Annotated in this window: 197 protein-coding genes, 4 pseudogenes and 1 riboswitch (2 of these 202 only partly in view); of the genes and pseudogenes, 88 read left to right on the forward strand and 113 right to left on the reverse strand. The window is 69.4% G+C overall.

All coding sequences use genetic code 11. The features are described 5' to 3' along the window. The 6 genes from rpsN to glpK all read right to left on the reverse strand — a co-directional run. Positions 1-273: the 5' portion of a 30S ribosomal protein S14 gene (gene rpsN, locus JI746_RS09960; RefSeq protein ID WP_201689025.1), read on the reverse strand. The gene continues 33 nt to the left of window position 1, outside the view; the window shows 273 of its 306 coding nt (coding positions 1-273); the start codon lies at positions 271-273; its stop codon lies off the left edge, out of view. A 10-nt stretch (positions 274-283) separates the two neighbouring features. After that, entirely contained in the window at positions 284-823 is a 540-nt protein-coding gene (gene rplE, locus JI746_RS09965; RefSeq protein ID WP_201689026.1) for a 50S ribosomal protein L5, read from the reverse strand. 2 nt (positions 824-825) lie between these two features. Continuing rightward, positions 826-1,140 (reverse strand): 50S ribosomal protein L24, encoded by a 315-nt coding sequence (gene rplX, locus JI746_RS09970; RefSeq protein WP_201689028.1) that lies wholly within the window; start codon positions 1,138-1,140, stop codon positions 826-828. A 12-nt stretch (positions 1,141-1,152) separates the two neighbouring features. After that, positions 1,153-1,521 (reverse strand): 50S ribosomal protein L14, encoded by a 369-nt coding sequence (rplN, locus tag JI746_RS09975; RefSeq protein ID WP_193675928.1) that lies wholly within the window; start codon positions 1,519-1,521, stop codon positions 1,153-1,155. A gap of 362 nt (positions 1,522-1,883) precedes the next feature. Then, entirely contained in the window at positions 1,884-3,479 is a 1,596-nt protein-coding gene (locus JI746_RS09980) for a glycerol-3-phosphate dehydrogenase/oxidase (RefSeq protein ID WP_201689030.1), read from the reverse strand. 8 nt (positions 3,480-3,487) lie between these two features. After that, positions 3,488-4,987, reverse strand: a complete 1,500-nt coding sequence (glpK, locus tag JI746_RS09985) for a glycerol kinase GlpK (RefSeq protein ID WP_201689032.1) — start codon at positions 4,985-4,987, stop codon at positions 3,488-3,490. A gap of 67 nt (positions 4,988-5,054) precedes the next feature. Between glpK and JI746_RS09990 the strand changes: the two genes are divergently transcribed. Both JI746_RS09990 and proC read left to right on the forward strand, forming a co-directional pair. Then, positions 5,055-6,209 (forward strand): esterase-like activity of phytase family protein, encoded by a 1,155-nt coding sequence (locus tag JI746_RS09990; RefSeq protein ID WP_330892979.1) that lies wholly within the window; start codon positions 5,055-5,057, stop codon positions 6,207-6,209. Further along, the gene (gene proC, locus JI746_RS09995; protein WP_236599736.1) at positions 6,209-7,024 is read left to right on the forward strand and encodes a pyrroline-5-carboxylate reductase; all 816 of its coding nucleotides are present in this window, start codon (positions 6,209-6,211) and stop codon (positions 7,022-7,024) included. The genes JI746_RS09990 and proC overlap by 1 nt, the downstream gene beginning before the upstream one ends. 118 nt (positions 7,025-7,142) lie before the next feature. On the opposite strand, the gene ubiA is transcribed toward proC, so the two are convergent. The 4 genes from ubiA to JI746_RS27635 are packed head-to-tail and all read right to left on the reverse strand — an operon-like array spanning position 7,143 to position 12,235. Next, complete coding sequence (gene ubiA, locus JI746_RS10000) at positions 7,143-8,003, reverse strand: 4-hydroxybenzoate octaprenyltransferase (RefSeq protein ID WP_201689036.1); 861 nt, start codon at positions 8,001-8,003, stop codon at positions 7,143-7,145. Continuing rightward, entirely contained in the window at positions 8,003-8,941 is a 939-nt protein-coding gene (locus JI746_RS10005) for a Dyp-type peroxidase (protein WP_201689038.1), read from the reverse strand. The genes ubiA and JI746_RS10005 overlap by 1 nt, the downstream gene beginning before the upstream one ends. A 4-nt stretch (positions 8,942-8,945) precedes the next feature. After that, on the reverse strand, positions 8,946-9,899 hold the full coding sequence (locus tag JI746_RS10010; protein ID WP_201689042.1) for a LysR substrate-binding domain-containing protein: 954 nt from the start codon (positions 9,897-9,899) through the stop codon (positions 8,946-8,948). 41 nt (positions 9,900-9,940) lie between these two features. Beyond that, positions 9,941-12,235: an ATP-dependent DNA helicase RecG gene (locus JI746_RS27635; RefSeq protein WP_236599737.1), complete on the reverse strand. Its 2,295-nt coding sequence runs from the start codon at positions 12,233-12,235 to the stop codon at positions 9,941-9,943. 61 nt (positions 12,236-12,296) lie between these two features. Here JI746_RS27635 and queA point away from each other — a divergent pair, with 61 nt between their 5' ends. Together queA and tgt are read left to right on the forward strand one after the other, a co-directional pair. Continuing rightward, positions 12,297-13,322: a tRNA preQ1(34) S-adenosylmethionine ribosyltransferase-isomerase QueA gene (gene queA / locus JI746_RS10025; protein WP_201689516.1), complete on the forward strand. Its 1,026-nt coding sequence runs from the start codon at positions 12,297-12,299 to the stop codon at positions 13,320-13,322. Positions 13,323-13,333: 11 nt separating this feature from the next. Continuing rightward, positions 13,334-14,494 (forward strand): tRNA guanosine(34) transglycosylase Tgt, encoded by a 1,161-nt coding sequence (tgt, locus tag JI746_RS10030; protein ID WP_201689049.1) that lies wholly within the window; start codon positions 13,334-13,336, stop codon positions 14,492-14,494. 112 nt (positions 14,495-14,606) lie between these two features. On the opposite strand, the gene JI746_RS10035 is transcribed toward tgt, so the two are convergent. Next, on the reverse strand, positions 14,607-16,544 hold the full coding sequence (locus JI746_RS10035) for an MFS transporter (protein WP_201689052.1): 1,938 nt from the start codon (positions 16,542-16,544) through the stop codon (positions 14,607-14,609). Between the two features lie 136 nt (positions 16,545-16,680). Between JI746_RS10035 and JI746_RS10040 the strand changes: the two genes are divergently transcribed. Beyond that, a complete protein-coding gene (locus JI746_RS10040) occupies positions 16,681-17,421 on the forward strand; it encodes a helix-turn-helix domain-containing protein (protein WP_201689054.1) in 741 nt (246 codons plus the stop codon). 165 nt (positions 17,422-17,586) lie between these two features. Here JI746_RS10040 and JI746_RS10045 read toward each other — a convergent pair whose 3' ends face one another. The 4 genes and pseudogenes from JI746_RS10045 to JI746_RS10060 all read right to left on the reverse strand — a co-directional run bounded on the left by JI746_RS10045 (position 17,587) and on the right by JI746_RS10060 (position 20,998). Beyond that, positions 17,587-18,837 carry an FIST signal transduction protein gene (locus JI746_RS10045; RefSeq protein ID WP_201689056.1) on the reverse strand — a complete coding sequence of 417 codons (1,251 nt, stop codon included), beginning with the start codon at positions 18,835-18,837 and terminating at the stop codon, positions 17,587-17,589. 8 nt (positions 18,838-18,845) lie between these two features. Continuing rightward, positions 18,846-19,664 carry a PhaM family polyhydroxyalkanoate granule multifunctional regulatory protein gene (locus JI746_RS10050; protein WP_201689058.1) on the reverse strand — a complete coding sequence of 273 codons (819 nt, stop codon included), beginning with the start codon at positions 19,662-19,664 and terminating at the stop codon, positions 18,846-18,848. Between the two features lie 73 nt (positions 19,665-19,737). Beyond that, the gene (locus JI746_RS10055; RefSeq protein WP_201689060.1) at positions 19,738-20,190 is read right to left on the reverse strand and encodes a copper chaperone PCu(A)C; all 453 of its coding nucleotides are present in this window, start codon (positions 20,188-20,190) and stop codon (positions 19,738-19,740) included. Positions 20,191-20,200: 10 nt separating this feature from the next. Beyond that, positions 20,201-20,998, reverse strand: a pseudogene (locus JI746_RS10060) (enoyl-CoA hydratase/isomerase family protein). 167 nt (positions 20,999-21,165) lie between these two features. Between JI746_RS10060 and otsB the strand changes: the two are divergent. The 3 genes from otsB to otsA all read left to right on the forward strand — a co-directional run bounded on the left by otsB (position 21,166) and on the right by otsA (position 25,191). Continuing rightward, a complete protein-coding gene (gene otsB / locus JI746_RS10065) occupies positions 21,166-21,906 on the forward strand; it encodes a trehalose-phosphatase (protein ID WP_201689063.1) in 741 nt (246 codons plus the stop codon). Next, positions 21,903-23,699, forward strand: coding sequence for a glycoside hydrolase family 15 protein (locus tag JI746_RS10070; RefSeq protein ID WP_201689065.1), 1,797 nt, complete (start codon positions 21,903-21,905; stop codon positions 23,697-23,699). Before otsB ends, JI746_RS10070 begins: the two co-directional genes overlap by 4 nt. Positions 23,700-23,787: 88 nt before the next feature. Beyond that, the gene (gene otsA / locus JI746_RS10075) at positions 23,788-25,191 is read left to right on the forward strand and encodes an alpha,alpha-trehalose-phosphate synthase (UDP-forming) (RefSeq protein WP_201689517.1); all 1,404 of its coding nucleotides are present in this window, start codon (positions 23,788-23,790) and stop codon (positions 25,189-25,191) included. A 52-nt stretch (positions 25,192-25,243) separates the two neighbouring features. Here otsA and JI746_RS10080 read toward each other — a convergent pair whose 3' ends face one another. Further along, positions 25,244-26,983 carry an OPT/YSL family transporter gene (locus JI746_RS10080; RefSeq protein ID WP_236599738.1) on the reverse strand — a complete coding sequence of 580 codons (1,740 nt, stop codon included), beginning with the start codon at positions 26,981-26,983 and terminating at the stop codon, positions 25,244-25,246. A gap of 178 nt (positions 26,984-27,161) precedes the next feature. Further along, entirely contained in the window at positions 27,162-28,187 is a 1,026-nt protein-coding gene (locus tag JI746_RS10085) for a fumarylacetoacetate hydrolase family protein (RefSeq protein ID WP_201689067.1), read from the reverse strand. A 99-nt stretch (positions 28,188-28,286) separates the two neighbouring features. Between JI746_RS10085 and JI746_RS10090 the strand changes: the two genes are divergently transcribed. After that, positions 28,287-29,309, forward strand: a complete 1,023-nt coding sequence (locus JI746_RS10090; RefSeq protein ID WP_236599739.1) for a DUF3108 domain-containing protein — start codon at positions 28,287-28,289, stop codon at positions 29,307-29,309. A 119-nt stretch (positions 29,310-29,428) separates the two neighbouring features. Next, the gene (locus JI746_RS10095; RefSeq protein ID WP_201689069.1) at positions 29,429-29,701 is read left to right on the forward strand and encodes a BTH_I0359 family protein; all 273 of its coding nucleotides are present in this window, start codon (positions 29,429-29,431) and stop codon (positions 29,699-29,701) included. Between the two features lie 74 nt (positions 29,702-29,775). Here JI746_RS10095 and JI746_RS10100 read toward each other — a convergent pair whose 3' ends face one another. Further along, a complete protein-coding gene (locus tag JI746_RS10100) occupies positions 29,776-30,831 on the reverse strand; it encodes an AbrB family transcriptional regulator (protein ID WP_201689071.1) in 1,056 nt (351 codons plus the stop codon). 57 nt (positions 30,832-30,888) lie between these two features. On the opposite strand from JI746_RS10100, the gene JI746_RS10105 reads away from it, so the two are divergent. Then, a complete protein-coding gene (locus tag JI746_RS10105; RefSeq protein WP_201689073.1) occupies positions 30,889-31,638 on the forward strand; it encodes a ChaN family lipoprotein in 750 nt (249 codons plus the stop codon). A gap of 120 nt (positions 31,639-31,758) precedes the next feature. Here JI746_RS10105 and JI746_RS10110 read toward each other — a convergent pair whose 3' ends face one another. Further along, positions 31,759-33,090 carry an aminotransferase class III-fold pyridoxal phosphate-dependent enzyme gene (locus JI746_RS10110; protein WP_201689074.1) on the reverse strand — a complete coding sequence of 444 codons (1,332 nt, stop codon included), beginning with the start codon at positions 33,088-33,090 and terminating at the stop codon, positions 31,759-31,761. Positions 33,091-33,235: 145 nt separating this feature from the next. Between JI746_RS10110 and JI746_RS28190 the strand changes: the two genes are divergently transcribed. Further along, complete coding sequence (locus tag JI746_RS28190; RefSeq protein ID WP_330892980.1) at positions 33,236-33,541, forward strand: thrombospondin type 3 repeat-containing protein; 306 nt, start codon at positions 33,236-33,238, stop codon at positions 33,539-33,541. Between the two features lie 6 nt (positions 33,542-33,547). On the opposite strand, the gene JI746_RS10120 is transcribed toward JI746_RS28190, so the two are convergent. After that, positions 33,548-34,234, reverse strand: a complete 687-nt coding sequence (locus JI746_RS10120; RefSeq protein ID WP_201689076.1) for a DUF4197 domain-containing protein — start codon at positions 34,232-34,234, stop codon at positions 33,548-33,550. Positions 34,235-34,317: 83 nt separating this feature from the next. Between JI746_RS10120 and purU the strand changes: the two genes are divergently transcribed. Together purU and JI746_RS10130 are read left to right on the forward strand one after the other, a co-directional pair. Then, a complete protein-coding gene (purU, locus tag JI746_RS10125; RefSeq protein WP_201689078.1) occupies positions 34,318-35,166 on the forward strand; it encodes a formyltetrahydrofolate deformylase in 849 nt (282 codons plus the stop codon). Positions 35,167-35,218: 52 nt separating this feature from the next. Continuing rightward, positions 35,219-36,721, forward strand: coding sequence for an FAD-linked oxidase C-terminal domain-containing protein (locus tag JI746_RS10130; protein ID WP_201689082.1), 1,503 nt, complete (start codon positions 35,219-35,221; stop codon positions 36,719-36,721). Between the two features lie 9 nt (positions 36,722-36,730). Here the strand turns inward: JI746_RS10130 and JI746_RS10135 are convergent, their stop codons facing one another. Beyond that, the gene (locus tag JI746_RS10135) at positions 36,731-39,847 is read right to left on the reverse strand and encodes a two-partner secretion domain-containing protein (RefSeq protein ID WP_201689083.1); all 3,117 of its coding nucleotides are present in this window, start codon (positions 39,845-39,847) and stop codon (positions 36,731-36,733) included. Between the two features lie 111 nt (positions 39,848-39,958). On the opposite strand from JI746_RS10135, the gene JI746_RS10140 reads away from it, so the two are divergent. Next, positions 39,959-40,909 (forward strand): GlcNAc-transferase family protein, encoded by a 951-nt coding sequence (locus tag JI746_RS10140; RefSeq protein ID WP_201689085.1) that lies wholly within the window; start codon positions 39,959-39,961, stop codon positions 40,907-40,909. On the opposite strand, the gene JI746_RS10145 is transcribed toward JI746_RS10140, so the two are convergent. Genes JI746_RS10145 through tsaB form a run of 3 tightly spaced genes read right to left on the reverse strand, consistent with a single transcriptional unit; the run spans position 40,890 to position 42,894 of the window. Further along, positions 40,890-41,687: a uracil-DNA glycosylase gene (locus tag JI746_RS10145; protein WP_201689523.1), complete on the reverse strand. Its 798-nt coding sequence runs from the start codon at positions 41,685-41,687 to the stop codon at positions 40,890-40,892. The genes JI746_RS10140 and JI746_RS10145 overlap by 20 nt on opposite strands. Before the next feature lie 29 nt (positions 41,688-41,716). Next, positions 41,717-42,181: a ribosomal protein S18-alanine N-acetyltransferase gene (rimI, locus tag JI746_RS10150; protein ID WP_201689088.1), complete on the reverse strand. Its 465-nt coding sequence runs from the start codon at positions 42,179-42,181 to the stop codon at positions 41,717-41,719. After that, on the reverse strand, positions 42,178-42,894 hold the full coding sequence (gene tsaB, locus JI746_RS10155; protein WP_201689091.1) for a tRNA (adenosine(37)-N6)-threonylcarbamoyltransferase complex dimerization subunit type 1 TsaB: 717 nt from the start codon (positions 42,892-42,894) through the stop codon (positions 42,178-42,180). Before tsaB ends, rimI begins: the two co-directional genes overlap by 4 nt. 57 nt (positions 42,895-42,951) lie before the next feature. Here tsaB and dacB point away from each other — a divergent pair, with 57 nt between their 5' ends. Then, positions 42,952-44,352 (forward strand): D-alanyl-D-alanine carboxypeptidase/D-alanyl-D-alanine endopeptidase, encoded by a 1,401-nt coding sequence (gene dacB, locus JI746_RS10160; protein WP_201689096.1) that lies wholly within the window; start codon positions 42,952-42,954, stop codon positions 44,350-44,352. A gap of 50 nt (positions 44,353-44,402) precedes the next feature. Here the strand turns inward: dacB and JI746_RS10165 are convergent, their stop codons facing one another. From JI746_RS10165 to purE, 4 genes are all read right to left on the reverse strand, one after another. Next, a complete protein-coding gene (locus tag JI746_RS10165; protein WP_201689097.1) occupies positions 44,403-45,416 on the reverse strand; it encodes an SGNH/GDSL hydrolase family protein in 1,014 nt (337 codons plus the stop codon). Between the two features lie 69 nt (positions 45,417-45,485). Further along, entirely contained in the window at positions 45,486-46,475 is a 990-nt protein-coding gene (locus tag JI746_RS10170; RefSeq protein WP_201689100.1) for an L-threonylcarbamoyladenylate synthase, read from the reverse strand. 4 nt (positions 46,476-46,479) lie between these two features. Next, a complete protein-coding gene (locus tag JI746_RS10175; RefSeq protein ID WP_201689101.1) occupies positions 46,480-47,640 on the reverse strand; it encodes a 5-(carboxyamino)imidazole ribonucleotide synthase in 1,161 nt (386 codons plus the stop codon). Beyond that, complete coding sequence (gene purE, locus JI746_RS10180; RefSeq protein WP_201689102.1) at positions 47,637-48,152, reverse strand: 5-(carboxyamino)imidazole ribonucleotide mutase; 516 nt, start codon at positions 48,150-48,152, stop codon at positions 47,637-47,639. The genes JI746_RS10175 and purE overlap by 4 nt, the downstream gene beginning before the upstream one ends. A gap of 57 nt (positions 48,153-48,209) precedes the next feature. Here purE and trxA point away from each other — a divergent pair, with 57 nt between their 5' ends. Beyond that, positions 48,210-49,103 carry a thioredoxin gene (gene trxA / locus JI746_RS10185; RefSeq protein ID WP_201689104.1) on the forward strand — a complete coding sequence of 298 codons (894 nt, stop codon included), beginning with the start codon at positions 48,210-48,212 and terminating at the stop codon, positions 49,101-49,103. 78 nt (positions 49,104-49,181) lie between these two features. On the opposite strand, the gene JI746_RS10190 is transcribed toward trxA, so the two are convergent. The 10 genes from JI746_RS10190 to JI746_RS10235 form a co-directional block, all read right to left on the reverse strand. Then, positions 49,182-49,595, reverse strand: a complete 414-nt coding sequence (locus tag JI746_RS10190) for a hypothetical protein (protein WP_201689105.1) — start codon at positions 49,593-49,595, stop codon at positions 49,182-49,184. Between the two features lie 55 nt (positions 49,596-49,650). Beyond that, on the reverse strand, positions 49,651-50,559 hold the full coding sequence (locus tag JI746_RS10195) for a phosphoribosylaminoimidazolesuccinocarboxamide synthase (protein ID WP_201689110.1): 909 nt from the start codon (positions 50,557-50,559) through the stop codon (positions 49,651-49,653). 187 nt (positions 50,560-50,746) lie between these two features. Next, complete coding sequence (gene fba, locus JI746_RS10200; RefSeq protein ID WP_201689114.1) at positions 50,747-51,811, reverse strand: class II fructose-bisphosphate aldolase; 1,065 nt, start codon at positions 51,809-51,811, stop codon at positions 50,747-50,749. A 115-nt stretch (positions 51,812-51,926) separates the two neighbouring features. After that, complete coding sequence (locus tag JI746_RS10205) at positions 51,927-52,769, reverse strand: spore coat protein U domain-containing protein (RefSeq protein WP_201689120.1); 843 nt, start codon at positions 52,767-52,769, stop codon at positions 51,927-51,929. Further along, on the reverse strand, positions 52,766-55,141 hold the full coding sequence (locus JI746_RS10210; RefSeq protein WP_201689121.1) for a fimbria/pilus outer membrane usher protein: 2,376 nt from the start codon (positions 55,139-55,141) through the stop codon (positions 52,766-52,768). Before JI746_RS10210 ends, JI746_RS10205 begins: the two co-directional genes overlap by 4 nt. Next, entirely contained in the window at positions 55,138-55,857 is a 720-nt protein-coding gene (locus JI746_RS10215) for a fimbrial biogenesis chaperone (protein WP_201689122.1), read from the reverse strand. Before JI746_RS10215 ends, JI746_RS10210 begins: the two co-directional genes overlap by 4 nt. A gap of 17 nt (positions 55,858-55,874) precedes the next feature. Further along, positions 55,875-56,300 (reverse strand): hypothetical protein, encoded by a 426-nt coding sequence (locus JI746_RS10220; protein WP_201689123.1) that lies wholly within the window; start codon positions 56,298-56,300, stop codon positions 55,875-55,877. Positions 56,301-56,369: 69 nt separating this feature from the next. Beyond that, positions 56,370-56,882 (reverse strand): Csu type fimbrial protein, encoded by a 513-nt coding sequence (locus JI746_RS10225; RefSeq protein WP_201689128.1) that lies wholly within the window; start codon positions 56,880-56,882, stop codon positions 56,370-56,372. 263 nt (positions 56,883-57,145) lie between these two features. Then, entirely contained in the window at positions 57,146-58,579 is a 1,434-nt protein-coding gene (gene pyk, locus JI746_RS10230; RefSeq protein WP_201689130.1) for a pyruvate kinase, read from the reverse strand. Positions 58,580-58,614: 35 nt separating this feature from the next. Beyond that, positions 58,615-58,827 carry a hypothetical protein gene (locus JI746_RS10235; protein WP_201689131.1) on the reverse strand — a complete coding sequence of 71 codons (213 nt, stop codon included), beginning with the start codon at positions 58,825-58,827 and terminating at the stop codon, positions 58,615-58,617. Here JI746_RS10235 and JI746_RS10240 point away from each other — a divergent pair. Further along, entirely contained in the window at positions 58,814-59,455 is a 642-nt protein-coding gene (locus JI746_RS10240; RefSeq protein ID WP_201689132.1) for a hypothetical protein, read from the forward strand. The genes JI746_RS10235 and JI746_RS10240 overlap by 14 nt on opposite strands. Before the next feature lie 13 nt (positions 59,456-59,468). Here JI746_RS10240 and JI746_RS10245 read toward each other — a convergent pair whose 3' ends face one another. The 6 genes from JI746_RS10245 to def all read right to left on the reverse strand — a co-directional run bounded on the left by JI746_RS10245 (position 59,469) and on the right by def (position 63,879). Then, positions 59,469-60,662 carry a phosphoglycerate kinase gene (locus JI746_RS10245; RefSeq protein WP_201689133.1) on the reverse strand — a complete coding sequence of 398 codons (1,194 nt, stop codon included), beginning with the start codon at positions 60,660-60,662 and terminating at the stop codon, positions 59,469-59,471. 170 nt (positions 60,663-60,832) lie between these two features. Continuing rightward, the gene (locus tag JI746_RS10250; RefSeq protein WP_201689134.1) at positions 60,833-61,171 is read right to left on the reverse strand and encodes an AzlD domain-containing protein; all 339 of its coding nucleotides are present in this window, start codon (positions 61,169-61,171) and stop codon (positions 60,833-60,835) included. Continuing rightward, entirely contained in the window at positions 61,168-61,905 is a 738-nt protein-coding gene (locus JI746_RS10255; protein WP_201689135.1) for an AzlC family ABC transporter permease, read from the reverse strand. The genes JI746_RS10250 and JI746_RS10255 overlap by 4 nt, the downstream gene beginning before the upstream one ends. Continuing rightward, the gene (gene fmt, locus JI746_RS10260; RefSeq protein WP_201689142.1) at positions 61,905-62,864 is read right to left on the reverse strand and encodes a methionyl-tRNA formyltransferase; all 960 of its coding nucleotides are present in this window, start codon (positions 62,862-62,864) and stop codon (positions 61,905-61,907) included. The genes JI746_RS10255 and fmt overlap by 1 nt, the downstream gene beginning before the upstream one ends. Continuing rightward, positions 62,864-63,355 (reverse strand): hypothetical protein, encoded by a 492-nt coding sequence (locus JI746_RS10265; RefSeq protein WP_201689144.1) that lies wholly within the window; start codon positions 63,353-63,355, stop codon positions 62,864-62,866. Before JI746_RS10265 ends, fmt begins: the two co-directional genes overlap by 1 nt. 11 nt (positions 63,356-63,366) lie before the next feature. Then, complete coding sequence (gene def, locus JI746_RS10270) at positions 63,367-63,879, reverse strand: peptide deformylase (RefSeq protein WP_201689146.1); 513 nt, start codon at positions 63,877-63,879, stop codon at positions 63,367-63,369. A gap of 136 nt (positions 63,880-64,015) precedes the next feature. On the opposite strand from def, the gene JI746_RS10275 reads away from it, so the two are divergent. The 3 genes from JI746_RS10275 (at position 64,016) to JI746_RS10285 (ending at position 66,958) form a co-directional block, all read left to right on the forward strand. Continuing rightward, entirely contained in the window at positions 64,016-65,245 is a 1,230-nt protein-coding gene (locus tag JI746_RS10275) for a LysM peptidoglycan-binding domain-containing protein (protein ID WP_201689148.1), read from the forward strand. Between the two features lie 8 nt (positions 65,246-65,253). After that, entirely contained in the window at positions 65,254-66,381 is a 1,128-nt protein-coding gene (gene dprA / locus JI746_RS10280) for a DNA-processing protein DprA (RefSeq protein WP_201689157.1), read from the forward strand. A 94-nt stretch (positions 66,382-66,475) separates the two neighbouring features. Further along, positions 66,476-66,958 carry a DUF494 domain-containing protein gene (locus JI746_RS10285; protein WP_201689158.1) on the forward strand — a complete coding sequence of 161 codons (483 nt, stop codon included), beginning with the start codon at positions 66,476-66,478 and terminating at the stop codon, positions 66,956-66,958. A gap of 118 nt (positions 66,959-67,076) precedes the next feature. Here JI746_RS10285 and JI746_RS10290 read toward each other — a convergent pair whose 3' ends face one another. The 5 genes from JI746_RS10290 to JI746_RS10310 all read right to left on the reverse strand — a co-directional run bounded on the left by JI746_RS10290 (position 67,077) and on the right by JI746_RS10310 (position 76,893). Next, positions 67,077-69,854, reverse strand: a complete 2,778-nt coding sequence (locus JI746_RS10290) for a DUF1631 family protein (RefSeq protein WP_201689159.1) — start codon at positions 69,852-69,854, stop codon at positions 67,077-67,079. A gap of 10 nt (positions 69,855-69,864) precedes the next feature. Next, the gene (gene secF / locus JI746_RS10295) at positions 69,865-70,821 is read right to left on the reverse strand and encodes a protein translocase subunit SecF (protein ID WP_201689160.1); all 957 of its coding nucleotides are present in this window, start codon (positions 70,819-70,821) and stop codon (positions 69,865-69,867) included. A gap of 49 nt (positions 70,822-70,870) precedes the next feature. Next, on the reverse strand, positions 70,871-72,754 hold the full coding sequence (gene secD / locus JI746_RS10300; RefSeq protein WP_201689161.1) for a protein translocase subunit SecD: 1,884 nt from the start codon (positions 72,752-72,754) through the stop codon (positions 70,871-70,873). A 72-nt stretch (positions 72,755-72,826) separates the two neighbouring features. Continuing rightward, positions 72,827-73,156 (reverse strand): preprotein translocase subunit YajC, encoded by a 330-nt coding sequence (yajC, locus tag JI746_RS10305; protein ID WP_201689162.1) that lies wholly within the window; start codon positions 73,154-73,156, stop codon positions 72,827-72,829. A gap of 173 nt (positions 73,157-73,329) precedes the next feature. Beyond that, entirely contained in the window at positions 73,330-76,893 is a 3,564-nt protein-coding gene (locus JI746_RS10310) for an indolepyruvate ferredoxin oxidoreductase family protein (RefSeq protein ID WP_201689163.1), read from the reverse strand. 143 nt (positions 76,894-77,036) lie between these two features. On the opposite strand from JI746_RS10310, the gene JI746_RS10315 reads away from it, so the two are divergent. Next, a complete protein-coding gene (locus JI746_RS10315) occupies positions 77,037-77,513 on the forward strand; it encodes an Lrp/AsnC family transcriptional regulator (RefSeq protein ID WP_201689164.1) in 477 nt (158 codons plus the stop codon). A gap of 137 nt (positions 77,514-77,650) precedes the next feature. Here JI746_RS10315 and mltA read toward each other — a convergent pair whose 3' ends face one another. Then, positions 77,651-78,814 (reverse strand): murein transglycosylase A, encoded by a 1,164-nt coding sequence (mltA, locus tag JI746_RS10320; RefSeq protein ID WP_408004091.1) that lies wholly within the window; start codon positions 78,812-78,814, stop codon positions 77,651-77,653. Here mltA and JI746_RS28000 point away from each other — a divergent pair. Continuing rightward, entirely contained in the window at positions 78,804-78,929 is a 126-nt protein-coding gene (locus JI746_RS28000; RefSeq protein WP_269129433.1) for a hypothetical protein, read from the forward strand. The genes mltA and JI746_RS28000 overlap by 11 nt on opposite strands. Before the next feature lie 132 nt (positions 78,930-79,061). Here the strand turns inward: JI746_RS28000 and JI746_RS10325 are convergent, their stop codons facing one another. The 4 genes from JI746_RS10325 to JI746_RS10340 are packed head-to-tail and all read right to left on the reverse strand — an operon-like array spanning position 79,062 to position 86,690. Continuing rightward, complete coding sequence (locus JI746_RS10325; RefSeq protein WP_201689168.1) at positions 79,062-79,688, reverse strand: response regulator transcription factor; 627 nt, start codon at positions 79,686-79,688, stop codon at positions 79,062-79,064. Between the two features lie 2 nt (positions 79,689-79,690). Next, positions 79,691-81,715 (reverse strand): two-component system sensor histidine kinase NtrB, encoded by a 2,025-nt coding sequence (locus tag JI746_RS10330; RefSeq protein ID WP_330892982.1) that lies wholly within the window; start codon positions 81,713-81,715, stop codon positions 79,691-79,693. 9 nt (positions 81,716-81,724) lie between these two features. Further along, a complete protein-coding gene (locus tag JI746_RS10335) occupies positions 81,725-82,537 on the reverse strand; it encodes a carbon-nitrogen hydrolase family protein (protein ID WP_201689170.1) in 813 nt (270 codons plus the stop codon). A gap of 13 nt (positions 82,538-82,550) precedes the next feature. Next, positions 82,551-86,690, reverse strand: a complete 4,140-nt coding sequence (locus JI746_RS10340; RefSeq protein ID WP_201689172.1) for a YhdP family protein — start codon at positions 86,688-86,690, stop codon at positions 82,551-82,553. A gap of 24 nt (positions 86,691-86,714) precedes the next feature. Between JI746_RS10340 and glnE the strand changes: the two genes are divergently transcribed. The 4 genes from glnE (at position 86,715) to JI746_RS10360 (ending at position 95,522) form a co-directional block, all read left to right on the forward strand. Further along, complete coding sequence (gene glnE, locus JI746_RS10345; RefSeq protein WP_201689174.1) at positions 86,715-89,504, forward strand: bifunctional [glutamate--ammonia ligase]-adenylyl-L-tyrosine phosphorylase/[glutamate--ammonia-ligase] adenylyltransferase; 2,790 nt, start codon at positions 86,715-86,717, stop codon at positions 89,502-89,504. Positions 89,505-89,706: 202 nt separating this feature from the next. Beyond that, positions 89,707-91,206 carry an efflux transporter outer membrane subunit gene (locus JI746_RS10350; RefSeq protein WP_201689176.1) on the forward strand — a complete coding sequence of 500 codons (1,500 nt, stop codon included), beginning with the start codon at positions 89,707-89,709 and terminating at the stop codon, positions 91,204-91,206. 44 nt (positions 91,207-91,250) lie between these two features. After that, positions 91,251-92,414 (forward strand): efflux RND transporter periplasmic adaptor subunit, encoded by a 1,164-nt coding sequence (locus JI746_RS10355; protein ID WP_201689525.1) that lies wholly within the window; start codon positions 91,251-91,253, stop codon positions 92,412-92,414. Between the two features lie 15 nt (positions 92,415-92,429). Next, positions 92,430-95,522, forward strand: a complete 3,093-nt coding sequence (locus JI746_RS10360) for an efflux RND transporter permease subunit (RefSeq protein WP_201689178.1) — start codon at positions 92,430-92,432, stop codon at positions 95,520-95,522. A 71-nt stretch (positions 95,523-95,593) separates the two neighbouring features. On the opposite strand, the gene rfaE2 is transcribed toward JI746_RS10360, so the two are convergent. Then, positions 95,594-96,079, reverse strand: coding sequence for a D-glycero-beta-D-manno-heptose 1-phosphate adenylyltransferase (rfaE2, locus tag JI746_RS10365; RefSeq protein ID WP_201689180.1), 486 nt, complete (start codon positions 96,077-96,079; stop codon positions 95,594-95,596). After that, a complete protein-coding gene (locus JI746_RS10370) occupies positions 96,076-96,942 on the reverse strand; it encodes a ferritin family protein (protein ID WP_201689182.1) in 867 nt (288 codons plus the stop codon). Before JI746_RS10370 ends, rfaE2 begins: the two co-directional genes overlap by 4 nt. A 140-nt stretch (positions 96,943-97,082) precedes the next feature. Between JI746_RS10370 and JI746_RS10375 the strand changes: the two genes are divergently transcribed. Further along, on the forward strand, positions 97,083-97,673 hold the full coding sequence (locus JI746_RS10375) for a glutathione peroxidase (protein ID WP_201689183.1): 591 nt from the start codon (positions 97,083-97,085) through the stop codon (positions 97,671-97,673). A 292-nt stretch (positions 97,674-97,965) separates the two neighbouring features. Here the strand turns inward: JI746_RS10375 and JI746_RS10380 are convergent, their stop codons facing one another. Continuing rightward, entirely contained in the window at positions 97,966-98,580 is a 615-nt protein-coding gene (locus tag JI746_RS10380; RefSeq protein ID WP_201689184.1) for a glutathione S-transferase N-terminal domain-containing protein, read from the reverse strand. A 138-nt stretch (positions 98,581-98,718) separates the two neighbouring features. On the opposite strand from JI746_RS10380, the gene purB reads away from it, so the two are divergent. After that, complete coding sequence (gene purB, locus JI746_RS10385; RefSeq protein WP_201689186.1) at positions 98,719-100,098, forward strand: adenylosuccinate lyase; 1,380 nt, start codon at positions 98,719-98,721, stop codon at positions 100,096-100,098. A gap of 13 nt (positions 100,099-100,111) precedes the next feature. After that, positions 100,112-100,672 (forward strand): YaeQ family protein, encoded by a 561-nt coding sequence (locus JI746_RS10390; RefSeq protein ID WP_201689187.1) that lies wholly within the window; start codon positions 100,112-100,114, stop codon positions 100,670-100,672. Positions 100,673-100,781: 109 nt separating this feature from the next. Here JI746_RS10390 and JI746_RS10395 read toward each other — a convergent pair whose 3' ends face one another. Continuing rightward, positions 100,782-101,081 (reverse strand): putative signal transducing protein, encoded by a 300-nt coding sequence (locus tag JI746_RS10395; protein WP_201689190.1) that lies wholly within the window; start codon positions 101,079-101,081, stop codon positions 100,782-100,784. Between the two features lie 2 nt (positions 101,082-101,083). Beyond that, positions 101,084-101,521: a DUF3717 domain-containing protein gene (locus JI746_RS10400; protein ID WP_201689192.1), complete on the reverse strand. Its 438-nt coding sequence runs from the start codon at positions 101,519-101,521 to the stop codon at positions 101,084-101,086. A 153-nt stretch (positions 101,522-101,674) separates the two neighbouring features. Between JI746_RS10400 and JI746_RS10405 the strand changes: the two genes are divergently transcribed. The 5 genes from JI746_RS10405 to JI746_RS10425 all read left to right on the forward strand — a co-directional run bounded on the left by JI746_RS10405 (position 101,675) and on the right by JI746_RS10425 (position 106,105). Further along, positions 101,675-102,427: a class I SAM-dependent methyltransferase gene (locus JI746_RS10405; protein ID WP_201689194.1), complete on the forward strand. Its 753-nt coding sequence runs from the start codon at positions 101,675-101,677 to the stop codon at positions 102,425-102,427. 10 nt (positions 102,428-102,437) lie between these two features. After that, entirely contained in the window at positions 102,438-104,276 is a 1,839-nt protein-coding gene (locus JI746_RS10410) for a sulfatase-like hydrolase/transferase (RefSeq protein WP_201689199.1), read from the forward strand. A gap of 295 nt (positions 104,277-104,571) precedes the next feature. Further along, a complete protein-coding gene (locus JI746_RS10415; RefSeq protein ID WP_201689201.1) occupies positions 104,572-105,270 on the forward strand; it encodes a TerC family protein in 699 nt (232 codons plus the stop codon). Positions 105,271-105,292: 22 nt separating this feature from the next. Then, a complete protein-coding gene (locus JI746_RS10420; protein WP_201689203.1) occupies positions 105,293-105,712 on the forward strand; it encodes a hypothetical protein in 420 nt (139 codons plus the stop codon). A gap of 39 nt (positions 105,713-105,751) precedes the next feature. Then, positions 105,752-106,105, forward strand: coding sequence for a phage holin family protein (locus tag JI746_RS10425; RefSeq protein ID WP_201689526.1), 354 nt, complete (start codon positions 105,752-105,754; stop codon positions 106,103-106,105). On the opposite strand, the gene JI746_RS10430 is transcribed toward JI746_RS10425, so the two are convergent. Further along, positions 106,073-107,572, reverse strand: coding sequence for a M48 family metalloprotease (locus tag JI746_RS10430; RefSeq protein WP_408004093.1), 1,500 nt, complete (start codon positions 107,570-107,572; stop codon positions 106,073-106,075). The two genes, JI746_RS10425 and JI746_RS10430, sit on opposite strands and share 33 nt — an antisense overlap. 66 nt (positions 107,573-107,638) lie before the next feature. Between JI746_RS10430 and moaC the strand changes: the two genes are divergently transcribed. Together moaC and JI746_RS10440 are read left to right on the forward strand one after the other, a co-directional pair. Beyond that, entirely contained in the window at positions 107,639-108,127 is a 489-nt protein-coding gene (moaC, locus tag JI746_RS10435) for a cyclic pyranopterin monophosphate synthase MoaC (RefSeq protein ID WP_201689204.1), read from the forward strand. 114 nt (positions 108,128-108,241) lie between these two features. After that, entirely contained in the window at positions 108,242-108,592 is a 351-nt protein-coding gene (locus tag JI746_RS10440) for a hypothetical protein (RefSeq protein WP_201689205.1), read from the forward strand. Here the strand turns inward: JI746_RS10440 and JI746_RS10445 are convergent. The 9 genes from JI746_RS10445 to sucC form a co-directional block, all read right to left on the reverse strand. Further along, positions 108,589-110,199 (reverse strand): PglL family O-oligosaccharyltransferase, encoded by a 1,611-nt coding sequence (locus JI746_RS10445; protein WP_201689207.1) that lies wholly within the window; start codon positions 110,197-110,199, stop codon positions 108,589-108,591. The two genes, JI746_RS10440 and JI746_RS10445, sit on opposite strands and share 4 nt — an antisense overlap. Positions 110,200-110,336: 137 nt before the next feature. Continuing rightward, entirely contained in the window at positions 110,337-111,107 is a 771-nt protein-coding gene (gene tfpZ / locus JI746_RS10450; RefSeq protein WP_201689209.1) for a TfpX/TfpZ family type IV pilin accessory protein, read from the reverse strand. Between the two features lie 131 nt (positions 111,108-111,238). After that, positions 111,239-111,808 (reverse strand): pilin, encoded by a 570-nt coding sequence (locus JI746_RS10455; RefSeq protein WP_201689211.1) that lies wholly within the window; start codon positions 111,806-111,808, stop codon positions 111,239-111,241. Between the two features lie 415 nt (positions 111,809-112,223). Next, entirely contained in the window at positions 112,224-113,021 is a 798-nt protein-coding gene (locus tag JI746_RS10460; RefSeq protein WP_201689213.1) for a 3',5'-cyclic-nucleotide phosphodiesterase, read from the reverse strand. Positions 113,022-113,031: 10 nt separating this feature from the next. After that, entirely contained in the window at positions 113,032-115,281 is a 2,250-nt protein-coding gene (locus JI746_RS10465; protein ID WP_201689214.1) for a CHASE2 domain-containing protein, read from the reverse strand. A gap of 28 nt (positions 115,282-115,309) precedes the next feature. Then, entirely contained in the window at positions 115,310-116,065 is a 756-nt protein-coding gene (locus tag JI746_RS10470) for an FHA domain-containing protein (RefSeq protein ID WP_201689216.1), read from the reverse strand. A 37-nt stretch (positions 116,066-116,102) separates the two neighbouring features. Beyond that, a complete protein-coding gene (locus JI746_RS10475) occupies positions 116,103-116,888 on the reverse strand; it encodes a Stp1/IreP family PP2C-type Ser/Thr phosphatase (RefSeq protein ID WP_201689219.1) in 786 nt (261 codons plus the stop codon). Between the two features lie 504 nt (positions 116,889-117,392). Then, positions 117,393-118,286, reverse strand: a complete 894-nt coding sequence (gene sucD / locus JI746_RS10480) for a succinate--CoA ligase subunit alpha (RefSeq protein WP_201689221.1) — start codon at positions 118,284-118,286, stop codon at positions 117,393-117,395. Positions 118,287-118,301: 15 nt separating this feature from the next. Then, positions 118,302-119,465: an ADP-forming succinate--CoA ligase subunit beta gene (sucC, locus tag JI746_RS10485; protein ID WP_201689223.1), complete on the reverse strand. Its 1,164-nt coding sequence runs from the start codon at positions 119,463-119,465 to the stop codon at positions 118,302-118,304. 163 nt (positions 119,466-119,628) lie between these two features. Here sucC and argC point away from each other — a divergent pair, with 163 nt between their 5' ends. Further along, complete coding sequence (argC, locus tag JI746_RS10490) at positions 119,629-120,549, forward strand: N-acetyl-gamma-glutamyl-phosphate reductase (RefSeq protein ID WP_201689229.1); 921 nt, start codon at positions 119,629-119,631, stop codon at positions 120,547-120,549. Between the two features lie 146 nt (positions 120,550-120,695). Here the strand turns inward: argC and recX are convergent, their stop codons facing one another. Next, complete coding sequence (gene recX, locus JI746_RS10495) at positions 120,696-121,145, reverse strand: recombination regulator RecX (protein WP_201689230.1); 450 nt, start codon at positions 121,143-121,145, stop codon at positions 120,696-120,698. 9 nt (positions 121,146-121,154) lie between these two features. Next, complete coding sequence (gene recA / locus JI746_RS10500) at positions 121,155-122,210, reverse strand: recombinase RecA (protein ID WP_201689233.1); 1,056 nt, start codon at positions 122,208-122,210, stop codon at positions 121,155-121,157. Between the two features lie 145 nt (positions 122,211-122,355). On the opposite strand from recA, the gene JI746_RS10505 reads away from it, so the two are divergent. From JI746_RS10505 to JI746_RS10515, 3 genes are all read left to right on the forward strand, one after another. Continuing rightward, positions 122,356-122,829, forward strand: a complete 474-nt coding sequence (locus JI746_RS10505) for a MarR family winged helix-turn-helix transcriptional regulator (RefSeq protein ID WP_201689235.1) — start codon at positions 122,356-122,358, stop codon at positions 122,827-122,829. A gap of 97 nt (positions 122,830-122,926) precedes the next feature. Then, positions 122,927-123,601, forward strand: coding sequence for a response regulator (locus JI746_RS10510; protein WP_201689236.1), 675 nt, complete (start codon positions 122,927-122,929; stop codon positions 123,599-123,601). Between the two features lie 114 nt (positions 123,602-123,715). Next, positions 123,716-125,191 carry a sensor histidine kinase gene (locus tag JI746_RS10515; protein ID WP_201689237.1) on the forward strand — a complete coding sequence of 492 codons (1,476 nt, stop codon included), beginning with the start codon at positions 123,716-123,718 and terminating at the stop codon, positions 125,189-125,191. A 209-nt stretch (positions 125,192-125,400) separates the two neighbouring features. Here the strand turns inward: JI746_RS10515 and JI746_RS10520 are convergent, their stop codons facing one another. From JI746_RS10520 to JI746_RS10535, 4 genes are read right to left on the reverse strand one after another with little or no spacing between them, the layout of a single operon-like run. After that, entirely contained in the window at positions 125,401-126,060 is a 660-nt protein-coding gene (locus JI746_RS10520; RefSeq protein ID WP_201689238.1) for a glutathione S-transferase family protein, read from the reverse strand. A gap of 22 nt (positions 126,061-126,082) precedes the next feature. Beyond that, positions 126,083-126,739 (reverse strand): SPOR domain-containing protein, encoded by a 657-nt coding sequence (locus tag JI746_RS10525; protein ID WP_201689239.1) that lies wholly within the window; start codon positions 126,737-126,739, stop codon positions 126,083-126,085. Positions 126,740-126,748: 9 nt separating this feature from the next. Then, complete coding sequence (locus JI746_RS10530; RefSeq protein WP_201689246.1) at positions 126,749-127,507, reverse strand: biotin--[acetyl-CoA-carboxylase] ligase; 759 nt, start codon at positions 127,505-127,507, stop codon at positions 126,749-126,751. 5 nt (positions 127,508-127,512) lie between these two features. Beyond that, entirely contained in the window at positions 127,513-127,998 is a 486-nt protein-coding gene (locus JI746_RS10535; protein WP_201689248.1) for an SET domain-containing protein, read from the reverse strand. 117 nt (positions 127,999-128,115) lie between these two features. On the opposite strand from JI746_RS10535, the gene JI746_RS10540 reads away from it, so the two are divergent. The 3 genes from JI746_RS10540 to JI746_RS10550 all read left to right on the forward strand — a co-directional run bounded on the left by JI746_RS10540 (position 128,116) and on the right by JI746_RS10550 (position 132,845). After that, the gene (locus tag JI746_RS10540) at positions 128,116-131,097 is read left to right on the forward strand and encodes a DNA topoisomerase III (protein ID WP_201689249.1); all 2,982 of its coding nucleotides are present in this window, start codon (positions 128,116-128,118) and stop codon (positions 131,095-131,097) included. Positions 131,098-131,242: 145 nt separating this feature from the next. Next, positions 131,243-131,776 carry a YbhB/YbcL family Raf kinase inhibitor-like protein gene (locus JI746_RS10545; RefSeq protein WP_330892987.1) on the forward strand — a complete coding sequence of 178 codons (534 nt, stop codon included), beginning with the start codon at positions 131,243-131,245 and terminating at the stop codon, positions 131,774-131,776. A gap of 34 nt (positions 131,777-131,810) precedes the next feature. Beyond that, positions 131,811-132,845 (forward strand): AI-2E family transporter, encoded by a 1,035-nt coding sequence (locus tag JI746_RS10550; RefSeq protein ID WP_201689256.1) that lies wholly within the window; start codon positions 131,811-131,813, stop codon positions 132,843-132,845. A 138-nt stretch (positions 132,846-132,983) separates the two neighbouring features. Here the strand turns inward: JI746_RS10550 and JI746_RS10555 are convergent, their stop codons facing one another. The 5 genes from JI746_RS10555 to JI746_RS10575 all read right to left on the reverse strand — a co-directional run bounded on the left by JI746_RS10555 (position 132,984) and on the right by JI746_RS10575 (position 138,254). Beyond that, on the reverse strand, positions 132,984-134,360 hold the full coding sequence (locus JI746_RS10555; RefSeq protein WP_201689258.1) for an aldehyde dehydrogenase family protein: 1,377 nt from the start codon (positions 134,358-134,360) through the stop codon (positions 132,984-132,986). Then, positions 134,357-135,136 carry a gamma-glutamyl-gamma-aminobutyrate hydrolase family protein gene (locus JI746_RS10560; protein ID WP_201689260.1) on the reverse strand — a complete coding sequence of 260 codons (780 nt, stop codon included), beginning with the start codon at positions 135,134-135,136 and terminating at the stop codon, positions 134,357-134,359. Before JI746_RS10560 ends, JI746_RS10555 begins: the two co-directional genes overlap by 4 nt. Positions 135,137-135,274: 138 nt before the next feature. Further along, positions 135,275-136,408: an iron-containing alcohol dehydrogenase gene (locus tag JI746_RS10565; protein WP_201689262.1), complete on the reverse strand. Its 1,134-nt coding sequence runs from the start codon at positions 136,406-136,408 to the stop codon at positions 135,275-135,277. Then, positions 136,405-136,902, reverse strand: coding sequence for a GNAT family N-acetyltransferase (locus JI746_RS10570; RefSeq protein ID WP_201689266.1), 498 nt, complete (start codon positions 136,900-136,902; stop codon positions 136,405-136,407). The genes JI746_RS10565 and JI746_RS10570 overlap by 4 nt, the downstream gene beginning before the upstream one ends. 2 nt (positions 136,903-136,904) lie before the next feature. Next, positions 136,905-138,254 carry a glutamine synthetase family protein gene (locus JI746_RS10575; protein WP_201689270.1) on the reverse strand — a complete coding sequence of 450 codons (1,350 nt, stop codon included), beginning with the start codon at positions 138,252-138,254 and terminating at the stop codon, positions 136,905-136,907. Between the two features lie 89 nt (positions 138,255-138,343). On the opposite strand from JI746_RS10575, the gene JI746_RS10580 reads away from it, so the two are divergent. Continuing rightward, positions 138,344-139,201 carry an EamA family transporter gene (locus tag JI746_RS10580; RefSeq protein WP_236599742.1) on the forward strand — a complete coding sequence of 286 codons (858 nt, stop codon included), beginning with the start codon at positions 138,344-138,346 and terminating at the stop codon, positions 139,199-139,201. 163 nt (positions 139,202-139,364) lie between these two features. Further along, the gene (fusA, locus tag JI746_RS10585) at positions 139,365-141,419 is read left to right on the forward strand and encodes an elongation factor G (protein WP_201689271.1); all 2,055 of its coding nucleotides are present in this window, start codon (positions 139,365-139,367) and stop codon (positions 141,417-141,419) included. A 205-nt stretch (positions 141,420-141,624) separates the two neighbouring features. Here fusA and JI746_RS10590 read toward each other — a convergent pair whose 3' ends face one another. The 3 genes from JI746_RS10590 to JI746_RS10600 all read right to left on the reverse strand — a co-directional run bounded on the left by JI746_RS10590 (position 141,625) and on the right by JI746_RS10600 (position 145,337). After that, the gene (locus JI746_RS10590) at positions 141,625-143,589 is read right to left on the reverse strand and encodes a DUF6600 domain-containing protein (protein ID WP_201689272.1); all 1,965 of its coding nucleotides are present in this window, start codon (positions 143,587-143,589) and stop codon (positions 141,625-141,627) included. Between the two features lie 225 nt (positions 143,590-143,814). Next, positions 143,815-144,522, reverse strand: a complete 708-nt coding sequence (locus tag JI746_RS10595; protein WP_201689273.1) for a GntR family transcriptional regulator — start codon at positions 144,520-144,522, stop codon at positions 143,815-143,817. Positions 144,523-144,611: 89 nt separating this feature from the next. Further along, on the reverse strand, positions 144,612-145,337 hold the full coding sequence (locus tag JI746_RS10600) for a maleate cis-trans isomerase family protein (RefSeq protein ID WP_201689274.1): 726 nt from the start codon (positions 145,335-145,337) through the stop codon (positions 144,612-144,614). 292 nt (positions 145,338-145,629) lie between these two features. Here JI746_RS10600 and hydA point away from each other — a divergent pair, with 292 nt between their 5' ends. From hydA to JI746_RS10675, 15 genes are all read left to right on the forward strand, one after another. Then, on the forward strand, positions 145,630-147,051 hold the full coding sequence (gene hydA, locus JI746_RS10605; protein ID WP_201689279.1) for a dihydropyrimidinase: 1,422 nt from the start codon (positions 145,630-145,632) through the stop codon (positions 147,049-147,051). Beyond that, entirely contained in the window at positions 147,051-147,803 is a 753-nt protein-coding gene (locus JI746_RS10610; protein WP_201689283.1) for an aspartate/glutamate racemase family protein, read from the forward strand. The genes hydA and JI746_RS10610 overlap by 1 nt, the downstream gene beginning before the upstream one ends. A gap of 123 nt (positions 147,804-147,926) precedes the next feature. Next, a complete protein-coding gene (locus JI746_RS10615) occupies positions 147,927-149,159 on the forward strand; it encodes an MFS transporter (protein WP_201689530.1) in 1,233 nt (410 codons plus the stop codon). Positions 149,160-149,190: 31 nt separating this feature from the next. Next, entirely contained in the window at positions 149,191-150,243 is a 1,053-nt protein-coding gene (locus JI746_RS10620; RefSeq protein ID WP_201689284.1) for a TRAP transporter substrate-binding protein, read from the forward strand. After that, positions 150,240-150,896 carry a TRAP transporter small permease subunit gene (locus JI746_RS10625; RefSeq protein ID WP_201689285.1) on the forward strand — a complete coding sequence of 219 codons (657 nt, stop codon included), beginning with the start codon at positions 150,240-150,242 and terminating at the stop codon, positions 150,894-150,896. Before JI746_RS10620 ends, JI746_RS10625 begins: the two co-directional genes overlap by 4 nt. Beyond that, entirely contained in the window at positions 150,893-152,185 is a 1,293-nt protein-coding gene (locus JI746_RS10630) for a TRAP transporter large permease (protein WP_201689286.1), read from the forward strand. The genes JI746_RS10625 and JI746_RS10630 overlap by 4 nt, the downstream gene beginning before the upstream one ends. A 1-nt stretch (position 152,186) precedes the next feature. Further along, the gene (locus JI746_RS10635) at positions 152,187-153,596 is read left to right on the forward strand and encodes an amidase (protein ID WP_201689287.1); all 1,410 of its coding nucleotides are present in this window, start codon (positions 152,187-152,189) and stop codon (positions 153,594-153,596) included. A gap of 131 nt (positions 153,597-153,727) precedes the next feature. Continuing rightward, a complete protein-coding gene (locus JI746_RS10640) occupies positions 153,728-154,807 on the forward strand; it encodes a ketopantoate reductase family protein (protein ID WP_201689292.1) in 1,080 nt (359 codons plus the stop codon). Beyond that, complete coding sequence (locus JI746_RS10645; RefSeq protein ID WP_201689297.1) at positions 154,804-155,568, forward strand: fumarylacetoacetate hydrolase family protein; 765 nt, start codon at positions 154,804-154,806, stop codon at positions 155,566-155,568. Before JI746_RS10640 ends, JI746_RS10645 begins: the two co-directional genes overlap by 4 nt. Positions 155,569-155,723: 155 nt before the next feature. Then, on the forward strand, positions 155,724-156,962 hold the full coding sequence (locus JI746_RS10650) for an MFS transporter (protein WP_330892983.1): 1,239 nt from the start codon (positions 155,724-155,726) through the stop codon (positions 156,960-156,962). After that, entirely contained in the window at positions 156,959-157,435 is a 477-nt protein-coding gene (locus JI746_RS10655; RefSeq protein WP_201689299.1) for an FKBP-type peptidyl-prolyl cis-trans isomerase, read from the forward strand. Before JI746_RS10650 ends, JI746_RS10655 begins: the two co-directional genes overlap by 4 nt. Before the next feature lie 162 nt (positions 157,436-157,597). Further along, positions 157,598-158,632 (forward strand): pirin family protein, encoded by a 1,035-nt coding sequence (locus JI746_RS10660; RefSeq protein WP_201689301.1) that lies wholly within the window; start codon positions 157,598-157,600, stop codon positions 158,630-158,632. Positions 158,633-158,716: 84 nt separating this feature from the next. After that, positions 158,717-159,748 carry a Bug family tripartite tricarboxylate transporter substrate binding protein gene (locus tag JI746_RS10665; RefSeq protein WP_201689303.1) on the forward strand — a complete coding sequence of 344 codons (1,032 nt, stop codon included), beginning with the start codon at positions 158,717-158,719 and terminating at the stop codon, positions 159,746-159,748. Positions 159,749-159,871: 123 nt separating this feature from the next. Continuing rightward, on the forward strand, positions 159,872-161,284 hold the full coding sequence (locus JI746_RS10670) for a multicopper oxidase family protein (protein ID WP_201689306.1): 1,413 nt from the start codon (positions 159,872-159,874) through the stop codon (positions 161,282-161,284). Positions 161,285-161,338: 54 nt separating this feature from the next. Further along, on the forward strand, positions 161,339-161,896 hold the full coding sequence (locus JI746_RS10675) for a GAF domain-containing protein (protein WP_201689307.1): 558 nt from the start codon (positions 161,339-161,341) through the stop codon (positions 161,894-161,896). 46 nt (positions 161,897-161,942) lie between these two features. On the opposite strand, the pseudogene JI746_RS10680 reads toward JI746_RS10675, so the two are convergent. Beyond that, positions 161,943-162,116 (reverse strand): annotated as a pseudogene (locus JI746_RS10680) (type I glyceraldehyde-3-phosphate dehydrogenase); the annotation flags it as partial. 147 nt (positions 162,117-162,263) lie between these two features. On the opposite strand from JI746_RS10680, the gene JI746_RS10685 reads away from it, so the two are divergent. The 3 genes from JI746_RS10685 (at position 162,264) to JI746_RS10695 (ending at position 164,106) form a co-directional block, all read left to right on the forward strand. After that, entirely contained in the window at positions 162,264-162,830 is a 567-nt protein-coding gene (locus tag JI746_RS10685; RefSeq protein ID WP_201689309.1) for a nucleoside/nucleotide kinase family protein, read from the forward strand. A 144-nt stretch (positions 162,831-162,974) separates the two neighbouring features. Further along, positions 162,975-163,925 (forward strand): deaminase, encoded by a 951-nt coding sequence (locus JI746_RS10690; RefSeq protein ID WP_236599743.1) that lies wholly within the window; start codon positions 162,975-162,977, stop codon positions 163,923-163,925. Beyond that, a complete protein-coding gene (locus JI746_RS10695) occupies positions 163,918-164,106 on the forward strand; it encodes a hypothetical protein (protein WP_201689311.1) in 189 nt (62 codons plus the stop codon). Before JI746_RS10690 ends, JI746_RS10695 begins: the two co-directional genes overlap by 8 nt. A gap of 44 nt (positions 164,107-164,150) precedes the next feature. Here the strand turns inward: JI746_RS10695 and gap are convergent, their stop codons facing one another. Further along, positions 164,151-165,149 carry a type I glyceraldehyde-3-phosphate dehydrogenase gene (gene gap / locus JI746_RS10700; RefSeq protein WP_201689317.1) on the reverse strand — a complete coding sequence of 333 codons (999 nt, stop codon included), beginning with the start codon at positions 165,147-165,149 and terminating at the stop codon, positions 164,151-164,153. A 61-nt stretch (positions 165,150-165,210) separates the two neighbouring features. Then, complete coding sequence (gene tkt / locus JI746_RS10705; RefSeq protein WP_201689320.1) at positions 165,211-167,295, reverse strand: transketolase; 2,085 nt, start codon at positions 167,293-167,295, stop codon at positions 165,211-165,213. A gap of 125 nt (positions 167,296-167,420) precedes the next feature. Here tkt and JI746_RS10710 point away from each other — a divergent pair, with 125 nt between their 5' ends. From JI746_RS10710 to JI746_RS10725, 4 genes are all read left to right on the forward strand, one after another. Next, positions 167,421-167,798 (forward strand): S-adenosylmethionine decarboxylase family protein, encoded by a 378-nt coding sequence (locus JI746_RS10710; RefSeq protein ID WP_201689322.1) that lies wholly within the window; start codon positions 167,421-167,423, stop codon positions 167,796-167,798. A gap of 4 nt (positions 167,799-167,802) precedes the next feature. Next, on the forward strand, positions 167,803-168,501 hold the full coding sequence (gene murU / locus JI746_RS10715) for an N-acetylmuramate alpha-1-phosphate uridylyltransferase MurU (protein WP_236599744.1): 699 nt from the start codon (positions 167,803-167,805) through the stop codon (positions 168,499-168,501). Between the two features lie 159 nt (positions 168,502-168,660). Beyond that, positions 168,661-170,058, forward strand: coding sequence for an aminopeptidase P N-terminal domain-containing protein (locus JI746_RS10720; RefSeq protein WP_201689324.1), 1,398 nt, complete (start codon positions 168,661-168,663; stop codon positions 170,056-170,058). A 35-nt stretch (positions 170,059-170,093) separates the two neighbouring features. Then, the gene (locus JI746_RS10725) at positions 170,094-171,317 is read left to right on the forward strand and encodes an RtcB family protein (protein ID WP_201689325.1); all 1,224 of its coding nucleotides are present in this window, start codon (positions 170,094-170,096) and stop codon (positions 171,315-171,317) included. Between the two features lie 135 nt (positions 171,318-171,452). Here the strand turns inward: JI746_RS10725 and JI746_RS10730 are convergent, their stop codons facing one another. Then, positions 171,453-172,814, reverse strand: coding sequence for a DUF445 domain-containing protein (locus JI746_RS10730; protein ID WP_201689326.1), 1,362 nt, complete (start codon positions 172,812-172,814; stop codon positions 171,453-171,455). Positions 172,815-172,822: 8 nt separating this feature from the next. Next, the gene (locus JI746_RS10735) at positions 172,823-177,637 is read right to left on the reverse strand and encodes an NAD-glutamate dehydrogenase (RefSeq protein ID WP_201689327.1); all 4,815 of its coding nucleotides are present in this window, start codon (positions 177,635-177,637) and stop codon (positions 172,823-172,825) included. A 264-nt stretch (positions 177,638-177,901) separates the two neighbouring features. On the opposite strand from JI746_RS10735, the gene JI746_RS10740 reads away from it, so the two are divergent. The 3 genes and pseudogenes from JI746_RS10740 to JI746_RS10750 form a co-directional block, all read left to right on the forward strand. Continuing rightward, a complete protein-coding gene (locus tag JI746_RS10740) occupies positions 177,902-180,211 on the forward strand; it encodes an NADP-dependent malic enzyme (protein WP_201689328.1) in 2,310 nt (769 codons plus the stop codon). 282 nt (positions 180,212-180,493) lie between these two features. Beyond that, complete coding sequence (locus JI746_RS10745; protein WP_330892988.1) at positions 180,494-180,844, forward strand: ribonuclease; 351 nt, start codon at positions 180,494-180,496, stop codon at positions 180,842-180,844. A 38-nt stretch (positions 180,845-180,882) separates the two neighbouring features. After that, positions 180,883-181,305: pseudogene (locus tag JI746_RS10750) on the forward strand (barstar family protein); the annotation flags it as partial. Positions 181,306-181,680: 375 nt separating this feature from the next. Here JI746_RS10750 and rsmA read toward each other — a convergent pair. The 3 genes from rsmA to JI746_RS10765 form a co-directional block, all read right to left on the reverse strand. Then, a complete protein-coding gene (rsmA, locus tag JI746_RS10755; RefSeq protein ID WP_201689329.1) occupies positions 181,681-182,460 on the reverse strand; it encodes a 16S rRNA (adenine(1518)-N(6)/adenine(1519)-N(6))-dimethyltransferase RsmA in 780 nt (259 codons plus the stop codon). Positions 182,461-182,541: 81 nt separating this feature from the next. Beyond that, positions 182,542-183,909, reverse strand: coding sequence for a peptidylprolyl isomerase (locus JI746_RS10760; protein WP_201689330.1), 1,368 nt, complete (start codon positions 183,907-183,909; stop codon positions 182,542-182,544). A gap of 9 nt (positions 183,910-183,918) precedes the next feature. Beyond that, positions 183,919-186,348, reverse strand: coding sequence for an LPS-assembly protein LptD (locus JI746_RS10765; protein ID WP_201689331.1), 2,430 nt, complete (start codon positions 186,346-186,348; stop codon positions 183,919-183,921). Positions 186,349-186,413: 65 nt separating this feature from the next. On the opposite strand from JI746_RS10765, the gene JI746_RS10770 reads away from it, so the two are divergent. Beyond that, positions 186,414-187,490 (forward strand): aminoglycoside phosphotransferase family protein, encoded by a 1,077-nt coding sequence (locus tag JI746_RS10770; RefSeq protein WP_201689343.1) that lies wholly within the window; start codon positions 186,414-186,416, stop codon positions 187,488-187,490. A 4-nt stretch (positions 187,491-187,494) separates the two neighbouring features. Continuing rightward, complete coding sequence (locus tag JI746_RS10775) at positions 187,495-188,205, forward strand: 16S rRNA (uracil(1498)-N(3))-methyltransferase (RefSeq protein ID WP_201689345.1); 711 nt, start codon at positions 187,495-187,497, stop codon at positions 188,203-188,205. 204 nt (positions 188,206-188,409) lie between these two features. Here the strand turns inward: JI746_RS10775 and JI746_RS10780 are convergent, their stop codons facing one another. Beyond that, positions 188,410-188,910, reverse strand: a complete 501-nt coding sequence (locus JI746_RS10780) for a universal stress protein (RefSeq protein WP_201689347.1) — start codon at positions 188,908-188,910, stop codon at positions 188,410-188,412. A gap of 41 nt (positions 188,911-188,951) precedes the next feature. Here JI746_RS10780 and JI746_RS10785 point away from each other — a divergent pair, with 41 nt between their 5' ends. Beyond that, positions 188,952-190,130, forward strand: coding sequence for an MFS transporter (locus JI746_RS10785; RefSeq protein WP_236599745.1), 1,179 nt, complete (start codon positions 188,952-188,954; stop codon positions 190,128-190,130). Here the strand turns inward: JI746_RS10785 and JI746_RS10790 are convergent. Next, positions 190,090-190,941 (reverse strand): annotated as a pseudogene (locus tag JI746_RS10790) (alpha/beta hydrolase); the annotation flags it as partial. The gene JI746_RS10785 and the pseudogene JI746_RS10790 overlap by 41 nt on opposite strands. 69 nt (positions 190,942-191,010) lie before the next feature. Continuing rightward, on the reverse strand, positions 191,011-192,474 hold the full coding sequence (locus tag JI746_RS10795) for a M20 family metallopeptidase (RefSeq protein ID WP_201689361.1): 1,464 nt from the start codon (positions 192,472-192,474) through the stop codon (positions 191,011-191,013). A 57-nt stretch (positions 192,475-192,531) separates the two neighbouring features. Here JI746_RS10795 and JI746_RS10800 point away from each other — a divergent pair, with 57 nt between their 5' ends. Continuing rightward, on the forward strand, positions 192,532-193,284 hold the full coding sequence (locus tag JI746_RS10800; protein ID WP_201689363.1) for a DUF72 domain-containing protein: 753 nt from the start codon (positions 192,532-192,534) through the stop codon (positions 193,282-193,284). Positions 193,285-193,404: 120 nt separating this feature from the next. On the opposite strand, the gene JI746_RS10805 is transcribed toward JI746_RS10800, so the two are convergent. The 6 genes from JI746_RS10805 to JI746_RS10830 all read right to left on the reverse strand — a co-directional run bounded on the left by JI746_RS10805 (position 193,405) and on the right by JI746_RS10830 (position 198,691). Continuing rightward, on the reverse strand, positions 193,405-193,992 hold the full coding sequence (locus tag JI746_RS10805) for an IMPACT family protein (protein ID WP_201689365.1): 588 nt from the start codon (positions 193,990-193,992) through the stop codon (positions 193,405-193,407). Positions 193,993-194,063: 71 nt separating this feature from the next. Further along, on the reverse strand, positions 194,064-194,891 hold the full coding sequence (gene otnI / locus JI746_RS10810) for a 2-oxo-tetronate isomerase (RefSeq protein ID WP_201689367.1): 828 nt from the start codon (positions 194,889-194,891) through the stop codon (positions 194,064-194,066). A gap of 13 nt (positions 194,892-194,904) precedes the next feature. Next, entirely contained in the window at positions 194,905-195,915 is a 1,011-nt protein-coding gene (gene denD, locus JI746_RS10815; protein ID WP_201689369.1) for a D-erythronate dehydrogenase, read from the reverse strand. A 205-nt stretch (positions 195,916-196,120) separates the two neighbouring features. After that, entirely contained in the window at positions 196,121-196,705 is a 585-nt protein-coding gene (gene metW, locus JI746_RS10820) for a methionine biosynthesis protein MetW (protein ID WP_201689371.1), read from the reverse strand. Then, on the reverse strand, positions 196,702-197,871 hold the full coding sequence (metX, locus tag JI746_RS10825) for a homoserine O-succinyltransferase MetX (RefSeq protein ID WP_201689372.1): 1,170 nt from the start codon (positions 197,869-197,871) through the stop codon (positions 196,702-196,704). Before metX ends, metW begins: the two co-directional genes overlap by 4 nt. Before the next feature lie 262 nt (positions 197,872-198,133). After that, a complete protein-coding gene (locus JI746_RS10830) occupies positions 198,134-198,691 on the reverse strand; it encodes a TMEM165/GDT1 family protein (RefSeq protein ID WP_201689374.1) in 558 nt (185 codons plus the stop codon). Between the two features lie 8 nt (positions 198,692-198,699). Next, a riboswitch (yybP-ykoY riboswitch) is annotated at positions 198,700-198,879 on the reverse strand. A gap of 121 nt (positions 198,880-199,000) precedes the next feature. Here JI746_RS10830 and JI746_RS10835 point away from each other — a divergent pair. From JI746_RS10835 to JI746_RS10845, 3 genes are all read left to right on the forward strand, one after another. Beyond that, positions 199,001-200,203 (forward strand): ammonium transporter, encoded by a 1,203-nt coding sequence (locus JI746_RS10835; RefSeq protein ID WP_201689376.1) that lies wholly within the window; start codon positions 199,001-199,003, stop codon positions 200,201-200,203. Positions 200,204-200,428: 225 nt separating this feature from the next. Then, on the forward strand, positions 200,429-200,824 hold the full coding sequence (locus JI746_RS10840; RefSeq protein ID WP_201689378.1) for an RNA recognition motif domain-containing protein: 396 nt from the start codon (positions 200,429-200,431) through the stop codon (positions 200,822-200,824). Between the two features lie 268 nt (positions 200,825-201,092). Next, the gene (locus JI746_RS10845) at positions 201,093-201,599 is read left to right on the forward strand and encodes an RNA recognition motif domain-containing protein (RefSeq protein ID WP_201689380.1); all 507 of its coding nucleotides are present in this window, start codon (positions 201,093-201,095) and stop codon (positions 201,597-201,599) included. A 299-nt stretch (positions 201,600-201,898) separates the two neighbouring features. Here the strand turns inward: JI746_RS10845 and JI746_RS10850 are convergent, their stop codons facing one another. From JI746_RS10850 to JI746_RS10865, 4 genes are all read right to left on the reverse strand, one after another. Then, the gene (locus tag JI746_RS10850; protein WP_201689382.1) at positions 201,899-202,675 is read right to left on the reverse strand and encodes an SDR family oxidoreductase; all 777 of its coding nucleotides are present in this window, start codon (positions 202,673-202,675) and stop codon (positions 201,899-201,901) included. Between the two features lies 1 nt (position 202,676). After that, positions 202,677-203,246 (reverse strand): LPS export ABC transporter periplasmic protein LptC, encoded by a 570-nt coding sequence (gene lptC / locus JI746_RS10855; protein WP_201689540.1) that lies wholly within the window; start codon positions 203,244-203,246, stop codon positions 202,677-202,679. Positions 203,247-203,308: 62 nt separating this feature from the next. Next, a complete protein-coding gene (locus JI746_RS10860) occupies positions 203,309-203,854 on the reverse strand; it encodes a KdsC family phosphatase (protein WP_330892985.1) in 546 nt (181 codons plus the stop codon). Beyond that, on the reverse strand, positions 203,854-204,867 hold the full coding sequence (locus JI746_RS10865; protein ID WP_201689384.1) for a KpsF/GutQ family sugar-phosphate isomerase: 1,014 nt from the start codon (positions 204,865-204,867) through the stop codon (positions 203,854-203,856). The genes JI746_RS10860 and JI746_RS10865 overlap by 1 nt, the downstream gene beginning before the upstream one ends. Before the next feature lie 46 nt (positions 204,868-204,913). Between JI746_RS10865 and JI746_RS10870 the strand changes: the two genes are divergently transcribed. Next, positions 204,914-206,899: a cation:proton antiporter domain-containing protein gene (locus JI746_RS10870; protein ID WP_201689386.1), complete on the forward strand. Its 1,986-nt coding sequence runs from the start codon at positions 204,914-204,916 to the stop codon at positions 206,897-206,899. 7 nt (positions 206,900-206,906) lie between these two features. Next, positions 206,907-207,461, forward strand: coding sequence for an adenine phosphoribosyltransferase (locus JI746_RS10875; protein WP_201689388.1), 555 nt, complete (start codon positions 206,907-206,909; stop codon positions 207,459-207,461). Between the two features lie 37 nt (positions 207,462-207,498). Here JI746_RS10875 and JI746_RS10880 read toward each other — a convergent pair whose 3' ends face one another. From JI746_RS10880 to rpmH, 7 genes are all read right to left on the reverse strand, one after another. After that, entirely contained in the window at positions 207,499-208,230 is a 732-nt protein-coding gene (locus JI746_RS10880; protein WP_201689389.1) for a hypothetical protein, read from the reverse strand. A gap of 249 nt (positions 208,231-208,479) precedes the next feature. After that, positions 208,480-208,971, reverse strand: coding sequence for a Crp/Fnr family transcriptional regulator (locus JI746_RS10885; RefSeq protein ID WP_201689390.1), 492 nt, complete (start codon positions 208,969-208,971; stop codon positions 208,480-208,482). A 209-nt stretch (positions 208,972-209,180) separates the two neighbouring features. After that, positions 209,181-210,812: a tRNA uridine-5-carboxymethylaminomethyl(34) synthesis GTPase MnmE gene (gene mnmE / locus JI746_RS10890; RefSeq protein WP_201689391.1), complete on the reverse strand. Its 1,632-nt coding sequence runs from the start codon at positions 210,810-210,812 to the stop codon at positions 209,181-209,183. A 172-nt stretch (positions 210,813-210,984) separates the two neighbouring features. Next, the gene (gene yidC / locus JI746_RS10895; RefSeq protein WP_201689392.1) at positions 210,985-212,679 is read right to left on the reverse strand and encodes a membrane protein insertase YidC; all 1,695 of its coding nucleotides are present in this window, start codon (positions 212,677-212,679) and stop codon (positions 210,985-210,987) included. Next, positions 212,676-212,918 carry a membrane protein insertion efficiency factor YidD gene (yidD, locus tag JI746_RS10900; RefSeq protein ID WP_236599769.1) on the reverse strand — a complete coding sequence of 81 codons (243 nt, stop codon included), beginning with the start codon at positions 212,916-212,918 and terminating at the stop codon, positions 212,676-212,678. The genes yidC and yidD overlap by 4 nt, the downstream gene beginning before the upstream one ends. 26 nt (positions 212,919-212,944) lie before the next feature. After that, complete coding sequence (locus JI746_RS28195) at positions 212,945-213,646, reverse strand: ribonuclease P protein component (RefSeq protein WP_201689393.1); 702 nt, start codon at positions 213,644-213,646, stop codon at positions 212,945-212,947. Between the two features lie 44 nt (positions 213,647-213,690). Beyond that, positions 213,691-213,825 (reverse strand): 50S ribosomal protein L34, encoded by a 135-nt coding sequence (rpmH, locus tag JI746_RS10910; protein ID WP_027101598.1) that lies wholly within the window; start codon positions 213,823-213,825, stop codon positions 213,691-213,693. 183 nt (positions 213,826-214,008) lie between these two features. Between rpmH and dnaA the strand changes: the two genes are divergently transcribed. From dnaA to JI746_RS10930, 4 genes are all read left to right on the forward strand, one after another. After that, positions 214,009-215,424, forward strand: a complete 1,416-nt coding sequence (gene dnaA, locus JI746_RS10915; RefSeq protein ID WP_201689394.1) for a chromosomal replication initiator protein DnaA — start codon at positions 214,009-214,011, stop codon at positions 215,422-215,424. A 254-nt stretch (positions 215,425-215,678) separates the two neighbouring features. Next, entirely contained in the window at positions 215,679-216,785 is a 1,107-nt protein-coding gene (gene dnaN / locus JI746_RS10920; protein WP_201689395.1) for a DNA polymerase III subunit beta, read from the forward strand. A gap of 212 nt (positions 216,786-216,997) precedes the next feature. Continuing rightward, positions 216,998-219,616 carry a DNA topoisomerase (ATP-hydrolyzing) subunit B gene (gene gyrB, locus JI746_RS10925; protein ID WP_201689397.1) on the forward strand — a complete coding sequence of 873 codons (2,619 nt, stop codon included), beginning with the start codon at positions 216,998-217,000 and terminating at the stop codon, positions 219,614-219,616. Positions 219,617-219,760: 144 nt separating this feature from the next. Continuing rightward, positions 219,761-220,765 carry a restriction endonuclease gene (locus JI746_RS10930; RefSeq protein ID WP_201689399.1) on the forward strand — a complete coding sequence of 335 codons (1,005 nt, stop codon included), beginning with the start codon at positions 219,761-219,763 and terminating at the stop codon, positions 220,763-220,765. A 288-nt stretch (positions 220,766-221,053) separates the two neighbouring features. Here JI746_RS10930 and JI746_RS10935 read toward each other — a convergent pair whose 3' ends face one another. Further along, positions 221,054-221,542: a hypothetical protein gene (locus JI746_RS10935; protein WP_201689401.1), complete on the reverse strand. Its 489-nt coding sequence runs from the start codon at positions 221,540-221,542 to the stop codon at positions 221,054-221,056. Positions 221,543-221,957: 415 nt separating this feature from the next. Here JI746_RS10935 and JI746_RS10940 point away from each other — a divergent pair, with 415 nt between their 5' ends. The 3 genes from JI746_RS10940 to JI746_RS10950 all read left to right on the forward strand — a co-directional run bounded on the left by JI746_RS10940 (position 221,958) and on the right by JI746_RS10950 (position 225,652). Next, positions 221,958-222,830: an HNH endonuclease gene (locus tag JI746_RS10940; RefSeq protein ID WP_201689403.1), complete on the forward strand. Its 873-nt coding sequence runs from the start codon at positions 221,958-221,960 to the stop codon at positions 222,828-222,830. A gap of 644 nt (positions 222,831-223,474) precedes the next feature. Continuing rightward, the gene (locus tag JI746_RS10945; RefSeq protein WP_201689405.1) at positions 223,475-224,923 is read left to right on the forward strand and encodes a DUF2075 domain-containing protein; all 1,449 of its coding nucleotides are present in this window, start codon (positions 223,475-223,477) and stop codon (positions 224,921-224,923) included. Between the two features lie 123 nt (positions 224,924-225,046). Then, entirely contained in the window at positions 225,047-225,652 is a 606-nt protein-coding gene (locus tag JI746_RS10950) for a hemerythrin domain-containing protein (RefSeq protein WP_201689409.1), read from the forward strand. Positions 225,653-225,740: 88 nt separating this feature from the next. Here JI746_RS10950 and JI746_RS10955 read toward each other — a convergent pair whose 3' ends face one another. Then, complete coding sequence (locus JI746_RS10955; protein ID WP_201689410.1) at positions 225,741-226,091, reverse strand: DUF1428 domain-containing protein; 351 nt, start codon at positions 226,089-226,091, stop codon at positions 225,741-225,743. 274 nt (positions 226,092-226,365) lie between these two features. Between JI746_RS10955 and JI746_RS10960 the strand changes: the two genes are divergently transcribed. Continuing rightward, positions 226,366-226,951, forward strand: partial view of an ATP-binding protein gene (locus tag JI746_RS10960; RefSeq protein ID WP_201689411.1) — the beginning only. The gene runs 1,874 nt beyond the window's last position; only the first 586 of its 2,460 coding nucleotides appear in the window; its start codon is at positions 226,366-226,368; the stop codon falls past the right edge of the window.

The following is a 226,951-nucleotide window of genomic DNA, read 5'->3' on the forward strand; positions in this document are numbered from 1 at the left end:
CCCGGAGAAGGCCAGTTCGCGGATCTTGTGGCGCGCGATGCCGAACTGGCGGAACGTGCCGCGGGCACGGCCGGTCAGCTCGCAGCGGTTGCGCTGGCGCGTCGGGTTCGCGTTGCGGGGGAGCTTCTGCAGCGCCAGGCGGGCGCTCATGCGCTCGTCGTCGCTCTTCTTGGCATCGTTGGAGATGGCCTTCAGCTCTTCGTACTTCTTCGCGTACTGGGCGACCAGCTTGTCACGCTTCAGTTCACGCTGGATCAAAGCAGTTTTTGCCACAGTGCACCTATCAGGACTTGAACGGGAAACGGAAGCCGGCGAGCAGTGCCTTGCACTCGTCGTCCGTCTTCGCCGTGGTGGTGATCGAGATGTTCAGGCCGCGGATGGCGTCGACCTTGTCGTACTCGATTTCCGGGAAAATGATCTGTTCCTTGACGCCGATGTTGTAGTTGCCGCGGCCGTCGAAGGCGCGCGAGCTCACACCACGGAAGTCACGCACGCGCGGCAGGGCCACGGTGATGAAACGATCCAGGAATTCGTACATGCGCTGGCCGCGCAGCGTGACCATCGTGCCGATGGCCTGGCCTTCGCGGATCTTGAAGCCGGCGATGGCCTTCTTGGCCTTGGTCACCACGGGCTTCTGGCCGGAGATCTTGGTCAGGTCGCCGACGGCGTTGTCCATGACCTTCTTGTCGGCCACCGCCTCGCTCACGCCCATGTTCAGCGTGATCTTGGTGATGCGCGGCACCTGCATCGGCGACTTGTAGCCGAACTTCTCGGTCAGCTGCGGAGCGACCTTCTCGCGATAGTGTTGTTGCAGACGGGACATGGTCAGGCCTTGATTTCTTCGCCGGACGACTTGAAGACGCGCTTGCGCGAGTCGCCGTCGACCTGGATGCCGACGCGGTCGGCCTTGCCGGTGGCGGCGTTGTAGATCGCCACGTTGGAGATGTGGATCGGCATGGCCTTTTCCACGATGCCGCCGGTGGTGCCCTTGAGCGGGTTCGGCTTGGTGTGCTTCTTCACCAGGTTGATGCCTTCGACGACGACGTGGTCGTCGTCCTTGCGCAGCACCACGGTGCCGCGCTTGCCCTTGTCGCGGCCGGTCAGCACGATGACCTGGTCACCCTTGCGGATCTTGTTCATGGCGGGGGTTCCTTAGAGGACTTCCGGGGCCAGGGACACGATCTTCATGAACTTCTCGGTACGCAGTTCGCGCGTCACCGGGCCGAAGATGCGGGTGCCGATGGGCTCCAGCTTGTTATTGAGCAGCACGGCGGCATTGCCGTCGAACTTGATGAGGGAGCCGTCGCCACGGCGGATGCCCTTGGCGGTGCGGACGACCACGGCGCTGTAGATCTCGCCCTTCTTGACGCGACCCCGCGGAGCGGCTTCCTTGATGCTCACCTTGATGACGTCGCCGACGGACGCATAGCGACGCTTGGAACCGCCCAGCACCTTGATGCAAAGAACGGACTTCGCGCCGGTGTTGTCGGCGACTTCGAGCCGAGATTCAGTCTGGATCATTTCGTGTATTCCCAACTTGTCCCGAATACTCCCTGCTGGACGATCCAGCCAGGGCATCGGGACAGTCTTGGGCCCGTCGTCACTGAATGACCCCCCAGCCGCTCGCGGCTGGTGATGACGGGCCCGTCAGTTCCGAGTGGGCGACACCGCCTCCCAGGGGAAACGGCATGGACTCAAGCCGCGCCTCCGAAAAGGCGAGCCCGCGATTATGACCGATTGACAGGAATTGTCAACAGGGCCCTACATGGCGGGGGTATGCGTCGGCGCCGGATTGCGCCTGGCTCCGTAGGCTGGTGGTGGAGCGAAGCGCAACCCCAGCGTTGTTTGCTGGGGTTCGCGCGCTTCGTCGGCTCACCGCCAGCCTACGAAAACTGCGCCGATCCGGCATACGAGGCGGCCAGTTCCCGGAACGCCTCCACCTGCGGATCCACCCCGGTCTCCTCGCGCAACAGGCCCCCGACCTCTTCGGCCAGTTCCCCCGCCATCGCCGCGTCCAGGAACAGCAGCCGCGACCGCCGAGCCAGCACGTCCTCCGCCGTCCGCGCATATTCATGCCGGGCGGCGAAGCGGACCATGGCTGCGGTCAGGCCGCCGCCCAGATGACGAGCTTCACCCGCCAGCGCAACCACCTGGGCCGCCTCCGATCCATACAGATGGGGTCCCGGCGGCGCACTCAAGGGCGTGGGCGCCGCCGCCCGGTCCGGTGCCCCGACCAGCGGCAGGGTGGCCGTGATGCCCGAGGCCGCTCGCGGCAGCAGCCCGGCGGCGAAACACTTCTCCAGCACGTCCTCCGCCATCGCCCGGTAGGTCGTCCATTTGCCGCCGGCGACGGTGACCAGGCCGGAGCGGCTCACCAGCACCGTGTGTTCGCGGCTGAGCGATTTGGTGGGCTCGTCGCCGTTGGTCACGGGCTTGACCAGCGGCCGCAGCCCCACCCAGGTGCTGCGGATGTCCAGCGGCCGCGGCGCGCGGACCAGGTAGCGCCCGGCCTCCCGGAGGATGAAGTCCAGTTCCTGGGCGAACGGTCGCGGCTCCCGCGGCAGATCGTCGCGCGGCGTGTCGGTCGTGCCCAGGATCAGCTTGCCCAGCCACGGCACGGCGAACAGCACGCGGCCGTCCGCCGTCCTGGGCACCATCAGCGCGTGCTGCCCCGGCAGGAAGTCGCGATCGACGACCACGTGCACGCCCTGGCTGGGCGCCACCATGGGCTGGACCGGCCGGCCGATCGCCTTGGCGTCCTGCTGGCGCAGGCCGTCGACCCAGACGCCGGCGGCGTTGACGACGCAGCGGGCCTGCAGCCTGAACTCGCGCCCGGTCTCGGCGTCGCGGGCGACCAGGCCCGTCAGCCGCCCGTCCGCATGCAGCAGCTGCGTCACGCCGCAGTAATTGAGCACCAGCGCCCCGTGGGCGGCGGCCGTGCGGGCCAGCGCCAGGGCCAGCCGGGCATCGTCGAACTGGCCGTCCCAGTAGCGGATGCTGCCCTTCAGGCCTTCGGGCCGAGCCGTTGGCAGCGCCGCCAGCGTCTTGCCGCGCGTGAGGAATTCGGTGCGGCCGAGGCCGGCGACGCCCGCCAGCACGTCGTACATCACCAGCCCGGCGCCGTAGAACGGCATCTCCCACAGCTTGTAGGTGGGCAGCACGAAGGGCAGCGGCTGCGCCAGGTGCGGCGCGTTGCGCAGCAGCGTCGTGCGCTCGTGCAGCGCCTCGCGCACCAGGCCGATGTCGCCCTGCGCCAGGTAGCGCACGCCGCCGTGCACCAGCTTGGTCGCGCGCGAGGACGTGCCCTTGGCGAAATCGTGCGACTCCAGCAGCACCACGCTCAGCCCGCGCGAGGCGGCGTCCAGCGCGACCCCCAGGCCGGTGGCCCCGCCGCCCACCACCGCCAGGTCCCAGGTGCCCCCTTGCTCCAGGCGCTCCAGCAATTCTTCGCGCCGCGTCGGGGCCGCGGGCGCCGCCATCCCCGGGCTCAAGACTGCGCCCACCCTTTCGACCGCTCCACCGCCTCGCGCCAGCGCGCCAGCTTGGCCAGGCGCTGCGGCTCGCCCAGGCGCGGCTCGAAGCGGCGGTCCGCCTGCCATTGCGCGGCGATCTCGTCGCCGCCTTGCCAGAAGCCGGTTGCCAGGCCGGCCAGGTAGGCCGCGCCCAGGGCGGTCGTCTCCGTCACCTGCGGGCGCACCACCGGCACGCCGAGGAAGTCGGCCTGCATCTGCATCAGCAGGTTGTTGCGCGAGGCGCCACCGTCCACCCGCAGTTCGGCCAGCGGGATGCGGGCGTCGCGCGTCATCGCGCCGAACACGTCGGCCGACTGCAGCGCGATGGCCTCCAGCGCCGCCCGCGCGATGTGCGCGCGGGTCGTGCCGCGCGTCAGGCCCACCAGCGCGCCGCGGGCATGGCCGTCCCAGTCGGGCGTGCCGAGGCCGGCGAAGGCGGGCACCAGGTAGACGTCGCCGGTATCGGCGACCTGCGCGGCGAGCGATTCCACCTCCGGGGCGGACTGGATGATCTGCAGGCCGTCGCGCAGCCATTGCACGGTCGCCCCCGCGACGAACACGCTCCCCTCCAGGCAATACGCCATGCCGTGGGGACCGGGCGGACCCTGCCAGCCGACCGTGGTGAGCAGGCGGTTGCGGCTGGCCACCGGCTGGGCGCCGGTGTTCATCAGCATGAAGCAGCCGGTGCCGTAGGTGTTCTTGGCCATGCCGGGGGCGAAGCAGGCCTGGCCGAAGGTGGCCGCCTGCTGGTCGCCGGCGATGCCCGCGATCGGCAACGCCGCGCCGAACAGCGACGACTCGGTCTCGGCCAGCACGCCGCTGGAAGGCAGCACGTCCGGCAGGACGGCGCGCGGTACCCGCAGCAGCGCCAGCAGCTCGTCGTCCCACTCCCGGGTGTGCAGGTTGAACAGCAGCGTGCGCGAGGCATTGCTCACGTCGGTGGCGTGCACGCGGCCGCCCGTGAGGTTCCAGACCAGCCAGCTGTCGATGGTGCCGAAGGCGAGCTCGCCCGCCTCGGCGCGTTCGCGCGCGCCGGGCACGTGATCGAGCAGCCATTCGAGCTTGGTGCCGGAGAAATAGGCGTCGATCACCAGCCCGGTCTTGCGCTGGATGCGCGCCGCGGCCCGCGTGCTGGCGCGGAGTTCGTCGCAACGCGCCGCCGTGCGCCGGTCCTGCCAGACGATCGCATTGGCCACCGGCTGGCCGGTGGCGCGGTCCCACAGCAGCGTCGTCTCGCGCTGGTTGGTGATGCCGATGGCGGCCACCTCGGCGCAGCCGCCGACCTGGTCCAGCGCCTCGAGCGCCACCGCGTGCTGCGTGGCCCAGATCTCGCGCGCGTCGTGCTCCACCCACCCAGGCTGCGGGAAGTGCTGCGCGAACTCGCGCTGCGCCAGCGCGGCCACCTGGCCCGCCCGATCGAACACGATGGCGCGCGAACTCGTCGTGCCCTGGTCCAGGGCGAGAACGTATTTCATGGGCCGGCAGCGTAACCCATGCCGGGCCGCCCGGCCGGCCCGCCGCACCGACTAGACTCGCCGTCCCATGATGTCGTCGTCCCGTCCCCTGCTGTCCCGCCGCGCGCTGCTGCGCGGCACCGCCGCGGCCTGCGCGCTCGCGCTCACCGGCTGTGTCACCCGCAGCGCCCCGCCGCTGCCGCGAGGCCCCTCGCAGCTGCGCCTGATCGGAGAGAAGATCCTGCCGCACGGCCTGCAGGTGCAGGGCACGACGGTCGGCGGCCTGTCCGGGCTGGACCACGATCCGGCGATCGGCCTCTGGGTGGCCCTGAGCGACGACCGCTCGGAGCGCAATGCGGCGCGCTTCTACACCCTGCGCGTGGACGTGCGGGCCAGCGGCCTCGACGTCGAAGTGCTCGAAGCGGTCACGCTGCGGCAGGCGGCCGGCACGCCGTTCCCCAAGCGCCAGGCCGGGGGCGAGGTGGTGGACCCGGAGGCTATCCGGCTGCTGCCCGGACGGCGCGGCGTCCTGTGGACCAGCGAAGGCGACTACGCCGCCAACCAGTCGCCGACGCTGCGCGAATCGCGCCTCGACGGCAGCCTGGTGCGCGAATTCGAGATGCCGGCGCAGCTCCGGTTCGCGTCCCGGCCCGGCTCGGGACCTCGCTCCAACCTCACCTTCGAGGGGCTGGCGCTCACGCCGGACGCCCGCACCGCCTGGGTCGGCATGGAAGCGGCCCTGCAGCAGGACGGCCCGGAGCCGGGCGTCGGCCACCCCGGCGGTCCGTGCCGCTTCACCGCCTTCGACATCGCCACCGGCCGTGCCGTTCGCCAGGTCGCTTACGTACCCGATCCCATTCCGCACGCGCCGGTGGTGCCCGGCGTGGCGGAGAACGGCGTCAGCGAGATCCTGATGATCGACGCCAGCCGGATGCTGGTGCTGGAACGGGCGTACATGGCCGGCGTCGGGCTGTCGCTGCGCATCTACGAGATCGACACCCGCGACGGCAGCGACACGCTCGCGCTGCCGCGGCTCGAGGCCGGCAACCACCGGCCTTGCGCCAAGCGCTTCGTCGCCGATTTCGCGCAGCTGGGCCTCTCGCGCCTGGACAACACCGAAGCCATGTGCTGGGGCCCGCGCCTGCCCGGCGGGCGGCGCTCGCTGGTGGTGGTGAGCGACGACAATTTCAGATCCATGCAGGTCACGCAGTTCGCGGCCTTCGAATACCTGGGAGCGGAATGATGGACGACGCGCGCATCGCATTCATCGGCGGCGGCAACATGGCCAGCGCCATCATTGGCGGCTTGATCCGCCAGGGGCTCGCGCCGGCGCAGATCGCGGTGGTCGAGCCGTTCGCGGCGCAGCGCGCGCGGCTGCAACAGGACTTCGGCGTGGCCGCGGAAGAACACGCCGGCGCCTCGCTCGCTGCGTGCCGGCTGGTCGTCTGGGCCGTGAAGCCGCAGACCTTCAAGGAGGCCGCGGGGCAGGCCAGCGCGCACGTGCAGCAGGCGCTGCACCTGAGCGTGGCGGCCGGCATCCGCTCGGACAGCATCGCGGCCTGGCTGGGAACGGAGCGCATCGTGCGGGCCATGCCCAACACGCCGGCGCTGGTGGGCAAGGGGATGACGGCGCTGTTCGCGCGCGGCAGCGTCACCGCCGCGGAGAAGATGCAGGTGGAGCAGGTGATCGCGACCACCGGCGAGTTCCTGTGGGTGGAGGCGGAACCGCAGCTCGATGCCGTCACGGCGCTGTCCGGATCCGGGCCGGCCTACGTGTTCTATTTCCTCGAGGCGATGACGCAGGCGGGAGCGGAGATGGGGCTGGACGCGCAGCAGGCGCGGCGGCTCGCGGTGGGCACCTTCGCGGGGGCGTCGGAGCTGGCGCGGGCGTCGCAGGAGCCGCTGCAGGTGCTGCGCGAGCGGGTGACATCCAAGGGCGGGACGACCTATGCGGCGCTCACGTCGATGGAGCAGGACCAGGTGAAGGCGGCGTTCGTGAAGGCGCTGCACGCCGCGTGCCGACGGGCGGAGGAACTGGGCGACGAATTCGGCCGGTGAATCGGATGGATTTCCTCCTTCCCCCTCCGGGGGAAGGTCGGGATGGGGACGCTCCGCGCATGGAAGCTTTGCCTTGCGGAGCGCCCCCACCCCAGCCCTCCCCCAGAGGGGGAGGGAGCTAATTCAGGGCGTAGCCCAGCACCGTCCCTGCGAACAGCGTGAACCCGAACCAGTGGTTCACCCGGAAGGCCTTGAAGCAGCCGTCGCGCGAGCGCTCGCGGATCAGCGTGTAGTGCCACGCCGCCTGCGCACCCGCCGCGGCGGCCGTCAGCGCGATCCACGGCGCGGGGATCCGCCCGACCATCACCACGGCCCAGACCACGATCGCCGCCACATAGCAGGCCATCACCACGGCGACGTCCGCGCGGCCCAGCGTGATCGCCGACGTCTTGATCCCGATGCGCAGGTCGTCGTCGCGATCGACCATCGCATATTCGGTGTCGTAGGCCAGCACCCAGAACAGGTTGCCGAGCAGCAGCACCCAGGCGAGCAGCGTGACATGGCCTTGCACCGCGGCAAAGGCCATCGGGATGCCGAAGCTGAAGGCGACCCCCAGCACCGCCTGCGGCATCGAGACGTAGCGCTTCGCATAGGGATAGATGACGGAGATCGCCAGCGCGGCGAACGACCACGCGATGGCCGCCGCATTGGTCGTCAGCACCAGCACGAAGGCGGCGAGCGCGAGCACCGCCCCCAGCACCAGGGCTTCGCGCACCGAGACGGCGCCGGTGGTCACCGGCCGCTGCGCCGTGCGCTTCACGTGGCGGTCGAACTCGCGGTCGGCGACGTCGTTGACGCAGCAGCCCGCGCTGCGCATCAGCACCGTGCCGAGCGTGAACACGACGACCAGGTGCCAGCCGGGGAAGCCCGCCGCCGCGATCCACAGCGCATAGAGCGAGGGCCACAGCAGCAGCAGCCAGCCCGCGGGCCGGTTCCAGCGGATCAGGTCGAGGTAGAGCGCCAGCTTGCCCTGCGCCATCACGAGGTGCCGAGGCCCAGGCGGCGCAGGTCGAGGCGGCCGTCGCGCATCGGCGGACACCAGAAATACGAGCCGCTCACCGGTTTCGAGATCCCGAACAGCGCATCGGTCACGCCGTCGTCGTAGCCCGCCATGCGGCGCATCTGCGCCTCGAAGGCGTAGAAGGACTTGCCGAAGGCGACGAACATCAGCCCCGCCTGCATGCTCATCATCCACGGCATGGAGCGGCGCAGCACGAAGGCCTCCGGATCGAAGCTTTCCTGCGCGGTGCGCTTGACATGCGCCGTCTCGGGCGCGTCTTCCAGTTCCTCGTTGTCGGACAGGCGCCGGCCGATCACGTGGTCGCGCGCATGGTCCTCCACCGCCTCGAAGGCGTCGAGGTCGTGCACCCATTGCTGCACGGCGACGTAGCTCGCGCCGTCCAGCCCTGCGCCGAGGCCGTGCGCGAAGGCCGCCTCTTCGGCCGCCTCGCCCTCCGGGTTCTCGGTGCCGTCCTCGAAGCCGGTCAGGTCCTTGCCGTGGCTGTCGTTCCAGGCGTGGCGGAAGGCATCGACCACGTGGCGCGCCGCGAAGGCCGGCGCCAGCGCCTTCTGCACCTTGCGCGTGACATGCAGCAGGTCGCCGAGGTCGGAGCCGCGCAGCCAGGCCCACAAGGTGCCGGGCGTGGCAGGCACCTTCACGCCGTGGTCGGAGAAGCCCGGGAATTCGTGCAGCCCCGGGATCTCGGCGCCGAGCGCCTGCACCAGTGAAGGGCCGAGGCCGAGGACGACGTCGCTGCCGTCGACGAAGGGCGTCACGCGCGTGAGCGCTTCCTTGATGGCGGCGGCATCGACCCTGGGGTCGGTGAGCTGGAACCAGAGGTAGCGCGCAACCGGCGGCGGAGCATCGAGGATGCCGGGCTGGTACAGGCGCGCGGGGGTGTCGGGAGTTTCTCGCATGGTCTCAGGATAGGCGCTTGGCGCCGGGAAGTTCGCAGGCGTAGATCGCGTTGCGCAGGGCGGCGATGGCTTCGTAGCGGGTGAAGCTGCGCCGCCACGCGAGCACGACGCGCCGGCTCGGCGGGTCGCCGTCGAAGGGGATGTATTTGACGAAGGCCTGGTCCTCGCTGCGCCGTCTGGGCCGGGTCGCGAACGCCTCCTTGGGGACGGACAGGCGCGGCACCAGCGTGACGCCCATGCCCGCAGCGACCATGTGCTTGATCGTCTCCAGCGAGGAGCCTTCGAAGCTCTTGCGGATGCCTTCGGCGTCGCTGGAAAAGCGCGCGAACTCGGGGCACACCTCCAGCACGTGGTCGCGAAAGCAGTGGCCGGTGCCCAGGAGCAGCATCGTTTCCTGCTTCAGTTCCTCCGCCGTGATCGTCTTGTGCGCGGCCAGCGGATGGTTGCTCGGCACCGCCGCGAGGAAGGGCTCGTCGTACAGCGGCGCGATGGCGAGACCGGCATCCGGGAACGGTTCGGCCATGATCGCGCAGTCGATCTCGCCCATGCGCAGCATCTCCAGCAGGCGCACGGTGAAGTTCTCCTGCAGCATCAGCGGCATCTGGGGCGTGCGCGCGATGGCCTGGCGCACCAGGTCCGGCAGCAGGTAGGGGCCGATCGTGTAGATCACGCCCAGGCGCAGCGGGCCGGCCAGCGGATCCTTGCCGCGCTTGGCGATCTCCTTGATCGCGGCCGCCTGCTCCAGCACGCTCTGGGCCTGGCGCACGATCTCCTCGCCCAGCGGCGTGACGGTGACCTCGTTGGCGCTGCGCTCGAACAGCTTCACCTCGAGCTCGTCCTCGAGCTTCTTGATCGCCACCGACAACGTCGGCTGCGAGACGAAGCACGCCTCCGCCGCGCGGCCGAAATGGCGTTCGCGCGCGACGGCGACGATGTACTTGAGCTCGGTGAGCGTCATGGATCGGGTGTCCGGGGCAAGCCGGAAGCTATCGACTTCGGTCAGGCCTTCAGGTATTCCGATTTTCCACCCAACCAGCGGCTCACGTGGCGCTCGGCGAGATCGGGATGACGGTCCAGCATGTGCGGCGCGACCTCGCGCGCCCATTCCAGCAGTTCGGCGTCGAGCGCCAGGTCGGCGAACCGCAGCAGCGGCGCGCCGGACTGGCGGGCGCCCAGGAACTCGCCGGGGCCGCGGATCTCCAGGTCGCGGCGGGCGATCTCGAAGCCGTCGCTGGTTTCGGCCATGGCCTTCAGGCGCGCCCGCGCGGTGTCGCCCAGGCGCCCGTGCTCGCCGGCGGAATACAGGAGCACGCAGGCGGAGGCGGCGGCGCCGCGGCCCACACGCCCGCGCAGCTGGTGCAACTGCGACAGGCCGAAGCGCTCCGCGTGCTCGATCACCATCAGCGAGGCATTGGGCACGTCGACGCCGACCTCGATCACCGTCGTGGCGACCAGCACGCCCATCTGGCCGCCGGTGAAGAGCGCCATCACGGCCTTCTTCTCCGGCACCGGCATGCGCGAATGCAGCAGTCCGACCAGCACGCCGGGCAGCGCTTCGCTCAGTTGCTGGTGGGTGGCAGTGGCGTTGGTGAGATCCAGGGTCTCGCTTTCCTCGATCAGGGGACAGACCCAGTACACCTGCCGCCCCTGCGCCACCTGCGAACGGATGCGCTCGACGACCTCGTCGCGCCGGCTGTCGGAGATCAGCTTGGTGACGACCGGCGTGCGGCCAGGCGGCAGTTCGTCGATGGTGGAGACGTCGAGGTCGGCGTAGTAGGACATCGCGAGCGTGCGGGGGATGGGGGTGGCGGACATCATGAGGAGGTGGGGCTCCGCGCTGCCGTCTGCGTCATTCCCGCACCCCTCCCCGCCATTCCCGCGTCCCTCCCCGTCATTCCCGCGGAGGCGGGAATCCAGGGCTTCCTCTTCGCCCGCTGCCTGCCCCGGGTAGGCTGGCGGTGAGCCGCGCAGCGCGCAAACCCCAGCGCTGGCGCGCAGCGCTGGGGTTTCGCTTCGCTCCACCGCCAGCCTACGATCGATCCCGTCGTCCCCGCCCGCGCGCGGATGGCGGGAATTCATCTTCCCCCGCAGCGCCAGCCGCTGCTCCACCCCGAACCGGTGCTGTTCGTCGATGATCGCCAGCGCCAGCGCCTTGAACTGCACCTGCTCCTGGATCACCGCATGGGTGCCCACCACCAGCGCGGCCTCGCCGCTGGCGATCAGCTCCAGCATCTCCGTGCGCTCCTTCTTGCGCTGGCTGCCCGTGAGCCAGGCCACGCGCAGGCCCAGCGGCATCAGCAGCGGCTCCAGCCATCCGATCAACTTGCGGAAGTGCTGCTCGGCGAGGATTTCCGTCGGCGCCATCAGCGCGCATTGCCAGCCCGCGTCGATGGCGATCGCCGCGGCGAGCGCCGCCACCACCGTCTTGCCCGAACCGACGTCCCCCTGCAGCAGGCGGTGCAGCGGCCGTTCGCGCTCGAGGCCCTGCGCGATCTCCTCGGACACGCGGCGCTGCGCCTGCGTGAGCTGGAAGGGCAGCGCCGCCAGCAACTGTTCGTGCAGCCCGCCGGGGCGGGCCCGCAGTGCCGGCGCCCGCAGGCGATCGTGCTCGCGCCGGCTGTGCACCTGCGACAGTTGCTGCGCCAGCAGCTCCTCCGCCTTCAGGCGCTGCCAGGCGGGATGGCTGCGGTCTTCCAGCGTGGCCAGCGAGACTTCGGGCGCCGGGTGATGCAGGAACTGCAGCGCCTGCTTCAGCGTCCATTCACGCGCCCGGCCGGGCGCCGGCGGTGCATCGGGCGGGATCGTCTCGGACAGGTCGGCACGCTCCAGCCCGCCGGCCACGGCCTTGCGCAGGTAGGGCTGCGGCAGGCCGGCGACGGTGGAATAAACCGGCGTCAGCGCCTGGGGCAAGTCGCCGCCCGCCGCCTTCCAGGCCGGATGCACCATCTGCCAGCCGAGGAAGCCGCCCTTGATCTCGCCGCGGATGCGCAAGCGCGCGCCCACGGCCAGCGACTTCTGCTGCGAGGGATAGAAGGTGAAGAAGCGCAGCACGCAGGTGTCGGTGCCGTCGTCCACCTTCACCACCAGCTGGCGGCGCGGGCGGTACTGCACCTGGCAGTCGGTCACCGAGCCTTCGAACTGGATCGTGTCGCCTTCGCGCGCGTCGCGCAGCTTCACGATGCGCGTCTCGTCCTCGTAGCGCAGGGGAATGTGCAGGGCCAGGTCGATGTCGCGCGCCAGGCCCAGCTTGATCAGGGCTTTCTGTGGTTCCGACAGCGCCTTGTTTTCCGGCATGGGACAATTCTGCCCTGCAATCCCGACAACCTTGGAACGGGTCCGTCCGGCCCTCAAGAACATGCGCCACTTCACCCTGGGCGATTTCGATTTCGCCCTGCCCCCCGAACTGATCGCCCAGCATCCGGCCGCCGAACGCAGCGGCTCGCGGCTGCTGGATGGCACCGGCCCGGCGCCCGCCGACCGCGCGTTCCGCGACCTGCCGCAACTCCTGCGCGAGGGCGACCTCCTGGTCTTCAACGATACGCAAGTGGTGAAGGCGCGCCTGTTCGGCGAGAAGCCCACCGGCGGCAAGCTGGAACTGCTGGTCGAACGCGTGCTGGGCGAACGCGAGGTCGTCGCCCACATGAAGGTGAGCAAGAAGCCGCCGGCCGGCACGGCGCTGCGCATGGACGGCGGCTTCACGGCCACCCTCCTCGGTCGCTGGCCCGAGCACGACGGCCCGCTGTTCCGCCTCGCCTTCAGCGAGGACCCGTACCGCGTGATGGAGCAGCACGGCCACGTGCCGCTGCCGCCCTACATCACGCACGCCGACACGGCCGAAGACGCGCGCCGCTACCAGACGGTGTTCGCGAAGAATCCCGGCGCCGTCGCCGCCCCCACGGCCGCCCTGCACTTCGACGAGGCCGTGCTGGCCGCGCTCGAAGCCCGCGGCGTGCAGCGCGCCGGCGTGACGCTGCACGTCGGCGCCGGCACCTTCCAGCCGGTCAAGACCGAGGACATCGCACAGCACCGCATGCACAGCGAGTGGTACCAGGTGCCCGAGGCGACGCAGCAGGCGATCGCGCAACTGCGCGCGCGCGGCGGCCGCCTGGTGGCCGTGGGCACGACCACGGTCCGCACGCTCGAATCGTGGGCCGCCTCGGGGCAGGCCAGCGGCGACACCGACATCTTCATCACGCCCGGCTTCCGCTTCCGCGAGGTCGACCTGCTGCTCACCAACTTCCACCTGCCCAAGTCCACCCTGCTGATGCTGGTGAGCGCGCTGGCCGGCTACGAGCACGTGATGCAGCTCTATCGCCACGCGGTGGAAAGCCGCTACCGCTTCTTCAGTTACGGCGACGCGATGCTGCTCGCGCGCACCTGACTTCCCCCGACATGCTGAAGTTCGAACTCCTGAAAACCGAGGGCCTGGCCCGGCGCGGCGTCCTCACCCTCAACCACGGCGTCGTGCAGACGCCGATCTTCATGCCGGTGGGCACCTACGGCACGGTCAAGGGCGTCATGCCCCGCTCGCTGGAGGAGATGGGCGCGCAGATCATCCTGGGCAACACCTTCCACCTGTGGATGCGGCCCGGCCTCGACGTGCTGCAGCAGTTCGGCGGCCTGCATGCGTTCGAGCAGTGGGACAAGCCGATCCTCACCGACTCCGGCGGCTTCCAGGTCTGGAGCCTGGGCGAGATGCGCAAGATCGGCGAGGAGGGCGTGAAGTTCGCGTCGCCCGTGAACGGCGACAAGCTGTTCCTCACGCCCGAGATCTCGATGCAGATCCAGACCACGCTGAACTCCGACATCGTGATGCAGTTCGACGAGTGCACGCCCTACGACACGCAGGGCCACATCACGACGCAGGCGCAGGCGCGCTCCTCGATGGAGCTGTCGCGCCGCTGGGCGCTGCGCTGCAAGGACGAATTCGCGCGGCTCGCGAACCCCAATGCGCTGTTCGGCATCGTGCAGGGCGGCATGTACGAGCACCTGCGCGAGGAGTCCCTCGCCGCGCTGGTCGACATGGACTTCCCCGGCTACGCCGTCGGCGGCGTGAGCGTCGGCGAGCCCAAGGAGGACATGCTGCGCATCATGGCGCACACGCCGCACCGCCTGCCCGCGCACAAGCCGCGCTACCTGATGGGCGTGGGCACGCCGGAAGACCTGGTGCAAGGCGTGGCGCAGGGCGTGGACATGTTCGACTGCGTGATGCCGACGCGCAATGCGCGCAACGGCCACCTCTTCACGCGCTACGGCGACCTGAAGATCCGCAACGCGAAGCACCGCAGCGACCCGCGCCCGCTGGACGAGACCTGCAGCTGCTACACCTGCCGCGGTGCCACCCGGCCCGACGGCACGGTCAGCGGCGGCTTCTCGCGCGCCTACCTGCATCACTTGGATCGCTGCGGCGAGATGCTGGGGCCGATGCTGGCCACGATCCACAACCTGCACTTCTACCTGAACCTGATGCGCGAGATCCGGGAGGCGCTGGAGCTGGGGACTTTCGCCGCGTTCGCCTTAGCGTTCGGACAGGATCGCCAGCGGGGGATCTGAGGCGGCGCCTTCGTAGGCTGGCGGTGGAGCGAAGCGCAACCCCAGCGCTGCGCGAAAGCGCTGGGGTTCGCGCTGTCGCGGCTCACCCCCAGCCTACGAGCCGGGCCAGCCCTCACCCCGCAAGCAGCGCCGCCACCCGCTGCTGCAGCACCTGCGGCTGCACCTGCCCCGCCGCCACCGGCGCGCCCACGTTCAGCCCCACCCGGTTGAACATCCCGCGGCGGAACGGCCGTACCATCGCGTTGCCCTCCTCGACGCGGCTGAAGAACGAGCCCCACAGGTCGGTCAGCGCCATCGGGATCACCGGCGGCTGCACGCCCTCGGCGCGCGCGCGTTCCAGCACCTTCATGATCCCGCCCTTGAACGGCTGCAGCTGGCCGTCGCGCGTGATGCCGCCTTCGGGGAAGATCGCCAGCAGGTCGCCGGCACGCAGCACCTGCGCGGCGCGTTCGAAGGCCGCTTCGTAGACGGCCGGATCCTCCTTCTGCGGCGCGATCGGGATCGCCTTGGCGAGGCGGAACAGCGTCCCCAGCACCGGCAGCCGGAAGATGCGATGGTCCATCACGAAGTAGATCGGCCGCGGGCTGGCCGCCATCAGCAGCACGGCGTCGACGAAGCTCACGTGGTTGCAGGCCAGCAGCGCCGGGCCGCTGACGGGGATCTGCTCTTCGCCGCGCACGCGGAAACGGTACACGAGGTGCGTCGCCACCCAGGCCACGAAGCGGATCAGGTACTCGGGCACCAGCAGGAAGATGTAGCCGGCGACCAGCGCGTTGGCGATGCCGACCAACAGGAAGATCTGCGGGATCGTGCAGCCGGCCTTCAGCAGCGCGCCGGCGATCACCGAGCTGCCGATCATGAACAGCGCATTGAGGATGTTGTTCGCCGCGATGATGCGCGCCCGGTGCGTGGGCTCGGCGCGCAGCTGGATCAGTGCGTACATCGGCACCGAATAGAGGCCGGCGAAGAGCGACAGCAGCGCCAGGTCCGCCATCACGCGCCAGTGCGCGGCGACGCCGACGAACTGGCCAAGTGTGAGGCCGGCGGAGGGCGGCAGCGCGCCCGAGGCGAAGTACAGGTCGACCGCGAAGACGGTCATGCCGATCGCGCCCAGCGGCACCAGGCCGATCTCCACGTGGCGGCGCGACAGCACCTCGCACAGCAGCGAACCCGCGCCGATGCCGATCGAGAAGACGACCAGCAGCAGCGACGCGACCTGCGCGTCGCCGTGCAGCACCTCCTTGGCGAACGAAGGGAACTGGCTGAGGAACACCGCGCCGAAGAACCACATCCAGCTGATCCCGAGCAGCGAGCGGAACACGACGATGTTGCCGTGCGCGAGCTTCAGGTTGCGCCAGGTTTCGCTGACCGGGTTCCAGTTGATGCGCAGGTCGGGCGCACTGGCCGGCGAGGCCGGGATCGCGTGGGCGACCAGTCGCCCGATGAGGGCCAGCGCGACGCAGCAGAAGCCGACCGCCTGCGGGCCGATGGCGGGCACGGCCACCACCAGGCCGCCGGCCACCTGTCCGAGCAGGATGGCGACGAAGGTGCCCATTTCCACCATGCCGTTGCCGCCGGTGAGCTCGCGCTCGTCCAGGTGCTGCGGCAGGTAGGCGAACTTCACGGGCCCGAACAGCGTGGAGTGCAGGCCCATGAGGAAGGTGCAGGCCAGCAGCACGACGACGTCGGCCGTGAAGAAGCCCCAGGTGGCCAGCAGCATGATGCCGATCTCCAGCCACTTGACGAACAGGATCAGGCTGCGCTTGTCGAACTTGTCCGCCAGCTGGCCGCTGGTGGCGGAGAACAGCAGGTACGGCAGGATGAACAGCGCGCCGATCACCAGGCCCGCCATCGCCGGCGGCATCCAGGCCACCTGCAGCTGGTAGGTGACCATCACGGTGAAGGCGAACTTGAACAGGTTGTCGTTGGCGGCGCCGGCGAACTGCGTCCAGAAGAAGGGTGCGAAGCGGCGCTGGCGCAGCAACGCGAACTGGTTGGGATGCGCCTCGCGCGCGGCGCCCACGGCGGTGTCGGCAGCGACGGTGTCCATGCGGTTCTCCTCCGGTCGGGATGATCGCCCAGGATCGGGCGCACGGCTGCAGTCTGCGTGGTGGGCGGCTGCGAGTGCTGCGATTCCGCTACATTGCCGTGCGCAAGCCCCTTCGGTATCGCGAAACAGTACTTTCATGAGCACCACCGCCGATCTCGTCCTGGCCCTGAAGAAGGAGCTGAAAGCCGCGCAGATGACGTACGCGGAGCTGGCCAGGGGGCTGGGCATGGCGGAGTCGAGCGTCAAGCGCATGCTGGCCAAGGGCGACATGGCGCTCTCGCGCATCGACGCGATCTGCCGCGTGCTGAAGCTCGATTTCGCCGAACTCGCGCGCCGCGTCGCCGATGCGCAGCCGCTGGTGACCGAACTCACGCAGGAGCAGGAGCGGGCCGTGGTGGCCGACAAGAAGCTGCTGCTGTGCGCGATCTGCGTCCTGAGCCAGTGGACGCTGGAGCAGGTCACGACCGAGTACCGCCTGGGCGAAGCCGAGTGCATCAAGTACTTCGTGGCGCTGGACCGCATCGGCATCATCGAGCTGCGGCCGCTGAACCGCTACCGCCTGAAGCTGGCGAAGACCTTCCGCTGGCGGCCGCACGGGCCGGTGATGCACTACTTCCGCGACCACGCGGTGCTGGACTACTTCAGCGGCGGCTTCGACGGCCCGGCGGAGGGCCTGCTGCTGGTCCACGGCTCGGTGAGCCGCGCCATCGCCCCCTCGTTCATGGACCGCCTGCAGCGCGTGGCGCAGGACTTCGCGCAGCAGCACCAGGCCGACCAGAAGCTGCCGGCCGCCGAGCGCGAGGGCTACACCCTGGTGCTGGCCATGCGCAGCTGGGAATTCGCGGCGTTCGCGCAGTTGCGGCGCGTCAGGAACTGAACCGGGAAGCGGGACACGGACAGCCGAACGCAAAAGCCGCAAAGGTTTCGCAAAAGCCGCAAAAGGAACAGTCCAAAAAGATGTCTTTCTTTCGAGGTTTTGGCGTCCCTTTTGCGGCTTCTGCGTTTCGGCTGTCCGCCTTTTGGCTGTCCGCCTTTCGGCTGTTCAACGAAAAACCGTCAGCACCCCCGTATAGCCATACAGGTTCTTCCGCCCGATCTCGCCGCCGGCGAAGAAGCCTACCAGCGGGACGTCGCCCAGGGCGCGGCGGACGATCTGCATTTCGGCGCTCGGGCCGCCGAAGTGCGGGCCGCCACGCCCCGCGCAGCTGACGTAGATCGCGCCGGCGATGGGGCTGGTCTGCGGGCTGGGCGGCGCGATCGGGTCGGGTGCCACCAGGGCGCTGGCGGCGGCCAGCGGCAGTTCCTCGGGCTCCAGTTCCTCGCGGATCTCGGTGCAGATGCGCACCAGGTCGGCCCGCGCGGCCTCGACGTCGCGCCGGCAGAACGCCAGGCGCATGCCTTCGTCGACCTTGCTGGCCACCGCCACGCCGCGCCTGCGCGGGTCGACGCCGATGATGTGCCGCACCACCACGTCGGTGCCGAAGTGGCCGATGCGGTTGACGACATCCTCGCTCGCCTGCGTGAGCCCCACCAGCGTGGTGCGCAGCGCCGCCATCGCCGCCTGCGGCTGTTCCAGCGTGATGCGCAGGTCTTCCAGCAGCACGTCGAGCGCCGGCTCGCCATCGAGTTCCACCACCAGGTTGCCGTCCGCCTGCGTGATGCTGCGCGCCGGCGCCACCGGCTGGCAGCCTTGCGTGATGCGCGAGACCAGCTGCACGTCGTCGGTGAACGCCACGCCGGACAGGCCGCCGCGGAAGACGCCGCCCGCCTTGCCCTGCCCGCGCAGGTTGCCGTTGCCGCCGATCGCGAACTGCACCACGTCGGCGCCGCTCGAGGCGAGTCCGCCGAACAGGTAGCCGGTGGCCGTGCGGTCCGCCATCTCCGCGATCAGATCGGCGACGTCGGGCGTCGCCGCATCGGCATGGACCAGCGCGGTGTGCGCGCGGAAGGTGCCCGGCAGCGGCGCGACGCCGGAAAACACGCGGTACTGGTGCGCGGGCACGGCGCACAGCATCAGCGCCATGGCCGGCTCGTCGAAGTACTCCACGTTCGACGAGGCGATGCCCACGCCCACGGTGCCGGCCCAGTCGGTGACTTCCGGCAGTTCGGCGCCGAGGTGGTCGAGGATCTCCTGCGCCGAGGCCGCGTAGTGGTCCGTGATGTACAGCAGGCCCAGCGTGGGTGTCGGCGCGTAGCCGTGCAGCGTCATCTGGGCGCGCAGTTGCGCCAGCACGAGGCCGGCCGCCATCCGCCACTGGGGGTGCGTGGCATGGCCGAAGGGGAACAACTGCATGGCGGCTCCTAGGCGCTGGTCTTGTCGGGCGTCTTCTTCGCGCGCGCCTTGCGCGCCGGAGCCTTGCGTGCGGTGGCCTTGCCGGGCACGACCTTGGGGGCCCGCGCGCTGGGAGTGGCCGGCGCCTTGGCGCTCGCCTTCACCGCCGTGCCGCCGGCAGCCTTGCCGGCGGCGCCGGCCATGTTGCGGGCGGCGTCGGTCCTCTGCGCCACGTCCTGCATCGCGGTGGCGGCGATCTGCTGGAACTGCTGCGTGAGCGCACCCCACCACTGCAAGGGATCCACCGGTGCGGCAGCGGCCGCCTTGCCGGACTTGTCGGCGCCTGCGGCCTGGCCCGACTCGCCGGATTCAGCGCCTTCGGCTGGCGCGCCCGGCTCGGCCTCTTCGGCCTTGCGGGCCGCCGGCTTCTTGCGCGCCGCCCCGCCCATGGCGTCGGCCGCACCGCTGACCGCGCTGGCTGCCGCCTCGGCCGCCTCGCCCATCCTGCGGGCGCCGCTTTCCATCGCTTCGGTCGTCTTCAGCTTGAGCGAATTGGCCAGCTCGCCCATGCTGAAGTTCATGCCTTCGAGGGTGGCGAGCGTCATCTTCTGCACCTCGAGCGCCTGGATGGTCGCGGACAGGGCCCGGCCGTTCTGCTCGAGCCAGAACTGCACGGCCTTCAGTTCGGCGATGCGTTTTTCCAGTTCCTCGACGTTGAGTGTCGGCGCCACCCAGTTGGACAGGTGGGGCATCTGCGGAATGCTCTGCGTGGCACCCTTGGCCAGGTTCTGCAGGAAATCGAATCCGGGGACGAGTTTCGCGAACCCGAAGTTGCCCTTGTCGCTCATGGCTGCGTTCCCCCGGTGGCCGTTGTCGGGTTGCCAGCTTACCCGAAGGCAAGCCGGCGCGGCGACCAAAGTCCTACCGATGCGCGTCGTGCGGCGCGACCCTCTGCACCGGCAGGCGCAGCTGCACGGTGCTGACCTTGCCCTTGGCGTCGCGGAAGCGCAGCGTGAACGGGATCTGGCTGCCGGCCTTGAACGGATCCTGCAGGTCCATCAGCATGAAGTGGTAGCCGCCGGGCGCGAGCTGCAGCGGCTTGCCCGGCACCAGGGGGAGGTTCTCCGCCGCGCGCATCTTCATGATGTCGCCTTCCATCTTCATCTGGTGGATCTCGACGATCCCGGCGGCGGGCGACTCGCCGCCCAGCAGCGTGAGCGGCTCGGAGGCGACCAGCGTCATGTACGCGCCGCTGGACTGCTGGCCCGGCACGATGGGCCGCGCCCAGGCGCCCTGGACCGTCACGGGTGCGCTGGCCGCCTGGGCCGACAGCGCGGCGCCGGCCAGCAGCAGGGATGCGAAAAGCTTGGTCATGGCGGGTCCTTCAGCGGAATCTGGGCGCGCGGCGCTCGCGCAGCGATGCGATGCCTTCCTGCACGTCGGGGCCGGCGAAGCCCATGAACTCCAGCGCCAGCGAGGTGTCGAAGGCCGGCCCGGCCTGCCGCAGCCAGTTGTTCAGCGAATACTTGGTCCAGCGGATCGCGCTCTGGCTGCCCTGCGCCAGCCGGTCCGCGATCTCGTAGGCCCTGGGCAGCAGCTGCTCGCCGTCGACCGCCAGCGACACCAGGCCGATGCGCTCGGCCTCCTCGCCGCTCACCGGCTCGCAGAGCAGAAGGTAGTACTTGGCCTTGGCCAGGCCGCACAGCAGCGGCCAGACGATCGCCGCGTGGTCGCCGGCGGCAACGCCCAGGCGCGTGTGGCCGTCGACGATCTTCGCGTCGCGCGCCGCCACCGAAATGTCGGCCAGCAGCCCGGCCACCAGCCCCGCGCCCACGGCCGGGCCATGGATCGCGCTGACGATCGGCTTGTCGCAGTTGACTACGCTGTAGACCAGGTCGCGCGCTTCCTTCCACACCCGGCCGCGGATGTCGAAGTCGCTCGCCATGTCCTGCACCAGCGCCAGGTCCCCACCGCCGGAAAAGCCCAGGCCTTCGCCGCGCAGCACCGCGACGCGCACCGTGTCGTCGGCGCTCACATCGCGCCAGATCTCGGCCAGCTCGCGATGGCCGGCGTGGCCCGCGGTCGGCAGCTTGCCGTTGGCCGCCTTCATCTAGATGTCGAGCACCGAGTCGTCCGGGCCGCGGCGGGCGATGCGCAGGGTTTCGTAGCGGGCGTAGTCCATGCAGGCAAGCTTAGACCAGCCCCCGCAACCCTTCCGGCCACCTCGGCTTTCGACGCCGCCGGGCTGCCCGCGCGCAGCTTCCCGCCGGGCTGTCGGTCCGCTCCTACGAAGGCCGATGGTCCGGACATCTCGCCGCGCGGCAGCAGGTTCTGCTACGGTTCGGTCGCATGACGCTTGCGGAGATCCTCTATCCCTCCTGCGCCCTGTTTCTGGATTTCGACGGAACCATGGTGGACATCGCGCCGCAGCCGAGTGCGGTGCACGTGCCGCAGCCGCTGATCGTGGTGCTGCAGGACCTTCTCGTGTACCTGCACGGCGCGATCGCCGTGATCTCCGGCCGCCCGATCGCGCAGATCGACAGCTTCCTGAGTCCGCTGCAACTGCCGGTCGCCGGCGTGCACGGCGCGGAACGGCGGGGTGTGGACGGCCACATCCACCTGCTGCACACGCAGCCGATGGACCGGGTGGAGGAAGCCGCCTGCCTGCTGGCGGCCCAGAACCCGGGCCTGCTGGTGGAGAACAAGCGCGGCTCGCTCGCGCTGCACTACCGCCAGCGCCCGGAGCTGGAGGACCTGTGCCTGCGCACGATGCAGCAGGCCGTGGACGAATCCCCGGGCATCACCCTGCTGCGCGGAAAGATGGTGGTGGAGGCCAAGCCCGGCGGCGCCAGCAAGGGCCGCGCGATCGTGGACTTCCTCGGGGAGCAGCCCTTCACGGGTCGCACGCCGGTGTTCATCGGCGACGACGTGACCGACGAAGCCGGCTTCTCCGCCGTGCAGGGCCTCGGCGGCGTGGGGATCAAGGTCGGCGAGGGCGCCACGTGCGCCTGGCGCCGCCTGCCCGACCCGCTGGCGCTGCGACAAGAACTGGAGGCGGCCCTCGCCGCCCGTTTCGTCCGGACGACATGAACAAGACAACGCATCCCAACTCGCTCTCGCTGGGCATGATCGGCAACTGCGCGTACAGCGCGCTGGTCGACCGGGAGGCCCGCATCATGTGGTGCTGCCTGCCCCGCTTCGACGGCGATCCGGTCTTCAACGCCCTGCTCGACCCGAGCGAGAACGGCGCGCTGTGGCAGTTCGAGCTGGAGGGCTTCGAGCGCAGCGAGCAGGAATACGAATCCAACACCGCGGTGCTGCGCACGCGCCTGTACGACAACCGCGGCCAGGGCATCGAGATCGTCGACTTCGCGCCGCGCTTCTGGAGCCGCGGCCGCATGTTCCGGCCCATGACGATGGTGCGGCGGGTGCGCGTGCTGCAGGGGTCGCCGCGCATGCGCGTGCTGCTGCGCCCGCGCTTCGAATGGGGCCGCGCCAAGCCGCAGATCACGCAGGGCAGCACGCACATCCGCTACGTCGGCCCGGGGCAGACGCTGCGCGTGAACACCGATGCGCCGATCTCGTACATCCTGGCCGAGACCTTCTTCGTCGTCGATCGGCCGATGAACTTCGTGATGGGCCCCGACGAGACGCTCACCAGCGGCATCGAGGACACGGCGCGCCTGTTCGAGCAGGAGACCATCGCCTACTGGAAGCAGTGGTCGCGCGCGCTGGCGCTGCCGCTGGAATGGCAGGACGCGGTGATCCGCGCCGCGATCACGCTCAAGCTGTCGCTGTACGAGGACACCGGCGCCATCGTGGCGGCGATGACCACCTCGATCCCCGAGGCGCCCAACAGCGGGCGCAACTGGGACTACCGCTACTGCTGGTTGCGCGACGCCTTCTTCGTCGTGCGGGCGCTCAACTCCATCTCCGAAGTGGCGACGATGGAGGAGTACCTGCGCTGGCTGATGAACATCGTGATCCGCTCCGGCGGCGGCCACATCCAGCCGCTGTACGGCATCGGCCAGGAGGAGCGGCTGCCGGAATTCATCCTGGAGCACCTGCCCGGCTACCGCGGCATGGGGCCGGTGCGGGTGGGCAACCAGGCGCAGGAGCACTTCCAGCACGACGTGTACGGCAACATCATCCTGGGAGCGGCCCAGGCCTTCCACGACCACCGGCTGATGCGGCGCGCCAGCCGCGCGGAGTTCGTGCACCTCGAAGCGGTGGGCGAGCAGGCCTTCAAGATCTACGACACGCCCGACGCCGGCATGTGGGAGCTGCGCACGCGGGCGCGCATCCACACCTCGTCGGCCCTCATGAGCTGGGCCGCCTGCGACCGGCTGGCGAAGGTGGCGCTGTCGCTGGGGCTGCCGGAACGCATCCGCTACTGGCGCGAGCGCGCGGACACCATCCGCAACCGCATCCTGAAGGAATCGTGGAGCGAGGAGCGCGGCGCCTTCGCCGAGAGCTTCGGCGGCCGCGACCTCGACGCCAGCGCGCTGCTGATGGCGGAAGTGAACATGATCGACCCGAACGACGCCCGCTTCGTGGCGACGGTCGACGCGCTGGAGAAGTCGCTGTGCGACGGACCGTACATGCGCCGCTACGAGGCGGCCGACGACTTCGGCAAGCCGGAGACCGCGTTCAACATCTGCACCTTCTGGCGCATCGACGCGCTGGCGCGCATCGGCCGCAAGGCCCAGGCGCGCGAGATCTTCGAGGTGATGTTGAAGAGCCGCAACCACCTGGGCCTGCTGTCGGAGGACACGCATCCGATCACCGGCGAGATGTGGGGCAACTTCCCGCAGACCTACTCCATGGTCGGGACGATCAACGCCGCGGTGCGGCTGTCGGCGCCGTGGGACACGGTGATATGAGGAGGTCGCGCGTCGGGCGTTCGGCGTTGGGCGTGGGGCCCGCGTTCACGCCCAACGCTCAATGCCCGACGCCCAACGCAAGCCCTGCATGAGCCGCCTGGTCGTCGTCTCTAACCGCATCGCGGACCCGCGCAAGACCGCCGCCGGCGGGCTGGCCGTGGCTCTGGCGGAGGTGTTGAACAACACGGGCGGCCTGTGGTTCGGGTGGAGCGGCAAGATCGTCGACGCGGCCGAAGACGACGACGTGCTGTTCCAGCGCGCCGGGCCCGTGACGCTGGCCATGGTCGATCTCTCGCAGGTGGACCACGATGCCTTCTACCTCGGCTACTCGAACGGCGTGCTGTGGCCGGTGTTCCATTACCGGCTGGACCTCGCGGACTTCGACGCCGGCTACATCGGCGGCTACCGGCGCGTGAACCAGTTGTTCGCGCGCAAGCTGCTGCCGCTGCTGCGGCCCGACGACGTGATCTGGGTGCACGACTACCACCTGATCCCGCTCGCCGCGGAACTGCGGGCGCTCGGCTGCAAGCAGCGCATCGGCTTCTTCCTGCACATCCCGCTGCCGCCGCCGCTGATGCTGGCGGCGATCCCCGGCCACGACTGGCTGATCCGCGCCCTGTTCGCGTACGACCTGGTCGGCTTCCAGAGCAAGGCGGACCTGCACCACTTCGCCGGCTACATCGAGGCGGAGGCGCACGCGCAGCCGGTGGACGAGGGCCGCTGGCGCGCCTTCGGCCGCACCGTGCAGGCGGGCGCCTTCCCGATCGGCATCGACGTGCAGGAGTTCACCGCGCTGGCCAACGCGCCCGAAGCGGTGGAGATGTACGAGCGCATGCGCCGGGAGTACTCGCGCCGCAGGCTGCTGGTGGGCGTGGACCGGCTCGACTATTCGAAAGGCCTGCCGCAGCGGATGCGGGCCTTCCGCGAGTTCCTCACCAAGAACCCGGACCTGCGCTCCAGCGCCACGCTGATCCAGATCGCCTCGCCGAGCCGCGAGAACGTCAATGCGTACACGGAGATCCTGCACGAGCTGGAGTCCCTGTGCGGCTCCATCAACGGCAACTTCGGCGAGCTGGACTGGATGCCGGTGCGCTACATCCATCGCACGGTGGCCCGCGCACGCCTGCCGGGCCTGTACCGCGCCAGCCGGGTGGCCCTGGTCACGCCCTTGCGCGACGGGATGAACCTCGTCGCCAAGGAATTCCTCACGGCCCAGAACGCCGACGATCCCGGCGTGCTGGTGCTTTCACGCTTCGCCGGCGCGGCGGAGCAGCTGGGCGAGGCCCTGCTGGTGAATCCCTACGACACCGAAGGCACCGCGGCCGCCATCCTGCTGGCCTTGCAGATGCCGGTCGAAGAGCGGCGCACCCGCCACGAAGCGCTGATGCAGACCGTGCGCCGCTACGACGTGCACTGGTGGTGCGACAGCTTCCTGGCGGCGCTGGAGCGCACGCAAGCGGAGGAAAAAGGCACCTCCTGGCTGCGCCTCTGACCGCCTTCCTCCCTCTCCCGCTTGCGGGAGAGGGCCGGGGTGAGGGGGCTCCTCAAAACACCGCCGCCAGCAACCCCGCCGCCCCGATCGCCAGCGCCGCGATCGCATCCCCCGCGATCAATCCGCCCCCGAACAGCGAGGTCCCGCTCATGTCGTCCGGCAACTCGCGCTCCTTCGGCGCCCGCAGCCCGATCAGGCTGGCGACCACGCCACCCGCGCCCAGCCACAGGGAGGTCGGCAGGTTCACGAAGCCGCCGAACGAGAGCGCATACGGGGACGGCAGCACGATGGCGTCGAGCACGAAGTTCCTGGGCCGCAAGACCTTGCGCAGCAGCTCGATGGCGAGGCCGATCGCGATGCCGACGCCGATGGCGGTGCGCTGGTACGGCTTGTCGTCGGTCAGGCTGCGCAGCACCCCGACGAACTTGTACGTCATGGCGGAACTCCACTCGGCGGGCTGCTGGCCGGCCTTCATCACCGTCTGGTCCTGCATCAGCACCGGATACGCCGCCATGAACAGGCGCGCGAAGACCACCGCGAGCACCGCGCCCACGAGGATGCCGAGCACCTGGTAGCGGAACTGCAGCCGGCGCGGCGTGCCCAGGCGCCAGCCGGTGGAGCGGTCCTGCTGCATGTCGCAGGCCACGCTGGTGGAGACCAGCAGGATGGCGCCCGCCATCAGCCCCGCGCCCGCATCGGCGAGCCCGAGCAGCGCCATCAGCACCACCGAGACGACGAAGGCGGAGGAAATCGGATTCGAGTCGCTCACGCCGACCGAGATGCCGTTGACCAGCGCGAACAGGAACACCAGCGCGATCGCCAGGGCGAGGAAGAAGAGCGGCTGGTGCAGCAGCAGGTGGCCGGTGGCGAGCGTCGCGGCGGCCCAGGCGATCACCCACAGCCACAGGCGGCCGCGATCGACCTGGCGCCACTGGGCATCGTCCTGCGGCTGCGGCGCCCGCGCGCGGCGCGCGTCCTGGAACGCGCGCCGGAAGATCAGCGCCAGGTCCACGATCGCCGCGCCCAGGATCGCACCGAGTGCGATCAGGAACGTGATCTTGCGGAACGGGTCGCCGGGCTGCAGCCAGCCGATGGCGACGAAGAAGGGCTGCAGCGCCCAGCTGATGACCCCGCCCATCACCGCCGCCACGCCGATGCGCGCCCCCACCACCATGCCGGCGCCGAACGTGGAGGCGGAGAACTCGATCGCGGCCAGCCACGCCAGCCTGCTGCCGGCGAGGCCCGCGACCAGGCCCGCCGCGCCGCCGCTTCCGAGCTGCCGCACGGAGTGCCGCAGCAGGCGTGTGTCGGTCAGGGCGCGCAGGATGTTCGCGACCGCGAGGCCGGACGGAAAGGCGAGCCGCAGGCGGTCGACCAGCACCGGCGTGTAGAGCATGCCGACGCCGACGCCGAACATGCCGACGCAGACGAAATAGGCGACCAGCTGCCAGGCCGGCGGCTGCGGCAGCCCCATCCAGACCATGGCCTGCACCAGCACCGCCATGCCGCTCATGCTGGCGACCGACGCGGCGGCCGTCTGGATGTAGTTGGCGCCGTGCTTGCCGTCGGCACCGTAGCCGGCGGTGACGGCGGACCCGAGCAGGCCGGCGAGCACCTGGCCGCCGACGAAGAAGCCCAGCGAGAAGTTCATGTACGCCGCCGTCACGCCGGCCAGCGGCCCGAGCACCAGCATGCCGACGGCAGCGAGCAGGAGGTGGTAGCGCCAGCTGCCCTGGGCGGGCAGCCAGGACCAGCGGGGGGCGGTCTTTCCGGCCGGGAAGGCGGCGCTCATGGAGGCAGTTTCCGTCATTCCCGATTCCCGCGGAGGCGGGAATCCACGGCTTGGCGCTCGGTTTCCGTCATTCCCGCGGAGGCGGGAATCCAGGGCTTCCGCATTCACGCGCTGCGCGCGTGCTCTAGGGGGGGTGACGAAGCAGGTGGGGGTGACGAAATCGGGCGGGCGTAACGCTTCAGCCGGGCGTGACGCCCTGCGGCCCCACCACCTTCTGCTCGATCGCCCCGAACACCGACTGGCCGTCCTTGCCCTTCATCTCGATGCGGATCGTGTCGCCGAAGCGCATGAATCCGGTCGTCGGCTTGCCGTCCTGGATGGTCTCGATGGCCCGCTTCTCCGCGATGCAGCTGTAGCCCTTGGGCCATTCCGTCCTGCCGCCCGCGCCCTCGACGCCGCGGTTGCTGACGGTGCCCGAGCCCACGATCGAGCCGGCGCGGACGTTGCGCGTCTTGCAGACATGGGCAATGAGCTGGCCGAAGTGGAAGGTCATGTCCGGGCCGGCCTCGCACATCCCGACCTTGCGGCCGTTCCAGGCGCTTTGCAGCACGAGGTTCACCCGCCCGCCGGTCCAGGCCTCGCCCAGTTCGTCGGGCGTGACGGCCACAGGGCTGAAGGCGGTCGCCGGCTTGCTCTGGAAGAAGCCGAAGCCCTTGGCCAGCTCCGGCGGGATCAGGTTGCGCAGGCTCCAGTCGTTGGCGATCATCAGCAGGCGCACGCCCTCCAGCGCTTCGTCCGGCGTCGCGCCCATGGGCACGTCACCCGTGACCACCGCCACTTCGGCCTCGAAGTCGATGCCCCAGTCCTCGTTCAGGAACTTCGCGTCCTCGCAGGGGCCGAGGAAGTCGTCGCTGCCGCCCTGGTACATCAGCGGGTCCTCGTAGTAGGTCCTGGGCACCTCCGCGTTGCGCGCCGCCCGTACCAGCTCGACGTGGTTGATGTACGCGGAGCCGTCGGCCCACTGGTAGGCGCGCGGCAGCGGCGCCATGCACTGCGCCGGGTCGAAGGGGAAGGCGTGGCGTGCCTTGCCGCCGTTCAAGGCGTCGAACAGGTCCTGCAACTGGGGGGCGAGGAAGTTCCAGTCGTCCAGCACCTGCTGCAGGCGGCTGGCGATGCCGGTCGCATAATGGGCCGACTGCAGGTCGCGCGAGACCACCACCAGTTGCCCGTCGCGCGAGCCATCCCTGTACGTCGCCAGCTTCATGCTTGGTCCTTGGTGTGCGCACGCCCCAGAATGCCCGGCGGACATTACGCATCGCGGAATGAATTTGCCTCAACGTAATTCTAGCCAGGGCCACCGGCCATGAAGGCCGCGGGCGCCGCTCCCTGGCGGCGGCTCGCGCCGCTGGCGGTGATGGTGCTCGCCGTCCACCTCGTGCTCCTGCGAGGCCTGCCGCCCCAGCTCGGGCCGGCGCGCCTGCGGCCGCTGGCGTTCGCCACCCGCAGCATCGCACCGCCAGCGCCGCTGCCGATCGCGCCGGCACCGGCGCCCCGGCCCCCGCCGATCGCCTCCCAACAGTCCCCGCCGCGGGCGCCCGCGGCGCGGCCTGCGGCCCGCCCCGCGGCGCAACGCCCGAACCCACCGGCCGCACCCCGGAGCGCACCGGCGCAGCCCGTACCCGCGCCCGCACCTGTCTCGCCCCCGGCGCCCCCGGCCGCTAGCGCCTCCGAGGCGTCGCCCGCCCCCGCCGTCTCCCTGCCCGCACCCGCGCGGCTGCACTACGAAGTGGCGGTGCAGAAGGGCCCGTTCGCGCTGGCCGGCCGGGCGCTGCTGGACTGGCGCCACGACGGGCAGCAGTACGAGGCGCGCCTGGAGGCGAGCGGCATCGTCGGCTCGCGGGTGCAGCGCAGCACCGGGCGCATCACGCCCGAAGGGCTGGCGCCGGCCTACTTCTCCGACAAGGCCCGCAGCGAGCAGGCCACGCACTTCGATCGCGCCAACGGGCGCCTGGTCTTCAGCAACAACCGCCCCGACGCGCCGATCGAAGGCGGCATGCAGGACCGATTGAGCGTGATCGTGCAGCTCTCCGCGCTCGTGGCCGGCGCGCCCGCGAAGTACCGGGCCGGCACGCAGGTGCTCGTTCCCACCGCGAGCACGCGCGAAGCGGACACCTGGATCTTCTCGGTGGAGGGCGAGGAGGAACTCGCCTTGCCCGGAGGCACGGTGCACGCATTGAAGCTGCAGCGACTGCCTCGCCGCGAGTACGACCAGAAGCTGGAACTGTGGCTCGCGCCCCGCATGGATTACGCCCCCGTGCGCCTGCGTCTGACAAACCCGAACGGTGACACAGTGGACAACCGGTGGTCCTCTACCGACAAGGGCTGAGGCGAGGGGTACCTAAATTGGAGTCATGGCCAATCCGGCCGGTCCATGCGGCGCTTCCAGTTGAGTGACACACTTGAATCGAAGTCTCCCGCAGCCAGCTAAGGCAAAAGGAACACATCATGCAAATGCTTTACGACTCCGATTCTTTTGTGGTGGTGCATCTGCAGGCGAACGAACCTGCCGAGGGCGAGGCGCTGCCGCCGGTGGTCCGCCACGGGTTCGAGATCGTCGACAAGCGCTCCAACAAGGAGGTCTACCTCGACGGGACGTGGGCCGATGCCTTCCAGCGGCAGATCAACGCCTGGCAGCTCAACACGCCGACGCAGGAAGAGGTCGAGGCCACGCTGGACGGCTACGCCGAGCTGGCGCAGAACCCGCTCGTCATCCACTGACACGATCACAGGCCCGGCCGCACGGCCGGGCCGCCGGAGCCTCGACGGAGGAGGCTCCCCACCCTCGGGCCGCCTCAGCGCGGCCCGACCCGTCTGTAGAGGGGTTCGACCAGCACCAGCACGGCCACCAGCCGGCAGACCTGGAACGCGGTCACCACCGGCACGCCCAGCTGCAGCACCTTGGCGGTGATGGCCATCTCGGCGATGCCGCCCGGCGACGTGCCGAGCACCAGCGTCGCCACGTGCAGCTTCGTGCCCCAGGCCAGCAGCCAGGCGAAGCCGGCGCACAGCACGATCATGCCGAGGGTGCCCAGCGCCACGTCCAGCAGCCACAGGGGTGCCGCCCGCAGGAACTCCCGCCGGAAGCGCACCCCCAGGCTCACGCCGATCACGAGCTGGGCGACGTTGGTCGCGCCGTTCGGCAAGGCCGACAACTCGATCCCGGCCATGGTCAAGCCCATGCTGACCACGAGGGCCCCCATGAACCAGGGGTTCGCCCGGCCGGTGCGCGCCATCAGCCAGGCGCCCAGGGCCGTAGCGGCGGCCAGCGCCGCCAGCCCGGGCAGGTGCACGGCACGCGCCCCGGGGACGGTGCTGTCCAGGCCATGCAGGCCGGAGTAGAGGATCGCCGGCGGGATGAGCAGCGTCACGATGATGAGCCGCACGGTGTGCGCCGCCGCCACCAGGTCGCTGCGGCCGTTCTCCCGTTCCGCCAGCAGGGTCATCTCGGAGGCCCCCCCGATCGCGCCGGCGAAGTAGGTCGTGGCCCAGCGGGTGCGCGCATCGCCGGCGATGCGTGGGGCATGGCGTGCATGCAGCCAGCGCCCGAAGGCCCAGCCCAGGCCCAGGGCCCAGGCCACCGCCAGCACGATCGCCCACCACAGGCTCGCCACCAGCGCGCTCACCTGCGGCGTGAAATAGAGGCCCAGCGCCGCGGCGATCACCCACTGGCCGGCATTGCGCAGCGGCGGCCAGCTGTGCGTGGGCGCGCCGAGGATGGAGGCGAGGGAGGTGGCCAGCAGCGGCCCGATCATCCAGGGCAGCGGCGTGCGCAGCCACGCGCAGGCGAGTGCGGCAGCGAGGGCCAGCAGCAGCGTGGCGGCCGCGCGCAGGAAAAATGGCAGGGACATTGCGAACCGTCAACCGCGGCGACAAACGGCGCGCCGCCGGGCCGGTAGTATGGGGCCATGCGCCTGATCTCCCTTGCCGCCGCCCTCCTGCTGGCCGGCTGCGCGACCCTCGGCCCCGTCCCGGAAACCCAGGGCATCGACGCCGTCCTCATCGGCGAGCAGCACGATGCCGAGGCCCACGCCCGCATCCAGGAACGCTGGGTGAGCACGCTGGCGCAGCGCGGGCAGCTGGGCGCCGTGGCGCTCGAGATGGCAGAGCGCGGCACCAGCACCGCCGGCCTGCCCCGCAGCGCCAGTGAAGAACAGGTGCGCGAGGCCCTGAAGTGGAACAAGGGCACGGGCTGGCCCTGGGCGCGTTACGGGCCGGCCATCATGGCGGCCGTGCGCGCCGGCGTGCCGGTGGTGGGCGGCAATCTCTCGCGCGAGCAGATGCGCGATGCCATGAAGGACGACACGCTGGACGTGCTGCTGCCCGGCCCGGCGCTGAAGGCGCAGCAGCAGGCGATCCGCCGCGGCCACTGCGACATGCTGCCGGAAACGCAGGTGCAGCCCATGACGCGGGTGCAGATCGCCCGCGACCTCTCGATGGCCCGCACGATCTCGTCGTCGACGGCGCCGGGCAAGACGGTGCTGCTGCTGGCGGGTTCGGGCCACGTGCTGCCGGACCTGGGCGTGCCGCAGCACCTGCCGGCGAAGCTGGTGGCGCGCTCGGTGCTGCTGCCGTCGCAGGACACCGGTCGCGATTACTGCCAGGAATTCAAGCAGCAGCAGGAGCAGCACCGCGCGCGGCCGCAGGCGGCGGGGTAGCGCACCACCGTCGCCGTCATTCCCGCGCAGGCGGGAATCCAGGGCTTCCAAAGGCAAAGGGCGCGACGCGCCCTTTTTTCTCTGGGCCCCCGCCTGCGCGGGGGTGACGGGGAAGCTCCCTTACGCGTGCGCCTTCACCGAATCCGCCAGCGTATTCACCAGCGTGTCGATGTGCTGCTTCTCCACGATGTACGGCGGCGCGATCACGAGCACGTCGCCGGCCGGGCGCACCAAGGCGCCCTTCCTGAAGCAGTCCAGGTAGATCTCGAACGCGCGCTTGCCCGGCGAGCCGGCGATCGGCGCCAGTTCCACCGCCGCGGCCAGGCCCAGGCTGCGGATGCCGATCACGTTCGGCAGGCCCTTGAAGGTGGAATGGAAGGCGTCGCCCAGCACCTTGCCCATCTCGCCGGCGCGCGCGAACAGGTTCTCCTGCTGGTACAGGTCCAGCGTGGCGATCGCCGCGGCGGCCGCCACCGGGTGCCCCGAGTAGGTGTAGCCGTGGAAGAACTCGATGATGTGTTCGGCCGCGTCGGTCTTCATCATCTGGTCGTAGATGCGGTCGCGGCAGATCACCCCGCCCATCGGGATCACGCCGTTGGTGACCGCCTTGGCGAAGTTCAGCATGTCCGGCACGACGTCGTAGAAGTCGGCGCCGAAGTTGGTGCCCATGCGGCCGAAGCCGGTGATCACCTCGTCGAAGATCAGCAGGATGCCGTGCTTGTCGCAGATCTCGCGCAGGCGCTTCAGGTAGCCCTTGGGCGGGATGTACCAGCCGGCCGAGCCCGCGATCGGCTCCACGATGATCGCCGCCACGTTGCTCGGGTCGTGCAGCGGCAGGATGCGCGTTTCGAGTTCGGCCAGGAAGTCTTCCTGCGACTCGGGTTCCCTGTTGTGGATGTACGCATTGGCCGGGTCGTGGATGAAGCGCAGGTGGTCCACCCGCGGCAGCAGCGCCGGGCCGAACACCTTGCGGTTGGCCGGAATGCCGCCCACGCTCATGCCGCCGAAGCCCACGCCGTGATAGCCCTTCTCGCGGCCGATGAAGACGTTGCGGTGGCCCTCGCCGCGGGCGCGGTGGTAGGCCAGCGCCACCTTCAGCGAGGTGTCCGCCGCCTCGGAGCCGGAGTTGCAGAACAGCACCTTGTTCAGGTCGCCGGGCGCCATCGCCGCGATCATCCCGGCGGCCTTGAAGGCCTGGTCGTTGCTCGCCTGGAAAGCGGTGGCGTAGTCCAGCGTGTCGAGCTGCTTCTTGATCGCCTCGTTGATCGGCTTGCGGTTGTGGCCGGCACCCACGCACCACAGGCTGGAGATGCCGTCGACCACCTTGCGGCCGTCATGGGTCGTGAAGACCATGCCGTCGGCACCGGTGAACACGCGCGGCTCCTTGCGGAACTGGCGGTTGGGCGTGAAGGGCAGCCAGTGGCTGTCCATGTTGAAGTCGTTGTAGGCCATCGGGGAACTCCTGGAACGAGGCGCCATTTTGCCCCCGCCGCGCTGACCCTGACCTCGGCAGTCCTACGCGGGCTCGGGCACCAACCCTGCATCCGGATGGGCGAACGGTGCGGAAACTGGCTGCATAACCTCAGGAGGTTCCTCCATGAAGAGCTTGCTCCTCTTGCCGGCGGCTGCGGCCCTGGCTGCGCTCGCGGGCTGCGCCACCTACGGCGATCCCTACTACGGTTACGGCCCCGGCGTCTCGGCCACCGCGGTGTACCAGAGCGGCCCGGGCTACGGGTACTACGGCGGTACCTATCCGTCCTATCCCGTCTACCAGGGCGTACCGGCGCGCGGGCTGCGCGATCGCGATGGCGATGGCATCCCCAACCGCGTCGACATGGATCGCGACGGCGACGGCATCCCGAACACGTACGACCGGCGACCGAACAATCCTTCGCGCCGTTGAGGCGGCTCAGCGCAGCGCGCCGAACACCTTGCGCAGCAGCGCGCTGCCGCTGCCCACCGGGTCGCGCCGGATCTTCTTCTCTTCTTCACCGATCGTGAAGAACAGGCCGTCGAGCGCCTTGCGCGTGACGTAGTGGTCCACCGTGGGGTCCTGCGGGCGATAAAACCCGAGACCCTGCGCCTTCTTCGACACACGCTCGTAGCGCTCCACCACGCCCACCTTCGCGGTCGCCTGGTGCACCACCGGCAGGAAGGTGCCGGTGAGCGGCACCCGGGTCTTCTCGGCGAAGAATTCGGTGGCGGAGGTCTCGCCGCCGGTGAGGATGCGCTTGGCGTCGGAGACGGACATGTTGCGCACCGCCTGCACCAGCAGGTTCTTCGCCATCGGCACGGCCGCCTCCGCGGCCCGGTTCATCGAGACTTCCAGTTCCTCCAGTTGCTGCCGGAAGCCGATCGCGGACAGGATGCCGGCGAGCTGCTGCATCGCCTCGGGCAGCGGGATGCGGACCTGCGGATTGGCCAGGAAGCCATCCGGCCGCCCGAGCAGCTGCACCGCTGCGATCGCACCCTTCTCGAGCGCGCCGCGGATGCCGTTGCCCGCCTCGCGTTCGCTCAGGGCGGAGAGGCCCTGGGCCCGGAGGGCGAAGGGCAGGAGGAGGAGGGGAACGGCCAGGACGATGGGACGACGGCGCATGGGGCGGGCAGCAGCACGGATCAGCCATGATGCCGCCGCCGCTGGCGGCGGGTCAATCGCGTGCCTGCGACAATTGCAAGCTTATGTCCGAAGCCTACATCCTCACCCTGTCCTGCCCCGACCGCCCCGGCATCGTCCACGCCGTTTCCGGCTTCCTGCTGGAACGCGGGGGCAACATCGAGGAGGCGGCGCAGTACAACGACCCCGACACCGGCCTGTTCTTCATGCGGGTGCGCTTCGCCTGCGGCCAGCTCACGCAGGACGACCTGCGCACGCAGCTGCAACTGTTCGCGCAGCCCTTCGAGATGAAGTGGAAGCTGCATGCCCTGGCGCAGGCGATGAAGACCGTGATCTTCGTGAGCCGCGAAGGCCACTGCCTGAACGACCTGCTGTTCCGCTGGAAGAGCGGGCTGCTGCCGCTGGACATCCGCGCGATCGTGTCCAACCACCGCGACTTCTACCAGCTGGCGGCCAGCTACAACGTGCCCTTCCACCACATCCCGGTCACGGCGGCGACCAAGGCGCAGGCCGAGGCGCGCCAGTACGAGGTGATCGAAAGCGAAGGGGCCGACCTGGTGGTGCTGGCGCGCTACATGCAGATCCTCTCGGACGACCTGTGCCGCAAGCTGTCGGGCCGGGCGATCAACATCCACCACAGCTTCCTTCCCAGCTTCAAGGGCGCCAAGCCCTACTACCAGGCGCATGACCGCGGCGTGAAGCTGATCGGCGCAACGGCGCACTACGTGACCGCGGACCTCGACGAAGGCCCGATCATCGAGCAGGATGTGGCCCGGGTGGACCACAGCTACACCGTCGAACACCTGACCGCCACCGGCCGCGACACCGAAGCCATGGTGCTGGCCCGGGCGGTGAAGTGGCACAGCGAACACCGCGTGCTGCTGGATGGGCACAAGACCGTGATCTTCAAGTGATGCACCACACCGTCATCTCCGCGCAGGCGGGGATGACGAGAAGGAGAAGCGCATGAACGCACCGGAATCGAGCGAGGCGCTGCAGCGCGCGGAACGCCAGCAGCGGCAGGCGCAGATCGTAGCCGCCCTGCAGAAGGTGCTGCCGCAGGGCGCCCTGCTGTGGCACTCCGAGGACACCACGCCCTACGAATGCGACGGCCTCACGGCGTACCGGCAGCGCCCGCTGGTCGTGGCCCTGCCCGAAAGCGAGCAGCAGGTGCAGGACGTGCTCAAGGCCTGCCATGCCCTGGAGGTCCCGGTGGTCGCGCGCGGCGCGGGCACCGGCCTGTCGGGCGGCGCGCTGCCGCACGCGCTGGGCGTCACGCTCTCGCTGGCCAAGTTCAACGCGATCCTGGGGATCGATCCGGTCGCGCGCACGGCCGTCGTGCAATGCGGCGTGCGCAACTTGGCGATCAGCGAAGCCGCCGCGGCCTACGGCCTGTACTACGCGCCCGATCCCTCCAGCCAGATCGCCTGCACGATCGGCGGCAACGTGGCCGAGAACTCCGGCGGCGTGCACTGCCTGAAGTACGGCCTCACGGTGCACAACGTGCTCAGGGTGCGCGGCTTCACCGCCGCCGGCGAGCCGGTCGAATTCGGCAGCGAGGCGCTCGATGCGCCGGGCTACGACCTGCTGGCCGTGATGATCGGCAGCGAAGGCATGCTGGCCGTCGTCACCGAAGTCACCGTCAAGCTGATCCCCAAGCCGAAGCTGGCGCGCTGCATCATGGCCAGCTTCGACGACGTGCGCAAAGCCGGCGACGCCGTCGCGGCGGTGATCGCCGCCGGCATCATCCCGGCGGGCCTGGAGATGATGGACAAGCCGATGACGGCGGCCGTCGAGGACTTCGTGCATGCCGGCTACGACCTGACGGCCGAAGCCATCCTGCTGTGCGAGAGCGACGGCACGCCCGAGGAAGTCGAGGAGGAGATCGGCCGCATGTCGCAGGTGCTGCGCGACGCCGGCGCCACCGCCATCGCGGTCAGCCGCGACGAGGCCGAACGCCTGCGCTTCTGGAGCGGCCGCAAGAACGCCTTCCCGGCCTCGGGCCGCATCAGCCCCGACTACATGTGCATGGATTCGACCATTCCGCGCAAGCGGCTGGCCGACATCCTGCTGGCCATCCAGGAGATGGAGCAGAAGTACGCGCTGCGCTGCGCCAACGTGTTCCATGCCGGCGACGGCAACCTGCACCCGCTGATCCTGTTCGACGCCAACGATGCCGACCAGCTCCATCGCTGCGAGAAGTTCGGCGCCGAGATCCTGGAGGTCAGCGTGGCCATGGGCGGCACGGTGACCGGCGAGCATGGCGTGGGCATCGAGAAGCTCAACTCGATGTGCGTGCAGTTCAGTCCCGCGGAACTGGAGCAGATGCGCGGCGTCAAGCGCGCCTTCGATGCGCGCGAGCTGCTCAATCCGGGCAAGGTGATCCCCACGCTCAATCGCTGCGCCGAGTACGGGAAGATGCTCGTGCGCGGCGGCCGGATCGCGCATCCGGACCTCCCGCGGTTCTAGGAGCCTCGCTCATCGCCTGCAAGTGGCGCCGGTGACGACGATGTCGTCGCGGCGCTGCGGGGGCTTGCGCGGGTCCGGCGACAGGCTGGCGGCGACCACCTGCTCGAACTCCCGCGCGAAGTCCGCCGCGAGGATGGCGACCTCCTGCACGTCGGGTTCGGCGAGCTGCCCGGAGTCCGGCGATACCGGCGGCCGGGGGGCAGGGGGTGGCGCTGCTGGCGGCGGGGGCGGAGGCCCAGGTGGCGGAGCTGCGGGCGGCGGCGGCGGTGGCCCTGGCGGCGGCGGCGGCGGCGGGGGCGGGGGCGCATTGACCGCCACCGCCGTGAGCAGCAGGTTGCCGCTGGCCGTGCCCGCAGTGACGCCGCCGACGCCGGCCGGGCGCGCCACACCCTCGGCTTCGGTCACCTGGGGCAGGCTGGGCGCTGCCAGGCTTGCGGTGCGCAGGACGGCCAGCGCATCGCCAGGAGCGAGCGTCGCCGTGGGCGCGTACTTCACGAGCACGCGGCTGCCGCTGTCCGCCGTGGTCGTGCCCAGGACGTTCAGCTGGTCGAACGCGGCGGCGGACTGCAGGTCCACGGCCAGCGTGGAGCCGGGCTGCATCACCAGGTTGCCCTCGAAGGTCAGGGTGCCGACGCTGCCGTCGCCACCGGGCGCGATGGTGCCCGCATTGGCGATCGTCCCGCTGCCTCCGCCCACCCGCAGCGTGCCGGTGCCGGCGAGCACGGCGCCCGCCAGGTTGTCGAACGGGCCGGCCAGCGCGACGACGCTGCCGCCGGTGAGGTCGACCAGCGACCCGTTGCTCCACGCCGCATCGAGCACGAGGTCACCTTCGACTTCGACCGAAGTGCCGGTCGCAGAGAAGGTGCCGGGCGCCGCGCCGGCGCCGCCGCCGGCCAGGAGCTGGGGCGAGCGCAGGCGCACGGCGCCCGACTCCGCGGTAAGCGTGATGGCCCCGCCGTCACCGCCCGGCCCGCTGCCGACGCTGGCGCCGCCGCGCGCATCCGCCCGCAGGCTGGCGTCCACCACCAGGTCGCCCAGCGTGCGGACCAGGCTGATGCTGCCGCCGGGCCCGCCCTGCGCCCCGGCGCCGCCCGCGGCGCGGATGCCGGAGAGCGCATCCTGCGGCGGTCCGGCGGGGATGCCGAACAGCGCCAGGAGGTCGCCCGCCAGCGGGCGCAGGGTGATGTCGCCAGCCGCCGAGAGCTTCACCGTGCCGCCGGCGCGGCCGGCCTGCGCGGTCGGTACGCCGGGCGGCCCATCGAAGCCGGCGCCGCCGTCCGCGAAGACGAGGGCGAAGCTGACGCCGCCCGCGCTCGAAGCGACGTCCAAGGTGCCGCCCGCGCCGCCCGCACCGCCGCCGAGCGCGGGCGGGCGCAGGTCCAGGGCGACGCCGCTGACATCGACCGCACCCAGCGCGATGTCGCCGGCTGCGGCCAGCGTGACGCGCCCGCCGGCGCCGCCGTCCACGCCGCCGCCGCCATTGGCCCGGATCAGGGCCAGGCCCGGCATGCCGATGCTGCCGGTGGTCGAGGACAGGCCCACGCTGCCCCCCGCGCCGCCGGCCGCGCGGCCCAGGGGGTCCGAACCACCCCTCACATCGATGAGGCCGGCGGCGATGCTGCCGCGGCCCGGGATTTCGAAGCTGCTGCCGACCACGATGGCGCGGGAGGCCTCCACCACGACGCTGCCGCCCGCCCCGCCATGGGTCGTGGCATCGGGGGCGGCCGGCCCGCGCCCGACCTCTCCGCCGTGCGCCGACAACTGCCCCAGCAGGGACGCGGTGGCATCGCCGATCGTGACCGACCCGGCTTGCGGTGCCGTCCCCAGCGCCCGCAGCAAGACGGTGCCGCCGTCGCCGCCACTGCCGCCGGGCCCGCCGGAGGCGCCGTCGGCGAGCACCTGGGCCAGGCGGATGCTGCCGTCGCGCGACGTGACCGCCACGTTGCCGCCGCCTCCGCCTGCGGCCAGCAGGGAGGCGCCGGGGGCACCGCCGGCGGCGATCGACGTGCCCTGGATGTCCTGCTGCGCCGTGAGCGTCACGGCGCCGCCTGCGCCGCCCGGCAAGGCGCCGTGCGTGCTGATCGTGTCGAAGGCGAGCGCACCGTCGGCGGCCGCCAGCGCGACGCTGCCGCCGCTGGCCGCGTAGCGCCCGCCACCGGAGATGCTGCCCGAGGCGCTGACGGCGATGCTGCCGGGGGCGACGCCGCCCTCGCCGACGGCGGGAGATGCGGCGACCGAACCATCGACCTGGGCGTTGCCGGCGCGGGCCTCGAGCACCACCTTGCCGCCTGTCGCAGAAAGGGCGTTGGCGTTGATGAGGCCGCTGTGCGTCAGGCTGCCGGCGAAGATGGCGACGGCGTCGCCCGTGAGCGCGCCGAGGTTGATCGCCCGGTCGGTGGGCGCGACCACCGTCATCACGATGCCTTCGAGCCCCGGGCCGGTGATGTCGACACCCTGCCCCGCCGCCAGCACCGTGGCGCCCAGCGCGGACACGGACGCGTTCGCGCCCAGCTGGATGTCCGGGCCGACCAGCACCACGTCGCCGGCGCCGGCGCGGATCGCGCCGTCGACTTTCAGGACGCCCGGCGCGGTGCCGGGACGCGTGAAGCGCAGGCGGCCGGCCAGCGCATCGGCCTGCGAGAGGGACAGCGTGGAGGCGGTGAAGCCGGCGGTATCGATCGCCGCGCCGGGGCCGACCGCGATGCCGGCCGGATTCACCAGCACCAGCCGGCCGTTGGAGCTCAGTTGGCCCAGGATGGCCGAAGGATTGGCGGCGAGGACGCGATTGATCGACGTGCTGTCGACACCCGGCTGGATGAATTGCGCGCTGGCTCCGGCGCCGATCGAGAAGCTCTGCCAGTCGATGGCGGAGTGGCTGGTCCCGGCGCCGTTCTTCGTGGTGACGGTCAGCGTCGGGCGCAGCGCGGTACCGCCGGTGACGAAAGCGGCGCTGCCATGGATCGCGACCGGCTTGGCCGGCAGCGCGGGGACGGCCTGGGCCGATGCGGCGCCGGGCTGCAGTGCCCAGGCCACGGCCACCGCCAGCATCACCGCCGTGGGCCGCAAGTCCGGGTTGGCGGAAGGCGGCGCACCATGCCGCGCGAACCTCGACGAAAAGCTGCCCATCATGTTCTCCTGCTGCCCGCTGCACGGTAGCACAGCGCCCGTCGCTTGGGCGATCCCGCCGGCGGGCGACGCCGCCGCTCTCGTTGCTACCATGGCGGGCCCAGAGTTGCCATGCGCCTGTTCGTCAGCATCGCGTCGTATTGCGATCCGGTCCTGCCCTTCACGCTGCGGCGTGCGGTGGCCACCGCGGCCGACGCCGGCCGACTGCATTTCGGCGTGGTCGACCAGTCGCCGGCGGAGGCGCCGCGCGTGTCCCATCCCGGCGGCGGCTGCCGCCTGTCGCAGGTGCGCATCGGCCTGGCGGACGCCCGCGGCCCGTGCTGGGCGCGCGCCATCGCCATGTCGCTGCACGACGGCGAGGAGTGGTTCCTGCAGCTCGATGCCCACATGGACTTCGATGCGGGCTGGGACGAGCGGCTGCTCGCCGCCGCCCGCGCGCTCGGTGCGCCGGCCCGGCCGCTGGTGATCTCATCGTATCCCTGCGCCTTCAGGCTGGTGCAGGGCGAGGCCGTGCGCGAGACGCTCACGCACGGCGTGCTGGCGCAGGTCGTCAAACCCGGAGCGTCGTTTACCGCCGGCCATCCGGTGCTGCCCTTCGAGGCGCATCCGGTGGAGGCGGACGCGCCGCTGCCGGCCTTCCACGTCGGTGCCGGCTGCCTGTTCGCGCCGGGCCGCATCGTGCAGCAGTTCCCGTACGACCCCTGGCTGTACTTCCACGGCGAGGAACAGGCGCTGGCGCTGCGCCTGTACACGCACGGCTGGGACCTGTTCCACATGCCCGACCTGCCGATCCACCACCAGTACAACGAGCCCGGCCCCGCCGCGCCGGCGCGGCCCCTGCACTGGGACGCCGCGCACGAGGCCGCTCGCGAGCGCGACTGGTGGACCCGGGAGCTGCGCTCGCGCGCCCGCCTGGCAAGCCTGGTCGCCGGCGAGGATCTCGGCGTGTACGGCCTGGGCGGGGTGCGGACGCTGGCCGAGTTCGCGGCCTTCAGCGGGATCGACTACGCGGCGCGGACCTTGGCGCCGTCGGCGTTCGTTCCTAGGCGCCCTCGCGCATGACCTGCTGCGCGAGGCACAGGTCGGCCCAGGCCTTGGCCTTGTCGGGCAGGTTGCGCAGCAGGTAGGCGGGGTGGTAGGTGACCACCAGCGGCACCCCGTTGTAGCGGTGCACGCGGCCGCGCAGCTTGCCGATCGGCTCGGTGGTCTGCAGCAGCGTCTGCACGGCGAAGCGCCCCACCGCGAGGATGATCTTCGGCCGCACCAGTTCGACCTGGCGGCGCAGGAAGGGCTCGCACTGCGCGATCTCCTCCGGCAGCGGATTGCGGTTGCCGGGCGGGCGGCACTTGAGCACGTTGGCGATGTACACGCCCTGGCCGCGGCGGATGCCCAGCGCCGCCAGCATGTTGTCCAGCAGCTTGCCGGCCTGGCCCACGAAGGGTTCGCCCTGCAGGTCCTCGTTCTCGCCGGGGGCCTCGCCGATCACCATCCAGTCGGCGTGGAGGTCGCCGACGCCGAAGACCGTGTTGGTGCGGCCCTCGCACAGGCGGCAGGCGCGGCAGCCGGCGACGGCCTCGGCGAGCGCCTCCCACTCCATGCCGGCGACGCCCGGCATGCGCTGGCGCAGGGGGGCTTCGGCAACCGCCGGTGCCGGGCGCTGCGGCGCAGCCGCCGGCTCGGGGGCGTGGGGCCGGACGGGGGCTGGCACCGCCACCGTGGCGGGCTCGGGCGCCAGCTCGGGCGTGCGCTCGGGCGCAAGCCGCGCGGGCTCGGCGACGAGCGCCGCGTCGCGCACCGGCGCCGTCGGCCAGAACAGTTCGATGCCCATCTCGCGCAGCATGCCGCGCTGGCGTTCGTCCAGGTCGAGGCTCACAGCTTGAAGCTCATCACGATCGCATCCTCGCGACCCTGCTCGGCCGGATAGTAGTTCTTGCGTTCACCCACCCGCCGGTAGCCGTAGCGTTCGTAGACCTGCTGGGCGCGCGCATTGCTGGTGCGCACTTCCAGCCAGACCCAGTGCGCGTTCTGGCCCCGTGCCCAGAGCGCGATCGCATCCAGCATCACGCGGCCCCAGCCCTGGCCCTGGTAAGGCAGGTCCACGGTGATGTTCAGCAGGTGCACCTCGTCGACGCCCAGCATCGCCACGAAGTAGCCGATGACGACGTCGCCGGCGCACAGCAGCTGCGCCTGGTAGCCCGAGCGCAGGGAATCGGAGAAGTTGCCGCGCGTCCACGGGTGGCCGTAGGCCCGCCGTTCGATGGCGACCACCTCGCCGAGGCGGGCCTCGGTCATGGGTTCGAAACCCGCTTCGACGGTCTTGAATACGGCGCTCATGATGATTCGGCTGCGGCGCGGCGCAGGTCCTTGCGCGCCCGCTCGGCGGCTCGCTCTTCGGTAGTTTGCGCCACTTTGTCGCGGATGTAGAGCGGAAGGGCTTGCGCGGCCTCGTGGGAGCGGCCATCCGCCAGGGCTGCGGGGGCCAGGCGCAACAGCGCCCGGGCCGTGGGCAGCGCGGCCACCTGCAGCGCTGCCGCGGGCAGGCGCGCGCGATGCAGTTCCAGCACATTGCCGGCGATGCACCAGCCGGGCGGCACCTGCGCATCTTCGGGCCGGCCGAGCGCCGGTGGCGCTCGCATCACCCAGGCCTCGCCGAGCCGCTCGTAGGCGGCGAAGTAGACCTCGTCCATGCGCGCATCGAGCATGGCGACCACGCGCGTCACGCCGGACAGGCCGTGCGCCTCCTCCGCCACCGCCAGCAGCGTGCCGATCGGAAGGACGGGCACCCCGGCGCCGAAGCCGAGGCCCTGGGCGACCGCGGCGGCCGTGCGCAAGCCCGTGAAGGAGCCCGGCCCGTGGCCGAAGGCGATCGCGTCCAGGGCCTCGAGCGGCAGCCCGGCCTGGCCCAGCAGCTCTTCGATGGCGGGGATGAGCGCCGCCGAGGCCTGTGCGCCCCCGGGCCCGGTGCGCTCCAGCACGGGCAGCCCGGCGCCCCGCGCGAGGGCGATGGACAGGGTTTCGGTGCTGGTATCGAAGGCGAGAAGTTTCAAGGCAATCCTGGCGCGGACGCCCATTATCGAAGCTTCGCCGAACCCATAATGGCGCGCATGCTGCGCTGGTTCCGACTCGCCTGCTGCCTGCTCGCCTGCCTGGCGGCGCAGGCCCTGGCCCTGGCCCAGCCGTTGCCGCCCGAGATCGAGGCCGCGCTGGTGCAGGCCGAACTGCCGCGCGATGCGATCACCGTGCTGGTCGCGCCGGCCGAAGGCGGGCCGGCGCGCATCGCGCACCGCATCGACGCGCCGGTGAATCCCGCCTCCATCGCCAAGCTGGCCACCACCTTCGCGGCGCTGGAGCTGCTGGGCCCCACCTACACCTGGACCACCCCGGTCTACTTCGACGGCCCGGTGCGCGAAGGCGTGCTGCAGGGCAACCTGGTGATCAAGGGCCAGGGCGACCCCAAGCTGGTGATGGAGCGCCTGTGGCTGCTGCTGCACCAGGTCCAGTCGCTGGGCGTGCGCAGCATCGCCGGCGACCTCGTGCTGGATCGCAGCGCCTTCGCGCTGCCGCCGCACGACCCGGCCGCCTTCGACGGCCTGCCGCTGCGGCCCTACAACGCCAGCCCGGACGCGCTGCTGGTGAACTACAAGGCCGTGACGCTCACCATCACGCCCGAGAACGGCGTCGCCCGGGTGCGCGCCGACCCGCCGCTGGCTGGCGTGCAGTGGCCCGCGACGGTCCCGGTCGCGACGGGCACGGAATGCGGCGACTGGATCACGGCACTTGGGGCCGATTTCCGCAACCTGGCGCAGGTGCGCTTCGCCGGCCGCTTCCCCGGCTCCTGCGGCGAACGCGTGTGGCAACTCGCCTTTCCCGACCCGGCCGGCTACTCGCTGCGGGCGGTGGCCGCCCTGTGGCGCGACATGGGCGGGCAGGTGCGCGGCGTGGTGCGCGACGGCACCGTGCCGGCGGGGCTGAAGCCGGCCTTCGAATTCGCCTCGCCGCCGCTGGCGGAGGTGGTGCGCGACATCAACAAGTACAGCAACAACGTGATGGCGCAGCAGGTGTTCCTCACGCTCAGCCTGCAGCAGCGCGGCACGGGCACCTTCGAAGGCTCGCGCGAGGTCCTGGGCGCCTGGTGGCGCGAACGTTTCGGCGGAGAAGCGCCGGTGACGCAGAACGGCTCCGGCCTGTCGCGCACCGAGAGCATCACGGCGCGCCAGCTCGGTCAGCTGCTGCAGGCCGCCTGGGTCTCGCCGCTGATGCCGGACCTCACCGCTTCGCTGCCCGCCCTGGGGCTGGACGGCACGCTGCGCCGCCAGCGCCAGAACGTCGGCCTGGCGCACTTGAAGACCGGCAGCCTGAACGACGTCTCCGGCGTGGCCGGCTACGTGCACGGCGCCCAGGGCCGCCGCTGGATCCTGGTGGCGATCGCCAACCACCCCCGGCGCGCCGGGGCGATCCGCAACGTGGTGCCGGCGCTGGTGGAGTGGGCGGCGCGGCTGCAATAGCGCTCTGCACGGGCCCTGCTGGGGTTCGCGCTGCGCGGCTCACCGCCAGCCTACCAGCGGTCGCGGATGCGGGTGAAGGCGAAGTCGCCGAAGATGGCGTGGCCGTGCGGCGTGGGGTACACGCGGTCGGCGAACAGGAACCTGGTGTAGTCGGCGCCGGCCACGATCGTGGACGGCGTGCACAGCGTCGAGTCGAGCTGGTTCGCACCGGTCCCGATGCCCGGGCCCGGATCCCGCGCCTGGTCGTTGCACACGGGGGTGGTGACGTTCGTCAGGTCGAAGCCGCCGGGATTGAAGGTGACCAGGTTGTATTCCAGCGCGGCGTCGACGTAGAGCACGTCCGCGCCCAGGTCCACCATCGCGATCAGCAGCCGTTCGTCGAAGCTGCGCGGCTGGTTGGCCCCCGTGTTGCCGGACACGGCGCTCAGGCGTTCGAGCAGTGCAGCCTGCCCCGTTTCGATCGCCCAGGCGGAGCGGCCCAGGTTGTAGGGCCCGACCACGACCACGTGCGACGCGCCCGCATCGACCAGGCGGCGCACCTGCGCGGCGAGTTCGTTGGCCGCCTGCTGCACGTTCTGCTGCGCCTGGTCCGCCGTGAGGGTTCCGTCCATCACCGCCTTGGCCTGCACGATGACGTCCGAGGTGCCGGCGCTGACCAGCACCAGGTCGTTGTCGCCGAGGGTGTTGGCGGCCAGGAAGGCGTCGATCTGCTGCGTGACCGAGGGCGTGCCGGTGTTGCCGGCGGCGTCCGTGGTCGCCGTCACGCGCGCGTTGCCGATGGCGAACGACAGGCCACCGGCGCGGCTCGGCGCCAGCGGCAGGCCGAAACCATTGGCCACGAAGTGGGTCCAGTTGTTGATGCTGCCGTCGTTGACGGTGAAGCGCCGCCCGTTCGGGTCGATGTCGCGCCGGGTCTGGCCGAGATCCGCCATCCCGTCGCCGAACGCGATGATGCGGCTGGGGGTGAAGCTGGACACGATCGAGCCGCCGCCGCAGGAGGCGAGCAGCAAGGCGGTGGCGCACGCGGCGATCAGCCACGCACGGCGCAACCACTGAGTTGCCATGGAAATCTCCGGGTGAAACCGGCGAGTGTAGCGAGGGCCGGTAAACCGCTCGTAAGGCGCGGGGGGCCCTCACACGGCCGAGGCACGCCCCAGCCGGTCGCGCACGCCATCCCATTCGGGTGCGTCCGGCGGCGTCTCGACCCAGATCAGCTTGACGCCGGCGGCGTCGAACTCGCGCAGCACGGCGAACAGCTGGCGCGCCGTCTCGGCCGCGTCGTCCGGCATGCGCCGGTAGTGCGGCGTGCGGGTGCGCAGCGGGCTGCGGGCGTACACCGCGATGGCGACGGCGTCGGCGCCCAGCACGTCCAGCGCGGTCTGCAGCGCCCTGGCATCCATCAGGCGCACGCGCGCATGGGGCGCGTAGTGCGAAGCCAGCGTGCCGGAGGCGCGCGGGCCGGCCTCGGCCCGCTCCTCGGGCAGCCACACGCGTTCGCCGCAGGCCGCCTCGATCTGCGCGCGCGTCAGCGTCCCCGGTCGCAGCAGCACGGGCACGGCGCGGCTGCAGTCCACGATGGCCGATTCGATGCCGACGCTGGTCGGCCCGCCATCGAGCACCAGCAGCTCCGGGCCGAACTCGCCGGCCACGTGGGCCGCCGTGGTGGGGCTCACGCGGCCGAAGCGGTTGGCGCTCGGCCCGGCGACGCCGAACACCGGCGGCGTCGCGCCCGCGGCGGCCAGCAGGAGGGCGTGCGCCACCGGATGCGCCGGGCAGCGCAGGCCGATCGTGTCCTGCCCGCCGGCGGCGGCGCGGCCGGTCTCGGGGCGGCGCGGCAGGATCAGCGTGAGCGGGCCGGGCCAGAAGGCGTCCATCAGCCGCTGCGCCACCGGCGGGATGCTGGCGGCGAAGCGGCTGGCGGCCGCGGCGTCCGGCACGTGCACGATCAGCGGGTGGTCGCTCGGGCGGCCCTTGGCGGCGAAGATGCCGGCCACGGCGGCGTCGCTGCCGGCATCGGCACCGAGTCCGTACACCGTCTCGGTCGGGAACGCCACGAGCCCGCCCGCGGCGAGCACGCGCGCCGCCTGCGCGATGGAGCTGTCCTGCCGGCCGTCGAGGATCATGGCGTCAGAACGGGGCGATGCCCAGGCGCTGGGCCGCATCCAGCGCGGTCTCGCGCACGGAGGGCGGCGTGGGGCCGGTGAGCGTGAGATGCCCCATCTTGCGTCCGGGGCGCGCCTCGGCCTTGCCGTACAGGTGCAGATGGGTGCCGGGCAGGCACAGCACGCTGGCCCAGTCGGGCGTCTGCGCGCCGGTGGCGCCTTCGCGGAACCACAGGTCCCCCAGCAGGTTCAGCATCACCGCGGGGCTGTGCTGGCGCGGTTGCACCAGCGGCAGGCGGGCAAGCGTGCGCACCTGCAGCTCGAACTGCGACACGTCCGCGCCTTCGATGCTCCAGTGGCCGCTGTTGTGCGGCCGCGGCGCCATCTCGTTGACGACCAGCGAGCCGTCCGCGAGGCCGAAGAATTCGATGCACAGCACGCCGACGTAGTCCAGGCCTTCGGCGATGGCCTTGGCCGCCTCGATGGCGCGCAGGCCCGGCACCGGCGGCACGCATTGCTCGTGCACCTCGGTCACGGCCAGGATGCCGTTGCGGTGCAGGTTGCGTTGCACCGGCAGGTGCACCATCACGCCGTCGGCGCCGCGGGCCACGACGACCGAGCATTCGAAGGCCAGTGGCAGCATCTTTTCGAGCACGCAGTCGGCGCGCCGCAGGCTTTCCCACGCGGGGCGCAGGTCGGCGCGCGTGGCGACGCGCGCCTGGCCCTTGCCGTCGTAGCCCAGGCGCGCCGTCTTGAGGATGCCGGGGAACAGTTCGTCGCCGATGCCGGCCAGCGCATCCTCGCCCGTGATCACCGCGTACGGCGCGCACGGCACGCCGCAGCGCGTGAAGTGCGCCTTCTCCTGCGCGCGGTCCTGCGCGATGGCGACAGCGGACGCTGCGGGCGCCACCGGCCGGTGGTCCGCCAGCCGCGCCAGGGCCGCGGCGGGAACGTTCTCGAACTCGGTGGTGATGGCGTCGCTGTAGCCGCTCAGTTCCGCCAAGCCGATCTCGTCGACGTAGTCGCTGCGCACGTGGTGGTGGCTCACGCGGCCGGCCGGGCTGCCTTCGTCCGGATCGAGCACCGCGGTGAAGTACCCCATGCGCTGGGCGGCGTGGACGAACATGCGACCGAGCTGGCCGCCGCCCATCACGCCGAGCGTGGCCCCCGGCAGGATGGGCGTCATGCCGGGTCCTTCGGGGGCGGCAGCGTCATGGCGCGGGCCGCTTCGGTCTGGCGCGCGCGGAAGGCCTCGAGCTTCGTGCGCAGGCCGGCGTCCTGGCTGGCCAGCATCGCGACGGCGAACAGCGCCGCGTTGGCCGCGCCCGCCGCCCCGATGGCGAAGGTGGCGACCGGGATGCCCCGAGGCATCTGAACGATGCTGTGCAGCGAATCGACGCCCTGCAGGTGGCGGCTCGCGACCGGAACCCCGAGCACCGGCACCGTCGTCTTCGCGGCCAGCATGCCGGGGAGGTGGGCCGCGCCGCCGGCACCGGCGATGATCGCCTTCAAGCCGCGGCCGGCGGCGGCCTCGGCATAGGCGAACATGTCGTCCGGCATGCGGTGCGCCGAGACCACCTTCGCCTCGTGCGCGATGCCGAAATCCTGCAGGATCTGCACCGCGTGCTGGAGCGTGTCCCAGTCGCTGCTGGAACCCATGACCACCCCTACTGCCACGCCGTTTGTGCCCAATTCCATAGAATTCCCGCAAAGACCAGCCCGAATTTTACTTTTGACAGCGGAGGGACCCCGGCCATGATCGAGATCACCATCGAGAACTTCGAACAGGAGGTGATTGCGGCCTCGTTGAGCCAGCCCGTGCTGGTGGACTTCTGGGCGCCCTGGTGCGGCCCGTGCAAGGCCATCGGGCCGATCCTGGAAAAGCTGGAGACCGAATACGGCGGCGCCTTCAAGCTGGCCAAGATCAACTCCGACGAGGAGCAGCAGCTCGCGGGCGCCTTCGGCGTCCGCAGCATCCCCACGGTGGTGCTGATGAAGAACGGCCAGCCGGTGGACGGTTTCATGGGCGCGCTGCCCGAAGGCAAGGTGCGCGAGTTCCTCGACAAGCACGTGCAGGCGCTGGAGGGTGACGAAGACGAGGAGCAGGAGGCCCTGCCCGAGGAGCCTGCCGGCGCCGACCCCGCGGCACAGCTGGAAAAGCTGCAGCACGCCGTGGCCACCGACCCGGCGAACGACGACAGCCGATTCGACTACGTGAAGGCGCTGCTGCTGGCCGGCCGCGAGGCCGATGCCCGGCGCGCCTTCGAGCCGGTGGCGAACAAGGCTTCGCTGTCGCGCCGGATCGATGCGCTGGCGCGCTGGCTGGATGCGCTGTCCTTCGCCGCCGGGTCCCCATCGGCGGCCGACCTCGACGCGAAGATCGCCGCCAACCGCCGCGACTTCCAGGCCCGCTTCGACCGCGCGCGCCTGCTGCTGGCGCAGCAGCGCTGGACCGCCGCGATGGACGAGCTGCTGGAGATCCTGATGCGCGACAAGGCCTGGAGCGAGGACCTGGCCCGCAAGACCTACATCGCGATCCTGGAGATCATCGAGCCGCCGAAGCCGAAGGTGGCCGAAGGCCAGGTGCCGCCGGAGGATGCGACGGTGGCGACGTACCGGCGGCGGCTGTCGTCGGTGGTGTTGTCGTAGGCTGGTGGTGACGCGCGAAGCGCCGGAACCCCAGCGCTGGGGTTTGCGCTTTCGCGGCTCACCGCCAGCCTACAAGAGCTACCGCGTCATCATCACGACCCGCCCCGCCGGCACGCGCACCTGCAGCTCCACCAGCTCCGCGCCATCGCGCAACCGCGGGAAATGCACCGCCTCCACGTCCGCCAGTCCGGCCGAAAGCGCAGGCACCGGCGTCTTCGGCCCGGCAGCCGCGCCGCCGCTCGCCAGCCGCTGGTCGCCGCTGCAGCGGGACAGGAGGACCGGCTCGGCCAGCTCGACGCTCTTGACGTGACGGAAGGAAGCGCGGTCCACCGGTGCGACTGCGCGTCCGCCGTCACCGCGCAGTTGCACGGTCTCGAAGCGCGGCGCCCACTCGCCCTGGCTGACGCGGCCCGCCAGGATGCATTGGGCTTCGCCCTGCGCCAGGGCGGGCGCGGCCACGGCCGCGAACAGGAGGACGAGAGCGATCTTCATCGGGCCAGCATACGCGCTATTGCAGCTTCCGGCAGCAGCCCGCGGCGCGCGCCGATCAGGCAGCGGTCAAGCGCTCGAGCGCCTCGCGGTACTTCGCGGCCGTGTTCGCGATCACGTCGCGCGGCAGCCGCGGCGCCGGCGGCGTCTTGTCCCAGGAATGGCCGTCGATCTTCACGCCCTCCAGCCAGTCGCGCACGAACTGCTTGTCGTAGCTCGGCGGGTTCTCGCCGGCGGCGAAGGCGGCCTGGTAGCCCTCCACCGGCCAGTACCGCGAGGAGTCCGGCGTCAGCACCTCGTCCATCAGCACCACGCGCCCCCGTTCGTCGAGGCCGAATTCGAACTTGGTGTCCGCGATGATCAGGCCCTTCGTGAGCGCGAAGTCCGCCGCTTCCGTGTAGAGGCGCAGGCTCAGGTCGCGGATCTGCCCGGCCAGGTCGGGCCCGATCATCTCGACCACCTTGTCGTAGCTGATGTTCTCGTCATGGCCGCTGGCCGCCTTGGCCGCCGGCGTGAAGATCGGCGCCGGCAGCTTGCTGGCATTCTTCAGGCCAGCGGGTAGGGGCACGCCGCACACCGATTGCGTCTGCTGGTACTCCTTCCAGCCGCTGCCCGCCAGGTAGCCGCGCACCACCGCCTCCACCAGGATCGGCTTGAGGCGCTGGACCAGCATGGAGCGGCCCTGCACCTGCGGCACTTCGGCCGGCGTGACGACACTTTCCGGCGCCTCGCCCGTCAGGTGGTTGGGGCAGACGTGCCCGAGGCGGGCGAACCAGAACAGCGCCATCTTCGTCAGGATCTCGCCCTTGCCCGGGATCGGCTCGCCCATGATCACGTCGAAGGCCGAAAGGCGGTCGCTGGCGACCATCAGGATGCGGTCGCGGCCGACGGCGTAGTTGTCGCGCACCTTGCCGCGCGCGAGCAGCGGCAGCGAGGTGATGTTGGAGGTGTGGAGGGCGGTGGACATGGGCAATCGCAACGACGGGAACGAGCCGCTCATTGTCGCCTACCGCGCTGCGTGGGGTCAGCCCCTGCCGCCGGCAACTGGCGTCCGTGTGTTCATGCATACACCTCGCGCGGGCAGGCATTGTGGCCCCCGGTGCCAGAAGCGACAAAGCCGCCCGAAGGCGGCTTTGCGGCGGCACTGGGCCGGCTCAGTTCACCACTTGCGCCAGTTCGCCCTTGCCGTACTTGCCGGCCACGACCTGCAGCGAATCGCCCTTGATCTTGCCGGCCTGTCCCTCGCAGCCGAACTCGATGTAGCGCTGCTTGCAGATCTGCTTGGCCGCCTCGCGCGCGGGCTTCATCCAATCGCGCATGTCGAACTTCTCGGGGTTCTCGGCCATGAACTTGCGCACCGCGCCCGTCATTGCGAGGCGGATGTCGGTGTCGATGTTGATCTTGCGCACGCCGTGCTTGATGGCTTCCTGGATCTCCTCCACCGGCACGCCGTACGTCTCCTTCATGTTGCCGCCGTACTGCCGGATGATCGCCAGCAGCTCCTGCGGCACGGAGGACGAGCCGTGCATCACCAGGTGCGTGTTCGGAATGCGGCGGTGGATCTCCTTGATGCGGTCGATCGCGAGGATGTCGCCGGTGGGCTTGCGCGAGAACTTGTAGGCGCCGTGGCTGGTGCCGATGGCGATCGCCAGGGCATCGAGCTGCGTCTTCTTGACGAAGTCGGCGGCCTGCTCCGGGTCGGTCAGCAGCTGGTCGCGCGTCATCGTCGCTTCGGTGCCGTGGCCGTCTTCCTTGTCGCCGCGCATGGTCTCCAGCGAGCCGAGGCAGCCGAGCTCGCCTTCGACCGTGACGCCGAGGCGGTGCGCCATGTCGACGACCTTCTTCGTCACGTCGACGTTGTAGTCGTAGCTGGCGATGGTCTTGCCGTCGGCCTCGAGCGAGCCGTCCATCATCACCGAGGAGAAGCCGAGGTCGATGGCGCCCTTGCACACGTCGGGGCTCTGGCCGTGGTCTTGGTGCATCACCAGCGGGATCTGCGGATAGGCCTCGATCGCGGCCTGGATCAGGTGCTTGATGAAGGACTCGCCGGCGTACTTGCGGGCACCGGCGCTGGCCTGCAGGATCACCGGGGCGCCCACTTCCCTGGCCGCTTCCATCACGGCCTGGACCTGTTCGAGGTTGTTGACGTTGTAGGCCGGGATGCCGTAGCCGTTGGCGGCGGCATGGTCCAGCAGTTCGCGCATGGAGACGAGAGGCATGGCAGTTCCTGGAGGGACGACGATGGGGCGAACGGTCGCTGCGACCGCTCGGAAACTCGCATCGATTCTAGCGGTTGAGCCCCAGTCGCCGGAGTGACGAAGCGTCAGCGCCGCGTCAATAACTGATCGTCAGCGTGTGGGTTCGCGTGGCGTTGCAGGCCCCGCTGGCACAGGTGCCGGCCTGGCCTCCCGGAACGGTGGCGGTGATGGTGTGCGTCTGCAGTGCGCCGGAGCCATTGCTCGAGACGCTGCCGGGGCTGAGCACGTAGCGCAGCCCGCTCAGCACGGCCTCCGCCGTGTCGGTCGACACGACGTAGGGCATGCCGGCCGTGCAGGTCACGCCGATGGAGGTCGTGCCGGACACTTGGGGGCCGAAGGCCACGTAGCTCAGCGCGATGCTGCGCGGCGGGCTCGTCACCGTGCACAGCGCCGGCGCAAAGATGGAAACCAGCGCGGTGGCGGACAGCGTGAGGTTGCTCGAATCGGTCAGCGTGAGCCCCACGCTGTCGCTGTAGACGCCGCTGCTGGTGACCGTCTGCGCCGAGACGACGCAGACCCAGAAGCTGGTCTGCTTGGTGATCGCTCCGGTGCTGCCGCCCGACCACGTGATGGAGTCGCTGATCCGGGTGCCGCCCTTCCACTGCGTGCTGCAGGAGGAGCTGGTGTAGAAGTCGTAGCGCAGGGACGAACCGTCGCTGTGCTTGCCACGGTTGTTCACGCCATTGGAATACTCGCCGTTGTCCGCCTTGACCGAGTAGCTCACCGACACCGGATCGCTGGTGCTGGTGCGGGTGCAGGTCACCGCGAAGAAGGTCTGCACCGACGTGGTGGTGTTGTTCTGGTAATTGAGCGACACGCCCGGCGTCATCAGGCTGGTGCAGGTGATCGTGGCGTGGGCGCAGGGCGAAAGCAGCAGCACGGCAACGGCCAGCAGCAGGCGCAGCAGGACAGCCTTCATCGCACGCTCCTGCAGGGCAGCGGCCCGATGCGCAGCACGTCGTCGTTGGCCGCCGGCGGCAGCGCCAGCGCCAGGCTGCACCGCCCGCCGCTCCAGTGCACGTCCAGCCGGTTGGCGGGCTGCAGCCCAGTGACGAAGGCCTCGCCGCGGCGGCCCACGTAGACCTCCTCCTTCTGCCCTTCGATCCGCACCTGCGCCCCGGCGGGGACCGGCTCGCCGTCGTCCTGCTGCATGCGCACCAGCGCGGCGCGCCCGCTGCGCACCGGGAAGTCCACCAGCACCGCGCTGCGCCAGGACGGCACCACCACGTGCTCGATCGAATCGAGTTCCGCGCTGATCGGCAGGTCCTGCGCATTCAGGCGCACCTGGTTGGCCTGGTAGGAGCTCAGGTAAGGCAGGAACGCGATACCGTCGCTGTCGGTCTGCGTCATGACCGTCGAACCCAGGCCGACGCCGACGCCCGGGTAGCCCTTGAGCGAAACGACCGCGAAGCTCTCTTCGATGCGGCGACTGAAGAACGCGCGACCGGCCGCCAGCGCCATGCCGCCCGAGGCACCCAGGCGCAGCGACTGCTGCGAGGGCGATGCGCTCACGTCGCTGTAGACGCGCCCGTGGCTGCCGGCGTAATCGAGTCCCGCCTCGGCATGGGCCTCCTCGTTCAGGCGCCCGCCCAGCACCCGCCAGCCCAGTTCGCCGGGCTCGCTGGGAAAACGCGCCGCGGTGGCGTACACGTCCTGCACCCCGCCATGGCTGCTGACGGCCAGGCTGGTGAAGCGCTGCCGGTCCAGCGGCACCTGCAGCGTGACGCCGAGGGAGGTGCCGCCGCCCTGCCCCAGCACCTTGCTCAGGTTGCCGTTGAGGGTCGCCGGGCTGTTCTCGAAGCGATAGCCGAAGTTGAATCCGAGCGTGGTCACGCCCGGCTGGTCGTAGCGCTCGATGCGCGCGAAGCCGGCCCCCAGCGAAACGTTGCCGAACTGGCGCGTCAGGTTGGCGGCCAGCTGCGCGCGCGTGGGCAACTGCAGGTCGGACACACCCAGCTCGCGGTAGTCGCGGCTGGCGCCCGAGGCCTGCACCGTCAGCGCGGCCTGCAGCCACTGCCGCTCCAATGCCAGCAGCCAGAAGCCGCCGTCGCCGATGCGGTCGTTCATGCTGCGGGCGACGGCGCCGCGCACCAGCAGGTCGCCAGGGGCAGCGGCAATGGCGCCGGCACCCAGCGTGCGCTGGCCGCGGGTCCACTCGGTGCGGCCTTCCAGCGTGAGCCACTGCGTGAGGCCGCGGCGCCACGTGCCGGCAGCGAAGCGCTGGCCGTAGTCCGCGCTGGCGAGGCCGAGGTTCTCGCGCACCAGGCCCGTTTCCACGCTCCAGTCGTCCAGGCCCGGCGCCAGCAGTTGCACGCTGGTGAAGAAGGGCTGCACCACGACCACTTCCCGGCCCAGCACGTCGCGCACCACGAGCCGCGCCTCGCCGCTGCCGGTGAGTCCGAGGGTGTTGTCGACGACGAAGGGGCCGGCGGGCACCTGCGACACCTTGCGCAGCACATCGTTGACGTACAGCTCCACGGTCGAAGGCGCCGCCGACACGCCGGACAGCAGCGGCAGCGGCTGCGTGATGAAGCCGGGCGTGAGGGCGTAGTTGGTGCCGAACTGGACCCCGCCGAAATACACGCTGCGGCCCCACAGCCCCGGCCGCGTGCTGCTGTCGCCCAGGCGCAGCGACAGGTTGCGCGCGGGCAGGTGGTGCGTGAAGGTCGATTCCAGCCGCACCGCCTGCGTCGGCTGCCCGGGCAGGCCGCCGGAGAGATTGCGGCCGACCTCGCTGGTCGTGAACACGCCCCAGGGCCCGGACACGCCCAGCTCCAGCAGCGCGCCGAGATCGGTGACGCCGGGGCCGCCGCGGCTGGCGGAGCGCTGCAGGTTCAGGTCGTAGTTCAGGAACACCGTGGGCAGCACCGGGCTGGCCTGGGGCCTTTGCAGCTCGCGCTCCAGCACCAGGCGCGTGCCGGTGAAGGCATCGGGCGAGAAGGAGAGTTCGACGGTGAGGGTCGCGTAGTTCACCCGCGCGCTGTAGCCGGCGAAGGCGGACAGCGGATGGAAGTCCTTGCCGCGCACGCGGATCGGCACGCTGTCGGCCGGCCGGCGCAGCCGCCATTCCTCGATCGCGTCGGCGCCGGCGAACAGGGCGCCCTGCCGCTCCACGAACGGCCAGGTGCCGACGCGGTCGCCGTTGACCGTGGCCTCCAGCGGCACGATGCGGTCCTGCACCGGTGCCGTGCCCGCCGGGGTTTCCGCTCGCGTCGCCTGCGCCCCGGCGCCAGTCGCGAGGGTCTGGATCACCGCGAGGGCCATGGCGGTGCAGACCCTCGCGAAGCTCATTCCGGCAAGGTGGCGTCGAAGGCCTGCAGGCTGCCGTCGTCGAGGGCGACCTGCAGCTTGACCTTCCCGCCGGCGATGCGTCCGTCCGCGCCGCGCAGCTCGAAGCTGCGGCGCACGGAAGGCAGCAGGTAGCCGCCGACATCGCGCGCCGCGACCTTGGCGCCGCGCGCGTCGAACACTTCGAGCGCGCGGATCTGCGCATAGGCGTTGCCGCCGTTGCTGCAGAGCGCGCGCAACTGGTCGGGCGCCGCGCGCTCGAGCCCGCACTGCAGCTCGCGCTTGACGCCCGGAGGGCTGATGAACACCGGCAGCGAGAACGCCAGCGCCACCTGCAGCTGCATCTGCTCGCTGCTGCGCGCCTCCGGCACCTCGCGCACCACGAGCCGGTAGGTCTGCTGCACGCCCTCCGGCGGCGGCGACAGGCGCGCCAGCCGCACCACCTGGCGGGCGCGCGGCGCCAGCTTCAGGATGGGCGGCGTGAGGATCAGGTCTTCGGTGAGCTGCAGGTCGTCGGAGCCGTCGGCGCGCTGCTTCCAGGCGTAGAGGTCCGCCTGCATCACGACTTCCTCGTCGCTGTCGTTGGTGACGGTGACGGCCACGGCCCGGTCCCGCGGCGTCATGAAGATGCGCACCGGCGTGATCGTGAACTGGGCCGCATCGGCCGGCAGCACGCTGGCGGCGAGGAGGAGAAGGAGCGCGGGAAGGGAGTGCTTCATCGGGACGGCTGTGGGGCTCACCAGGAAAAGGTCATCTCGACATACTCGCGGCCGCCGGCGACCACCCGGCGCGATGAGCGCTCGCTCCAGGCCACGGGGCTGTTCTCCAGCCACGCGTAGTGGTTCTCGGCGCCGACTTCGACCATTTCGCCGGCCACCCGCAGCGGAGACTCGCTGCGCAGGTGCAGGGCACCGGCCTGCCGCTGCGGCTCGGCGCCGGCGGGGACCGGGGCCACCACGCTCGGCCGGCACGTGAGCTGCGGGCCTGCGGCGCCGCTGCTGGCGCTGCAGCTGCCGGGCGCTTCCGGCAGCACCTGCAGCGTGAGCTGGAAGCTGGCGGCCGCCTCACCGGCGCGGGAGGGCGGGCTGGGCAGGCAGGCGGCGGCGAGGAGCACCGCCGCCATGCAGGGCGCCCGGGCGGCGCGCAGAGACAGGGAACGCACGGGGGACATGATGCGGTGCGAGCTGCGCTGCGCCATTGATGCCGGGCATGGAACGGGTGGGGGCCCGCCTCAGTAGGTGATGAACAAGGTGCGGGTCTGGGTGGTGGTGCCGCCCGTGCCGGTGCCGGCCTGGCCGGCCGCGATGTTGGCGCCGATGCTCACGGTGTATTCGTCGGCGGTGCCATCGCTGCCGCCGGTGCCGCCGGCGCCCGCGCTGGCCGCCGTGCCGGTCGTGCTCTTGCTGCTGGTGCCGGTCAGCGTGTAGCGCACGCCCTGGATCAGGCCTTCGGCCGTGAGCGGGCCGGCGACGGCGGCGGCGGCCGACGAGGTCTGGTTGCCGCCGTTGTCGTCGAAGCGGAAGGTGGGCGAGAGGCCGCGGCTGCACTGGAACACGGTGCTCGTGCTGCCCGTCTTGACGGTGTCGAAGGCACCGTACGAGAACGAAAGGTTGGTCGCGGCCGTCTTGACGGAGCAGCCGCCGGTGAAGGCCACGGTGACGTTGAAGGCGCTGGACACGTCCGTAGCGGACGCGGCGCCGGAAGCGAAGAGGACGGCCAAGGCGATGAGACTGAGCTTTTTCATACCAACGACTCCTTGTTGAAGTTGCACCGAGTAGTCCGTATGTATTAGGTATAACCACCCTGGTGATGTACGAAATCTAGTCGTCATCGTTACGTCTTGCAACGTATGGTGTCAGGCCCGTTCAAGACTTACGCAGGACGAGCGGCGCCATCCGCGCCTTTTCTCACGCTGCGGTGGGCCAGCGCGGCGAAGGCGGGGACAGGCGGTGTGCGAGGTCCGACGGACGCGCTCGCGTCAACGCGGCGGGCGCGCCACGCCGCTGTTCAGGCGGCGCGGACGATCTTCAGCATGTTGGTGCCGCCGGGCGCGCCCATCGGCTCGCCGCAGGTGATCGCGTAGATGTCGCCCGAGGCCACGATGCCGCGGCTCTTGAGGTGCTCCTCGGCCTGGGCCAGGGCCGTGTCGCGGTCCGCGCTCTGGTCCATCAGCAGCGGCCGCACGTTGCGGTACAGCGCCATGCGGCGCTGCGTCACCAGCTTGGGCGTGAGCGCGTAGATCGGGATGTGGATGCGGTGCCGGCTCATCCAGAGGGCCGTGGAGCCCGAGTCGGTGAGCGCGATGATCGCCTTGCATCCGAGGTGGTAGGCGGTGAACAGCGCGCCCATGGCGATCGACTGGTCGATGCGCGAGAAGGCCATGCCGGTGAAGTCGGCGTCGAGGCGCACGTCCTCCGCCATCTCGGCTTCGGCGCAGATCGCGGCCATCTGCTGCACCACTTCGACCGGGTACTTGCCGGTGGCCGTCTCGGCGCTGGTCATCACGGCATCGGTGCCATCGAGCACCGCGTTGGCGACGTCGCTCACCTCGGCGCGGGTGGGCACCGGCGCGGAGATCATCGACTCCATCATCTGGGTGGCGGTGATCACGATGCGGTCGTGCTCGCGCGCAAGCCGGATCATGCGCTTCTGCAGCGCCGGCACGGCGGCGTTGCCGACTTCCACCGCAAGATCGCCGCGCGCGACCATGATGCCGTCGCTGGCCTTGAGGATCTGCTCGAGGTTCGGGATCGCCTCGGCGCGCTCGATCTTCGCGATCAGCGCCGGCCGGTGGCGGAATTCGGCCGCCGCCACGTTGCACAGCTGGCGCGCCATCTCCATGTCGGTGGCGTTCTTGGGGAAGCTCACCGCCACGTAGTCGGCCTGGAAGCTCATCGCGGTGCGGATGTCCTCCATGTCCTTGGCCGTGAGCGCCGGCGCCGTGAGGCCGCCGCCCTGCTTGTTGATGCCCTTGTTGTTGGACAGCACGCCACCGAGCTTGACGGTGGTGCGGATCTGGTCGCCCTTGACGGCATCGACGGTCAGCACGATCAGGCCGTCGTTGAGCAGCAGGTGGTCGCCGGGCTTCACGTCGCGCGGCAGCTCCTTGTAGTCGAGGCCCACGGCGTCCATGTCGCCCGGCTCCTCGCGGGCCGCATCGAGCACGAACTTCGCGCCGGGCTCCAGCTGCACGCGGCCTTCGGCGAACTTGCCGACGCGGATCTTGGGACCCTGCAGGTCCGCCATGATCGCCACCTCGCGGCCGGCCTTCTGCGCCACCTCGCGCACGAGTTGCGCGAGCGCGATGTGGTCCTGCGCCTTGCCGTGGCTGAAGTTCAGCCGCACGACGTTCACGCCGTCGCGGATCATGCGGTCCAGCACGGTGGGTTCGCTCGAGGCGGGGCCCAGGGTGACGACGATCTTGGTGGCGCGACGGGCCATGACTGGCGATCTCCTCGTGAGTGCGTCGCCGATTCTCACACGGAACCGGCGGCGCCCTGGGTCGCCGCCAGGGCTGCGGCGCGCAGGACAGGCGGCGCGGCAAGCACGACGGCCGGCGCCTCGACGCCGTCCCTTACAAAACCGGTGACTCCGTACCAACGAAGCGCGCGAAGAAGCTGGCGCGTTCCGGATGAGCACGATCGAATGCGGCCATCGATGACCTGGGAGTTGCCAATGCGCAAGGCCATCACCAAGCGCCTGGGAGGCTTGCTGGCGTGCGGCGCGCTCGCACTGGGGCCCGTGCCCGCGCGGGCGCAGGACCCGCACGAGCAGGCGGTGGATGCGGCGTTCGCCGACGGCGTGACCACGGCCATCGGCGTGGCGGCGAGCGGCGGCGTGATCCATCCGGTCGGCCCGCTGCTCGCCACCGCGATGAAGGCCGTGACCTTCCACCGCGCCAGCACGCTGCCCGAAACGGAACGCCCCGCCGCCTATGCGGCGGCATCGGCGATGTGGCGGGGCGGGACGGCGAGCAACGTGTGCATCACCGCCGTGTTCCTCTCGGGCGGGGGCTTTGCACCGGCCTGCCTGGCGCTCGGTGCCGCCTGGGGCGTGAAGAGCTGGAACGACAGCGAGCACGAGCGCCGCTTCTGGGAACGCTGCGCGATCCTGCGCCAGTTCGCCCAGCGGCAGACGGTCCGCTGCATCTATGGTCCGCCCGTGCCGGAAGGTGCGCAGCACGAAGCGCTCGCCGCGCCGGCCACGCACCGCAAGGTCAAGGCGACGCTGCCGGCGCCGCGCCAGGAACTGCTGCTGCAGGCAAGCGCGCCGGCACCGGCGCCGCTCGCCGTCTCGTACGAGGTCGAGGCGCCGTGAGCCCGCGCGCGCCTCAGGCCTGCGCGCGCCGCTCCAGGATCTCGAAGGCCGGCAGCTTCTTGCCTTCGAGTACCTCGAGGAAGGCGCCCCCGCCGGTGGAGATGTAGCCCACGTCCTGCTCGATGCCGTACTTGGCGATGGCGGCCAGCGTGTCGCCGCCGCCGGCGATGCTGAAGGCGCTCGATGCGGCAATGGCGCGCGCGATCGTTTCCGTGCCCTGGGCGAAGGCGTCGAACTCGAACACGCCGACCGGGCCGTTCCACACGATGGTGCCGGCGGCCTCGAGCTGCGTGGCCAGGCGCTGCGCCGTCTGCGGGCCGATGTCGAGGATCAGGTCGTCCGCGGCGACGTCCTGCGCCTGCTTCACGGTGGCTTGCGCGTCGGCCGCGAAAGCCTTCGCCACCACGACGTCGGTCGGGATCGGCACTTCGGCGCCGCGCGCCTTCATCGCCTGGATCACCGCCTTGGCCTCGTCGACCAGGTCGGCCTCGGCGAGCGACTTGCCGATCGGCAGGCCCTCGGCCAGCAGGAAGGTGTTGGCGATGCCGCCGCCGACGATCAGCTGGTCGACGTTCTTCGCCAGCGATTGCAGGATGGTGAGCTTGGTCGAGACCTTGGAGCCGGCGACGATGGCCACCAGCGGCCGCTTCGGGTTGGCCAGCGCCTTGCTGATGGCGTCGATCTCGGCGGCCAGCAGCGGGCCGGCGCAGGCGACCTTGGCGTATTCGGCGATGCCGTAGGTGGTCGCCTCGGCGCGGTGGGCGGTGCCGAAGGCATCGTTGACGTAGATGTCGCACAGCGCCGCCATCTTCTTCGCCAGCTCCGGGTTGTTCTTCTTCTCGCCCTTGTTGACGCGGCAGTTCTCCAGCAGCACCACCTCGCCGGGCTGCACGTCGACGCCGTCGACCCAGTCCTGCTTCAGCGGCACCGGGCGGCCCAGCAGCTCGGACAGGCGCTTCGCCACGGGCGCGAGCGAGTCTGCGTCCTTGAGTTCGCCCTCGGTCGGGCGGCCCAGGTGCGAGGTCACCATCACCGCCGCGCCGCCGGCGAGCGCCAACTGGATGCAGGGCACGGAGGCGCGGATGCGCGTCTCCTCGGTGATGTTGCCGGCATCGTCCTGCGGCACGTTGAGGTCGGCGCGGATGAAGACGCGGCGGCCGCGGGCACGGCCTTGGTCGCAGAGGTCGGAGAAGCGCAGGACGTTCATGGGCTTGCTTTTGGAATGGCGGGAAGCCGTCATTCTAGGAAGGCCGCACCGTGGAGGTGTTGACGTAGGCTGGTGGTGGAGCGGCAGCGCAACCCCAGCGATGCGCGCAGCGCTGGGGTTTGCGCTTCGCGGCTCACCGCCAGCCTACGCGATACCGCGTTGCCTACGACCTACCAGCCAAGCCCCAGGTGCAGCGGCAGGTACACCGCCATCCCCACCACCAGCGTCAGCAGCACGCTGCGCCGCCAGAAATACACCACCGCCCCCACCGCGGCGCCGAACAGCCGCGCGTCGTGCCAGGTGGTGACGACATGACCGTCGGTCATCACCACCTCGGGCAGGACGACGCCGGCCAGCGCCGCCACCGGCGCGTAGTACAGGGCGCGATGCGCCCAGGCCGGCAGCGCCCAGGGCCGGTCGAGGATGAAGAAGAAGCAGCGCGCGAGCACGGTGACGCCCGCCAGGCCGGCGATCACGAACAGCGTCCAGGCGTCGGTCACGCCGTTCATGCCATCTTCTCCCGCGGCGGCGCGGGCCGGCGGCCCTCCAGCCAGAAGCACGCAATCACCGCGATCGCGATCGCCGCGACGATGTTCATCTTCAGCGGCAGCGCGTAGGCGGCCACCGCCGCACCGCCGGCGATCAGCGCCGCGAGGATCCGCAGCCGCGTGTTCGCCAGCGAACACAGCACGCCCACCAGGCACAGCACCCCCGCGAAGCCGAGGCCCCATTCGCTCGGGATCAGGTTGGCCAGCGCGATCCCCAGCAGGCTCGCGCCGTTCCACGCCATCCAGGTCAGGAAGTAGTTGCCGGCGAGGTAGGACTCCTGCGCGTGCCGGCCCGGCGCATCGTCGGCGGGTTCGGGAAAGCGGTTGGTGAACAGCGCGTAGCTCAGGTCCGCCGTGAGGAAGCCGTTCACCAGCCGGCGCCAGCGCGGCAGGTGCATCAGGTATTCGCGCAGGTGCAGGCTGAAGACGACGAAGCGCAGGTTGACGCAGAAGCCGGTGGCCCAGATCACCCAGAACGGCGCGCCGGCCACGATCAGCGGGATGGCGGCGAGCTGGGCGCTGCCGGCGTAGACGAACAGCGTCATCGCCACGGCTTCGACCACGCTCATGCCGGACTTGACCATGGCCACGCCCGTCATGAGGCCCCAGGCGGCGATGCCGGGTGCCACCGAGGCGGTGGCCCGCATGCCGTTGCGGAACTCCGGATGGCGATGGATCGCGGGCAGGAAGAACATCAGGGATCGAAGCGCTGGCCCGCCTGCAGGGGGAAGCCGCGCAGGAAGTCGGAGGCGCCCAGCCGCTTGCCGCCGGGGCGCTGCAGTTCGGTGATTTCCAGCAGTGCCTCGTCGCCGCAGGCCACGCCGATGGCCTGCGCGTCCACCGAGACGATGGTGCCGGGCTCCACGCTGCCGCGCCCGGGCAGCACGCGCGCGCGCCAGATCTTGAGCGTCTCGCCGGCGATGCGCGCACTGGCGCCGGGGAAGGGATCGAAGGCGCGGATGCGCCGCGCGATCGCTTCGGCCGGCTCGCGCCAGGCGATCGCCGCTTCCGCCTTGTCGACCTTCTGCGCATAGCTCACGCCCTCGGCGGGCTGCTTCACGGGCTTGAGGCCGCCGCAGGCCGCGAGCTCCAGCGCCTCCACCACCAGCCGGCCGCCCAGGGCCGCGAGCTTGTCGTGCAGCGTCCCGGTGGTGTCGTCGCAAGCGATGGCGACGCGCTCTTCCAGCAGCATGTCGCCGGTATCCAGGCCCGCATCCATCTGCATGATGGTCACGCCGGTTTCGGCGTCACCGGCCTCGATGGCGCGGTGGATCGGCGCCGCGCCGCGCCACCGGGGCAGCAGCGAGGCATGGATGTTCAGGCACCCGAGCCGCGGCAGGCCCAGCACCCACTGCGGCAGGATCAGGCCGTAGGCCGCCACGACCATCACGTCCGCCCGCGCGTCCTGCAGCGCGGCCCGCGCCGCGGCCGCATCGTCCGGGTATTTGCCGTCCAGGCGCAGGCTGCGCGGCTGCGCTATCGCGATGCCGTGCTCCAGCGCGAACTGCTTGACCGGCGAGGGCTGCAGCTTCATGCCGCGGCCCGCCGGTCGGTCCGGCTGCGTGAGCACCAGCGGCAGCGTGAAGCCGGCGGCGTGCAGCCGCTGCAGGGCCACCCGGGCGAATTCCGGGGTGCCGGCGAAGACGACCCGCATCAGTCGCGACCGCCGTCTTTGGGCGAGTTGATGAACTCCATGCCGGGATGGGCCCGCTGCACCACGCCGCGCGGATCCACGTAGACCCAGTAGAACATCGGCTCGTTGCGCTCGGCCCAGCGGTAGGTGAGCACGTCACCCTGGAAGCTGGCCACGTGGTCGATCATCGCGGGCGGGCCGAACTCGCGCTCGACGTCGCCACGGGTCCAGACGCCCGGCTCGATGCGCTCGAAGTTGGTCTGCGTCAGGACCTGGCGCGCGCTGACGACGCGGCCGGCCGGATCGACATCGACCATGAAGGCATAGCGGCCCAGCGGCTGCAGCGTGTACTGCAGGCGCTGGCCGCCGCCGGCCAGCGGCAGCACGCGCGCGGGCTGGCCGGCGCGGGCGACGACCTGGTCGCTCGGCGTGCCGGGCGCGACGTCGACGATGCTCCAGGGACTGGCGCAGCCGGCGAGCAGCAGCGCCGACGCGAGGGCCAGGTAACGCATGCGGACCTCCTTCAGACCCGATCGGAGTCGCGGCGGGCCTTCAGCATCTTGGTCTTGATGCGATTCCTCTTCAAGGGGGAGAGGTATTCGACGAAGACCTTGCCCAGCAGGTGGTCCATCTCGTGCTGGATGCACACGGCCAGCACGCCCTCCGCGCTGATCTCGCGCGCCTGGCCCTCGCCGTCGAGCGCGCGCACCTTCACCGAGCGCGAACGCTCGACGCCGTCGTAGATGCCGGGGACCGACAGGCAGCCTTCGTCGCCGACCTGCGTGTCCTCGCTGGCCCAGGTGATCTCGGGGTTGATCAACACCAGCGGCTCGTTGCGCTGCTCGGAGACGTCGATCACGACCAGGCGCTCGTGCACGTCCACCTGGGTGGCGGCCAGGCCGATCCCGTTGGCGTCGTACATGGTTTCCAGCATGTCGCTGATCAGGGCGCGGATGCGCGCGTCGACGGCCTGCACCGGCTTGGCGACGGTGTGCAGGCGGGGGTCGGGGTAGGTCAGTATGGGCAGGACGGCCATGGCGAGGGAAATGGGGACTGTCGCTATTTTCGCCACTTTTGCGCTCGCAGGTCGGCGACGAACGGCATAAACATTGCCCAATCAAGGACTTGGGCCCAGAATCGGCTGCAACTTGTCAAGAGCGGACCCGACCCCAATGGATTCCTCCAAGCGCCTGGCGACCCGCCGCAGCATCGTCGCCTGTGCCGCCCTGATCGCCAGCGGTGGCTTTGCCCCCGCGGTCCTGGCGCAGAACTTCCCCATCACGCCCGGCCAGCGTTCGACGGCCGAACAGGTCGCCGCCGCAGGCGTCCCGCTGTCGGAGCTGGCGCCCGACGCGCCGGATTCCTACACCGTCAAGTCCGGCGACACGCTCTGGCGCATCTCGGGCCTGTTCCTGCGCAGCCCGTGGCGCTGGCCCGAGCTGTGGGGCATGAACATGGAGCAGATCCGCAATCCGCACCGGATCTACCCCGGCCAGACCTTGTACCTGGAAAAGGCCAACGGCCTGGCGCGGCTGCGCGCCGGCCGGCCGCCCGACGGCCTGCCGCCGCCCACCGAAACGGTGCGCGTGTCGCCCAAGGTGCGGATCAACAGCCTGCCGGACACGGCAATCCCCACCCTGCCGCCGCAGGTGATCGAGCCCTTCCTCAACGAAGCCATCCTGGTGGAAGACGCCGGGCTGCTCGATCTCGCCCCGCGCATCGTGTCGGTGCCGGAAGACCGGGTGCTGATCACCGAAGGCGACCGCGCCTACGTCCGGGGCCGCAGCGGCACGCCGCTGGTCGAGACCGACCCGCGCCGCGTCGAGGCCTTCCGCGTGTTCCGCAATGCCGTGGCGCTGCGCGATCCGCTCACCAATCGCGTGGTCGGCTACGAGGCCGCCTACCTGGGCAGCGCGGAGCTGGTGCGCAGCGAGTCGGTCCAGCCGGTGCGCACCAGCGCCGGCAAGGTGGTCGACACGATCGTCCCGGCCACCATCGACATCACCCGCGCCCGCGAGGAAATGCGCGTGGGCGACCGGCTGCTGCCGGAACCGCCGCGCGTCTTCACCAGCTACGTGCCGCGCGCGCCGGCGGTGCCGATGGACGGCAACATCATCTCCGTCTACGGCGATGCCGTGGCGATGGTCGGCCAGAACCAGGTCGTGGTGATCAACCGCGGCGTGGCCGAGGGCGTGGAAAACGGCAACGTGATGTCCATCCTCAAGGCCGGGCGCCGCCTCGTGGACCGTTCCGAGCCGCGCGAGCGCGCCGACATCCAGCTGCCGGACGAGCGCTCCGGCCTGCTGATGGTGTTCCGCACCTTCGAGCACCTGTCGTACGCGCTGGTGCTGGAGATCAGCGATACGGTCGCCGTCGGCGACCGCGTGACCAACCCGCGCTGACGCAGGCCGTGCAGCGCGACGAGCTGGACGGCTGGCTGCGCCTCGCGCTCACGCCGCAGCTCGGGCCCGTCGCCGCACGCAAGCTGCTGGGCGCTTTCGGGCTGCCCGACGCCATCTTCGCCCAGGGCGAGGCCGCGCTCGCGGAAGCCGTGGGCAGCGCGCTGGCACAGTCGCTGCGCCAGCCGCCGGACGGCTTCGAGGCGCAGCTGGAAGCCACGCTGTCCTGGCTGGCGCAGGATCCCGCGCGTCGCCAGGTGCTGACGCTGGCCGACGCCGACTACCCCGCCGCCCTCCTGACGACCGAGGATCCGCCGCTCATGCTGTACCGCATGGGGCGGGTCGGCACCACGCCGCAGCGCGCGCTGGCGGTGGTCGGCAGCCGGAACGCCACGCCGCAGGGCCTGCAGAATGCGCGCCGCTTCTCGCGCACCTTCGCCGAGGCCGGCGTGACGGTGGTCTCCGGCCTGGCGCTGGGCATCGACGGCGCGGCGCACGAGGGCGCGCTGGACGGCGCCGCGCCCGAGGCCGTGGCCACGATCGCGGTGGTCGGCACCGGGCTGGACCGGGTCTATCCCAAGCGGCACCTGGAGCTGGCCCACCGCATCGCCGAGCGCGGCATGATCGTGAGCGAGTACCCGATCGGCACGCCGCCGCTGGCGGCCAACTTCCCGCGCCGCAACCGCCTGATCGCCGCACTGGGCCAGGGCACGCTGGTGGTGGAGGCGGCGCTGCAATCGGGCTCCCTGATCACGGCGCGGCTCGCGGCCGAACTGGGGCGCGAAGTGTTCGCCATCCCCGGCTCGATCCACTCGCCGCACGCGCGCGGCTGCCACGCGCTGCTGCGGCAGGGCGCGAAGCTGGTGGAGAGCGCGCAGGACGTGCTGGAGGACCTGCGCTTCGTGCTGCCGGCAGCTTCCCCCGCCGCGAGCGAGGAAGAGGAGGCCGAAGGCGAGGACGCGCCCGCCGGCGACCCGCTGCTGGCCGCCATGGGCTACGACCCGATCGGCCTCGACGCGCTCATCGAGCGTACGGGCATTCCCGCCTCGCGCCTGTCCGCGCGCCTGCTGGAACTGGAACTCGCAGGCGAGATCGCGCGGCTTCCCGGGGGGCTCTACCAGCGACAGGCCAGCGCCTGAGCGTGCCCGAGCTCCTGGCACCTTGGTGCCGAAGCGCAACGAGCCGACGTAAATTCGGTGGCGCTCGACCGCCCGGGGCGGCTATATTGACTTCATGTTTGAAGTGCTGGTATTCGTTTACGAAAACTACTGGCGCGGCGATGCCTGTCCCGAGCCGCACGCGCTCGAACGCAAGCTCAGCGCCCATGGCTTCGAACCCGATGAAATCCACGAGGCCCTGGTCTGGCTCGATGGCCTCAACGTCGCGGCGCAGAACGTCTGCATGCCGGCGCAGTCCCAGCTCGATTGGTCGCCGGAGCCGAGCGCGGGCAGCATGCGCGTGTTCTCGGTCGCCGAGCAGGACAAGCTGGGCGCCGATTGCCTGGGCTTCATCACCTTCCTCGAGTCTTCCGGCGTGCTGCCCGCGGCGCTGCGGGAAATCGTGGTGGACCGCGCGATGGCCGCCCCCGGCGACGAGGTCTGCCTCGACGCCCTGAAGATCATCGTGCTGATGGTCTACTGGCGCTTCGGCCACGAGCCCGACGCACTGATCCTCGACGAACTGTGCGACGACGCGGAAGACCGCATCGCGCACTGAGGCGGCCAGGCCGTCACCCCCGCGCAGGCGGGGGGCCAGAGCAAAGGGGCGCGTCGCGCCCCTTTGTTGTTCATGAAAGCCCTGGGTTCCCGCCTTCGCGGGAATGACGGCGGCCGGCCTACTGCAGCAGCCGCTCCGGATTCGCATCCAGCTTCGCCAGCGCGTCGCGCGTGGCGCGCACCGTGAGCGCTTCTTCCTCCGTCGGCACCAGCAGGCCGGCCTGCAGGTACGAAGCCAGGCGGCGCACCGGCATCAGGTAGCAGTAGCCGTCGCCGGCGGCGAACAGGTGCAGCTGGCGGCGGTCGCTGGCCCAGGCGTACTGCACCTGCGCGATGCGGCCGTTGTGGTCCAGCGTGAACCAGTTGCCGATGGTCAGCTCGTTGGCCCAGGCCAGCATCGCGGAGCTCGGTTGCGAGCCGCCGGCGCTGATCACCTCGATCATGGAGGCGTCGATGCCCAGCATCATCTCGATGCTTTCCTGGTCCAGCGGCAGTTCGCCGGCCGAATCGTCGGTCACGAAGTCCTCGAGGTTGGCCAGCCGGCGCGTCATCTCCTCGATGCGCGCGTGCGGGATCGCCTCGGTCTTGGACAGGAAGGCGTCGGCCAGCGTGTCGCCGATCACCTTGATGTGGTTCTCCTGCTCGGTGGCCGGCAGGCCCAGCAGCGTCATGCCGCGGCGCAGGCGCGTCAGCAGGTCCGGCAGGTCCTGGATCACCTTGGCGCGGTCGTTGCGGTTCGGCTTGGCGGAGGCGGCCCACACCAGGTCGGAGGCGGACTTCTTCAGCGCCAGCGTCTCCTCGTGCTGGGGGCCGTGCTTGACGGCGGCCACGGCCAGCACCTCGGCCCAGACCTTGAACAGGAACTCGCGGATCTCCTCGCGCACGGGGACGTCGTTGAGCATCTTGCGCAGCTCGATGGTGTACTGGATCGCCATCGTCTCCTTCTGCTCCACCTGCTGCGCCACGCTCACCAGCTTCGACGTCGGGCCCTTCTCGGTCAGGTACTTGGACAGGAAGCGCAGGAACTCGTCGTAGACCAGCTGGAACACGCGGCGGCCGGTCTCGGGGTACTGCTCGATGACCTGCACGACGCGGCGGATCTCGGTCTCCATCGCGCTGCCGGAGATGGCGCTGGCGTCGAAGCCCATCACGCAGGCGCCCATGCGGTCGATCAGCTGGCGCGCCGGGTGCTCCAGCGAGCCGAAGAACTCGGGTTCCGACAGCGCCACGCGCAGCACCGGCATCTGCAGGCGCGCGAACCAGACGCGGATGGCCGCCGGGATGCGTTCCTCGGACAGGATGGCCTGGAACATCAGGGCCACGATCTCGATGGTCGCCTTCTCCGAGGAGGTGGCGGCCTGGCGCTTCAGTTGCTGGGTGCGCTGGCGCAGGTCGAGGGCGACTTCGCCGACGGCGTCGTCGTCGAAGACCATGATGTCGCCGTGGGACATCGCCTCGTTCTGGCGCGTCTGGACCTGCGTCTGCACCTGCGTCTGGTGGTGCGTCACCGCCTGCACCAGCGAGGGCGAAGGCTGCATGGTCACGCCGTCCGGCCCTTCGTAGCCGGCGACGCGATCGCGCAGCAGGCGCTTCAACTGGCCGATGACGCCGCTCGCCCGCGCCCGCGCACGCGCCAGCGGCGTGGTCGCCGAGGAGCCGTTTTCGCCTGCCGCGGCCGCGGCGGTGGCGGGACTCGGCCCGAAGAAGGAATCGTCGGCCATGCCGCTCTGGGGGCCGCCCGGGGCGCCCTGCTGCTGGCCCGCACCCTGGCCGTTGTAGCCACCAGGTGCCGCGCCGGGGCCGGGAGCTCCACCGGCGCGACCCGGCGCCCAGCCTTGCCCGCCGGCGGCGCCGCCGCCGGCCGTGCCGCCGGGTGCCCAGCCCTGCGCAGCCCCGCCGCCATGGCCCCCTGGATAGCCGCCCTGATACGCGCCGGGCTGGCCCCCACCGGCGTGACCGCCGCCGGGATGGCCACCCGCGGCCCCATGGCTGCCCCCGGGATGGCCACCGCCCGCGTAACCGCCGCCTGCATACCCGCTGGGCGCATAGCCGCCGAAGCCCGTGCCCGGGCCGGCATCCCCGCCGGGACCCATCGGGCCGCCAGGGCCCATCGGGCCGCCGGGACCCATGTGGCCGCCGGCGTCACCGTAGCCGCCGTAGCCGCCCATGTCGGCGCCGGCTCCGGTTCCGTCCGCAGGTGGCGCCTCGCCCGGCGCATGCTGCGAACCGGGGCCGCGGCCGGCGCCACGGGGCGGGCGCTTGACGCGCGACTTCAGGTCGATGTGCGGCAGCACGCCGCTTTCGACCAGGAATTCGTTGGCCTGCTTGTAGCCCGCCAGCGCGCGCGGCACGACGTGCGTCTGGATCACCTCCTTGGCCGCGACCCAGGTCTCGCGCGGCAGGGCCGCCGCGATCCACTGGTCGACCAGGACCTGCGCCAGCGACTCGGGCCGCAGCACGTCCTCGCTGGCGAGCTCCTCGCCGCCTTCGAGGTGCGTGATGCGCAGCTTCAGGTCGTTGAGGTCCCACACCGCCTTTTCCTGCACCGCCATCGCCAGCCGGGAGGACAGGATCTTGTTCTCGACCACGTCGTCGCCGATCAGCTCCAGCGTGGCGAGCTCCAGGCGGGCGCGGCCGGTGGTGGTCGCCGGCAGGACGGCGCGGCGCCAGGCCTTGCCGGCGAGTTCGACCCACTTGGCGGACGACTGCTCGAATTCGACCAGCGCATCGCGGCGCTGCTGCATCTCGCGGCTGCTCTCCGCGTTGTTCATCTGCTCGCTGAGCGTCGAGCGGATCGCCTCGGCGAGCTCGGGCAGCACGCCTTCCATGTGGGAGACGAAACGCTCCCGCGCCTGCCGAGCCAGCGGCGCGGATCCCGGGGCGAGCGTGGAGGGCATCAGGACGGCCTCAGACGGTGGCGCCGGCGTTGGGATCGTTCGGGTCGCCTTCTCCCCGCTTGCGCTCGCCCTTGACCAGGTCCTCGCGCTTGATGCCCAGCCACATGGCGATGGCCGCCGCGACGAACACGGACGAATAGATGCCGAACAGGATGCCGATCGTGAGCGCCAGCGCGAAGTGGTGCAGCGTGGCGCCGCCGAACAGCAGCATCGACAGCACCATCATCTGCGTGGAGCCGTGCGTGATGATCGTGCGGCTGATGGTGGAGGTGATCGCGTTGTCGATCGTCTCCACCGTGTTCATCTTGCGGTAGCGGCGGAAGTTCTCGCGGATACGGTCGAAGATCACCACCGACTCGTTGACCGAGTAGCCCAGCACCGCCAGCACGGCGGCCAGCACGGCGAGCGAGAACTCCCACTGGAAGAAGGCGAAGAAGCCCAGGATGATCACGACGTCGTGCAGGTTGGCGATGATGGCCGCCACCGCGAACTTCCATTCGAAGCGGATGGCCAGGTAGAGCATGATGCCCGCGACCACCATGCCCAGGGCCTTCAGGCCGTTGGACACCAGTTCTTCGCCGACCTGCGGGCCGACGAATTCGACCCGGCGCAGGGTGATGCCCGGATCGGTGGCCTTCAGGGCCTGGAAGGTCCGATCGCTTTGTTGCGCCGAACTGACGCCTTTCTGCGCCGGCAACCGGATGATCACGTCGCGGGCGGTGCCGAAGTTCTGCACCTGCACGTCGGAGTAGCCCAGGTTGCTGACCGCGCGGCGCACGTTCTCGACGTCCGGCGGCTGCGAATAGCTCACCTCCATGACGGTCCCGCCGGTGAATTCCACCGACAGGTGCAGCCCCTTCGTGGCGAGGAAGAACACGGCAGCCAGGAACGTGATGAGGGAGATCACGTTGAAGACCAGCGCATTCTTCATGAACGGGATGTCCCGCCGGATCTTGAAGAACTCCACTTACCTTATCCTTCTTGCGGGATGCGAATGCCGCCCCTACGCGTTATTCCTACTCTGCCTTGGTTATAGCGCCATCGGCGTTCGGCCGCCAGACCGTTCCGATGGATACCGCCTTCAATTTCTTCTGCCGTCCGTACCAGAGGTTCACGAGGCCGCGCGAGAAAAACACGGCGGAGAACATCGAGGTCAGGATGCCGATGCAGTGGACCACGGCGAAGCCGCGCACGGGGCCGGAGCCGAAGGCGAGCAGGGCGACGCCGGCGATCAGCGTGGTGACGTTCGAGTCGAGGATGGTCGCCCAGGCGCGGTCGTAGCCGGCGTGGATCGCCGCCTGCGGCGAAGCGCCGCTGCGCAGTTCCTCGCGCACCCGTTCGTTGATCAGCACGTTCGAATCGATGGCCATGCCCAGCGCCAGCGCCATGGCGGCCATGCCGGGGAGCGTCAGCGTCGCCTGCAGCATCGACAGGATCGCCACCAGCAGCAGCAGGTTCACCGCCAGCGCCAGGCCGGAGAACAGGCCGAACAGCATGTAGTAGATGCCCATGAAGGCCACGATCGCCGCGAAGCCCCAGGCCACGCTGTGGAAGCCCTTGGCGATGTTCTCCGCGCCCAGGGTCGGGCCGATGGTCATCTCCTCGATGATCTCCATCGGCGCCGCCAGCGAGCCGGCGCGCAGCAGCAGCGCCACGTCGTTGGCTTCCTTGGTGGTCATGCGGCCGGAGATCTGCACCCGCCCGCCGCCGATCTCGCCGCGGATCACCGGCGCCGTCACGACCTCGCCCTTGCCCTTCTCGAACAGCAGGATGGCCATGCGCTTGCCGACGTTCTCGCGCGTGACGTCGCGGAAGATGCGCCCGCCCTTGGCATCCAGCGTCAGGTGCACGGCGGCCTCCTGCGTCTGGTTGTCGAAGCCGGCCTGGGCATCCGTGAGGTTCTCGCCGGTGAGGATCACCTGCTTCTTCACGATCACCGGGCGGCCTTCGCGGTCCATGTAGCGCTCGTCGCCGAAGGGCACGGGACCGCTGCCGACCTCGGCGGACCGGCCTTCGCTGGACTCGTCGACCATGCGCACTTCCAGCGTCGCGGTGCGGCCCAGGATGTCCTTGGCGCGCGAGGTGTCCTGCACGCCGGGCAGCTGCACCACGATGCGGTCGGCGCCCTGCTGCTGGATCACCGGCTCGGCCACGCCCAGCTCGTTGATCCGGTTGTGCAGCGTCACCATGTTCTGCTTGAGCGCCTGGTCCTGCACGCGGCGGGCGGCGTCCGGCTTGATCGTCGCCGTGAGGACGGTGGTGTCGCCCTCGACGCGTTCGGCAACCTGCAGGTCCGTGAACTGGTCCGCGATGACGTTGCGGCCCGCCGTCAGCGCCTCGGGGTCGCGGAAGCGCACTTCGACGGCCTGGCCGTTGCGGCTGATGCCGGCATGGCGCACGTTCTTCTCACGCAGGATGGAACGCAGGTCGCCGGAATAGGACTCGGCCTTCTTGGTGAGCGCCGCCTGCATGTCGACCTGCAGCATGAAGTGCACGCCGCCCCGCAGGTCCAGCCCCAGGTACATGGGCGCCGCGTTGATCGCCGACATCCACTGCGGCGTCTTGGACAGCAGGTTGAGCGCCACGACGTAGGCGGGGTCGTTCGGGTCCGGGTTGAGGGCGCGCTGGATCGCGTCCTTGGCCTTGAGCTGCGTGTCGGTGCTGTCGAAGCGCGCCTTGACGGAAGTCGGCTCGACCACCGTCGACAGCGGCTTGATACCGGCCTGCGCCAGCGCCTGCTCCACGCGGGCGCGCGTGGTCTGGTCGATGGAGACGCTGCTGCGGCCTGACGAGACCTGGACGGCCGGGTCCTCGCCGAAGAAATTGGGCAGGGTGTAGAGCACCCCGATCAGCAGCGCGATCGCGATGATCGCGTACTTCCAGAGAGGGTATCTGTTCATGGCGTTGAGCGTGGAGGGTTGGGCGTTGAGCGGGTCCAGCCACGCTGAACGCCCGACGCGGAACGCTGAACCTTATTTGATGGAACCCTTGGGAAGCACCTGCACGACGGCCGTGCGCTGGAGCTGCACTTCCACCCCCGGCGCCACTTCGACCACGAGGTAGTTGTCGCCCAGCTTGGTGACGCGGCCCAGGAGACCGCCCGCCGTGGCGACTTCGTCGCCCTTGGCCAGCGCCTCGATCATGGCCTTGTGCTCCTTCTGCCGCTTCATCTGCGGCCGGATCATCACGAAGTACAGGACGACGAACATCAGCACGAGCGGCAGCAGGCTCATGAACGAGGACTGCATGTCGCCGCCTGCGGCGGCCGGCGCCGCTTGGGCGAAGGCGGAAGAAATGAACACGGTGACTCCAGCTGGAAAGCCGCCACGGGCGGGGACCCGCGGCGCAAACGACCATTGTATGCGGCGGGCCGCCTGCGGTTGAGCGCTTGTCGTTCGGCGTTGGGCGCGGGGCGTTGAGCGAGGGGCCGGCGCCCAACGCCCAACGCCCAACGCCTAACGCTTGAGCCCAGGGCTCAGGCCACCTTCTGCGCCGGCGCCTCGTTGCGCCAGCGCTGCAGCAGGGCCTGCCACTGCGGCCGCACCGCCTCGAGATTGCGCGCCTTGACGTGGCCGTAACCGCGGATCTTGTCGGGCAGGCCGGCGATCTCCACCGCCAAGGCGTGGTTGCCCGGCTGCAGCCGCGCCAGCAGCTCCAGCACCGTGGCGCGGTATTCGTCGATCAGGGCGCGCTCCGTCCGGCGCTCTTCCGTGCGGCCGAAGACGTCCAGCGCCGTGCCGCGCAGCCCGCGCAGCCTGGCCAGCAGCCGGAACAGGTGGATGGTGCCCGGGCCGAACTTGCGCTTGACCAGCTCGCCCTTTTCGTTGTGTCTTGCCACCAGCGGCGGCGCCAGGTGGTAGTGGATCCTGAAGTCGCCCTCGAACTGCGCTTCCACCTTCTCGCGGAAGCCCGTGTCGGCGTGCAGGCGCGCCACCTCGTATTCGTCCTTGTAGGCCATCAGGCGGAACAGGCCCTTGGCGACCGTTTCGGCCAGCGTCGTCCTGCCCAGCGGCGCCTCGGCCGAGCGCACGCGCTCGACCAACTCGCGGTAGGCGGCCGCATAGCCGGCGTTCTGGTAGTCCGTGAGGAACTCGACCCGCCGCGCCACCAGGCTGTCGAGCGTCTCGCGCTTCTTGAATTCGATGACCTGCGCGCCGGCGCCCAGCAGGGACGCGACGCGCCCCGGCTCGTGGGCGGCGCGGCGACCCCATTCGAAGGCGGCCTTGTTGTTTTCCACCGCCACGGCGTTCAGTTCGATCGCGCGCAGCAGCGACTCGCGCGCCAGCGGCACCCAGCCCTTCTGCCAGGCGTAGCCCAGCATCATCGGGTTGGTGTAGATGCTGTCGCCCATGAGCTTCGAAGCCAGTTCGTCGGCGTTGAAGGCGGCCAGGCCCTCGTCGCCGACCGCCTTGGCGATCTCGCCGGCGCAGGCGTCGGAGGGGTTGGCCCACTCGGCGTTCTTCACGAAGGCGGCCGTCGGCGTGCCATGGCCATTGAGCGCCACCCGGGTGCGGCCGGGGCGCATGCGGAGCACGGTTTCCTTGCTGGCGGTGACGATCGGGTCGCAGCCGATGATCAGGTCGGCGGCGGCCATGCTCACGCGGGTGGTGCGGATCGCATCCTGCGTGTCGGCGATCAGCACGTGGCTCCAGGTCGCGCCGCCCTTTTGCGCCAGGCCGGCCGAATCCTGGGTGACGATGCCGCGGCCTTCCATGTGCGCGGCCATGCCCAGGAGCTGGCCGATGGTGATCACGCCGGTGCCGCCGACGCCGGCGACGACGATGCCGTAGGCCTCGCCGGTGCGGGGCAGCTGCGGCTCGGGGATCTCGCCGCCCTCGAAGGGCGACGGCGCCGCCTGCGACTTCGCCTTGCGCTTGAGGCTGCCGCCTTCCACCGTCACGAAGCTGGGGCAGAAGCCCTTGAGGCAGCTCGTGTCCTTGTTGCAGGTGCTCTGGTTGATGGTGCGCTTGCGGCCGAACTCGGTTTCCAGCGGTTCGACCGAGAGGCAGTTGGACTTGACGCTGCAGTCGCCGCAGCCTTCGCACACCAGGTCGTTGATCATCACGCGCACCGCGGGATCGGGCATGGTGCCGCGCTTGCGCCGGCGCCGCTTCTCGGTGGCGCAGGTCTGGTCGTAGATCATGGCCGTGACGCCGGGAATCTCGCGCAGCTCGCGCTGGATGCGATCGAGCTCGTCGCGGTGGTGCACCGTCGCACCGGCCGGCAGCTTGGCACCCTCGTACTTCTCCGGCTGGTCGGTCACCACCACCAGGCGGCGCACGCCTTCGGCGTCCAGGCTCTGGGCGATCTGCAGCGGCGTGTGGCCTTCGGGGCGCTCGCCCACCGGCTGGCCGCCGGTCATGGCCACGGCGTCGTTGTACAGGACCTTGTAGGTGATATTCACGCCCGAGGCGATCGCCATCCGGATCGCCAGCAGGCCACTGTGGAAATACGTCCCGTCGCCGATGTTGGCGAACACGTGCTTCTCGTTCGAGAACGGCTGCTGGCCGACCCAGGGCACGCCCTCGCCGCCCATCTGGGTGAAGCCCACGGTGGCGCGGTCCATCCACACCGCCATGAAGTGGCAGCCGATGCCGGCCATGGCGCGCGAGCCTTCCGGCACGACGGTGGACGTGTTGTGCGGGCACCCCGAGCAGAACCAGGGCATGCGCTCGCCCTTGACCTCCACCACCTGCATCGCGCTTTCCTTGGCCTCGATGATGGCCAGCTGGGCGTCGATGCGGGCCTGGATGTCCGCGTCCAGCCCCATCTTCTTCAGGCGGCGGGCGATCGCGCGGGCGATCAGGTGCGGCGACAGGTCGGCGTTGGCGCGCAGCAGGGTGTGGGCGGTGGGGTTAGGGACGGACCACTCGCCGCCGGAGAAGCCGTCGTCCTGGTCGAACTTGCCGACCACGTTGGGCCGCACATCCGGGCGCCAGTTGTACAGCTCCTCCTTCACCTGGTATTCGATGACCTGGCGTTTTTCCTCGACGACGAGGATCTCGCGCAGGCCTTCGGCGAACTCGCGCGTGCCCTGCGCTTCCAGCGGCCAGACCACGCCGACCTTGTGCAGGCGGATGCCGATGCGCCGGCAGGTCTCGTCGTCCAGGCCCAGGTCCAGCAAGGCCTGGCGCGTGTCGTTCCAGGCCTTGCCGCTGGCCATGATGCCGAAGCGGTCGTGCGGGCCCGAGACGGCGGTGTAGTTCAGGCGGTTGGCGCGGATGTACGCCAGCGCCGCGTACCACTTGAAGTCGAACAGGCGCGCTTCCTGGTCCAGCGCCGCATCCGGCCAGCGGATCTGCAGGCCGCCGGGCGGCATCTGGAAGTCGCTCGGGAGCACGATCTGCACCCGCTCGGGATCGATCACGGCGGTGGCGCTCGATTCGACGATCTCCTGGATCGTCTTCATGCCCGACCAGACGCCGGCGTAGCGGCTCAGGGCGAAGGCATGCAGGCCCATGTCGAGGATCTCCTGCACGGTGGCCGGGAAGAACACCGGCAGCCCGCAGGCCTTGAAGATGTGGTCGCTCTGGTGGGCCGCGGTGGAACTCTTGGCGACGTGGTCGTCGCCGGCCACCGCGATCACGCCGCCCCAGGGCGTGGTGCCGGCCATGTTGGCGTGCTTGAAGACGTCGGAGCAGCGGTCCACGCCCGGCCCCTTGCCGTACCAGATGCCGAACACGCCGTCGTACTTGTTGGAGCCGGGCGGCGCGAACCCCATCTGCTGGGTGCCCCACAGCGCGGTGGCGGCGAGTTCCTCGTTGACCCCCGGCTGGAACACGATGTTCTGCGCCTGCAGGTACTCGCGCGCCTTCCACAGCGCCTGGTCGTAGCCACCGAGCGGCGACCCGCGGTAGCCGCTGATGAAGCCGGCGGTGTTCTTGCCCGCGAGGGCATCACGCTGGCGCTGCAGCATCGGCAGCTTCACCAGCGCCTGCACGCCGCTCATGAAGGCGCGGCCGACGTCGAGTGAGTACTTGTCGTCGAGGGTGACGGTTTCCAGCGCCTTGCGGATGTGTTCAGGCAGCGGTGCGTTCATCTTCGGCTTGTCTCCTGGGCGCCCCAGTGTCCATTGCACCGGCAGGCGGCCGCACAGTGTATGTCCCATGGCGGGACAGATGTTTGCTTTTCATGCCGGCTGCAGACTAGGATGCGCAAGGATCTTTCGCCAACGGCAGGTAAATGGAAAAGCTCGATCGATATGACAGCCAGATTCTGGCGGAACTGCAGGCCGACGCACGCCTGACCAACGCCGAACTCGCCCAGCGCGTGGGGCTATCGGCCGCGCCCTGCTGGCGCCGCGTGCGGGCGCTGGAGGAGGCGGGCTACATCAAGGGCTACCACGCCGAGATCGACCGCCACAAGATCGGGCTGGGCGTGCTGGCCTTCGTCCGCGTGGACGCCGAACGCGTCACGGGCCAGAGCGCGCGCGAGATGGAAAACGCGATCCGCCAGGTGCCCGAGATCGTCTCGTGCCACTACATCAGCGGCACGGGCACCTTCGAGCTGCAGGTGGTGGCGCGGGACCTGGACACCTTCTCGCAGTTCGCGCGCCAGGTCCTGATCAACCTGCCGCACGTGAAGGACCTGCACACCAGCTTCTCGCTGGGGGAGATCAAGGCGAGTGCGAGCTTGCCGCTGGGGCACCTGAAGCCTTGACCAGCGCCGGTGCTGGTCCGGGCAGATTGAACGCAGAAGCCGCAAAAGCTACGCAAAAACCGCGAAAGGATCGCCTGGTTCTTTTCTGCGGCCTTTGCGGCGCTTTTGCGGCTTTTGCGTTCAAGCTTTCGCTCAGCTCACCGCGGCCACAGCACCCACAGGGCAAGCGGCTGCTTCAGGCGGCCGGCGATTTCGCCGGCTTCGGGGCCCCAGCCGGTGAAGTAGTCGGCGCGCACGGCGCCGACGATGGCGCTGCCGGTGTCCTGGGCGAAGACCAGGCGGTTCAGGGGGAGCAGCGGGCCGGGCGAGGACAGCCACATCGGCGTTCCGTAGGGCACGCTGTCCCTTTCCACCGCGATCGAACGGCCCGGCGTCAGCGGCACGCCCTGCGCTCCACGCGGGCCGAAGGCCGCGTCGAAATCCGACAGCGGCTCCTCGCGGAAGAACACCACCCGCGGATTGCTCCAGAGCAGTTCCTGCAGGCGCTGCGGATTGGCGCGCGCCCAGGCCTTGATGCCGGGCCAGGACGCATCGCGCAAGGCTCCCTGCTGCAGCAGCCAGGCCCCGACGCTGCGATAAGGCTGCTCGTTGCTGCCCGCATAGGCCAGCCGCACGACGCTGACGCGGCCATCCGGTTCCGTGATCCGCAGCCGCCCCGAGCCCTGGATCTGCAGCGCCAGCGCATCGAGCGGATCGGCCAGCCAGGCGATCTCGCGCCCGCGCAGGCCCGCGCGCGCCTGCGGCAAGGTGTCGATCTCCTGGCGCGTGTACCAGGGCCGGCGGGTGGCCAGGTCCGGCGGCGGCGCGTAGAGCGGCACCTGCTGCGCGCCGCCGGGAAGCCGCGTGGCCTGCAGCATCGGCTCGTAGTAGCCGGTGAGCAGCGTCTCGGCGGCCTGCAGGGGCTCGATGCGGTACGGCTGCAGCCGCTGCTGCAGCCACGCGCGCTGATCCTCGGCGCTGCCGATCGAGAGCCGGCGCACTTCCGGGCACAGGGCGGCGTGCGGCGGCGCCGGCCGTTCGCAACTGCGGATCCACGCGTTCCAGGCCTCGTGCAGCGCGTCTTGGTCGAAGCCGGGCAGCTCGGACCAGCGCACCGGCACCCAGCGCGCCTTCCCCCGCACGACCGCGCCCGGCAGCACGCCGTCTTCGGGTGCGGCGGGCGTGGAGGGCGCGGCCGGCGCGGGCGCGGGCGCAGGGGCCGTGGGAGGCAGGGGCCGCAGGGGCGGCAGCGGCACGGAAGTGCAGGCCGCCAGCGTTCCTACAATGCCGGCAGTCATCAGGATCCGGACCATGCTGCTCATTCTGCTGGAAGCGCTCGCCGCGCTGGTGTTGCTCGTCGCCATCGTGTGGTGGACCATGTTCTCCGGCCGCAAGGGCGGCGAGCCCCCGCGCGACGAGGACGATGGTTCTTCGTGAGCATTCATTGAACAGCCGAACGCAAAAGCCACGAAAGCTGCGCGAAGGCCGCAAAAGGGAACCGGCGAAAGGATGTTCCTTTGCGGCTTTTGCGTGACTTTTGCGGCTTTTGCGTTCTGGTTGTCCGGCCCCTCAAAGATCCCGCAGCAGGTTCGCCAGTTCCACCGCCGATTTCACTTCCATCTTGTCGAAGACGCGCGCGCGGTGCACTTCCACCGTCCGCACGCTGATCGCGAGCTGGTCGGCGATCAGCTTGTTGGGCAGGCCCTTGGCGACCAGGCGCATCACGTCGCGCTCGCGCTCGGTGAGCTCCGACAGCCGGTGCTGCAGCACGCCCTTTTCGCGCCGCGCGGCCTGCACCTCCGAGGAGCGGCGCAGGGCCTCCTCGATGCGGTCCACCAGCGCGTTGTCGGAAAAGGGCTTCTCGCAGAAATCGAAGGCCCCGCGCTTGACCATGTCCACCGCGGTCGGCACGTCGGCATGGCCGGTCAGGAAGATCACCGGCATCACCTCCTGCAGCTGGCGCTCCACCAGCTTGTCGAACAGCGCCAGGCCGCTCATGCCCGGCATGCGCACGTCCAGCAGCAGGCAGCAGGGCTGCGCGGGCGCGAAGCCGCCCTGCAGCATGGCTTCGAATTCCTCCGCACTGCCGAAGGTGGACGACAGCAGCCGGCGCGAGCGCAGCAGCCAGGCCAGCGCCTCGCGCACGCCGGCATCGTCGTCGACGATGAAGACGGTGGCATCGGCGGCGGGCTGCATGGTCAGGCGGCGGTTTCGGCGGGCAGGGTGAACCGGAAGATCGTACCGTGCGGCGGGTTGGGCTCGAACAGGAGATACCCGCCGTGCTGTTCGACCACCGTGCGGCACAGGCTCAGGCCCAGGCCCATGCCCTCCGCCTTGGTCGTGAAGAAGGGCGTGAACAACTGCTTCTTCACCTCCTCCGCGATGCCCGGGCCGCAGTCGGCCACCGAGAATTCGAGCCAGCGCTTGCCGGCATCGCGGGCACCGGTGGCGCGCACCTGCAGCACGATTTCCGGATCGGGCACGCGCGCTTCGTCCATCGCCTGCATCGCATTGCGCGCCAGATTGAGCAGCACCTGCTCCACCATCGTGCGGTCGCACAGGGCCCGCGGCAGGTCTTCGGGCACGCGGACGTCCACCCGCACGCCCAGCTTGTGCGCCTGCAGGTTCATCAGCGGCAGGACCGCGTCGACGAGCACGTGCGGCGCCACGGCCTCGCGGGCCTGCACGCGCCGCCGCACGAAGTCGTGCACGCTCTTGATCACGCGTCCGGCGCGGTCCGCCTGTTCCGCGATGCGGGCCATCGCCACCTGCAGCATGTCGGTGGCGGGCGCGCCCTCCTGCTGCAGCAGGTTCATCGAGCCGGTCGCATAGCTGGCGATGGCCGCCAGCGGCTGGTTCAGCTCGTGGCTCAGGAGCGAGGCCATCTCGCCCACCGTCGCGAGGCGCGCCGTCGCCTGCAGGCGTTCCTGGCTGGCGCGCGAGAGTTCCTCCACCCGCCGCTGCTCGCTGATGTCCAGCACCGCGCTCATCCAGCCGGTCTGCAGCCCCTGGGCATTGATCAGCGGCGCCTCGATCACGAGCACGGGAAAGCGCGTGCCGTCCTTGCGCATGAAGACCGACTCGTAGCCCTCGCGCGGCGGAATGTTGCGCCCGGCCAGCCGCACCTCCTGCCGCCTGCGGTACTCCTCCACGCGCTCGGGCGGCCAGTAGGGCGCCTGGGCGCCCTTGCCCATGAGCTCGTCGGGCGAGAAACCCACCATCTGGCAGAAGGCCGGATTGACGTAGGTGGTGCGTCCCTGCAGGTCGCGCGCGCGCAGGCCGGTCACCAGCGAATCCTCCATCGCCTTGCGAAAGGCGAGCGCGTCCGCCAGGTCCTGCTCCACCCGCAGGCGCCGCCGCGTGTCGTGCCCCAGCATGAAGAGCACCGTGACCAGCGCGATCGACATCACCGTGACCAGCGCCGTCAGCACGTTCGGGAACAGGTCCGGCTCGGAGCGGCGCCAGCTGTCCATGCGCAGCACCATGGTGTTGCCCGGCAGGTCCAGCAGCTGCTGGGCGGAGAACACGCGCTGGCCGCGCCGCGCGAGGCCGTGCATCGCCAGCCGCGTGCCGTCCGCCTCCGTGAAGGAGATCTCCTGGCTCTTGCCCATCTGCGGGCCGATCTGCGTGGCCAGCAGGTCCACCAGCGAATAGGTCGCGACGACGAAGCCGATCAGGCGGCCGGCCTCCACGTGCGGCAGGCACAGTTCCATCAGCTCCAGGCCGAAGCCGTCGGCCAGCGGCACGAAGTGGCTGCGGGCATAGGCGTGGCTGCTGATGCGGGTGGCCGTGGCGCAGGCCTGCTGCACCTCGGGCAGCGAGTTCTCGCGCCCGAAGCGGCCGAACACCGGCGTGCGGTACGGCGAGTCGACCGCGTCGCGCAGCTCCAGCTTCGGGCCGCGCGCTTCGATGCGCACCCATTCGCGGTGGACGCGCAGCAGTTGCTCCGCCTGCGCGCGCCATTGCTCGCGCCGGGGCGGGCCGCTCTGCAGGGCCTGCAGTTCCTGCACGTTGCGGGTGAGCGCCGCGCGCATGTCGCTCAGGGCGTCAGCGGCGTCGCGTTCGACGTTCGCCTGCGCCACGCTGGCCTCGTAGCGGGCCGCCAGGTACACGAGCGTGACCAGCAGCGCGACGACCAGCACGCCGAGCAGCACCCACAGCGACCAGCGCCGCAGGGTGGTCAGGCGAATGGCGGAAATCCCCGGAACGAAATGCGAGGTCACGACGCGATGTCACAACACCCTGTGCTGCAGCGCCGGCAACTGGCTGCGCACCTGCTGCAGCCGCTCGCGCGCGATCTCCGCCAGGACGACGCCGGCCCCTTCGTCCTCGCGCTGCGCCAGCACCACGCCCCAGGGATCGACCACCATCGAATGGCCCCAGGTGCGCCGGCCGTTGTCGTGCCGGCCGCCCTGCGCCGGCGCAGCGACGTAGGCCAGGTTCTCGATCGCGCGGGCCCGCAGCAGCAGTTCCCAGTGAGCCTGGCCGGTGCCGAAGGTGAAGGCGCTGGGCACCAGCAGCAGGTCGGCGGCGAGCGCACGGTACAACTCGGGAAAGCGCAGGTCGTAGCAGACCGACAGCCCCACGCGCCACGCATGGCCGTCGCGCGAGGGCAGCGTGAAGGCCTGCGGCGCGGCACCCGCCTCGATCACGCGCGACTCGTCGTACTGCTCGCCGCGGCCGTTGTCGTAGCGGAACAGGTGGATCTTGTCGTAGCGCGCCACGCACTCGCCCTGCGGCGAATAGGCCAGGCTGCTGTTGCGCACGTGCTGCGCGGACTCCGCCACCAGCGGCAGCGTGCCGCCGACGATCCACAGGCCCAGTTCGCGTGCCGTGCCGGCGAGGAAGGACTGCACGGCACCTTCGCCGAAGGGCTCGCGCACCGCCAGCTTGTCGGCATCGCGCTGGCCCATGAGGCAGAAGTACTCGGGCAGGACGGCGAGTTCGGCCCCGGCGCGCGCGGCCTCGGCCAGCAGGCTGTAGGCGGTGTCGAGGTTGGCGGCGACCCGGGCGCCGGACACGGTCTGGAGGGCGGCGATCTTCATGGCGGTTCTCCCTTCAACGCATGGCGGGTTCGGCCGGCCCGGCGGGGCCGCCGGAGACACCGGTCGTCTCGGGCACGAGCGAGCGGGCCACGCGCGTCATCCGCGGGTCGGTCCAGGTGCCGTCGACATGGAATTCCTGGGTGGCGGCGCGCATCAGCGGCTGGCGCAGGAACATCTGCGCCAGGAAGGAGCCGAGGCCGATCGCCGGGTTGATCACCGTCGCCACCAGCGAGGCGGTGCCGGCGTTGATCTCCGGCACCACGACCACCTTGAGGTCCTGCGTCTCGCGGGCGATGTCGGCCCTGCCTTCCATCAGCACCGCGGCGTTCACGCCCTTCATCTGCAGGTTGTTGGTGGAGGCGATGCCGCGCTCGATCGCGATGTCCCCGCGCACGAAGTCGAACGGGAAGCCCTGGCTGAACACGTCGCGGAAATCCAGCACCAGCCGCCGCGGCAGGGACTGCAGGCTCAGCACGCCCAGCAGCTTGGCCAGCCCGGGATCGGCCTTGAGGAACTGGCCGTTCTCGACCTGCACGTTGAAGTTGCCGCTCATGGTGGGATAGTCGAAGGCCAGCGGCGAGCCGAGCCAGGAAACGTTGCCTTCCATGGCGCCGTGCCCGCGCCGCAGCACGTCCTTCATGCCCATGCGCGCCAGCAGCCCGCCGGCGTCGGCGATGTCGAGGCGGAACTTGATGGCGGTGCGCAGGCGCTCGGGCCGGCCGGTGAGCTGGCGCGGCCCGCCGGGCGCGACCGGCTGCGCACCCAGGGCCGCCCAGTTGCCCGAGGCGCTGAACGAGGCTTCCGGCATCGTGAGGTTCAGCTTGTTGAGGCGCCATTCGCGGATGCCGCCCTCGCGCGCCACGGTGCCGGCGCCGCGGTTCACGGCCTCGATTTCCAGCCGCCCGAGCCGGCGGCCTTTCAGTTCGAACTCGTCGACGATCACGTCGAGCGCGGGGATGGCGGTTTGCTGGTCCAGCAGCTCCTCGACCTGGCTCGCGGCCGAAGCCGCCATGTTCAGGCGCGCCAGCCGCGCGTAGATGCGGCCCGCGCCGGAGTTCTGCGGCTGGCGGTATTCCACGTACCCATCGAGTTCCTGGGCCTCGATGTTGGCGCGCCAGACCCGGCCGTCGCGCGAGCCGCCGACCACCACGTCGTGCAGCGTGCGGCCGTCGGCGCTCAGTTCCTTCGCGCGCAGGGCGATTACGGTCGGCAGGTAGGACTGGCTGGCGCCGAGGTCGCGTGCGGGCGCCGGCGTGGCGCCGCCGGTGGCTGAAGCCGCTGCCGGCTCGGGGCCCGAGACGCGCGCCAGGGCGTCCTCCCACGCATCGACGTTGAACTGTCCCAGCTGCACGTTGGCCGTGACGCCCTCTTCCGGCATGAGCACGCTTTCCCCCGGTGCCAGGCCGATCGCGATGGCGCCGCGCACCACCTGCGGCTCCGGGCCGCTGAGGTCGCGCACGAAGCTGACCGAACCGACGCGCGCCAGCTCCAGCGACAGCAGTTCCTGCAGCTTGCCTTGCGGGACCAGCGCATCGCGCGTGAGCGCCGTCTCGTAGCGCAGCGGCAGCACGCTCTCGGCGGGCTTGTTCAAGGGCGGCGGCAGGTTCACCGCCAGCCCCTGCAGGTTGCTCGAGACCTGCACCTCGGGCGGCCCGCGCCGGAAGGTGAGCAGCAGGTTGTAGCTGGTGGCGCCGCTGAAGTTGTGCGCCAGCCGCGAGAAGAATCCGAGCTCGTGGGCCTGGCGCAGGCCTTCGGCGCTCACCGTGCCCTGCCCGCGCAACTGCACGATCGCCGGCTCGCCCGGACCGCCGGGGCGCGAGCCGCCTTCCAGCCGCACTTCGCCGCCGAGCGCCCGCGCCTGCACCCCGGCGACCTGGAAGCCCTTGTCGGAAAAGAGGATCGCGCCGCGGGCCCGGGCCAGCAGCGGGCTCTCGGGCGTCATCTGCACGTCGCTGTTCACCAGCGTCACCGTGCCCTGCACCTGCGAGCGCGTCAGGTCGCGCAGCGGCAGCGCCAGCCGCAGCTGCACTTCGGCGGTGCCGGTGCCGGTGGTGCGCGCCAGCGCCTGGCTGGTCATGGCCGCGGCCGGCGAGGTGTTCACCACCGCCAGCGACTCGCTCACCGGCCCCTCGATGCGGCCCTGTACGTCGACCTGCGGATGATGGAACGCGGGGATCTGGACGTCGGCGTGGATCTGCAGCTGCGGCCGCCCATGCACCCGGCCGGCCGCGCCCCTGACCTGCATGCCGTCGCCCTGGAACACCAGCTCGCCGGACAGCGCCGTGAAGGGAGGCCAGCTCCCCGGCCCCTGGTTGATGCTCGCAGGCACGTAGGCGAGCACCACGTCCTTCACCTGGGTCGTGACCAGGAACTCGCCACTGCGGTTGTCGGCAAACGGGAACTGGCGCAGGTCGCCCTTCACCCGGAACTTCGTGCCCGTGGCCGCGCCGCTCACGACAGCTTCCTGCACGTAGGAACGCGCCCGGGCGGGGACGGCGAGCGGCAGGTAGCGCCACACGCGCGCGCCATCGGCGCGGCTGAGGCTGCCCTGCAGGTCCAGCACGCCGGGAAAACGCGCCCCGCCGGCCTTCGCATCGGCCGTGTGCCAGCGGGCCTGGGCCTCGCCTTCGGCATCGGCGTTCGCGAACTTCAGGTTGTTGACGTCCAGCGACAGCTGCGCGCCCTTGACCTGCCAGTGCAGGTCGGCGGCCAGGGTAGTCACCGGGATCACCGGCTCGTCGAACACGCCGGGAAACTCCAGCGTGCCCTGCTCGATGGCCAGCTTCGCCTTGCCGCCGCGCTGGGTGATGTCGAAGTCGAGCGAGGCGCCGCGCAGGCCGGGGATGCCGGCGTGCCCGTCAGGGTGCGGCTGCGCCGCGGTTTCCAGCCGGACGGCGCGCCCGCGCGCTTCATATTTCTGCAGCGCATCGAGCGGCCCCTGCCAGCGTGCCTGCAGGGTCTCGACCAGGCCCTGCGGCGCGTAGGCCTGCAGCGCCGCACGGGTGGCCTCGCCGAGCGGCAGCCGCGTGGCCACTTGGCTGAGCGCGTGCAGGTCCAGCCGGTCGGCGCGCAGCTCGCCCTGGGCGGCGGTCTGGCCCTGGGCGCGGCCCCAGCTCAGGGCCACGTTGCCGCCCGGCCAGGCGTGGCCGTCTTCGGTGAGGAACTGCAGGTCCTGGGTCTGGAACTCGAAGCCGGTGGCGGTGCGCTTGCCCCCCAGGCGGCCGGAGACGGACTGCAGCACCAGCGGCTCCAGGGCCGTGGCCAGCGTCGCCCGCACCTCGGTGAGCACGATGTCGGCCGTGCCGCCGACCAGCTGGCCGCGTTCGACGTCGGCCCAGGCCCGCAGCCGGCCGCGGCCCTGCGCGATGTCGAAGCCGAGATCGGCGTGCTGGCGCAGCTGCGACAGGTCGACCTCGCCGAACTGCGCGTGCACTTCGCCCACCCACTGCTGCCAGCGGCCCGGGCTGGCGGACAGCAGTGGCTGGCGGAAGATGCCGGCGAGGGAGAAGCGCTGGCCCCAGGCCGGCGGCGGCGTCGCGTCCAGCCGCAGCAGGTGGCGCCGCGCATGCGAGCGGGCGACGAAGTCGACCTCGCCCAGGGCCAGCGTCGGTGCGCCGCGCAGTTCGTCGGTCCATTCGAGCGTGCCGCCCTGGAGCACGAATTCGCGTTGGCTGAAGAACCAGTCCGCCGCGCGCCCTTCGCTGTCGCTGCCGCCCGAGACGTCCAGGCCGCCGACGAAGATGCGGCCATCCGCCGCGCGCCGGATGGCGAGCGTCGGCCGCTCGATATAGAGCTGCTCGAAACCGAGATTCCACAGTGAGCGCGGGGACAAGGCGGCGATCACCAGCGGCAGCCGCAGCGCCTCGCGGCCCTGCGGATCCAGCAGCACCACGTCCTGCAGCGTGAAGGAAGGCACCAGGCCTTCGGTGCGGGCGCTGATGTTGCCGATGCGCACCGGAATTCCCAGCAGCTTGCTGGCGCGGATTTCCAGTGCCGGGCGCAGTTCGCCGATACGCGGCACAATGAATCCATGCAGCGCCCCCCAGGCCACCGTGAGCAGCAGCGATGCCGCGAGCAGCAGCCACAGGGACCACTTGGCGGCTGCGGCAAACAACCTCAGCGCGCGTGAGGGATTCGGCGGCGTCGCATTCATGAAGACTTGGGAGTGGCGGGAATTATGACCCTCGGCGACGCGCCGGGTTCTGGCAGCGACGACAACGCACCGCAGCGCGGGGCCACCGCGGACGACAGCGGCATCGCGCCGGATCCACTCTCCGGCCAATCGCGTTTCGTGCAGCGCCTGCGCCGGCGCTATGCGGGCGAACTGGAATTGTTGCCGACGGGTGCGCCAGCGCACGCCACGATGGCGATCGCTTACCAGGCTTTACGTTCGCGCGGCTTCGATGTGCCCTCCGCGCTACGCGTGCTGCGCCAGCTGGTGATGGAGCGGCTGGTGGTGCTCGATTGTGACCGGCAGGCGCCGCTGGCGACGATCACGCATGCCGTGACGGAGCTGGCGGAATTCGCGCTCGACACCGCCTGCCGCCATGCCTGCGCCGAACTGGACGAGGTGTACGGCGCGCCGACGCGCTCGGACGGCCAGCGCGCGCAGCTGTGGATCGTCGGCATGGGCAAGCTGGGGGCGCGCGAGCTCAATGTCTCGAGCGACATCGACCTGGTGTACGTCTACGAGGAAGACGGCGAGACGGCCGGCAACGGCGACGGCCGCAACCGCATCAGCAACCACGAGTACTTCGCCAAGCTGGTGAAGGCCATCTACGGGCTGATCGGCGACGTGACCGAGCACGGCTTCGTGTTCCGGGTCGACCTGATGCTGCGGCCCAACGGCAATTCGGGCCCGCAGGCGGTGTCGCTCGGCGCGCTGGAAGATTATTTCCAGGTCCAGGGGCGCGAATGGGAGCGCTTCGCCTGGCTGAAAAGCCGGGTGGTCGCCCCGCGCAGCTGCATCGAGGACGGCGGCGCCCAGCAACTGCGCGGCGCCGTGCTGCCCTTCGTGTTCCGCCGCTACCTGGATTACGCGGTGTTCGATTCGCTGCGCTCGCTGCACCGGCAGATCCGCGAGCACGCGGCGCGGCGGGCAGCCGGCCGGCCCGAGCGCGCCAACGACGTCAAGCTGTCGCGTGGCGGCATCCGCGAGATCGAATTCATCGTGCAGCTGCTGCAGGTGGTGCGCGGCGGCCAGTATCCCGAACTGCGCACGCGCCCCACGCTGCAGGCCCTGGAGCGGCTGGCGCGGGCGGGGCTGATGTCCGACGAGACCGCCGGCGCGCTCGCCGCCGCGTACACCTTCCTGCGCCGGGTCGAACACCGCATCCAGTACCTGGACGACCAGCAGACCCACGTGCTGCCCATGGGCTGCCGCAACGAGGACGAAGACGGCGACCTGGCCTGGATCGCCCACACCATGGGCTACGCGGACTGCTGTCCCTTCCTGCACGAACTCGATGGCCACCGCGAGCTGGTGGCGGAGGAATTCGACAAGCTCCTGGGCGGCTCGACGGAGTGCAGGAGCTGCGCCGGTCCCAAGGCGAGCAAGGCACCGCCGGAGCTGGGCGACCTGCTGGAACAGCTGCCCGCGCAGCTGCAGCAGCGCATCCACGGCTGGTGCGGCCATCCGCGCGTGATGGCGCTGCGCGACGACGCCCGTCATCGCCTGTCGCGCCTGATCGCCCGCACCGGGCAGTGGCTGCAGGAAGGCCGCGTGAGCGAGGAAGCCGCGCTGCGCATGATGGACTGGATCGAGCCGCTGCTGCGGCGCGAGAGCTACCTGGCGCTGGTCTGGGAGCGGCCGGGCGTGCACGAGCGGCTGCTGCGCATCCTCGGCGAGGCGCGCTGGCCGGCCCGCTACCTGATCCAGCATCCCGGCGTGATCGACGAACTCGCGAGCGACGGCCTGCTCAAGGAACGCTTCAGCGCCGCGGACTACGAGCGCGAGCTGGAGCACCGCAAGCGCTCGGTGATGATCACCGGCGAGGACGACGACGAGATGCTGCTGAACCTGCTGCGGCGGGCCCACCATGCGGAGCTGTTCCGCACGCTGGCGCGCGACGTGGAAGGGGCCCTCACGGTCGAACAGGTGGCCGACGAACTGAGCGCGCTGGCGGACGCCACCCTGAGCATCACCGCGCGGTGGTGCTGGGAGCGCCTGAACAAGCGGCACCGCGAGACGCCGCGCTTCGCCATCCTCGGCTACGGCAAGCTGGGGGGCAAGGAACTGGGCTACGGCAGCGATCTCGACATCGTGTTCGTCTACGAGGACGAGGACGAGCGCGCCCCGGAAGCCTACGCCGCCTTCGTGCGCAAGATCATCATCTGGCTGTCGACCAAGACGGCCGAGGGCGACCTGTTCGAGATCGATACGGCGCTGCGGCCGAACGGCAACTCCGGCCTGCTGATCACGACCTTCCAGTCCTACGACGACTACCAGCAGCGCCGCGGCAGCAACACCGCGTGGACCTGGGAACACCAGGCGATGACGCGGGCGCGCTTCGTCACCGGGCTGGATGCCTTGCGGTCCCGCTTCGACGCCGTGCGGCAGGCGGTGATCACGGCGCCGCGCGACGTCCGCGCGCTGCAGCGCGAGATCGTGGCGATGCGCGAGCGGGTGCGCAGCGCCCACCCGGTGCGCGCCGGCCGCTTCGACCTCAAGCACAGCCCCGGCGGCATGGTCGATGCGGAGTTCGCGGTGCAGTTCCTGGTGCTGTCGCAGTCGGCCCATCATCCGGAATTGATCCCGAACCTCGGCAACATCGCGCTGCTGCAGCGCGCCGAGACGGCGGGGCTGCTGCCCGCCGGCGTCGGCCAGCGCGCTGCTTCGGCGTACCGCGAATTGCGCCGCCACCAGCACCACGCGCGGCTGAACGAGGAGTCGACGCAGGTCGCGCAGGATGGCCTGGCGGCCGAGCGCGACGCGATCCTGGCGCTCTGGCAGCACGTGTTCCCGTAGGCTGGCGGTGACGGCGCGCGGAGCGCGCCGGGAACCCCAGCGCTGCTGGCGCCGCCGGTGATCGCTGGGGTTTCGCTTCGCTCCACCACCAGCCTACGTTTCGCTTCGCTCCACCACCGTTTCGCTCGGTTTTTCCGAGAGCCCTCTCCACCACGACAGTGGGGGCCGGTGGTAGTCTGGCAGGCTCTTCGCAGATCCACGCATGACCCACACGCGTTTCCCCGCCGCGGGCGGCCTGGCGTTGCTGCTCTCTCTGGCCGGCTGCGCGCTGCCCCGTCCACCCGCTGCCCCCGACGCTCCCGAGCCGGCGCGCTGGCAGGCGCCGCTGCCGCATGGCGGCAAGGTGACCGACCTCACCCGCTGGTGGACGCAGTTCGGCGATCCGCTGCTGGTCGACCTGGTCGAAGCGGCGCAGACGGTGAGCCCGACGGTGGCCACCGCCGGCACCCGCATCGCGGAAGCGCGCGCCAATCGCGTGGCGGCGCGGGCGGCGCTGCTGCCTTCGCTGGACACCAGCGTGGCCATCGTCCGCGGCAACACGCAGGCAGGCGCGCCGGGAGGCGGGGGCGCGGTCGGCGCCGGGGCCGCCGGGGCGCCGGGCGCCGCGCTGCCGCCGACCACCATCACGCAGTCCAACCTGCAGGCCGCCTGGGAGATCGACCTGTTCGGCGGCCGGCAGGCGCAGGCCGACGCGGCGGCAGCCCGCCTGCGGGGGGCCCAGGCCGGCTGGCACGACGCGCGCGTCGCCGTGGCGGCGGAGACCGCCACCAGCTACGTCGACCTGCGGGTTTGCGAGCGCCAGCTGGAAGTGGCGCGCAACGACGCCCGATCGCGGGCGGAGTCGGCGCGGCTCACCGGCCTGAGTGCCGACGCCGGATTCACCGCGCCGGCCGTGGCCGCCCAGGCACGCGCCAGCGCGGCCGAAGCCAGCGCACGGGTCACGCAGCAGCAGGCCCAGTGCGACCTGACCGTCAAGGCGCTGATCGCCCTCACGGGCCTGGACGAAGCCGCCCTGCGCCGGCGCCTGGAGGCGGGCTGGACGGAGCCGAGCGGGATCGCGGCCGGCGCGATCCCTTCGCTGCCCGCCGCGCTGCTGGCACAGCGCCCCGACGTCTACGCGGCCGAACGCAACGTCGAAGCCGCCAGCGCCGACGTCGGGGCCGCCCGTGCCGATCTCTATCCGCGCCTGTCCCTGAGCGGCCAGCTCGGCTCGGCGCTGATCCACGTGGCGGGCCAGAACCTCAGCGCCCGCACCTGGCAGATCGGCCCGCTGGCGCTCAGCATGCCGGTGTTCGACGCCGGGCGCCGCGCCGCCGCCACCGATGCGGCGGTCGCCCGCTACGAGGAAGCGGTGGTGCAGTACGAGGCCCGCGTGCGCCAGGCCGTGCGCGAAGTGGAGGAAGCGCTCGTCAACCTGCGCAGCGCGGACGACCGCAGCGACGACGCGCGGATTGCGGTGGAAGGCTACCGCGTCTCCTTCGCTGCCGCCGAAGCCCGCTACCGCAGCGGCCTGGGCAGCCTGATCGAGCTGGAAGACCAGCGCCGGGTGCTGCTGGCCGCCGAGACCACGCTGGTGGGCCTGCAGCGGGACCGCGTCGCGGCCTGGATCGCCCTGTACCGCGCGCTGGGTGGCGGCTGGCGCACCCCCGAGACGAGCACCGCGCGCAGCGCCAACCCGAACGACGAGGAAGCCCCCCGGTGAGACTCCAGCCCCTGCCCTTCGCAACCCCGCTGCTGGCGCTGACCATGCTGCTGGCGGCCTGCGGCAACAAGGAAGAAGCCGCGAAGAAGACGGCCGCCACCGGCAAGCCCGCCCTCACGGTGAACATCGTGACGCCGCAGCAGGCGATGCTGCCGGTGACGCTCGCGGCCAACGGCAACCTCGCCGCCTGGCAGGAAGCCAGCATCGGCGCCGAGGGCAACGGCCTGCGCATCGCCGAAGTGCTGGTGGGGGTGGGCGACCGCGTGCGGCGCGGCCAGGTGCTGGCGCGCTTCGACGCCGGCACCCTGCACGCCGAAAACGCCCAGGCCCAGGCCGCGCTGGCGGAAGCGGAAGCCGCCGCCGCCGAGGCCGCCAACAACGCGGCGCGCGCCCGCACCCTGTCGCAGACGGGCGCGATGAGCGCTTCGCAGATCAACCAGTACATCACGGCGGAAGCCACGGCGAAGGCGCGCGTCGCCGCCGCGCGGGCGCAACTTCAGCAGCAGCAGGTGCGCCTCGCGCAGGCGGCCGTGCACGCGCCCGATGACGGCGTGATCTCGGCGCGCGCGGCCACCGTGGGTGCCGTCGTCAACAACGGCACCGAGCTGTTCCGCCTGATCCGCAAGGGCCGGCTCGAATGGCGCGCCGAAGTGACTTCGGCGGAGCTGGGCCGGATCAGCACCGGCACCCACGCGCTCATCACCGCCACCAGCGGCGCCCGGCTGGAAGGGCGCGTGCGCATGATCGGTCCGACGGTGGATCCGCAGACGCGCGTCGCGATCGTCTACGTGGACGTGAACCCGCTGCCCGGCCCGGCAGCGGGCAGCGCGCGCGCCGGGATGTTCGCGCGCGGCGAATTCGAGCTCGGCGCCGCACCGGCGCTCACCGTGCCGCAGCCCGCGGTGGTGGTGCGCGAGGGCTTCAGCTATGTGTTCCGCGTCAATCCCGACAACCGCGTCAGCCAGGTGAAGGTGCAGATCGGCCGCATCGCGGGCGACCGCGTGCAGGTGCTCTCCGGCCTCACCGCGGACATGAAGCTGGTCGCCAGCGGCGGCGGCTTCCTCAACGAAGGCGACCTGGTGCGGCTGGCCGACACGCCCGCCAGCGCCACGCCGGCGGCTGCGGCCGGCGCCGCTTCGGCCGCAGCCGCCGCCTCGGCGCCGTCGTCGGCGTCCTCCGCTTCCGCCGCGGCGAGCGCGACGCGCTGAGGCAGGAGGCCCCGCATGAACGTCTCGGCCTGGTCCATCCGCAACCCGATCCCGTCGGTGATGCTGTTCGTGCTGCTCACGTTCGGCGGCCTGCTGTCGTTCCGGGCCATGAAGGTGCAGAACTTCCCGGACATCGACCTGCCGACGGTGCTGGTCACGGCCTCGCTGCCGGGCGGATCGCCGCAGCAGCTGGAAACCGACGTCGCCCGCAAGATCGAGAACGCGATCGCCACGGTGCAGGGCCTCAAGCACATCATGACCAAGGTGCAGGACGGCGTCGTCACGCTCACGGTCGAATTCCGGCTCGAGAAGCCGGTGCAGGAGGCGGTGGACGATGTCCGTTCGGCGGTCGCGCGGGTGCGCTCCGACCTGCCCTCGGACCTGCGCGACCCGATCGTCAACAAGCTGGAGCTGGCCAGCCAGCCGATGCTGGCCTTCACGATCGCCTCGCGCAGCATGGACGACGAGGCGCTGTCCTGGTTCGTGGACAACGAGCTGTCGCGCAAGCTGCTGGCGGTGCCGGGCGTCGGTGCGGTCAACCGCGTGGGCGGCGTCACGCGCGAGGTGCGCGTCGCCATCGATCCGCTCAAGCTCGAATCGCTGGGCCTCACGGTGGCCGACCTCTCGCGCCAGCTGCGCCAGGTGCAGGTGGAAAGCGCCGGTGGCCGCACCGACATCGGTGGCGGCGAGCAGCCGGTGCGCACGCTTGCCACCGTGCAGACGGCGCGCGAGATCGGCCAGATGGACATCGCGGTCGCCGCCAACCGCAAGGTGCAGCTGCAGGACGTGGCCGAGGTCAGCGACACGATCGCCGAGCCGCGCGCGGCCGCCCTGCTCGATGGCAAGCCGGTGGTGGGTTTCGAGGTCTCGCGCAGCCGCGGCGAGAGCGAAGTGCAGGTCGGCGCCGCGGTGCACCAGGCGCTGGAGCAGATCAAGGCGCAACGCCCGGACCTGCAGCTCACGCAGGCCTTCGATTTCGTGACACCCGTCGAAGAGGAGTACGAGGGCTCGCTGCACCTGCTGTACGAAGGCGCCGCCCTGGCCGTGCTGGTGGTGTGGCTGTTCCTGCGCGACGTGCGCGCGACCTTCGTCTCCGCCGTGGCGCTGCCCATGTCGGTGATCCCGGCCTTCATCGGCATGCACCTGCTCGGGTTCTCGATCAACGTGGTGACGCTGCTGGCGCTGTCGCTGGTGATCGGGATCCTGGTCGACGATGCCATCGTGGAGGTGGAGAACATCGTGCGCCACGTGCGCATGGGCAAGACGCCCTACCAGGCGGCGATGGAAGCGGCCGACGAGATCGGCCTGGCCGTGATCGCCACCACCTTCACGCTGATCGCGGTGTTCCTGCCCACCGCCTTCATGAGCGGCATCGCGGGCAAGTTCTTCAAGCAGTTCGGCTGGACGGCGGCGCTGGCCGTGTTCGCTTCGCTGGTGGTGGCGCGCATGCTCACGCCCATGATGGCGGCCTACCTGCTCAAGCCGTCCAAGGCGGAACACGGCGACCCAACCTGGATGCGCTGGTACATGCGCGCGGTGAACTGGAGCATGCAGCACCGCATCAAGACGATGGTGCTGGCGACGCTGTTCTTCTTCGGCTCGGTGGCCCTCATCCCGCTGCTGGACACCGGCTTCATCCCGCCGGACGACAACTCGCAGACGCAGGTGTACTTGGAGCTGCCGCCCGGCTCCACCCTGCAACAGACCAAGGCCGCCGCGGAAGAGGCGCGCCGCGCCGTGCGGACGGTCAAGGACGTCAGGAGTGTCTACACGACGATCGGCGGCGGCAGCGCGGGCGGCGACCCGCTCGCCAACGTCGGCGCGGCGGAAGCGCGCAAGGCGACGCTGACCATCCTGCTCACCGAGCGTGGCGAGCGGCCGCGCAAGCAGGTCATCGAGAACCAGATCCGCACCGCGCTGGAGCGCCTGCCGGGCGTGCGCAGCAAGGTCGGCCTGGGCGGCTCGGGCGAGAAGTACATCCTGGTGCTCACCGGCGAGGACCCGAAGGCGCTGGCCGATGCGGCGCTGGCGGTGGAGAAGGGCCTGCGCACCATCCCCGGCCTCGGACAGATCGCGTCGACGGCAAGCCTGATCCGCCCCGAGGTGGTCGTGCGGCCGGACTTCGCGCGTGCCGCCGACCTGGGCGTGACCAGCCAGGCGATCGGCGATACCTTGCGCATCGCGACCTCCGGCGACTACGACGTCGCGCTGCCGAAGCTGAATCTCGCGCAGCGCCAGGTGCCCATCGTCGTGAAACTGCGCGAGGATGCGCGGCAGGACCTCAAGACGCTGGAGCGCCTTTCCGTGCCCAGCACGCGCGGCGGCACCGTCATGCTGGGACAGGTGGCGACGCTGGAGCTCTCGGGTGGGCCGGCGGTGATCGACCGCTACGACCGCTCGCGCAACATCAACTTCGAGATCGAACTGTCAGGGCAGCCGCTCGGCGAGGTGGCCGAGGCGGTGCAGCAGTTGCCGGCCGTGAAGAACCTGCCGCCGGGCGTGCGCGTGGTGCAGGTGGGCGACGCCGAGATGATGGGCGAGCTGTTCGCCAGCTTCGGGCTCGCCATGCTCACCGGCGTGCTGTGCATCTACATCGTGCTGGTGCTGCTGTTCAAGGACTTCCTGCACCCGGTGACGATCCTGAGCGCGCTGCCGCTGGCGCTGGGCGGCGCCTTCGTCGGCCTGCTGCTGGCGCACAAGAGCTTCTCGATGCCTTCGCTGATCGGCCTGATCATGCTGATGGGGATCGCGACCAAGAACTCGATCCTGCTGGTGGAGTACGCGATCGTCGCGCGGCGCGACCATGGGATGAGCCGCTTCGAGGCGCTGCTCGATGCCTGCCACAAGCGGGCGCGGCCGATCATCATGACCACCATCGCGATGGGCGCGGGCATGCTGCCGATCGCCATCGGCCTGGGCGCGGCCGACCCGAGCTTCCGCTCGCCGATGGCCATCGCCGTGATCGGCGGCCTGTTCACCTCGACGATCCTGAGCCTGCTGGTGGTGCCGGTGGTGTTCGAGGTGGTGGACGATGTGGAGCACTGGGGGCGCCGCCAGGTGAAGCGGCTGCGGCGTCGCAGTCCCCGCGCGAAAGAGGCGGTCTCGTAGGCTGGTGGTGAGCCGCGCCAGCGCGCGAACCCCAGCGCTGGGGTTCCGGCGCTTCGCGCGTCACCGCCAGCCTACGAGCCGGCCTTGATCTTCTGAACCAGCTGGCTGGTCGAATACCCGTCCACGAACGGGATCGCCAGCGCCCGGCCGCCATAGCCTTCGACCAGGGCCGTCTCGGCCAGCTTGCGCATGTCGTAGTCGCCGCCCTTGACGTAAACGTGCGGCCGCAGCTCCGACAGCAGTTCGACCGGCGTGTCCTCGTCGAACCAGGTCACCAGGCTCACCGATTCCAGGGCGGCGATCACGATCGCGCGGTCCTGCTCGTTGTTGAGGGGCCGGTCGGGCCCCTTGCCCAGGCGGCGCGCCGAAGCATCGGTGTTCAGCGCCACCACCAGGCTGCCGCCGACCGCCCGCGCCTGGGCGAGGTAGGTGACGTGCCCGCGGTGCAGCACGTCGAAGACGCCGTTGGTGAAGACCACCGGGCCGGGCAGCTGCGCCAGCCTCGCCGGCGCCTCCCGGCGGCCGACGATCCTGGACAGGAACGCCGGCTGGCTCACGCCGGCTGCGGCGCCCCGCCCTCGGCGGAAGAGCCCAGGCTGGCCTGCATTTCCTTGCGGAACCGGTTGAGTTCCTGCACGGACTTGAAGCTGCGGTCCATCAGCAGGCTCAGGTTGTGCAGGATGCGCTCGACGACCTTGTTTTCCCACACCGGGTCGAAGTGGATCTGCTCGTCGAGCCAGTGCTCCAGCCACTCGGGGTTGGGCAGGCGCGACTGGATCGTGTCGCGCGGGAACAGGGCCTTGTTCACGTGCAGGTTGGTCGGGTGCAGGGCCTGCGCGGTGCGGCGCGCGCTGGCCATGAGGACACCCACCTTGGCGAATGCGGCGCGGGCCTCGTTGCCGAAGTTCTGGATCGCGCGCTTCATGTAGCGCAGGTAGGCGCCGCCGTGGCGGGCTTCGTCCTGGCTGAGCGTCTGGTAGATGTGCTTGATCACCGGCTCGGTGTGCCATTCGGCGGCACGCCGGTACCAGTGGTTCAGGCGGATCTCGCCGCAGAAGTGCAGCATGAGCGTCTCGAGCGCGGGTGCCGGGTCGAACTCGAAGCGGACCTGGTGCAGTTCCTCCTCGGTGGGCACGAGGTCGGGACGGAAGCGCTTGAGGTACTCCATCAGCACCAGCGAATGCTTCTGTTCCTCGAAGAACCAGATCGACATGAAGGCGGAGAAGTCGCTGTCGTCCCGGTTGTCGCGCAGGAACATCTCGGTGGCGGGCAGGGCGGCCCACTCCGTGATGGCGTTCATCTTGATGGTGTGGGCCTGTTCCTCGGTCAGCAGCGAGGCGTCGAACCTGTCCCACGGGATGTCCTTGTCCATGTCCCAGCGGACGGACTCGAGTTGCTTGAACAGTTCGGGATACAGCATGGCCTGGGTTCTGGAGTAACCCTTCATTTTAGGAGATCGGGTTTTCCCTTGCCGGCCGTTGGGCACCCGGATGTCCCTTCCGACATCCGGGGCGCCGCGCAGGGTGAAAATGGAATCCCGCGCCCCCACCGGAGTGTTCGATGAAAAGCCTGGCCGCCCTCGCCGCCGTCCTGACCGGTTCGCTGCTCGCCGGCCCGGCGCCCGCCGTCGCGGCGACGCCCGCCGACGGTGCGCCGCAGGCGGGTTCTTCCTGCCCGGCGTTGCTGCAGTACACCTTCCCGCGCCTCCAGGACGAAAAGCCGCAGGCGCTGTGCCAGTACCGGGGCCGCGTGCTGCTGGTGGTGAACACCGCCAGCTACTGCGGCTACACCCCGCAGTACCAGGGCCTGGAAGACCTGTACTCCCGCTACCGCGACAAGGGCCTGGTGGTGCTGGGCTTCCCGTCGAACGACTTCAACCAGGAAAGCGGCGACAACAAGCAGATCGCCGACTTCTGCGAGAACACCTTCGGGGTCAAGTTCCCGATGTTCGGCAAGACTTCGGTAGCCGGCAAGGATGCCAATCCGCTGTTCAGGCAGCTGGCGGCCCAGACGGGCAAGGCACCGGCCTGGAACTTCCACAAGTACCTGATCGGGCGCGATGGCAAGGTCGTGGCCCAGTTCGCCAGCCGCACGACGCCCAGCGATCCCCAGCTCCTCAAGGCGCTGGAGCAGCAGCTGGCGGCCCACTGACGGGATGCCCGCTGCACCGCAGTGTCGCGTGTGCGCATCTGTACTCACAATTATTTACGAACTCATCGCATTTCGGCCGGAACCGTCGGGTATTTGCTTGACTCCATCGCAAGGAGGAAGGGATTTCCGGTTTTGATGCTGCGAAGACGTTCGGGCCCCTGGTCGCGAATGCAATCCTGAGGCGACTCTTCTCCTCCTCCCTCCCTCCCTCTTCGTTTCGGGGCGCTTCGCAGCACTTTTATGCAATGGAAAAGCCGCCCGTGGGCGGCTTTTTCGCGTGCCGGGCGGCGCGTCAGGCGGGGATCGTGTCGGCGAAGCTCGTCCGCTGCGCCAGCTTTTCCTGCAGCTTCGCCAAGTTCGGGTAGGGCGTGCGCCAGTCGATCTCCGGGAAGCGGAAATCCAGGTAGCCCAGGGCACAGCCGACCGCGATGTCGGCCAGGCTCAGGTAGATGCCGGCACAGAAGGGCTTGTCGCCCAGGCCCTGGCTCATGGCCTTGAGGCTGGTCTGCGTCTTGGCGAGCTGGCGGTCGATCCAGGCCTGGCAGCGCTGCGGCTTGGCACGGCCCGCCCAGTGGGCTTCGAGCCGGGCGAGGATCAGGGCGTCGAGCACGCCGTCGGCCAGCGCTTCCCAGGTCTTGACCTCGGCACGCTCGCGGCCCACGGCCGGAATGAGCTTGCCCACCGGCGACAGCGTGTCCAGGTACTCCACGATCACGCGCGAGTCGAACAGCGCCTCGCCGCCTTCCATCACCAGGCAGGGCACCTTGCCGAGCGGGTTGGAATGCATGATGGTCGTGTCGGCGGCCCATACGTCCTCTTCCACGAACTGGTAATCCAGCTTCTTCTCGGCCATCACGACGCGCACCTTGCGCACGTAGGGGCTGGCGGTGGATCCGATCAACTTCATGGGAGCTGCCTGGCGTGTTCTGTTTCTGGGAGGGGGAACGTCCGGATTCATTCTAGGGGAATGGATTTCAAGCGCTGTCGTGGGCCTGCGACAGGACGCCGTCGGGGGGCTGCGAGACGCGCCGCCTAGAATTGCGCCATGCCCCTTTCCACGATCTCCGCGCTGTCCCCGCTGGACGGGCGCTACGCCGCGCGGCTGGCACCGCTGCGTCCCCTGATGAGCGAACAGGGCTACATGCACAAGCGCGTGCAGGTGGAGGTCTGCTGGTTCATCGCGCTGTCCGATGCCGGCTTCGCCGAATTCCGGCCGCTCACGCCCGGGGCACGCACCTACCTCCTGGGCCTGGTGAAGAACTTCTCCGAGGCCGATGCCGCCGCGATCAAGGACATCGAGAAGACCACCAACCACGACGTCAAGGCCGTGGAGTACTGGATCAAGTCGAAGTTCGACGCCCGGCCGGAACTGCGCGCGGCCAGCGAGTTCGTCCACTTCGCCTGCACCAGCGAGGACATCAACAACACCAGCCACGCGCTGCAGCTGAAGGGGGCGCGCGAGCAGGTGCTGCTGCCGGCGATCGACGCGGTGATCGCGAAGATGCGCGAGATGGCGCACCAGTACGCGGACGTGCCGATGTTGAGCCGCACGCACGGCCAGACCGCCAGCCCCACCACCGTGGGCAAGGAGGTCGCCAACGTCGTGGTGCGCCTGGCGGCGGCGCGCGAGAAGATCGCGTCGGTGAGGCTGCTGGCCAAGATGAACGGCGCCGTCGGCAACTACAACGCGCACCTGGCCGCCTGGCCCGACTTCGACTGGGAGGCCTTCAGCCGCAAGGTGGTGGAATCGCACGAGCCGCTCGGCCTGGGGCTGACCTTCCAGCCGTACAGCATCCAGATCGAGCCGCACGACTACATGGCGGAACTGTTCGACGCCGTCGCGCGCGTCAACACGATCCTGATCGACTGGTGCCGCGACGTCTGGGGCTACGTGAGCCTCGGCTACTTCAAGCAGAAGCTGCGCGCGGGCGAGATCGGCTCCTCCACCATGCCGCACAAGGTCAACCCGATCGACTTCGAGAACGCCGAAGGCAACCTGGGGCTCGCCAATGCGCTGCTCAAACACCTGGCGGAGAAGCTGCCCGTCTCGCGTTGGCAGCGCGACCTGACCGATTCCACGGTGCTGCGCAACATGGGCGTGGCGCTGGGGTATGCGGCGCTCGCGTACCACGCCTTGGGCGCCGGCCTCGCCAAGCTGGAACTGAACGAGGAAGCGCTGCGCACCGATCTCGACGCCGCGTGGGAAGTGCTGGCCGAACCGATCCAGACCGTGATGCGCCGCTACGGCGTGCACGGCGCCTACGAGAAGCTCAAGGAAGTCACGCGGGGCAAGGTGGTCTCGGCGCAGGACCTGCACGGCCTGATCCGCTCGCTGGAGATCCCGCAGGAAGAAAAGGACCGGCTGCTGGCCATGACGCCCGCGTCGTACACCGGCAAGGCCGCCGAACTCGCGCGCCGCGTCTGAAGGCGGCACGCCCTTGGCCCTCAAATCCACCGTCTTCAAGGCGCAGCTCGCCGTGGCCGACATCGACCGCGGCTATTACGCCGACCACGCGCTCACGCTGGCGCGCCATCCCAGCGAAACCGACGAACGCATGATGGTGCGGCTGGCCGCACTGGCCTTCCACGCGCACGAACTGCAGACGGTCTGCGGCGGCGACGGCACGCTGGCCTTCGGCAAGGGGCTGTCGGACCCCGAGGAGCCCGATGTGTGGCTGCGCGATTTCACCGGCCTCACGCGCCTGTGGATCGAGGTGGGCCAGCCCGATGAAGTGGCGCTCGCCAAGGCCTGCCGCCAGTCCGAGCAGGTGGCGGTGTATGCCTTCCATCACGCGGCCGAAGTGTGGTGGAAGGGAATCGCCACCAAGCTCACGCGGCTGCCGAACCTGTCCGTCTGGCGCGTCCCGACCGAGGCTTCGCAGGCATTGCAGAAGCTGGCACAACGCTCGATGCAATTGCAGGCGACGATCCAGGAAGGCGTGCTGATGCTCGGGGATGCGAGCCGGCATGTGGACATCGAACCGGTCCGCTGGAAATAGCGCGCTGGTGGCTGCGCTCGTAGGCTGGTGGTGACGCGCGAAGCGCCGGAACCCCAGCGCTGGGGTTCGGCCTGTCGGCGCTCACCGCCAGCCTACGCGAACGGCCAGCTCAAGGCATCGGCCGCCCGCAGTTCCAGCACGACTCGAACCCTCCCTCCACCAGCTCCCCGCACGCGCACCGCCAGCGGCGCTGCGGTAGCTGTTGCAACTGGCGCAGCAGCACCCGCGCGGGCTCCAGCTGCTCGTCGTGCATCACCCAGATCTCCGGCAGGCACTGGTCCGGCGGCAGCTCGCCGGCGACGCTGGAGAGGAACTGGCGCTGCACCGAGGCCTCGATGCCGGCCTGGCGCAGCGTGTCTGCCCACATCGAGGCGATCGCGATGTTGGGGGCTTGGGTGAGGCGCCGCACGTTCAGGACGGCGCGGCCGGCGTGGCGGGCGGGGCGCCCGCGCCTGCGCGCTCCGCGTAACGATTGAAGCGCCAGGCGCTTGCCTGCAGCGTGATGCGGCGCCACACCTGGCGCTTGGCGGCCGGTGTCATGGCGGGCCAGTGCTGCACCTCGTCGAAGCTGCGCCCACAGCCCTTGCACAGCGTGTCGCCCTGGGAGGTGGAACAGATCGCGATGCAGGGCGTGTCGGGTTGCGTGTCGTACCAGGCCTTCCACGCCGCATAGGCTTTCGCCGGAAAGCCGCGTTCGTCGGCTCCATCCTCGTGGTGGAACACCATCAGCGCATACACCTCGGCCAGCGCGCGCAGCTCCGGCGCGAGCGTGACGCCATCCGGCGAGGGCTTGCGCTCGCGCCAGTAGTTGATGGCGGCTTCGAGGTCTGTGATGTGGATGCCGGCCATGGCAAGGCAATGAGCGTCCGACATCATAGGGCCGCGTGGATCAGCGGGACGATGCTGCTCCACTGCCTGAGGCGGCCCGTGGCAAATTCGGCGATCACTCCTCGTACGGAGGCTGCGCATCGGCCGCCGCGGCTGTGAAATACGACGCGATCAATGTGGCCCGGGCGCAACGAGCGCTCATCGGGCGCGACCGGCGAACTGGCATGGCAGCACAATGCAGCGGCGCCGGAAGGCAGGCCGAGCGCTGCCTTCAAGAGATCGGAACGGAGAGTCATGTTGAGTGTGGTTAGCCAGAACAACGTCATAACAACGTACAGGTATTACGCCCCCATCTACGACCGTCTCTTTGGCCGTGTGCTGGAAGACGGGCGTCGGAAGATGTGCCGCCTCGTGGAGCGGCTTCGCCCGACGGACCTGCTGGAGGTCGGCGTCGGCACGGGCCTGACCCTGCATCGCTATCCCCCGGAGACGAATATCACGGGCGTCGACCTGTCCCAGGAAATGCTGGACAAGGCGCAAGACAGGGCTCGTTGTCCTCGGACCGGTCGCCTCCAACTCCTGCGCATGGACGCCGAGGCTCTCCAGTTTCCAGACGACAGCTTCGACTGTGTCGCCGTTCCCTACGTCCTGTCGGTGACCCCCGACCCCCATCGTCTCGTGGCCGAGATACGGCGCGTCTGCAAGCCCGACGGGCACATCCTGATCCTCAACCATTTCAGTGGCAGCGGCTTCTGGATGTTCTTCGAATGGATGTCCAGCCGGCTGGCAAACAGGATCGGCTTTCGCTCGACTTTTGCGTACGCGGAGCACATCGAACGTCATGAGTGGCAGGTGCTCTCGGTGCAGAACGCCAATCTCATGGGCCTGTCGAAACTGGTCCACATCCGAAATGTCAAGCGCGCCTGATCCGCAGCGTATGCTGACGGCGGCATTGCTGGAGGCGTTGGCATGGCTGGCTCCTGCCGCGGCCTTCCTCTGGATCTATACGAGCAGGTTGGGCGCCACGTCGGCTGCGGTGCTGCCGCACTTGGGTGTCGTGGGCGCGCTTGCGGCGGTGACGGTATTGATCCGCTGGCTGCTTGCTTGCGTGTCCGGCCGCAAGGCGTCGGCCGCGGGCGGCGCGCTGCTCACCGCCACGGTGCTCCTTGCACTTTGCCTCTATTACATCCTGGCGGTCGTCGGCTTCGGGGCCTGGGGCTACCTGGTGTCGTGGGGGCTCCTGTCAACCTACGTGCACCAGATCTCGTACATGCCGGACGTGTTCGGCCCGATCGTGTACGTGGCGGGGGGGTTGCTGCTCGTCCTCTTTCTTGCACTGGTGGCATGCATTCATGCGTTCTACAAGCGAAGAGACTGGGTGCCCGCTGCGATCGCACGCGCTCCACGCGTGATGGACGCTGCCGGATGCGCAACCGTCCTCGTGTTGGCCATCTTCGCTTGGCGCTACACGGAGGCTCCCCCGACCACGGACGGCGAGCCGCTAGCCCTGAGCTTCTGGCCGGATCCCTTTTCCCGCAAGTTCCAGCACAATCATCTCCCACAGAGTGCACAGCTCGCCCGGGACGAGCTTGCCGCGCGGGCGGCCTACGCCAATGTGCAACGGCGGCCGGGGAGCAACGTCATCCTGATCGTTTCCGACGCCCTGAGGTCGCGCAACATGGGGGTGTACGGGTACGCGCGTCCGACCACCCCGTTCCTGAGCGGGGCGGTGGCGACCGGATCGGCGACCCGGCTCCGGCGAGTCCAGAGCGTCTGCGCCGAATCTGCCTGCGGCCTGCTGGGCATCGCGAGTTCCCGGTACGTCCACCAGTTTGTCGACAAGCCCCTTGCGCTGGCAGAAGTCCTGCGCCTGCATGGCTACGAGGCACACATGGTGTTGAGCGGCGACCACACCAATTTCTATGGGCTGCGGGCCATGTACGGACAGGTGGACAGCTACTTCGACGGGTCCATGGCGCGCTGGGCCTACGCCAACGACGATGCGAACGTCCTCGGGGCACTGAAGCAGCTGAAAACGCGTTCGGCGCAGGGGAATTTCCTCCAGGTCCACCTCATGGCAGCCCACGTGGTGGGGCGCCGCTCGCCACCGGAACGCTTCGGCGAGGAGGAGAACTATTTCCCGCCCCCGCCCAAGTCGCCATCGGAGGAGCAAAGACAGAGGTTCGTCAACTTCTATGACAGTGGCGTGCAAAAGGCGGACGAGACCATTGGCCAACTGCTGGACGTGCTGCGCAGCAAAGGCTTGCTGGACGACGCGATCGTGATCGTGACCGCCGACCATGGGGAGTACATCGGCGAGCGCGGCCTCTATGCACACGCCAAGGGCGTCTTCAGTGAAGTCGTGGACATCCCGCTGGTGCTCATGACATTCGGCAAGGCTGCGCCGCTACGCATCAATGAAGGTCGGCTGGCTTCGCAAGTCGACATTGCGCCCACCGTGCTGTCGCAACTGGGAATCCCAGTCCCGGCGACGTGGTCAGGGGTGCCTCTGCAGTCGGCGGCCGCGCCGGGCGGGCGCCAGGTTCATTTCCAGCAAGGCGCCGAGTTCGGAGTGGTCGAACGCAAGCAGGACGGCCGCACCTGGAAGTACTGGATCGACGCGCGCACTGGCCAGGAATTCGCCTTCGATCTCGACACGGACCCGCTGGAATCCAGCAACCGAGCGGCTCAGCTGGATCCTTCCGATCGCAAGCGCTGGCGCACGGTCCTGACACCGCTGGAAGTCAACGCACGCGAATTCGTGAGTTCGCACTGAGCTTGCGATCCGCGCGAGACGGCCGGCGCGAACGCAAACGCCCAAGCTGTGGTCTAATCGTCGTTCGCGAAGGGGAGTAGCTCCCGGCCCGCGGCCCTGCAGGGGCGCGGAGTCATCGGCCCGCCGTCAATACGAAGCGCAAGCTTCCGGCGCGCCGGGCGGCAGTCACCAGCACTGCAGCCGAGCAAGACCTTCGATCGGGCCCGCGCGGCCTGGATCGAGCCCCGTCCGCCTCCACGTACGTGTTGCGATCCGTTCCGCCGGGTGATTTTTTCTGCCCTTTCGGAGCTTCGCAATGGAATTTCTCTCCCCCGCCTGGTGGTCGGCCCTGCTGGCCATCATCCTCATCGACCTGGTGCTGGCGGGCGACAACGCGATCGTCATCGCGCTCGCCGCCCGCAACCTGCCGCAGAAACTGCAGAGGAAGGCGATCGTCTGGGGAACCGTCGGCGCCATCGCGATGCGCTCGCTCATGACGATCGGCGTGGTGTGGCTGCTGCAGGTTCCGGGGCTCATGCTGCTGGGTGGACTCGGCCTGCTGTGGATCGCCTACCGGCTCATCGCGGAGGACGGCGGCAGCGACGCGCACGGCCCGGTCGCGAGCACCTTCTGGGGCGCGATGCGCACCATCGTGGTGGCTGACGCGCTGATGGGCGTCGACAACGTCCTGGGCGTGGCGGGAGCCGCGCACGGTGCGTTCGACCTGGTCGTGATCGGCCTGCTGGTCAGCGTCCCCATCGTGGTGTTCGGCAGCAGCATGGTCCTCAAGCTGGTCGAGCGCTTCCCCATCATCATCCACCTCGGTGCGGCGGTGCTGGCGTTCACGGCGGCCAAGATGATCATCGGTGAACAACTGCTCGACGCGGTGTTCGACCCCGCAGGAACCCTGCATGCATTTGCCCGCTGGAGCACGTATGCTGTCTGCATCGCCGGCGTGCTGGCCGCGGGGTGGCTGGCCACCCGCGCAGGGCGCCGATCCGCCGATGCGCCGTGAGGGCGGCGCTCCAGGAGGTTTCATGGAAAAGGTGATCTTGTACCTGGACGACGCCAGCTATGCGCAGGCCCAGTTGTCCGCAGCCGTCGCCCAGCCGACGCACTGGCTGCTCGTCGCCTGCGCCCCGCGCATGACGCACCGCATCAGCAAATGGGTCAGCCACTCGGCGCGCGAGAACTGGCGCGCCAAGTGGGCCGACAAGCTGTTCGACCAGGTCGTGCCGCCGCTGCAAAAGCGCGGCGACACGGTCACTCCGATCCTGGCCAAGGGGCCGCTGCCGGAGCTCACGCGCGCCCTGCTCGCCGAACATGGCGAAGCGCGCGTGGTCGACGCGCGCCGCCCCAAGTCGGTGGGCGGCAACGACGCCATGCAATGGTCCCCGGGGGCATTGCTCGGGCTCGGTGCGTGGCTCCTCTGCTCCTTCGTTGCCCTGGACACCTGAGCGGCGCTGCGCGGCACGGCTGCTATCCTTGCCGCCATGCTGAAGCTCGTCACGAAGTGGCTGCTCAGCGCCTCGGCGCTGCTGTTCGTCGCCTACGTGTACAGCGGCGTGGAGCTGAAGTCCTTCGGTTCCGCCATGGCTGCGGCGCTGGTCATCGGCCTGCTCAACACGGTGGTACGGCCGGTGCTCGTGGTGCTCACCTTGCCCGTCACCGTGCTCACGCTGGGCCTGTTCCTGTTCGTGATCAATGCGCTGGTGTTCTGGGCCGCGGCTGCCGTGCTGCAGGGCTTCGTGGTGCGCGACTTCGTCGCGGCGCTGGCCGGCTCGCTGATCTACACCGCCCTCGGCGTGGTGATCGAATCAGCGCTCGAGCGCCTGTTCGCGAAGCCTTGATTCGACCTGGCGGGCGCGGGTGTCGATGATCGACGCCTCGATGTAGTCGGCACCTCCGGCGCCCTTGCGCACCAGGTCCTGCGCCGCCTTGAACCGGTCGAGTGCCGCCGTGTAATCGAGCTGCGCCACCCGCGCTTCGGCATCCGCGCGCACCGCACGAACCGACTGGCCCTGCGCGCCATAGGCGGAGGAAAGCAGCTGCCACGCCGCGGCGTCGCGCGGCTGCGTCGCCACCCAGGTCTGCAGGCGCTGCGCCGCCTCGCCGGCCTTCCCGGTCTGGATCTGCGCCTGCGCCGTGAGCAGCAGTTCCGGTCGGCGCTTGCTCTCGACGTCGACGGTGCGCAGCACGCGGGCCGCGTCGCCTTCGGCCAGGGCGATCTCCCCGGCCAGCAGCCGCGCCAGCCGCTGGGCGGCCGTGTCGCTGGCAGCCGCCGCGTCCAGGCGTGCCAGCAGGCGCCGGGTGGCCGCCGGGTCGCGCAGGCGCGAGGCGGCCAAGGTTGCCGCGTACAGGATGCCGAGCTGGCGCGGGCGCGGCAGGGCCGCGAAGCCACTCGCGTCGGCCTCGGCGACCATCGCGCGCAGCGCGTCGACGCCGGGATTGGAAAACACGCGGGCCCGGCCGGCCATCAGCGCGTGTTCCGCCGTCGGCTGCACCGGCTTGTGGTCGGCGAGCTGCTGGCGCGACTGCATGTCCGCGATCCGCTCGCTCGTCATCGGGTGGGTGCGCAGGTAGGGATAGTTGCCGTTGTCGTTCAGGCGCGCGGCCTGCTGCAGCTTCTCGAACATGGTCACGAAGCCCTGCGGCTGGAACCCCGCCTGGCCGGCGACGCCGAAACCGATGCGATCGGCCTCGCGCTCCATGTCGCGGGAGAAATTCAGCTGCTGCTGGGCCGCCAGCGCCTGGCCGCCCGCCATGAGGGCCCCGCCGGCCTGCGGGTTGCGGGTGGCCGCCATGGCGCCGAGGATCATCGCAGCGAGCATCCAGGGCGCCTGCTGGTTGCCGCGGGTGACCAGGCGCGAGATGTGGCGCTGCGTCACGTGGCTCAGTTCGTGCGCGAGCACCGATGCCAGTTCGTCGCGGTTGGCCGTGATGCTCACCAGCCCCAGGTTGAGGCCCATCCATCCGCCGGGCAGTGCGAAGGCGTTGATCGTCCGGTCCTTGCCCAGGAGCACCTGCCAGGCAAAGCGTTCGTCCATCTCGCTGGTCAGCTCGCCGCGCGTGCGCGCCGCGGCCAGCAGGGGCTGCCACAGGCTCTGCACGTATTCGACCAGGACGGGGTCGTCGATGTAGTCGGGGTCCCGGTACAGCTCGCGCGCGATGCTCTCGCCCAGCTTGCGCTCGGCGCTGGTGGTGACGTCGCCGCTATCGCCCAATGTCGGGAGTTGCGCGCCGGCCGGCGGCGCGACGGCCAGCAGCGCGGCGAGCGTGGCAGCCAGCGCGCGGCGGCCCAGGGACAGGACAGGCAATCTCAAGACGGCTCCAGGTGCACGTCGCCCGTATGATGGCCAGACAAGGAAACGGATGGTTGTTGCATGAGCGGACTTACCCACTTCGACGCCCAGGGGCAGGCCCACATGGTGGACGTGGCGGCCAAGGCGGCGACGCACCGGGTGGCCGTGGCGGCCGGCCGCATCGAGATGCTACCCGCTACCCTGGCCATCATCCAGGCAGGAACCGTAAAGAAAGGCGACGTCCTGGGCATCGCCCGCGTCGCCGGGATCATGGCCGCCAAGAAGACCAGCGAGCTGATTCCGCTGTGCCATCCGCTGGCCCTCACGCGCGTGGCGGTGGACTTCGAACTCGCGCCGGCCCAGGCGGGCGGCGCCGACGCCGTCGTGTGCACCGCCACGGTGGAAACGGTGGGCCCCACCGGGGTCGAAATGGAAGCTCTCACGGCCGTGAATGTCGCCCTTTTGACCATCTACGACATGTGCAAGGCCGTGGACCGCGGGATGACGATCACCGACGTCCGCCTGTGCGAAAAGCACGGCGGCAAGTCAGGCAGCTACGTGCGGGGCTAACACCTACTTGCGCCTCCTCCCTAAGCTCCAGCAGAATGCATCCTGAAGATGTATCAGTGTTAAGGGACCGGTATCAATTTGAAGGCCGGACCGGGACGAGGAGGGGTTTGCACCATGTTCACCTGGCTCAAGCGACGCGTAGCGGCGCCGGCACGGCCGCCGGGGCGCGCTATCGCCTCCGCGCCGCTGCGGACGCCGACTCGCGCGGCTGCGGCGCGGGTGGACAGCGCCCTGCGCCATGCCCCGCGTTTCCAGGACACGGCGCCCCTGCCGGAGGTGGTTGCTGAAGGCAATACCCAGGCCGACTGGAGCGCCTGGGAAGACTCGTGCATGGCGCTCGACAGCCAGATGCAGGACATCGTTCCGCAGAACCGGGTGTTCGTCCGCGACGCGCAGCCCAGCCAGCTCAGCCAGTTCGACGACGTCGACGCCTTCGCCAGCGTTCGGCGCAAGCGCGACATCTAGTCGCTGCGCAGGCCCCGGTCGCGCTCCTTCCAGGCCCGGTACTCGCTCGGGAACGCAGCGCGGTAGCGCGCCAGCCATTGCACCGCCTCTTCCTCGCGTCCGAGCAGGGTCGCGCTTTCGATCGCGCGCTCGATCACCCGCGGCTCGGGCGAGTAATGCAGCATCTGCAGCGCCAGCGCATGCAGGCGCGCCGCGTTGTCCTGCGTCACCGATGACAACGTCAGGTCGGCAAAGCCGGCCTGCCCGGCGAACAGCCAGGAGCGCCGGGCGTTGCCCAGGGCATCCTCGCGCCACGCCGGGCGCCGTTCGGCGGGCGGCAGGTAGATCTGGCTGACCCGCTCGTAATCCCAGGCGACGGCGGCGGTTGCGGCCAGCAGCGCGATGCCCAGCGCCAGCGCCGACGCTCGCCGGACCGCGCGCTTCCGTTGACCGGGGGTTACCAGTAACCAACCGAGTGCGGCGCCGAACGCGAGCTGGAACGGGCCGTACCAGAGCGGGTACTCCAGCAGGCTGTGAAGCAGGATGAGGGCCACGATCGCCCACGCGAGTTGGCGCTGGGGGGCGGTTTCGCGCCAAGGCCGCTGCCGCACGATCCACACGAGCGCGCCGCCGCATACCAGCAGGGCGGCCGGCACGCCCAGTTCGACCGCCAGGTGAAGCGGGAGGCTGTGGGCGTTGTCCAGGATGTCGCAGAAGCGCGGCCCGGGATAGAGGGTGGCGAAATGCGCGTAGTCGAGCTCGCCCCAGCCCCAGCCCGCCAGCGGCCTCTGCGCGATCAGGTGCAGCACGTTGGACCAGAGCACCAGCCGGCTGCCGCATCCCTCCGAGCCGCCGACGCGGCCCCAGAGGGTACGGCCAGGCAGCGCGCCAGTCAGCGCTTCGAGCATCACCGGGAGCAGCCACGCGGCCGCGAAATACGCGATCGCCGCCACCGCACACTGCAGCAGGCGCGTGCGCCGCTGCGGACCGTTCCACCAGGCCGCCAGCACGGTGAGCACGAAGCCTTCCAGCACGCCCGTGCGCGACACGGAGGCAGCACTGCCGACGGCCAGCAGCGCGATCAGCACGGTGGCGAGCAACGGACGCAGCCGCAAGTTGCCCCACAGCAGCACCGCGGCACCGATCCAGCTGAGGGTGGCGTACTGGTTCGGCTGGCGCAGGTTGGCGTAAGCCTCGCCGGCGGAGGCGCGGCTCACCCAAGGGTGGAAGAGTTCGGACAGGCCGAAGTACTGCAGGAGGCCCAGCACCGCACTCACGCAGGCTGCGGTGAGCAATCCGACTTTCACGCCGTGGGCGATAGCTGGATCGTCGGCGACAGCGGCCGCCAGCACGATCAGCAGCAGGCCACCGGCGAGGAAGAGGACTTCGGGATGCAGGGGCAGGTGCGGCAGCAGGGCCCACGCCACGAGTGCCGCCGCGGCGGCGACCAAGTGCAGGACCGCGCGCTGCGGGCCGGAGGGCGCGATCAGCCAGAGCCCCACGGCGCAGGCCATCGCGACGAGCCACGGCTGCACGGAGGGCGAAGGCCCCATGGCGAAGGGATTCAACCAGGGCAGTGCGACCAGCAGTGCGCTGGCAGCCGCCGGCCAAGGCAGGCGGGTGGTCATCAGGGCTGTCGCGCATCGCCCTTGGAGGGCGGAAACGTCATCGTGCATCGTGCGAGTGCAGCATTCTGCATTCGGCGGGTGCCCGGTCTTCAATGCCGCCCCCGGGCCTCAAGACCAGTTTGGCCGAAAGTCTCGGATTAGAAGCCGTCCACCGGCGCGTATCCAACGATGCGGCCATCGCTATCCAGCAGGACGATCCAGCCATCCAACATTTTCTGACTGGTCAGCGGCAGATAGTAAAGATCCGGCAGCGGCAATCCCGACTTGGCGGCGGCGGCGTCGATCTCGCGCTGCGCTCCGTCATCGCGCGCGGCGCGCAGGTCGGCCAGCTTTTTCATGCGCTGCTTGACCTGGTCACGGCTCTGGTCGTACGACTGCCACCAGCCCGGACGGGCACTCGGCTCCACGCCCTGCACCGACATCATCACACTGGCGAACGTTTCACCGTCCTTAGGCGCCCGTGTACCTATAAGGACCGGGCCGCTCCAGGAAAGCTTGCGCAGATCCGGCGGTGCCTGACCCAGGTCCGCGGGATCGATCTGGGCCGCGGAGACCGCCACCAGCCGATCTGATTCGAACGCAGCGACAACGGGGCGCGCCTCGCTGATGGCATGGACGCCGTACACCAGCGCCCCGAGTTGCACGAGGGCGATCAGGGATAGGTCCAGGGCCATCTCGCGTCGTGACTTGAAAGGGCTGAACAGAACTGCGGTCAGCAAGGGACCGCACACCACGTCGACGCTGACGAGTACAAGGAATAGGTGCTGCCCGCCCGCGAGAGCCCGATAGGGATAAGGGAACCACAAACCAAAAACAACCGCGGCTGCCGTCAGGCCGACCAAGGCGCTGAGGCTCAAATGAATGAGAGCCGCCTTCGAAGCGGCACGAACTCGCGTGGAGCTAATCATGGATGGTCCAGGGACGGGCACCGGCCCGCGGGGTCGCGATAGCTGCAATGAAAAAAGGACTCCCTCACAGGAATCCTTTTTTTCCTTGGAACTGGCAAAGTGCATCGCACTTGCCAGTTCCGATCAGGCCATTAACGGCACTGGGCGGGTGCGTACTTGGGCAGCATGGTACCGACGACCGCCATCGTGATGCCGTTCTTGGCGGTAACACCTTGCGCGGAGCAGCCCCAGTCCAGGGAGCCACTGTTGCCGGCAGTCACGGCGGCGATGGCCGTTTCGCCGGCGCCGGCAGCACCAGAGCGGATCCACGGCGTCAACGTGAGGGTGTTATTGGCCGCAGCGACGCCGACCGCACCAGCGTTGTACGTAATGGTGAGCACGGGGTTCTCGGTTTGGTTCGCGCCAGCAGCAGGGGCGGGGACCGGGAAGAGGATGCTATCCACGAACTTGGAATTCGCCCCGGTGCTGCCAGCCTGCGCATTCCAAGTACGGGTGACCGTGCCCATTTCGACCAGGGACGACACACCTTCAGAAGCCAGAGCCGTCTTGGCCGGCTCGACGAGCGCGAGGCCTTCCGAAACGCGGGTGCGGACCATGTAGTCCTGGTAAGCCGGCAGCGCCACGGCGGCCAGGATACCGATGATCGCCACGACGATCATCAGTTCGATCAGGGTGAAACCCTTTTGCAGTTGACGCTTCATTGAAAACCTCCGGTTGTGTGTGTGTGAGAGAAGCGAAGGAACAAACGCAATCGCTATGCCACTGTCGAAACGTGAAGGAATGAGCGCTTTCACACTGCATCCCCAGGGCGAGGGTGACCGTAGAGGTCACCTCGTGTGACAAAACCTGTCAGTTAGCGGATGCACACCGACGGAACGTGCTTCAAGACGTTGGAGCTGTAAGAAGTTTCGGCGATGTTCAAATCCGCAAGCAGATCCCGTAGCGGACGACCGGCGTCGTGAGGCCGAAGCGGCCCATACAGGCCGGCTTCGTTTCACGGATCTCGGGAATCGGGCTTGCTGTCGCTGCGCGCTTGCGCACGCACTCCTCACGGGATGACGACCCTGCTTCGCACCGAAGAATTCCTGCTCCTGCCCCGAGCCCTCGGGGCCAGGCTCAGAGCTCGAATTCCTGCCCCGCCCGGAGCCAGCGGATGTCGTGCGCCACATCCGGCCCGAAGGGCTGCGCCTGGTCGAAGCGCTGGATCTCCGTCATGATCAGCTCGGTCTCGGCCGGCTTGGTGTGCGTGATGAAGATCGGGAAGCGCTTGCCCTTCTCGATGCAATCGAGTTCCTCGGCCAGCGCATGCGGCGACAGGTGCAGGCTGCGACGCGCCAGATCCTGCTCCCGATTGCTGAAGGCCGTCTCGATCACCAGGGCCGCGACGTCGATCTGGTTCAGGCGCCGCCAGAACGCGGGGTTGCGCTCGGTGTCGCCCGTGAAGACCCAGTTGCCGTTGCCGGTGCCCGTGGTGAGCGCGAAGCCGCAGGCGGGCACGGTGTGCACCGCGGGCAGCACCTCGATGGTCTTGCCACCGAGTTCCAGCACCTGGCCCACCTGGATTTCCTGGAAGCTGATGAAGGGCGCGTGCGGCGAGGGGATGCGGCTGAAGTCCGGCCAGATCACGTCGTTGAACACGTGCGTCTTGAGCGCCGCGATGGTGCCGGGCAGCGCGCAGATGCGGATCGGCTCCTGCAGCTGCGACGCGATGGAGTCGACCATCAGCGGCAGGGCCGCAATGTGGTCCAGGTGCGAGTGCGACACCAGCACATGGCGGATCGCGCGCATCTCTTCGAGCGTCAGGTCGCCCACGCCCGTGCCTGCGTCGACCAGCACATCGCTGTCGACGAGGAAAGAGGTGGTTCGGCTGTCCTTCGCGATGGCGCCCGAACAGCCCAGGACCCGCACCCTCATCAGCTCCCCGCTATTTCGTTTCGAAAGTGGTCGCGCCATCCCACGACGGGTCGAAGGGCAGCTGCCTCATGGAGGCTACACGTTCGCGATACAGATCGTAAAGGTATTTTTTGGCGGCGAATCGCTGCAATTCCCGCACCTGCAGATCGCATCGATTCCAGTCCTGCGCACGGTACGCCTGCAGGAAAATTTCCCAGGTCTCCAGCTCCTCGGCGAGCTCGCGTGGCAGCGTCGCGGCGGGGCCGAGCGGCGTGAAGATGCCCACCGCCTGCTCCTTGCCTTTCACCCGCACGCGGTCCAGTTCCTGCCAGGCGAATCCGCCGGCCTGGCGGCGCGCCGTTTCGCTGACGACGATGGCCGTGCCGTACACCTTCGACAGGCCTTCCAGCCGCGAAGCGAGGTTCACCGCGTCGCCGATCACGGTGTAGCTGCGGCGCACGTCCGAGCCCATGTCGCCGACGCACATGGTGCCGGTGTTGATGCCGATGCCGACACCGATCTCCGGGATGCCGCTGGTGCGGTGGGCCTCGTTGATCTGCACCACCGCCTGCGTCATCTCCAGCGCCGACTTCACCGCCAGGTCGGCGTGGTTCGGCGTGTCGACCGGCGCGCCCCAGAACGCCATCACGCAGTCGCCCATGTACTTGTCGATGGTGCCGCGGTTGGCGCGGATGATGTCCGTGAGCCGGCTGAACACCTGGTTGAGGAGTTCCTGCAGCTGCGTCGGTTCCATCTTCTCCGACATCCGGGTGAAGCCCCGCATGTCGCAGAACATGACGGTCAGCTCCTTGCTGGTGGCCTTCATGCTGTAGCTGCGCGGGTCCTTCACCATCTCGTCCACCAGCTCCGGCGGGACGTAGGTGCCGAACAGGTCGGCGATCTGGCGCTTGCTGCGGCTTTCGACGAAGTAGCCGTAACTCATGTTCAGAGCGAAGGCAGTGCCGGCCATCGCCAGCGCCGAAGCCAGCGGCAGCACCAGCCCGTGCACCGCGAACAGGTAGTAATTCGATGCGAGCAGCCCCGCGACCACGCCGAAGCTCGCCAGCACCGCCGTCGGCGCCGAGAAAACCGGAAGCAGCAGCGCCAGCAGCAAGCCCGCCACGAGCAGGACCACCACCTCGTAGCCGACCGCGTAATCGGGCTTCACGAGCAGCCGGTGGTCCATCAGGCCCGTGATGACGTTGGCATGCGTCTCGACGCCCGGGTAGGTCTCGCCGACGGGCGTCACGCGCAGGTCCAGCAAGCCCGGGGCCGTGGTGCCGACCAGCACGATCTTGTCCTTCAGTTCACCGGGCGCGAGGTGCTTCAAGAGCACGTCGGAGGCGGAGACGTAGCGGAACGATCCGCCCGCCGGCCCCCCCGGGCCGCGGAAGGGCACCAGCGTGGCGACGCGGTCGTCGACCGGGACTTCGAGCTTGCGCTGGCCGCGGCGCAGCACCACGCTTTCCAGCCCCGTGTAGTCGCGGCCCACCAGGCGCTCGCGCGGAAAGCCCGGTTCGACGGCGGGCCGGCCCACCAGCATGCGGAACATCGCCAGCGACAGCGCTTCGTAGTACGCGCCCTCGTGTTCGGCCACCAGCGGGATCGAGCGCACCACGCCGTCGCGATCGGTCAGCGGATTGAAGTGGCCGGCGACCGGCGCCGCCTTCGCCAGCGCGTCGATGTTGGAGCCGTAGCCGTTGAAGCGGGTGAAGGCGATGGGGCGGCCCTGCAGCGCCTCGCGTGTCATCACCGGCGCCGGCAGTACGCCGCTCTTGCGGCCCTCGCGGTCGGCCGTGAAGTAGTAGCCCAGGACGATCGGGCGATTGGCGAGCGAACGCGCAAAGAGCGCGTCGTAATCGAGCGAGGACTGCAGCTTCGCGAAGCGCTCCTGGAAGCCCGCCGCGTCGCGCAGTTCGTCTTCGGCCATCTGGCGCAGGCGCTTGAGGCCCGAGCTGTCGTCCGGCTCGGCGAACACCACGTCGAAACCGAGCAGCGTGACCTGCTGGCGCTCGAACAGCTCGTCGACCAGCTCGGCCAGCCGGTTGCGGCTCCAGGGCCAGCGGCCCACCTCGGCCAGGCTTTTCTCGTCGATGTCGACGATCACCACCCGCGGATCCAGCGTCTGCGGCATGGTGGCGCGCAGGCGCGCGTCGTACAGGATGGCGTCGAGCCGGTGCAGGAACTGCATCGGCAGCGCGCCCACGGCGTGGAGCAGCGCGAAGACCAGCGGCAGGAGCGTGATCGCGACGCGGGACCCATGCCGGGCAAGCAGTCCCATGGCCGTGCGGGCGCAGCGACCCCGGCTGTCAGGTCGCCAGCATGAACTGCATCTGCGTGCCGGCGAGTTCCAGCATGTCGCCGTTCTTCAGCGTCACCGGCTCGGCGCCGATCGGGGTGCCATTGAGCAGCGGCTTGTTGGCGCCCTCGACGTGCGCCACCACGAAGCCGTTGGACCGCTTGGTGATGGCGGCCACTGCGACGCCGGGCTTGCCGATCGTCGTGACCACCTTCACCAGCGGCACTTCGCGTCCGGCGGCGGCGCCCGACAGCACCTTGATGCTGGCGTTCATCGAGCTGGGATCGAAGGGCTTGTTGATGACGGCGGCGGCCGCGGCCTGGGCGGCGGCCTGCGAACTGGAGAGCGGCGCGGCGGCGCCCGCCGGCGCAGCGGCACCGCCCGCGGCAGGGGCCCCGGCGGGCGCGGCGGCCGGGCGCGGCACCGGCGGCACCATGCCCGGCTTGATGATCATCGTCTTCTCGAAGGTCGCGCCGGGCACCTCGTTGATGAACTTGATCTTGTACTTGCCGATCTCGACCGTGTCGTTGTTCTGCAACAGCTGCTTCTTGACCGCCTTGCCGTTGACGTACGTCCCGTTGGTGCTGTTCAGGTCTTCCAGGAAGACGTCGTTGCCCGTCAGCTGCAGCACGGCGTGCTCGCCGGAAACGGCGAGGTTGTCGATCACGATATCGTTGTAGGGCCGGCGCCCGAGCGTCGTCCGGTCCTTGGTCAACTGCACTTCCTTGATGACGACACCGTCGATCGAAACGATCATTTTCGGCATGGTCGACTCCTGTTCATAAGCTGTCCGTTGCCTCGCGTCATTGTCCCAGCCAGCGCGAGATCAAGCCTTTTTTCCTGGAGCCGCTGTTGGCCTGGGCCAGCAGCACCGAAATGTTGTCGCGTCCGCCATTCGCATTCGCGGCGTCGACCAGTTCGACCGCTTTCTGTTCGAGAGCAACCTCCGTGGCCATGATGCGGGCGATCGAGTCGTCGTCGAGCATGTCCGACAGGCCGTCCGAGCACATGAGGTAAAGATCACCAGGTTCGACCCGGTGTTCGTTGACTTCCAGCAACACTGCGTCCTCCACGCCGAGGGCGCGCGTGACGAGGTTCTTGTTGGTGGAGGTCGCCGCCTGTTCGGGCGTGATCAGGCCGGCGTCCATCTGCTCCTGCAGCAGGGAGTGGTCCTTGGTGATCTGTTCCAGCTGGCCGTTGCGCAGGCGGTAGCAGCGCGAATCGCCGATGTGGCCGAGCATCAGCCGGCCATCCTGGAACACGCCGACCACCAGGGTGGTGCCCATGCCGCTGTACTGCGGGTTGGAATTGGCGGCGTTGAAGATCGAGCGGTTGGCGTTGTCGACGCAGATTTCCATCGCCCGGCGCACTTCGCGCGAATTGGCGTGGCGGCCCGCCTGCGCCAGCCAGCGCCCGAGCTCCGACTTGATGAAGGTGGTGGCCATGCCGCTGGCGACTTCGCCCGCGTTGTAGCCGCCCATGCCGTCCGCCAGGATGCCCAGGCGCGTCGCTTCATCGACAGTGACCGAATCCTCGTTGTTTTCGCGCGCAAGACCTGGGTCCGTGCGGAAGCAAAACTCGTAGTTCATAGTTGGCGCATCAAGGCTCCCGGCCGGCCTTCCCGCCGCCGGCCTGGGGCATCTCGGCAGCCCCGGACATGTGGATCGCGGACGTTGGGCCGGGCCGCGCCTCGCGCGTGCCGGTCGTTCTCTGCCGCATCATAGCCGGGCAGGCCTGACGGCGGCAGGGTCTTGCCAAAACCGTTGCCTGCATGCACCGCGGCGTCAGGCTGCTTAACCGATGAGCCTGCGGCCATCGTGCGCCAGCGCGTGGCGCGCTTGCCAGTCGAGGAGTGGCTCACTTCCTGTCCCTTGTCCGGCGCCGCGACCTTCGCTGCACCCATGCGTTTCCAACCGCCCTTCCGGGGCAGGACCAAGGGCGCGAAGTTAGCAGACGGAACCGGCAGGGACAAGCGACTTCCCTACAACGAAAGAGCGAATTGTTGCAGGCTGGCGCCAGTGCGGGGGCCGCGGGCGAGCCAACGAAAAGGCCGGTGCCTCGCGGCAGCCGGCCTTCGGGAGCGAAGCCCTCGATCAGATCAGCGACTTGAGGATCCGGCCCATCTCGGACGGGTTGCGGGTGATGCGGAAGCCGCACTCCTCCATGATCGCCAGCTTCGCTTCGGCCGTGTCGGCGCCGCCGGAGATCAGCGCGCCGGCGTGGCCCATGCGCTTGCCGGGAGGCGCCGTGACGCCGGCGATGAAGCCCACGATCGGCTTCTTCATGTTGTCCTTGCACCAGCGGGCGGCATCGGCCTCGTCGGGGCCGCCGATCTCGCCGATCATGATCACGGCGTCGGTGTCCGGATCGTCGTTGAAGGCCTGCATCACGTCGATGTGCTTCAGGCCATTGATCGGGTCGCCGCCGATGCCGACCGCCGACGACTGGCCGATGCCCAGCTCGGTGAGCTGCGCCACGGCTTCATACGTCAACGTGCCCGAGCGCGAGACCACGCCGACGCGGCCCTTCTTGTGGATGTGGCCCGGCATGATGCCGATCTTGATCTCGTCGGGCGTGATCAGGCCCGGGCAGTTGGGGCCCAGCAGCAGCGTCTTCTTGCCGCCGCTGGCTTCCTTCTGCTTCATCCGGTTGCGCACTTCCAGCATGTCGCGCACGGGGATGCCTTCGGTGATGCAGATCGCCAGGTCCAGGTCGGCTTCCACCGCTTCCCAGATCGCGGCGGCGGCGCCCGCCGGCGGCACGTAGATCACCGAGACCGTCGCGCCGGTCTGCTGCTTGGCATCCTTGACGGAGGCAAAGATCGGGATGTCGAAGATCTTCTCGCCCGCCTTCTTCGGGTTCACGCCGGCGACGAAGCAGTTCTTGCCGTTCGCGTATTCCTGGCACTTCTCGGTGTGGAACTGCCCGGTCTTGCCCGTGATGCCCTGGGTGATGACCCGGGTGTCCTTGTTGATGTAGATCGACATGGCTCTATTCCTGACTTATTTGCTGACGGCGGCGACGACCTTCTGGGCCGCTTCGGCCATGGTGTCCGCGCTGATGATCGGGAGGCCGCTCTCGGCCAGCATCTTCTTGCCCACGTCCTCGTTGGTGCCCTTCATGCGCACGACGAGCGGGACGCTCAGGTTCACGGCCTTGCAGGCGGTGATCACGCCGGTGGCGATGGTGTCGCAGCGCATGATGCCGCCGAAGATGTTCACCAGGATCGCCTTGACCTTGGGGTTCTTCAGCATGATCTTGAAGGCCTCGGTCACCTTCTCGGGGGTGGCGCCGCCGCCCACGTCGAGGAAGTTGGCCGGCGAGGCGCCGAACAGCTTGATGGTGTCCATGGTGGCCATCGCCAGGCCGGCGCCGTTCACCAGGCACCCGATGTTGCCGTCCAGGGAGATGTAGGCCAGGTCGAACTTGGACGCTTCGATTTCCGCCGCGTCCTCTTCGTCCAGGTCACGCAACGCGACGATCTCGGGGTGGCGGAACAGCGCGTTGGAGTCGAAGTTGAACTTCGCGTCCAGGGCGATGACCTTGCCCTTGCCGTCGCGGTTCAGGGGGTTGATCTCCACCAGCGACGCATCGGTGTCCATGTAGCACTTGTAGAGCTTCTGGCAGATGTCGACGAACTGGGCCTGCGAGTCGGCCGGCATGCCGATGCCGCGCGCCAGTTCCTCGCCCTGCGCCTGCGTCAGGCCGGTCAGCGGATTGACGAACACCTTGACGATCTTCTCGGGCGTCGAATGCGCCACTTCCTCGATGTCCATGCCGCCCTCGCTCGACGCGATGAAGGCGACGCTCTGCGTGGCGCGGTCGGTCACGACGGAGAGGTAGTACTCCTTCTGGATGTCGGCGCCGTCCTCGATGTAGAGGCGGCGCACCTTCTGGCCCTCGGGGCCGGTCTGGTGCGTCTTGAGCTGCATGCCGAGGATCTCGCCGGCCAGGCGCTTGACGTCATCGACGCTCTTGGCGACCTTCACGCCGCCGCCCTTGCCACGGCCGCCGGCATGGATCTGCGCCTTGACGACCCAGACGGGGCCGCCCAGCTTCTGGGCGGCTTCGACCGCCTCCTGGACCGTGAAGGCCGGAATGCCGCGCGGCACCGGCACGCCGAAATTGCGCAAGATATCCTTGCCTTGGTACTCGTGGATCTTCATGAGGCTGTCTCTCGGGGAAGTGGAAAATCGGAAGACCGGCGGGCGCGGCTTTGCGAGGCTGGACGGTCAGGCGGGCGGTCGGTTGCAGACTTTATCATGCTGCAGTGCACCAAATCCGACTTGGGACTTACAGTCACCATAAGCACTTGCTATAGGAAATCAGATGGCGAAGGTCTTCATTGATGGCGAAGCCGGTACCACCGGCCTGCAGATCCGCGAGCGGCTGGCCGGCATGCCGCAGATCGAGCTGGTGAGCATCGCGCCCGAGCGGCGCAAAGATGCGGCGGCCAAGCGCGAGCTGATGGCGGGCGTGGACCTCGTGATCCTGTGCCTGCACGACGAGGCGGCGCGCGAGTCCGCCGCGATGGTCGAAGAGATCGGCCGCGCCGGCGCCAGGAAGCCGCGGATCATCGACGCGTCGACGGCGCATCGCACCGCGGAAGGCTGGGTGTTCGGCTTTCCCGAGCTGGCGCCCGGCCAGCGCGAAGCCGTGCAGAAGGCGCAGCGCGTGAGCAACCCGGGCTGCTACGCCACCGGCGCGATCGCGCTGCTGCGTCCGCTGGTGGATGCCGGCGTGCTGCCCACCGACTACCCCGTGGTGCTGCCTTCCGTGAGCGGCTATTCGGGCGGCGGCCGGCAGATGATCGAGGCCTACGAAGCGGGCCAGGCGCCGGCCTACGAACTGTATGCGCTCGGGCTGAAGCACAAGCACCTGCCGGAGATCATGAAGTACACGGGGCTGGTGCGCCGGCCGATCTTCGTGCCTTCGGTGGGCAACTTCCGCCAGGGTATGCTGGTGCAGTTGCCGCTGCACCTGAACACGCTTCCGGGCAAGCCGACGCCGGGCGACCTGGAGAGCGTGCTCAAGCGCCACTACGAAGGCAGCGAATGGGTGACGGTGGAGCCGCCGACCGAAGACGGCAAGCTGGAGCCGCAGGCGCTGAACGACACGAACAGGATGGAACTGCGCGTCTTCCACAACATGGACTATTCGCATGCCGTGCTGATCGCGCGCCTGGACAACCTTGGGAAGGGCGCCAGTGGGGCGGCGGTGCAGAACCTGAAGTTGATGCTCGGGATCTGACGGTGCGGAGCGCTGGGGTTCGCGCGCTGGCGCGGCTCACCGCCAGCCTACTCAGCCGCAGCCGTGTTTCACCCCAGCGCAGCGCTGCCGGCGCCGTAGGCTGGCGGTGACGCGCGAAGCGCCGGAACCCCAGCGTTTTCAGCCCCTCACTCGTCGTCCGGCGTGTTCAGCACGCGCCGCACGATCTCCCCGCTGAAGCCGCGCGCTGCCAGGAAGCGCGCCTGTTTTGCGCGCTGCGCGGCATCCTCCGGCAGCAGCCCGAACCGGCGCCGCCACACTTCGCGCGCCCGCTCGAACTCCGTCGCGTTCAGGCTGGCCACGGCGACGGCGACGCGCTCGGCATCGATGCCCTTGGCCTGCAGTTCCTGCCGGATCCGCCCGGAACCGACCCGCCCCGCGCGCCGATGCACGATCGATTCGACCACGCGCTGCTCGTCGAGGAAACCCTTGGCCTGCAGTTCGTCGAGCGCCTGCTTCACCTCGCCCGGATCGGGCTCCTTCGCGGCCAGCTTGCGTTCCAGCTCCAGCCGCGAATACTCGCGGCCGGCCAGCAACCTGAGCGCGCGGCCCTTGACGGACAGCTGGCCGAACGCCATGGCAGGCCCTTACTCCGCGTCGACGTCCGCGGGCAGCAGCGGGATCTCGAGGATCGTGCGCACCTTGTTCTCGATCTCGCGGGCGAGCTCCGGGTTCTCGCGCAGGAACTCGCGGGCGTTGTCGCGGCCCTGGCCGATCTTCTCGCCGGCGTAGGCATACCAGGCGCCCGACTTCTCCAGCACCTGGTTGGCGACGCCCATGTCGATGATCTCGCCCTCGCGGCTGATGCCCTCGCCGAACATGATGTCGAATTCCGCCGTCTTGAAGGGGGGCGACACCTTGTTCTTCACGACCTTGACCTTGGTCTCGTTGCCGATCGCTTCCTCGCCCTTCTTGATCGTGCCGGTGCGGCGGATGTCCAGGCGCACGGAGGCGTAGAACTTCAGCGCGTTGCCGCCGGTGGTGGTCTCCGGACTGCCGAACATGACCCCGATCTTCATGCGGATCTGGTTGATGAAGATGACCATGCAGTTGGTCTTCTTGATCGTGGCGGTGAGCTTGCGCAGCGCCTGGCTCATGAGGCGGGCCTGCAGGCCGGGCAGCGAGTCGCCCATCTCGCCTTCGATTTCCGCCTTGGGCACCAGTGCGGCGACCGAGTCGATCACGATCAGGTCGACGGCGCCGGAGCGCACCAGGCTGTCGACGATCTCCAGCGCCTGCTCGCCGGTATCGGGCTGCGAGATCAGCAGGTCGGACACATGCACGCCCAGCTTCTGGGCGTACTGGATGTCCAGCGCGTGTTCGGCGTCGACGAAGGCGCACTGGCCGCCCTGGGCCTGCATCTCGGCGATGACCTGCAGCGTGAGGGTGGTCTTGCCCGAGGACTCCGGGCCGTAGATCTCGATCACGCGGCCGCGCGGCAGGCCGCCGACGCCCAGCGCGATGTCCAGGCCCAGCGAGCCCGTGGAGACGACCTGGATGTCCTCGATCTTCTCGCCTTCGCCCAGGCGCATGATCGTGCCCTTGCCGAATTGCTTCTCGATCTGGGCCAGCGCGGCGGCGAGGGCCTTGGCCTTTTCGTTGTCGGCGGCGGCGACCTTCGATCCCTTCACTTGGGCGTCCATCTTGGGTTTCTCCTTGCGCATCAATGGGTTGGTTCGGCTCATCCGGCTGGATTCAAGCACAGGCTGGATGCATGGCCAGTAATGTAACGATCCAGGTCGCTGGCGGACAACGCTTTTTTTGGTCAGTTTGCCTTACGATCTGTGCATGAATGCACTGGACGAGGCGTGGCGCCTGACGCACCTGGGCCGCCTGCTCGGCGAAGCCACGCGGCGCTTCGACGAGCGCGTGCTGCACCTGATGGCGCACGACATCAACGTCCCGCTGGCCTTGTCCAACCTCGCGGCGCGCGCGCAGGTGAGCGCGGCGCACATCCACATCACCCGCCACCTCGAACTGCAGGGCACGCGTCTGACCGACCTGGCGCAGCGCGCCGGCATGAGCAAGCAGGCGATGGGCGACCTGGTGGACCAGTGCGAAGCGTGGGGGCTGGTCACGCGCGAGGCCGATCCGCGGGATGCGCGCGTCCGGGTCGTGAAGTTCACGCCCACCGGCCTGGCCTGGCTGCAGGCCTTCAAGGACGCGGTGGCGCAGGCGGAGCAGGAGTTCCGCGCCGAAGTCGGCGGCGATGTGGCCACCGTCGTCGCGATCGGGCTGGAGGCCTACGCAGGCGCGGCGTGAGCGGCGTGGCGGACTGATCCACGTCAGTCGCGCGCGAGGTCCGCCGCCTAGAATCCGGCCGACGAAGCGCCTGCGCAGGCGCGAGCAGGAGACAAGCATGCGGATCCTCATCGCCGAAGACGACCAGGTGCTCGCCGACGGGCTGCTGCGCAGCCTGCGCGCCGCCGGCGCCGCCGTCGACCACGTGGCCAGCGGCTCCGAGGCGGACGCGGCCCTCATGACGAACAACGAGTTCGATCTCCTGATCCTGGACCTGGGCCTGCCCCGGATGCACGGGCTGGAGGTGCTGCGCAAGCTGCGCGCCCGCGGCTCCACGGTGCCGGTCCTGATCCTCACGGCGGCCGATGCCATCGACGAACGCGTCAAGGGCCTCGACCTCGGCGCCGACGACTACATGGCCAAGCCCTTTGCGCTCTCGGAACTGGAGGCGCGGGTGCGCGCCCTCACCCGGCGCGGGATGGGCGCCACCACGGCCACGATCAAGCACGGCCCGCTGCTGTACGACCAGGCCGGCCGCGTGGCCACCATCGACGGCAAGATGGTCGAACTCTCGGCCCGCGAGCTGGGGCTGCTGGAGGTGCTGCTGCAGCGCGCCGGCCGGCTGGTGAGCAAGGACCAGCTCGTCGAGCGCCTGTGCGAGTGGGGCGAGGAGGTGAGCAACAACGCCATCGAGGTGTACATCCACCGCCTGCGCAAGAAGATCGAGAAGGGGCCGATCCGCATTGCGACGGTGCGGGGGCTGGGCTACTGTCTCGAGAAGATTCCCTCCTGAGCACGTCATTCCCGCGAAGGCGGGAATCCAGGGCTTTCGAAGAGCGCGCGCGGCGCGCTGCCTGGATCCCCGCCTGCGCGGGGGTGACGGATCGAAAGGCCGCGCAGTTCCTTCATGAAAATCTTCCAGCGTGAGCAACGCTCGCTGTTCGGCGAGATCCTCGACTGGATGCTCACGCCGCTGCTGCTGCTGTGGCCGGTGAGCCTGGCGCTCACCTGGCTGGTGGCCCAGAGCATCGCCGGCAAGCCCTTCGACCGCGCGCTCGAATACAACGTGCAGGCGCTGGCGCAGCTCGTCACGGTGCAGGGCCAGCGCGCCTCGTTCAACCTGCCGCAGCCCGCGCGCGAGATCCTGCGCGCCGACGACGCCGACCAGGTCTACTACCAGGTGATCGGTGCGCACGGCGAAGTGCTCTCCGGCGAGCGCGACTTCCCGCCCCCACCCGAGGACGAGCGCCCCGCGCCCGGTGAATCCCGCCTGCGCGACGACGAGATGCGCGGCGTCGGCGTGCGCGTGGCCTATACCTGGGTGCGCATCGACGTCCCCGGCGCGCAGCCCGCGCTGGTCCAGGTCGCCGAGACGCGCGAGAAGCGCTCCGTGCTGGCCACCGAGATCATCAAGGGCGTGATGCTGCCGCAACTGGCCATCCTGCCGCTGGCCGTGCTGCTGGTGTGGATGGCGCTGGTGCGCGGCATCAAGCCGCTGTCGGAACTGGAGGAGCGCATCCGCGCGCGCAAGCCGGACGACCTCAGCCCGCTGGACGACAAGGTGGTGCCGCTGGAGGTGGCGCCGCTGGTGGCCTCGGTCAACGACCTGCTCACGCGCCTGACCAGCTCGATCGCGACCCAGAAGCGCTTCCTGGCCGACGCCGCCCACCAGCTGAAGACGCCGCTGGCGGGTCTGCGCATGCAGGCCGACCTGGCGCAGCGCGAGCAGTTCCATCCTGAGGAACTGAAGCAGTCGCTCAAGCAGATCGGCCGCTCCAGCATGCGCGCCACGCACACGGTGAACCAGTTGCTGGCCCTGGCCCGGGCCGAGAACAGCGGCAAGGTGCTGGTGCTCCAGCCCTGCGACCTGGTCGACATCGTGACCGAAGCGGTGCGCGACACGGTGCCGCACGCCATGGAAAAACACCTGGACATCGGCTACGACGGCCCGGAACCGGGCTCGCCGGGCGTGCGGCTGCATGGCAATCCGACGCTGCTCAAGGAGATGGTGCGCAACCTCCTGGACAACGCAGTGAACTACACGCCTTCGAGCCCGCAGCAGCCCGGCGTGGTCACCGCGCGGGTTCTCTCCGACCCCTTCGGGCAGGTGCTGGTGCTGCAGGTGGAGGACACCGGCCCGGGCATTCCGGAGCCCGAGCGCGAACTGGTGTTCCAGCCCTTCTACCGCGCGCTGGGGACGAACGTCGACGGCTCGGGCCTGGGGCTGCCGATCGTGCAGGAGATCGCGCGCCAGCATGGCGCGGTCATCGAACTCGAGGACGCGCGGCCGGGGCAGGTCCCGCCCGGGACGCGGGTGACGGTGCGCTTCGGGGCGCCGGAGGAGGAAACGGAATTGGCCGAGGAGAGCGCGGCGCGGGCGTGAATCAGGTTTCGGCGCGCGGGCGGGATGGAGCGCAGGTCTCAGTGCCGTCATCCCCGCGCAGGCGGGGATCCAGGACGCGCGCCGCGCGCGCTACCCATCGGGAGCCCTGGATTCCCGCCTTCGCGGGAATGACGGCGTTGGCCTCCGCGGGAATGACGGCGTTGGCCTTCGCGGGAATGACGGCGTTTGGCCTTCGCGGGGAATGACGCCTAAGCTGCCTTGAACAGATTCAACTGCAGCCGCTCCCGCTCGATCGCCCGCGCCACCCCCGGCTGCTGCGCCACTTTCTGCACGTGCGCCCACAGCGCCTCGTGCCGCGTGGGATCGATCTGCGCGAAGCCGCCCCAGCGCAGCAGGGTCAGCGCGTAGGCGTCCAGCGGGCCGAAGTGCTCGCCGCCCAGCCAGGGCTGGCCGCGCCCGGCCGCCGCGCGGGCCATGGTCTCGATTTCGCCCAGGTAGCCGGCGTACACCTTGGCATTGAAGGTCTTGAGCTCCGCCTGCGTCTCCGGCGTGCCGGCGAACTTGTGCGGCATGAAGACGTGGGTGAAGGTCGGGTGCACCGTGTTGTTCATCCACGCCAGCGTCTCCAGCACCCGCGTGCGCGCCAGCGTCTCGCGCGGCAGGAACTGCTGCTCGGGGAACTTCGCGTCCAGGTACTGGACGATCGCGAGGATCTGCGTGATCACCTCGTCGCCGTCCACCAGCACCGGCACCTGCCCGCGCACATTGACGGAGCGGAACGGCGCCTCGTTCTGCTCCCCCTTGTGCAGCTTGACCATCAGCGGCTCGAAGGCCGCGCCGGCCGCTTCCAGCAGGCTGTGCGGCACGAAGGAACAGGCGCCGGGGGCGAAATAGAGCTTGAGCGACATCGATGGGTCTCCGGGGGTGGGGTCAGCGGCAGGGCCGCAAGGTCCTGGTGCCGAGGGGCGTCTTCAGTTCGTCGAGGCGCGAGCGCAAGGCCTCGTCCACGGCCGGCAGCAGCAGCCGCTGGCCGCGCTGCTCCGGGCGATCCTGCACCACGCGCGCGCTGCGCACGCCCTTGGCCACCACGGCTTCGAGCTGCTTCTGCGCCGCTGCCTCGCTGGGATAGCTCCCCAGCGACAGGCCAGGCTCCAGCTGCGGGTTGCCCGGCGCGTCGAAGGTGATGCCGACCTGGCGCAGTTCGGCGCGCTTGCGCGCCAGCAGCTCCACGTCGGGGTACTTGCCCATGTACACGATCCACCTCGGCGGCTCGGTCACGCTCTCGAAGTTCCAGCTGCCGGCGGGCCACGACTGCAGCGCGGTGCGCAGCTGCGCGATCTGCGGCTCTTCCAGCATGGCGGAAGCCAGGCATTCGGGCGGACGCGGCCCCTGCGCCACCTGGTCCTGCACCTGCCGCAGTTCCTCGGGCCGCAGGACGCGCACGGCCTGGGGCTGGATCTGCTGCTGCAGCCGCTGCGGCTCCGACTGCTGCAGCGGCCCCGCGCCCCAGGGCAGCAGCAGGCCGTGCGACCAGGCGTAGTAGCCGCCGTTGGCGAGCAGGAGCAGCAGGACGATCAGGCGCAGCATGGCTTGGCTTCAGGGCGCCGCCGGCCGCACGCTCACCTCCGAGCTGCTCACGGCCTGCAGGCCGGCCGCAGTATGCACCAGCAGGCTGCCGGAGGCGTTCACGCCCTGCGCCACGCCGGCGCTGCCGTCGCTCAGGGTCACCGCGCGGGCGCGCAGCGCATCCCGGGCATCGAAGCGCGGCTGGAAGGCGGCGAAGCCGTCCTGCGTGAAGCGCAGCACGTCGGCCACCAGCGGCGCGGCCACGCGCTGCAGGACCTCGGGCGCGTCCGCCTGCGGCAGCAGCTCGCGCAGCGCGGCAGGGGCGGTGGAGAGCCCCTCGGCTGCACGCGGCGCGATGTTCAGCCCGACCCCGATGACGGCATAGCGCCCGCCCGCCCCGCCGAAGCTGGCGGTCTCGATCAGGATGCCGCCCAGCTTGCGGTCCTCCAGCCACAGGTCGTTGGGCCACTTCAGGCGGATCGCCGGATGCAGGCTTTCCGCCACGCTGGCGCCGACCGCCAGCGACAGGCCCGACCAGTCCGCCGGCGCCAGCGGCAGGCCCAGCGAGAAGGTCAGCGAGGCGCCCGCGGCGCTTTCCCAGCCGCGCCCCAGCCGCCCGCGCCCGGCCGTCTGCTGCTCGCCGACCAGCAGCACCGCTTCGGCCTGGCCACCGCGGGCGCGCCGCATCAGCTCGGAGTTGGTCGAATCGACCTGCGGCAGCACTTCGACCGTGAAGCCGGGCAGTTGCGGCGCCACCGCCTCCCAGATCGCCTCGGCCGGCCAGCGCATCGTGCTCAGCGCTTGCCGCGCTTGGGCGCCAGCAGGGTGCCGCGGCAGTTGCGGCTGCCGCACCAGCAGGGGTATTCGGCCTTGAGCTTCTTCGTGTACGGCTCGTCGATGATCAGGCCGTAGTCGTAGTTCAGCTCCTCGCCGGCCTTGATGTTGCGCAGCGTCTTGATGAAGATGCGGCCCTCGACCTCGTCGGCCTCGCAGTTCGGGTCGCAGGAATGGTTGATCCAGCGCGAGGCGTTGCCGCCGACCGCGGCGTCGATCACGCGCTTGTCGTCGACATGGAAGTAGAAGGTATGGTTCGGATCCTCGGGGTTCCACGGGTGGCGGCGCTGGGCCTCCTTCCACGTGATGATCTCGCCCACGTATTCGATCAGCGTCTCGCCCTCGGGGAGGTCCTGCAGGGCGAACACGCCCTTGCCGTGCACCCCCGACTTGCGGACCTGGATGCGGCGGTTGGTCTTGGGGGCGGCGGCGTCTTTGGCGGGCATGTAGAAAATTCTGTTAACTTGGATTCGTACGCGTATGCGCGTGCGCGTGTGCGCGCGAGGAAAGCGCGATTGTAAGAACGTGAGGAACGCGGCGCCGCAAGGCGCCCGGGATGGTCCGTGAAAACATTGGTGATTGCCGAGAAGCCCTCCGTGGCGCAGGACATCGTCCGGGCGCTGACGCCGGTGGCCGGCAAGTTCGACAAACACGACGAGTACTTCGAGAACGGCAAGTACGTCGTCACCAGCGCCGTGGGTCACCTGGTGGAGATCCACGCGCCGGAGGAATTCGACGTCAAGCGCGGCAAGTGGAGCTTCGCCCACCTGCCGGTGATCCCGCCCTACTTCGACCTCAAGCCGGTGGACAAGACCAAGTCGCGCCTGAACGCGGTGGTCAAGCTCGCGCGCCGCAAGGACGTGGCCGAGATCGTGAACGCCTGCGACGCCGGGCGCGAGGGCGAGCTGATCTTCCGCCTGATCGAGCAGTTCGCCTTCGAGGGCGACAGCCCGGGCAAGGGGAAGAAGGCGGGCGCGCACAAGCCGGTGCGGCGCCTCTGGCTGCAGTCGATGACGCCGCAGGCGATCCGCGAAGGCTTCGAGAAGCTGCGCAGCGAGCGCCAGATGGAAGGCCTGGCGCACGCCGCCCGCTCCCGCTCGGAAGCGGACTGGCTGGTGGGCATCAACGGCACCCGCGCGATGACCGCGTTCAATTCGCGCGACGGCGGCTTCTTCCTCACCACGGTGGGCCGGGTGCAGACGCCCACGCTCGCGATCGTCGTCGAGCGCGAGGAGCAGATCCGCAAGTTCGTCAGCCGCGACTACTGGGAGATCCACGCCAGCTTCGCCGCCGAGGCCGGCGAGTACCCGGCCAAGTGGTTCGACCCGAACTGGAAGAAGGACCCGGAGGACGCCGAGAAGCGCGCCGACCGCGTCTGGAGCGAGCAGGAAGCGCGGGCCATCGCCGACGCGGTGCGCGGCAAGAAGGCGACCGTCAGCGAGGAATCGAAGCCCAGCACGCAGGCGGCGCCCGGGCTGTTCGACCTCACGTCCCTGCAGCGCGAGGCCAACGGGCGCTTCGGCTATTCGGCCAAGACGACGCTGGCCCTCGCCCAGTCGCTGTACGAGCGCCACAAGGCGCTGACCTATCCGCGGACCGACTCGCGCCACCTGCCGGCCGACTACGTGAAGGTGGTGCACGACACCATGGGCATGCTGGCGGACAGCGGCATGCCGCACCTGGCGCCCTTCGCCCGGCAGGCGATCACCGAGCAGTACGTCAAGCCGATCAAGCGGGTGTTCGACGACAGCAAGGTTTCCGACCACTTCGCCATCATCCCGACGCTGCAGGCACCCAGCGGCCTGTCCGAGGCGGAGCAGAAGGTGTACGACCTGGTGGTGCGGCGCTTCCTGGCGGTGTTCTTCCCGAGCGCCGAATACATGGTCACGACCCGCATCAGCGAGGCCGCGGGCCACCGCTTCCGCACCGAAGGCAAGGTGCTGGTGCGGCCCGGCTGGCTGGCGATCTACGGCAAGGAAGCGGCCGAGGAGGTCGAAGGCGCCAAGGAAGGCGACAAGGGCCAGAACCTGGTGCCGGTGCAGCCCGGCGAGAAGGTGCTGGCGCAGTCCGTCGACGCCAAGGGCCTGAAGACGCGGCCGCCGGCGCGCTACAGCGAAGCGACGCTGCTGGGCGCGATGGAAGGCGCGGGCAAGTTCGTGGAAGACGACGAACTGCGCGAGGCCATGGCGGAAAAGGGCCTGGGCACGCCGGCCACGCGCGCGGCCATCATCGAAGGGCTGATCAACGAGAAGTACATGCTGCGCGAAGGCCGCGAGCTGATCCCCACCGCCAAGGCGTTCCAGCTGATGACGCTCCTGCGCGGCCTGGGGGTCGAGGAACTGAGCAAGCCCGAACTGACCGGCGAGTGGGAATACAAGCTGGCCCAGATGGAGCACGGCAAGCTTTCGCGCGAGCAGTTCATGCACGAGATCGCCGACATGACCAAGCGCATCGTCATGAAGGCCAAGGAGTACGACCGCGACACCGTCCCGGGCGACTATGCGACGCTGAAGACGCCCTGCCCGAACTGCGGCGGCGTGGTGCAGGAGACCTACCGCCGCTACAACTGCGTGGGCGGCAAGGGCAAGGAGCCCTGCGGCTTCTCCTTCACCAAGATCCCGGCCGGCCGCGCCTTCGAGCTCGACGAGGTCGAGCAGTTCCTGCGCGACAAGCGCATCGGCCCGCTGCAGGGGTTCCGCTCCAAGGCCGGATGGCCGTTCACCGCCGAACTCGCCCTCGCGTACGACGAGGAAGAGAAGAACTGGAAGCTGGAGTTCGACTTCGGCGAGGACAAGGACCCGGCCGCCACCGGCGAGATCGTCGACCTGTCGGCGCAGGAGCCGCTGGGCCCCTGCCCCAAGTGCGGCCACCAGGTCTACGAGTGGGGCAGCAACTACGTGTGCGAGCGCGCCGTGCCGACCGAGCACCATCCGGTGCCGACCTGCGATTTCCGCAGCGGCAAGATCATCCTGCAGCAGCCGGTGGAGCGCGAGCAGATGGCCAAGCTGCTGGCCACCGGCAAGACCGACCTGCTGGACAAGTTCGTCTCGATGCGCACCCGCCGGGCGTTCAAGGCCTACCTCACGTGGGACGCGGAAGCCGGCAAGGTGAACTTCGCCTTCGAGCCGCGCGCCTCCAAGTTCCCGCCGCGCAAGACGGCCGGCGCGGCGAGCGCGAAGACGGCGGTCGACAAGGCCGCGGCCAAGTCCCCGCCCGGCGGCGAAAAGGCGACGGCGAAGGCGGCGAAGAAGGTGGCGGCACCGGCGGCGAAGAAGGCGTCCGCGAAGAAGGCGGCGGCGCCCCGGAAGACGGCCGCCGGCCTGAAGCCGAGTCCGGAACTCGCCGCGGTGGTGGGCACCGAGCCGATCGCGCGCACCGAGGTGATCAAGAAGATCTGGGACTACATCAAGGCCCACGGGCTGCAGGACCAGAAGGACAAGCGCGCGATCAATGCCGACGCGAAGCTCAAGCCGCTGTTCGGCAAGAACCAGGTCTCGATGTTCGAGCTGGCCGGCATCGTCGGCAAGCACCTGTCCTCGGAGTAGGCCGTTCCTCCCTCCCCCGCCGGGGGAGGGCCGGGGTGGGGGCGCTCCCCGAGACAAATGCGCGCCTTCGTAGCATCATCGCGATCCCCCACAGCTCCAACGACCAGGAGGATCGATGACGCGCTCCCTCATCGCGGCCACTGCCATGGCCTTCGCCGCCGCCGGCGTGCAGGCGGCCGGCTTCAAGCTGGAAAGCCCGGACATCAAGGCGGGCGGCACGATGGACAAGAAGTTCGAGGCCAACGTGTTCGGCTGCGGCGGCGAGAACAAGTCGCCGGCGCTGAAGTGGAGCGGCGCGCCCAAGGACACCAAGAGCTTCGCCGTGACGGTGTACGACCCGGATGCGCCGACCGGCTCCGGCTGGTGGCACTGGTCCGTCATCAACATCCCGGCCAACGTCTCCGACCTCAAGCCCGACGCCGGCAACGCCAGCAACGCCAACCTGCCGCAAGGCGCGCGCCAGGTGCGCATCGACTACGGCACCGCAGCCTGGGGCGGCGCCTGCCCGCCGCCCGGCGACAAGCCGCATCGCTACGTCTTCACCGTGTACGCGCTCAAGACCGACAAGCTCGACATTCCGCAGGACGCAACGGCGGCGCTGGCCGGCTTCATGATCAACGCCAACAAGATCGACAAGGCCAGCTTCACGGCCAAGTACGGCCGGCCCAAGGCCAAGTAAGCCCGGCGCGCAAGGGGCGCGGCACAATGGTCCGGTGAAGCGCCCCGTCAGCCCTTCCGAAACGACGCCCGAGCTCGAGCGGCTGCGCCTGCGCAGCATCGCCGTGGCGGCGCTCGCACTGGTAGGGGTGCTCTACCTGCACCTGCTGTCGGCGCTGTTCGCCGGCCTCGCCGGCTTCGTGCTGTACCGGCGCGTGCGCGACTTCACCGGGCCGGCGCAGGGATCCTGGAAGACCCGCGCGCTGCGCTGGGTGATGGTGACGATCGCGGTGGCGGGGCTGGCCCTGCTGTTCGCCGCCGGCGCCGAACTGCTGTTCAAGTCGGGCGGCCTCGGCCGGCTGATGGACCTGGTGGCCGACACGCTCGACCAGTTGCGCGCCACGGCCCCGGGCTGGGTCGTCTCCCGGCTGCCCGAATCGGCCGACGCGGTGCAGCATGCCGTCAGCCGCTGGCTGCGCGAACACTCCGGCGAGATGCAGCGCTGGGGCGCCGAGGCCCTGAAGATCCTGGTGCACATCATCCTGGGCCTGGCGATCGGCCTGATGGCGGCCACGGCGGCACGCAATGCCGATGCCGGCCAGGTGCGGCGTCCGCTCACGCACCTGGCGCAGGCGCGCATGCTGCAGCTGGCCAACGCCTTCGGCGACGTGTTCTCGGCCCAGCTGCGCATCTCGCTGATCAACGCGGCGCTCACGGCCGTCTACCTGCTGGTGCTGCTGCCCGCCCTGGGCTACCGCATCCCGCTGGCGCCGACGCTGGTCGGCTTCACCTTCTTCGGCGGGATGATCCCCATCGTGGGCAACCTGCTGTCGAATTCGGCGATCACGATCGCGGCGCTCACCGTCTCGGTGTGGCTGGGCGTGGCGTCGCTGGTGTTCCTGGTGGTGATCCACAAGCTGGAGTACTTCCTGAACGCGCGCATCGTCGGCGGCCGCACCAACGTGCCGACCTACGCGATGCTCACTTCCATGCTGCTGCTGGAATCGGCCTTCGGCATGGCGGGCCTGGTCGCCGCACCGGTCTTCTGCGCCTGGCTCACGCGCGAGCTGCGGGATGGGGAGTGGGTGTAGGGGTGTGGTGACGCGCGTCATCGCCGGAACGCCTAGGCTGGTGGTGAACCGCGAAGCGCGTGAACCCCAGCGATGCTAAGCGCTGGGGTTCGGCCTGCGGCGCTCACCGCCAGCCTACGGGAGCCCCTCGGCGAAACGTCAGCCCGCCTGCCGCAGATGCCACGCCTTCGTCCGCGTGAAGGTCTGGATCCCGTACTTCGACAAGGTCAGGCCCACGCCCGAATCGCCCACGCCGCTCCACGGCAGGCGCGGGCTCACGCGGTCGCAGCAGTTCCAGTAGACGCTGCCCGCATGCACCTGCGAGAGGATGCGGCGGGCCCGCGCCTCGTCGGGCGTGTAGACGCCGGCCGTGAGCCCGTAGCGCGTGTCGTTCATCAGCCGGATGGCCTCGGCGTCGTCGCGCACCTTCTGGATGCCGATCACCGGGCCGAAGCTCTCCTCGCGCATGATCTCCATCGTGTGGTCGACGTTCACGACGACGGTCGGTTCGAACCAGTTGCCCGCGCCGCCGCCGACGCGCCCGCCGGTGAGCACGGTGGCACCCCGCGCGCGCGCGTCCGCCACCTGCGCGGCCAGCACGTCCAACTGCGGCCTGCGGGTGAGCGGGCCGATGTAGGTGTCCTCGCTCATGGGATCGCCCATGCGGAAGCCGCCGACGGCCTGCACGAAGGCCTCGACGAAGGCGTCGTGGATCTTCTCGTGCACGTAGATGCGCTCCACCGAGCAGCAGCTCTGGCCGGTGTTGTACATGGCGCCATCGGCCAGCGATTCGGCCGCGGCCTTCGGGTCGGCGTCCTCGCACACGTAAGTCGGGTCCTTGCCGCCCAGCTCCAGCTGCAGCTTGAGGAAACGGCTGCCCACCGCCTCGGCGATGCGCCGGCCGGTGCCATGCGAGCCGGTGAAGAACACGCCGTCCACGTCCTGCGCCAGCAGCGCGGAGCCGACCTCGCCGGCGCCCACCACGCAGGCCATCACCTGCTGCGGCACGCCGGCCTCGTGCAGCAGGCGCGCGATCTCCAGCCCCGTGAGCGCGGAATACTCGGAAGGCTTGTACAGCACCGCATTGCCGGTCGCGAGCGCCGGCAGGATCACGTTGCAGCCGACGAACCACGGGTAGTTCCAGGCCGAGATGTTGGCGATCACGCCCAGCGGCACGTGCTCGATCTGCTCGCGCATGCCGCCTTCCTCGTACACGGTCTCCGGCGCGATCGAGCGCTCGCACTCGGCCAGGAAGAAGTCGATGCGCGGCAGCAGGCCGTTCAGCTCGTTGCGCGACATGCGGATCGGCTTGCCGGTCTCGCGCGTCATGGTGACGGCCAGTGCGTCCAGTTGCGCGACCACGGCGGCGCGGAAGGCGCGCAGGCACTCCAGGCGCTCGGACAGCGGCCGCGCCGCCCACGCGGGCTGGGCCGCGCGCGCGGACTGCGCCTTGGCCGCCACGCTGGCGGCGTCGTCCGCGGGCAGGGTGGCGATCCGTTCGCCGTTGGCGGGATTGCGGATGTCGAGGGTGCTCATGGTCGGTTGCGGGCCGTGCGCGCGGCGGCCAGGAAGTCGCGCAGCAGCGGCGTGTCGTCGATCACGCCCAGCTCCGGGCGATGGAACTCGGGGTGCCACTGCACGGCCGCGACCCACGGGCCGCCGCTGTGCCGGATGGCCTCGATCACGCCGTCCTCGGGCGAGACAGCCTCGACCACGAAGCCGGGCGCGACGTCCTTGACGCCCTGGTGGTGCACGCTGTTGATCTTGTGCCGACCGGCCTGCAGCAGCTCCGCCAGGCGCGTGTCGCCCAGGATGTCGACCTGGTGGAAGTTCAGGTCGTAGATCTCGGCGTCGCGGTGCACCAGCGCCCCGGGCTTCTGGGTGCGGATGTCCTGGTACAGGGTGCCGCCATGGGCCACGTTGATCAACTGCATGCCGCGGCAGATGCCGAACACCGGCTTGCCGGCGGCGCTGAAGGCCTGGACCAGCGCGATCTCGTATTCGTCGCGGATGCGGTCGCCGTGCCACTCGGGGCGCAGCGGCTGCTCGCCGTAGCTGCCGGGCCAGACGTCGGCGCCGCCGTGCATCACCAGGCCGTCGAGCCAGCCGGCGTAGTCCTGCACGCTGACTTCGCCGCGGAAGGTCTCGCCGTCGAAGGACGGCACCATCACGGGCAGCGCGCCCTCGGACATCACCCAGTGCGCGGTGGACTGCTCGATCCACAGCAGGGTCTTGGAAGGTGCGGCCTTGCGCTCGCCGTCGGGGTGGAAGAAGCAGGCGCTGATGCCGATCTTCAATCTGTCGTTTGTCATGGGAACATCAATTCAACAGCCGGACGCAGAGGACGCAAAGAGTACGCAGAGAACGCGAAAGGCAAGCCACTTCAAGGATTTTTTTTGCGTCCTTTGCGTACCCTTTGCGTCCTCTGCGTCCGGAAGTCCGACTTCCATTCACATCGCCGCCAAGAACAGCCGCTCGAAATCCGCCGCCGTCACCGGCCGCGGGTTGGTGTGGTGGCAGATGTCCTTCACCGCGATGTCCACCAGCCGGGGCAGCTGCTCCTGCTTCACCCCATGCGACGACAGCGTGCCGGTGATGCCGATCTGCTGCTTCAGGTGCCCCAGCCAGCGCACGAAGCCCGGGCCGCCGCCACCGACCCGGCAGACGTGCGCCAGTTCCTCGAACTTGTCCGGCGCCGCCTCGATGTTCCAGCCCAGCACGGTCTCGATCATCAGCGCGTTCGCCAGGCCATGGTGCATGTCGCACACCGCGCCCAGCGCATGGGCGCAGGAATGCACCGCGCCGAGGTCCTTCTGGAACGCGATGGCGCCCATCATGGAAGACATCATCATGTCGCTGCGCGCCTCGATGCTGGCCGGCTCGCGCACCGCGCGCACCAGCGAGCGGGCGGCGATGCGCGTGCCTTCCAGCGCGATGCCGTCGCACAGCGGGTGGTACGCCGGCGACAGGTAGCTCTCGATGTTGTGGGTGAGGGCGTCCATGCCGGTGGCGGCGGTCACCTGCGGCGGCAGGCCGACCGTGAGCTCGGGGTCCGCGAACACTTTCCGCGCGAGGATCTTCGGGCTGAAGATCACGCGCTTGAGGTGCGTCTCGTCCTCGCTGATCACGGCGGAGCGGCCCACTTCGGAGCCGGTGCCGGCGGTGGTGGGCAGGGCCACGAAGTACGGCAGCGGGTTGGTGAGGGCGCGCACCTGCGGGTGGTCCCACGCGTATTCGAGGATGTCGCCATCGTGCGTCGCCGCCACGCCGACCACCTTGGCCACGTCGAGGGCGGCGCCGCCGCCGATGCCGATCACGCAGTCGGCGCGGTGCGTCTTGTACGCCGCCGCGCCGGCCATCACCTGGCCGGCGGTGGGATTGCCGAACACGCCGCCGAACACGAGCACGTCCAGCCCACCCAGGTGCGACTGGAACTCCGCCAGCGCGGGCAGCGCCGCGAGGCCGCGGTCCGTCACGATCAGCGGCCGCCGCAGGCCCTGGTCCTGCAGGTGCTGCGCGACCTCCCTGCGTGCGCCCGGCCCGAAGCGGATGTCGGTCGGAAAGGAAAAACTCGAGAGGCTCATCTCAGGTCCAGGTACATGTGGTTCTTGGCGTAGGAGCGGCCGCCGACGCGGATCGCGTCCGGCTCGACGCCGATCGACTGGAAGCCGGCCTGCGCGTACAGCGAAAGCGCGGAGGCGTTGCCTTCGGTGACGGTGAGCACCAGCGACTGGATGCCCGCCGCCCGCGCATGCGCCACCAGCGCGTCGAGCAGCGCCCGGCCGACCCCGCGGCCGGCCACCTCGGGGGCGACATACATGCCGACGACGGTCGCCTTGTGCCGGTTCTTGGCGCGGCGCTCGCGGTCGAGGGCCAGCATGCCGTGCATCGCAGCGCCTTCGAAGGCGCCCCAGGCCGTGAAATCCGGGGAGGCGATCCGCTGGGCTGCCATGGCCGGGGGCTGGGCCGCGTCCTCCTCGTAGCTGGAAGTGAAGGCCTCCGGATGCTCGCGCAGGGCACGCAGGCGCAGCGTGCGGTACGCGACCGCGTCGGCGGCAACCAGGCGTCGGACCTCCATGATCAGACGATCTCGAAGTAGCGGCGCAATTCCCAGTCGGTCACGGCGTCCTGCCACTGGCGCCATTCCCAGTCGCGGGTGGCGGCGAAGTGGTCGACGAAGGTGTCGCCGAGCCAGTCGCGCGCGATCTGCGATTCGCGGAACACCCGCGTGGTCTCGATCAGCGTGCGCGGCGCCCGCGGCACGTTCTCGCCGCCGACGTTGGTCCCGGTGATGGGCGGCGTGGTGAGCTTGAGGCCCTTCTCCACGCCGTGCATGCCGGCGGCGATCACCGCCGCCATGGCCAGGTAGGGATTCACGTCGGAGCCGGGGCAGCGCGTCTCCAGCCGCGTCGCCTTGGGCGAGCCCGCCAGCACGCGGAAGCTCGCGGTGCGGTTGTCGATGCCCCAGGTCGGCTTCACCGGCGCCCAGAAGCCGTCGACCAGCCGCTTGTAGCTGTTGATGGTGGGCCACAGCATCGGCCCGAAGTCCATCATGCAGGCGACCTGGCCGGCCAGGTAGCTCTCGAACAGCGCGCTCATCCTGCGCGACGACTCGCCGTCGTAGAAGAGGTTGGCCTTGCCGTCCGACAGGCTCTGGTGGATGTGGCCGCTGCAGCCCGGGTACTTGGGGCTCCACTTGGCCATGAAGGTGGGCATGATGCCGAAGCGCTTGCCGATCTCGCGCGCGCCGGTCTTGAACAGGATGGCGCGGTCGGCCTGCTCCAGCGCGGTGGAAAAGCCGATCGCCGCCTCGTACACGCCGGGCCCGGTCTCGGTGTGCAGGCCCTCGATCGGCACGCCGAAGGCCAGCATCTCGTCCATCAGCGCGTTGAAGAAGCCGGGGTTGTCGGCCATGCGCAGGATCGAGTAGCCGAACATGCCGGGCGTGATCGGCTCCGGCGGCTGGCCGTTGCGCGCGGCCCAGGTCTGCGGCGTGTCGCGGAAGTTGAACCACTCGAATTCCATGCCGCACATGGGCTGGAAGCCGAGCTTCTCGGCCCGCGCGAGCACGCGCTTGAGGGTCTGCCGGGGGCACAGCGGATGCGGCGAGCCGTCCTCGTTGACGAACTCGCCGAGGAAGAAAGGCACGTCGTTGTCCCAGGGCACGTTGCGCGCCGTGCCCAGGTCGATGCGCGCCAGCGCGTCGGGAAAGCCGTGCTGCCAGCCGGTGACCTGCGTGTTGTCGTAGGTCACGTCGTGCATGTCCCATCCCAGCACCACGTCGCAGAAGCCGAAGCCGCCTTCCGCCGCGCCCTCGAACTTGTCGACGTGCAGGAGCTTGCCGCGCAGCACGCCGTCGATGTCGCTCACGGCGACCTTCACCTTGCTGGCGTGGCTCTTGCGCAGCTTGTCCAGGGCGGGATGTTGCATGGCCGGGGGCGCTCCATCAGTGCACTCGCGTCTGCTATCTTGACAGCCTTCGCCGCGGCTGTGTGGCGTCACCCCGTGGAGGAGTTTCCTTGCCCGCAGCGATGATCCTGACCTGGCCCGTGGTCGCGGCGGTCCTGTGCGGCGCCCTGCTGCACGCGGGCTGGAACGCGGTCGTGAAGGCCAGCAGCGACAAGGCCCTGGACACCGCGGTGATCCACACCCTGGCCTCGCTGGTGGCCCTGCCATTGGTGTTCGTCGTCGGCCTGCCGCGTGCAGCCGCCTGGCCCTACATCCTCGCCTCGGTCACGATCCACATCGGCTACTACATCGCCCTGGTCGGGGCCTACAAGCACGGGGAGCTGGGGCTCACCTACCCGCTGATGCGCGGCACGGCGCCGCTGCTGGTGGCACTGTCCGCGACGGCCATGTTCGGTGAATCGCTGTCGCCGCTGGCCTGGGCCGGCGTGCTGGGCGTGAGCTGCGGCGTGCTGGCGCTGGGCCTGTCGCGGCATGCCATGGATTCGCCGCGCGCCGTGGCGTTCGCCCTCGCCAACGCGGTGGTGATCGCGCTCTACACGGTGGTCGACGCGCTGGGCACGCGCGTTTCCGGCGATGCGCTGCAGTACGTGGCGGGGCTGTTCGCGCTGGAGGGCTGGCCCTTCGGCCTGATGGTGCTGGCGCGCCGGGGCTGGGCGCGGGCCTGGCCCTACGCGCGGCAGCGCGCGCCGATCGCGCTGGTCGGCGCCTGCGCATCGCTGGCCTCCTACGGCATCGCGCTGTGGGCCATGACGCGCGCGCCGGTCGCCACCATCGCGGCGCTGCGCGAGACCTCCGTGCTGTTCGCCGCCCTGCTGGGCACCTGGCTCCTGAAGGAGGCATTCACGCTGCGGCGGGCCATCGGCACGGCGGCCATCGTGGCCGGCGTCATGGCCTTGAGGCTCGGCTGAGCCAGGGCGCTCGCGGGGAAACCCGGAGCCCGATTCGCGAGGACGTGGGGTCGCCGGCCCACTGCCGCATCGCCGGCTCGAATGTTGAGCTGAATACATTGCGGCCCCCGCGCCGCCTGCGTAGGATGGTCTGCATCCTTCATCCTCAAGGGAGGTTTCTCTCGTGCCAACCAATCGCGACATCGCCTCGCGCCGCACGGTGGCCCTCGTGGGCCCCAGCGCCGCAGGCAAGACCAGCCTGGCCGAAGCCTTGCTGTGGAAGGCCGGGGCGGTGGGCGCACCCGGCAGCGTCGAAAAGGGCAGCACCGTGTCCGACCACGACCCCCTGGAAAAGAGGGCCCTGCGCTCGCTGAACACGACGCTGCTGCACTTCACGCACCGCGACATCACCACCCACCTCGTCGACACGCCTGGCGCGCCCGATTTCCTCGGCCAGTCGCTGCCGGCGCTGGAAGCGGTGGAAACGGCCGCCATCGTGATCAACGCCTCGACCGGCGTCGAGCCGATGGCGGTCCGCATGATGGAATGGGCGAAGCAGCGCGAGCGCGACCGCATCATCGTGGTCAACAAGATCGATGCGCAGGGCGTCAACCTGGAGGCGCTGCTGCAGGACATCCAGGCCGCCTTCGGCCGCGAATGCCTGCCGGTGAACCTGCCTTCGCAGAAGGGCGAGGCGGTGCTGGACTGCTTCTGGAAACTGAAGGACGACGGCCCGCCGCCCGACTTCTCCTCGATCGAGCAGGCGCATCGCGCGCTGGTCGAACAGGTGGTGGAAGTCGACGCAGCCTTCGTCGAGCGCTACCTCAACGAAGGCGACGTCGATCCGGCCGAACTGCACGCACCGCTGGAGCAGGCGCTGCGGGAAGGACACCTGGTGCCCGTGTGTTTCGTTTCGTCGCGCACCGGCGCGGGCGTGCCGGAACTGCTGGACGTGATCGAGCGGCTGCTGCCCGATCCCACCGAAAGCAATCCCCCTGCCTTTCTCGAAGGCGAGGGCGATGCGGCCAGGCCGATCGAGGCCGTCGTCGACCCTGACAAGCACGTGCTGGCGCACGTGTTCAAGATCACGCAGGACCCGTACGTGGGCAAGATGGGCGTGATCCGCGTGCACCAGGGCAGCGTCACCAAGGACAGCCAGCTCTATGTCGGCGACGGGCGCCGGCCGTTCAAGGTCGGCCACCTGTTCATGCTGCAGGGCAAGGAGCTCAAGGAGGTGGCCAAGGCCGTCCCCGGCGACCTGTGCGCCATCGCCAAGGTGGAGGAACTGCACTTCGACGCGGTGCTGCACGACGCCGCCGAGGATTCGCACATCCACCTCAAGCCGCTGGAGTTCCCGGTGCCGGTGCACGGGCTGGCGATCATGCCCAAGCGGCGCGCGGACGAACAGCGGCTGCACGACATCCTGCAGAAGCTGATCACGGAAGACCCCTGCCTGAAGGTCGAACACGTCGCCACCACCAACGAGACGGTGGTCTACGGCCTGGGCGAACTGCACCTGCGCACGCTGCTCGATCGGCTGCAGGAGGTGCACAACTGCCAGGTCGAGACCCGGCCGCCGCGCATCGCCTACCGCGAGACCATCACCGCCAATGCGGAAGGCCACCACCGCCACAAGAAGCAGACCGGCGGCGCCGGCCAGTTCGGCGAGGTGTTCCTGCGCATCGAACCGCTGCCGCGCGGCAGCGGCTTCCAGTTCGCCGACGAGGTCAAGGGCGGCGCGATCCCCAACAACTTCATGCCGGCGGTGGAGAAGGGCGTGCGCGCGGCGATGGAAGAAGGCGTGGTCGCGGGCTATCCGGTGGTGGACCTCAAGTGCATCGTCTACGACGGCAAGCACCACACGGTGGACAGCAAGGAAATCGCCTTCGTCACCGCCGGCAAGAAGGCGCTGCAGGCCGCGGTGCAGGCCGCGCGGCCCTGCGTGCTGGAGCCGATCGTGAACGTGGAGATCACGGCGCCCGAGGCCGACATGGGCGACATCACCGGCGATTTGGCCTCACGTCGCGGCCAGGTGAGCGGCACCAAGGGCGATACCGCGGGCACGCTGACGGTGATGGCGCAGGCACCGCTGTCGGAGCTTGCCAGCTACCAGTCGCGCCTGAATTCGCTGACCGGCGGCCAGGGCCGCTACACGATCGCGTTCAGCCACTACGAGCCGGTGCCGCCGACCGTGCAGCAGCAGCTGGCCTCGCAGTACAAGCTGAAGGACGAAGGGTAAAGCCGTCATCCCCGCGGAGGCGGGGACCCAGGGCTTTCCAAGCAAAAGCGGCCGTCGGCCGCTTTTGTTCCTCTGGGCCCCCGCCTGCGCGGGGGTGACGGGATGGGTGCGCGGAGTGACGGCCTTGGGGCCCCCGCCTGCGCGGGGGTGACGGAATGGGTGCGCGGGGTCAACGGAATGGGTGCGCGCGGTGACGGCGCTGGCGCTACCGCCCGTGGCCGCGGCCGTGCCAGCCGCCACCCTGGCCCTGCACCCCGGGCTGCTGCTGGTCGACGGTGCCTTGCTGACGCTGCCAGCCACGCTCGCCGCCGCGTTCGCGGTGCGCCGGCGCCACGCGTTGCGGCTGCGGTTGCTGCACCGGCCGCACCTGCTGCTGCGGCACCGGCACGGCCTGCTGCGGCGCGGACTGCACGAGGGGGCGCACGGGCTGCGTGAACTGGCGCGGCGGCGGCACGTTGCCGGCCTCGCGCTGCTGCTGCTGGCGCTGTTCACGCTGCTGGCGCCACGCCTCGCGCTGGGACGGGTCCCGCTGCGCCTGCTCGCGCAGCGCCTGGATGCGGCCGGCGTGGTCCTGCTGCTGGCGCAGCACCTGCTCCTGCTGCTGGCGCAGCGCCTCACGCTGGCCGCGCAGGTCCTGCGGGGTTCGCCCGCCTTCCGCCTGGCGCTGCTGCTCGCGGGCATTGCGTTCGGCGTCGCGCTGCAGCCTGTCCTGCTCGCGCTGGGCCCGGAACTGCTCGCGCACCGCCGGCGATGCTTCGCGGCCGCCGAAGAAACGCGGCGCCACGCCCGGCTGCAGGCCGGCCGGCGGGCTCGCCTGCAGGCGCGGGACCGGACGCTGGACATCGGGGCGCTGCCGCTCCGGACGCGCCGGCACGACGTTCATGATGGCGTGGCCGATCGACTGCGAATTCAAGGGCTGCCAGTGCCGGTACACCGGCCGGCCGCGGCGGAAGTCGTCCTCCCCGACGGCCGTGACGGCGAACGGCCGGTTGCGCCACTGGTGGTTGCTGAAGTTGCGCGGATGCGTGTTCAGGTTGATGTTGAAGTTGGCGAAGCCCACGTAGCGCGGCGAGTGGCGGAAGGCGGGCCACCATGCTTCGCCGGGTGCGAGCGGATACCAGCCCACGGCCGGCCCGGAACCGACCGCCAGCCGCGTGCCGCCGCCACCGAGGAACACCACCAGCGCCGGCGAATACACCGGCCGGTGCGCCAGCCGCCCGGGCACCCAGGCCCAGCGGTTCGCGACCATGGTCCAGCGGCCGTAGTGGAAGGGCGCGAAGCCCCAGGGCGCGTCGTCGATCCAGGTCCAGCCCCAGGGCGAGATCCAGCTCCAGTGGCCGTAGCGGTAGGGCGCCCAGTTGGCCACCTGCACGGTGGGGTACCAGATCGCGCCGTAGTTCGGGTCCTGGCTCCAGGTGCCGTACGGATCGAGCTGCGCGTAGCCCACCACGCCGCGCGGCACGTAGCGCGCGGCCACCGACTGGTCCTCGGCGCGATTGCGCTCGGCGGCCCAGACGGAGAAGTCGTCCTGCACGTAGCCCGGCCCCTGCACCTGCGCCAGGAAGCGGCCGGCGAAGCTGGCGTTCTGGCCGGCGCCCATCTGGATGGACTCGCCGCCTTCGCCGAAGACGGAGCCGTAGCCGCTTTCCACCGTGACCCGCGTTTCGCCGCTGCGTGCATCCACGTCGATGCGGTAGTCACCGGGCTGCATCGCGCGGAACGCGAGGTTGGGCGTGTCGACCTCGACGTTCTCGCCCTGCGAGACGTCGCGCACCCGCACGTTCAGCGTGCCTTGCTGCAGGATCACCTTGAGCGCGCGTTCATCGAGGTCGTTCACGCCAAGGTGGCTTTCGCCGTCGAGGTGCAGCGTGGTGGTGCCCACCTGCATCTCGGCGCGGGCGCCCCGGTCCGTCCACAGGCGGTCGCCGGCGGTGATGGGGCGGTTGGCGGGCAGGTCCGTCCATTCTTCGTCGCCCTGCGGCGCGAAGACCACGCCGCCCTGCCGATAGCTCACGTAGCCCACGCGCGCCGGGGGGTCCTGCGCATCCTGCACTTCCTGCGCGAAGGCAGCGCCGGCCACGCCCACCAGCACGATCGCGGCGAGCCAGAAATAGCGCCAGAGGCGGCGCTGGTGCAAGGTGGTCATGGCGGGTTGCAGACGGGACTTCATGGTCTCTCCCTCAACGCGCCAGCGTGAACTCCTGCTGTGAACGCCCCGTAAATTCCGCAACCTGCCGCATGAGCGAAGCGGCCGCACGTGATTTCTTCACGGCACGACCGGCGGCAGGCGGGAAGGGGGTGCGTGGCCCGGATTCGCATCGGCGCACCGCCAGCGTACGCCTGCCGCTGGGCCAGCGGAAGATAGGGACACTGCCTAGGAAAACGGCAATTCTCTTTACGAACGGAAGATCGCTTCGAGGTCCGCTTCGCCGTTGGCGTTGTCGAGTTGCAGGCTGCCCTCGATGTGATCGAGGTGGTCCAGCATGATCTTCTCGGCCCGTGCGCGATCGCGCTTGGCCACCGCGTCGATGATCAACTCGTGCTCGTCGTCGCGGCAGCTTTGCGCCGTCGGCGCGTCGTACAGGAAGATGGTCAGGCAGGTGAGCATGCACAGCTCGCGCATCGTGCGCGCCAGCGCCGAATTGCCGCCCAATTCGGCCAGCAGCGTGTGGAACTCGCCCGAAAGCCGGATCACCGCGCGCTTGTCGCCGCGCCGGCGCGCGTCCACTTCCAGTTCCACGTGCTGGCGCAGGCGCTGGATCTTCTCGTTGGAAAGGGTGTCGACCAGCCGCCGCAGCACGGCCGGCTCGATCAGCCGGCGGGCCTCGAACACGTCGCGCGCCTGCTCCGTCGTCGGCTTGGCGACGTAGGCGCCGCGCTGCGGGAACAGCTCCACGATCTGCTCGTGCGCCAGCCGCGCCAGCACCTCGCGGATGCGCGCGCGGCTGACGCCGAAGATGTCCGCCATCTTCTCCTCGCCCAGCTTGGTGCCGGGATGCAGGCGGTGTTCGAGGATGGCGATGTAGATCTTCTCGTAGATCTCGTCGACGCTCTTTTCGCGTTCGACCTTGACGGCGGGGAGCTTGCGCGCGGCGGCGGGCATGGAAACGGGTGGCGCAGAGGCGGTTCGGGGCTGGCGCGCGATTCTAGCGGGCGCCCCGTCGGCGGCCTCGCGCGGCGCGTGCACGTGGTTCAGGCCCATTGGAACAGACCTCCCCAGCCCGTGACCGCGGCCGGCGACGCGCCGGCGGCGCGCAGCATGCCCCAGACGGTGGTGCTCACGGTGTCCAGCAGCGGGATGCCGCGCGCCGCCTCGAAGTCTTGCGCAAGCTGGGCGGCGCGCAGGTTGGTGCAGTAGGTGGCGATCGCCTGCGGCCGCGCCTGAGCCACTTCGTCCATCAGGGTGCGCAGCGTGCGCGGCGCGACCTCGGCGAAGTCGTGGTTGACGCGGATGCCGAGATGCTGCTCGGCGACCACCTCGATGTCGAGCGTGCGGTAGTTCGCCACGATGCGCTCCTGCACGTCCGCGGTGTAGGGCGAAACGAGCGCCAGGCGCCGGATGCCCTTGAGCGCCAGCAGCTCGTTGAGCGCCAGCACCGCGGTGGTGGCCACGATGCCGGTGCGCTCGCGGATGCGCTCCACGAGCTGCCGGTCGCGGTCGAAGCCGAGCCAGCCGGCGGCGGTGCCGCTCCAGCCGATCACGTCGACCTTCGCGTCGGCCAGCAGTTCGGCCGCGGCCAGGATCTTGCTGTCGTCGAACTGGCCCAGCGCCTGCGCGTCGAGCGCGATCTCGGTCACGCGGAAGCGCGAGAAATGCGCGCTGGCGCCGGGCAGGCCGGCCACGATCGCGCTGGTCAGGGGCTCCAGCGCCGTGTTGGAGGAGGGGGTCAGCACCCCGAGTCGCAAGGGTCGGTTCATGGCTGCAAGTCTAGGACAGGCGAGCCGGATGTTCGACATTTCTGCGTGCCGTTTGTCGACACTGGTGTAAACACCAAGACCGCGACACGCCCCACTCCCGGATAGTTCGCATCACTCCGGACCGGCCGCCGCCCCTCGCCTGGCGTGCCGGGGAAGCCGCCGACCTCCTCCTCGATAGCCATGATGAAACCCACGCGCGATCCGCAATCTTCCGCCCAGCGATTGTCGACAATCTTGTTTGCATCCTGTCCCGGCGAAGCCCGCACCGGCCGGGCGCTGCAGGAGGCACGCCTTGGCTGATGCCGCCCTGGACCTGGTGCTGCGCAACGCCCGCGTCGCCACCGCCAGCGACACCTTCGCCTGCGACATCGGCGTGCGCGCCGGCCGCATCGCGCTGCTCGGCGAAGGCCTGCCCGCCGGCACCCGCGAGATCGACGTGGCGGGGCGCACCGTCACCCCCGGCGGCGTGGACGCGCACTGCCACCTCGACCAGCCGATGGAAGGCCCGGCGAAGATGGCGGACGACTTCCTCACCGGCACGCGGTCCGCGGCCTGCGGCGGCACCACCACCGTGATCCCCTTCGCCGCCCAGATGAAGGGTCAGTCGCTGGAAGCCGCCGTGCTGGACTACCACGGCCGCGCCGAAGGCAAGGCGTCGGTCGACTACGCCTTCCACCTGATCGTGAGCGACCCCACGCCGCAGGTGCTCACGAAGGAGCTGCCGGCGCTGATCGGCCAGGGCTACACCTCGTTCAAGGTCTACATGACCTATGACGACCTGAAGCTGGACGACGGCCAGATCCTCGACGTGCTGGAAGTCGCCCGCACCCATGGCGCCCTGGCGATGATCCACGCCGAGAACGCCGACTGCATCGAGTGGCTGACCAGGCGCCTCGAAGCGGCCGGCCGCACTGCGCCGCGGTGGCATGCGCACGCGCGGCCGATGCTGGTGGAGCGCGAGGCGACGCACCGTGCCATCGCGCTGTCGGAACTCGTCGACGTGCCGATCCTGATCGTGCACGTCTCCGGCCGCGAGGCGATCGAGCAGATCCGCTGGGCCCGCGCCCACGGCCTGTCGGTGTTCGCCGAGACCTGCCCGCAGTACCTCTTCCTCACCGCCGAAGACCTCGGCATCGACGACAGCTACCAGGGCGCGCGCTGCGTCTGCAGCCCGCCGCCGCGCGACAAGGCCAACCAGGAAATCATCTGGGACGGACTGGGCGACGGCCTGTTCACCGTGTTCTCGTCCGACCACGCGCCCTTCCGCTTCGACGATCCGCAGGGCAAGAAGATCGGCGGCGAGGAGGTCGCCTTCCGCCACATCCCGAACGGCATTCCCGGCCTGGAGACGCGGCTGCCGCTGCTCTATTCCGAAGGCGTGCTGGGCGGCCGCATCACGCTGCAGAAGTTCGTCGAGCTCACCGCCACCAACCCCGCCAAGGCCTACGGCCTGCATCCGCGCAAGGGCACGATCGCCGTCGGCAGCGATGCGGACCTGGTGGTGTGGGACGAGCGGGCGCTCACCGTCGACAACGGAAAACTGCACCACGCCGTCGACTACACGCCCTACGAAGGCATGCCGCTGAAGGCGTGGCCCGGCCTGACGCTGCTGCGCGGCGACGTGGTCTGGGACGGCCGCAACTTCACGGGCCACCCGGGCCGCGGCAGGTTCCTGCCCTGCGGCACCCCTTCCCTTCTTCCGCGGAGGCCCTGATGGCGCGCGTGCTCCTGATCAACCCCAACATCAGCGACAGCGTCTCCGACCTGATCCGCGCGGAGGCACGGCGCAGCGCCTCGCCCGGCACGCAGGTGGACGTGCTGACGGCGCCCTTCGGCGTCGCCTACATCGAGACCCGCTTCGAGGCGCTGCTGGGCGCGCATGCCACCGCGCAACTCGCGGCGCAGCACTGCGCCGCGTACGACGCGGTGGTCGTCGCCGCCTTCGGCGACCCCGGCCTGCCCGGCTTGCGCGAACTGCTGCCGGTCCCGGTGACCGGCATGACCGAAGCCGCGCTCGCCACCGCGCACCTGCTCGGGCACCGCATCTCCATCATCGCGATCTCCCAGCGCATCCAGGCCTGGTACCGCGAGGTGGTGGAGGGCTACGGCTTCGGCGGCCGGCTGGCCAGCATCCGCGCGCTCGACCGCCCGCTTTCCAGCATCGGCGGCGTGCAGGAGGAACACGCGCAGGCGCTGCGGGCCCTCGCCGAGAAGGCCGTGGCCGAGGACGGCGCCGAAGTGATCATCCTCGCCGGCGCGCCGCTGGCGGGACTGGCGCGCTCCCTGCACGGGCAGCTGCCGGTGCCGGTGGTCGACGGCGTCTCCAGCGCCGTGCGCCACGCCGAAACCCTCGCGGCCCTGCAACCCGGCCGCGCCCTGCAAGGCAGCTTCGCGCTGCCGCCTGCCAAGCCCCACAAGGGCCTGCATCCCGCCATCGCCGCGTTGCTGGATCGCCAGCCCCGCTGAAGCCCCGCCCCCAGGAGACACGCCGTGAACCATCCGCCCGCCGCCCTGCACCTCGAGGTGCCCCTTGCCGCCAGCGCCGCCGCCGACGCAGCGCCTTCGAAGGTACGCTGGAAGATCTTCCTGATGATGCTGATGCTCATCTCGATCAACTACATCGACCGCGCCTCGCTGTCGGTCGCCATGCCGCTGATCGCGAAGGAATTCGACATCGGCCCCGCGGTGCAGGGCCTGCTGCTGTCCTCGTTCTTCTGGACCTATGCCTTCATGCAGATTCCCGGCGGCATGCTGGCTGACCGCTACGGGCCGCGCAGCGTGATCGCCGGCGCCACCCTCGGCTGGGGCTTCTTCCAGGCGATCGCGGCGGTCTGCACGGGTTGGGGCAGCTTGCTGGTGACGCGGCTGGGCCTGGGCGCGACCGAGGCACCGATCTACCCCGCCGGCGGCAAGCTCAATGCGATCTGGATGACGCAGAACGAGCGCGGCCGCGGCGCGACCCTGCTCGATGGCGGAGCGCCGCTCGGTGCGGCGCTGGGCGCGCTGATCATCGCGGGCCTCATCTCCCACTTCGAATCCTGGCGCGCCTCCTTCGTGGTGGCCGGCATCGGCACCATGCTGGCCGGCTTCTTCGCCTGGTGGTACATCCGCAACCACCCGCGCCACCATCCCGCCGTCAACGAGGCCGAGGCTTCGTACATCGAGCAGGCGCATGCGGCCGACCGCGCCGCCGAACCGGCCAACGCCAGCGGCCGCGTGCTGGACTTCTTCAAGTTCCGCTCCGTCTGGGGCATGTTCTTCGGCTGGATGTTCTTCAACGCGCTGTTCTACGGCCTGCTGACCTGGATGCCGACCTACCTCTCCAAGGTGCACGGCCTCGACATCAAGCAGATGGGCGGGGCGGTGTTCATCATGTTCTTCTCCGGTTTCGTGGGCGAGATGGTGGGAGGCTGGATCGCCGACAAGTGGAAGGCCGCCGGTGCCTCGCAGGCCACGGTGCTGCGCACCCTGTTCGGCATCGCTTCGGTGATCGCCACGGTCGCGATCTACAACGTCGCCAGGTTCAAGGATCCCGTCACCGTCGTCGTCCTGCTGTCGGTGACGCTCTTCTTCCTGCGCTGGTGCGGCCTGTTCTGGTGCATCCCCTCCATTCTCGGCACGCGCGACCGCGTCGGCTTCCTCGGCGGCACGATGAACCTGGGCGGCAACTGCGCCGGCATCGGCGTGCCGATCCTGGTCGGCGTGATCGTGCAGGCCACCGGCTCCTACGACCTCGCGCTGACGCTGTTCGCCGCCGCCGGCGCCGGCCTGTTCGTCTGCTCCACGCTCCTGATCGACTACAGCCGCAAGCTGCCGGTCTGATCCCTACCCACCCTCACTCCCGGAGACCCCCATGCGCTTTCGCCTTCTCCTCGCCGCGTTCGCCGCGGCCACCCTGGCCGCGACGCTGGCCTTCCCCGCCGCCGCCCAGGAGCGGATCAAGTTCAAGGCGATCGGCCAGCCGCTCGCCACCGGCCTGATCCAGAAGAACAGGGAGCAGCCCTTCTTCGAGCACTTCGCCGAGAAGACCGGGCTGCCGATCGACGTCGACTACAAGCCGATCGACACGCTGGGCGTCAAGGACACCGAGCAGCTGCGCGTGATGAAGGCGGGCCTGTTCGACATCGTGTCGCTGCGCGTGTCGCAGAACTCGCGCGACGAACCGACCATCCTGGGCCTGGACCTGGTGGGCGCCTCGCCCGACTACGCCACCGGCCGCAAGGTCGCCAACGCCTATTTCGACACCATCGATGCGCGGCTGCAGCAGCAGTTCAAGGTCAAGCTGCTGGGGGTGTGGCCCTTCGGCCCGCAGATCCTGTTCTGCAAGAAGCCGATCGCCAAGCTCGCCGACGTGAAGGGCATGAAGGTCCGCGTGTACGACCAGAACCTGGCGAAGTTCATCGAGCTGGTCGGCGGCACGCCGGTGCCGGTCTCCTTCGCCGACACGCACCAGTCGCTGTCGCTCGGGGTGGTGGATTGCGCGATCACCGGTCCCAGCTCCGCCAACTCCGCCGGCTGGCCCGAGGTGACCACGCACCAGCTTCCGATCGGCTTCCAGATGGCCCTGAACGGCTACGCGATCTCCATGAAGGCGTGGAACAGCCTGAAGCCGGACCAGCAGGCGAAGCTGAAGACCGCCTTCGAGGGCCTGACGGACGACATCTGGAAATACTCCGAGGAACTGTTCCAGGACGCCCTGAACTGCAACGCCGGCAAGGACCCCTGCACGACGGGCAAGAAGTTCAAGCTGGTGAACGTGCCGGTCACGGCCGCCGACGGCGACCTGATCCGCAGCGCGGTGACCAAGGTCTCGCTGCCCGTCTGGGCCGAGGTGTGCGACAAGTCCAATCCCGGCTGCTCGCAGAAGTGGCGCTCCACCGTCGCACCGGTGCTGGGGCTGAAATGAGCACTGCGCTGCAACGTGACGCCCTGCTCGCGCCACGCGCCGCGAGCGAGGCCACCGAAGCCGCACCCGCCAGCCTGAAGGAGCGGGTCGAGTCCGTCCTCGCCACGGTCTTCGGCCTGGTCTTCATCGGGCTGGCGATGCTGGTGACCGTCGAGACGCTCTCGCGCAAGCTGTTCAACGTCTCGCTGCAGGGCGCCGACGAACTGGGAGGCTACGCGCTGGCGGTCGGCTCCACCATCGCCTTCAGCCTGGCGCTGATGGGCCGCAACCACATCCGCGTGGACGTCTTCCACGAGCGCCTGCCGCGGCGCGCGCAGGCCTTCGCGAACTGGATGGCCATCCTGTCGCTGGCGGTGTTCGGGGTGTTCATCGCCTACGTGGCCTTCAAGGTGCTTGGCGACACGCTGCAATACCGCAGCACCGCGCAGACGCCCTGGGCCACGCCGCTGATCATTCCGCAGAGCGTCTGGTATGCGGGCCTGGTCATCTTCGCGCTGGTCGCCTGCGGCTACGCATTGCGCGCCACGCGGCTGCTGTTCGGCGGCGGCATCGACACGCTGAACCGCGACTTCCAGCCGAAGAGCGCCAAGGAGGAACTGAAGGAAGAACTCGACGACCTGGCGCACCGCCAGGCCGAAGGAGGCCAGCCATGAGCGTCACCCTCATCTCCCTCGCCTTCTTCGCCATGCTCGGCATGATGCTGGTGGGCCTGCCCATCGCGACCTCGATGGCCGCGGTGGGCATCGTCGGCGGCATCGCCGCCTATGGCCTGCCCTTCATGGACTCGATCGCTCCGGTGGTGTGGGGCGTGCAGAACGAGAACCTGCTCACGTGCATCCCGCTGTTCGTGCTGCTGGGGGAACTGCTGCTGCGCTCCGGCATCGCCGACCGCATGTACGTGGCGCTCTCGGCCTGGCTGGGGCGCATGCCGGGCGGCCTGCTGCACACGAACATCGGCAGCTGCGCGCTGTTCGCCGCGACCTCGGGTTCTTCGGTGGCGACGGCGGCGACCATCGGCACGGTGGCGCTGCCCTCGCTGCAGAAGCGCGGCTACCCGATGCGCGCTTCGCTCGGTTCGCTGGCCGCCGGCGGCACGCTGGGCATCCTGATCCCGCCCTCGGTCAACATGATCGTGTACGGATCGCTGACCAACAACTCGATCGGCAAGCTGTTCATCGCCGGCATCGTCCCCGGCCTGCTGCTCACCGGCTGCTTCATGCTGTGGATCACCCTGTCCAACATGGCCGGCGGCAACCCGATCCGCGAACCGGTGGTTCCGCTGCGGGAGCGGGTGCGCACGCTCGCCTACCTGGTGCCGCCGCTGGTGGTGTTCGGCATCGTGATGGGAAGCCTCTACTTCGGCATCGCCACGGCGACCGAAAGCGCGGCGCTCGGCGTGATGGCAGCCCTGTTCTTCGTCTGGCAGTCCGGCAAGATGACATGGGAGGTGATGCGCACCTGCTTCATCTCCACCGCACGCGTGAGCGGCATGATCCTGCTGATCATCACCGCCGCCTTCATCCTCAACCTGGCGATCAGCCTGACGGGCGTGGCCGAGGCGATGACGAAGTGGGTGGCGGGACTCGGCCTGTCCGCCACCGGCCTGATCCTGGCGCTGATCGTCTTCTACCTGATCCTCGGCATGTTCATGGACGTGCTCTCGATGCAGGTGGCGACGATTCCCATCACCTACCCGATCGCCACCGCGCTGGGCGTCGATCCGATCTGGTTCGGCATCTTCATCGTGCTGATGTGCGAGCTGGGCCTGATCACGCCGCCGGTGGGCATGAACCTGTTCGTGGTGCACGGCATCCGCCCCGACAAGGGCGGCATCGAGGATGCGATCTGGGGCGCGCTGCCCTATGCGCTGATCATGATCCTGTTCACGCTGCTGCTGATGGCGGTGCCGCAGCTGGTGACCTGGCTGCCGGCGCACATGTGACATGGCACGCGACGAGGCATTGTGGCGGCTCCCCGCCACCGAACTGGCGCGCCGCTACCGCGAGGGCAGCCTGACGCCGCTGGCAGTGGCGCAGGCCTGCCTGGCGCGGCTGGAGGCGGTCAACCCGAAGATCAACGCGGTGGTCGCGCGGCGCGACGCGCCCTTCATGGACGAGGCCGAGGCCGCGACGGAACGCTTCGCCCGCGGCGAGCCGCTGTCGCCCCTGGACGGCATCCCGCTGTCGGTGAAGGACAGCCTCTACACGCGCGATGCGCCCACCACCTGGGGCTGCCCGGCCCTGCGCGCGCATGCGATGGGGCAGGACGAACTGGCGGTCGCCCGCGCCCGCGCCGCCGGCGCGCTGATCGTCGGCAAGACCAACGTGCCGGAGTTCGCCCTCGAGGGCTACACCGGCAATCCGGTCTTCGGCGTCACGCGCAATCCGTGGCAGCTGGATCTCACGCCGGGCGGCTCCAGCGGCGGCGCCGTGGCCTCGGTCGCGGCCGGCATCACGCCACTGGCCATCGGCCAGGACGGCGGCGGCTCGATCCGCAGGCCGGCCTCGCACACCGGTCTGGTGGGGCTCAAGCCGACGCTGTCCGCGGTGCCGCGCGAGCACGTGCTGCCCAGCCTGCTGCTGGACTTCGAGGTGATCGGGCCCCTGGCGCGCACGGTGGCCGACGCGCGGATGCTGTTCGAGGTGATGCGCGGGCCGGCTCCGGTGGACCGGTCCTCGCTCGCCGCGGCGCAGGCTGCGGCGGTGCCCCGGCCGGCGCGCGCCTTGCGCATCCTCTATGTGGAGCGATTCGGCGCGGCGCCGCTCGATCCGCAGATCGCCGCCAGCCTGCGGCAGGCCGCGCAGCGGCTGGCGCAGCTCGGGCACGAGGTGCGCGAAGGGGCCCTGCCGCTGGACCTCGACTTCTATGCCGGAGCCTGGCCGCAGATCGGGCAGGCCGGGCTCGCCCACCTGTTCGACCAGCATCCGGACTGGGCGCAGCAGGCCTCGCCGAAATACCTGGGGATGGCGGAACAAGGCCGGGCCATCCCCGCCGCGCGCCTGTGGCAGATCCTCGAGGAGGTGAAGCGCCTGCGCCGCGACAGCGTGGAATTGTTCGCGTCGGTGGACGCGATCGTGCTGCCTTCGGCGGCGGCGCTGCCCTGGAAGGCGGAGGACGCGTACCCGACCCGCATCGATGGCCAGGAGGTCGGCCCGCGCGGTCACGCGGTCTATACGGGCTGGGTGAATGCCGCGGGCCTGCCGGCGCTGGCGCTGCCCTGCGAGCCCTCGCGGGAGGGCCTTCCCATCGGCCTGCAGGTCGTGGGGCCTTATGGCGCCGACGACATGCTGCTGGATCTGGGCGAAGCCTACGAATCCGCATACCCCTGGTCAGAGCGCTGGCCGGCCCTCTGAGATTGCTGCGTCGCAGCGAGTCCATCGCTTTCGGGCAAAAGCATTTCACCTTTGCGTAACCATAACGAAAGCGTACGCTTCCATATCTCGGGCTTAGCCACCACATCGTGAAATAGACAAAGAGGAGACGAATGATGTCCACCCCCCGCAAGATCCTGATCCTGGGCGCCTCCTATGGCTCCCTGCTCGCTTCCAAGCTGCTGTTCGCCGGCCACGAGGTGACGCTCGTCTGCCTGCCGGCCGAAGCCGACCTGATCAACAGCGAAGGCTTCCGCGTCCGCATGCCGGTGCGCGGCCGCAGCGAGCCGATCGTGATCGATTCGCGCAAGCTGCCGGGCAAGGTTTCCGCCGCCGGCACCTCCGAAGTGAACCCCGCCGACTACGACCTGGTCGGCCTGGCGATGCAGGAGCCGCAGTACCGCTCGCCCGGCGTGCGCGAGCTGCTGGCTGCCGTGGCGCGCTCCCGCGTGCCCTGCATGTCGATCATGAACATGCCGCCCCTGCCCTACCTCAAGCGCATTCCCGGCATCGATGCCAGTGCGCTCAAGGCGGCCTACACCGACGCCAGCGTCTGGGACGACTTCGATCCCCGCACGCTCACGCTGTGCAGCCCCGATCCGCAGGCGATCCGCCCGCCGGAGGAGCAGGTCAACGTGCTGCAGGTCACGCTGCCCACCAACTTCAAGGCCGCGCGCTTCGACAACGCGGCGCACACGCAGATCCTGCGCGAGCTGGAGGCCGACATCGACGCCGTGCGCTTCCCGGCGCCGGAAGGCCCGCTGGAACTGCCGGTCAAGCTGCGCGTCTCGGAATCGATCTTCGTGCCGCTGGCCAAGTGGTCGATGCTGCTGGCCGGCAACTACCGCTGCATCACCCGCGACGGCATGCGCACGGCGCAGGAGGCCGTGCACACCGACATCGAGGAATCGCGCTCGGTCTACAACTTCGTGTACGACCTGTGCCTGCGCCTGGGCGCCCGCGACGAGGACCTGGTGCCGTTCGAGAAGTACGCGGCGGCCGCGCAGAGCCTCACGCGTCCGGCCTCCGCCGCCCGCGCCCTGCAGAACGGCGCGCAATACATCGAGCGTGCCGACAAGCTGGTGCAGCTGGTGGCGCGCCAGCTGGGCCTGCGCCATCCGGTGATCGACCGGATCGTCGACCTGGTCGACACGCGCCTGCATGCCAACCGCGAGGCGGCGGCGAAGAAGTGAGCGACCAGGACACGGTCGTCCGCGCGCTGCTGGGCGCCTGGCGCGACAACAGCCCGATCGAAGCCGCCCCGCTCGCGGCCCTTCTGCCGGACGCCGACGCGGCGTATGCGGTGCAGGAGCGCGTGGCGGCCGAAAGCGGCTGGTTCGATCGCGCCGTACCGCAGCACTGGAAGTCCGGCGGGCCGACGCGCGAAGCGGTGCTCACGCACGCGCCGCTGCCGCCGCGGCGGGTGTGGCAGAGCCCGGCCGATGCCAGCCGCGAACCCTTCAACCTGCGCCTGATCGAGGCCGAGGTGGCGTTGCGCCTGGCGCGCGAGGTCACGCCGGCGCAGGCCGCGGCGCTCTCGCACGAAGATGCGGCCGGGCTGGTCGATGCGATGTGCGTTTCCATCGAGGTCGTCGATTCGCGCTGGCGCGAGTCGCGCACCGCCCCCGCGCTGCTGAAGCTGGCCGACCTGCAGTCGCATGGCGCGCTGGTGCTGGGCGCGTTCCGGCCGTTCGAGGCGCGGGACTGGAGCCGGCAGGAGTGCGTCGTGCGCATCGGCGACGCCGAACCGCGCCGCTTCCAGGGCACGCATTCGCTGGGCGACCCGGCCTGGCTGCTGCCGATCTGGCTGCGGCACGCGACGCGCAAGGGCGCGACGGTGCCGCAAGGCACGGTCGTGACCACCGGCACGTGGTGCGGGATGCTGGAGGCGCAAAAGGGCGACCTGGTGCGCGTCGAGTTCGAAGGGATCGGCGAGGCGCAGGTGCAGCTCTGATCCTGCGTCGTCACCGCGATCCTCCGTCGTCCCCGCGGAGGCGGGGACCCCGGGCTCCCGATGAAAGCGGCCACTGGCCGCTTTTCTTCTTGCCGAAAGCCCTGGATTCCCGCCTCCGCGGGAATGACGACTCCCTGCCGTTTAAAGTCCCGCCCGTGTCCTCCCCTTCCCGCTCCCCCTGGCTCATGCTGCTGGTGCTGCTCTCCGGCTTCACCATGAGCCAGGCCTTCCGCACCGCCGCCGGCATCATGGCGCCGCCCCTGCAGCACGACTTCGGGCTCACGCCGCAGCAGCTGGGCCTGTTCGCGGCCGCCTTCCATTTCTCCTTCGCGTCGCTGCAGCTGTTCATGGGCATGGGCATCGACGTCTACGGGCCCAAGCGCACCGTCGCCACCGTGCTGCCGCTCACCGTCGCCGGCTCGCTGGTCACGGCCTTTGCCCACAGCTATCCGATGCTGATCGCCGGCCAGGTGCTCACCGGCATCGGCTGCGCCCCCGCCTTCCTGGTCTGCACGGTCTTCATCGCACGCAACTTTCCCGGCGAGCGCTTCGCGGCCGTCAACGGCGCCGCCCTGGGCATCGGCTCCATCGGCCTGCTGATGACGGGCACGCCGCTCGCGTGGCTGATCGAGAACGTGTCCTGGCGCGCCGGCTTCGTCGCCATGTCGGCCTGTTCGGCGCTGGCCTGGCTGGCGATCCTGCTGTTCGTGAAGGAAGAGCGGCCGCAGCACCACCAGCCGCTGCAGGTGCTCGCCGCCCTGCGCGGCTACGGCGAGCTGTTCCGGCTGCCGCACACGCTGGGGATCATCGGCCTGGCGCTTTTCAGCTATGCCGCCTTCATGTCGCTGCGCGGCCTGTGGCTCACGCCGCTGCTGATCGAGCGCTACGGCTTCACGCTGGTGCAGACCGGCAACGTGGCGATCGCCATCTCGGTGCTGGGCATGATCGGTGCGCCGCTGTTCGGGCGGCTCGATCCCGGCGAAGGTCGGCGGCGCACGTGGATCCTCGGATGCGCCCTGCTGACGGCGCTGCTCTTCTTCGGCATCGCCCTGAAGCCGGGCGCGGGCGTCGAAGTCGGGCTGGCACTGGCGATCAGCCTGCTGTCCGGCTTCGGCACGCTGCAGTACGCCGACGTGCGCTCGGCCTATCCGGCGCGCATGACCGGCCGCGCGATGGCGATCTTCACGATGGCGATGTTCCTCGGCGTGGCGATCATGCAGTGGCTCACCGGCGGGGTGGCTTCCGCAGCCTCCTCGCTGCACGTCGAGCGCTATGCGGCCGTCATGGCCGGCATCGGCGGCTTCCTCGTGGCCGGCGCGATGCTGTTCCGCTGCCTGCCGGCGCCGGGGGGCGCCGCCGCGCGGCGGGCCGAGCCGTCACAATCGGCGCCATGAAAATCGCCAAAGACACCGTCGTCACGCTGAAGTACAGGGTCGCCGAAAGCAGCGGCAAGCTGATCGAGGAAAGCCGCGAGCCCATGGTCTACCTGCATAGCGGCTACGACAACACGCTGCCGAAGATCGAGGAGGCGCTCGAGGGCCGGGAAGCCGGCTACGAGTGCACGCTGGACCTGCAACCCGAGGATGCGTTCGGCGTGCGCGACGAAGCGCTGGTGCGCGTGATCCCCAAGAGCGAATTCCCGCCCGGCGTGAAGGTCGGCGGCCAGCTCGAAGGCCGCACCGACGACGGCCAGCCGCATGTCTTCCACGTGATGAAGATCAAGGGCCCCGAAGTGCACCTGGACGGCAACCATCCGCTGGCCGGCAAGTCGCTGCGCTTCGCCCTCAAGGTCACCGGCGTGCGCGCCGCCACCGCCGAAGAAATCGCGCATCGCCACGTCCATGGCGAGCACGGGCACCATCACTGAACCCAAAAGCGGACAACCGAACGCAAAGGGCGCAAAAGTTTCGCAAAAGACGCAAAAGGACATCCATTGGAATGAATTCCTTTGCGACCTTTGCGAATCCTTTGCGCCCTTTGCGTTCTGGTTGTTGCATTGAGGTTCCTCGACGCAACCCCATCTCGTGACATGACCACGCCCACCTCCCCCATCCTCGCCGTGCGGCCGCTCGGGTTTCCCTGGGAGACCGCCGATCCGTTCCTGTTCTGCGCGTACCACGATGACGCCTATCCGCGCGGCAACGGGAAGATGGGGCCGGCCGTTTCGCTGGCCGGCCGCGACATCGGGCAGGACTTCAGCCGCAAGGACGGCTGGAGCATGTACCACGGCGAGAGCGTGCCCGGCTTTCCGGCGCATCCGCACCGCGGCTTCGAGACCGTGACCATCGTGCGGCGCGGCCTCATCGACCACAGCGATTCGCTGGGCGCCGTCGCGCGCTTCGGTGGCGGCGACGTGCAGTGGGTCACCGCCGGCCGCGGGATCGTGCACTCCGAGATGTTCCCCCTGCTCAAGACCGGCGAAGACAACCCGCTGGAGCTGTTCCAGATCTGGCTGAACCTGCCGAAGCGCAGCAAGATGGCCGATCCCCACTTCACGATGCTGTGGAACGAGCAGGTCCCGCGCCGCGTGCTGCGCGACGGCGAAGGCCGGCACACCGAAGTGGCGGTGATCGCCGGCCGCTTCGCCGACCTGGCGCCGCTGCCGGCGCCGCCCGACTCCTGGGCGGCCGATCCGGCCGCCGACGTGGCGATCTGGACCATCCGCATGGAGCCCGGCGCGGCCTGGACGCTGCCGCCGGCGCAGGGTGAACGCACGCAGCGCACGCTCTACTTCTTCAAGGGCGAGGACGCGACGGTGGCCGGCCAGCCGGTGGAAGCGCGCGTGGCGATCTCGCTACAGCCGGATGCCGAGATCCCTATCACCACGGGAGATGCGGCCGGCGAGTTCCTGCTGCTGCAGGGCGCCCCCATCGGCGAACCGGTGGCGCAGTACGGCCCGTTCGTGATGAACACCCAGCAGGAGATCGCGCAGGCGATGCAGGACTACCGCCGCACGCAGTTCGGCGGCTGGAAATTCGGCGACAGCGGCCCCGTGCACGGCGCCGAACCGGTGCGCTTCGCCCGCTATCCGGACGGCCGCGAGGAACGTCCGCGGGCTGGTTAGTTACTTTCCTCGGAAATCGGCCTATTGGGTCCGCGCGCGGGCCGCTGCTACTTTTGCCCCTGCTCACTTCAGGGGGAAAAAGAGATGAGAGCAGTGTCCGCACCCGCGCGCGCCTTCGGCGCACTCCTGCTGGCCGCCACGTGCGCCGGCGGCCTGGCCCAGGGCTCCCCCGCCCCGGCCCGCAAATACCCGCCCGCCGCCCCACCCGCGGTCGCCGCCTGGCCGACGAAGCCGGTGAAGCTGGTGGTCGGCTTTCCGCCCGGGTCCGTGCAGGACCTGTCGGCCCGCGCCATCGCCGAGCCCCTGGGCAAGGCGCTCGGCCAGCCGGTGGTCGTGGAGAACAAGGCGGGCGCCTCCGGCACGATCGCCGGGGCGTACGTGGCGGGCGCCAGCGACCTGCACACCTTCGCGGTGATGAACAACAGCCAGCTCACGATCGCCAGGATGCTGAACCCGGCGATCCAGCACGACCCGGCGCGCGACCTGCAGCCCGTCGCCCTGATCGGCACCACGCCGATGGTGCTGGTGGTCGGCGCCGCCGCGCCCGGCAAGACGCCGCAGGACTGGCTCGGATGGCTGCGCAACCAGGCCGGCAAGGCCAGCTACGGCTCGCCGGGCAACGGCACGCCGGGGCACCTGGGCATGGAATTGATCAAGAGCCGCGGCGGCCTCGAGGCGGTGCACGTGCCCTACCAGGGCAACCCGCAGATCATCACGGCGCTGCTGGGCGGCCACCTGCAGGCGGCGCTGCTGCCCCCGGGCCTGGCCATGCAGCAGGTCAACGCCGGCAAGCTCAAGGCGATCGCCGTCACCTCGGAACGCCGCAGCGTGCTGGCGCCTGACCTGCCCACGATGCGCGAGGTCGGCGTGCTGGGCGCGGATGTCGAACTGTGGACGGCCATGGCCGCCCCGGCGACGGTGCCGGCGCACATCCGCGAGAAGCTGGCCAGCACGGTGATCGAGGTGGTCAAGGCGGACGAGACGCGCCAGCGGCTGCTCACCGCGGGCTGGCAGGCAGCGCCCTCCAACGCGGAAGGCCTGCGCAACCGGATGAAGGCCGACACCAAGGTGTTCGGCGGCATCATCCTGATGCGCAGCATCCGGGCCGACCTCTGACCTGAGGGGGACCCGGCCGGCGCCGGCGTCGCCCGTCGGCGCCATTTGAGCTGGCTCAAGTGAGACGGGACTGCGGCCTTTAGACTGCGCCGCAAGTCGGGGTACTGCCCCAGGAGAAATCCCGTGAGCCTGAATCGTCGCCTGTTCCTCCACTCCGCCGCCGCGGCCGCCGCCCTGCCCGGTCTGCGGCCGCTCGAGGCGCTTGCCGCGAACGCTCCCTACGAGCTGGTCGCCGGCGTGTTCAAGCAGCGGGTGCGCGAAAGCGGCCCCGAAACCGGCGTGTGGGGCTTCAACCTGCAGTCGCCCGGCCCCTTGCTGCGCTTCCAGCAGGGCGAGGAAGCGACCCTGCAGGTGCGCAACCGGCTGCCGCAGGCCACCACCGTGCACTGGCACGGCATCCGGGTGCCCAACGAGATGGACGGCGTGCCGAACGTGACGCAGGTCGCCATCGCGCCGGACACCGACTTCACCTACAAGTTCCGCCTGCCGGACACCGGCACCTACTGGTACCACCCGCACCAGTCGAGTTTCGAGCAGGTGCCGCGCGGCCTCTACGGCGCGCTGATCGTCGAAGAGGCCAGGCCGGTCCCGGTCGACCGCGAGGTGATCTGGGTCCTGAGCGACTTCAAGCTCGGGCCCGACAACCAGCCGGTCGAGGACTTCGGCAAGATCACCGATTTCGGCAGCGGCGGCCGCATCGGCAACGTCATCGCCATCAACGGCAAGGCCGCCGGCGCCCAGCAGAAGCTGGAGCTGCGGCCCAACGAGCGGGTGCGCCTGCGGCTGATCAACGCCTCCTCGGCGCGCCTGCTGCTGCTCGATTTCGCCGGCCACCAGCCCTGGGTGATTTCCTACGACGGCCAGGGCGTGCCGCCGCGGCCGCTCAAGGCGCCGCTGCTGCTCGGGGGCGGCCAGCGCACCGACCTGATCCTGGACGGCAGCGCCGGCCGCGGCGAATTCGCCGTGACGGACCTGCGCGACAAGGGCACGCGGCTGGCGACCATCGCCTATGGCGGCAGCCCGGTGCGGGCGCGGGTGCTGGGTGCGCCGCGCGCGATCGCGGCCAACCGCCACCCGACCCTGAACCTGGGCAAGGCCACGCGCCACTACCTGGCCTTCGAAGGCGGCGTGCTGGGCATGCCGGCCATCGGCAAGGTGGACGGCCGCACGCAGGACGTCAAGAGCATCATGGAGCACCACGGCCTGTCGTGGACCATGAACTACACGGCGCAGCATGAACACGCGCTGATGCACGAGCCGCTGTTCCAGTTCCGCAAGGGCGAGCACGTGATCATCAAGATGGTCAACCGCACGGAATTCGAGCACCCGATGCACCTGCACGGGCACTTCTTCCAGGTGGTGGCGATCAACAACCGGCCGGTGAAGGAGCGCTTCTGGCGCGATACCGTGGTCATGGCGCCGCGGCAGGACATCGACATCGCGCTGGTGGCCGACAACGTGGGCGAGTGGATGTTCCACTGCCACATCCTCGACCACGCGGCGGGCGGCATGATGGGAACCGTGCTGGTGGAGTAGGGATTAGCCCGCCCCCGGTGAGCTCGGCAGCCGAACGCGTACTAAACTGCAGCGATGCAGTTGTTCGATCCGCCGGCCGCCCTTGCCAGCCTGACGGCGGACGAGCGCCTGCTGGTGCTGGCCGCGTACGAGCGCGCGCAGGCACTGCTGGAGGCCGGGGCCCCGCTGCGCGAAGTGCTGGCGCAGCTGACCAGCGCGATCGAAGCGCTGGGCCAGGCCCGCACCGTCTCCTCGATCCTGGTGCTGGATCGCGAGGGCCTGCTGCGCAACGGCGCCTCGCCCAACCTGCCCGCCGACTACCTGGATGCGATCGACCGGCTCAAGCCGGACGCGCGCGTGGGCACCTGCGCAGCGGCCGCCGCCACCGGCGAGATCGTCGATACCCCCAGCTTCCTGGACGACCTGCGCTGGGCGGAACTGCGCCACCTGCCGCTGGCCCTGGGCTTCCTGGGGGCCTGGAGCATGCCGATCAAGAACGGCGAAGGCAGGGTGCTGGGCACCTTCGGCACCTATTTCCGCGAGCACCGGCTCGCTACTCCGGGCGAGCGTGAGAGCGTCGCCTTGCTGGCGGGGCTGGCCGCCAGCGCCATCGAGGCCAACGCCTTCGCGTGAAAAGGGCTGCATAGCTGCAGCCCCTCGATCTCACGCGGAAGGCGGCTTACTTGCCGCCCACCACCCGCACCATCTCCAGGCACTTGTTCGAGTAGTCCCACTCGTTGTCGTACCAGGCCACCAGCTTGACGAAGGTGGAGTCCAGCGCGATACCGGCGTCGGCGTCGAGTATCGAAGTGCGCGGGTCGGTGCGAAAGTCGGTTATCGCCCCCTTAGTTTCGTCTAGGCAAGTATCGCGATGATCGGAGACGTACGGCGGGCGCGGCGTTTGCGTGAGTTCCGCACGGGGTACTACTTCACCTGACACTTGGTGGGAACCCCCTTAGCATCGGCCACACAGAAACCCTCCCTACCGCGGAGGAAACCGATGGGAAGTAAAGTGACCCAAGCTCCAACAACTTCACCGGAAAACATCACTTCGGAGGAGGCCGGCTCGTACATAGAAGCAGATGACGAAGGTATCGAACTGATATTCGGCCTAGTAGGTCCAACCGGTGTAGACCTCGGGAAGGTGTATGACAGTCTTAAGACTCAGCTCAAGACCGTCAAGTACGAAACAGTGCAGATTCGTCTCAGTGAGTTGATCACACCATATCTGAACGGCACGACGGGCGAGTTTTCAACGGAGTACGACCGAATTTCCAAGCTCATGGAGAACGGCACGAGGTTGCGCGAGCGCACTGGACAGAAGGACATCGTGGGACGGCTCGGGGTAGCGCAGATTCGTGCCAAGCGGGAGGAGCGAACTTCTGACAAGCTGAAGCCAAGGGTTAGAACGGCCTATGTTGTCAGCTCGTTCAAGCGCCCCGAGGAAGTCGATCTCTTTCGACAAATATACGGCAAAGCGTTCACACTGGTCTCGGTGTATTCGCCACGGCAGAAGCGAATCTCGAACTTGGCGAGGAACCTGCGTTCTCGGGCTCTGCCGGGGTGACGCAGCGCAGAGGAACTCGCGGTTGAACTTGTACGTCGCGACTTCGCAGAAGAAGGTCGAAAACTAGGACAGCGTCTTGGTAAGACGTTCCCTCTCGCTGACTATTTCATTGCGCTAGAGCCTAAGTCTGAGCTCGACGCGCACATGTTGCGCATGGTGCGTTTGACGTTCGGCGATCCGTATGTCTCGCCCACCCGAGACGAGCAGGGTATGTTCTACGCACAAGCAGCAGCACTCCGGTCGCTTGACCTTTCTAGGCAGGTGGGAGCGGCCATCATCACACGCGATGGAGATCTCCTCACAACCGGATGCAATGAAGTACCCAAGTTTGGCGGTGGCTTGTACTGGGGCGAGGACACGTTCAAGGCGCGAGACTTTGAGTTAGGCCATGACTCGAACGTGAGGATCAAGGCCGAAATCCTCGAGGACGTCTTCGCTCGTCTTCGGCATCCTTCCGAACACGAAGATGCCGCCGCAGAAGACTCTAGCGATTCTGAGGAGGTGCCGCCATGGCTTTCGGAGTCGTCACTCAAACTCAGTGATAGGGCGCTCGCTCAGGAGGCTCTGTTTGGTAAGAAGCCGTTCATGAACGCGTCATTGCTGTTCGACGTCATAGAGTTCGGACGCGCGGTGCATGCAGAAGCATCTGCCATCACCGAAGCTGCACGTCGGGGTGTTAGTACATCCGGCTCGAGACTTTTCTGCACGACGTTTCCGTGCCACATCTGCGCTAGACACATCGTGGCCGCCGGCATAGACGATGTAGTGTTTGTTGAACCCTACGAAAAAAGCCGCACGGCGGACCTGTATTCGGACTCTGTCAGCATCGAGCCAACTGATGCGACGCCCAATAAGGCAAACTTCAGGGCATTCGTTGGCGTAGCTCCACGGCGTTACATGGAGTCCTTTCAGCTCACTGGAGACCGCAAGAAGAAGGACGGCAGAGTGCTGGACATGGACGAGATCGCCGACAAACCCAAGACGAAGAGGATTGTTTTGACATATCTGTCGATTGAAGGTATTGTCATTCGGGACACAGAGCCTTCACCGGCGACCAGCGAGTCGCCCGATCACAAGGAGACGAAAGGTGAATGAACAGGCCATGAAGGCGTTCCTGAACCAGTTTGCCGCCTCCCGAAGTGACTTCGACAGTTGGCCGGCCTGGATGAAACAGTCCGCGAAAGTGGCCGGAGCTACGTTTCCTAAGGCTCATCCAGCTCAAGACAGAGCATCACCAGCGGAGCAACCGCTGAACGAACCACCTAAAGAGAAATGAAGAAAGCGCCCCGAGGGCGCTTTCTTCATGGACAACGAGGCGAATTACTTCGCCACCACCCGCACCATCTCCAGGCACTTGTTGGAGTAGCCCCACTCGTTGTCGTACCAGGCCACCAGCTTGACGAAGGTGGAGTCCAGCGCGATGCCGGCGTCGGCGTCGAAGATGGAGGTGCGCGGGTCGGTGCGGAAGTCGGTCGCGACGACCTTGTCTTCCGTGTAACCCAGGATGCCCTTGAGCGCGCCTTCGCTCTGCGCCTTCATCTCGGCGCAGATCTCTTCATAGGTCGCGGGCTTGTTCAGTTCCACCGTCAGGTCCACCACCGACACGTCGGAGGTCGGCACGCGGAAGGACATGCCCGTGAGCTTCTTGTTCAGCTCGGGGATCACCTTGCCCACGGCCTTGGCGGCGCCGGTGGAGGAGGGGATGATGTTCTCCAGGATGCCGCGGCCGCCGCGCCAGTCCTTGTTGGACGGGCCGTCGACGGTCTTCTGCGTCGCGGTGGCGGCGTGCACCGTGGTCATCAGGCCGCGCTTGATGCCCCACTTGTCGTTGAGCACCTTGGCCACGGGCGCCAGGCAGTTGGTGGTGCAGGAGGCGTTGGAGATGATCGCCTCGCCCTTGTACTTCTGGTGGTTCACGCCGTAGACGAACATCGGCGTCTCGTCCTTGGACGGCGCCGACATGATCACCTTCTTGGCGCCGGCCTGGATGTGCTTCTGCGCGCCGTCGCCGGTGAGGAAGATGCCGGTGGACTCGATCACGACGTCGGCGCCGACCTCGCCCCACTTCAGGTTGGCGGGGTCCTTCTCCGCGGTCAGACGGATCTTCTTGCCGTTGACGATCAGCGTCGTGCCGTCGACGGCGACCGTGCCCTCGAAGCGGCCGTGCACCGAGTCGTACTGCAGCATGTAGGCCAGGTAGTCCGGCTCCAGCAGGTCGTTGATGCCGACGATCTCGATGTCGGAGAAGTTCTGCACCGCCGAGCGCAGCACGTTGCGGCCGATGCGGCCGAAGCCATTGATGCCAACCTTGATGCTCATTCCATTCACTCCTGATGAATCAAAAACCCCTGCCTGGCCCGCCTGGCGGGCCCTGCCCCGACTATGCCCCCGCCTGCGCCCTTTCGAGCACGGCGCGCACCGTGTCCGCGACGTTCTCCGGGGTAAAGCCGAAATGCTTGAACAGCGCCCCGGCCGGCGCGGATTCGCCGAAGGTGTCGATGCCGACCACGGCAGCGCAGCCGTATTTCCACCAGAAGTCGGTCACACCGGCCTCGACGGCGATGCGCGGAATGCCCTCGGGCAGCACGCTGCGCTTGTAGTCGCTGTCCTGGCGGTCGAAGGTCGTCGTGCTGGGCATGGAGACCACGCGCACGGCGATGGCGTCGCGCTGCAGCAGTTCCTGCGCCCTCAGCGCCAGTTGCACTTCCGAGCCGGTGGCGATGATCACCGCCTGCGCTTCGTCGCCGCCCACTTCGCTCGGCTCGGCCAGCACGTAGGCGCCGCGGCTGATCTCGTCGAGGCCGGCCTTGGGGGCGTAGGGCAGGTTCTGCCGCGACAGCAGCAGGGCCGTCGGGCGATTCGCGTTCTGCAGCGCCACGGCCCAGGCCACCGCCGTCTCGGCCGTGTCCCCGGGACGCCAGACGTCCAGCTGCGGGATCAGGCGCAGGCTGGCCGCATGCTCGATCGACTGGTGCGTCGGGCCGTCCTCGCCCAAACCGATGGAATCGTGGGTGAAGACGTGGATCACGCGCCGCTTCATCAGCGCCGCCATGCGGATCGCGTTGCGGCTGTAGTCACTGAAGGTCAGGAAGGTGCCGCCGTAGGGGATGTAGCCACCGTGCAGCGCGATGCCGTTCATGATCGCGGCCATGCCGAATTCGCGCACGCCGTAGTTGATGTGGCGGCCGATGCGTTGAGCGTCGGGCGTCGGGCGTTGGGCGTCATCACCCTGAACGCTCGACGCTGAACGCACAACGTCCCCGGCCTGGTCGAAGCGCAGCGGCGGCGTGCTCTTCGTGTTGGTGAGGTTGGAGCCGGTCAGGTCGGCCGAGCCACCGAGCATCTCGGGCAGGGCTGCGGTGAACGCTTCCAGCGCGATCTGCGAGGCCTTGCGCGAAGCGACCGTCTCCGCCTTGGTGTGCGCCGCGATGGCCGTATCGACTGCGACCTGGGCGAAGTCCTTCGGCAGCTCGCCCTTCATGCGGCGCGCGAATTCCGCCGCCAGTTCGGGGTGCTCCGCGGCATACGCATCGAAGCGCTTGTTCCAATCGCTTTCGAGCTCGTCGCCCTTCGCCTTCGCGTCCCACTCCTCGTACACCGCCGGCGGCAGCTCGAAGGGCACGTGCTCCCAGCCCAGTGCCGTGCGCGTGAGCGCCACTTCCTCGGCGCCGAGCGGCTCGCCGTGCGCCTTGGCGGTGTTGGCGCGGTTGGGCGAGCCTTTGCCGATGTGCGTCTTGCAGACGACGATCGTCGGCTTCTCGGCGCTGTGCTTCGCATCGGCGATCGCCCGGTCCACGGCCTCGACGTCATGGCCGTCGATGGGGCCGATCACGTTCCAGCCGTAGGCCTTGAAGCGGCCCGGCACGTCGTCGATGTACCAGGGCGTCACCTGGCCATCGATGGAGATGCCGTTGTCGTCGTAGAGGGCGACCAGCTTGTTCAGCTTCCAGGCGCCGGCCAGTGCGCAGGCCTCGTGGCTGATGCCTTCCATCAGGCAGCCGTCGCCCAGGAACACGTAGGTGTGGTGGTCGACGATCGCGTGGCCTTCGCGATTGAATTCGGTGGCCAGCAGCTTCTCGGCCAGCGCCATGCCCACGGCATTGGTCAGGCCCTGCCCCAGCGGGCCGGTGGTGGTTTCGATGCCGGGCGTCACGTCCACTTCGGGGTGGCCGGGGGTCTTGCTGTGCAACTGGCGAAAGCCCTTCAGCTCGCCGATCGGCAGGTCATAGCCGCTCAGGTGCAGCAGCGCGTAGACCAGCATCGACGCGTGGCCGTTGGACAGCACGAAGCGGTCGCGGTCGGCCCAGTGGGGATTCTTCGGGTTGTGCCGCAGGTGGCGGTGCCAGAGGGCGACGGCGATGTCCGCCATCCCCATGGGCGCGCCCGGGTGTCCGGAGTTCGCTTGTTGCACGGCGTCCATGGCCAACGCGCGGATCGCGTTCGCCATCAGGGAATCGTTGGCCATTCGGAAGGGAGGTAGGGGGAAACCCGGCATTTTAGATGACCGGGCCTGCGGCCCATGACCTCGGCGCTGGCGCGCAGCGCCGCGGTCATGCCGGCGCAGCCGGCGTCATTTGTCATACTGGGGCCATGAAGGGCCTGCACCTCACCGCCGATCTGTACCGCTGCCGCTGCGAGCCCGCGTGGCTCACGGATGCCGCGCGCCTGGGCGACTGGTGCCTGGCCGCGATCGCTTCGGTCGGCCTCGTGCCGGTGCAGCACATGTTCCACACCTTCCCCCGCACGGGCGATGGACCCGGCCGCGTGAGCGTGACGGTGCTGCTGGCCGAGTCGCATGTGTGCCTGCACACCTGGCCGCAGGAACGCTCGGTGACCTGCGACGTCTTCGTCTGCGACGTGGGCGGCGACCTGTCGGCCCAGGCGCGCGGGCTGATGACGGCGCTGGTGGAGCGCTTCCAGCCGGAATGGACCGAGCAGCGCTCGCTGGATCGCGGCGAGGAGGCCTGACGCCATGAGCATCGCGCAGGCCATGATCCTGGCCGCCGGCCGCGGCGAACGCATGCGGCCGCTGACCGACACCTGCCCCAAGCCGCTGCTGCGCCTGAAGGGCAGGCCGCTGATGGAATACCACCTGGAGGCCTTCGGCCGCGGCGGCTTCCGCGACGTGGTGGTCAACACCGCCTGGCTGGGCGAGCAGATCGAGGACCACTTCGGCCACGAGACGGCCGACGGCGTGCGCATCAGGTACTCGCACGAGGGCAGGGATTTCGGCGGCGCGCTGGAGACGGCGGGCGGCATCGCGCGCGCGCTGCCCTTGCTGGCGGACGTGTTCTGGATCGTCGCCGGCGACGTCTACATGCCGGAATTCCTGTTCACGCGCGCCGCCCACGACCAGTTCGCGGCCAGCGGGAAGCTCGCGCACCTGTTCCTGGTGGCGAATCCGCCGCACAACGTGAAGGGCGATTTCGGCCTGTCGGCGGATGGCCTCGCGCTCAATGGACCGGAGGGTCGCCACACGTATTCGACCACGGCGTTGTACCGGCGCGAATTCTTCGCCGGGTTGCCGGCGGGCAATCCGCAAGGGCAGAAGCTGGCGCTGGCGCCGATGCTGCGGGCGGCGATCGATCGCGGTGAAGTCAGCGCGGAGCTGTACCACGGTCCGTGGACGGACGTGGGCACCCCGGAGCGCCTGGCTGCATTGAATTCGTAGGCTGGCGGTGACCGCGCGCAAAGAGCGCCGGGAACCCCAGCGCTTCGCGCATCGCTGGGGTTGCGCTGTCGCTCCACCACCAGCCTACCCTCCGCCGCCAGCCTCCGCACCAGCAGGCCTCCCCGCACGGCGCGCCCGCCAAACGGAGAGAATGCCTCCATGAACACCAGCGTCCCCACCTCGGTCTACGCCCAGCGCCGCGCCCGCATGGCCCAGCAGCTGGGGAGCAACGGCATCGCCATCGTTCCCACTGCACCCGAGCGCCAGCGCAACCGCGACTCGGACTTCCTGTTCCGGCACGACAGCTACTTCTACTACCTCACCGGCTTCACCGAGCCGCATGCGTGGCTGGTCGTGACGAGCGACGGCCAGAGCACCCTGTTCTGCCAGCCCAAGGACCTGGAACGCGAGATCTGGGACGGCTATCGCCTGGGGCCGGAAGCGGCCGCCGGCGCACTCGGCGTGCAGGCCGCCTACCCGGTCGGCGACCTCGACCAGCAGCTGCCCAGGCTGCTGGAAAACCGCGAGGTGGTCTGGTTCCCGTTCGCGATCCACGAGGGGCTGGAGCAGCGCGTGGCCGGCTGGCTCAACCAGGTGCGCGCCCGCGTGCGCTACGGCGCAATGTGCCCGGAACAGCAGCGCGACCTGTGCGCGGTGCTCGACGAGATGCGCCTGGTGAAGGACGCGCACGAGCAGGACATCATGCGGCGCGCCGCCGCCATCAGCGCCCGCGCCCACGTGCGGGCGATGCAGACCTGTGCCGCGATGCTGCGCGCGGGCAAGGACGTGCGCGAGTACCACCTCGACGCGGAGCTGATGCATGAATTCCGCATGGGCGGTTCGCAGTACCCGGCCTACAGCTCCATCGTGGCCGCCGGCGCCAACGCCTGCGTGCTGCACTACCGCGCCGACGTCGCGCCGGTGCGCGCCGGCGAGCTGGTGCTGATCGACGCCGGCTGCGAGCTCGATGGCTACGCCAGCGACATCACGCGCACCTTCCCCGCCGACGGAAGATTCACGGGCCCGCAGCGCGCCCTCTACGACCTCGTGCTGGCCTCGCAGGAGGCCGCCGCCGCGGTGACCCGGCCGGGCGCCCGCTTCACCGACCCGCACGAGGCGGCGGTCAAGGTGCTGGCGCAAGGCATGCTCGATGTCGGCCTCCTGGACAAGGACAAGGTGGGCACGCTCGACGACGTGATCGAGAAGCGCGCGTATTTCCCCTTCTACATGCACCGCACCGGCCACTGGCTGGGGATGGACGTGCACGATGCCGGCAGCTATGTCGAGCCCGGCGAAGTCGGCCAGGTCAGCGAGCGGAAGGACCCGCTGTCCGGCGAGACCATCAAGAACCGCCCGAGCCGCATCCTGCAGCCGGGCATGGTGCTCACGATCGAGCCGGGCATCTACGTGCGGCCGGGCGAGGGCGTGCCGGAGCACTTCCACAACATCGGCATCCGCATCGAGGACGACGCGATCGTCACGGCGCAGGGCTGCGAGCTGATCACGCGCGGCGTGCCGGTCAAGGCCGATGAGCTGGAAGCCTTGATGCGGGACTGAACTTCCGCCCCCGCTGGGGGTCCTACTCCGCCCCCATGCAAGAACCAGCCAACTACCTCGAGGAAGACACCCCCGGCGGCGTGCCGGTGAAGATGTGGACGCGCGGCGTGCCGGTGGAGGACGAGGCGAAGCGCCAGCTGCAGAACGCGGCCCGGCTGCCGGTCGTCTTCAAGCACATCGCCGCCATGCCGGACGTGCACTTCGGGATCGGCGCCACCGTCGGCTCCGTCATCCCCACCTTCCGCGCCATCATCCCCGCCGCCGTCGGCGTGGACATCGGCTGCGGGATGATCGCCTGCAAGACCACGCTCACGGCGCAGGACCTGCCGGACAACCTGGCGCCGCTGCGTTCCGCCATCGAGCGCGCGGTGCCGCACGGGCGGGCGCCGGGCGCGCGCGACCCCGGCTCCTGGCAGAAGACGCCGGGCGCGGTCGACACCGCGTGGGGGCAGCTGGAGCCCGAGTTCGAGCAGCTGTGCCGCGACTATCCCAAGCTCGAGAAGACCAACCACCACAAGCACCTCGGCACCCTGGGCGGCGGCAACCACTTCATCGAGGTCTGCCTCGACGAGGAAGGCTTCGTCTGGTTCATGCTGCACTCGGGTTCGCGCGGCGTCGGCAATGCGATCGGCACGATGTTCATCGAGCTGGCGAAGCAGGACGCGATGCGCAACAACGTGCACCTGCCGGACCGCGACCTGGCGTACTTCGAGGAAGGCTCGCGCTACTTCGGCGACTACGTGCGCGCCGTCGGTTGGGCGCAGAAGTTCGCGCGCCTGAATCGCGAGGTGATGATGCGGCGCGTGACCGAGGCGGCCAGGACGGTGATCCGCAAGAACTTCCAGGCCCACATCGAGGCGGTGAACTGCCACCACAACTACGTGCAGAAGGAGACGCACTTCGGCCAGGACGTGTACGTCACTCGCAAGGGCGCGGTCAGTGCGAAGAAGGGCGAGCTGGGGATCATTCCCGGCAGCATGGGCGCGCGCAGCTACATCGTGCGCGGCAAGGGCAACCCGGAGAGCTTCGCCTCCTGCTCGCACGGCGCCGGCCGCACCATGAGCCGCGGCGACGCCAAGCGCCGCTTCACCCTCGAAGACCACCGCCGCGCGACCGCCGGCGTCGAATGCCGCAAGGACAAGGACGTGATCGACGAGACCCCGGCCGCCTACAAGGACATCGACAAGGTCATGCAGGCGCAGCAGGACCTGGTGGAGGTGGTGCACACCTTGAAGCAGGTCGTGTGCGTGAAGGGGTGAGGGATAAAGACGGACAACCGAACGCAAAAGCCGCAAAGGTTACGCAAAAGCCGCGAAAAAGACCTTTATAAAATGGATGCCCTTTCGCGGTCTTTGCGTACTTTTGCGGCTTTTGCGTTCGGTTGTCCGCTTTCCTCACGACGACAGCCGCCGCACCGTCTCCCCCGCCGCGAACAGCACCAGGCCGATCGCCCCGCCGACGAGCGTGCCGTTGACGCGGATCTTCTGCAGTTGCGGGCCGATGCTCAGCTCGATCTGCGAGGCCATCTCGCGCGCGTCCCATTGCCGCACCGTGTCGCGGATGTGGCTCGTGAGATAGGCGGAAAAGTCCGGTGCCGCGCTGCGCGCCGCCGCCTCGAGCTGGTCGTTCAGCGTGCGCCGCAGGTCCGCATCGCCGGCCAGCTCGCGTCCCAGCCAGCTGCCCGCGGCGACCAGCTTGCGGTGCAGCGGCGAGTCCTCGCTCTCCACGTTGCGGTGGATCCATTCCGAGACCGTGCGCCACAGCTGCGACGCATAGCGACCCAGGTCGTCGTCATTGAGAAGGTAGGCCTTGATCTGCTCCGACTTCTCGTGCATCACGGGATCGGTCTTCAGCCGCGCGATCAGCTGCGCCGCATGCAGGTCGAAGGCCACGCGCAGGCTGTGCGCGGGATCCGTGCGCACCTCCTCCAGGTAGCGACCGAGCTGGCGCGCCACCAGTTCGCTGCCCTTCTCCCCCAGCCACTCGGTGGGCAGCACGAGCTGCTTGCGGTAGTGCTCGGTCCGCAGCCACAGGACGATCTTGTACGCGATCGCATCGCGCGTGCGCTGCGCCGCCAGCAGCCGCAGCAGGCGCGCGATCAGCTGGTCCAGCAGCTGCTGGTGGCGGCCGTTGGCAGTGAGGGTGTCCAGCACCTCGCCGGCCGATCGCGACAGGTCCGCGTTCGCCAGCAGGGTACGCGCGGCGTCCTTCAGCAGCTGCTGCACGCGCTCCTCCTCCACCAGGTGCAGCGAGCCGGCCACGCACTTGACGAGGAAGCCGCCGAGGCGCCGCGTGTTCTGCTCCTGCGACAGCCACCCGCCCAGCGCCGCGGCCAGGTCGTGCCGGCGCATCAGCGCCGCCAGCGAGTCGACGTCCAGGAACTTGTCCTGCACGAACGCCGCGAGCTGGTCGCCGATCTCGTCCTTCTTGCGCGCGATCACGTCGGTGTCGCGCCCGATGATGGGCACCGGCAGCGGCCGGAACAGCGCCGAGACCGCGAACCAGTCGGCCAGGCCGCCGACGATGGCGGCCTCGCTGGTGGTGCGCAGTCCGTCGGCGAACAGGCCGGGCGGCATCACCAGGCTCAGGACCAGCGCACAGCCCATCATGCCCAGGAGCATCAGCGCGTTGGCCTTGGCGTGCGCGAGCTGGGCGTGCTGGTCGGCGGCGCGCGGCGCCGAGCGCAGCGCGACCAGCACCAGCAGCGTGGCGATGCCCGTGAGCGCGGCGAGCGAGACGAGCGTGGAGGACTGCATGCGCCGGATCAGACCAGGTTGCGCAGCTCCCGCAGGGCGACCGACAGCATCGCGAGGTCGCCCGTGCCCGTGTCCTTGAGTTCCTGCAGCAGCCGCTGCGCCCGCTCCAGCGCCTGGCGGTTGCCCTGCTCCCAGCGATCGAGCACCGTGCGGGCGTCGCCGTCCTGGTGCAGCACCGCCTGCTGCGCGATGGAGCGCTGCAGGTCGGTCAGGTCGTCGCTGAGGGCGATCTTCGCCAGGCTGTGCCAGAAGCTGTCGGCCGGCAACTGCTCGATCTGCTGCTGCATGCGCGCCAGGCCCAAGCGCTCGCCGACGCCAGCGTGAACCTGCGCGGTGAGCTCCAGCGGCTTGTGGCTGGCTTCGGCGATCTCCGCGATGTCGAGCGCGTGGAACACCGCCTGCGCGCCGTCCACCTGCATCGCCAGCGCCGCCGGCACGCCCGCCCCGGTCCAGCGGGCCGCCCGCGGCGACGCGGGCGCGCCGGCTTCCATGTGCGAGTGCAGCGCCTGCACGGCGGGCGCGAAGCGCGCCACCTGCTGCTGCGTCGGCTCGAACAGGCGCCGGGAGCGCAGGAACCAGGTGGTCGCTCGCGCGACCAGCCCGCGCAGCGTGATCACCATGTCGGCCTGGACCTCGTCCGGCACGAGGGTGTCCAGCGCCTCGATCTGCTGCCACAGCGGCACCAGCCCGAACACCTCGCGGCTGGCCAGGTAGGCGCGCACCACCTGCGGCGGCGTCGCGCCGGTGATCTCGCCCAGCCGGTGCACGAAGGTCGGCCCCACGCGGTTCACCATGCTGTTCAGGACGTGCGTGGCGATGATCTCGCGCCGCAGCGGATGGCGCGGGATGACTTCGGCGAACTTCTCCTTCAGCTGGGTCGGGAAGTAGCGTTCCAGTGCGGTGGCGATCCACGGATCTTCCGGCAGGTCGGAGGCGATCAGTTCGTCGTTGAGCCACATCTTGCTGTACGCGAGCAGCACTGCCTGTTCCGGGCTGGTGAGCCCCAGGCCCCTGGCCCTGCGGTCGGCGATCTCCTCGTCGCTGGGGAGGAACTCGATGGCGCGGTTCAATTCGCCCTTCTTCTCCAGGAAGCGGATGAAGCGCGCCTGTTCGTCGAGCTGGCGCTGGGCGAGCCGCCCGCCGATGGACAGCGCCTGGCTCTGGAAGTAGTTGTCGCGCAGCACCAGCGCCGCCACCTGCTCGGTCATCTGCGGCAGCAGGGAGTTGCGCTGCCGCTCGGTGAGCTCGCCGTCGCCCTGCGCGATCCCGAGCAGGATCTTGATGTTCACCTCGTGGTCGGAGGTGTCGACGCCGGCGGAGTTGTCGATCGCGTCGGTGTTGATCTTCACGCCCTGCAGCGCCGCTTCGATGCGACCGCGCTGGGTGAAGCCCAGGTTGCCGCCTTCGGCGACGACGCGGCAGCGCAGCTCGCCGCCGTTGATGCGCACGGCGTCGTTGGCGCGGTCGCCGACGTCGGCGTGCGTTTCGGACGCGGCCTTCACGTAGGTGCCGATGCCGCCGTTGTAGAACAGGTCCACCGGCGCCTTCAGGATCGCCGTGATCAGTTCGGCCGGCGTCAGCGACTCCGCCTCGATGGCCAGCACGCGCCGGGCCTGCGGCGAGATCGCGACCGATTTCTCCGAGCGCGCCCAGACGCCGCCGCCCTTGGAGATCAGCTTGGCGTCGTAGTCCGCCCAGGAGGAGCGGGGCAGCTTGAACAGCCGTTCGCGCTCGGCGAACGAAGCCTGCGGATCCGGTTCCGGGTCGATGAAGATGTGCCGGTGGTCGAAGGCGGCGAGCAGGCGGATGTGCTGCGACAGCAGCATGCCGTTGCCGAACACGTCGCCGGACATGTCGCCGATGCCGATCACCGTGAAGTCGGTGGACTGCGTGTCCAGGCCCAGCTCGCGGAAGTGGCGCTTGACGCTTTCCCAAGCGCCGCGCGCCGTGATGCCCATCTCCTTGTGGTCGTAGCCCTGGCTGCCGCCGGAGGCGAAGGCGTCGCCCAGCCAGTGGCCGTACTCCGCGCTGACGGCGTTGGCGTGGTCGGAGAAGGTCGCCGTGCCCTTGTCGGCCGCGACCACGAGATACGGATCGTCGCCGTCGATGCGCAGCACCTGCGGCGGCGGCACCGTCTTGCCGGCCACCAGGTTGTCCGTCAGGTCCAGCAGGCCGCGCAGGTAATCCTGGTAGCAGGCCACGCCTTCCTTCATGAAGGCCTCGCGCTCGCTCGCCGGAGGCGCCTTCTTCAGCACGAAGCCGCCCTTGGAGCCCACCGGCACGATGACGGTGTTCTTCACCATCTGCGCCTTCACCAGCCCCAGCACCTCGGTGCGGAAGTCGTCCGGCCGGTCGGACCAGCGCAGTCCGCCGCGCGCGACCTTGCCGCCGCGCAGGTGGATGCCCTCGAAGCGCGGCGAATAGACCCAGATCTCGTACAGCGGGCGCGGCTCGGGCAGCCCCGGCACCTTGCTGGAATCGAGCTTGAGGCTCAGGAAGGGCCGGCGCGGCCCCGGTGCGCCGCTGGCGCCGACGCCGGTGCGCCAGTAGTTGGTGCGCAGCGTGGCCTGGATCAGCGCCAGCAACTGCCGCAGCACGCGGTCTTCCGAGAGGTTGCTGACCTTGTCGAGCGCCTGGTTCAGCGCGTTCACCTGCGACGCCGCGCCCTGCTCGTCGTGCCCCGTGGGATCGAAGCGCAGGCGGAACAGCGACACCAGCATGCGTGCGATGCGCGGATGCGCCGCCAGCGTGGCGGTGATGGTCGCCTGCGACTGCGCGAAGCCGACCTGCTTGAGGTACTTGGCATAGGCGCGCAGCACCACGACCTCTTCGGCCGAGAGCGCCGCCAGCAGCACCAGGCGATTGAAGTCGTCGTTCTCGACTTCGCCGGCGAACACGCGCGCGAACGCGTCCTCGAACAGGCGAGCCAGCGCCTGCGGATCGATCTCCTCGTTCGGCTGCGCCTGCAGCGCGAAGTCGTGCAGCCAGACGGGCTGCGTGTGCTCGCCGTCCTGGATGCGGTGGTTGTCCTCCGCCAGCACGCGCACGCCCATGTGCTCCAGCATGGGCAGGCTGTCGGACAGGATCACCGGCGCGCCGAGGCGGTACACCTTCAGCCCCAGGCGGCCATCGGCGGCACCCAGCGGCCAGTACAGCGCCAGCGCGAAGGGCGCCTCGGGCGTGAGCGCCGCGATCTTGCGGATGTCGTGCACCGCGGCGCGGCCGGCCACGTGCTCGCGGTACGAGAGCGGGAAGGCGGGCGACCAGCGCCGCTCCAGCGCCAGCCCCACGGCCTCGCCCTCGCTTTCCACCAGCGCCTCGCGCAGTTCGTCTTCCCAGCGCCGCGCCGCCGCCGCCAGCTTGCGTTCCAGCTCCTTGCGGTCGAAGGCGGGGACGGGATGCGGCGCGATGCGCACGTTGAAGTGGATGCGCGCGAGCTGCATGCCTGACAGCAGCACGTCGAAGTCGATGTGCGTTCCGTTCAGCTCCTTGAGCAGGATCTTCTGGAACTTCAGGCGCAGCTGGGTCGAGAAGGCCTCGCGCGGCACGTAGACCAGGCAGGAGACGAAGCGGTCGAACGGGTCCTTCCACGTGAACAGGCGCAGCCGGTGCCGCTCGCCGACGGCGAGGATGCCCAGCACGATGTCGTACAGCTCGCCCTCGGGGATCTGGAACAGGTCGTCGCGCGGGAAGGTCTCCAGCGTGTGCTGCAGCGCTTTGGCCAGGTGGCCGGCGGGCGCGAAGCCGGCGCGCTGCGCCACCGCTTCGACCTTGCGGCGCAACAGGGGGGTTTCCGTCACGCGCGCCGAATACATCGTGGCGGTGAACAGGCCGATGAAGCGGTGCTCGCCGGTCACCCGCCCCTGCGCGTCGAAGCGCTTGACGCCCAGGTAGTCGGTGTAGCCGTCGCGGTGCACGGTGGAGCGCGTGTTCGCCTTGGTGATGACCAGCACCGGCGAAGGCGTCCGGGCCAGCGCGCGCGCCGCCGGCGGCAGCGCCGCGAAACTGGCCGAGGGCTCGGCGCCGGCGCTCTCGCGCAGCACGCCCAGCGCGCTGCCGGGCACCAGCTTCAGCGCCAGGCCGCCGCCCTCCTCCACCAGGTCGTGCTGGCGGTAGCCGAGCAGCGTGAAGTGGCCGTCCGCCAGCCAGTCGAGGAAAGCGCGGCTTTCGGCGGCTTCCTCCGGGTTCACGCCGGGCGGCACCTGCGCGAGCTCGCTGCTCGCGGCGCGCAGCTGCTGGAGCATCGGTTTCCAGTCGGTGACTGCCACCCGCACGTCGGCCAGCACCCGCTCGATGCCGCGGCACAGCGCCGCGCGCTGCTCCGCATCGACCAGCCGGTCCACCTCGATGTACATCCACGATTCGCGCGGCAGTTCCGGCGTGGCGCCGCGCGGCGCTATGGATTGCAGCAGGCCCGTGGCGTCGCGCTGCACGGCGTAGATGGGATGCACCAGCAGGTGCAGGGCCAGGCCCTGGCGGTGGATCTCCATCGAGACCGAATCCACCAGGAAGGGCATGTCGTCGTTGACGATCTCCACCACGGTGTGGCGCGAGCCCCAGCCGTCCTCGCCGGGCGTCGGGCTGAGCACGCGCACCTTGGGCACGCCGGGCTTGCGCTGGGCGCCGAACTGCCAGTGCGACAGCAGCGCGCCGAGCAGGTCCTCCGGCGTGCGCTCCTCCAAGTCCTCGATGTCGACCTGCTGGAAGTACTCGTGGGCGAAGCCGTCGAGCGTGCGGGCGGCGGGAGCGGCCTGGCGCGCGCTGGCCAGCGCCAGCACGGCGGCAAGCTGTTCCTCGCGCCTGGTTTCCTGAGTGGCAGCCATGTTCTGTTTCTCCTGTGGCCGCATCCACTGTAGGCGCGAGCACCCCGGCAGCGCCAATGTGGATGTGTCGCCCCTTGATGCGAATCATGCATACCGGGGCGCCGCGCGGGGGGCGAGTGTGGCGCGGCAGACGACATATGTCCGAGTACGCAGCTCTGCGTACTAGGGTTTTCCCCGGCAGCGGGTACTACAATCTCAGGCCTTCCATCGAACGACAAGCGCGGGCGCCGCTTTTCCGTGTCCGCGCCCAGGAGACCCGATCCCATGCCCACCGACACCCCGGCCAGCCCGGACAAACGCGCCGAACTGCGCCTGGCCGCCCTCGAGTACCACGAGCACCCCACCCCCGGGAAGGTGCAGATCGCGGCCACCAAGCAGTTGATCAACCAGCACGACCTGGCGCTGGCCTACTCGCCCGGCGTGGCCGCGCCCTGCGAGGAGATCGTCAAGGACCCGACGAACGCGTTCAAGTACACCAGCCGCGGCAACCTGGTGGCGGTGATCACCAACGGCACCGCCGTCCTGGGCCTGGGTGACATCGGTCCGCTGGCGGCCAAGCCGGTGATGGAAGGCAAGGGCGTCCTGTTCAAGAAGTTCGCCGGCATCGACGTGTTCGACATCGAGATCGCCGAGAAGGACAACCTCGACAAGCTGGTCGACGTGATCGCGGCGCTGGAGCCCACCTTCGGCGGCGTGAACCTCGAGGACATCAAGGCGCCGGACTGCTTCTACGTCGAGCGCAAGCTGCGCGAGCGCATGAAGATCCCGGTCTTCCACGACGACCAGCACGGCACCGCCATCACCGTGGCCGCGGCGATCCTGAACGGCCTGAAGGTCGTCGGCAAGGACCTGAAGACCGTCAAGCTGGTGACCTCGGGCGCCGGCGCCGCCGCGCTCGCCTGCCTCGGCCTGCTGCTCAAGCTGGGGCTGCCGCGCGAGAACATCTACGTGACCGACCTGGCCGGCGTGGTCTGGAAGGGTCGCAAGGAACTGATGGACCCGGACAAGGAGCAGTTCGCGCAGGAGACCTCCGCGCGCACGCTCCTGGACGTGATCAAGGACGCCGACGTGTTCCTCGGCCTGTCCGCCGGCGGCGTGCTCAAGCCGGAGATGGTCAAGCAGATGGCGGCGCACCCGCTGATCCTGGCGCTGGCCAACCCGAATCCGGAAATCAGCCCCGAGGATGCGAAGGCGGCGCGGCCCGACTGCATCATGGCCACCGGCCGCACCGACTACCCGAACCAGGTCAACAACGTCCTGGTGTTCCCGTACATCTTCCGCGGCGCCCTCGACTCGGGCGCGACGACGATCACGCTGGAGATGGAGATCGCCGCCGTGTACGCGCTGGCCGAACTGGCGCAGGCGGAGCAGAGCGAGGTGGTGGCGGCCGCGTACACCGGCCAGCAGCTGACCTTCGGGCCCGAGTACCTCATTCCCAAGCCCTTCGATCCGCGGCTGATGCTGAAGATCGCGCCGGCGGTGGCCAAGGCCGCGGCGGACAGCGGCGTGGCGCTGCGGCCGATCGCCGACATGGACGCCTACCGCGAGAAGCTGCAGACCTTCGTCTATGCCTCCGGCACCACGATGAAGCCGATCTTCGCGCTGGCCCGCTCGGCACCGAAGAAGCGCGTGTGCTTCGCCGAGGGCGAGGAAGAGCGCGTGCTGCGCGCCTGCCAGGTGCTGGTGGACGAGCACGTCGCGCGCCCGACGCTGATCGGCCGGCCGGAGATCATCCAGCAGCGCATCGAGAAGTTCGGCCTGCGCCTGCAGCAGGGCACCGACTACGACGTGGTGAACACCGACTTCGACGAGCGCTACCGCGACTTCTGGCAGACCTACCACCGGATGACCGAGCGCAAGGGCATCACGGCGCAGATGGCCAAGATCGAGATGCGCCGGCGCCTGACGCTGATCGGCTCGATGATGCTGCAGAAGGACCACGTCGACGGCCTGATCTGCGGCACCTGGGGCACCACCGACCTGCACCTGCGCTACATCGACCAGGTGATCGGCAAGCGCGCCGGGGTGAAGAACTACGCCGCCATGAACGGCCTGATGCTGCCGGACCGCCAGATCTTCCTGGTCGACACCCACGTCAACTACGACCCGACGGCCGAGCAGCTGGCGGAGATCACCCAGATGGCCGCCGAGGAGATGCTGCGCTTCGGCCTGAAGCCGAAGGTCGCGCTGCTGTCGCATTCGAATTTCGGCAGCAGCAACCAGCCGAGCGCGGTCAAGATGCGCGACACGCTGGCGCTGCTGCGCGAGCAGGCGCCCTGGATGGAAGTCGACGGCGAGATGCACGGCGACATCGCGCTGGACGCCCGCGGCCGCGAGCGCCTGATGCCGCACAGCACCTTGTCGGGCGAGGCGAACCTGCTGGTGCTCCCCAACATCGATGCAGCCAATATTTCTTACAACCTGCTCAAGACCGCGGCGGGCGGCAACATCGCCATCGGCCCGGTGCTGCTCGGGGCCGCCAAGCCGGTGCACATCCTGACAGCGAGCACCACGGTGCGCCGCATCGTGAACATGGCGGCTCTCACCGTCGCCGACGCCAACGCGGCCCGTTAAGCGGTCGCGCGACAGCAGGCGCTAACTTTTCAGCGCGCGCCTGCGCCCCCATTCCCCCACCGCCGCTGCCCAAACTTTGGGCAGCGGCTTGCTTTTGGGGAGGACATGCGTCACACTACCGGCCTTGTTGTTCCGGGTTTACCCGGATGGAATGAAGTCTCGGTACCGAAAGGTACCGGGTGGCGTTCGCAGACCTTGATCTCTCCGGAAAGTCCGTTGGTAGCCCGATTCGCGACAGCCCGGCTGGCATTCACCAGCTGCCTGCTCGGCGTCGCGCTCACAGTGTTTTCCCAGGCTCACGCCTGGAGCTGGAAAGACGGAAACGCCCAGGCGCAAGCGGCGACGGTGCATGTCACCCAGCTGCCCCGCCAGGGCCGGGAGACGTATGAACTGATCCGCCAGGGCGGACCGTTCCCCTACGACAAGGATGGCGCGGTGTTCGGCAACCGGGAGCGGCAGCTTCCGGCCGAGAGACGCGGGTATTACCGCGAGTACACCGTCGGCACGCCAGGATCCCGCGACCGGGGCGCCCGGCGCATCGTGTGCGGAGGCCCGCCCCGGGCGCCGCACGCCTGTTATTACACCGCTGACCATTACGCGAGCTTTCGCAGGATCGTGGAAGACGCGAGATGAGGCGGGAAGAAATCTTGACTACAGAGAAAGACACGGAGATGGACCAGCCACTTCGTACCGATATTTCCGAAACGCCCCTCAAGGGTGTGCGCAGCAACATCGTGCAGTCGATCCGCGCCTTCCGCGTGCAGGACCTGCAGGAAACGGCGACGCAACTGGGCCATCACTTCCTGTACGCCAATCTGGCCACCGCCCAGAGCAAGCAGGACGTGCTGGACATGATCGCCCAGCAGTTCACCTTCCCGCCGCACTTCGGGAAGAACTTCGATGCGCTGTACGACTGCATGACCGACCCGTTGCACAAATCGGGCCCGCAGCCTGGCTTCATCGTGGTGCTGGAACACATCCCGGCCAACGGCAAGTTCGACAAGGAAGCGCGCGAGCAGCTGCTCGACATCTTCCGTGACACGGCCGACTACTGGGCCGACCGCAAGGTGCCCTTCCGCTGCTTCTACTCCTTCTCCGTGGCGCGCTCGGCCCAGGGCCAGGCCGCCAACGAAGGCCACGCCGAAGCGGTGCAGCCGCCGGCGGTGGATGGCGGCGAGAAGATGCCGACGGACAAGCTGCTGGACGTGTCGCCGCTGGCCCTGCGCATGAGCAGCCCGTTCAACGCGGGGTATTGGCTGGCGGCGGCGTAAGCTGCGGCAGGGGCGATTCGGCGCGCAAGCGCTGCGCGGGAGCGTTGTTCCCGGCGATAGCCGTCGTTTCCGGCGAGAGCCGTCATTCCCGCGCAGGCGGGAACCCAGTGAAATCCCCGCGTCGCGGGGATTTTCTTTAGGGAGCCCTGGATTCCCGCCTTCGCGGGAATGACGCCGGGGGGGCCAGCGACGGCCCCGCTACCACCCCGCATTGTCCCGGCTCACCGCCACCGCGAGCTCGAGGTACTCCGCCACCGGCACCTGCTCCGCGCGCCGCTGCACGTCGAAGTTGCCGCCGTAGCCTTTCTGCTCCAGCCAATGGCCCAGCGTGTGCCGCAGCAGCTTCCTGCGCTGCGAGAAGGAGACCTGCACCAGTTCCGACAGCAGGCCCTCGTCGACCACCACCGGATGCTCGCGCGGCACCATGCGCACGACGGCGCTGTCCACCTTGGGCGGGGGCTCGAAGGCCTCGGGCGGCACGAACAGCACGTTCTCCATCGCATAGCGCCACTGCAGCATCACCGACAGGCGCCCGTAATCCGCGGTCGACGGCGCCGCCACCATCCGGTCGACCACTTCCTTTTGCAGCATGAAGTGCTGGTCGGCCACGCGGTCGACGGACTGCAGCAGATGGAACAGGATCGGCGTCGAGATGTTGTAGGGCAGGTTGCCCACCACGCGCAGCCGGGGCACGCCCTGTTCCTCGGCCACCGCACGGAAATCGACCTTCAGCACGTCGGCCTGGATCACCCGCAGGTGCGGGTGCTCGCGCAGCCGCACGGCCAGGTCGCGATCGAGCTCGACCACCGTCAGCGCGCCGATGCGCTCCACCAGCGGCTGCGTGAGCGCCGCCAGGCCGGGGCCGATCTCCACCATCGCATCGCCCGGCCGCGGATCGATCTCGCTCACGATGGCGTCGATCACGCCGGCATCGGCCAGGAAGTGCTGGCCGAAGCGCTTGCGGGCGACGTGCTTCATGGGAGGATGAGCGTTCGGCGTTGAGCGTTGAGGGTGGCGGTCAGGCATGCACGCTGAACGCCCGACGCTGAACGCCTGACCTCACTGCGGCGGCTCGCGGTACTCCACGTACGCCCGCCCGCGCACCTCCTGCGCCCAGCGCACGTAGGCTTCGTCGAGCTTGCGTTCGCGCACCAGGTTGCGCACCACCTCGCGCTGTTCGCGCGGACCCAGCTTGGAGTCGCGCCGCTCGAGCAGCTGGATCAGGTGCACGCCGAAGCGGGAGACGATCGGGTCGGCGATCTGCCCGGGCTGCAGCGCGTTGATCGCTTCCTCGAATTCGGGCACGAACATCCCCGGGCTGGACCAGCCCAGGTCGCCGCCGCTGCGGGCGCTGGCGTCCTGCGAGTTCTCGCGCGCCAGCTGCGCGAAGTCGGCCTGGCCCGCTTCGACGCGCTTCTTGAACTCGGCCAGCTTCTGCCGCGCCGCCGCTTCCGACAGCTGCGCGGAGGGGCGCAGCAGGATGTGGCGGGCGTGGCTCTGCGTGACGGTGACGCCCGCGCTGCCCAGCCGGCGCTTTTCCAGCACCTTGACGATGTGGAAGCCGGCCGCGGAGCGCATCACGTCGGTCACGCCACCGGTCTGCAGGTCGCGGGTAGCGTCGACGAACAGGGGCGGCAGGCGATCGGCCGTGCGCACGCCGATCACGCCGCTGTTCTGCGCCGCACCGGCGGCGTCGGAGTTCTCGCGCGCGAGGCGGGAGAAGTCCTCGCCGGCGCGGGCCCGTTGCAGCAGCTGGCGCGCCTTGGCCTCGGCCTGCGCGACCTGCGCCGGCGTCGCGTTCTCCGGCACCGCCACCAGGATGTGGGCGAGGTTGAGTTCCGTCAGCGCCGGGTCGGCGGTGGCGCCCTGCTCCTGGTCGCGCAGGTATTGCTCCACGTCGAGGTCCGTCACCTTGACCCGCTGCTCCAGCTCGCGATCGCGCAGGCGCTGCAGCAGGATCTGGTTGCGCAGGTCGTCGCGGAACTGGGCCACGTCGATGCCGTCGGTCTGCATGCGGCGACGCAGTTCGGCCACGCCGATGCCGTTCTGGCGCGCGATGTTCTGCTCCGCCTGGTCCACCAGGCCCTCGTCGACGCGCACGCCGGTCTCGCGCGCCACCTGCAGCTGCGCCTTCTCGGTGATCAGGCGCTCCAGCACCTCGCGCGCGAGCTGCCCGCGCGGCGGCAGCGCCGAGCCCTGCTGCGCCAGCTGCTGCTCGTAGCGCAGCATGCGCGTGCGCACCTCGTTGTTGGTGATCGGCTCCGAGTTCACCACGGCGACGATGTAGTCGGCGGCGCGCGGGCCGCTGTCGGGGGCGGCACGGCCGGTGCCCAGTTGCGGCGTCGCGCGCAGGCCTTGCGCGGCCGCGGGCAGGCCGGCGGCCAGTGCCGCGGCCGCGAGGGCCAGGGCCAGGAAACGGGAGGTCATCTGCGTACTCTAGTCGTAGTTGCTGAACCGGCTCGGCGCCACGGAGCGCTCGCGCAGGTACTGGTAACGGGGGATATTTTCCTTGAGGGCCTGCAGCGCGTTGGAACCGAGCCGGCTGAAGCCCACGAACTCCAGCTGGAACAGGATGCGCTTGTTGGAGCTGTTGGTGCCGGCCTGCAGCCGCTCGACCACGATGCGCCCGAGCCAGCAGCCGGCGTCGTACTCCAGGCCCAGCACGCCGTCGACGATGCGCTTGTCCTTCAGGCTCACGTTCATGCGCCCGACGCTGTACCAGCGGCCTTCGCCCTCGCCCAGGCCCGGGCCGAGGTTGCGGCCCTTGTCGCCCCACAGGTCGTTGAGCGGCCACTGCCAGCCGATGTCGATCTGCTCGGAGCCTTCCTGCCCGGGGATCGTGGCCCGCTGCAGCCGGTAGGCGGCCGAGACCACGCGGTAGTTGCCGGGGCTGTAGCGCACGCCGAGCGTCTCGCGGATCGACTCGCGCGTCTTCGGGTTGAACTGGATCGTCGTGTCGGCGCTCCACTGCGGCACCAGGTTGATCGAGGCGCCGAACAGGATGTCCGACAGGCGCTCGCTCACCGGCGTGCCACCGGGCAGGGTGACGCGCTGGTCCTGGAAGCGCAGGCGCTGCGCCACGGCGAAGCGCGCCGCCTCGGCGCCGGTGTCGGGGTCGAGCAGGCGGGTGGCCGCACCGAGCGTCAGCAGGTTGTTGTCCGCGATGCGGTCGTTGCCGCCGAAGGCGTTCTCCGTGTAGACGGTCGCGAAGTTGAAGTCGTTCAGGCCCGAGTCGTAGTTGGGCAGCCGGTTCTGGTCGCGAAACGGCGTGTAGACGTAGAAGGCGCGCGGCTCCAGCGTCTGCACGAAGCGCCGCCCGAACAGGGTGGTGGCGCGCTCGAACACCAGGCCCGAGTCCAGGCTCAGGGTCGGGACCGTGACGGTGGCGCTTTCCTGCCCGAACTGGGTGCTGCGGTCGAAGTTGTAGTGGCGGGTATGCACCTGCGCCTTGGGCACGACGAACCAGCCGGGCGCCTGCCAGGGGCGGCTCACCTGCAGCAGCGCGAAGCTGCGGTGCGCGTTCGGCTGCGTCACTTCCGGCGTCGTCGGGAACAGCGCCCGCAGGCCGTCGCCGATGGAGTGCGTGAAGTGCGTGTAGTCGGCTTCGGCGTAGGTCTCCACGCCACCGGGCAGGTTGGCGCGGGTCTGGCGCGCGGTGAACTGCGGCGAGCGGTTGTACGGCGGGATGATCGCCGTGGAGGTGTCCGTCAGGTCCTGCAGCGTCTGCCAGCGCAGCATGCGCGCCGTCAGGCTCACGTCGCTCCAGCTCCAGTTCAGGATGGCGTCGTTGCTCAGCAGGCGCTGCGTGAGCGAGGCGGAATTGCGCGAGAAGTCGCGCCAGTAGTCGTCGTCGCTGACGCGATTCAGGTTCAGCGACAGCGACGACACGCCCAGGCCGGGCAGGCGCAGGGCCGATTGCGAATGCTGCGCCGTAAAGCCCCAGCGGTCTTTGTCACGCAGGCGGTCGCCGGCCAGGTAGTTGCCGCGCAGCAGGCCGTTGTAGGTCGGCTCCAGGTAGCGGAACTCGGCACCGAGGTCGACGCCCCGCTTGGACATCAGCGTGGGATAGAGCGTCGCGTCGCGGTTGGGCGCGATGTTCCAGTAATAGGGCAGCGTGAGCTCCACGCCGCTCTTGTTGTCGATGCCGAAGGTGGGCGGCAGCACGCCGCTCTTGCGCCCGTCGCCCAGCGGGAAGCTCAGCGAAGGCACCGGCAGGATCGGCAGGCCCATGAAGCTCAGGACCGCGTTCTTCGCCTGGCCGACCTCCTCTTCCTGGTCCAGGCTGATGGAGGCGGCGCGCAGGATCCAGTCCGGCATCCAGCTCGGGCCCGGCTTGCGCTGGCAGGTGGTGTAGGTGGCGTTGCGGATCACCGCATGCTTGTCGTCGACGAAGTCGATGCGATCGGCCTGGCCGTAGGCGTCGTTGCGCAGGAAGCGGTAGCGCGGCTCGTTGAAGAAGCCCTCGAAGGCGTCGACCTTCAACTCCAGCAGCGGGCCTTCGAAGATGTTGCCGGCCTTGTTGATGTGCACGTTGCCGCTGGCCCGCGCGAGGTCGTCGGGCTGCGTGTACTCGATGCGCCTGGCGCGGATCACCGTGTCGCCGCGGCGCAGTTCGGCGTCGCCCTCGACGATGGTCTCCAGGTCGGGGCGGCCGCGCACCTCGTCGCCTTCGACGAAGGTGGGCAGTTGCGCGCGCACCGCCGCCGGGATGTCTTCGCGCAGCCGCGGCGTGGGTTTCAGTTGCGGCGCGTCGGCGCTCTCGCCCTGCGCCTGGGAGGCGAACGGCTGCAGCAGGCCGATCGCGACCAGCGCCACCGGGCTCAGCGCGAAACGCGCGACGCAAGCCTTGTTCTTGGGGTGATGCATCAGGGGTGGGAAGCCAGCCGCCGGCTGGCCGGCGCGCCACGTTGGATTTGTAGAATCGATTATCCATGAGCGATTCCGCGCCCACCCCTTCCGCCGTCGCCTGGAGCGACCCCCGCCGCGAAGCCGCCTTCCATGGCTGGCTGGCGCGCGTCGCCGCAACCCACGGGCTGCAGCCCGCCAGCCTGCGCCCCGCCTCGGCGGACGCGAGTTTCCGCCGCTACCTGCGCCTGGACGGTGCCGGTCGCAGCTTCATCGTGATGGACGCGCCGCCCGAGCGCGAGGACTGCGCTCCTTTTGTAAAGATTGCGCAACTGATGGCCGAAGCCGGCCTGTACGTTCCGCGCGTGCTCGAATGGGATGCGCCGCTGGGCTTCATGCTGCTGGACGACCTGGGCACGCAGACCATGATCGAGGTGGTGGATGCGGCCGACCCGCAGGCCAACCTGCCGCTGTACCAGCGCGCCATCGACGCGCTGATCGCCTGGCAGCTCGCCTCGAAACCCGGCGTGCTGCCGCCCTACGACGAGGCGCTGCTGGCGCGCGAGCTGGCGCTCTTTCCCGACTGGTACCTGCAGCAGCACCGCAAGGTGGAGCTCACCCCGGCGCAGCGCGCCACGCTGGAGGCGCAGTTCCGCCTCATCATGCAGCACAACCTGGCGGCGCCCAGCGTCTACGTGCACCGCGACTTCATGCCGCGCAACCTGATGATGCCGCGCGATGCGGCCGAACCGCGGCTGGGCGTGCTCGACTTCCAGGACGCGGTGTACGGCCCGGTCACCTACGACATCGCCTGCCTGATGCGCGATGCCTTCCTGAGCTGGGACGAGGAGTTCGTGCTCGATGTCACCGTGCGCTACTGGGAGAAGGCGCGCAAGGCCGGCCTGCCGGTGGGCGAGGACTTCGGCGAGTTCTACCGCGGCGTCGAGTGGATGGGCCTGCAGCGGCACCTGAAGGTGGCCGGCATCTTCGCGCGCCTCACGTTGCGCGACGGCAAGCCGAAGTACCTGGCCGACGCGCCGCGCTTCATCGCCTACATCCGCGCGACCACCGGCCGCTACCGCGAACTGGCGCCGCTGGCGCGCCTGGTCGACGAGGTGGAAGGCAGCGACGCCGTGAGCGGCTACGCCTTCGGCCGGATCTAGCGGCGTGCCCCGCCTGTACTGCGCCGAGCCGCTGGCCAGCGGCGCGCGCCTGGCGCTGCCCGCCGGCGCGGCGCGCCACGTGCAGGTGCTGCGCTTGCAGCCCGGCACCGCGCTGACGCTGTTCGACGGCCGCGGCGGCGAGTACGAGGCCGTGGTCACGCACATGGGGCGCAGCGAGGTGCGCGTGGAGGTGGGCGCGCATCGCGCGATCGAATGCGAGCCGGCGCTCGCGGTGCACCTGGCCGTCGGCATGCCGGCCAACGAGCGCATGGACTGGCTGGTGGAGAAGGCCACCGAGCTGGGCGTGGCCTCGATCCAGCCCTTGCTGGCCGAGCGCAGCGTGCTGCGGCTGGCCGGCGAACGGGCGCAGAAGAAGCAGGCGCACTGGCAAGGGGTGGCGATCGCGGCCTGCGAGCAGTGCGGGCGCAATCGCGTGCCGCTGGTGCATGCGGTGCAGCCGCTGCAGGGATGGCTGGCGGCGGCGGATGCCGGACTCGTGCTGTCGCTGCGCCCGGGCACGCAGGCGATCGGCGCCGCTGCCGCAGCGCTGACGCAGCTGACGCTCCTCAGCGGCCCGGAAGGCGGGCTGGCGCCGGCGGAAGAGGAGGCTGCGCTGGCGCGCGGCTGGCGCGCGGTGCAGCTCGGGCCCCGGGTGCTGCGAGCCGAGACGGCGCCGATCGCGGCGCTGGCGGTGTTGACGTCGAGCGCGTCCTGAGCGCTGGGGTTCGCGCTTCGCGGCTCACCGCCAGCCTACAAGGGGCAACGGTGGTGAGCCGCACGTACGCGCAGGCGAAGCCGCCTGCCGCCAACGGCAACGGCCGTCATTCCAGCGAAGGGGGGAATCCAGGGCTCCCGATGGGTAGGCGCCGCGCGCGCGTCCTGGATCCCCGCCTGCGCGGGGATGACGGAACCGCGCCGCTCAATCCACCAGCGCCGCCGCCAGCAAGGCTCCCACCGCCGCCGGAATCCCGTACCGCTCCCAGTTGGACACCGCCGTGCTGGCGATCACTTCCACCGGCACCGTCGTGCGTTCCAGCACCCGGTTGACGACGCAGTCTTCGACCAGCCGCACCAGCGAGTCCTTGCGGGCGGTTCCCATCAGGATGCGGTCGCAGCGCAGGCGCTGCGCGAACTCGGTGATGCAGGCGGCGCTGTCGCCCACCGCGGTGTGCGCCGTGTAGGCCAGCCCCGCGCGGTCGAGCCGCTGGCGGCAGGGGCCCAGCGCCTCCCGCGCCTGCTCCCCGTAGAAGACGTGGCGCTCGCGCCGGGGAATGAAGCGGGCCACGTGCCAGCGCAAGGGCGTCTGCACGTTCAGCAGGTGAATCTCCGGCGGGGTGCCGCGCAGCGCCTGGCGCAGGACGTACCGGATCACGGCCTCGTCATGGGGCGAGCCGGCCACGGGAACGAGGATCTTCGGCATCTGGGCAGCATAGCGCGAAGGCAGCTACATTGCAGTCAGCCATGAACCGCAACCTCTGGCTCCTCGCGATCCTGCAGGGCCTGTTCCTCACCAACAACGTCACCTTCATCGCCATCAACGGGCTGGTGGGGCTGTCGCTCGCCCCGTTCGGCTGGATGGCGACGCTGCCGGTGATGGGCTACGTGGTGGGCAGCGCCCTGTTCACGGGCGTGGTCGCCCGCACGCAGGCGCGCTTCGGGCGCCAGCGCGGCTTCCAGCTCGGGCTGGCGGTGGCGATCGCGTCCTCCCTGCTGTGTGCCTATGCGGCGACCAGCCGCAACTTCTGGCTGCTGTGCGCCAGCACGCTGCTGGCCGGCTACTACGCGGCCAACGCCAGCCTCTACCGCTTCGCCTCGGCGGAACTGGCGGCACCCGCCTTCAAGGAAAAGGCCGTCTCGCTGGTGATGGCGGGCGGGCTGATCGGCGCCATCGCCGGCCCGCGGCTGGCGGCCGGCACCCGCGAGTGGGCGGCGGCGCCCTTCGCCGGCGCCTACCTGTCGCTGGCCGGGGTGGCCCTGCTCGCGCTGGTGCTGATGGCCTTCTTGCGCTTTCCGCCGGTGGTCGCCCGCGGCTCCCAGCAGGCGGGTCGCACCGTGGCCGCGCTGCTGGCGCAACCGGCCTTCCTGGTCGCTGCGCTGGCCGGTGCGCTGGGCTACGGGGTGATGAACCTGCTGATGGCCGCCACGCCGCTGGCGATGCAGCAGTGCGGCCTGCCCTTCGGCGACGCCGCCTTCGTGCTGCAATGGCACGTGATCGGCATGTTCGCGCCCGGCTTCTTCACCGGCCACCTGATCCAGCGCTTCGGTCCACTCAGGGTGATGGCGGCCGGCGCGGCGCTCAACCTGGTGTGCATCGCCATCGCCTTGTCGGGCGTCGAACTGACGCAGTTCGCCGTCTCGCTGTTCCTGCTGGGGCTGGGGTGGAACTTCCTCTTCACCGGCAGCACGACGCTGGCGCTCACGGCCTACGCGCCGGAGGAAAAGGACCGCGCCCAGGCGGTGCTGAACTTCATCCTTTTCAGCACGCTGGCCGTGAGCTCGTTCGCCTCCGGCGTGCTGGTCACGACCCAGGGCTGGAGGTGGCTGAATCTCGGCTCGCTGCTGCCGATGGCCCTGATTGCCGCAGGCCTGGGCTGGCTCGCGCTGCAAAACGCGCGTCCAGCCACTGCCGCAGGTGGCTGAAGACGGGCTGCGCACGCGGCTCGTTGAAGATCTCGTGGTAGAAGCTCTCGAAGCACTGCGTGCTGACGACCTTGCGCGGCGCTGCGGCGGCGAAGGCCGCGCTGCCCTTGGGGTCGACGATGCGGTCGGCGCCGCCGTACATCAGCAGCGTGGGAACCGCCCAGCGTGGCGCGCAGAACTGCACCACCTTGCCTTCATCGGCGATGAAGCGCGCGAGGCGCCCCGAGATGCGGTCGTGCACCAGCGGATCCTTGGCGTAGGCCTGCGCCACCCGGGGGTCGTGCGAGAGGAATTCCGGATCGAGGCCATTGCCGACCGCGAGGTCGGGCGCCAGCCGCGGGATGATGGCCAGCAGCAGCTTCTGCAGCACGCTCAGGCGCGGCGCCAGCGCCGGGGAGGACAGCACCAGGCCATCCACGGGGACGGTGCCACGGGCCACCAGGCTGGCCGCGACCAGGCCGCCCAGGCTGTGCCCCAGCAGGACCAGCGGCAGCTCCGGCGTGCGCTTGCGGGTGCTTTCCACGATGTCCGCCAGGTCGTCGAGCAGGCGATGCTGCTGCGGCACGGTGCCGCGCGCCCCACCGGATTGGCCATGGCCGTAATGGTCGTAGCCGCGCACCGCGTAACCCCAGGCATTGAGCTGCCGCGCGAGGCCGTCGTAGCGCCCCGCGTGCTCGCCCAGGCCGTGCACCAGCAGCACCGTGGCGCGCGGGCGCACGTCCGGCGGAAGGGGCCAGTCCTGCACTGCCAGGTTCTCCCCGTCGCTGGCCGTGAACGTTGCAAGCGTCGACTCGGGCGCTTCTTGACTCATCCACGGGGATCATGACGCCGCCCCCAGGCCTGTCCATCCACCCTTTGGAGGGTTCCCCGCCGGGAACGCTCAGGGCATCTGTGCCATCACTTCCGCCACGGCCGCGGTGAGGCGCCTGGCGTAGGGGACGTGCAGGAATTCGTTGGGCCCGTGCGCGTTGCTGCGCGGACCCAGCACCCCGCAGACCATCATCTGCGCCTGCGGAAAGCCCTGCGACAGCATGTTCATCAGCGGAATCGTGCCGCCCTGGCCGATGTAGCCCACCGGCGCGCCGAAGTGCGCCAGCGAGGCGGCGTTGAGCGCCTGCTCGAACCAGGGCGTGGTGGACGGGGCGTTCCAGCCGGAGGCGGCACTGCCCGCCTCGAAGGTCACCACCGCCTGGTAGGGTGCGTTGTCCTCCAGCAGCGTCTTGAGCTCCTGCACCGCCTGCGCCGCGTCGACCAGGGGCGGAAGGCGCAGCGACAGCTTGAAGGCCGTGTAGGGGCGCAGCACGTTGCCGGCGTCCTGCAGGGCGGGCAGGCCTTCGGCACCGGTCACCGACAGCGTGGGTTTCCAGGTGCGGTTGACCAGCGCCTCGACCGGGTCGGTGGTGGTCGGCAGCGTGAAGCTGGTGGAGCCGCCGCAGTCGGCGTGGGCCCAGGGGAAGCGCTTGTAGACCTCCTCGCCCAGGATGGCGGCGGTGGCCTGCGCCTGCGCGAGGCGGTCGGCCGGCATCTCGCAGTGGAAGCTTTGCGGCAGCAGGCGCCCGGTCTTGCTGTCCTCCAGCCGGTCGAGCACCTGCCGCATGATGCGGAAGCTGGAAGGCACCAGGCCCGAGGCGTCGCCGGAATGGATGCCCTCGGTCAGCACCTGCACCTTGAGCGTGCCGCCGGCGAGGCCGCGCAGCGAGGTGGTGAGCCACAGCTGGTCGTAGTTGCCGGCGCCGGAATCGAGGCAGATCACCAGGCCCACGTCGCCCAGCCGCGGCCGCAGCGCGTCGACATAGGGCAGCAGGTCGTAGGAACCCGATTCCTCGCAGGTCTCGATGATGCCCACGATGCGCGCATGCGGCTTGCCCTGCGCCTTGAGCGCCTGCACCGCGGCGATGCTGGCGTACACCGCGTAGCCGTCGTCGGCGCCGCCGCGGCCATAGAGCTTGCCGTCCTCGTACTTGGGCGTCCAGGGGCCCAGGTCGGAGCGCCAGCCGGTGAACTCGGGCTGCTTGTCCAGGTGGCCGTACATCAGGATGGTGTGGGCGTCGGCCTTGGTCGCCTCGATCTCGAAGAACAGCACCGGCGTGCGACCGGGCAGCCGCACGATCTCGAGCTTCAGGCCCGCGACCTTCTGCGCCTCCACCCATTGCGCCGCGTTGCGCAGCACCGTCTCGATGTAGCCATGCTGCTCCCACTGCGGGTCGAACCCCGGCGACTTGGCGGGGATGGCGATGTAGTCGGTGAGCTGGCGCACGATGTCGCCGTCCCACTGGCGCGAAATTTGGTCGAGGGCCAGCGCGCTGTCGAGGATGGTGGAGGGGAGATCGCGGGGCTTGTTCATGCCCGCAACTGTACGCGGCAGTCGTCCGCTGGGCTAGGATGCGCCGCGGGAAACCCTATGCAACAACGTATCCACGTCGGCGTCGGTGGCTGGACTTTCGAGCCCTGGCGCAACAACTTCTACCCGGCCGGGCTGGCGCACAGCAAGGAGCTGCACTACGCCAGCCGGCAGCTCACCGCGATCGAGGTGAACGGGACCTTCTACAGCACCTTCCAGCCGTCGACCTTCGCCAAGTGGCGCGACGAGACCCCGGAAGGCTTCGTCTTCGCGCTCAAGGCCCACCGGTTCACCACCCACCGCCGCGAGCTGGCCGGGGCCGCCGAAGGCATCGAGCGCTTCATCGGCAGCGGCATCGCGGAACTGGGCGACAAGCTCGGGCCGATCCTGTGGCAGCTGATGCCGACGACGCCGTTCCGGCCCGACGACCTGGAGCAGTTCCTGCGCCTGCTGCCCACCGAGGTGCAGGGCCGGCCGCTGCGGCACGTGCTCGATGTGCGCCACCCGAGCTTCGCCTGCGAGGAGTACCTGGAGCTGCTGGCGCGGCACGGCTGCACGACGGTCTATACCGACTCCGACAAGTTCCCGCAGATCCCGCATGCGCGCAGCGACCTGGCGTACCTGCGGCTGATGCGCAGCGTGTCCGAGTGTCCGAGCGGCTATGCCCCGGAGCAGATCACGCCCTGGGTGCGGGCCGCACAGGAGTGGGTGGCGATGGATGCGGGCAAGGAAGCCTTCGTGTTCTTCATCAGCGCCGCGAAGGAGCGCAATCCGGCGGCAGCAATGGAGTTCCTGCGGCAGTTGCGCCCGTAGCCGTCAGCGCGGCCCGGCCGTCATTCCCGCGGAGGCGGGAATCCAGGGCTCCCGATGTCACGCGCTGCGCGCGTGCTGCCCTGGGTCCCCGCCTGCGCGCCGCCTGCGCGGGGATGACGACTACGCGTCGATCCATACCAGCTGCCCCTGCCCCGACTCATTCAGCCGCGCCCGCAGCCCCTGCGCCACATCCTCCGTCACCGTGAACGCCAGCTGCACCGCATCCTCGTGCGCCACCGCCCCCAGCACGGCCCCGGCCTCCTGCAGCTCGCGCCGCACCATCCCCTCCATCGCATACGGCACCCGGCACGCGAACTGCAGCGTGCGCCGCAGCGGCAGCTTCTCCGCCTTCAGCAGCGCCTGCGCCACGGCATCGGTGTACGCCCGCACCAGCCCGCCGGCGCCAAGCTTCACGCCGCCGAAGTAGCGCACGACCGTGGCCAGCACGCCTTCGAGCTGCTGGTGCCGCAGCACCTCCAGCATCGGCCGCCCCGCCGTGCCGCCGGGTTCGCCATCGTCGTTGGCCGCCGACTGGCCGCCCGCCAGCAGCGCCCAGCAGACATGCGCGGCGCCTGGATGCTGCAGGCGCAGCGCCTCGACCACCTGCTGCGCCTCGCTGCGGCCGGCCACCGGCTGCACGCAGCCGATGAAGCGGCTCTTCTTGATCAGGAGTTCGCTGTGGACAGGATGCGCCAGGGTGAGGGCCATGCGGGGAGGGTAACGCGGCGGCGTGGCGCAGCGAGCGCCGGGTTCGGGCGCTGTCGCGGCTCGCCGCCGGCCTACGTTCCGGCGCCGGTCGCCGGGGCCTTGCGCATCCAGCCGAGGCCGGCGCTGGTTCCCCCGGGCTGCGCGCCGCGGGCCGGCCGGTATTCGCAGCCGACCCAGCCGTCCCAGCCGCAGGCGGCGGAGACCTCGTCGATCACGGAGAACAGGTAGTCGAAGTTCAGCTCGCCCAGGTCCGGTTCGTTGCGCATCGGCACGCCGGCGATCTGGAAATGGCCGACGCGACCGGTCGGCAGGTACTGCCGGATCTTCATGGCGACGTCGCCCTCGATGATCTGGCAGTGGTACAGGTCCATCTGCACCTGCACGTTCAGCGCCGAGATCTCCGACAGCAGCTGGTGCGCCTCGTCCTGGCGATTGAGGAAGAAGCCGGGGATGTCGCGCGTGTTGATCGGCTCCAGCAGCAGGTTCACGCCCTGCTTCGCCGCCTCGCGCGCCGCCCAGCGCAGGTTGTCGATGTAGGTCGGTCGCAGCGCGCTGCGGTCGGCGTCCTTGGGCACCAGGCCGGCCATCACGTGCACGCGCGGGCAGTTCAGCGTCTCGGCGTACTGCAGGGCGCGCACGATGCCCTCGCGGAACTCCTGCTCGCGACCGGGCAGGCACGCCAGCCCACGCTCGCCTTCGTCCCACTTGCCGGGCGGGGCGTTGAACAGCACCTGCTGCAGGCCGTGGGCCTGCAGGCGCGCGGCCAGCTCCTTGGCATCGAAGTCGTAGGGGAACAGGTATTCGACGGCCTGGAAGCCGTCGCGGGCAGCGGCCTCGAAGCGGTCCAGGAACGCATGCTCGGGATAGAGCATGGACAGGTTGGCGGCAAAACGCGGCATGGCGGGTCTTCCCTCAGCGCACCGGCAGCTTCACGGCCTGCGGGTTCTCGCCCACGTACTCGCGCAGGATGCTTTCGAAATCGGCATCCGGCTGCAGGCCCAGGCCCTGGGCGCGCGTCGACTTCACGTCGCCGGGCCAGGTGCTCACGAGGCGCTCGATGGCGGGATCGGGCGTCCAGTCCAGCAGGCCGGTCGCATCCGTGCCGGCCACGCGTTCCAGCGCCGCCGCCATCTCGCCCACCGTGGTGCGCAGGGCCGGCAGGTTGACGGCCGTCAGCGGCCCCCATTCGGCGTCCGTGCTTTCGGCGGCGCGGAGGATGCCTTCGATGGTGCGGCCCGGCGAAGCCAGCGCAACGAGCGTCTGCGCCGCCACCGGCACCTGGGCGCGCAGGCCGGCCAGCGGCTCGCGCAGCATTCCCGAGAGGAAGCCCGAGGCGGCGCCATTCGGGCGCCCGGGGCGCACGCTCACCGTCATCAGGCGAACGCTGCGGGCGCGGATGAAGCCCTTGCGGCCATAGTCCGCCATGAGCTGCTCGCCGATGAACTTCTGGATGCCGTAGCTGCTTTGCGGCGTGGGCAGCGTGAAGTCGTCGATGCCGGTGGGCATGGGGCGGTCCGGCAGCTTGCCGAACACGGCCAGCGAGCTCGCGAAGACCACCGTCGGTTGCGTGCCGAGCGCGCGGCAGTTGGCCAGCAGCGCGCGCGTCGCCTCGAAGTTGCTGCGCATGCCGAGGTCGAAATCGGCCTCGCATTCGCCGCTCACCGCCGCCGCCAGGTGGAACACGCAGTCGGTGCCGGCCTGCGGCAACTGGCCGCCGGCCAGCAGCTCGTTCAGGTCGCCGCCGACGAAGCGCACGCGGGCGTCGTCCTGCAGGTCCTGCGGCGGCGCCGCGCGGTCGGTGAGGGTGATGGACGTGATGGGCTGGCGGGCGCCGCCGGCCAGCGCCAGCGCGCCGCGGGCGAGCAGGGTGCGCGCGAGCCGCGCGCCGAGGAAGCCGCTGCCTCCGGTGATCAGGATGTTCATGTGGCGGGTGTCTCCGTGGATGCGACGGCAAGCATACGCGGGCTCAGGCCAGGCCCGCCAGGCGCAGGACCCTGCCCACGAGCGCGCAGGCGGCGATGACGGGGATCACGCCGGCCTTGAAGCGGAACAGGGCCACCTCCCGCCGAAGCTGATGAAGCCCGGCTTGCGCTGGAACTTCAGCGCCTCGCCGAAGGGCACCACCGGCTCAGCCGCGCTCGAACTTGAAGACCGCGGTGCTCGCGGTGAGGTTCGGCAGCAGGCGCCGCTCCTCGCCGTCCTGCAGCCCGAAGGCGTCGAGGATCGTCAGCCGGTTGCGGGTCGCCAGCACCTCGAAGTCCTTGTAGGTGCCGACGCGGATGTTGGGCGTGTCGTACCACTGGTAAGGCAGGCGCTTGGTCACCGGCATGCGGCCGCGCACGATCGACAGCCGGTTGGGCCAGTGGGCGAAGTTCGGGAACGCGACGATGCCCACCTTGCCCACGCGCACCGTCTCGCGCAGCATCCATTCGGCATTGCGCAGGTGCTGCAGCGTGTCGATCTGCAGCACGACGTCGAACGAGTCGTCCTCGAACACCGTGAGGCCCTGGTCGAGGTTCAGCTGGATCACGTTGACGCCGCGCTTGACGCAGGCCAGCACGTTCTCGTCGGCGATCTCGATGCCGTAGCCGCTGCAGCCGCGATGGCGCTGCAGGAAGTCCAGCAGCGCGCCGTCGCCGCAACCCAGATCGAGAACGCGCGAGCCGGGCGGCACCAACTTGGCGATCGTGTGCAGGGTCGCCTTATCGGTCACAGAACCGCTCCCATCGGCAGGTCCGTCACGCCGTTCGCCTCCACCGGTTCCGCGGCGATGCGGTCGAAGTACGAGCGCACGACGGCGAGGTACTTCGGGTCTTCCAGCAGGAAGGCGTCGTGGCCGTGCGGCGCGTCGATCTCGGCGTAGCTCACGTCGCGCCGGTTGTCCAGCAGCGCCTTGACGATCTCGCGGCTGCGCGCGGGCGAGAAGCGCCAGTCGGTGCTGAAGCTCACGAGCAGGAACCTGGCCCGCGCCACGGCGAGTGCACGGGTGAGGTTGCCGTTGGTGCGCTTGGCCGGGTCGAAGTAGTCCAGCGCACGGGTGATCAGCAGGTAGGTGTTGGCGTCGAAGTACTCGCTGAACTTGTCGCCCTGGTAGCGCAGGTAGCTCTCGATCTGGAACTCGATGTCCTGCGTCGTGTAGCGCAGGTCCAGGCCTTCCCGCAACTGGCGGCCGAACTTCTCGTTCATCACGTCGTCGGAGAGGTAGGTGATGTGGCCGACCATGCGGGCGATGCGCAGCCCGCGCTTGGGGATCACGCCGTGCTCGTAGAAGTGGCCGCCGTGGAAGTCCGGGTCGGTCACGATGGCGCGGCGGGCGACTTCGTTGAAGGCGATGTTTTCGGCCGTGAGGTTGGGCGCGCTCGCCACCACCACCGCGTGCCGCACGCGCTCCGGGTACTGCAGGGTCCACGACAGCGCCTGCATGCCGCCGAGGCTGCCGCCCATCACCGCGGCCAGCGTGCGGATGCCGAGCGCATCGAGCAGGCGGGCCTGCGCGTCGACCCAGTCCTCCACGGTCATTACCGGGAAGTCCGCGCCGTAGACGCGGCCGGTGTCGGGATTCACGTGCATGGGCCCGGTGGAGCCGAAGCAGGAGCCGAGGTTGTTGACGCCGATGACGAAGAAGCGCTCGGTGTCCACCGGCTTGCCGGGGCCGATCATGGTGTCCCACCAGCCTTCGGATTTCTCCTGGCCGGCGTAGACGCCGGCGACGTGGTGCGAGGCGTTGAGCGCGTGGCAGATCAGGACGGCATTGCTGCGGTCGGCGTCGAGCGTGCCGTAGGTCTCGTAGGCGAGCGAATAGCCGCGGATCGAGGCGCCGCTTTGCAGCGCAAGCGGCGCGTCGAACTGCATGGACTGGGGCGTGGCGATGAAGGACATGGAAGCGAAGAACCCGGCCCCGCTGAAGCGGGCCGGGTTCCGGCCTTCTTTAGCGGCATTTATTGAGCGCCCGCAAGCGAGGCAAATCGGCGCTGGGAAAAGTATAGCCCCGTTCCCCCGTCATTCCCGCGGAGGCGGGAATCCAGGGCTCCCGATGGCCGCGCGCGGCGCGGCTTCCTGGATCCCCGCCTGCGCGGGGATGACAGTTTGGCGCGGGGATGACAGGTGGCGCGGGGATGACGAGGGGGCGCGTGGATGACGCCTATTTCACCAGCGCCAGCACCCCCAGCACCAGGAACACGATCGCGCCCACCACGTGGACGGCGCGGATCGGCACCTTGCGGGTGATCGCGTCGCCGAACCAGACGACGGGGGCGTTCGCCAGCATCATGCCCAGCGTCGTGCCGGCCACGACCGCTGCCCAGGCGTTGAAGCGCGCAGCCAGCATCACCGTGGCCACCTGCGTCTTGTCGCCCATCTCGGCCAGGAAGAAGGCGACCACCGTGGTGGCGAACACGCCGTACTTCGGCGCGCTGTCGGCTTGCTCGTCATCGAGCTTGTCGGGAATCAGCATCCACAGCGCCATGACGATGAAGGAGCCGCCCAGCACCCAGCGCAGGACGTCGGGGCCGAGCGCGTGCGTCACCCAGCTGCCGAGGCCGCCGGCGAGCGCATGGTTGAAGAGGGTGGCGACGAAGATGCCCAGCACGATCGGCCAGGGCTTGCGGAAGCGCGCGGCGAGGACGAGGGACAGCAGCTGCGTCTTGTCGCCCATTTCAGCGAGCGCGACGATGCCGGTGGAGACGAGGAAGGCTTCCATGCAAGAGGGACTCCGGCCGGCGAACACGCACCATTGACTGCACAGCATCCCCGGCCTGAAACGGAGGCTGCACAGTCAAAGGTCTCGCCAAATCGCGGATCGCGGGCGCCATGGAACGCGGGGTTCCAAGTCTGTTGACGCCAGCCCCTTTCGAGGATGAAGGGAGGCTACTCCCCAATGACTGCGCGCATTGTACCCGACAGTGCGCGTGCACGCTGATGGGCTTGGATATTGCTTTAGTTTGGTGCAGAGGCCCTGAATGAGGCCCAAACGCACCATAACGAAGCAATTCATCCCAAAGAGGCAACAATGGAAGCACTAAAACAGGGCTCGGACGTCCTGTTCATCCTGCTGGGCGCCATCCTGGTCCTGGCCATGCATTCGGGCTTCGCCTTTCTCGAGCTGGGCACCGTGCGCAAGAAGAACCAGGTCAATGCGCTGGTCAAGATCCTGGTCGACTTCTCGGTCTCCACGGTCGCCTACTTCCTGATCGGCTACGGCGTGGCGTATGGAACCAGCTTCCTCGTCGGGGCCGACCAGCTGGTGGCGCGCAGCGGCTACGACCTGGTGAAGTTCTTCTTCCTGCTCACCTTCGCGGCGGCCATCCCGGCCATCATCTCCGGCGGCATCGCCGAGCGCGCCCGCTTCGGCCCGCAGCTGATCGCCACGGCGGTGATCGTCGGCCTGATCTATCCCTTGTTCGAGGGCGTCGCGTGGAACCAGCGCTTCGGCATCCAGGGCTGGATCAAGTCGCTCACCGGCGAGGAGTTCCACGACTTCGCCGGCTCGATCGTGGTGCACGCAGTGGGCGGCTGGCTGGCGCTGCCGGCCGTGGTGCTGCTGGGCGCGCGCGCCAACCGCTACCGCAAGGACGGCGGCATCTCGGCACACCCGCCCTCCAACATCCCCTTCCTGGCGCTGGGCGCCTGGATCCTGACGGTGGGCTGGTTCGGCTTCAACGTGATGAGTGCGCAGACCATCGACAAGATCTCCGGGCTGGTCGCCGTCAATTCGCTGCTGGCGATGGTGGGCGGCACGCTGGCGGCCGTGCTGCTGGGGCGCAACGACCCGGGCTTTGTCCACAACGGGCCGCTGGCCGGGCTGGTCGCTGTCTGCGCCGGCAGCGACGTCATGCATCCGGTGGGCGCGCTGGCGGTCGGCGGCATCGCCGGGACGATCTTCGTCGCCATGTTCACGCTGACCCAGAACCGCTGGAAGATCGACGACGTGCTGGGCGTCTGGCCGCTGCACGGCCTGTGCGGCCTGTGGGGCGGCGTTGCCTGCGGCATCTTCGGCAGCAAGGCCTTCGCGGGGCTGGGCGGCGTGAGCCTGGGCGCGCAGGTCATCGGCAGCGCCCTGGGGGTGGCCTGGGCGCTGGTGTCGGGCTTCGCGCTGTACGGCATCCTCAAGGCCGTGATCGGGCTGCGGCTGTCGCCGGAGCAGGAGTTCAACGGGGCCGACCTCGCGATCCACAGGATCGGCTCGACGCCGGAACGCGAGGCCAACTGGTAGGGCAGGAAAAGGGCCTGCGGCCCTGTCGCGCCTGCGCCGCAGGTGGCGCGGCCGTGGGGGCTCCGGAACTTCCCGGAGGCACACAAAGGCAAACACCGGGCATAATGGCCGCCGTGGATTCCACAGGGGTCCACGAGTATGCGGTGTTTGTCGGTCTCGCGTGGTTGTTGATTGCGTTTGCGGACTCCATCGCTTTGCAGCGTTTCTTTTCTCAGGAGTCCTTGAATGGGCAACAAGCTTTACGTGGGGAACCTCCCCTATTCCTACCGCGATGACGACCTGCAGCAGGCCTTCAGCCAGTACGGCGCGGTCTCCAGCGCCAAGGTCATGATGGAGCGCGACACCGGCCGCTCCAAGGGCTTCGGTTTCGTCGAGATGGGCAGCGCCGCCGAGGCGCAAGCCGCGATCCAGGGCATGAACGGCCAGCAGGTCGGCGGCCGTGGCCTCGTCGTGAACGAAGCGCGCCCGATGGAGCCGCGCTCCGGTGGCGGCGGCTTCGGTGGCGGCGGCCGCTCGGGTGGCGGTGGCTTCGGTGGCGGCGGCGGTGGCGGCTTCGGCGGCGGCCGTCGTGAAGGCGGCGGCGGTGGCGGCTACGGCGGCGGTGGCCGCGACCGTTACTGATACGCGCAGGCCAGTCCTCGCAATCCAAGAAAAGGGCCCTCGGGCCCTTTTTTGTTGGCCGCCGCCGCACGGCACCATCGTTCTTTTTTGCCGCGCCCCCGGTTTCGCCCCCTTGTCACGCTCCCATCGGTCTGCTTCATAATGGCTTCGCGTGGTCAAGCTTTACACGTGGGTTGCGTTGGACAGGTGCCTTTCGCGTCAGTCGGTTGAATGCGTTTTCGGGACTCCATCGCTATCGGTTCAATGTTTTTTTCGGGAGTCCCATTGAATGGGCAATAAACTGTACGTAGGCAACCTCCCCTACCAGGTGCGCGACAGCGACCTCGAACAGGCGTTCAGCCAGTTCGGCCAGGTCACCAGCGCCAAGGTGATGATGGAACGCGAGACCGGCCGTTCCAAGGGCTTCGGTTTCGTCGAAATGGGCAGCGAGGCGGAAGCCCAGGCTGCCATCAACGGCATGAACGGCCAGCCCATGGGCGGTCGCAGCATCGTTGTCAACGAGGCCCGCCCGATGGAAAACAACCGCCCGCGCGGCTTCGGCGGCGGTGGTGGTGGCGGCGGCTACGGTGGTGGAGGTGGCGGCGGTTACGGCGGCGGCGGTGGCGGTGGCCGCTCCGGCGGTGGCGGCTACGGTGGTGGCGGCGGCGGCGATCGCCGCGGCGGCGGTGGTGGCGGCCAGGACGGCGGCTTCCGCAGCCCGTATGGCGCCGGCCCGCGTGGCGGCGGCCGCTCCGGCGGTGGCGGCGGCTACGGTGGCGGCGGCAACAGCTACTGATCGCGCGCGTTCGCGCTGAACGAAGGCTCCTGCGGGAGCCTTTTTGCTGCTTGCGTCGTCCCCGCTGTTGCCTGCGTCGTCCCCGCTGTTGCCTGCGTCATCCCCGCTGTTGCCTGCGTCATCGCCGCTGTTGCCTGCGTCATCCCCGCTATTGCTTGCGTCATCCCCGCGAAGGCGGGGATCCAGGGCACGCGCGCGGCGCGTGTCATCGGGAGCCCTGGGTTCCCGCCTTCGCGGGAATGACGGGGGAGCCTTCGCGGGAATGACGGCGGAGCCAGCCTTCGCGGAATGACGAGGGGTCAGTCCGGCGTATGCCGCGGCTTGCGCGCGCGGCCCACCAGCAGCCGGTCGAACACGGGATCCGGCAGCGCGCGCAGGATCTTCGCCACCACGCCCATCTGCCACGGGATCACCCGGTAGCTGCGTCCCGCCTCGATGATGCGGAAGGCCTGTTCGGCGAAGTCCTCCGGGCGCATCAGGAAGGGCATCGCATAGCGGTTCTTCCGCGTCAGCGGGGTGTCGATGTAGCCCGGCGCGATCGTCACCACGCGCACGCCGGTGCCGTGCAGTTCCCCGCGCAGGCTCTCGCAATAGCTGATCACCCCCGCCTTGCTCGCGCAGTACGCCGCGTGCCCGGGCAGGCCGCGGATGCCGGCCACGCTGGCGATCCCCACCAGCCGGCCGCTGCGCCGCTGCCGCATCGGCGCGATGAAGGGCTGGAAGGTCGCCGCCACGCCCACGGTGTTGACCGCGAGGACGCGCGCCAGCACGTCGATGTCCTCGCGCAGCGCGGTGTCCACGCCCAGGCTGATGCCGGCATTGGCGATCACCACATCGGGCAGGCCCTGCTGCGCCAGGCAGGCGGCGCCGGCGGCGGCGATGCTGTCGATGTCGGCGACGTCCGCGGCGTACACCCGCCAGCGCTGCGCCGGCAGGCCCTGGGCGCGGGCCCATTCGGCCATCTCGCCCCCGCGCCGCGCGACCAGCGCCAGGTTCCAGCCAGAGCGCGCATGGCGGGCCGCGAGCGCCTGGCCGATGCCGCTGGAGGCGCCGGTGATGAAGGCGAGCGGCGCCATGTCAGGGGGAGGGCGCGGACGCCGGCGGCTTGGGCTGCAGCGTCCCGCGCACGGCGCCCACCAGCTGCAGCACGCGCTTCTGGTTGTCGTAGTCCAGGCTGTTGCCGTGGAACACGTCGCTGCCGCGGATGAGCGTCACCGGCTTGTCGGAGATCACCCGCTCCTGGTCCATGAAGGCGTGCAGGAAATCGCCCCGGATCTCCACCTTGGCCTCGGTGGCGCGCCGCTCGGGCGGCGCCTCGCGCGTGACCACCGCATTGCCGATCAACTGCACCTGCGAGCCGTCGGCGTTGCTGATGCCGCGCTTCGCGCTCGCGACCACCACCGCGCCTTCCTGGCTGAAGGAACGGATGCGCGGCTCGTCGATCTCCAGCGTGTCGGTGTCCGCGAAATGCCGCGCTTCGATGCCGCGGATCTCGCTCTTCAGGCGCCCGCTGGCGTCGAAGGACTTCACCGAGAAGCCGCGCAGGAAGTAATCGGGATCGTGGGTGGGCGGCGCTTCGCGCGCACTGGGCGCGAAGGTGGGCGTGGTGCGCGCCAGCCAGTAGGTGCCCAGCGCCAGCAGGCCCATCAGGATGACCGGCAGGTAGATCGTGATGCGGTCCCAGGCACGGCCGAAGCCGCGCAGCGGGGTCACCGGTACGCCTCCAGCAGCTGCGCGTACTGGCCGCTGGCCACCAGCAGCAGGTCGCAGAACTCGCGCGCGGCGCCCTGGCCGGCGGCGGCCTGCGTGACGTGGCGCGCGCAGGCCCGCACCTCGATGTGCGCGTGCGGCGGCGCGACCGGCAGCGCGACGCGCCGCAGCACCGGCAGGTCGGGCCAGTCGTCGCCCATGGCCGCCGCCTGCGCCCACTCGAAGCCGAGCGCGGCCAGCGAGGCCTGCGCCGCCGGCAGCTTTTCCTCGGTGCCGTAGTGCACGTGCTGCACGCCCAGCGCCTCCAGCCGCCGGCGCAGCGGCCTGGAATCGCGGCCGGTGATCACCACCGGCGTGATGCCGGCGCGCTGCAGCAGCTTCAGCCCCAGCCCGTCGAGGATGTGGAAGCGCTTGAGCGTCTCGCCCTCGTCGGAGAACAGGATGCCGCCGTCGGTCATCACCCCGTCGACGTCGAAGAAGGCCACGCGCACGCCCTGGGCGGCCAGCAGGAGTTCGGGCGGGAAGCTCAAGGCAGGCTGGGTCACTAGATGACTTTAGCGCGCATCAGGTCGTTGCTGTTCACGGCGCCCACCAGCTTGCCGTCCGGGTCCACCACCAGCACACTGGTGATGCGATGCTGCTCCATCATCTGCGCGGCCTCGGCCGCGAGCGCATCGACATGGATCGTCCTCGGGTTCGGGTGCATCACCTCGCGCGCCTTCACGCCGCGCAGGTCGGCGCCCTTCTCGATCAGGCGGCGCAGGTCGCCGTCGGTGAAGACGCCCAAGACGCGGCCGGCCTCGTCGACGATGGCGGAAGCGCCCAGGCCCTTGACGCTCATCTCCCGCATCAGCTGGGTGAAGCTCGCCTCGGGCAGCACCGCGGGGATGGCATCGCCGCTGCGCATCACGTCCGTGAGGTGGGTCAGCAGCTTGCGCCCGAGCGCGCCGCCCGGGTGCGAGCGGGCGAAGTCCTCGGGCCGGAAGCCGCGCGCATCGAGCAGGGCGACGGCCAGTGCATCGCCCAGCGCGAGCTGCGCGGTGGTGCTGGCCGTGGGGGCGAGGTTCAGCGGGCAGGCTTCCTTCTCCACTCCGCTGTCCAGGACGATGTCGGCGTGGCGCGCCAGCGTGGAATGCGGCTTGCCCGTCATCGCCAGCAGCGGCACGCCGAGGCGCTTGAGCACCGGCAGGATCGCCGTGATCTCGTCGCTCTCGCCGCCGTTGGAGATGGCCAGCACCAGGTCGACCGGCTTGATCATGCCGAGGTCGCCGTGGCTGGCCTCGGCCGGATGCACGAACATCGCCGCCGTGCCGGTGGAGGCGAGCGTGGCGGCGATCTTGCGACCGACGTGGCCGCTCTTGCCCATGCCCATCACTACCACGCGGCCGCGCACGGTGAGCAGGGCCTGCACCGCCTGCGGGAAGCTCTCGCCGAGGCGCGACTTCAGCCCCAGCAGCGCCGCCGATTCGATCTCCAGGGTCTCCCTGGCGAGCCGCATGGCGCGATCAGGTTCGAAACCGGCCGGCTGCGCAGGGAGGGTGGGGGCTGAAACCGTCATCCGGGGATTCTAGGGGTGCCCGGCGGCCGTCAGATAGCATCGGGGCATGACCTCGCTCGAGCTGACGCTGCTCTACCTGCTGGCCGCCGTGCTGGGGGTGGTGGCGTGCCGGATGCTGCGCTTGCCGGCGATGCTGGGTTACCTGGTGGTCGGCGTGCTGATCGGGCCCAATGCGCTGGCGCTGGCCGACGACTCGGAGAGCGTGCGCCACCTCGGGGAATTCGGCGTCGTGTTCCTGATGTTCGTGATCGGGCTCGAGTTCAACCTGGGCAAGCTGCGGGCGATGCGCACGCACGTGTTCGGCCTGGGGCTGTCGCAGGTGCTGCTGACCGTGCTGCCGGCCACCATCGGCACCTTCGCGTTGACCTACTACCTGCCCCGGTACGCGCCCATGGGCTGGCAGAGCGCGCTGGCCCTTTCGGGCGCACTGGCCATGAGCAGCACCGCCATCGTGGTCAAGCTGATGTCCGACCGGCTCGAGCTGGAAAGCGAGCATGGCAAGCGCGTGATGGGCGTGCTGCTGTTCCAGGATCTTGCGGTGGTGCCGCTGCTGGTGCTGATCCCGGCCCTGAGCAGCCCGCCGGAAGTGCTGCTGCGCGAGGTGGCCATCGCCGCGGTCAAGGCGGCGGTGCTGATCGCGCTGCTGCTGGCGGGCGGCCAGCGGCTGATGCGCTGGTGGCTCACCCTGGTGGCGCGGCGCAAGAGCGACGAACTGTTCGTGCTGAACATGCTGCTGGTGACGCTGGGCCTGGCCTGGCTGACCGAACTGGCGGGCCTGTCGCTGGCCCTGGGCGCCTTCATCGCCGGCATCCTGATCTCCGAGACCGAATACAAGGTGATGGTGGAGGCCGACATCCGGCCCTTCCACGACGTGCTGCTGGGCCTGTTCTTCATCACGATCGGCATGCTGCTCGATTGGCGGCCGGTGGCGCGGGAATGGGAGCTGGTGCTGGTGCTCATGACGCTGCCGGTGCTCTTCAAGCTGCTGCTGGTGACCGGGCTGGCCAAGGTGTTCGGCGCCACTGCGGGCGTGTCGCTGCGCACCGGCCTGTATCTCGCGCAGGCGGGCGAATTCGGCTTCGTGCTGCTGGCCCTGGCGCAGCAGAACAACCTGGTGCCGCCGGCGCTGCTGAACCCGGTGCTGGCGAGCATGGTGCTGTCGATGCTGGCCACGCCCTTCATCATCCAGTGGAGCAACCGCATCGTGATGAAGCTGGTGGCCAGCGAATGGATGATGCAGTCGCTGCAGATGACGCAGATCGCGCGCCGCTCCATCAATGCGAATCGGCACATCATCATCTGCGGCTACGGGCGCTGCGGGCAGAACGTGGCCCGCATGCTGGCGCAGGAGGGCATCCCCTACATCGCGCTGGACCTCGACCCCGACCGCGTGCGCCAGGCCACCGCGGCGGGCGACTCGGTGGTGTTCGGCGACGCCTCGCGGCTGCAGGCCCTGATCGCCGCCGGCCTGGTGCGCGCCAGTGCCGTGGTCATCACCTACCTCGACGTGCCCGGTGCGATCAAGGTGCTGGGCGCCGCGCGCCAGCACGCACCCCAGGTGCCGGTGATCGTGCGCACCAAGGACGACCGCGACCTGGAGAAGCTGCAGAAGGCCGGCGCCACCGAAGTGGTGCCCGAAACGCTCGAAGGCTCGCTGATGCTGGCGAGCCACGCCTTGGCGCTCGTGAGCGTGCCGATGCGGCGCGTGATCCGGATCGTGCGCGACCAGCGCGATGCGCGCTACAACCTGCTGCGCGGCTACTTCCACGGCGCCGACGACGACGGCGGGCAGGACTTCGAGCAGGAGCGCCTGTCCACCGTGACGCTGCCGCCCGAGGCGGAGACGCTCGGGCGCGTGCTCAGCCAGCTGCCGCTGGGCGACCAGGGCGTGCGCGTGGTGAGCCTGCGGCGCAGCAACGGCCGGGTGCTCGACCCGGCCTCGGACCCGCCCCTCGAGGACGGGGATACTCTGGTCCTGTCAGGCCGCCCGGATACGCTGGCGCTGGCCGAGGAAATGCTCCTGCGGGGCTGAAACATCCATGCAACAGATTCCGTTCGGCGTCGGTGAGTACCTGCGCAGCCACATCCGCACGGTGCCGGACTGGCCGGCACCCGGCGTGCAGTTCCGCGACATCACGCCGCTGCTGCAGGACCCCAAGGTGTTCCGCGTGCTGATCGACGCCTTCGTGCACCGCTACATGGACCGCCGCCCCGACGTGGTCGCGGGCCTCGATGCGCGCGGCTTCATCCTCGGCTCGGTGATCGCCTACGAGCTGGGCGTGGGCTTCGTGCCGATCCGCAAGAAGGGCAAGCTGCCTTTCACGACCGTGGAGGAGACCTACGAGCTCGAATACGGGAGTGCCACCGTGGAACTGCACACCGACGCGGTGAAGCCCGGCCAGCGCGTGCTGCTGATCGACGACCTGATCGCCACCGGCGGCACCATGATGGCCGGCAAGAAGCTGCTGGAAAAACTGGGCGGCACCGTGATCGAAGGCGCCGCGATCGTCGACCTGCCGGAGCTGGGCGGGTCGCAGAAGCTGCGCGAAGGCGGGCTGGACCTGTTCACCCTCGTGCACTTCGAGGGGCATTGAAGCTGCGCCCTCCCCGCTGCCGAGAGGGGAGAGGACCTCAGCGCAGCGCGCCGTATTGCGTGCCGCTCAACTCCGAATCCGGGCCACCGGCCTGCGGCGCCATCTCGGTGTCTTCGAACCCGGTCAGCAGGGTGTAGTTCTGCTCGCGCGCGCCCGTCTGCGCAGCCGCCAGCGCCTTTTCGCCGCGCAGGCCGGCATCCAGCGCCTTCTGGAAGGCGGCCACTTCGTCGGCCTGCAGCGGCTCCATGGGCGCCGGGCGCGAGATGCGCTCCAGCGGGGCCGGACGCGAGACGCGTTCGAGCGGTGCGGGCCGCGAAGCCGAAGACAGCGGGGCGGGCCGCGAGTGCACGCGCCGTTGCGCGGCCTCGGGCATGAGCGGCGCCGGTTGCGACACGGCGGGCACGCGCTGCGGATCGCCCACCGCGACGTGCTCGCTCGCGCGCCAGTACACCGCGGGCACCAGGATGTCGTATTTGGCGCGCGCCGATTGCGCGATCATGGCCTCGACCTCGGCCATGCGCACGCCGTCGTTCACGGCACCCTGCGCCAGGTCGACCATCACCATGAACTGCTTGCCGTGCGTGTCGAGCGACAGCACCTTGAACTTGTAGCTGGAAGACAGCACGCCGGCGCGCACCATGGCCTCGCGCACCACCGCATAGAGCTGCTCGCGGTGCGCCATGCGATCGTGCTTGCGCTGCGAGCCGTGGCCCGGGTTCGATGCATGGTTGTGATGCGGCGCGCCGCTCACGGGCTTGGTGGAGTCCATGCGCGAGAAGCCGGAGTCCGGCAGAAGGGAGGCGCGTGCCCCGTGCTTCTTTTTTTGGCCGGGCAAGAACCAGCTGAAGAGGGACATGAGGGACTTCCTGCGGCTGCTTTGAATGAAATGTGTGGAGTGGCGCCGCGATCCGAGTGTAGGGAGAGTGCGCGCGCCGTGGCTGGGCTTTTGTCACACCGCGCCGCAGTGCACGCGGCGGGGGATGGACGTCGTTGTTCGGGGGACAGGCGGGTGCCGCCTTCAGGTGACCGCCACTCGCTTGGGCCGGTTGGCGAGCCGCCGTGACACGAGCGAGCCGAGCGCCATCGCGATCTCCAGTGCCAGCGCCGGTTGCCGGTTGGTGAGTTCGGTGAAGCGGATCGGCGTCAGCGACCACAGCTTGCATGCGCTGGCGGCCTGCACGGTGGCGGTGCGCGGGTTGCGGGTGAAGAACGCGCCCTCGCCGACCGCCGAACCGCCCTCGACGCTGGCCAGGCGCAGCCGGCCCTTGTCGTCCTCGTAGTGCACGGTGAGCGCGCCGGACTCCACCAGGTACACCGTGCGATCGCTGGCGTTCTGCTCGATCAGCACCTGGCCCTGGCGCACTGCGAACGGCTGCAGGTACGTGCCCAGCATTTCCCACTGCTTCGCATTGAGCTGCGGCCGGAATCCGTCTGCCGTGTGGTTGCGCGCGGTCGCCTGCTCGAGGCCCTGCACGTCGAAGTGGAGCGGGTTGGGAAGTGGCGCGTTCATGCCGTCAAGGTAAACGCCAGCGCGCTGCGTGAACAGCGTTGTTAACTGTGCATTACACGAGATACGGCGCGCGCCGGCCCTGTAACGGGCCTTCCGTGCTTGGCGCGGACAGGCGGCGCGCGTGCACCTCCGAACGGTGCGCGCTGTCAGAAATGACAGGGTGGGGCGCGCGCCCCCCTGGCGAAGTTCGTACTACGCGGCGCGCCGCGCTACTTGCCGATGCAGAAGCGGCTGAAGATCACGCCGAGCAGGTCGTCGGCCGTGAACTCGCCGGTGATCTCCGAGAGCGCGTTCTGCGCCAGCCGCAGCTCCTCGGCCAGCAGGTCGAGCGCCTGCGCCGCGCGTGCGAGCTGCGCGGCGGCGTCCATCAGGTGCGCGTCGACACGGCGCAGCGCGTGCAGGTGGCGCTCGCGCGCGATGAACACGCCTTCGGGCGCGGACTGCCAGCCGGCGAGTTCGAGGAGCTTCTTGCGGAGAGCGTCGAGGCCTTCGCCGGTTCGGGCGGAGAGCGTCAGTCCTGCGGGGGCGGAGAGCGTCAGTCCTGCGGGGGCGGGGAGCGTCGGCGCCGAGGGTGCGGAAGGGGCCGTAGGCGAGGGGGTGGAAAGCACCGTAGCCGGGGAGGCCAAAAGCGTCATTCCCGCGGAGGCGGGAATCCAGGGCTTCCGCCCTGGCGCTTCGCTGCTCTGGATCCCCGCCTGCGCGGGGATGACGGAGGGGGGAGCGGGGATGACGGAGGAGGTCGCCGCGGTAACGGGGGAGGGCGCAGCGGTAACGGAGGAGGGCGCGGGAATGACGGAGGAGGCGGCGACCGCATCGACCTTGTTCCACACATCCACCACCGGCACGTCGCCCGGCAACTTCGCCGCGATCGCCGCGTCGGCGGCGCGGTACTCCGGCGCGTCGGCGCGCGTGAGGTCGTGCAGGAACACCACCGCGTCGGCCTTCTCGATCTGGCCCCAGGCGCGTTCGATCCCGATCTGCTCCACCTGGTCCGCGCCTTCGCGCAGGCCCGCCGTGTCCACCACGTGCAGCGGCACGCCTTCGATCTGGATCGTCTGGCGCACGACGTCGCGGGTGGTGCCGGGAACGGGCGTGACGATCGCCAGCTCCGCGCCCGCCAGCGCATTGAGCAGGGAGCTCTTGCCCGCGTTCGGCTGCCCCGCGATCACGACGTTGATGCCCTCGCGCAGCAGCGCGCCTTGCTGCGCGCGCTGCATCACGCGCGCCAGGTTGGACTGGATGCGATCGAGCTGGCCCTGCGCGTCGGCCTTCTGCAGGAAGTCGATCTCCTCCTCCGGGAAATCGAGCGTCGCTTCCACCAGCATGCGCAGGTCGATCAGCGCGTCGCGCAGCGCATGGATCTCGCGCGAGAACTCGCCGGCCAGCGAGCGCGTGGCGCTGCGCGCGGCGGCCTCCGTGCTCGCATCGATCAGGTCCGCGATGGCCTCGGCCTGCGCCAGGTCGAGTTTGCCGTTCAGGAAGGCGCGCTGGGTGAATTCGCCCGGCTCGGCGACGCGCAGCTGGATGGACGCACCCGCTTGCAGGCAGCGCGCGAGCAGCAGTTGCAGCACCACCGGCCCCCCGTGCGCCTGCAACTCCAGCACGTCCTCGCCGGTGTAGGAATGCGGGGCGGGGAAGTGGATGGCGAGGCCCTGGTCGATGGCGCTGCCGTCGGCCGCGCGGAAGGCGAGGTAGGTCGCTTCGCGCGGCTTCAGGGCGCGGCCGCAGACCGCATCGATGACGGCACGCACGTCCTTCGCCGACACGCGCACGATGCCCACCGCGCCGCGGCCGGGGGCGGTGGCGATGGCGGCGATGGGCTGGTCGAGGCGGGCGAGCATGGGGGCGCGTTGCGGGGTTTCGTAGGCTGGTGGTGAGCCGCGCAGCGCGCGAACCCCAGCGCTGGGGTTTCGGCGCTGACGCGCGTCACCGCCAGCCTACACGGAACGCGCAGGAAAAGGGCCGCGAAGCGGCCCTTGCCTGGATCCCCGCCTGCGCGGGGACGACGCGGCGTCACTTGAACTTCGGCAAGTTGAACTCCGGCGGCACGCCCATGCGGGTGTTGATCAACCACTGCTGCGCGATCGACAGCACGTTGTTGGTGATCCAGTACAGCACCAGGCCGGCCGGGAAGAAGAAGAACATCACCGAGAAGATCAGCGGCATGAACCACATCATCTTGGCCTGCATCGGGTCCGGCGGCACCGGGTTCAGCGCCGTCTGCAGCATGGTCGACAGCGTCATCACCACCGGCAGGATGAAGTACGGGTCGGGCTGCGCCAGGTCGTGGATCCAGCCGATCCAGGGCGCGCCGCGCATTTCCACCGACGACAGCAGCACCCAGTACAGCGCGATGAACACCGGGATCTGGATGAAGATCGGCAGGCAGCCCCCGATCGGGTTGACCTTCTCCTCGCGGTAGATGCGCATCATCTCCTGCTGCATCTGCTGCGGGTTGTCCTTGTAGCGCTCGCGCAGCTGCATCACCTTCGGGTTGATGGCCTTCATCTTGGCCATGCTCTCGTAGCCCTTGGCCTGCAGCCAGTAGAAGGCGATCTTGATCAGCAGCACCAGCGCCATGATGGCGAAGCCCCAGTTGCCGATGAAGGAGTGCAGCTTGGACAGCAGCCAGTACAGCGGCTTGGCCAGGATGGTGAGCCAGCCGTAGTCCTTCACCAGGTCCAGGCCCGGGTAGACGTGCTCCAGCATCTTCTCTTCCTGCGGGCCGGCGAAGAAGCGCGCGTTCACCACCTGCTGCATGCCGGGCGGCACCGGCGGCACGGTGGCGATCGCGCCGGCCGAATACAGGTTGTTGTCGACCTTGCGCACGAAGTAGTCGCGCTTGACGCCGTCGGCCAGGATCCAGGCGCTGGCGAAGTAGTGCTGCACCATGGCGATGTAGCCGTCGTTCGCGGCCTTCGGCACCTCCGCCTTGCCCTTCTCGATGTCGCTGAACTCCACCTTGTGGAACTTCTCCTCGTGCGTGTACACGGCGGGTCCGGTGAAGGTGGAATAGAAGGACGACTGCCCGGGCAGCTTGTTGCCATCGCGCACGAGCTGCAGGTACAGCTGCGGCGACACCGGCGCGCTGCCGGCGTTGATCACCTCGTGCTTCACGTCGATGTCGTACTGGCCGCGATGGAAGGTATAGGTCTTGGCCAGCTTGACGCCGCCCTGCACCGGCGACTCGAAGCGGATCGCGAGTTCGTTCTGGCCGTCCTTCATCACGCGCTCGCCGGGCGTCGCCGTCATCACCGTCTTGTGCGTCGGGAAGTCGCCGCCGATCAGGCCGCTCTGCGCCACGTACACGCGCTCGGGCCCCTGCTCCAGCAGCACGAAGGGGATGCCCGGCTTGTCGCCCGCCAGCTTGGGGAAGTCGGTCTGCACGATGGTCGCGCCTTCGGTGTCGAAGACCACATCCATCAGGTCGGTCTTGACCGTGATGCGCTCGCGCGGCGCGGCGGAGGCGGCCGGCGCGGTCGTGCCGGGCACCGCGGACGGCGCCGTGGCGACGGCCGCGCCCGGCACGGCGGACGCACCGGCGGTGGGCGGCGTCGCGGTGGCGGGCCCCTTGGGCGCGGTGGCGGTCTGCTTGGCCGAGGGGAAGAAGGTCGCCGGCTTGCCGTTGTAGACCTGCCACTGGTCCCACAGCATGACGAGGGAGAAGCCGAAGATCACCCAGAGGATGGTGCGGCGGATGTCGGTCATGGAAGTTTCTTCTGATGGAGGAAGGCGAAGATTTGCGGCTTCGCTTGCGGGACCGGGTCGTGGCCGCCGGCGCACAAGGGGTGGCAGCGGGCGATGCGGGCCAGCGTGAGATAGGAGCCGGCGGCGGCGCCATGTTCCTGCAGCGCCTGCAGGGCGTAGGCGGAGCAGGTGGGCGTGAAGCGGCAGGAGGAGCCGAGCCAGGGCGAGAGCAGGAGGCGGTAGCCCCGGACGAGGCCCATGAGGGCGCGCTGGATGGGATTCGGGGTCACGGCGCCTTCCTTTCGGAATCCGCGCGCGCTGTTTCGTCATCCGCGCGCGCTGGTTCGTCATCCGCGTGCGCTACTCCGTCATCCCCGTGCGCTACTCCGTCATCCCCGTGCGCTACTCCGTCATCCCCGTGCGCTACTCCGTCATCCCCGCGCAGGCGGGGATCCACGGCCGCTGCGCGGCCGCTCTGGGCCCCCGCCTGCGCGGGGGTGACGGAGGGCGACGCGAGGGTGACGGCTCTCGCCGCGACCCTTTCGAACAGCTGCAGCAATTCCCCGCGCACGGCGGATTTCAGCGCCTCGGACCAGGCGCTGGGGAATTGCTTGCGGGCGAAGTCCGTCCGCAGCCGCACCACGTGGGCGGCCGCAGGCAGGCGCGCGGCGAAGGATTCGCTCACGTCGTAGATCTGGCGCCGGATGCCGTTGCGCGTGACCGCCCGTTTCGCCCAGCGCTTCGGCACGACGGCGCCCATCCAGGTGTCGTCGACGACCGGGAACAGCACTTTCGCGCGGCGAGGCCTCGCCCTGGATTCTTCAGACACGGGACCGGCGCCAGTGGCGCCGGTGGTGGAAGCGGGGGCCTGCGAGGGATCGGACGACGCGGCCAGCGGCGCGCGGTGCAGCACGAAGTGGGGCGTCCGGGAGACGGTGCCGCCTGCCATCGCTGCCTCGTACTGTGCCCGGTTCTTCAGCCGCTGCACGGCAGGCAGGCGCAGGCTCTGGCGCTCTGCTCTTGGCAGGCCGCTCAGACGGCCAGGCGCTTGCGCCCCTTGGCGCGGCGGGCGTTGATGACGGCACGGCCGCCACGCGTCTTCATGCGAACGAGGAAACCGTGGGTTCGCGCGCGGCGCACTTTGGAAGGCTGGTAGGTGCGTTTCATGTTGGTTCTCGGGGAAACCCGGCATTCTCGCAGAAACGGGTGCCCCCGGCAATCAACGGGCATGTCAAGACCCTGCATGCGGACTGTCGGGCCATGCGGGGGCGGCTTTGTGGATAAGGTGTAGACGCCCTAGAATGCCCTGTTTCGTGCGCGAAAACTAATCCACAGGAGCGACGGGGCAACATGAGCGAGGGGCAATACAGCAGGCTGGCGGCCGCACCCAGTCTGGAGGCCGGTGACAGCCTCTGGCAGGCATGCGTGGAACAGCTCGCGCAGGACCTCCCGGAACAGCAGTTCAACACCTGGATCAAGCCGCTCGCGGCGCAGGTCTCCGAGGATTTCTCCAAGGTCACGCTGCACGTGGCCAACCGCTTCAAGCTCGACTGGATCCGCGCCCAGTACGCCGGCCGCATCAGCGCCGTGCTCGAGAAGCTGTATGGCCAGCCGGTGCAACTTGAGTTAGCGATCACTCAGCGCGAAAACAGCACCAGGACTTACTCCACGCCGTCCGTGGTGGCCGCCAATGCACCCGTCGCGGAGCCCACGGACATCGAGGAAGACGCCGCTTCGTCCGCCTTCAAGACCCGCCTGAACACCGCCCTGACCTTCGACAACCTGGTCGAAGGCACCGCCAACCGCATGGCGCGGGCGGCCGCGATGCACGTCGCCGGCACCCCCGGGCAGCTCTACAACCCCCTGTTCATCTACGGCGGCGTGGGCCTGGGCAAGACGCACCTGGTGCATGCGGTGGGCAACCGCCTGCTGGCCGACCGGCCGCAGTCCAAGGTGCTCTACATCCATGCGGAGCAGTTCGTTTCCGACGTCGTGAAGGCCTACCAGCGCAAGACCTTCGACGAATTCAAGGACAAATACCACTCGCTGGATCTCCTGTTGATAGATGACGTGCAGTTCTTCGCCAACAAGGACCGCACCCAGGAGGAGTTCTTCAACGCCTTCGAGGCCCTGCTGGCCAAGAAGAGCCACATCGTGATGACGTCGGACACCTATCCCAAGGGCCTGGCGGACATCCACGAACGCCTGATCTCGCGCTTCGATTCCGGCCTCACGGTGGCCATCGAGCCGCCCGAGCTGGAAATGCGCGTGGCCATCCTGATCAACAAGGCCCGGCAGGAAAACGCCGAGATGCCCGAGGAAGTCGCCTTCTTCGTGGCCAAGAACGTGCGCTCCAACGTGCGCGAGCTCGAAGGCGCGCTGCGCAAGATCCTGGCCTATTCGCGCTTCAACCAGAAGGAGATCTCGATCGCCTTGGCGCGCGAGGCCCTGCGCGACCTGCTGTCGATCCAGAACCGGCAGATCAGCGTGGAGAACATCCAGAAGACGGTGGCCGACTACTACAAGATCAAGGTCGCCGACATGTACTCGAAGAAGCGCCCGGCCTCGATCGCCCGCCCGCGCCAGATCGCGATGTACCTGGCCAAGGAATTGACGCAGAAGAGCCTGCCGGAGATCGGCGAGCTGTTCGGCGGCCGCGACCACACGACGGTGCTGCATGCGGTGCGCAAGATCTCGGCGGAGCGGCAGCAGCTGACGGAGTTGAACCAGCAGCTGCACGTGCTGGAGCAGACGCTGAAGGGATGATGGGGAGAGGGGTCGGCGTCTGGCAGGTCGTTGTCCGTCACCCCCGCGCGGGCGGGGGCCCAGAGCACGCGCGCAGCGCGTGAAGCAGCCCCCGCAAGCCCTGGATTCCCGCCTTCGCGGGAATGACGCGGGAAGAGGCGCGGGAATGACGCTCCCCCCCTGCCAACCCCCGGTAAGCCCGCGTCAAAACAGGCGAAAATACGTATTTCCGGCCACCGCCGAAGACCAGAACTGAATCACGAACAGAGGAAGACATGATTGTCCTGAAGGCAACGCAAGAAAAACTGCTCTCGGTGCTGCAGTCGGTGGCTGGCATCGTGGAAAAACGGCACACGCTGCCCATCCTGGCCAACGTGCTCCTGCGCAAGACCGGCAAGGACATCCAGTTCACCACCAGCGACCTCGAGATCCAGATCCGCACCACCGCGGACATGGACGGCGACGCCGGCAGCTACACGACCACCATCGGCGCCCGCAAGCTGATCGACATCCTGCGCACCATGCCCAGCGACCAGACGGTCACGATCGAGTCGAACCAGAACAAGGTGATCATGAAGGGCGGGAAGAGCCGCTTCACGCTGCAGACGCTGCCGGCCGAGGACTTCCCGCTGGTGCAGGAAGCCCCGAGCTTCGGCCCGGTGTTCTCGGTGCCGCAGAAGACACTGAAGGACCTGCTGAACCAGGTCTCCTTCGCGATGGCGGTGCACGACATCCGCTACTACCTCAATGGCATCCTGTTCGTGGCCGAGGGCAAGCAGCTCTCGCTGGTGGCCACCGACGGCCACCGCCTCGCCTACGCCAGCGCCACGCTCGACGTCGAAGTGCCCCGCCAGGAAGTGATCCTGCCGCGCAAGACGGTGCTGGAACTGCAGCGCCTGCTGTCGGATGCCGAGGGCGCCATCGAGATGCAGTTCGCCAACAACCAGGCCAAGTTCGCCTTCGGCGGCATGGAATTCGTGACCAAGCTGGTCGAGGGCAAGTTCCCCGACTACAACCGCGTGATCCCGAAGAATCACAAGAACGCCGTCACCCTCGGCCGCGCGCCGCTGCTGGCCAGCCTGCAGCGCACCGCGATCCTCACCTCCGAGAAGTTCAAGGGCGTGCGCCTGAACCTCGATGGCGGCACCCTGCGCGTGGCCAGCAACAACGCGGAGCAGGAAGAGGCGGTGGACGAACTCGACATCGACTACGGCGGCGAGGCGATCGAGATCGGCTTCAACGTCACCTACCTGATCGACGCGCTGGCGAACATGGACCAGGACATGGTGAAGATGGAACTGGCGGACGCGAACAGCAGCGCGCTGATCACGATCCCCGAGAACCAGAGCTTCAAATATGTGGTGATGCCGATGCGCATCTGAAGCACGCCTGGCGGTGTCCGCAGGCTGGTGGTGACGCGCGAAGCGCCGGAACCCCGGCTCTCCCCACACCGTCACCCCCGCGCAGGCGGGGGCCCAGGGCACGCGCGCAGCGCGTGAACCTCCCCGGAAGCCCTGGATTCCCGCCTTCGCGGGAATGACGGGGACGATCCCGGCCTCCGCCGGGATCACAGGAAAGCAAGACAAAGCAGCTTATGGCCCAAGATCAAACCCCCGCCCTCCCGGGCAACGGCGACTCCGCGTCCAACGGCCAGCCGGCCGTGCCGCCCGCCGGGCTCGGCGACTACGGCGCCAGCTCGATCCAGATCCTGGAAGGCCTGGAAGCGGTGCGCAAGCGCCCGGGCATGTACATCGGCGACACCTCCGACGGCACCGGCCTGCACCACCTGGTGTTCGAGGTGGTCGACAACTCCATCGACGAGGCCCTGGCCGGCCACTGCGACGACATCGTCGTCACCATCCACACCGACAACTCGATTTCGGTCGTCGACAACGGCCGCGGCATCCCCACCGGCATCAAGTGGGACGACAAGCACGAGCCCAAGCGCAGCGCCACCGAGATCGCGCTGACCGAGCTGCACGCCGGCGGCAAGTTCAACCAGAACAGCTACAAGGTCTCCGGCGGCCTGCACGGCGTGGGCGTGAGCTGCGTCAACGCGCTGTCGAAGATGCTGCGCGTGACGGTGCGCCGCGAAGGCAAGGTCCACGTGCTGGAGTTCTGCCGCGGCGTGCCCACGCTCACCGGCGAGGTGCACGAGGAGCAGGACCCGGTCACCCGCGAGCCGGTGCTGATCCGCCCGATGCACATCCTGGGTGAGACCGACAAGCGCGGCACCGAGGTGCACTTCCTGCCCGACGCCGAGATCTTCAAGGAAAACGCCGACTTCCACTACGAGATCCTGTCCAAGCGGCTGCGCGAACTGAGCTTTCTGAACAACGGCGTGCGCATCCGCCTGCTCGACGAGCGCAGCGGCAAGGAAGACGACTTCGCCGGCGCCGGCGGCGTCAAGGGCTTCGTCGACTTCATCAACAAGGGCAAGCAGGTCCTGCACCCCAATGCCTTCACGGCGATGGGCGAGAAGCAGAGCGACCAGGGCACGATGATCGGCGTGGAAGTCTCCATGCAGTGGAACAGCGGCTACAACGAACAGGTCCTCTGCTTCACCAACAACATCCCGCAGCGCGATGGCGGCACGCACCTCACGGGCTTCCGCGCCGCGATGACGCGCGTGATCAACAAGTACATCGAGGAGAACGAGCTGGCCAAGAAGGCCAAGGTCGAAATCTCCGGCGACGACATGCGCGAGGGCCTGACCTGCGTGCTGAGCGTGAAGGTGCCCGAGCCCAAGTTCTCCAGCCAGACCAAGGACAAGCTGGTCTCCAGCGAGGTGCGCGGCCCGGTCGAGGACGTGGTGGCCAACAAGCTGGGCGAGTTCCTGCAGGAGCGGCCCAACGACGCCAAGATCATCGTCGGCAAGATCGTCGAGGCCGCACGCGCCCGCGAGGCCGCGCGCAAGGCGCGCGAGATGACGCGCCGCAAGGGCGTGCTCGATGGCATGGGCCTGCCCGGCAAGCTGGCCGACTGCCAGGAGAAGGACCCCGCCCTTTGCGAGATCTACATCGTGGAGGGCGACTCCGCCGGCGGCAGCGCCAAGCAGGGGCGCGACCGGAAGTTCCAGGCCATCCTGCCGCTGCGCGGCAAGATCCTGAACGTGGAGAAGGCGCGCTACGAGAAGCTGCTGACCTCCAACGAGATCGTCACGCTGATCACGGCGCTGGGTACCGGCATCGGCAAGGCCGCCGTCGAATCGGGCAAGAGCGGCGTCGACGACTTCGACGTGGCGAAGCTGCGCTACCACCGCATCATCATCATGACCGACGCCGACGTCGACGGCGCGCACATCCGCACGCTGCTGCTCACGTTCTTCTATCGCCAGATGCCCGAGCTGGTGGAGCGCGGCCACATCTACATCGCGCAGCCGCCGCTGTACAAGGTGAAGGCGGGCAAGGAGGAGCTGTACCTGAAGGACGGCACCGAGCTCGATGGCTTCCTGCTGCGCATCGCGCTGCAGGGCGCGAAGGTGGACACGGGTGGCGCCAACCCCACCGTGCTGCAGGGCGAGACGCTGGCGGAACTGGCGCGCAAGCACCAGGCGGCCGAACGCGTGATCGATCGCCTGTCCGGCTTCATGGACGCCGAGGGCCTGCGCGCGATCGCCGACGGCGTCGCGCTGAACCTGGACACGGTGACCGAGGCCGAGGCGAGCGCGGTGAAGCTGCAGGAGAAGCTGCAGGAACTGGATCGACTGACCAATGCGGCTCCGGCCGAAGTGGCGGGCGAGTTCGATGCGCGCACCGACAAGCCGATCCTGCGGATCTCACGCCGGCATCACGGCAACATCAAGTCTTCGGTGATCACGCAGGACTTCGTGCACGGTGCCGACTACAAGGCACTGGCCGAAGCGGCGGACACGTTCCGCGGCCTGCTGGCGGAGGGCGCGCGCGCGATCCGCGGCGAGGGCGAGAAGGCCAAGGAGGAGAAGGTCGGCGACTTCCGCACCGCGATGAAGTGGCTGATCGCGGAAGCCGAGCGGACGACCTCGCGCCAGCGCTACAAGGGGCTGGGGGAGATGAATCCCGAGCAGCTGTGGGAGACGACGATGGATCCGAACGTCCGTCGCTTGCTGCGCGTGCAGATCGAGGATGCGATCGAGGCGGACAAGGTGTTCACGATGCTGATGGGCGATGAGGTGGAGCCGCGGAGGGACTTCATCGAGACGAATGCGTTGAGGGCGGCGAATATCGACGTGTAGGGCGGGGCGGTACGACCGGTGTCACCTTGACGCGTCACAAGTACCCACCGGACATGAAGAGAAGCAATCTGCCTGGTGGTGTAGCCGGCGGAGCGATTTGCAGGTAACTGGTCCACTTCCTAGATATACGCTCTGGGAGCGAGAATGGCGACACCGACGATGTGGATGGTCAGAGCCGGAGAGCGTGCTTGGCGCATCGAAGATTTCGAGCGTGAGAGTCTAGTCAGCATCGGTTGGCAGGAGATGGGCGATATGACCGCCCTGCGCACGCGCGAGGAGTTTGTGCGGCAGGTCGAGCGGTCGTACCCGGAAGCCAAGAAGGCATGGATACCCGGGGCCGCTGGGCAAGCGTTCCGCTTCGTCCGGGAGATCAAGGTCGGGGACGCCGTGGTGACATACAACCCCGCGGAGCGCGCCTACCTGGTCGGCACCGTGACAGGCAACTACGAGTACGCCGTTGAGCTCTCGTCGGAGCAACCAAACCTACGTCGCGTTAAATGGAGAGGACGAGTCGCTCGCGATCAGCTGTCGGTCGCGGCGCGCAACAGTCTGGGCGCCATCTCAACACTTTTCGTCATCCCGCCCGACGCGGCGGCAGAAATCGAAAGGTTGTTGATTAGTCAGCCCGAAGCTCCTTCCGCCGCTCGGAGGGCGGCAGTTGCGGATGAAGGCGTCGACGACCTCTACAAGGACATTCAAGCCAAAGCGTTCGAGTTCATCAAAGACAAGGTCAGCCAACTTGACTGGGAAGACATGCAGGATCTTGTTGCCGGCCTGCTTCGGGCGATGGGCTACAAAACACGCATCTCACCCAGCGGCTCTGACCGCGGCAAGGACATCGTCGCCTCGCCGGATGGCTTTGGATTCGAGGACCCGCGCATCGTTGTCGAGGTAAAACATCGGACGGCAGCCATGAGTTCGCGTGAGATCCGCAGCTTCCTCGGAGGCCGACATGAAAACGATAAAGGTCTCTATGTCAGTACGGGCGGCTTTACCAAGGATGCGCGCTATGAGGCCGAGAGAGGCCGCATCCCGGTGACGCTTCTGGACATGGATGACCTCGTCAAGGCCTTGCTGGAGCACTATGAGCGTATGGACATCGATATGCAGCGTCTGATTCCCCTTCGGAAGCTGTACTGGCCTGTATAGGCTCATTCGGTGACGCTGGGCGGTCGGCTCCGCGGACCCGCTGATCGCAACTATTCGGCGCCAATCCGATATCCTGATCGCTGACGCTTACTCGCTATGCGAGTAAGCCGCAGATACAAGGTATGCAAGTATCCGTGCCCGATCGGACGGCCTCTCCTCACGCCTGCCAGCATCGGCCGGATCCTGCGATCCGCCCGCAATCCAAGGGACCGAGCCAGACGCAGCTGACCGCCCGCGCGGGGTCAGCCAAGCCAGGCTCTCCGCGCTGGAGCGCATCTTTCCTCTTCGCTACTCCTGCTGCGCGCCGACCTTCCTTGTCGCCTCCCGGGCGTCAATCTGGTGTTCTTCCTTCTCACCGTCGAAGTTCCCTTGCGGCGGCTGCTCTCTCGTCACATCAACGGCCTGCACCGGCGTGACCGCTGCCACTTCCTCCGGCTTCAACGCCAGGAACTCCTCGTCCGACGGCTGATGTTCGATCGGCGCTTGCGCCTTCACCTCCGCGTGCTTCTTCACCGGCGCGGCGGCCGCAGCCACCTTCTGAGCCGCCGGGGCGCCGCGCCGCTGCTTGCAGAACACACCGAGGTCCGACATGGTCATGAACGTCCCTGGCCCGAACTTGTCCGGCACCGTATCGCCCAGCGGCATGGTCAGATTCACCGGCGCGGTGGAAGTCTCGAGAATGAGGGTGCCGTCCGCGCGGTGCACGCTGTAGCACGTCGCCTGCGCCGCGCTCGTCGCGACCAATGCTGCCGTCACTGCCCATGCCTTGCTGTTCATGTTTCGTCCTCCTGGGAATCGACAGGATTCCGCCGCGCGGTGCACAGGTCAATCGATCGGTCGCGGAAAGGACACGACGGCGTGTTCCGCGCGACGAGGCGCGTTCAGGCGGGGACAGGCGGTGGTTGATTGATACTGGATGCAACCGCGGACATGCCCGGAGATGGGAGGGATAGAAGGTGCCACGATCGTCCTCGAACTCGTACGTCGAAAGGCTCGAAGACCATCGGCTGGTGCAGGCGAGCACGGGTGACCGATCGAGAACCCAGGCAGAACTTGCGCGACGTGCTCTAATCCGGCGCAGTTTCTCTCCACGCGGCACGATCCTCCAATGGGGCTCACCGAGTACCAGGTCAAGCTCAGTCGCCTCGTCGTGAATCGAAGCGCAGGCCGAACGAGCCCGCACAAAGTATGCATGCTGCTCGCGGTGCTCGACCTCGCCCGGGCCGGTGCTTTGAAGCAAAACCGCATCCTCTTCGCTCCCCCGCTGCTGGAGCGATACAACACGTTGTTTGCCGCGGTGCGGGCTCCCGGGGATCACCCGAACCCGTATTTCCCCTTCTTCCACCTGGCCGGTCGGCTACGTGGTGGTGACGCAAGCTTCTGGCATCTCTCGCCGCTGCCGGGACGCGAGGCCGTCCTGGCCGCGATGTCCACCGCTCGGGGCACCACGGACATCACTGCGAACATCGCGTTCGCCGATCTCGACCAGGAACTGTTCGAACTTCTGCAAGACCCCGTCAACGTCGAAGCACTCGCCGAAAGCGTCACAACCTACTGGCTCGATCGAGGACTTCAGGAACTCCGCGTGGTTGCTGCATCAAGCGGTCAGTCCAGTGTCTACGAACGCAGGTTGCGTTCAGGCGACGCCGCCGGCGTGACAGAGCAAGCCCCACCTGAGTACGTTCGCAGCCCCGCGTTTCGGCGACTGGTCACTGAGGTGTATGACTACCGCTGCGCGGCAACTGGGGTGCGCATCCTGCTTCCCACTGGAGAAGCCATGGTGGAGGCGGCGCATATCCATCCCTTCGCTCAAGCTGGCGATGACGACCCGCGAAACGGGCTTGCCTTGACGCCCGACATGCACTGGGCCATGGACAAGTTCCTCATCGCCCCTGGCCCCGACCTTCGATGGCATGTCAGTGAGGACCTGGACGATCGGGTTCCGGATTACGAGAGATTTGTCGCGCTGCGAGGAAGGAGTCTCCTGTTGCCGCCGGAAAGGCGCCATGCGCCGAAAGAGTCTTCGCTCGCCTGGCGACTCGAACGTCTTCGTCGCGCCACGTAGGCGGCGCGGCTACACGCCTTGTGCTCGACGCACAGATGGTCCTCGTGGAGACTAGCCCCCCATGAGTCGCGCCTTCTACTCCGCGCCAATTCACGCCTTCCTCGCTGAGCACCCGGAAAAGATCCTGGGTGCGCTTGCGCGTGCTTCCGGCTTCACGGTCGAGGGGCAACAAGGCCATGCCTGGGACGAGCAGATCAGGATTCTCAAGCAGATCCTGCCGCCATACTCCGATGCCGGCAACGTGTTCTTCGAATACGCGGTACCGCGCCTGGGGCGGAGGATCGACGTCGTCGTCATCATCCGCAGCATGCTTTTCATCCTCGAGTTCAAAGTCGGTGAAAAGCACTTCGCGGAGCATGCGCGCGATCAGGTGTGGGACTACGCCCTCGATCTCAAGAACTTCCACGAGACATCGCACGACAAGGTCCTTGTCCCCATCCTGGTCGCGACTCGCGCAGAGCGACGTCCCATTCGCCTCGAGAAAAGTGCAATCGATGACGGCGTGTTCAGGCCGGTCTTCGCCAATGAGGACTCCCTTCCCGGTGCGCTTCAGGAAGCGCTGAACTGGGCTCCTCCCGGCGTGCTCCGCGGAGGAATGGGACGGCGGCAGGTACAAGCCGACGCCAACGATCGTCGAGGCAGCCATGGCGCTGTACGCCGGCCACGGTGTCGCCGAAATATCCCGGCGCGACGCGGATCACAAGAATCTCACCGCAACGACCCAGGCCATCGAAGCTCTCGTGGCAACCTGCAAGGCGCAGAAAAGGAAGGCTGTCTGCTTCGTCACGGGCGTTCCAGGTGCGGGCAAGACTCTCGTCGGCCTGAACGTGGCGACCATGCACGCAGAGGCGGGCGAGTTGCACAGTGTCTTCCTCTCCGGGAATGGCCCCTTGGTGAGCGTGATGCAGGAGGCGCTCGCACGCGACCAGGTACGCCGCGAAAAGGAAGCGGGACGGCTGATTCGCAAGGGCGAGGCGATAAGCCGCGTCCGGGCATTCGTCCAGAACGTCCACCACTTCCGGGATGAGTACCTCAGGGATCAAGCTGCCCCGAGCGATCACATCGCCGTCTTCGATGAAGCGCAACGCGCATGGAATCTGGAGCAGACGTCCACGTTCATGCTCAGGAAGAAAAACCGCGCTGGCTTCTCCATGTCAGAGCCGGAGTTCCTCATCTCCTGCATGGACAGACATGACGACTGGGCCGTGATCATCTGCCTGGTGGGAGGGGGCCAGGAGATCAACACGGGGGAAGCGGGGATCGCCGGATGGCTGCAGGCGGTCGAGCGCTCTTTCCCGAAGTGGGAGGTACACATCTCGCCGCAGTTGCGCGACAGCGAATACGGGTCGGCCGCGATGATCGACGACGTCGCGCGCCACTGCCTGGTTCGCCCGAATCCGGATCTTCATCTTTCCGTGTCCATGCGGTCGTTCCGGGCGGAGAACGTATCCACCCTCGTGAAGCGGATCCTCGATCTAGACCGGCAGGCAGCCAGGGAACTTCTGCTCGAGGTGAAAGAACGTTATCCGATCATCCTGTGCCGCAGTGTCCCGCGCGCGAAGGATTGGTTGCGACAGCAGGCGCGCGGCTCGCAGCGGTATGGCATCGTCGTTTCCTCGCAGGCCTACCGCCTTCGCCCCCATGCGATCCATGTCAAGGCCCCAGCGGATCCCGTCCACTGGTTCCTCCACGACAAGGACGATGTCCGATCATCTTTTTACCTGGAGGACGTGGCGACCGAATTTCAGGTGCAAGGCCTGGAGCTCGATTGGGCGGCCGTCGTGTGGGACGGCGACCTGCGGCTCACTGGCAGCCAGTGGGGGCACTTCTCGTTTGTGGGTTCCCGTTGGCAGCGGGTCAACGCGCTGGAACGTCAGAGGCATCTGAAGAACGCCTATCGCGTGCTGCTGACGCGCGCACGGCAAGGCATGATCATCGTCGTGCCGGAAGGGGACGATGCAGACCCGACGCGGAGTCCGGCGTACTACGACGAGACGTTCACCTACCTCGCGAGCATCGGCATCCCGATCCTGGCGTCGAACGAGGCGGATGGATGCGCTTCGACGCAGGCCGTGCCTGCCTCGAGCAAGTGATCTCTGGCAGGCACAGCGTCGCGGGTCGCCATCGCCTTTCCGAGCTCATTTCGTTGAGCCGCATCAACTCTCCACCCTTGCGCCAGGCGCATGCTGGATGTTCCCTCGCCCCAGGAGCCCCTCATGAACCCCGTCACGGCATGGCACGACGAGCACGCCTACTTCGGCCGGCTCCTCGATCTGCTGCAGGAGGAGGTGGACCGCCTGTACGCAGGGGAGTCGCCCCATTACGAACTGGTGCTCGACATCGTGGCCTACCTGCGTGACTACAGCGACCAGGTGCACCATCCGCGCGAGGACGAAGCCTTCCGGCGGCTGGCGCGGCGCTGCCCCGAACTGCAGCCGACCATCGCGCGCCTGCAGCAGGAGCACCGCGTGATCGCCCAGTCGGGTGTGCGCCTGCGCGAGCTGGTGGAGGAGGCGGCCGTCGACGCCGTGGTGCCGCGGGCGCAGATCGAGGCGGCCGCGGCGACGTACATCGTCTACTACCGCAGCCACATCGCGACCGAGGAGCAGGAGATCCTTCCCGCCGCCGCGCGCGAGCTGACCGACGTGGACTGGACGGCGGCGCGCAACGCGGCGCCATCCCGGGCCAACCCGCTGGCTTCTGACGGTGCGGGCGAGCGCTTCCGCAGCCTGCGCCGGCGCATCGCATCGGAGGCCGGTCATGCGCCGCGCACCCTCCAGTGTTCGACGTCGGCCTGGCGCGCGCTGACCCTGCGCGTCTGAGGCCGCCGCCCCAGCACCTCCCGCTGCCGACCGCGGATCTCCGCGCGCGCCGGCCGGCTGCTGGCTCAGCGCCAGATGCTGGCAGCGCCTAGGCGCTGACGATCACCTGGAAGCCACCGAAGATCATCCGCTTGCCGTCGAAGGGCATCGGGTTCATGGCCTCCATCCGCGGGTCCGCCATCACCTTCTTCATGCCCTCGTCGCGCACCGCCTTCGAGGGCCAGGTGATCCACGAGAACACCACCGACTCGTCCTCCTTGCGCTGCACGGCCATCGAGAAGGAGGTGAGCTTGCCCTCGGGCACGTCGTCTCCCCAGCACTCCACGACGGACAGGGCGCCGAACTCCTTGAACAGCGCAGCCCCGGTTTCGGCAATGCGCCGGTAGGCGTCCCGGTTGGCGGTCGGAACGGGTATGACATAGCCGTCGACATAGTTCATCCGTTGTCTCCTTGGCAAAGACGCGGCGGCGGCAAAAGACGCCGCCCGCAGACAGACGACGAACGAGAGTGGGTGTTTTCGACGGGCCCGGCGGGGAGGGTTTCCCCGGATTCGGGGGATCTTCCCCGCGCCGCTCGCGACCCGGGCGGCGGCAAGTGCGGAAAAAGCACGGCCCCGCTCGACGGTAAGATTGTGCATATTGGCTTACACCTTGCATGATGCAGGCTGCCGCCCCGCTCCGGGGCGCCCCTGGGTCCGAACCGTGTCGACGCGATTGCCCCCCGCCCGCAACCTGGTCGCCGTCTGCCTGGCCACTTTCGTCCTGGCGGCGGCGCTCCTCATGGCCTTCGGCAGTTCCACGCCCCTGTGGTACGCCAACGCCGTGGGCGTGGTCGCGCTGCTGCGGCATCCTCGCCGCACCTGGGCCGTGCTGCTGCCGGCCATCTATGGCGTGGACGCCCTGGCCCTCGCGCTGTTCGGCGAGGCACCCGCGCTGCTCTACGCGGGCTGCCATGCCATCGAGATCGGGCTGGTCGCGTGGCTGATGCAGCGGTTCGCCGACATGCCGGGCCCGCTGCTGGAGGGCACGCGCTTCGCGCGCATGGCGGCCGTCTTCGCGCTGGTGCCGGTGCTCAGCGCGGCTGGCGGTGCCCTCCTCGGCGCCGGGATCGGTTCGCCGTCCTTCGCTGCCGTGTTCCAGGACAGGTACCTGGCCTCCACGCTGGGGCTGCTGGTGGGCGGCGTGAGCCTGGTGGGCTGGACGGAGACTGCCCTGCGCGAAGCCTTCCTGCAGCACCTGACCCGCCGGCGCACGGCGATCCTGCTGGCCGGAGCGCTGGTCTGCGCCCTGCTGGTCCACG

Source organism: Ramlibacter alkalitolerans, from assembly GCF_016722765.1.
Lineage (GTDB): Bacteria > Pseudomonadota > Gammaproteobacteria > Burkholderiales > Burkholderiaceae_C > Ramlibacter > Ramlibacter alkalitolerans.

What these genes read in the sequence shown, in the direction of transcription:
- JI746_RS10525 (WP_201689239.1), bottom strand. Translation starts at nt 126,739, where the DNA reads ATGCTGCGCCTGATCGTCCTGCTGCTCCTGCTCGCCAACGGCGGCTAC.
- JI746_RS10565 (WP_201689262.1), bottom strand. Translation starts at nt 136,408, where the DNA reads ATGAGCCTCTCGAGTTTTTCCTTTCCGACCGACATCCGCTTCGGGCCG.
- JI746_RS10455 (WP_201689211.1), bottom strand. Translation starts at nt 111,808, where the DNA reads ATGAAGCGTCAACTGCAAAAGGGTTTCACCCTGATCGAACTGATGATC.
- JI746_RS10205 (WP_201689120.1), bottom strand. Translation starts at nt 52,769, where the DNA reads ATGAAGGCTGTCCTGCTGCGCCTGCTGCTGGCCGTTGCCGTGCTGCTG.
- JI746_RS10105 (WP_201689073.1), top strand. Translation starts at nt 30,889, where the DNA reads ATGCGCCTGATCTCCCTTGCCGCCGCCCTCCTGCTGGCCGGCTGCGCG.
- dacB (WP_201689096.1), top strand. Translation starts at nt 42,952, where the DNA reads ATGCTGCGCTGGTTCCGACTCGCCTGCTGCCTGCTCGCCTGCCTGGCG.
- JI746_RS10340 (WP_201689172.1), bottom strand. Translation starts at nt 86,690, where the DNA reads ATGAATGCGACGCCGCCGAATCCCTCACGCGCGCTGAGGTTGTTTGCC.
- otsA (WP_201689517.1), top strand. Translation starts at nt 23,788, where the DNA reads ATGAGCCGCCTGGTCGTCGTCTCTAACCGCATCGCGGACCCGCGCAAG.
- JI746_RS10350 (WP_201689176.1), top strand. Translation starts at nt 89,707, where the DNA reads ATGACCCACACGCGTTTCCCCGCCGCGGGCGGCCTGGCGTTGCTGCTC.
- JI746_RS10935 (WP_201689401.1), bottom strand. Translation starts at nt 221,542, where the DNA reads ATGAACAGCAAGGCATGGGCAGTGACGGCAGCATTGGTCGCGACGAGC.
- JI746_RS10950 (WP_201689409.1), top strand. Translation starts at nt 225,047, where the DNA reads ATGAACCCCGTCACGGCATGGCACGACGAGCACGCCTACTTCGGCCGG.
- JI746_RS10535 (WP_201689248.1), bottom strand. Translation starts at nt 127,998, where the DNA reads ATGCCCGCCAAAGACGCCGCCGCCCCCAAGACCAACCGCCGCATCCAG.
- rimI (WP_201689088.1), bottom strand. Translation starts at nt 42,181, where the DNA reads ATGAGCGCCGTATTCAAGACCGTCGAAGCGGGTTTCGAACCCATGACC.
- JI746_RS10265 (WP_201689144.1), bottom strand. Translation starts at nt 63,355, where the DNA reads ATGCGTTACCTGGCCCTCGCGTCGGCGCTGCTGCTCGCCGGCTGCGCC.
- JI746_RS10600 (WP_201689274.1), bottom strand. Translation starts at nt 145,337, where the DNA reads ATGAACCGACCCTTGCGACTCGGGGTGCTGACCCCCTCCTCCAACACG.
- JI746_RS10470 (WP_201689216.1), bottom strand. Translation starts at nt 116,065, where the DNA reads ATGCCGAAAATGATCGTTTCGATCGACGGTGTCGTCATCAAGGAAGTG.
- JI746_RS10615 (WP_201689530.1), top strand. Translation starts at nt 147,927, where the DNA reads ATGATGCTGATGCTCATCTCGATCAACTACATCGACCGCGCCTCGCTG.
- def (WP_201689146.1), bottom strand. Translation starts at nt 63,879, where the DNA reads ATGGCCGTCCTGCCCATACTGACCTACCCCGACCCCCGCCTGCACACC.
- JI746_RS10845 (WP_201689380.1), top strand. Translation starts at nt 201,093, where the DNA reads ATGGGCAATAAACTGTACGTAGGCAACCTCCCCTACCAGGTGCGCGAC.
- JI746_RS10005 (WP_201689038.1), bottom strand. Translation starts at nt 8,941, where the DNA reads ATGCGAGAAACTCCCGACACCCCCGCGCGCCTGTACCAGCCCGGCATC.
- JI746_RS10085 (WP_201689067.1), bottom strand. Translation starts at nt 28,187, where the DNA reads ATGAAGCTGGCGACGTACAGGGATGGCTCGCGCGACGGGCAACTGGTG.
- JI746_RS10725 (WP_201689325.1), top strand. Translation starts at nt 170,094, where the DNA reads ATGCAAGAACCAGCCAACTACCTCGAGGAAGACACCCCCGGCGGCGTG.
- gap (WP_201689317.1), bottom strand. Translation starts at nt 165,149, where the DNA reads ATGAGCATCAAGGTTGGCATCAATGGCTTCGGCCGCATCGGCCGCAAC.
- JI746_RS10070 (WP_201689065.1), top strand. Translation starts at nt 21,903, where the DNA reads ATGAACAAGACAACGCATCCCAACTCGCTCTCGCTGGGCATGATCGGC.
- queA (WP_201689516.1), top strand. Translation starts at nt 12,297, where the DNA reads ATGCGCCACTTCACCCTGGGCGATTTCGATTTCGCCCTGCCCCCCGAA.
- JI746_RS10875 (WP_201689388.1), top strand. Translation starts at nt 206,907, where the DNA reads ATGCAACAGATTCCGTTCGGCGTCGGTGAGTACCTGCGCAGCCACATC.
- JI746_RS10955 (WP_201689410.1), bottom strand. Translation starts at nt 226,091, where the DNA reads ATGAACTATGTCGACGGCTATGTCATACCCGTTCCGACCGCCAACCGG.
- JI746_RS10170 (WP_201689100.1), bottom strand. Translation starts at nt 46,475, where the DNA reads ATGATCCTCGACGGCCGGCAGGACAGCTCCATCGCGCAGGCGGCGCGC.
- JI746_RS10225 (WP_201689128.1), bottom strand. Translation starts at nt 56,882, where the DNA reads ATGAAAAAGCTCAGTCTCATCGCCTTGGCCGTCCTCTTCGCTTCCGGC.
- JI746_RS10590 (WP_201689272.1), bottom strand. Translation starts at nt 143,589, where the DNA reads ATGAAGTCCCGTCTGCAACCCGCCATGACCACCTTGCACCAGCGCCGC.
- JI746_RS10770 (WP_201689343.1), top strand. Translation starts at nt 186,414, where the DNA reads ATGAGCGATTCCGCGCCCACCCCTTCCGCCGTCGCCTGGAGCGACCCC.
- JI746_RS10765 (WP_201689331.1), bottom strand. Translation starts at nt 186,348, where the DNA reads ATGCATCACCCCAAGAACAAGGCTTGCGTCGCGCGTTTCGCGCTGAGC.
- JI746_RS10255 (WP_201689135.1), bottom strand. Translation starts at nt 61,905, where the DNA reads ATGTTCTTCCTGCCCGCGATCCATCGCCATCCGGAGTTCCGCAACGGC.
- purU (WP_201689078.1), top strand. Translation starts at nt 34,318, where the DNA reads ATGTCCGAAGCCTACATCCTCACCCTGTCCTGCCCCGACCGCCCCGGC.
- JI746_RS10215 (WP_201689122.1), bottom strand. Translation starts at nt 55,857, where the DNA reads ATGAAGCACTCCCTTCCCGCGCTCCTTCTCCTCCTCGCCGCCAGCGTG.
- rplN (WP_193675928.1), bottom strand. Translation starts at nt 1,521, where the DNA reads ATGATCCAGACTGAATCTCGGCTCGAAGTCGCCGACAACACCGGCGCG.
- JI746_RS10045 (WP_201689056.1), bottom strand. Translation starts at nt 18,837, where the DNA reads ATGCAGTTGTTCCCCTTCGGCCATGCCACGCACCCCCAGTGGCGGATG.
- JI746_RS10445 (WP_201689207.1), bottom strand. Translation starts at nt 110,199, where the DNA reads ATGACCACCCGCCTGCCTTGGCCGGCGGCTGCCAGCGCACTGCTGGTC.
- JI746_RS10760 (WP_201689330.1), bottom strand. Translation starts at nt 183,909, where the DNA reads ATGACCTCCCGTTTCCTGGCCCTGGCCCTCGCGGCCGCGGCACTGGCC.
- JI746_RS10120 (WP_201689076.1), bottom strand. Translation starts at nt 34,234, where the DNA reads ATGCGCCGTCGTCCCATCGTCCTGGCCGTTCCCCTCCTCCTCCTGCCC.
- JI746_RS10660 (WP_201689301.1), top strand. Translation starts at nt 157,598, where the DNA reads ATGACCACGCCCACCTCCCCCATCCTCGCCGTGCGGCCGCTCGGGTTT.
- JI746_RS10780 (WP_201689347.1), bottom strand. Translation starts at nt 188,910, where the DNA reads ATGCCGAAGATCCTCGTTCCCGTGGCCGGCTCGCCCCATGACGAGGCC.
- JI746_RS10360 (WP_201689178.1), top strand. Translation starts at nt 92,430, where the DNA reads ATGAACGTCTCGGCCTGGTCCATCCGCAACCCGATCCCGTCGGTGATG.
- pyk (WP_201689130.1), bottom strand. Translation starts at nt 58,579, where the DNA reads ATGGCCCGTCGCGCCACCAAGATCGTCGTCACCCTGGGCCCCGCCTCG.
- JI746_RS10380 (WP_201689184.1), bottom strand. Translation starts at nt 98,580, where the DNA reads ATGAAGTTGATCGGATCCACCGCCAGCCCCTACGTGCGCAAGGTGCGC.
- JI746_RS10130 (WP_201689082.1), top strand. Translation starts at nt 35,219, where the DNA reads ATGAACGCACCGGAATCGAGCGAGGCGCTGCAGCGCGCGGAACGCCAG.
- JI746_RS10405 (WP_201689194.1), top strand. Translation starts at nt 101,675, where the DNA reads ATGTGGCCCGGGCGCAACGAGCGCTCATCGGGCGCGACCGGCGAACTG.
- fba (WP_201689114.1), bottom strand. Translation starts at nt 51,811, where the DNA reads ATGCCTCTCGTCTCCATGCGCGAACTGCTGGACCATGCCGCCGCCAAC.
- trxA (WP_201689104.1), top strand. Translation starts at nt 48,210, where the DNA reads ATGATCGAGATCACCATCGAGAACTTCGAACAGGAGGTGATTGCGGCC.
- JI746_RS10140 (WP_201689085.1), top strand. Translation starts at nt 39,959, where the DNA reads ATGCGCCTGTTCGTCAGCATCGCGTCGTATTGCGATCCGGTCCTGCCC.
- mltA (WP_408004091.1), bottom strand. Translation starts at nt 78,814, where the DNA reads ATGAGCAGCATGGTCCGGATCCTGATGACTGCCGGCATTGTAGGAACG.
- tfpZ (WP_201689209.1), bottom strand. Translation starts at nt 111,107, where the DNA reads ATGATTAGCTCCACGCGAGTTCGTGCCGCTTCGAAGGCGGCTCTCATT.
- JI746_RS10655 (WP_201689299.1), top strand. Translation starts at nt 156,959, where the DNA reads ATGAAAATCGCCAAAGACACCGTCGTCACGCTGAAGTACAGGGTCGCC.
- otsB (WP_201689063.1), top strand. Translation starts at nt 21,166, where the DNA reads ATGACGCTTGCGGAGATCCTCTATCCCTCCTGCGCCCTGTTTCTGGAT.
- tkt (WP_201689320.1), bottom strand. Translation starts at nt 167,295, where the DNA reads ATGGCCAACGATTCCCTGATGGCGAACGCGATCCGCGCGTTGGCCATG.
- JI746_RS10325 (WP_201689168.1), bottom strand. Translation starts at nt 79,688, where the DNA reads ATGCAGCCCGCCGCCGATGCCACCGTCTTCATCGTCGACGACGATGCC.
- JI746_RS10720 (WP_201689324.1), top strand. Translation starts at nt 168,661, where the DNA reads ATGAACACCAGCGTCCCCACCTCGGTCTACGCCCAGCGCCGCGCCCGC.
- JI746_RS10420 (WP_201689203.1), top strand. Translation starts at nt 105,293, where the DNA reads ATGGAAAAGGTGATCTTGTACCTGGACGACGCCAGCTATGCGCAGGCC.
- JI746_RS10175 (WP_201689101.1), bottom strand. Translation starts at nt 47,640, where the DNA reads ATGACGCCCATCCTGCCGGGGGCCACGCTCGGCGTGATGGGCGGCGGC.
- JI746_RS10355 (WP_201689525.1), top strand. Translation starts at nt 91,251, where the DNA reads ATGCTGCTGGCGGCCTGCGGCAACAAGGAAGAAGCCGCGAAGAAGACG.
- JI746_RS10240 (WP_201689132.1), top strand. Translation starts at nt 58,814, where the DNA reads ATGCGCAAGGCCATCACCAAGCGCCTGGGAGGCTTGCTGGCGTGCGGC.
- purB (WP_201689186.1), top strand. Translation starts at nt 98,719, where the DNA reads ATGCCCCTTTCCACGATCTCCGCGCTGTCCCCGCTGGACGGGCGCTAC.
- JI746_RS10675 (WP_201689307.1), top strand. Translation starts at nt 161,339, where the DNA reads ATGCAGTTGTTCGATCCGCCGGCCGCCCTTGCCAGCCTGACGGCGGAC.
- JI746_RS10620 (WP_201689284.1), top strand. Translation starts at nt 149,191, where the DNA reads ATGCGCTTTCGCCTTCTCCTCGCCGCGTTCGCCGCGGCCACCCTGGCC.
- JI746_RS10595 (WP_201689273.1), bottom strand. Translation starts at nt 144,522, where the DNA reads ATGCCCGCCGCCGCGCGCAAGCTCCCCGCCGTCAAGGTCGAACGCGAA.
- JI746_RS10850 (WP_201689382.1), bottom strand. Translation starts at nt 202,675, where the DNA reads ATGGCGCCGCTCGCCTTCATCACCGGCGCCTCCAGCGGCATCGGCCAG.
- yidD (WP_236599769.1), bottom strand. Translation starts at nt 212,918, where the DNA reads ATGGGCCTCGTCCGGGGCTACCGCCTCCTGCTCTCGCCCTGGCTCGGC.
- JI746_RS10870 (WP_201689386.1), top strand. Translation starts at nt 204,914, where the DNA reads ATGACCTCGCTCGAGCTGACGCTGCTCTACCTGCTGGCCGCCGTGCTG.
- yidC (WP_201689392.1), bottom strand. Translation starts at nt 212,679, where the DNA reads ATGACCGACATCCGCCGCACCATCCTCTGGGTGATCTTCGGCTTCTCC.
- JI746_RS10285 (WP_201689158.1), top strand. Translation starts at nt 66,476, where the DNA reads ATGTTTGAAGTGCTGGTATTCGTTTACGAAAACTACTGGCGCGGCGAT.
- lptC (WP_201689540.1), bottom strand. Translation starts at nt 203,246, where the DNA reads ATGGGCCTGCTGGCGCTGGGCACCTACTGGCTGGCGCGCACCACGCCC.
- JI746_RS10520 (WP_201689238.1), bottom strand. Translation starts at nt 126,060, where the DNA reads ATGTCGCTCAAGCTCTATTTCGCCCCCGGCGCCTGTTCCTTCGTGCCG.
- tgt (WP_201689049.1), top strand. Translation starts at nt 13,334, where the DNA reads ATGCTGAAGTTCGAACTCCTGAAAACCGAGGGCCTGGCCCGGCGCGGC.
- dnaA (WP_201689394.1), top strand. Translation starts at nt 214,009, where the DNA reads ATGAGCGAGGGGCAATACAGCAGGCTGGCGGCCGCACCCAGTCTGGAG.
- recA (WP_201689233.1), bottom strand. Translation starts at nt 122,210, where the DNA reads ATGGACGCCCAAGTGAAGGGATCGAAGGTCGCCGCCGCCGACAACGAA.
- JI746_RS10040 (WP_201689054.1), top strand. Translation starts at nt 16,681, where the DNA reads ATGAGCACCACCGCCGATCTCGTCCTGGCCCTGAAGAAGGAGCTGAAA.
- sucD (WP_201689221.1), bottom strand. Translation starts at nt 118,286, where the DNA reads ATGTCGATCTACATCAACAAGGACACCCGGGTCATCACCCAGGGCATC.
- JI746_RS10800 (WP_201689363.1), top strand. Translation starts at nt 192,532, where the DNA reads ATGCAACAACGTATCCACGTCGGCGTCGGTGGCTGGACTTTCGAGCCC.
- secD (WP_201689161.1), bottom strand. Translation starts at nt 72,754, where the DNA reads ATGAACAGATACCCTCTCTGGAAGTACGCGATCATCGCGATCGCGCTG.
- sucC (WP_201689223.1), bottom strand. Translation starts at nt 119,465, where the DNA reads ATGAAGATCCACGAGTACCAAGGCAAGGATATCTTGCGCAATTTCGGC.
- JI746_RS10740 (WP_201689328.1), top strand. Translation starts at nt 177,902, where the DNA reads ATGCCCACCGACACCCCGGCCAGCCCGGACAAACGCGCCGAACTGCGC.
- JI746_RS10570 (WP_201689266.1), bottom strand. Translation starts at nt 136,902, where the DNA reads ATGGAGGTCCGACGCCTGGTTGCCGCCGACGCGGTCGCGTACCGCACG.
- JI746_RS10880 (WP_201689389.1), bottom strand. Translation starts at nt 208,230, where the DNA reads ATGGACTCCACCAAGCCCGTGAGCGGCGCGCCGCATCACAACCATGCA.
- JI746_RS10945 (WP_201689405.1), top strand. Translation starts at nt 223,475, where the DNA reads ATGGCGCTGTACGCCGGCCACGGTGTCGCCGAAATATCCCGGCGCGAC.
- JI746_RS10690 (WP_236599743.1), top strand. Translation starts at nt 162,975, where the DNA reads ATGTTGCGCATGGTGCGTTTGACGTTCGGCGATCCGTATGTCTCGCCC.
- JI746_RS10630 (WP_201689286.1), top strand. Translation starts at nt 150,893, where the DNA reads ATGAGCGTCACCCTCATCTCCCTCGCCTTCTTCGCCATGCTCGGCATG.
- JI746_RS10730 (WP_201689326.1), bottom strand. Translation starts at nt 172,814, where the DNA reads ATGCAGTCCTCCACGCTCGTCTCGCTCGCCGCGCTCACGGGCATCGCC.
- JI746_RS10375 (WP_201689183.1), top strand. Translation starts at nt 97,083, where the DNA reads ATGAAAAGCCTGGCCGCCCTCGCCGCCGTCCTGACCGGTTCGCTGCTC.
- proC (WP_236599736.1), top strand. Translation starts at nt 6,209, where the DNA reads ATGGACGACGCGCGCATCGCATTCATCGGCGGCGGCAACATGGCCAGC.
- fmt (WP_201689142.1), bottom strand. Translation starts at nt 62,864, where the DNA reads ATGCGGGTCGTCTTCGCCGGCACCCCGGAATTCGCCCGGGTGGCCCTG.
- murU (WP_236599744.1), top strand. Translation starts at nt 167,803, where the DNA reads ATGAGCATCGCGCAGGCCATGATCCTGGCCGCCGGCCGCGGCGAACGC.
- JI746_RS10685 (WP_201689309.1), top strand. Translation starts at nt 162,264, where the DNA reads ATGGGAAGTAAAGTGACCCAAGCTCCAACAACTTCACCGGAAAACATC.
- JI746_RS10865 (WP_201689384.1), bottom strand. Translation starts at nt 204,867, where the DNA reads ATGACGGTTTCAGCCCCCACCCTCCCTGCGCAGCCGGCCGGTTTCGAA.
- JI746_RS10410 (WP_201689199.1), top strand. Translation starts at nt 102,438, where the DNA reads ATGCTGACGGCGGCATTGCTGGAGGCGTTGGCATGGCTGGCTCCTGCC.
- gyrB (WP_201689397.1), top strand. Translation starts at nt 216,998, where the DNA reads ATGGCCCAAGATCAAACCCCCGCCCTCCCGGGCAACGGCGACTCCGCG.
- JI746_RS10515 (WP_201689237.1), top strand. Translation starts at nt 123,716, where the DNA reads ATGAAAATCTTCCAGCGTGAGCAACGCTCGCTGTTCGGCGAGATCCTC.
- JI746_RS10545 (WP_330892987.1), top strand. Translation starts at nt 131,243, where the DNA reads ATGGCCTTCGCCGCCGCCGGCGTGCAGGCGGCCGGCTTCAAGCTGGAA.
- JI746_RS10090 (WP_236599739.1), top strand. Translation starts at nt 28,287, where the DNA reads ATGAAGGCCGCGGGCGCCGCTCCCTGGCGGCGGCTCGCGCCGCTGGCG.
- JI746_RS10785 (WP_236599745.1), top strand. Translation starts at nt 188,952, where the DNA reads ATGAACCGCAACCTCTGGCTCCTCGCGATCCTGCAGGGCCTGTTCCTC.
- JI746_RS10145 (WP_201689523.1), bottom strand. Translation starts at nt 41,687, where the DNA reads ATGCTGCGCGAGATGGGCATCGAACTGTTCTGGCCGACGGCGCCGGTG.
- moaC (WP_201689204.1), top strand. Translation starts at nt 107,639, where the DNA reads ATGAGCGGACTTACCCACTTCGACGCCCAGGGGCAGGCCCACATGGTG.
- JI746_RS10635 (WP_201689287.1), top strand. Translation starts at nt 152,187, where the DNA reads ATGGCACGCGACGAGGCATTGTGGCGGCTCCCCGCCACCGAACTGGCG.
- JI746_RS27635 (WP_236599737.1), bottom strand. Translation starts at nt 12,235, where the DNA reads ATGCCGGAAAACAAGGCGCTGTCGGAACCACAGAAAGCCCTGATCAAG.
- JI746_RS10885 (WP_201689390.1), bottom strand. Translation starts at nt 208,971, where the DNA reads ATGAACGCGCCACTTCCCAACCCGCTCCACTTCGACGTGCAGGGCCTC.
- JI746_RS10190 (WP_201689105.1), bottom strand. Translation starts at nt 49,595, where the DNA reads ATGAAGATCGCTCTCGTCCTCCTGTTCGCGGCCGTGGCCGCGCCCGCC.
- JI746_RS10100 (WP_201689071.1), bottom strand. Translation starts at nt 30,831, where the DNA reads ATGTCCCTGCCATTTTTCCTGCGCGCGGCCGCCACGCTGCTGCTGGCC.
- rplE (WP_201689026.1), bottom strand. Translation starts at nt 823, where the DNA reads ATGTCCCGTCTGCAACAACACTATCGCGAGAAGGTCGCTCCGCAGCTG.
- JI746_RS10165 (WP_201689097.1), bottom strand. Translation starts at nt 45,416, where the DNA reads ATGGCAACTCAGTGGTTGCGCCGTGCGTGGCTGATCGCCGCGTGCGCC.
- JI746_RS10035 (WP_201689052.1), bottom strand. Translation starts at nt 16,544, where the DNA reads ATGGACACCGTCGCTGCCGACACCGCCGTGGGCGCCGCGCGCGAGGCG.
- JI746_RS10010 (WP_201689042.1), bottom strand. Translation starts at nt 9,899, where the DNA reads ATGACGCTCACCGAGCTCAAGTACATCGTCGCCGTCGCGCGCGAACGC.
- JI746_RS10370 (WP_201689182.1), bottom strand. Translation starts at nt 96,942, where the DNA reads ATGCTGTATCCCGAACTGTTCAAGCAACTCGAGTCCGTCCGCTGGGAC.
- JI746_RS09980 (WP_201689030.1), bottom strand. Translation starts at nt 3,479, where the DNA reads ATGGCGGCGCCCGCGGCCCCGACGCGGCGCGAAGAATTGCTGGAGCGC.
- JI746_RS10610 (WP_201689283.1), top strand. Translation starts at nt 147,051, where the DNA reads ATGGCGCGCGTGCTCCTGATCAACCCCAACATCAGCGACAGCGTCTCC.
- JI746_RS10050 (WP_201689058.1), bottom strand. Translation starts at nt 19,664, where the DNA reads ATGAGCGACAAGGGCAACTTCGGGTTCGCGAAACTCGTCCCCGGATTC.
- JI746_RS10310 (WP_201689163.1), bottom strand. Translation starts at nt 76,893, where the DNA reads ATGAACGCACCGCTGCCTGAACACATCCGCAAGGCGCTGGAAACCGTC.
- JI746_RS10095 (WP_201689069.1), top strand. Translation starts at nt 29,429, where the DNA reads ATGCAAATGCTTTACGACTCCGATTCTTTTGTGGTGGTGCATCTGCAG.
- metX (WP_201689372.1), bottom strand. Translation starts at nt 197,871, where the DNA reads ATGTCCTTCATCGCCACGCCCCAGTCCATGCAGTTCGACGCGCCGCTT.
- JI746_RS10275 (WP_201689148.1), top strand. Translation starts at nt 64,016, where the DNA reads ATGGATTCCTCCAAGCGCCTGGCGACCCGCCGCAGCATCGTCGCCTGT.
- JI746_RS10210 (WP_201689121.1), bottom strand. Translation starts at nt 55,141, where the DNA reads ATGAGCTTCGCGAGGGTCTGCACCGCCATGGCCCTCGCGGTGATCCAG.
- JI746_RS10805 (WP_201689365.1), bottom strand. Translation starts at nt 193,992, where the DNA reads ATGGCCCTCACCCTGGCGCATCCTGTCCACAGCGAACTCCTGATCAAG.
- JI746_RS10415 (WP_201689201.1), top strand. Translation starts at nt 104,572, where the DNA reads ATGGAATTTCTCTCCCCCGCCTGGTGGTCGGCCCTGCTGGCCATCATC.
- JI746_RS10930 (WP_201689399.1), top strand. Translation starts at nt 219,761, where the DNA reads ATGGCGACACCGACGATGTGGATGGTCAGAGCCGGAGAGCGTGCTTGG.
- JI746_RS10830 (WP_201689374.1), bottom strand. Translation starts at nt 198,691, where the DNA reads ATGGAAGCCTTCCTCGTCTCCACCGGCATCGTCGCGCTCGCTGAAATG.
- denD (WP_201689369.1), bottom strand. Translation starts at nt 195,915, where the DNA reads ATGAACATCCTGATCACCGGAGGCAGCGGCTTCCTCGGCGCGCGGCTC.
- JI746_RS09990 (WP_330892979.1), top strand. Translation starts at nt 5,055, where the DNA reads ATGATGTCGTCGTCCCGTCCCCTGCTGTCCCGCCGCGCGCTGCTGCGC.
- JI746_RS10640 (WP_201689292.1), top strand. Translation starts at nt 153,728, where the DNA reads ATGATGTCCACCCCCCGCAAGATCCTGATCCTGGGCGCCTCCTATGGC.
- glnE (WP_201689174.1), top strand. Translation starts at nt 86,715, where the DNA reads ATGACCCTCGGCGACGCGCCGGGTTCTGGCAGCGACGACAACGCACCG.
- otnI (WP_201689367.1), bottom strand. Translation starts at nt 194,891, where the DNA reads ATGCCGCGTTTTGCCGCCAACCTGTCCATGCTCTATCCCGAGCATGCG.
- JI746_RS28190 (WP_330892980.1), top strand. Translation starts at nt 33,236, where the DNA reads ATGAAGAGCTTGCTCCTCTTGCCGGCGGCTGCGGCCCTGGCTGCGCTC.
- glpK (WP_201689032.1), bottom strand. Translation starts at nt 4,987, where the DNA reads ATGAAATACGTTCTCGCCCTGGACCAGGGCACGACGAGTTCGCGCGCC.
- JI746_RS10235 (WP_201689131.1), bottom strand. Translation starts at nt 58,827, where the DNA reads ATGGCCTTGCGCATTGGCAACTCCCAGGTCATCGATGGCCGCATTCGA.
- JI746_RS10245 (WP_201689133.1), bottom strand. Translation starts at nt 60,662, where the DNA reads ATGAACGTCCTGCGCTTCTCCGACCTCTGCGACCAAGGCCGTGCCCGC.
- purE (WP_201689102.1), bottom strand. Translation starts at nt 48,152, where the DNA reads ATGGAATTGGGCACAAACGGCGTGGCAGTAGGGGTGGTCATGGGTTCC.
- JI746_RS10560 (WP_201689260.1), bottom strand. Translation starts at nt 135,136, where the DNA reads ATGACAAACGACAGATTGAAGATCGGCATCAGCGCCTGCTTCTTCCAC.
- JI746_RS10400 (WP_201689192.1), bottom strand. Translation starts at nt 101,521, where the DNA reads ATGGCCGGCATCCACATCACAGACCTCGAAGCCGCCATCAACTACTGG.
- argC (WP_201689229.1), top strand. Translation starts at nt 119,629, where the DNA reads ATGGCGAAGGTCTTCATTGATGGCGAAGCCGGTACCACCGGCCTGCAG.
- JI746_RS28000 (WP_269129433.1), top strand. Translation starts at nt 78,804, where the DNA reads ATGCTGCTCATTCTGCTGGAAGCGCTCGCCGCGCTGGTGTTGCTCGTC.
- rplX (WP_201689028.1), bottom strand. Translation starts at nt 1,140, where the DNA reads ATGAACAAGATCCGCAAGGGTGACCAGGTCATCGTGCTGACCGGCCGC.
- JI746_RS10795 (WP_201689361.1), bottom strand. Translation starts at nt 192,474, where the DNA reads ATGAACAAGCCCCGCGATCTCCCCTCCACCATCCTCGACAGCGCGCTG.
- JI746_RS10625 (WP_201689285.1), top strand. Translation starts at nt 150,240, where the DNA reads ATGAGCACTGCGCTGCAACGTGACGCCCTGCTCGCGCCACGCGCCGCG.
- JI746_RS10710 (WP_201689322.1), top strand. Translation starts at nt 167,421, where the DNA reads ATGAAGGGCCTGCACCTCACCGCCGATCTGTACCGCTGCCGCTGCGAG.
- rsmA (WP_201689329.1), bottom strand. Translation starts at nt 182,460, where the DNA reads ATGAAGCACGTCGCCCGCAAGCGCTTCGGCCAGCACTTCCTGGCCGAT.
- JI746_RS10250 (WP_201689134.1), bottom strand. Translation starts at nt 61,171, where the DNA reads ATGAACGGCGTGACCGACGCCTGGACGCTGTTCGTGATCGCCGGCCTG.
- JI746_RS10510 (WP_201689236.1), top strand. Translation starts at nt 122,927, where the DNA reads ATGCGGATCCTCATCGCCGAAGACGACCAGGTGCTCGCCGACGGGCTG.
- JI746_RS10735 (WP_201689327.1), bottom strand. Translation starts at nt 177,637, where the DNA reads ATGGCTGCCACTCAGGAAACCAGGCGCGAGGAACAGCTTGCCGCCGTG.
- dnaN (WP_201689395.1), top strand. Translation starts at nt 215,679, where the DNA reads ATGATTGTCCTGAAGGCAACGCAAGAAAAACTGCTCTCGGTGCTGCAG.
- JI746_RS10505 (WP_201689235.1), top strand. Translation starts at nt 122,356, where the DNA reads ATGAATGCACTGGACGAGGCGTGGCGCCTGACGCACCTGGGCCGCCTG.
- JI746_RS10315 (WP_201689164.1), top strand. Translation starts at nt 77,037, where the DNA reads ATGGAAAAGCTCGATCGATATGACAGCCAGATTCTGGCGGAACTGCAG.
- JI746_RS10135 (WP_201689083.1), bottom strand. Translation starts at nt 39,847, where the DNA reads ATGGGCAGCTTTTCGTCGAGGTTCGCGCGGCATGGTGCGCCGCCTTCC.
- JI746_RS10475 (WP_201689219.1), bottom strand. Translation starts at nt 116,888, where the DNA reads ATGAACTACGAGTTTTGCTTCCGCACGGACCCAGGTCTTGCGCGCGAA.
- JI746_RS10055 (WP_201689060.1), bottom strand. Translation starts at nt 20,190, where the DNA reads ATGACCAAGCTTTTCGCATCCCTGCTGCTGGCCGGCGCCGCGCTGTCG.
- JI746_RS10440 (WP_201689205.1), top strand. Translation starts at nt 108,242, where the DNA reads ATGTTCACCTGGCTCAAGCGACGCGTAGCGGCGCCGGCACGGCCGCCG.
- JI746_RS10835 (WP_201689376.1), top strand. Translation starts at nt 199,001, where the DNA reads ATGGAAGCACTAAAACAGGGCTCGGACGTCCTGTTCATCCTGCTGGGC.
- JI746_RS10290 (WP_201689159.1), bottom strand. Translation starts at nt 69,854, where the DNA reads ATGCCCTCCACGCTCGCCCCGGGATCCGCGCCGCTGGCTCGGCAGGCG.
- JI746_RS10665 (WP_201689303.1), top strand. Translation starts at nt 158,717, where the DNA reads ATGAGAGCAGTGTCCGCACCCGCGCGCGCCTTCGGCGCACTCCTGCTG.
- mnmE (WP_201689391.1), bottom strand. Translation starts at nt 210,812, where the DNA reads ATGCTCGCCCGCCTCGACCAGCCCATCGCCGCCATCGCCACCGCCCCC.
- JI746_RS10080 (WP_236599738.1), bottom strand. Translation starts at nt 26,983, where the DNA reads ATGAGCGCCGCCTTCCCGGCCGGAAAGACCGCCCCCCGCTGGTCCTGG.
- JI746_RS10460 (WP_201689213.1), bottom strand. Translation starts at nt 113,021, where the DNA reads ATGAGGGTGCGGGTCCTGGGCTGTTCGGGCGCCATCGCGAAGGACAGC.
- rpmH (WP_027101598.1), bottom strand. Translation starts at nt 213,825, where the DNA reads ATGAAACGCACCTACCAGCCTTCCAAAGTGCGCCGCGCGCGAACCCAC.
- JI746_RS10110 (WP_201689074.1), bottom strand. Translation starts at nt 33,090, where the DNA reads ATGGCCTACAACGACTTCAACATGGACAGCCACTGGCTGCCCTTCACG.
- JI746_RS10465 (WP_201689214.1), bottom strand. Translation starts at nt 115,281, where the DNA reads ATGGGACTGCTTGCCCGGCATGGGTCCCGCGTCGCGATCACGCTCCTG.
- JI746_RS10555 (WP_201689258.1), bottom strand. Translation starts at nt 134,360, where the DNA reads ATGAGCACCCTCGACATCCGCAATCCCGCCAACGGCGAACGGATCGCC.
- JI746_RS10575 (WP_201689270.1), bottom strand. Translation starts at nt 138,254, where the DNA reads ATGCAACATCCCGCCCTGGACAAGCTGCGCAAGAGCCACGCCAGCAAG.
- JI746_RS10940 (WP_201689403.1), top strand. Translation starts at nt 221,958, where the DNA reads ATGCTGCTCGCGGTGCTCGACCTCGCCCGGGCCGGTGCTTTGAAGCAA.
- JI746_RS10840 (WP_201689378.1), top strand. Translation starts at nt 200,429, where the DNA reads ATGGGCAACAAGCTTTACGTGGGGAACCTCCCCTATTCCTACCGCGAT.
- JI746_RS10335 (WP_201689170.1), bottom strand. Translation starts at nt 82,537, where the DNA reads ATGAAGATCGCCGCCCTCCAGACCGTGTCCGGCGCCCGGGTCGCCGCC.
- JI746_RS10195 (WP_201689110.1), bottom strand. Translation starts at nt 50,559, where the DNA reads ATGTCCACCGCCCTCCACACCTCCAACATCACCTCGCTGCCGCTGCTC.
- JI746_RS10530 (WP_201689246.1), bottom strand. Translation starts at nt 127,507, where the DNA reads ATGCGCTGGCCGGCCGAGGCGATCTGGGAGGCGGTGGCGCCGCAACTG.
- recX (WP_201689230.1), bottom strand. Translation starts at nt 121,145, where the DNA reads ATGGCGTTCGGCCAGCTGTCCGTCAAGGGCCGCGCGCTCAGGTTGCTG.
- ubiA (WP_201689036.1), bottom strand. Translation starts at nt 8,003, where the DNA reads ATGGCGCAGGGCAAGCTGGCGCTCTACCTCGACCTGATCCGCTGGAAC.